The sequence below is a fragment of the Citrobacter meridianamericanus genome (assembly GCF_041320245.1).
Lineage (GTDB): Bacteria > Pseudomonadota > Gammaproteobacteria > Enterobacterales > Enterobacteriaceae > Citrobacter > Citrobacter meridianamericanus.
The window spans coordinates 4,993,568-5,224,253 of record NZ_CP101036.1 but is presented as its reverse complement, the minus strand read 5'-3'; the positions used below and the strand labels follow the sequence as shown (position 1 = coordinate 5,224,253).

General features: G+C 52.2%; 197 protein-coding genes, 12 tRNA genes, 6 rRNA genes, 3 pseudogenes and 1 riboswitch (1 of these 219 only partly in view). Of the genes and pseudogenes, 130 read left to right on the top strand and 88 right to left on the bottom strand.

Annotated features, from left to right (window positions below; all coding sequences use genetic code 11):
* The 11 genes from rffC to NMD08_RS25300 all read left to right on the top strand — a co-directional run.
* Positions 1–646, top strand: the 3' portion of a protein-coding gene (rffC, locus tag NMD08_RS25350; RefSeq protein WP_151225754.1) for a dTDP-4-amino-4,6-dideoxy-D-galactose acyltransferase. 32 nt of this gene lie to the left of the window's left edge; 646 of the gene's 678 nt are visible here — the last part of the coding sequence; its start codon lies beyond the left edge, outside the window; it ends in the stop codon at positions 644–646.
* 4 nt (positions 647–650) lie between these two features.
* A complete protein-coding gene (gene rffA / locus NMD08_RS25345; protein ID WP_151217259.1) occupies positions 651–1,781 on the top strand; it encodes a dTDP-4-amino-4,6-dideoxygalactose transaminase in 1,131 nt (376 codons plus the stop codon).
* 1 nt (position 1,782) lies between these two features.
* A complete protein-coding gene (gene wzxE, locus NMD08_RS25340) occupies positions 1,783–3,033 on the top strand; it encodes a lipid III flippase WzxE (RefSeq protein ID WP_187260253.1) in 1,251 nt (416 codons plus the stop codon).
* The gene (locus NMD08_RS25335) at positions 3,030–4,109 is read left to right on the top strand and encodes a TDP-N-acetylfucosamine:lipid II N-acetylfucosaminyltransferase (protein WP_151217257.1); all 1,080 of its coding nucleotides are present in this window, start codon (positions 3,030–3,032) and stop codon (positions 4,107–4,109) included. The genes wzxE and NMD08_RS25335 overlap by 4 nt, the downstream gene beginning before the upstream one ends.
* A complete protein-coding gene (gene wzyE, locus NMD08_RS25330) occupies positions 4,106–5,461 on the top strand; it encodes an ECA oligosaccharide polymerase (protein ID WP_187254149.1) in 1,356 nt (451 codons plus the stop codon). Before NMD08_RS25335 ends, wzyE begins: the two co-directional genes overlap by 4 nt.
* Positions 5,461–6,201 (top strand): lipopolysaccharide N-acetylmannosaminouronosyltransferase, encoded by a 741-nt coding sequence (wecG, locus tag NMD08_RS25325; protein ID WP_187254150.1) that lies wholly within the window; start codon positions 5,461–5,463, stop codon positions 6,199–6,201. The genes wzyE and wecG overlap by 1 nt, the downstream gene beginning before the upstream one ends.
* Before the next feature lie 277 nt (positions 6,202–6,478).
* Positions 6,479–7,864 carry an amino acid permease gene (locus NMD08_RS25320; protein WP_151225755.1) on the top strand — a complete coding sequence of 462 codons (1,386 nt, stop codon included), beginning with the start codon at positions 6,479–6,481 and terminating at the stop codon, positions 7,862–7,864.
* Positions 7,865–7,966: 102 nt separating this feature from the next.
* A tRNA-Arg gene (locus tag NMD08_RS25315) sits at positions 7,967–8,043 on the top strand.
* Between the two features lie 57 nt (positions 8,044–8,100).
* Positions 8,101–8,176 (top strand) — tRNA-His (locus NMD08_RS25310).
* A gap of 20 nt (positions 8,177–8,196) precedes the next feature.
* Positions 8,197–8,282 (top strand) — tRNA-Leu (locus NMD08_RS25305).
* 41 nt (positions 8,283–8,323) lie between these two features.
* Positions 8,324–8,400: transfer RNA gene (locus NMD08_RS25300), tRNA-Pro, on the top strand.
* A 405-nt stretch (positions 8,401–8,805) separates the two neighbouring features.
* On the opposite strand, the gene hemY is transcribed toward NMD08_RS25300, so the two are convergent.
* The 4 genes from hemY to hemC are packed head-to-tail and all read right to left on the bottom strand — an operon-like array spanning position 8,806 to position 12,877.
* A complete protein-coding gene (gene hemY / locus NMD08_RS25295) occupies positions 8,806–10,005 on the bottom strand; it encodes a protoheme IX biogenesis protein HemY (protein ID WP_151217300.1) in 1,200 nt (399 codons plus the stop codon).
* A gap of 2 nt (positions 10,006–10,007) precedes the next feature.
* A complete protein-coding gene (gene hemX, locus NMD08_RS25290; protein ID WP_187260255.1) occupies positions 10,008–11,177 on the bottom strand; it encodes a uroporphyrinogen-III C-methyltransferase in 1,170 nt (389 codons plus the stop codon).
* 21 nt (positions 11,178–11,198) lie between these two features.
* Complete coding sequence (hemD, locus tag NMD08_RS25285) at positions 11,199–11,939, bottom strand: uroporphyrinogen-III synthase (protein ID WP_370619265.1); 741 nt, start codon at positions 11,937–11,939, stop codon at positions 11,199–11,201.
* Positions 11,936–12,877: a hydroxymethylbilane synthase gene (gene hemC / locus NMD08_RS25280; RefSeq protein WP_151217250.1), complete on the bottom strand. Its 942-nt coding sequence runs from the start codon at positions 12,875–12,877 to the stop codon at positions 11,936–11,938. Before hemC ends, hemD begins: the two co-directional genes overlap by 4 nt.
* A 391-nt stretch (positions 12,878–13,268) precedes the next feature.
* Between hemC and cyaA the strand changes: the two genes are divergently transcribed.
* Positions 13,269–15,815 (top strand): class I adenylate cyclase, encoded by a 2,547-nt coding sequence (gene cyaA, locus NMD08_RS25275; protein WP_040230071.1) that lies wholly within the window; start codon positions 13,269–13,271, stop codon positions 15,813–15,815.
* Between the two features lie 40 nt (positions 15,816–15,855).
* On the opposite strand, the gene cyaY is transcribed toward cyaA, so the two are convergent.
* On the bottom strand, positions 15,856–16,176 hold the full coding sequence (cyaY, locus tag NMD08_RS25270; RefSeq protein WP_151217248.1) for an iron donor protein CyaY: 321 nt from the start codon (positions 16,174–16,176) through the stop codon (positions 15,856–15,858).
* Positions 16,177–16,314: 138 nt separating this feature from the next.
* Between cyaY and NMD08_RS25265 the strand changes: the two genes are divergently transcribed.
* The 8 genes from NMD08_RS25265 to corA all read left to right on the top strand — a co-directional run bounded on the left by NMD08_RS25265 (position 16,315) and on the right by corA (position 23,248).
* Complete coding sequence (locus NMD08_RS25265) at positions 16,315–16,518, top strand: lipoprotein (RefSeq protein ID WP_003017937.1); 204 nt, start codon at positions 16,315–16,317, stop codon at positions 16,516–16,518.
* 48 nt (positions 16,519–16,566) lie between these two features.
* Entirely contained in the window at positions 16,567–17,391 is an 825-nt protein-coding gene (gene dapF / locus NMD08_RS25260) for a diaminopimelate epimerase (RefSeq protein WP_151217298.1), read from the top strand.
* Positions 17,388–18,095, top strand: coding sequence for a DUF484 domain-containing protein (locus NMD08_RS25255; protein ID WP_151217245.1), 708 nt, complete (start codon positions 17,388–17,390; stop codon positions 18,093–18,095). Before dapF ends, NMD08_RS25255 begins: the two co-directional genes overlap by 4 nt.
* Entirely contained in the window at positions 18,092–18,994 is a 903-nt protein-coding gene (gene xerC / locus NMD08_RS25250; protein ID WP_114681699.1) for a tyrosine recombinase XerC, read from the top strand. Before NMD08_RS25255 ends, xerC begins: the two co-directional genes overlap by 4 nt.
* Positions 18,994–19,710, top strand: coding sequence for a 5-amino-6-(5-phospho-D-ribitylamino)uracil phosphatase YigB (yigB, locus tag NMD08_RS25245; RefSeq protein ID WP_151217244.1), 717 nt, complete (start codon positions 18,994–18,996; stop codon positions 19,708–19,710). Before xerC ends, yigB begins: the two co-directional genes overlap by 1 nt.
* Before the next feature lie 64 nt (positions 19,711–19,774).
* On the top strand, positions 19,775–21,937 hold the full coding sequence (gene uvrD, locus NMD08_RS25240) for a DNA helicase II (RefSeq protein ID WP_003017922.1): 2,163 nt from the start codon (positions 19,775–19,777) through the stop codon (positions 21,935–21,937).
* A gap of 148 nt (positions 21,938–22,085) precedes the next feature.
* Positions 22,086–22,142 carry a YsgD/CorL family protein gene (gene ysgD / locus NMD08_RS25235; RefSeq protein WP_212723238.1) on the top strand — a complete coding sequence of 19 codons (57 nt, stop codon included), beginning with the start codon at positions 22,086–22,088 and terminating at the stop codon, positions 22,140–22,142.
* A 155-nt stretch (positions 22,143–22,297) separates the two neighbouring features.
* Positions 22,298–23,248 carry a magnesium/cobalt transporter CorA gene (corA, locus tag NMD08_RS25230; protein ID WP_003017920.1) on the top strand — a complete coding sequence of 317 codons (951 nt, stop codon included), beginning with the start codon at positions 22,298–22,300 and terminating at the stop codon, positions 23,246–23,248.
* Positions 23,249–23,289: 41 nt separating this feature from the next.
* On the opposite strand, the gene rarD is transcribed toward corA, so the two are convergent.
* Positions 23,290–24,183: an EamA family transporter RarD gene (gene rarD / locus NMD08_RS25225; protein WP_210905530.1), complete on the bottom strand. Its 894-nt coding sequence runs from the start codon at positions 24,181–24,183 to the stop codon at positions 23,290–23,292.
* A 51-nt stretch (positions 24,184–24,234) separates the two neighbouring features.
* The gene (gene yigI / locus NMD08_RS25220) at positions 24,235–24,702 is read right to left on the bottom strand and encodes an acyl-CoA thioesterase YigI (RefSeq protein ID WP_003017917.1); all 468 of its coding nucleotides are present in this window, start codon (positions 24,700–24,702) and stop codon (positions 24,235–24,237) included.
* A 165-nt stretch (positions 24,703–24,867) separates the two neighbouring features.
* Here yigI and pldA point away from each other — a divergent pair, with 165 nt between their 5' ends.
* The 3 genes from pldA to rhtC all read left to right on the top strand — a co-directional run bounded on the left by pldA (position 24,868) and on the right by rhtC (position 28,340).
* Entirely contained in the window at positions 24,868–25,737 is an 870-nt protein-coding gene (gene pldA, locus NMD08_RS25215; protein ID WP_003017916.1) for a phospholipase A, read from the top strand.
* An 88-nt stretch (positions 25,738–25,825) separates the two neighbouring features.
* Complete coding sequence (gene recQ / locus NMD08_RS25210; protein ID WP_151217238.1) at positions 25,826–27,655, top strand: ATP-dependent DNA helicase RecQ; 1,830 nt, start codon at positions 25,826–25,828, stop codon at positions 27,653–27,655.
* 64 nt (positions 27,656–27,719) lie between these two features.
* The gene (gene rhtC / locus NMD08_RS25205; RefSeq protein WP_151217236.1) at positions 27,720–28,340 is read left to right on the top strand and encodes a threonine export protein RhtC; all 621 of its coding nucleotides are present in this window, start codon (positions 27,720–27,722) and stop codon (positions 28,338–28,340) included.
* A gap of 44 nt (positions 28,341–28,384) precedes the next feature.
* Here the strand turns inward: rhtC and rhtB are convergent, their stop codons facing one another.
* Entirely contained in the window at positions 28,385–29,005 is a 621-nt protein-coding gene (gene rhtB / locus NMD08_RS25200; RefSeq protein WP_003828938.1) for a homoserine/homoserine lactone efflux protein, read from the bottom strand.
* A 110-nt stretch (positions 29,006–29,115) separates the two neighbouring features.
* Between rhtB and pldB the strand changes: the two genes are divergently transcribed.
* The 3 genes from pldB to NMD08_RS25185 all read left to right on the top strand — a co-directional run bounded on the left by pldB (position 29,116) and on the right by NMD08_RS25185 (position 31,923).
* Positions 29,116–30,132: a lysophospholipase L2 gene (pldB, locus tag NMD08_RS25195; protein WP_370607872.1), complete on the top strand. Its 1,017-nt coding sequence runs from the start codon at positions 29,116–29,118 to the stop codon at positions 30,130–30,132.
* 15 nt (positions 30,133–30,147) lie between these two features.
* The gene (gene yigL / locus NMD08_RS25190; RefSeq protein ID WP_151217234.1) at positions 30,148–30,948 is read left to right on the top strand and encodes a sugar/pyridoxal phosphate phosphatase YigL; all 801 of its coding nucleotides are present in this window, start codon (positions 30,148–30,150) and stop codon (positions 30,946–30,948) included.
* A 75-nt stretch (positions 30,949–31,023) separates the two neighbouring features.
* Complete coding sequence (locus tag NMD08_RS25185; RefSeq protein WP_003844634.1) at positions 31,024–31,923, top strand: carboxylate/amino acid/amine transporter; 900 nt, start codon at positions 31,024–31,026, stop codon at positions 31,921–31,923.
* Here NMD08_RS25185 and metR read toward each other — a convergent pair.
* On the bottom strand, positions 31,811–32,764 hold the full coding sequence (metR, locus tag NMD08_RS25180) for an HTH-type transcriptional regulator MetR (RefSeq protein WP_003841224.1): 954 nt from the start codon (positions 32,762–32,764) through the stop codon (positions 31,811–31,813). The two genes, NMD08_RS25185 and metR, sit on opposite strands and share 113 nt — an antisense overlap.
* Before the next feature lie 117 nt (positions 32,765–32,881).
* Here metR and metE point away from each other — a divergent pair, with 117 nt between their 5' ends.
* Complete coding sequence (gene metE / locus NMD08_RS25175; RefSeq protein ID WP_370619263.1) at positions 32,882–35,143, top strand: 5-methyltetrahydropteroyltriglutamate--homocysteine S-methyltransferase; 2,262 nt, start codon at positions 32,882–32,884, stop codon at positions 35,141–35,143.
* Between the two features lie 37 nt (positions 35,144–35,180).
* Here metE and NMD08_RS25170 read toward each other — a convergent pair whose 3' ends face one another.
* From NMD08_RS25170 to NMD08_RS25130, 9 genes are all read right to left on the bottom strand, one after another.
* Entirely contained in the window at positions 35,181–36,074 is an 894-nt protein-coding gene (locus NMD08_RS25170) for a LysR substrate-binding domain-containing protein (protein ID WP_151217230.1), read from the bottom strand.
* Between the two features lie 77 nt (positions 36,075–36,151).
* Positions 36,152–37,375 carry a cytosine permease gene (locus NMD08_RS25165; protein ID WP_187260258.1) on the bottom strand — a complete coding sequence of 408 codons (1,224 nt, stop codon included), beginning with the start codon at positions 37,373–37,375 and terminating at the stop codon, positions 36,152–36,154.
* Between the two features lie 25 nt (positions 37,376–37,400).
* The gene (locus NMD08_RS25160; protein ID WP_151216376.1) at positions 37,401–37,793 is read right to left on the bottom strand and encodes a glutamyl-tRNA amidotransferase; all 393 of its coding nucleotides are present in this window, start codon (positions 37,791–37,793) and stop codon (positions 37,401–37,403) included.
* A 15-nt stretch (positions 37,794–37,808) separates the two neighbouring features.
* On the bottom strand, positions 37,809–38,768 hold the full coding sequence (arcC, locus tag NMD08_RS25155; protein ID WP_210905527.1) for a carbamate kinase: 960 nt from the start codon (positions 38,766–38,768) through the stop codon (positions 37,809–37,811).
* Positions 38,765–40,186 (bottom strand): DUF1116 domain-containing protein, encoded by a 1,422-nt coding sequence (locus NMD08_RS25150; protein WP_151225763.1) that lies wholly within the window; start codon positions 40,184–40,186, stop codon positions 38,765–38,767. The genes arcC and NMD08_RS25150 overlap by 4 nt, the downstream gene beginning before the upstream one ends.
* Positions 40,183–41,742, bottom strand: coding sequence for an acyl-CoA synthetase FdrA (fdrA, locus tag NMD08_RS25145; RefSeq protein ID WP_151216373.1), 1,560 nt, complete (start codon positions 41,740–41,742; stop codon positions 40,183–40,185). Before fdrA ends, NMD08_RS25150 begins: the two co-directional genes overlap by 4 nt.
* A gap of 90 nt (positions 41,743–41,832) precedes the next feature.
* Entirely contained in the window at positions 41,833–42,693 is an 861-nt protein-coding gene (locus tag NMD08_RS25140) for a DUF2877 domain-containing protein (protein WP_151225764.1), read from the bottom strand.
* Positions 42,694–42,697: 4 nt separating this feature from the next.
* Positions 42,698–43,366: a cysteine hydrolase family protein gene (locus tag NMD08_RS25135; protein ID WP_151216371.1), complete on the bottom strand. Its 669-nt coding sequence runs from the start codon at positions 43,364–43,366 to the stop codon at positions 42,698–42,700.
* Positions 43,367–43,646: 280 nt separating this feature from the next.
* Positions 43,647–44,453 (bottom strand): dienelactone hydrolase family protein, encoded by an 807-nt coding sequence (locus NMD08_RS25130; RefSeq protein ID WP_151220038.1) that lies wholly within the window; start codon positions 44,451–44,453, stop codon positions 43,647–43,649.
* Positions 44,454–44,718: 265 nt separating this feature from the next.
* Between NMD08_RS25130 and udp the strand changes: the two genes are divergently transcribed.
* The 9 genes from udp (at position 44,719) to tatD (ending at position 52,661) form a co-directional block, all read left to right on the top strand.
* Positions 44,719–45,480, top strand: a complete 762-nt coding sequence (udp, locus tag NMD08_RS25125) for a uridine phosphorylase (protein ID WP_057064426.1) — start codon at positions 44,719–44,721, stop codon at positions 45,478–45,480.
* 159 nt (positions 45,481–45,639) lie between these two features.
* Complete coding sequence (gene rmuC, locus NMD08_RS25120) at positions 45,640–47,052, top strand: DNA recombination protein RmuC (RefSeq protein WP_370620229.1); 1,413 nt, start codon at positions 45,640–45,642, stop codon at positions 47,050–47,052.
* 94 nt (positions 47,053–47,146) lie between these two features.
* Complete coding sequence (gene ubiE, locus NMD08_RS25115) at positions 47,147–47,902, top strand: bifunctional demethylmenaquinone methyltransferase/2-methoxy-6-polyprenyl-1,4-benzoquinol methylase UbiE (RefSeq protein WP_003017897.1); 756 nt, start codon at positions 47,147–47,149, stop codon at positions 47,900–47,902.
* A gap of 13 nt (positions 47,903–47,915) precedes the next feature.
* On the top strand, positions 47,916–48,521 hold the full coding sequence (gene ubiJ, locus NMD08_RS25110; protein ID WP_370619260.1) for a ubiquinone biosynthesis protein UbiJ: 606 nt from the start codon (positions 47,916–47,918) through the stop codon (positions 48,519–48,521).
* Entirely contained in the window at positions 48,518–50,158 is a 1,641-nt protein-coding gene (gene ubiB, locus NMD08_RS25105) for a ubiquinone biosynthesis regulatory protein kinase UbiB (RefSeq protein ID WP_151220035.1), read from the top strand. Before ubiJ ends, ubiB begins: the two co-directional genes overlap by 4 nt.
* A gap of 78 nt (positions 50,159–50,236) precedes the next feature.
* A complete protein-coding gene (gene tatA / locus NMD08_RS25100) occupies positions 50,237–50,491 on the top strand; it encodes a Sec-independent protein translocase subunit TatA (RefSeq protein WP_003017888.1) in 255 nt (84 codons plus the stop codon).
* A 3-nt stretch (positions 50,492–50,494) separates the two neighbouring features.
* Complete coding sequence (tatB, locus tag NMD08_RS25095) at positions 50,495–51,043, top strand: Sec-independent protein translocase protein TatB (protein WP_151220034.1); 549 nt, start codon at positions 50,495–50,497, stop codon at positions 51,041–51,043.
* A 2-nt stretch (positions 51,044–51,045) separates the two neighbouring features.
* Positions 51,046–51,837 carry a Sec-independent protein translocase subunit TatC gene (gene tatC, locus NMD08_RS25090; RefSeq protein WP_003017884.1) on the top strand — a complete coding sequence of 264 codons (792 nt, stop codon included), beginning with the start codon at positions 51,046–51,048 and terminating at the stop codon, positions 51,835–51,837.
* Positions 51,838–51,878: 41 nt separating this feature from the next.
* Positions 51,879–52,661 (top strand): 3'-5' ssDNA/RNA exonuclease TatD, encoded by a 783-nt coding sequence (tatD, locus tag NMD08_RS25085; RefSeq protein ID WP_151220033.1) that lies wholly within the window; start codon positions 51,879–51,881, stop codon positions 52,659–52,661.
* A gap of 4 nt (positions 52,662–52,665) precedes the next feature.
* Here the strand turns inward: tatD and rfaH are convergent, their stop codons facing one another.
* Complete coding sequence (gene rfaH, locus NMD08_RS25080) at positions 52,666–53,154, bottom strand: transcription/translation regulatory transformer protein RfaH (RefSeq protein WP_151220032.1); 489 nt, start codon at positions 53,152–53,154, stop codon at positions 52,666–52,668.
* A gap of 204 nt (positions 53,155–53,358) precedes the next feature.
* Between rfaH and ubiD the strand changes: the two genes are divergently transcribed.
* Together ubiD and fre are read left to right on the top strand one after the other, a co-directional pair.
* Positions 53,359–54,852 carry a 4-hydroxy-3-polyprenylbenzoate decarboxylase gene (ubiD, locus tag NMD08_RS25075; RefSeq protein ID WP_187254155.1) on the top strand — a complete coding sequence of 498 codons (1,494 nt, stop codon included), beginning with the start codon at positions 53,359–53,361 and terminating at the stop codon, positions 54,850–54,852.
* 40 nt (positions 54,853–54,892) lie between these two features.
* Positions 54,893–55,594: an NAD(P)H-flavin reductase gene (fre, locus tag NMD08_RS25070; protein WP_151225768.1), complete on the top strand. Its 702-nt coding sequence runs from the start codon at positions 54,893–54,895 to the stop codon at positions 55,592–55,594.
* 184 nt (positions 55,595–55,778) lie between these two features.
* On the opposite strand, the gene fadA is transcribed toward fre, so the two are convergent.
* A complete protein-coding gene (gene fadA / locus NMD08_RS25065) occupies positions 55,779–56,942 on the bottom strand; it encodes an acetyl-CoA C-acyltransferase FadA (RefSeq protein ID WP_151220031.1) in 1,164 nt (387 codons plus the stop codon).
* Positions 56,943–56,951: 9 nt separating this feature from the next.
* Positions 56,952–59,141, bottom strand: coding sequence for a fatty acid oxidation complex subunit alpha FadB (gene fadB, locus NMD08_RS25060; RefSeq protein ID WP_370619258.1), 2,190 nt, complete (start codon positions 59,139–59,141; stop codon positions 56,952–56,954).
* A gap of 189 nt (positions 59,142–59,330) precedes the next feature.
* Between fadB and pepQ the strand changes: the two genes are divergently transcribed.
* The 9 genes from pepQ to rrf (NMD08_RS25015) all read left to right on the top strand — a co-directional run bounded on the left by pepQ (position 59,331) and on the right by rrf (NMD08_RS25015) (position 68,887).
* The gene (pepQ, locus tag NMD08_RS25055) at positions 59,331–60,662 is read left to right on the top strand and encodes a Xaa-Pro dipeptidase (RefSeq protein WP_187254157.1); all 1,332 of its coding nucleotides are present in this window, start codon (positions 59,331–59,333) and stop codon (positions 60,660–60,662) included.
* Positions 60,662–61,276, top strand: coding sequence for an IMPACT family protein (locus NMD08_RS25050; protein WP_370619256.1), 615 nt, complete (start codon positions 60,662–60,664; stop codon positions 61,274–61,276). The genes pepQ and NMD08_RS25050 overlap by 1 nt, the downstream gene beginning before the upstream one ends.
* A gap of 38 nt (positions 61,277–61,314) precedes the next feature.
* Entirely contained in the window at positions 61,315–62,766 is a 1,452-nt protein-coding gene (trkH, locus tag NMD08_RS25045; protein ID WP_151220027.1) for a Trk system potassium transporter TrkH, read from the top strand.
* 11 nt (positions 62,767–62,777) lie between these two features.
* Complete coding sequence (gene hemG / locus NMD08_RS25040) at positions 62,778–63,323, top strand: menaquinone-dependent protoporphyrinogen IX dehydrogenase (protein WP_151220026.1); 546 nt, start codon at positions 62,778–62,780, stop codon at positions 63,321–63,323.
* 375 nt (positions 63,324–63,698) lie between these two features.
* Positions 63,699–65,239 (top strand): 16S ribosomal RNA (locus NMD08_RS25035).
* Positions 65,240–65,310: 71 nt separating this feature from the next.
* Positions 65,311–65,387 (top strand) — tRNA-Ile (locus tag NMD08_RS25030).
* A 106-nt stretch (positions 65,388–65,493) separates the two neighbouring features.
* Positions 65,494–65,569 (top strand) — tRNA-Ala (locus tag NMD08_RS25025).
* A 206-nt stretch (positions 65,570–65,775) separates the two neighbouring features.
* Positions 65,776–68,679: ribosomal RNA gene (locus NMD08_RS25020) — 23S ribosomal RNA — on the top strand.
* A gap of 92 nt (positions 68,680–68,771) precedes the next feature.
* Positions 68,772–68,887 (top strand): 5S ribosomal RNA (gene rrf / locus NMD08_RS25015).
* Together the 16S, 23S and 5S rRNA genes with 2 tRNA genes alongside form the textbook arrangement of a ribosomal RNA operon.
* Positions 68,888–69,008: 121 nt before the next feature.
* Here the strand turns inward: rrf (NMD08_RS25015) and mobB are convergent.
* Entirely contained in the window at positions 69,009–69,512 is a 504-nt protein-coding gene (gene mobB / locus NMD08_RS25010) for a molybdopterin-guanine dinucleotide biosynthesis protein MobB (protein ID WP_187260245.1), read from the bottom strand.
* Positions 69,509–70,093 (bottom strand): molybdenum cofactor guanylyltransferase MobA, encoded by a 585-nt coding sequence (gene mobA / locus NMD08_RS25005; protein WP_151218401.1) that lies wholly within the window; start codon positions 70,091–70,093, stop codon positions 69,509–69,511. The genes mobB and mobA overlap by 4 nt, the downstream gene beginning before the upstream one ends.
* 69 nt (positions 70,094–70,162) lie before the next feature.
* Between mobA and NMD08_RS25000 the strand changes: the two genes are divergently transcribed.
* From NMD08_RS25000 to dsbA, 3 genes are all read left to right on the top strand, one after another.
* Positions 70,163–70,432, top strand: coding sequence for a YihD family protein (locus NMD08_RS25000; RefSeq protein WP_003028616.1), 270 nt, complete (start codon positions 70,163–70,165; stop codon positions 70,430–70,432).
* A gap of 75 nt (positions 70,433–70,507) precedes the next feature.
* A complete protein-coding gene (locus NMD08_RS24995; RefSeq protein ID WP_151218402.1) occupies positions 70,508–71,494 on the top strand; it encodes a serine/threonine protein kinase in 987 nt (328 codons plus the stop codon).
* A gap of 16 nt (positions 71,495–71,510) precedes the next feature.
* On the top strand, positions 71,511–72,134 hold the full coding sequence (gene dsbA / locus NMD08_RS24990; protein WP_003028621.1) for a thiol:disulfide interchange protein DsbA: 624 nt from the start codon (positions 71,511–71,513) through the stop codon (positions 72,132–72,134).
* Positions 72,135–72,146: 12 nt separating this feature from the next.
* Here dsbA and NMD08_RS24985 read toward each other — a convergent pair whose 3' ends face one another.
* Positions 72,147–73,082 (bottom strand): acyltransferase, encoded by a 936-nt coding sequence (locus tag NMD08_RS24985; protein ID WP_187254004.1) that lies wholly within the window; start codon positions 73,080–73,082, stop codon positions 72,147–72,149.
* A gap of 363 nt (positions 73,083–73,445) precedes the next feature.
* On the opposite strand from NMD08_RS24985, the gene polA reads away from it, so the two are divergent.
* Positions 73,446–76,232, top strand: coding sequence for a DNA polymerase I (gene polA, locus NMD08_RS24980; RefSeq protein ID WP_370619254.1), 2,787 nt, complete (start codon positions 73,446–73,448; stop codon positions 76,230–76,232).
* A 332-nt stretch (positions 76,233–76,564) separates the two neighbouring features.
* On the opposite strand, the gene yihA is transcribed toward polA, so the two are convergent.
* A complete protein-coding gene (gene yihA / locus NMD08_RS24975; RefSeq protein ID WP_210905518.1) occupies positions 76,565–77,197 on the bottom strand; it encodes a ribosome biogenesis GTP-binding protein YihA/YsxC in 633 nt (210 codons plus the stop codon).
* Between the two features lie 260 nt (positions 77,198–77,457).
* Between yihA and NMD08_RS24970 the strand changes: the two are divergent.
* From NMD08_RS24970 to hemN, 3 genes and pseudogenes are all read left to right on the top strand, one after another.
* Positions 77,458–77,655 (top strand): annotated as a pseudogene (locus NMD08_RS24970) (hypothetical protein).
* Between the two features lie 106 nt (positions 77,656–77,761).
* Entirely contained in the window at positions 77,762–78,271 is a 510-nt protein-coding gene (yihI, locus tag NMD08_RS24965) for a Der GTPase-activating protein YihI (RefSeq protein ID WP_370620228.1), read from the top strand.
* Positions 78,272–78,459: 188 nt separating this feature from the next.
* Positions 78,460–79,833 (top strand): oxygen-independent coproporphyrinogen III oxidase, encoded by a 1,374-nt coding sequence (hemN, locus tag NMD08_RS24960; protein WP_151218405.1) that lies wholly within the window; start codon positions 78,460–78,462, stop codon positions 79,831–79,833.
* 39 nt (positions 79,834–79,872) lie between these two features.
* Here the strand turns inward: hemN and NMD08_RS24955 are convergent, their stop codons facing one another.
* The 4 genes from NMD08_RS24955 to glnA all read right to left on the bottom strand — a co-directional run bounded on the left by NMD08_RS24955 (position 79,873) and on the right by glnA (position 84,169).
* A complete protein-coding gene (locus NMD08_RS24955) occupies positions 79,873–79,983 on the bottom strand; it encodes a YshB family small membrane protein (protein WP_003028631.1) in 111 nt (36 codons plus the stop codon).
* A gap of 111 nt (positions 79,984–80,094) precedes the next feature.
* Positions 80,095–81,504 carry a nitrogen regulation protein NR(I) gene (gene glnG / locus NMD08_RS24950; RefSeq protein WP_151224146.1) on the bottom strand — a complete coding sequence of 470 codons (1,410 nt, stop codon included), beginning with the start codon at positions 81,502–81,504 and terminating at the stop codon, positions 80,095–80,097.
* 11 nt (positions 81,505–81,515) lie between these two features.
* Positions 81,516–82,565 carry a nitrogen regulation protein NR(II) gene (gene glnL, locus NMD08_RS24945; protein WP_005121842.1) on the bottom strand — a complete coding sequence of 350 codons (1,050 nt, stop codon included), beginning with the start codon at positions 82,563–82,565 and terminating at the stop codon, positions 81,516–81,518.
* 194 nt (positions 82,566–82,759) lie between these two features.
* Entirely contained in the window at positions 82,760–84,169 is a 1,410-nt protein-coding gene (gene glnA, locus NMD08_RS24940; protein ID WP_003028638.1) for a glutamate--ammonia ligase, read from the bottom strand.
* Positions 84,170–84,549: 380 nt separating this feature from the next.
* Here glnA and typA point away from each other — a divergent pair, with 380 nt between their 5' ends.
* Complete coding sequence (typA, locus tag NMD08_RS24935) at positions 84,550–86,373, top strand: ribosome-dependent GTPase TypA (RefSeq protein WP_003028641.1); 1,824 nt, start codon at positions 84,550–84,552, stop codon at positions 86,371–86,373.
* A gap of 70 nt (positions 86,374–86,443) precedes the next feature.
* Here typA and ompL read toward each other — a convergent pair whose 3' ends face one another.
* The 8 genes from ompL to yihU form a co-directional block, all read right to left on the bottom strand.
* Positions 86,444–87,136 (bottom strand): porin OmpL, encoded by a 693-nt coding sequence (gene ompL / locus NMD08_RS24930; protein WP_151224147.1) that lies wholly within the window; start codon positions 87,134–87,136, stop codon positions 86,444–86,446.
* A gap of 66 nt (positions 87,137–87,202) precedes the next feature.
* The gene (locus tag NMD08_RS24925) at positions 87,203–88,624 is read right to left on the bottom strand and encodes an MFS transporter (RefSeq protein WP_151218408.1); all 1,422 of its coding nucleotides are present in this window, start codon (positions 88,622–88,624) and stop codon (positions 87,203–87,205) included.
* Positions 88,625–88,670: 46 nt separating this feature from the next.
* Positions 88,671–90,053: an MFS transporter gene (locus tag NMD08_RS24920; RefSeq protein ID WP_003028647.1), complete on the bottom strand. Its 1,383-nt coding sequence runs from the start codon at positions 90,051–90,053 to the stop codon at positions 88,671–88,673.
* Positions 90,054–90,098: 45 nt separating this feature from the next.
* A complete protein-coding gene (locus NMD08_RS24915) occupies positions 90,099–92,135 on the bottom strand; it encodes an alpha-glucosidase (RefSeq protein ID WP_151218409.1) in 2,037 nt (678 codons plus the stop codon).
* A gap of 48 nt (positions 92,136–92,183) precedes the next feature.
* On the bottom strand, positions 92,184–93,026 hold the full coding sequence (locus NMD08_RS24910; protein WP_187260238.1) for an aldose-1-epimerase: 843 nt from the start codon (positions 93,024–93,026) through the stop codon (positions 92,184–92,186).
* Between the two features lie 18 nt (positions 93,027–93,044).
* On the bottom strand, positions 93,045–94,286 hold the full coding sequence (yihS, locus tag NMD08_RS24905) for a sulfoquinovose isomerase (protein ID WP_005121832.1): 1,242 nt from the start codon (positions 94,284–94,286) through the stop codon (positions 93,045–93,047).
* 14 nt (positions 94,287–94,300) lie between these two features.
* Positions 94,301–95,176, bottom strand: coding sequence for a sulfofructosephosphate aldolase (gene yihT / locus NMD08_RS24900; protein WP_003028656.1), 876 nt, complete (start codon positions 95,174–95,176; stop codon positions 94,301–94,303).
* Positions 95,177–95,186: 10 nt separating this feature from the next.
* Positions 95,187–96,083 (bottom strand): sulfolactaldehyde 3-reductase, encoded by an 897-nt coding sequence (gene yihU / locus NMD08_RS24895; protein ID WP_151218410.1) that lies wholly within the window; start codon positions 96,081–96,083, stop codon positions 95,187–95,189.
* 166 nt (positions 96,084–96,249) lie between these two features.
* Here yihU and NMD08_RS24890 point away from each other — a divergent pair, with 166 nt between their 5' ends.
* The 6 genes from NMD08_RS24890 to fabY all read left to right on the top strand — a co-directional run bounded on the left by NMD08_RS24890 (position 96,250) and on the right by fabY (position 100,974).
* Positions 96,250–97,146 carry a sugar kinase gene (locus NMD08_RS24890; protein ID WP_370619251.1) on the top strand — a complete coding sequence of 299 codons (897 nt, stop codon included), beginning with the start codon at positions 96,250–96,252 and terminating at the stop codon, positions 97,144–97,146.
* Positions 97,147–97,179: 33 nt separating this feature from the next.
* Positions 97,180–97,983 carry a DeoR/GlpR family DNA-binding transcription regulator gene (locus tag NMD08_RS24885; protein ID WP_003847907.1) on the top strand — a complete coding sequence of 268 codons (804 nt, stop codon included), beginning with the start codon at positions 97,180–97,182 and terminating at the stop codon, positions 97,981–97,983.
* 105 nt (positions 97,984–98,088) lie between these two features.
* Positions 98,089–98,688, top strand: a complete 600-nt coding sequence (gene yihX / locus NMD08_RS24880; protein WP_003028663.1) for a glucose-1-phosphatase — start codon at positions 98,089–98,091, stop codon at positions 98,686–98,688.
* Positions 98,682–99,554: a virulence factor BrkB family protein gene (locus NMD08_RS24875; protein ID WP_370619249.1), complete on the top strand. Its 873-nt coding sequence runs from the start codon at positions 98,682–98,684 to the stop codon at positions 99,552–99,554. The genes yihX and NMD08_RS24875 overlap by 7 nt, the downstream gene beginning before the upstream one ends.
* On the top strand, positions 99,551–99,988 hold the full coding sequence (gene dtd / locus NMD08_RS24870; protein ID WP_003028671.1) for a D-aminoacyl-tRNA deacylase: 438 nt from the start codon (positions 99,551–99,553) through the stop codon (positions 99,986–99,988). Before NMD08_RS24875 ends, dtd begins: the two co-directional genes overlap by 4 nt.
* 44 nt (positions 99,989–100,032) lie before the next feature.
* A complete protein-coding gene (gene fabY / locus NMD08_RS24865; RefSeq protein WP_003825286.1) occupies positions 100,033–100,974 on the top strand; it encodes a fatty acid biosynthesis protein FabY in 942 nt (313 codons plus the stop codon).
* 218 nt (positions 100,975–101,192) lie between these two features.
* Here fabY and NMD08_RS24860 read toward each other — a convergent pair.
* Positions 101,193–101,378 (bottom strand): annotated as a pseudogene (locus NMD08_RS24860) (alpha/beta hydrolase); the annotation flags it as partial.
* A gap of 196 nt (positions 101,379–101,574) precedes the next feature.
* Here NMD08_RS24860 and NMD08_RS24855 point away from each other — a divergent pair.
* On the top strand, positions 101,575–101,817 hold the full coding sequence (locus NMD08_RS24855; protein ID WP_187254043.1) for a CopG family transcriptional regulator: 243 nt from the start codon (positions 101,575–101,577) through the stop codon (positions 101,815–101,817).
* Positions 101,817–102,191, top strand: coding sequence for a type II toxin-antitoxin system VapC family toxin (locus tag NMD08_RS24850; protein ID WP_187260235.1), 375 nt, complete (start codon positions 101,817–101,819; stop codon positions 102,189–102,191). Before NMD08_RS24855 ends, NMD08_RS24850 begins: the two co-directional genes overlap by 1 nt.
* A gap of 36 nt (positions 102,192–102,227) precedes the next feature.
* Here the strand turns inward: NMD08_RS24850 and fdhE are convergent, their stop codons facing one another.
* From fdhE to fdnG, 4 genes are read right to left on the bottom strand one after another with little or no spacing between them, the layout of a single operon-like run.
* Positions 102,228–103,157, bottom strand: a complete 930-nt coding sequence (fdhE, locus tag NMD08_RS24845) for a formate dehydrogenase accessory protein FdhE (protein ID WP_187254014.1) — start codon at positions 103,155–103,157, stop codon at positions 102,228–102,230.
* Complete coding sequence (gene fdoI, locus NMD08_RS24840) at positions 103,154–103,789, bottom strand: formate dehydrogenase cytochrome b556 subunit (protein WP_003028686.1); 636 nt, start codon at positions 103,787–103,789, stop codon at positions 103,154–103,156. Before fdoI ends, fdhE begins: the two co-directional genes overlap by 4 nt.
* A complete protein-coding gene (fdoH, locus tag NMD08_RS24835; RefSeq protein ID WP_106107909.1) occupies positions 103,786–104,688 on the bottom strand; it encodes a formate dehydrogenase O subunit beta in 903 nt (300 codons plus the stop codon). The genes fdoI and fdoH overlap by 4 nt, the downstream gene beginning before the upstream one ends.
* 12 nt (positions 104,689–104,700) lie before the next feature.
* Positions 104,701–107,751 (bottom strand): formate dehydrogenase-N subunit alpha, encoded by a 3,051-nt coding sequence (fdnG, locus tag NMD08_RS24830; protein ID WP_151224153.1) that lies wholly within the window; start codon positions 107,749–107,751, stop codon positions 104,701–104,703.
* 230 nt (positions 107,752–107,981) lie between these two features.
* Between fdnG and fdhD the strand changes: the two genes are divergently transcribed.
* Together fdhD and NMD08_RS24820 are read left to right on the top strand one after the other, a co-directional pair.
* Positions 107,982–108,782, top strand: coding sequence for a formate dehydrogenase accessory sulfurtransferase FdhD (gene fdhD, locus NMD08_RS24825; protein ID WP_222841103.1), 801 nt, complete (start codon positions 107,982–107,984; stop codon positions 108,780–108,782).
* A 128-nt stretch (positions 108,783–108,910) separates the two neighbouring features.
* Complete coding sequence (locus NMD08_RS24820; RefSeq protein ID WP_003825262.1) at positions 108,911–109,123, top strand: DUF1471 domain-containing protein; 213 nt, start codon at positions 108,911–108,913, stop codon at positions 109,121–109,123.
* Positions 109,124–109,165: 42 nt separating this feature from the next.
* On the opposite strand, the gene NMD08_RS24815 is transcribed toward NMD08_RS24820, so the two are convergent.
* Together NMD08_RS24815 and NMD08_RS24810 are read right to left on the bottom strand one after the other, a co-directional pair.
* Complete coding sequence (locus NMD08_RS24815; protein WP_151218477.1) at positions 109,166–109,489, bottom strand: AzlD domain-containing protein; 324 nt, start codon at positions 109,487–109,489, stop codon at positions 109,166–109,168.
* Positions 109,489–110,148, bottom strand: a complete 660-nt coding sequence (locus NMD08_RS24810; RefSeq protein ID WP_151218416.1) for an AzlC family ABC transporter permease — start codon at positions 110,146–110,148, stop codon at positions 109,489–109,491. Before NMD08_RS24810 ends, NMD08_RS24815 begins: the two co-directional genes overlap by 1 nt.
* Positions 110,149–110,249: 101 nt before the next feature.
* Here NMD08_RS24810 and NMD08_RS24805 point away from each other — a divergent pair, with 101 nt between their 5' ends.
* A complete protein-coding gene (locus NMD08_RS24805) occupies positions 110,250–110,798 on the top strand; it encodes a helix-turn-helix domain-containing protein (RefSeq protein ID WP_151218417.1) in 549 nt (182 codons plus the stop codon).
* Positions 110,799–110,855: 57 nt separating this feature from the next.
* Here NMD08_RS24805 and rhaM read toward each other — a convergent pair whose 3' ends face one another.
* Genes rhaM through rhaB form a run of 5 tightly spaced genes read right to left on the bottom strand, consistent with a single transcriptional unit; the run spans position 110,856 to position 115,936 of the window.
* Positions 110,856–111,170 (bottom strand): L-rhamnose mutarotase, encoded by a 315-nt coding sequence (gene rhaM, locus NMD08_RS24800; protein ID WP_187260233.1) that lies wholly within the window; start codon positions 111,168–111,170, stop codon positions 110,856–110,858.
* Positions 111,167–112,315 carry a lactaldehyde reductase gene (gene fucO, locus NMD08_RS24795; RefSeq protein WP_286541363.1) on the bottom strand — a complete coding sequence of 383 codons (1,149 nt, stop codon included), beginning with the start codon at positions 112,313–112,315 and terminating at the stop codon, positions 111,167–111,169. Before fucO ends, rhaM begins: the two co-directional genes overlap by 4 nt.
* An 11-nt stretch (positions 112,316–112,326) precedes the next feature.
* The gene (gene rhaD, locus NMD08_RS24790; protein ID WP_370619247.1) at positions 112,327–113,151 is read right to left on the bottom strand and encodes a rhamnulose-1-phosphate aldolase; all 825 of its coding nucleotides are present in this window, start codon (positions 113,149–113,151) and stop codon (positions 112,327–112,329) included.
* A gap of 59 nt (positions 113,152–113,210) precedes the next feature.
* Complete coding sequence (gene rhaA / locus NMD08_RS24785) at positions 113,211–114,470, bottom strand: L-rhamnose isomerase (protein ID WP_151218420.1); 1,260 nt, start codon at positions 114,468–114,470, stop codon at positions 113,211–113,213.
* Positions 114,467–115,936 (bottom strand): rhamnulokinase, encoded by a 1,470-nt coding sequence (gene rhaB / locus NMD08_RS24780; protein WP_151218421.1) that lies wholly within the window; start codon positions 115,934–115,936, stop codon positions 114,467–114,469. Before rhaB ends, rhaA begins: the two co-directional genes overlap by 4 nt.
* A 300-nt stretch (positions 115,937–116,236) precedes the next feature.
* Between rhaB and rhaS the strand changes: the two genes are divergently transcribed.
* Both rhaS and rhaR read left to right on the top strand, forming a co-directional pair.
* Positions 116,237–117,085: an HTH-type transcriptional activator RhaS gene (gene rhaS, locus NMD08_RS24775; protein WP_151218422.1), complete on the top strand. Its 849-nt coding sequence runs from the start codon at positions 116,237–116,239 to the stop codon at positions 117,083–117,085.
* A 92-nt stretch (positions 117,086–117,177) separates the two neighbouring features.
* Positions 117,178–118,026, top strand: a complete 849-nt coding sequence (gene rhaR, locus NMD08_RS24770; RefSeq protein WP_151218423.1) for an HTH-type transcriptional activator RhaR — start codon at positions 117,178–117,180, stop codon at positions 118,024–118,026.
* Here rhaR and rhaT read toward each other — a convergent pair.
* Both rhaT and NMD08_RS24760 read right to left on the bottom strand, forming a co-directional pair.
* Positions 118,023–119,057 (bottom strand): L-rhamnose/proton symporter RhaT, encoded by a 1,035-nt coding sequence (gene rhaT, locus NMD08_RS24765; RefSeq protein ID WP_151218424.1) that lies wholly within the window; start codon positions 119,055–119,057, stop codon positions 118,023–118,025. The genes rhaR and rhaT overlap by 4 nt on opposite strands.
* 201 nt (positions 119,058–119,258) lie before the next feature.
* Positions 119,259–120,680, bottom strand: coding sequence for an arabinose isomerase (locus NMD08_RS24760; protein ID WP_370619245.1), 1,422 nt, complete (start codon positions 120,678–120,680; stop codon positions 119,259–119,261).
* A 254-nt stretch (positions 120,681–120,934) separates the two neighbouring features.
* Between NMD08_RS24760 and sodA the strand changes: the two genes are divergently transcribed.
* Complete coding sequence (sodA, locus tag NMD08_RS24755; RefSeq protein WP_003840480.1) at positions 120,935–121,555, top strand: superoxide dismutase [Mn]; 621 nt, start codon at positions 120,935–120,937, stop codon at positions 121,553–121,555.
* 235 nt (positions 121,556–121,790) lie between these two features.
* A complete protein-coding gene (gene kdgT, locus NMD08_RS24750; protein ID WP_370619243.1) occupies positions 121,791–122,774 on the top strand; it encodes a 2-keto-3-deoxygluconate transporter in 984 nt (327 codons plus the stop codon).
* A gap of 42 nt (positions 122,775–122,816) precedes the next feature.
* On the opposite strand, the gene NMD08_RS24745 is transcribed toward kdgT, so the two are convergent.
* Positions 122,817–123,713 carry a dihydrodipicolinate synthase family protein gene (locus NMD08_RS24745; protein WP_151218427.1) on the bottom strand — a complete coding sequence of 299 codons (897 nt, stop codon included), beginning with the start codon at positions 123,711–123,713 and terminating at the stop codon, positions 122,817–122,819.
* Positions 123,714–123,865: 152 nt separating this feature from the next.
* Between NMD08_RS24745 and yiiM the strand changes: the two genes are divergently transcribed.
* The 4 genes from yiiM (at position 123,866) to NMD08_RS24725 (ending at position 127,805) form a co-directional block, all read left to right on the top strand.
* Complete coding sequence (gene yiiM, locus NMD08_RS24740) at positions 123,866–124,540, top strand: 6-hydroxyaminopurine reductase (RefSeq protein WP_370619241.1); 675 nt, start codon at positions 123,866–123,868, stop codon at positions 124,538–124,540.
* Positions 124,541–124,767: 227 nt separating this feature from the next.
* Positions 124,768–125,472, top strand: coding sequence for a GntR family transcriptional regulator (locus NMD08_RS24735; RefSeq protein WP_187254020.1), 705 nt, complete (start codon positions 124,768–124,770; stop codon positions 125,470–125,472).
* 8 nt (positions 125,473–125,480) lie between these two features.
* Positions 125,481–126,437 (top strand): sugar phosphate isomerase/epimerase, encoded by a 957-nt coding sequence (locus tag NMD08_RS24730; protein ID WP_151218429.1) that lies wholly within the window; start codon positions 125,481–125,483, stop codon positions 126,435–126,437.
* 117 nt (positions 126,438–126,554) lie between these two features.
* Positions 126,555–127,805 (top strand): MFS transporter, encoded by a 1,251-nt coding sequence (locus NMD08_RS24725; protein WP_151218478.1) that lies wholly within the window; start codon positions 126,555–126,557, stop codon positions 127,803–127,805.
* Between the two features lie 41 nt (positions 127,806–127,846).
* Here the strand turns inward: NMD08_RS24725 and cpxA are convergent, their stop codons facing one another.
* Together cpxA and cpxR are read right to left on the bottom strand one after the other, a co-directional pair.
* A complete protein-coding gene (cpxA, locus tag NMD08_RS24720; protein WP_003840485.1) occupies positions 127,847–129,220 on the bottom strand; it encodes an envelope stress sensor histidine kinase CpxA in 1,374 nt (457 codons plus the stop codon).
* Positions 129,217–129,915: an envelope stress response regulator transcription factor CpxR gene (gene cpxR / locus NMD08_RS24715; RefSeq protein ID WP_003028763.1), complete on the bottom strand. Its 699-nt coding sequence runs from the start codon at positions 129,913–129,915 to the stop codon at positions 129,217–129,219. The genes cpxA and cpxR overlap by 4 nt, the downstream gene beginning before the upstream one ends.
* Positions 129,916–130,065: 150 nt before the next feature.
* Here cpxR and cpxP point away from each other — a divergent pair, with 150 nt between their 5' ends.
* Complete coding sequence (gene cpxP, locus NMD08_RS24710; RefSeq protein WP_151224158.1) at positions 130,066–130,566, top strand: cell-envelope stress modulator CpxP; 501 nt, start codon at positions 130,066–130,068, stop codon at positions 130,564–130,566.
* 206 nt (positions 130,567–130,772) lie between these two features.
* Here the strand turns inward: cpxP and NMD08_RS24705 are convergent, their stop codons facing one another.
* Complete coding sequence (locus NMD08_RS24705; RefSeq protein WP_151218431.1) at positions 130,773–131,132, bottom strand: putative T6SS immunity periplasmic lipoprotein; 360 nt, start codon at positions 131,130–131,132, stop codon at positions 130,773–130,775.
* On the bottom strand, positions 131,129–131,692 hold the full coding sequence (locus tag NMD08_RS24700) for a type IV secretion protein Rhs (protein WP_278238598.1): 564 nt from the start codon (positions 131,690–131,692) through the stop codon (positions 131,129–131,131). The genes NMD08_RS24705 and NMD08_RS24700 overlap by 4 nt, the downstream gene beginning before the upstream one ends.
* Before the next feature lie 330 nt (positions 131,693–132,022).
* Here NMD08_RS24700 and fieF point away from each other — a divergent pair, with 330 nt between their 5' ends.
* The 4 genes from fieF to NMD08_RS24680 all read left to right on the top strand — a co-directional run bounded on the left by fieF (position 132,023) and on the right by NMD08_RS24680 (position 136,129).
* Positions 132,023–132,925, top strand: coding sequence for a CDF family cation-efflux transporter FieF (fieF, locus tag NMD08_RS24695; protein WP_151218432.1), 903 nt, complete (start codon positions 132,023–132,025; stop codon positions 132,923–132,925).
* Positions 132,926–133,109: 184 nt separating this feature from the next.
* Positions 133,110–134,072 carry a 6-phosphofructokinase gene (gene pfkA / locus NMD08_RS24690; RefSeq protein ID WP_151218433.1) on the top strand — a complete coding sequence of 321 codons (963 nt, stop codon included), beginning with the start codon at positions 133,110–133,112 and terminating at the stop codon, positions 134,070–134,072.
* A 201-nt stretch (positions 134,073–134,273) separates the two neighbouring features.
* Positions 134,274–135,263 carry a sulfate/thiosulfate ABC transporter substrate-binding protein Sbp gene (gene sbp, locus NMD08_RS24685; RefSeq protein ID WP_151218434.1) on the top strand — a complete coding sequence of 330 codons (990 nt, stop codon included), beginning with the start codon at positions 134,274–134,276 and terminating at the stop codon, positions 135,261–135,263.
* Positions 135,264–135,367: 104 nt separating this feature from the next.
* On the top strand, positions 135,368–136,129 hold the full coding sequence (locus NMD08_RS24680; protein WP_286541383.1) for a CDP-diacylglycerol diphosphatase: 762 nt from the start codon (positions 135,368–135,370) through the stop codon (positions 136,127–136,129).
* A 217-nt stretch (positions 136,130–136,346) separates the two neighbouring features.
* On the opposite strand, the gene NMD08_RS24675 is transcribed toward NMD08_RS24680, so the two are convergent.
* The 3 genes from NMD08_RS24675 to NMD08_RS24665 form a co-directional block, all read right to left on the bottom strand.
* Positions 136,347–137,351: a substrate-binding domain-containing protein gene (locus NMD08_RS24675; RefSeq protein WP_151218479.1), complete on the bottom strand. Its 1,005-nt coding sequence runs from the start codon at positions 137,349–137,351 to the stop codon at positions 136,347–136,349.
* Between the two features lie 29 nt (positions 137,352–137,380).
* A complete protein-coding gene (locus tag NMD08_RS24670; protein ID WP_151218436.1) occupies positions 137,381–138,781 on the bottom strand; it encodes a sucrose-6-phosphate hydrolase in 1,401 nt (466 codons plus the stop codon).
* A 209-nt stretch (positions 138,782–138,990) separates the two neighbouring features.
* A complete protein-coding gene (locus NMD08_RS24665) occupies positions 138,991–139,905 on the bottom strand; it encodes an aminoimidazole riboside kinase (protein ID WP_151218480.1) in 915 nt (304 codons plus the stop codon).
* A gap of 218 nt (positions 139,906–140,123) precedes the next feature.
* Between NMD08_RS24665 and NMD08_RS24660 the strand changes: the two genes are divergently transcribed.
* The 5 genes from NMD08_RS24660 (at position 140,124) to NMD08_RS24640 (ending at position 147,457) form a co-directional block, all read left to right on the top strand.
* Positions 140,124–141,122 carry a LacI family DNA-binding transcriptional regulator gene (locus tag NMD08_RS24660; RefSeq protein WP_151218437.1) on the top strand — a complete coding sequence of 333 codons (999 nt, stop codon included), beginning with the start codon at positions 140,124–140,126 and terminating at the stop codon, positions 141,120–141,122.
* Positions 141,123–141,170: 48 nt separating this feature from the next.
* A complete protein-coding gene (locus NMD08_RS24655) occupies positions 141,171–142,862 on the top strand; it encodes an alpha-glucosidase (RefSeq protein WP_261990578.1) in 1,692 nt (563 codons plus the stop codon).
* Positions 142,849–144,261 (top strand): PTS transporter subunit EIIC, encoded by a 1,413-nt coding sequence (locus NMD08_RS24650; RefSeq protein WP_286543533.1) that lies wholly within the window; start codon positions 142,849–142,851, stop codon positions 144,259–144,261. Before NMD08_RS24655 ends, NMD08_RS24650 begins: the two co-directional genes overlap by 14 nt.
* Positions 144,262–144,422: 161 nt before the next feature.
* Complete coding sequence (locus NMD08_RS24645; RefSeq protein ID WP_151218438.1) at positions 144,423–146,006, top strand: carbohydrate porin; 1,584 nt, start codon at positions 144,423–144,425, stop codon at positions 146,004–146,006.
* A 146-nt stretch (positions 146,007–146,152) separates the two neighbouring features.
* Positions 146,153–147,457 (top strand): SLC13 family permease, encoded by a 1,305-nt coding sequence (locus tag NMD08_RS24640; protein ID WP_151218439.1) that lies wholly within the window; start codon positions 146,153–146,155, stop codon positions 147,455–147,457.
* An 86-nt stretch (positions 147,458–147,543) separates the two neighbouring features.
* Here the strand turns inward: NMD08_RS24640 and tpiA are convergent, their stop codons facing one another.
* Together tpiA and NMD08_RS24630 are read right to left on the bottom strand one after the other, a co-directional pair.
* On the bottom strand, positions 147,544–148,311 hold the full coding sequence (gene tpiA, locus NMD08_RS24635; protein ID WP_003028783.1) for a triose-phosphate isomerase: 768 nt from the start codon (positions 148,309–148,311) through the stop codon (positions 147,544–147,546).
* A gap of 111 nt (positions 148,312–148,422) precedes the next feature.
* Positions 148,423–149,019 carry a DUF1454 family protein gene (locus NMD08_RS24630; RefSeq protein ID WP_151218440.1) on the bottom strand — a complete coding sequence of 199 codons (597 nt, stop codon included), beginning with the start codon at positions 149,017–149,019 and terminating at the stop codon, positions 148,423–148,425.
* A gap of 100 nt (positions 149,020–149,119) precedes the next feature.
* On the opposite strand from NMD08_RS24630, the gene NMD08_RS24625 reads away from it, so the two are divergent.
* The gene (locus NMD08_RS24625) at positions 149,120–149,548 is read left to right on the top strand and encodes a DUF805 domain-containing protein (RefSeq protein WP_151224162.1); all 429 of its coding nucleotides are present in this window, start codon (positions 149,120–149,122) and stop codon (positions 149,546–149,548) included.
* A gap of 33 nt (positions 149,549–149,581) precedes the next feature.
* Here NMD08_RS24625 and fpr read toward each other — a convergent pair whose 3' ends face one another.
* The 4 genes from fpr to NMD08_RS24605 form a co-directional block, all read right to left on the bottom strand.
* Positions 149,582–150,328: a ferredoxin--NADP(+) reductase gene (gene fpr, locus NMD08_RS24620; RefSeq protein ID WP_370619238.1), complete on the bottom strand. Its 747-nt coding sequence runs from the start codon at positions 150,326–150,328 to the stop codon at positions 149,582–149,584.
* Between the two features lie 95 nt (positions 150,329–150,423).
* Positions 150,424–151,434, bottom strand: a complete 1,011-nt coding sequence (gene glpX / locus NMD08_RS24615; protein WP_151218443.1) for a class II fructose-bisphosphatase — start codon at positions 151,432–151,434, stop codon at positions 150,424–150,426.
* Between the two features lie 135 nt (positions 151,435–151,569).
* Complete coding sequence (gene glpK, locus NMD08_RS24610) at positions 151,570–153,078, bottom strand: glycerol kinase GlpK (protein ID WP_151218444.1); 1,509 nt, start codon at positions 153,076–153,078, stop codon at positions 151,570–151,572.
* A 21-nt stretch (positions 153,079–153,099) separates the two neighbouring features.
* A complete protein-coding gene (locus NMD08_RS24605) occupies positions 153,100–153,945 on the bottom strand; it encodes an MIP/aquaporin family protein (protein WP_151218445.1) in 846 nt (281 codons plus the stop codon).
* 425 nt (positions 153,946–154,370) lie between these two features.
* Between NMD08_RS24605 and zapB the strand changes: the two genes are divergently transcribed.
* The 3 genes from zapB to NMD08_RS24590 all read left to right on the top strand — a co-directional run bounded on the left by zapB (position 154,371) and on the right by NMD08_RS24590 (position 155,763).
* Positions 154,371–154,616 carry a septal ring assembly protein ZapB gene (gene zapB, locus NMD08_RS24600; protein ID WP_088732415.1) on the top strand — a complete coding sequence of 82 codons (246 nt, stop codon included), beginning with the start codon at positions 154,371–154,373 and terminating at the stop codon, positions 154,614–154,616.
* 92 nt (positions 154,617–154,708) lie between these two features.
* Entirely contained in the window at positions 154,709–155,377 is a 669-nt protein-coding gene (locus NMD08_RS24595) for a hypothetical protein (RefSeq protein ID WP_370619236.1), read from the top strand.
* The gene (locus NMD08_RS24590; RefSeq protein WP_151218447.1) at positions 155,374–155,763 is read left to right on the top strand and encodes a hypothetical protein; all 390 of its coding nucleotides are present in this window, start codon (positions 155,374–155,376) and stop codon (positions 155,761–155,763) included. The genes NMD08_RS24595 and NMD08_RS24590 overlap by 4 nt, the downstream gene beginning before the upstream one ends.
* 37 nt (positions 155,764–155,800) lie before the next feature.
* Here NMD08_RS24590 and rraA read toward each other — a convergent pair whose 3' ends face one another.
* The 7 genes from rraA to priA form a co-directional block, all read right to left on the bottom strand.
* On the bottom strand, positions 155,801–156,286 hold the full coding sequence (rraA, locus tag NMD08_RS24585) for a ribonuclease E activity regulator RraA (protein WP_003028798.1): 486 nt from the start codon (positions 156,284–156,286) through the stop codon (positions 155,801–155,803).
* Positions 156,287–156,378: 92 nt separating this feature from the next.
* On the bottom strand, positions 156,379–157,308 hold the full coding sequence (gene menA / locus NMD08_RS24580; RefSeq protein WP_151218448.1) for a 1,4-dihydroxy-2-naphthoate polyprenyltransferase: 930 nt from the start codon (positions 157,306–157,308) through the stop codon (positions 156,379–156,381).
* A gap of 67 nt (positions 157,309–157,375) precedes the next feature.
* Positions 157,376–158,707 (bottom strand): HslU--HslV peptidase ATPase subunit, encoded by a 1,332-nt coding sequence (gene hslU, locus NMD08_RS24575; RefSeq protein WP_003028803.1) that lies wholly within the window; start codon positions 158,705–158,707, stop codon positions 157,376–157,378.
* A gap of 9 nt (positions 158,708–158,716) precedes the next feature.
* A complete protein-coding gene (gene hslV / locus NMD08_RS24570; RefSeq protein WP_003028805.1) occupies positions 158,717–159,247 on the bottom strand; it encodes an ATP-dependent protease subunit HslV in 531 nt (176 codons plus the stop codon).
* A gap of 91 nt (positions 159,248–159,338) precedes the next feature.
* Positions 159,339–160,322, bottom strand: coding sequence for a cell division protein FtsN (gene ftsN, locus NMD08_RS24565; RefSeq protein WP_187254030.1), 984 nt, complete (start codon positions 160,320–160,322; stop codon positions 159,339–159,341).
* A gap of 93 nt (positions 160,323–160,415) precedes the next feature.
* Positions 160,416–161,441, bottom strand: coding sequence for a DNA-binding transcriptional regulator CytR (gene cytR, locus NMD08_RS24560; RefSeq protein ID WP_151218449.1), 1,026 nt, complete (start codon positions 161,439–161,441; stop codon positions 160,416–160,418).
* Between the two features lie 156 nt (positions 161,442–161,597).
* The gene (priA, locus tag NMD08_RS24555) at positions 161,598–163,796 is read right to left on the bottom strand and encodes a primosomal protein N' (RefSeq protein ID WP_151218450.1); all 2,199 of its coding nucleotides are present in this window, start codon (positions 163,794–163,796) and stop codon (positions 161,598–161,600) included.
* Between the two features lie 204 nt (positions 163,797–164,000).
* Here priA and rpmE point away from each other — a divergent pair, with 204 nt between their 5' ends.
* The 3 genes from rpmE (at position 164,001) to NMD08_RS24540 (ending at position 166,747) form a co-directional block, all read left to right on the top strand.
* Positions 164,001–164,213, top strand: coding sequence for a 50S ribosomal protein L31 (rpmE, locus tag NMD08_RS24550; protein ID WP_151218451.1), 213 nt, complete (start codon positions 164,001–164,003; stop codon positions 164,211–164,213).
* Positions 164,214–164,552: 339 nt separating this feature from the next.
* Positions 164,553–165,233 carry an oligogalacturonate-specific porin KdgM family protein gene (locus NMD08_RS24545; RefSeq protein ID WP_151218452.1) on the top strand — a complete coding sequence of 227 codons (681 nt, stop codon included), beginning with the start codon at positions 164,553–164,555 and terminating at the stop codon, positions 165,231–165,233.
* An 89-nt stretch (positions 165,234–165,322) separates the two neighbouring features.
* On the top strand, positions 165,323–166,747 hold the full coding sequence (locus NMD08_RS24540) for an MFS transporter (RefSeq protein ID WP_151218453.1): 1,425 nt from the start codon (positions 165,323–165,325) through the stop codon (positions 166,745–166,747).
* 52 nt (positions 166,748–166,799) lie between these two features.
* Here the strand turns inward: NMD08_RS24540 and metJ are convergent, their stop codons facing one another.
* The gene (gene metJ / locus NMD08_RS24535) at positions 166,800–167,117 is read right to left on the bottom strand and encodes a met regulon transcriptional regulator MetJ (RefSeq protein ID WP_003028816.1); all 318 of its coding nucleotides are present in this window, start codon (positions 167,115–167,117) and stop codon (positions 166,800–166,802) included.
* Between the two features lie 270 nt (positions 167,118–167,387).
* Here metJ and metB point away from each other — a divergent pair, with 270 nt between their 5' ends.
* Positions 167,388–168,548: a cystathionine gamma-synthase gene (gene metB / locus NMD08_RS24530; protein WP_003028818.1), complete on the top strand. Its 1,161-nt coding sequence runs from the start codon at positions 167,388–167,390 to the stop codon at positions 168,546–168,548.
* Between the two features lie 2 nt (positions 168,549–168,550).
* Positions 168,551–170,983: a bifunctional aspartate kinase/homoserine dehydrogenase II gene (gene metL, locus NMD08_RS24525; protein WP_151218454.1), complete on the top strand. Its 2,433-nt coding sequence runs from the start codon at positions 168,551–168,553 to the stop codon at positions 170,981–170,983.
* 45 nt (positions 170,984–171,028) lie between these two features.
* On the opposite strand, the gene NMD08_RS24520 is transcribed toward metL, so the two are convergent.
* Positions 171,029–172,153 carry a cytoplasmic protein gene (locus tag NMD08_RS24520; protein ID WP_370619233.1) on the bottom strand — a complete coding sequence of 375 codons (1,125 nt, stop codon included), beginning with the start codon at positions 172,151–172,153 and terminating at the stop codon, positions 171,029–171,031.
* Between the two features lie 133 nt (positions 172,154–172,286).
* Between NMD08_RS24520 and NMD08_RS24515 the strand changes: the two genes are divergently transcribed.
* Complete coding sequence (locus tag NMD08_RS24515) at positions 172,287–173,843, top strand: bifunctional UDP-sugar hydrolase/5'-nucleotidase (protein WP_370619231.1); 1,557 nt, start codon at positions 172,287–172,289, stop codon at positions 173,841–173,843.
* A gap of 38 nt (positions 173,844–173,881) precedes the next feature.
* Here NMD08_RS24515 and NMD08_RS24510 read toward each other — a convergent pair whose 3' ends face one another.
* On the bottom strand, positions 173,882–174,259 hold the full coding sequence (locus NMD08_RS24510; RefSeq protein WP_151218457.1) for a carboxymuconolactone decarboxylase family protein: 378 nt from the start codon (positions 174,257–174,259) through the stop codon (positions 173,882–173,884).
* Between the two features lie 89 nt (positions 174,260–174,348).
* Here NMD08_RS24510 and NMD08_RS24505 point away from each other — a divergent pair, with 89 nt between their 5' ends.
* The 3 genes from NMD08_RS24505 (at position 174,349) to katG (ending at position 178,649) form a co-directional block, all read left to right on the top strand.
* Entirely contained in the window at positions 174,349–175,257 is a 909-nt protein-coding gene (locus NMD08_RS24505) for a LysR family transcriptional regulator (protein ID WP_286541409.1), read from the top strand.
* Between the two features lie 157 nt (positions 175,258–175,414).
* Complete coding sequence (gene metF / locus NMD08_RS24500; protein ID WP_003028830.1) at positions 175,415–176,302, top strand: methylenetetrahydrofolate reductase; 888 nt, start codon at positions 175,415–175,417, stop codon at positions 176,300–176,302.
* A gap of 166 nt (positions 176,303–176,468) precedes the next feature.
* Positions 176,469–178,649, top strand: a complete 2,181-nt coding sequence (katG, locus tag NMD08_RS24495) for a catalase/peroxidase HPI (RefSeq protein WP_151218458.1) — start codon at positions 176,469–176,471, stop codon at positions 178,647–178,649.
* 84 nt (positions 178,650–178,733) lie between these two features.
* Here katG and NMD08_RS24490 read toward each other — a convergent pair whose 3' ends face one another.
* The 3 genes from NMD08_RS24490 to ptsP are packed head-to-tail and all read right to left on the bottom strand — an operon-like array spanning position 178,734 to position 183,029.
* Positions 178,734–179,837 (bottom strand): glycerol dehydrogenase, encoded by a 1,104-nt coding sequence (locus tag NMD08_RS24490; RefSeq protein WP_286541416.1) that lies wholly within the window; start codon positions 179,835–179,837, stop codon positions 178,734–178,736.
* 12 nt (positions 179,838–179,849) lie between these two features.
* Positions 179,850–180,512, bottom strand: a complete 663-nt coding sequence (gene fsa / locus NMD08_RS24485; protein ID WP_151218460.1) for a fructose-6-phosphate aldolase — start codon at positions 180,510–180,512, stop codon at positions 179,850–179,852.
* A 15-nt stretch (positions 180,513–180,527) separates the two neighbouring features.
* Positions 180,528–183,029: a phosphoenolpyruvate--protein phosphotransferase gene (gene ptsP / locus NMD08_RS24480; RefSeq protein WP_370619228.1), complete on the bottom strand. Its 2,502-nt coding sequence runs from the start codon at positions 183,027–183,029 to the stop codon at positions 180,528–180,530.
* Between the two features lie 307 nt (positions 183,030–183,336).
* Between ptsP and NMD08_RS24475 the strand changes: the two genes are divergently transcribed.
* From NMD08_RS24475 to NMD08_RS24455, 5 genes are all read left to right on the top strand, one after another.
* Complete coding sequence (locus NMD08_RS24475) at positions 183,337–184,416, top strand: PTS fructose transporter subunit EIIC (protein ID WP_151218462.1); 1,080 nt, start codon at positions 183,337–183,339, stop codon at positions 184,414–184,416.
* A gap of 14 nt (positions 184,417–184,430) precedes the next feature.
* The gene (locus NMD08_RS24470) at positions 184,431–184,751 is read left to right on the top strand and encodes a PTS fructose-like transporter subunit IIB (RefSeq protein WP_151218463.1); all 321 of its coding nucleotides are present in this window, start codon (positions 184,431–184,433) and stop codon (positions 184,749–184,751) included.
* Positions 184,752–184,862: 111 nt separating this feature from the next.
* Positions 184,863–187,160 (top strand): formate C-acetyltransferase, encoded by a 2,298-nt coding sequence (locus NMD08_RS24465; protein WP_210905497.1) that lies wholly within the window; start codon positions 184,863–184,865, stop codon positions 187,158–187,160.
* Positions 187,126–188,004, top strand: a complete 879-nt coding sequence (locus NMD08_RS24460; RefSeq protein ID WP_370619226.1) for a [formate-C-acetyltransferase]-activating enzyme — start codon at positions 187,126–187,128, stop codon at positions 188,002–188,004. The genes NMD08_RS24465 and NMD08_RS24460 overlap by 35 nt, the downstream gene beginning before the upstream one ends.
* A gap of 1 nt (position 188,005) precedes the next feature.
* On the top strand, positions 188,006–188,362 hold the full coding sequence (locus tag NMD08_RS24455; RefSeq protein ID WP_151218465.1) for a PTS fructose-like transporter subunit IIB: 357 nt from the start codon (positions 188,006–188,008) through the stop codon (positions 188,360–188,362).
* Here NMD08_RS24455 and NMD08_RS24450 read toward each other — a convergent pair.
* The 4 genes from NMD08_RS24450 to argE form a co-directional block, all read right to left on the bottom strand.
* Positions 188,349–189,200 carry an AraC family transcriptional regulator gene (locus NMD08_RS24450; protein WP_151224168.1) on the bottom strand — a complete coding sequence of 284 codons (852 nt, stop codon included), beginning with the start codon at positions 189,198–189,200 and terminating at the stop codon, positions 188,349–188,351. The two genes, NMD08_RS24455 and NMD08_RS24450, sit on opposite strands and share 14 nt — an antisense overlap.
* 85 nt (positions 189,201–189,285) lie before the next feature.
* The gene (locus tag NMD08_RS24445) at positions 189,286–191,019 is read right to left on the bottom strand and encodes a phosphoethanolamine transferase CptA (RefSeq protein ID WP_370619224.1); all 1,734 of its coding nucleotides are present in this window, start codon (positions 191,017–191,019) and stop codon (positions 189,286–189,288) included.
* A 211-nt stretch (positions 191,020–191,230) separates the two neighbouring features.
* Complete coding sequence (gene ppc, locus NMD08_RS24440; protein ID WP_151224169.1) at positions 191,231–193,882, bottom strand: phosphoenolpyruvate carboxylase; 2,652 nt, start codon at positions 193,880–193,882, stop codon at positions 191,231–191,233.
* A 240-nt stretch (positions 193,883–194,122) separates the two neighbouring features.
* Entirely contained in the window at positions 194,123–195,274 is a 1,152-nt protein-coding gene (argE, locus tag NMD08_RS24435; protein ID WP_151218469.1) for an acetylornithine deacetylase, read from the bottom strand.
* 155 nt (positions 195,275–195,429) lie between these two features.
* Here argE and argC point away from each other — a divergent pair, with 155 nt between their 5' ends.
* The 4 genes from argC to oxyR all read left to right on the top strand — a co-directional run bounded on the left by argC (position 195,430) and on the right by oxyR (position 199,835).
* The gene (gene argC, locus NMD08_RS24430) at positions 195,430–196,434 is read left to right on the top strand and encodes an N-acetyl-gamma-glutamyl-phosphate reductase (RefSeq protein ID WP_151224170.1); all 1,005 of its coding nucleotides are present in this window, start codon (positions 195,430–195,432) and stop codon (positions 196,432–196,434) included.
* Between the two features lie 10 nt (positions 196,435–196,444).
* Positions 196,445–197,218, top strand: a complete 774-nt coding sequence (gene argB, locus NMD08_RS24425) for an acetylglutamate kinase (protein ID WP_151218470.1) — start codon at positions 196,445–196,447, stop codon at positions 197,216–197,218.
* A 74-nt stretch (positions 197,219–197,292) separates the two neighbouring features.
* Entirely contained in the window at positions 197,293–198,666 is a 1,374-nt protein-coding gene (argH, locus tag NMD08_RS24420; protein ID WP_151218471.1) for an argininosuccinate lyase, read from the top strand.
* A gap of 251 nt (positions 198,667–198,917) precedes the next feature.
* Positions 198,918–199,835: a DNA-binding transcriptional regulator OxyR gene (gene oxyR, locus NMD08_RS24415; RefSeq protein ID WP_151218472.1), complete on the top strand. Its 918-nt coding sequence runs from the start codon at positions 198,918–198,920 to the stop codon at positions 199,833–199,835.
* Here the strand turns inward: oxyR and sthA are convergent.
* The gene (gene sthA / locus NMD08_RS24410; protein WP_114683787.1) at positions 199,818–201,218 is read right to left on the bottom strand and encodes a Si-specific NAD(P)(+) transhydrogenase; all 1,401 of its coding nucleotides are present in this window, start codon (positions 201,216–201,218) and stop codon (positions 199,818–199,820) included. The two genes, oxyR and sthA, sit on opposite strands and share 18 nt — an antisense overlap.
* Positions 201,219–201,409: 191 nt before the next feature.
* Here sthA and fabR point away from each other — a divergent pair, with 191 nt between their 5' ends.
* Both fabR and NMD08_RS24400 read left to right on the top strand, forming a co-directional pair.
* On the top strand, positions 201,410–202,045 hold the full coding sequence (fabR, locus tag NMD08_RS24405; protein WP_003028862.1) for an HTH-type transcriptional repressor FabR: 636 nt from the start codon (positions 201,410–201,412) through the stop codon (positions 202,043–202,045).
* Between the two features lie 15 nt (positions 202,046–202,060).
* The gene (locus NMD08_RS24400) at positions 202,061–202,420 is read left to right on the top strand and encodes a YijD family membrane protein (RefSeq protein ID WP_370619222.1); all 360 of its coding nucleotides are present in this window, start codon (positions 202,061–202,063) and stop codon (positions 202,418–202,420) included.
* A 45-nt stretch (positions 202,421–202,465) separates the two neighbouring features.
* Here the strand turns inward: NMD08_RS24400 and trmA are convergent, their stop codons facing one another.
* A complete protein-coding gene (gene trmA, locus NMD08_RS24395; RefSeq protein WP_370619220.1) occupies positions 202,466–203,566 on the bottom strand; it encodes a tRNA (uridine(54)-C5)-methyltransferase TrmA in 1,101 nt (366 codons plus the stop codon).
* Between the two features lie 115 nt (positions 203,567–203,681).
* A riboswitch (cobalamin riboswitch) is annotated at positions 203,682–203,869 on the top strand.
* Positions 203,870–203,933: 64 nt separating this feature from the next.
* On the opposite strand from trmA, the gene btuB reads away from it, so the two are divergent.
* From btuB to birA, 9 genes are all read left to right on the top strand, one after another.
* Positions 203,934–205,790, top strand: a complete 1,857-nt coding sequence (gene btuB / locus NMD08_RS24390; RefSeq protein ID WP_370619218.1) for a TonB-dependent vitamin B12 receptor BtuB — start codon at positions 203,934–203,936, stop codon at positions 205,788–205,790.
* Entirely contained in the window at positions 205,735–206,586 is an 852-nt protein-coding gene (gene murI / locus NMD08_RS24385; RefSeq protein WP_151218475.1) for a glutamate racemase, read from the top strand. The genes btuB and murI overlap by 56 nt, the downstream gene beginning before the upstream one ends.
* 377 nt (positions 206,587–206,963) lie before the next feature.
* Positions 206,964–208,503: ribosomal RNA gene (locus NMD08_RS24380) — 16S ribosomal RNA — on the top strand.
* A gap of 71 nt (positions 208,504–208,574) precedes the next feature.
* A tRNA-Ile gene (locus tag NMD08_RS24375) sits at positions 208,575–208,651 on the top strand.
* A 106-nt stretch (positions 208,652–208,757) separates the two neighbouring features.
* Positions 208,758–208,833 (top strand) — tRNA-Ala (locus tag NMD08_RS24370).
* A gap of 207 nt (positions 208,834–209,040) precedes the next feature.
* Positions 209,041–211,944: ribosomal RNA gene (locus tag NMD08_RS24365) — 23S ribosomal RNA — on the top strand.
* 94 nt (positions 211,945–212,038) lie between these two features.
* A 5S ribosomal RNA gene (gene rrf / locus NMD08_RS24360) occupies positions 212,039–212,154 on the top strand.
* A gap of 186 nt (positions 212,155–212,340) precedes the next feature.
* Entirely contained in the window at positions 212,341–213,369 is a 1,029-nt protein-coding gene (gene murB / locus NMD08_RS24355; RefSeq protein ID WP_370619216.1) for a UDP-N-acetylmuramate dehydrogenase, read from the top strand.
* Positions 213,366–214,328, top strand: coding sequence for a bifunctional biotin--[acetyl-CoA-carboxylase] ligase/biotin operon repressor BirA (gene birA, locus NMD08_RS24350; RefSeq protein WP_151220040.1), 963 nt, complete (start codon positions 213,366–213,368; stop codon positions 214,326–214,328). The genes murB and birA overlap by 4 nt, the downstream gene beginning before the upstream one ends.
* 32 nt (positions 214,329–214,360) lie before the next feature.
* Here the strand turns inward: birA and coaA are convergent, their stop codons facing one another.
* A complete protein-coding gene (gene coaA / locus NMD08_RS24345) occupies positions 214,361–215,311 on the bottom strand; it encodes a type I pantothenate kinase (RefSeq protein ID WP_003031107.1) in 951 nt (316 codons plus the stop codon).
* A 290-nt stretch (positions 215,312–215,601) separates the two neighbouring features.
* Positions 215,602–215,682: pseudogene (locus NMD08_RS24340) on the bottom strand (hypothetical protein); the annotation flags it as partial.
* Positions 215,683–215,701: 19 nt separating this feature from the next.
* Between NMD08_RS24340 and NMD08_RS24335 the strand changes: the two are divergent.
* The 13 genes from NMD08_RS24335 to rpoC all read left to right on the top strand — a co-directional run bounded on the left by NMD08_RS24335 (position 215,702) and on the right by rpoC (position 229,892).
* Positions 215,702–215,777 (top strand) — tRNA-Thr (locus NMD08_RS24335).
* An 8-nt stretch (positions 215,778–215,785) separates the two neighbouring features.
* Positions 215,786–215,870, top strand: a tRNA-Tyr gene (locus NMD08_RS24330).
* A gap of 114 nt (positions 215,871–215,984) precedes the next feature.
* A tRNA-Gly gene (locus NMD08_RS24325) sits at positions 215,985–216,059 on the top strand.
* 5 nt (positions 216,060–216,064) lie between these two features.
* A tRNA-Thr gene (locus NMD08_RS24320) sits at positions 216,065–216,140 on the top strand.
* 118 nt (positions 216,141–216,258) lie between these two features.
* Positions 216,259–217,443 carry an elongation factor Tu gene (gene tuf, locus NMD08_RS24315; protein ID WP_003031109.1) on the top strand — a complete coding sequence of 395 codons (1,185 nt, stop codon included), beginning with the start codon at positions 216,259–216,261 and terminating at the stop codon, positions 217,441–217,443.
* A 230-nt stretch (positions 217,444–217,673) separates the two neighbouring features.
* Positions 217,674–218,057: a preprotein translocase subunit SecE gene (secE, locus tag NMD08_RS24310; protein ID WP_003033128.1), complete on the top strand. Its 384-nt coding sequence runs from the start codon at positions 217,674–217,676 to the stop codon at positions 218,055–218,057.
* A 1-nt stretch (position 218,058) separates the two neighbouring features.
* The gene (gene nusG, locus NMD08_RS24305; RefSeq protein ID WP_003033125.1) at positions 218,059–218,604 is read left to right on the top strand and encodes a transcription termination/antitermination protein NusG; all 546 of its coding nucleotides are present in this window, start codon (positions 218,059–218,061) and stop codon (positions 218,602–218,604) included.
* 155 nt (positions 218,605–218,759) lie between these two features.
* Complete coding sequence (rplK, locus tag NMD08_RS24300; protein WP_003033122.1) at positions 218,760–219,188, top strand: 50S ribosomal protein L11; 429 nt, start codon at positions 218,760–218,762, stop codon at positions 219,186–219,188.
* 3 nt (positions 219,189–219,191) lie between these two features.
* Positions 219,192–219,899 (top strand): 50S ribosomal protein L1, encoded by a 708-nt coding sequence (rplA, locus tag NMD08_RS24295; RefSeq protein ID WP_005132897.1) that lies wholly within the window; start codon positions 219,192–219,194, stop codon positions 219,897–219,899.
* 414 nt (positions 219,900–220,313) lie between these two features.
* Complete coding sequence (gene rplJ / locus NMD08_RS24290; protein WP_005132895.1) at positions 220,314–220,811, top strand: 50S ribosomal protein L10; 498 nt, start codon at positions 220,314–220,316, stop codon at positions 220,809–220,811.
* A 66-nt stretch (positions 220,812–220,877) separates the two neighbouring features.
* A complete protein-coding gene (gene rplL, locus NMD08_RS24285) occupies positions 220,878–221,243 on the top strand; it encodes a 50S ribosomal protein L7/L12 (protein WP_000028882.1) in 366 nt (121 codons plus the stop codon).
* Positions 221,244–221,563: 320 nt separating this feature from the next.
* The gene (rpoB, locus tag NMD08_RS24280; RefSeq protein WP_003033111.1) at positions 221,564–225,592 is read left to right on the top strand and encodes a DNA-directed RNA polymerase subunit beta; all 4,029 of its coding nucleotides are present in this window, start codon (positions 221,564–221,566) and stop codon (positions 225,590–225,592) included.
* Between the two features lie 76 nt (positions 225,593–225,668).
* Entirely contained in the window at positions 225,669–229,892 is a 4,224-nt protein-coding gene (gene rpoC / locus NMD08_RS24275; protein WP_006688360.1) for a DNA-directed RNA polymerase subunit beta', read from the top strand.
* 51 nt (positions 229,893–229,943) lie between these two features.
* Here the strand turns inward: rpoC and NMD08_RS24270 are convergent, their stop codons facing one another.
* Together NMD08_RS24270 and NMD08_RS24265 are read right to left on the bottom strand one after the other, a co-directional pair.
* On the bottom strand, positions 229,944–230,261 hold the full coding sequence (locus NMD08_RS24270; RefSeq protein WP_151218800.1) for a PTS lactose/cellobiose transporter subunit IIA: 318 nt from the start codon (positions 230,259–230,261) through the stop codon (positions 229,944–229,946).
* A gap of 4 nt (positions 230,262–230,265) precedes the next feature.
* A complete protein-coding gene (locus NMD08_RS24265) occupies positions 230,266–230,571 on the bottom strand; it encodes a PTS sugar transporter subunit IIB (protein ID WP_151218799.1) in 306 nt (101 codons plus the stop codon).
* Positions 230,572–230,686: the final 115 nt, after the last annotated feature.

Sequence of the window (230,686 nt, the reverse complement as noted above, 5' to 3'; positions counted from 1 at the left end):
CTGGGAAAATACGTTCTTTGGCGTCAATAGCGCCATTGTACGTTTTGACCAACATGCGCCGGTTCTGACTGCGAATGCGTTGCAGTCTTGGTCGCGGGTACAGGCAAAAATTCCTGCCGCAAATAGCCATGAATTAGATGGCTTACAGCAGTTGGGATTCTCACTGGTAGAAGGTGAAGTGGATTTTGTACTGCCGGTGACCTGTTTCAGCGGCAACCCCGGTGCGCAGGTCGCACAACCTGAGGATATCCCGGCATTACGCCAACTGGCAGGCCAGGCGTTTGCGCAAAGTCGTTTTCGCACTCCGTGGTATCCCGCAGATGCCAGTGCGCGTTTTTACGCGCAGTGGATCGAAAACGCGGTGCTGGGGACGTTCGATCATCAATGCCTCATTTTTCGTAAACCGACAGGTGAAATTCGTGGCTATGTCTCGCTGCGTGAACTGAATGCGACCGAGGCCCGAATTGGTCTGCTGGCCGGGCGTGGTGTGGGCGCAGAACTGATGCAGGCGGCGCTTTGTTGGGCACAGGCTCGCGGTAAAACAACATTGCGCGTGGCGACCCAAATGGGCAACACCGCCGCGCTTAAACGTTACATACACAGTGGTGCGAATGTGGAAAGCACCGCGTATTGGTTATACAGGTGAAACGATGATTCCATTTAACGCACCGCCGGTGGTGGGAACTGAACTTGATTACATGCAGTCCGCGATGAACAGCGGCAAACTGTGTGGTGATGGCGGCTTTACCCGCCGCTGTCAGCAATGGTTGGAGCAGCATTTTGGCAGCGAGAAAGTGCTGCTGACACCCTCCTGTACCGCATCGCTTGAGATGGCGGCATTACTGCTGGATATCCAACCTGGTGATGAAGTCATTATGCCAAGCTACACGTTTGTCTCCACGGCCAATGCCTTCGTGCTGCGCGGGGCAAAAATCGTCTTTGTTGATATCCGCCCGGATACCATGAACATGGACGAAACGCTGATTGAAGCGGCAATTACCGACAAAACCCGCGCGATTGTGCCAGTACATTACGCGGGCGTGGCCTGCGAAATGGATACCATTATGGCGCTGGCGACAAAGTACAACCTGTTTGTAGTGGAAGATGCCGCTCAGGGCGTCATGTCAACCTACAAAGGTCGGGCGCTGGGGACAATTGGTCACATTGGCTGCTTTAGCTTCCATGAAACCAAAAACTATACCGCAGGCGGTGAAGGTGGTGCGACGCTGATTAATGATAAAAAATTAGTCGAACGCGCAGAGATCATCCGTGAAAAAGGCACCAACCGCAGCCAGTTTTTCCGCGGTCAGGTAGACAAATATACCTGGCGTGATATCGGCTCCAGCTATCTGATGTCCGATCTGCAGGCCGCCTATCTGTGGGCGCAACTGGAAGCGGCGGACCGCATTAACCAGCAGCGTCTGGCGCTGTGGCAGAATTATTACGATGCCCTCGAACCGCTGGCGCGTGCCGGACGGATTGACCTGCCTTGTGTTCCGGAAAGCTGCGTGCAAAATGCCCATATGTTTTATATCAAGCTGCGCGATATCGACGATCGCACCGCGTTGATTAACTTCCTGAAAGAAGCCGAAATTATGGCGGTGTTCCACTATATCCCGCTGCATGATTGCCCGGCTGGCGATAAATTTGGCGTGTTTGCCGGTGTTGATCGTTACACCACCAAAGAGAGCGAGCGCCTGCTGCGTTTACCGCTGTTCTATAACCTGTCACCGGTTAATCAGCGAACGGTAATTTCGACCTTACTCAACTATTTCGCCTGATATGTCGCTTGCAAAAGCGTCCTTGTGGACGGCGGCCAGTACGCTGGTAAAAATCGGTGCGGGTTTGCTGGTCGTGAAGCTGCTGGCAGTGTCATTTGGTCCGGCTGGCGTGGGGCAGGCGGGCAACTTCCGTCAGATGGTCACCGTGCTTGGCGTGTTAGCGGGGGCCGGCATTTTTAACGGCGTCACGAAATACGTTGCGCAGCACCATGATGACCCGGCACGATTGCGGAGGGTAGTCGGTACCTCTTCCGCAATGGTGTTGGGATTCTCTACCCTAATGGCGGTGATTTTTTTGCTGGCAGCCGCGCCTATCAGTCAGGGGTTATTTGGCCATACTCATTATCAGGGGCTGGTACGACTGGTTGCGCTGGTGCAGATGGGTATTGCATGGGCGAATCTACTGCTGGCGCTGATGAAGGGTTTCCGCGATGCGGCGGGTAACGCGCTGTCGCTAATTGTGGGTAGCCTGGTAGGCGTGGTGGCTTATTATGGCTGTTATCGCCTGGGTGGGTATGAGGGGGCCTTGCTGGGGCTGGCGCTGGTTCCTGCGCTGGTGGTTATCCCAGCAGCCATCATGCTGATTAAGCGTGGCACTATTCCTCTGCATTACCTGAAGCCTTCGTGGGATAACGGTCTGGCAGGGCAGCTAAGCAAGTTTACGCTGATGGCGCTGATTACCTCCATAACGCTACCTGTCGCATATGTGATGATGCGAAACCTGCTGGCGGCGCAGTACGGCTGGGATGATGTGGGGATCTGGCAAGGGGTAAGCAGTATTTCCGATGCTTACCTGCAATTTATCACCGCCTCATTTAGCGTTTACTTGCTGCCGACATTGTCGCGTTTGACCGAAAAGCGCGACATTACACGCGAAGTGATCAAGTCGTTGAAGTTTGTGTTGCCGGCGGTTGCCGCCGCAAGCTTTAGTGTTTGGCTACTGCGTGACTTTGCTATCTGGCTGCTTTTCTCCGCTAAATTCACCGCGATGCGCGACCTGTTTGCCTGGCAACTGGTCGGCGATGTGCTGAAAGTGGGGGCGTATGTCTTTGGGTATCTGGTGATCGCGAAAGCGTCGCTGCGGTTTTATATTTTGGCTGAAATTAGCCAGTTCATATTATTGACGGCGTTTGCTCATTGGTTGATCCCTGCTCACGGTGCGCTGGGCGCGGCACAGGCGTATATGGCAACGTACATCGTCTATTTTTCTCTTTGTTGTGGCGTATTTTTACTCTGGCGTAGGCGGGCATGACTGTACTGATTCACGTTTTGGGATCGGATATCCCTCACCATAATCAAACCGTGCTGCGGTTTTTCAACGACTCGCTGGCCGCAACCAGCGAGCACGCGCGCTCGTTTATGGTTGCAGGTCCGGATGCGGGATTCAGTGAGAGCTGCCCGGCGTTATCGCTGAGTTTCTACAGCGGGAAAAAGGCGTTGGCTGAAGCGGTTATCGCGAAAGCAAAAGCGGATCGCCAACAGCGCTTCTTCTTCCACGGTCAGTTCAATACCAGCCTGTGGCTGGCGCTGCTGAGCGGGGGAATTAAACCGACGCAGTTTAACTGGCATATCTGGGGCGCAGATTTATACGAAGTCTCCAGTGGACTGAAATTCCGCCTGTTTTACCCGATTCGTCGCATGGCGCAGAACCGCGTGGGCTGCGTATTTGCCACGCGTGGTGACTTGAGCTATTTCGCCGGACAACATCCGCGCGTGCGTGGTGAGTTGCTCTATTTCCCAACGCGAATGGATCCCAGACTCAATAATATGAGCAGTGAATGTCAGCGTAGCGGCAAGATGACGGTGTTGGTTGGCAACTCAGGCGATCGCAGCAATGAGCATGTTGCCGCGCTACGCGCTGTTCATCAGCAGTTCGGCGACACGGTGAACGTGATTGTGCCGATGGGTTACCCCGCTAATAATACGGCCTACATCGATGAGGTTCGCCAGGCGGGGCTGGCATTATTTAGCGCTGATAATCTGCAAATTTTAAGTGAAAAACTGGAATTTGATGCCTATCTGGCATTATTGCGTCAGTGTGATTTGGGGTACTTCATTTTTGCCCGTCAGCAAGGGATCGGTACTCTGTGTTTGCTGATTCAGGCCGGTATTCCTTGCGTGCTGAACCGTGAAAATCCCTTCTGGCAGGATATGGTGGAGCAGAATCTCCCGGTGTTATTTACCACTGATGAGCTCAATGAAGACGTCGTACGCGAAGCGCAGCGCCAGTTGGCATCGGTAGATAAAAATACAATCACCTTCTTTAGCCCTAATTATCTGCAGCCGTGGCATAACGCGCTGCGCATTGCTTCAGGAGAAATCGTATGAGCCTGATGCAATTTAGCGGCCTGCTGGTGGTATGGTTGCTTTCCACCTTGTTTATCGCCACGCTGACCTGGTTCGAATTCCGTCGCGTACGTTTTAACTTCAACGTTTTCTTTTCGCTGCTGTTTTTGCTGACGTTCTTTTTTGGATTCCCGTTGACCAGCATCCTGGTGTTCCGTTTTGATGTGGCTGTCGCTCCACCGGAGATCTTGCTGCAGGCCTTGCTGTCAGCCGCCTGTTTCTATGCCGTCTACTATGTGACGTATAAAACGCGATTGCGTAAGCGAGTAGAGGGTAAGCCGCGCAGGCCGCTGTTTACTATTAACCGCGTTGAAGCCCATTTGACCTGGATTATCCTGATGGCGATTGCGTTGGTAAGCGTAGGCGTCTTCTTTATGAACAACGGATTCCTGCTGTTCAGACTGCAATCCTACAGCCAGATTTTTTCCAGCGAAGTCTCTGGGGTCGCTCTGAAGCGTTTCTTCTACTTCTTCATTCCGGCCATGCTGGTCGTCTATTTCCTGCGTCAGGACAGCAAAGCGTGGTTGTTCTTCCTGGTAAGCACCGTCGCGTTTGGTTTGCTGACCTATATGATTGTGGGCGGGACACGCGCCAATATCATTATTGCGTTTGCCATCTTCCTGTTTATCGGCATTATTCGCGGCTGGATTTCGCTGTGGATGCTGGCCGCTGCGGGTGTGTTGGGTATTGTCGGAATGTTCTGGCTTGCGCTGAAGCGCTACGGAATGAACGTCAGCGGAGATGAGGCGTTCTATACGTTCTTGTATCTTACGCGCGACACTTTCTCGCCGTGGGAGAATCTGGCGCTGTTGCTGCAAAATTACCACAATATTGAGTTCCAGGGGCTGGCGCCGATTGTTCGTGACTTCTATGTCTTTATCCCTTCCTGGCTGTGGCCAGGCCGGCCGAGTATTGTTCTCAACTCAGCGAACTACTTTACCTGGGAAGTGTTGAATAACCACTCGGGACTGGCGATTTCGCCGACGCTAATTGGTTCTCTGGTGGTGATGGGCGGGGCGCTGTTTATTCCGTTAGGCGCGATTGTCGTCGGGTTAATTATTAAATGGTTCGACTGGTTGTATGAGTTAGGCAATCGCGAAGCTAATCGCTATAAGGCGGCGATTCTGCACAGTTTCTGTTTTGGTGCCATTTTCAATATGATCGTTTTGGCACGTGAAGGACTGGATTCGTTTGTCTCACGAGTAGTCTTTTTCCTCGTGATTTTTGGCGTTTGTCTGCTGGTAGCAAAATTGCTGTTCTGGCTATTCGATAGTGCGGGACTCATCCATAAACGAATAAAATCGCTGCCCCGGACACAGATTGAAGGATCGTAATGACAGATAACACAACAGCGCCACTCTATTCGCTGCGCGGGCTACAACTGATTGGCTGGCGCGATATGCAGCATGCGCTAAATTACCTGTTTGCCGAGGGACATCTCAGGCAGGGGACACTGGTGGCGATCAACGCCGAGAAAATGCTGACGGCAGAAGATAACCCTGAAGTGCGGGAATTGATCAACGCCGCTGAGTTCAAATATGCGGATGGCATTAGCGTGGTGCGTTCAGTGCGCAAAAAATTCCCGCAGGCGCAGGTTTCACGCGTGGCGGGGGCTGATCTGTGGGAAGCGCTGATGGCGCGAGCCGGGCAGGAGGGAACGCCGGTATTCCTGATTGGCGGTAAGCCTGACGTTCTGGCGCAAACAGAAGCCAAACTGCGTGCGCAGTGGCGCGTGAACATAGTGGGTAGCCAGGACGGGTATTTTACCCCGGAGCAACGTCAGGCGTTGTTTGAGCGTATCCACACCAGCGGTGCGCAAATTGTGACGGTGGCGATGGGCTCGCCGAAACAAGAGATCTTTATGCGTGATTGCCGCAAGACTCACCCAGAAGCGCTGTATATGGGCGTGGGTGGTACCTACGACGTCTTTACCGGTCACGTTAAGCGCGCACCTAAAATTTGGCAGAATCTGGGTCTGGAGTGGCTGTATCGCTTACTGTCGCAGCCAAGCCGCATCACTCGTCAACTGCGCTTATTGCGTTATCTCCGCTGGCACTATACCGGCAACCTCTGACACCTTCTCTTCTCTGATAAGTAGCGTTTTCTACTAATTACGCTACTTATTCACCACATTATCGCTGCTTTATCGCACAGTCCATCTATTTTTTGAATGCTTTAATTGCCATTTAAGCGATTTTAGGAAACCATTCGCAACAATCATTCCAGTGCCGTGGAGTTTTGACGCCAACCGCTAAGCGGTCGGTGTCGTGTGGCCTGTTATGGCATAACAAGATGTACCCATAACGAGAACCGGTAATACCGGACAGCATGCAAACACAACAAGAGGATTTATGGCCGAGAACAAACCTGAGCTACAGCGTGGGCTGGAGGCTCGTCACATCGAATTAATTGCCCTTGGGGGCACTATTGGCGTCGGACTCTTTATGGGGGCTGCCAGTACCCTGAAATGGGCGGGGCCGTCGGTTCTGCTGGCATACATCGTGGCCGGGCTGTTCGTCTTTTTCATTATGCGTTCTATGGGGGAGATGTTATTCCTCGAGCCGGTTGCCGGTTCATTCGCTGTTTACGCCCATCGTTATATGAGCCCCTTCTTTGGTTATCTCACCGCCTGGTCATATTGGTTTATGTGGATGGCAGTGGGGATATCAGAGATTACCGCCATCGGGGTGTACGTCCAGTTCTGGTTCCCGGAAATGGCGCAATGGATACCCGCACTGATTGCTGTTGGACTGGTTGCGTTGGCAAACCTCGCCGCAGTTCGCTTGTATGGTGAAATTGAATTCTGGTTTGCCATGATCAAAGTGACCACCATCATTGTGATGATCGTCATTGGGTTAGGGGTGATTTTCTTCGGGTTTGGCAACGGTGGTCAGGCGATCGGTTTTGGCAACCTGACCGAGCATGGCGGCTTCTTTGCTGGTGGTTGGAAGGGCTTCCTGACGGCATTGTGTATTGTCGTGGCTTCTTACCAGGGCGTGGAGCTGATCGGCATTACTGCAGGTGAAGCGAAGAATCCACAGGTCACGCTGCGTAGCGCAGTAGGTAAAGTGCTGTGGCGTATCCTGATTTTCTACGTTGGGGCGATTTTTGTTATCGTCACTATTTTCCCGTGGAACGAGATTGGCAGCAACGGCAGTCCGTTTGTTCTCACCTTTGCCAAGATTGGTATTACCGCAGCGGCAGGGATTATTAACTTTGTGGTTCTGACTGCGGCGCTGTCGGGTTGTAACAGCGGGATGTACAGCTGCGGGCGCATGCTCTACGCACTGGCAAAGAATCGTCAGCTCCCCGCCGCTGTTGGAAAAGTTTCTCGCCATGGCGTACCGGTTGCCGGCGTGGCTATTTCTATCGCGATACTGCTGATTGGTTCGTGCCTGAACTACATTATTCCCAACCCGCAGCGCGTATTCGTTTATGTTTATAGCGCCAGCGTGCTACCGGGGATGGTGCCGTGGTTTGTGATCCTGATAAGCCAGCTGCGGTTCCGCCAGGCCCATAAAGCGGCGATCGCCAGTCATCCTTTCCGTTCGATTCTGTTCCCGTGGGCGAATTATTTGACGATGGCGTTCCTGATTTGCGTATTAATCGGCATGTACTTTAATGAAGATACCCGAATGTCACTGTTTGTTGGCATTGGCTTCTTACTGGCGGTGACACTCATTTATAAGGTTTTTGGCCTGAATCGTCATGGCACAGCCCAAAAATTGCAGGAATAAGCGACAAAACGCACAAACCATGACCAAACGATAATTTATTTTAAAAAACCACTAGACAGCAGACCGAGACCTCCGTAATATCCAGCCCCGCAACGGCGCTAAGCGCCCGTAGCTCAGCTGGATAGAGCGCTGCCCTCCGGAGGCAGAGGTCTCAGGTTCGAATCCTGTCGGGCGCACCATTTAGTAATGGTGCCGGAGCTGCGGTGGTTTTAATACCGCGTAAAAGATTTGCAGTGGTGGCTATAGCTCAGTTGGTAGAGCCCTGGATTGTGATTCCAGTTGTCGTGGGTTCGAATCCCATTAGCCACCCCATTAATTTAAAGTTGTGAAATGCGAAGGTGGCGGAATTGGTAGACGCGCTAGCTTCAGGTGTTAGTGTCCTTAGGATGTGGGGGTTCGAGTCCCCCCCCTCGCACCACGACTTAAAGAATTGAACTAAAAATTCAAAAAGCAGTAAAACGGCGAGTAGCGCAGCTTGGTAGCGCAACTGGTTTGGGACCAGTGGGTCGGAGGTTCGAATCCTCTCTCGCCGACCAATTTTGAACCCCGCTTCGGCGGGGTTTTTTGTTTTCTGATTTTCCTTTCTCAGTCGTTATTCCCAAGAATTACCTGCTGTCTTAAAAAGTCCGAATACCTGGTTTTTGCAGTGCAATCGTGGCACGCGTTGTGCAATAATATACGGGTAGATGCTCATTCCATCTCTTATGTTCGCCATCTGGCCTCATAAACTCAGGAATGATGCAGAGCCGTTTACGGTGCTTATCGTCCACAGACAGATGTCGCGTAGCCTCATCAAACACCATGGACATAACGTTGAGTGAAGCACCCATTTATGTTGTCATACAGACCTGTTTAACGCCTGCTCCAAAAGAGCGGGCGTTTTTTTATTTATGCATCATTGAAAATGCCCGGTAGGCGAAGCGTCACCGGGCAATGGGGAATTACTGCGGGGGATTGTTGTTCTGCAGCGTCAGCATCAGGCCATCACGGCGCATGGTGGCGGCTTCTTCCGGTTGATGCAGTCTGTCCAGCGCGTCAGCAAGCCAGGCGTAGTCATAGGCATCCGGGCGCTGTTTGAGGGCTGCACGGAAGGCGAGCGTGGCTTCCTGCCATTCGCCATGCTTCATGAGCGACTGCCCCAGCGTGCTCCATAGCAACGGGCGATCGCCCACGGCTTTAATCTGCTGGCGCAACACTTTCTCTATCTGTTCCGGGTTATTGGTTTTCAGACGCGGGATCGGCAGCACCAGGCGATCGTCGTACTGACGTTTCAGGCCATCAATAATGACCTGCTGCGCCGTGTCGTGATCGTCACACTCAATCAGATGTTCAGCCATCGCTACCTGCAGGGCAACCTGATGACGGGTTTTACGGTTCTGATTTTTCCACCATGCGCGTAGCCCCTCGCTGCCCTGATCGGCGCGAACCTGATCCATCAGGCCAACCCATGCCTGCTGTTCCAGCATAGCGCGATGTTCGTCATCGCCCACGTGCGCTTTTGCCATGGATGGAATGATATCCAGTAACGAACTCCATGCGCCGGTACGAATGTAGGCCTGTTCAGCCAGACGCAGCACTTCCGGATGACGAGGTGTCACTTCCAGCAGTTTGTCTACGCTGTGGCGCGCGGCATGATTTTCATTACGCGCCAGCTGCAGGCGAACGCGAGCGATTTCAACCGGGATCGTATCATTGCCTGCCAGTTCGGCGGCACGCTCAAGGTGTTGGTTGGCACGCGCTTCGTCACCGCGCTGCTGAGCCGCTTCTGCCGCCAGCAGGTAATTCACTACCGGCTGTTCTGCATGATCGGCATTTTTCGACATTAGCTTCTCAACCTGCTGATAGTCACCTTCCGCCAGCTTGAGCAGCGCCTGTTCGGTCTGCTTACGGGCGCGACGACGTTTACGACCGACAAACCATCCGCGGGTATGCGCACCTGTGCGGAAAATTCGGCGCAGCAGCCATTCAATTGCAAACAGGACGACCATGGCGACGATCAGGATGATCGCCAGTCCCGTCACGCTGGTTTCGATATTGTAATTATCCGTCTGGATCAATACGTAGCCCTGGTGACCGGCAATCATCGGACCAACAACGATCCCGGCAATCAGCAGCACAAAGAGCAATAATACTTTTAGCATCATTATTCTCCTTGCGGCGCAGTCGCCGGAGCGTCTGTTGCAGGCGCAGGTGCAACTGGCGCTGTGGCAGGTTGCGCCAGTAAATTACGTACGCGGGTCTGCATTAGCTTGTCGAGAAGAGCCTGGCTCTGCAGCGTTTCCGGGACATCCATACTGATGCTTTGTTGGCTCAGCTGGTCTACCTCTTCAAGGAAAGCTTTGGTCGTTGCATCATCGGTGTCGTAGTAGGCGCGCACCCAGGTAGAGACGTTTTCCAGCGCCTGACGCCAGGTTTCTTCCTGATGACGCGGCACAGCCTGGGCGGCCACTAACAGGCGTGAACGGATGTTTTCACGTAAATAAACGTCCTGGTTCGGTGCCAGCAGCGGGACGGCGGTTTCATCACGACGGCGAACGGTGATAAAGCTATCCATAAAGTTCTGCCAGCTTTTTTGCAGATTGATACGCCATTCGCTGATCGAGCTGGAAAGCTCGTTGCTGTCGGAGTCCATCGGCGAATCATCGGTGTCATTGTCGGCCAGACGCAGGTTATCAATCTGGTTTGCGAGCTGATTTACTTTGAGGATAATGCCGTCATAGTCGACCTGAGTCACCGCGGAGAGGCTAGCGATATCATCGGTAATCGCGCGGCGGGCGGTAATCAGGCTCGGGTCGTTCATATCCGCCAGGCTGGCATCAGCGCTTTTCAGCAGCGCCGCGGCGGTGGTCACGTCCTGATCGCTCCATAATTTGCGACCGGCCAGTTTCACCAGGAAATCAGCCTGCGCCAGTAACCATGTTCCGGCATCGCTGCTGGAGATAGTGGCGACTTTTTGCTGGACTTCGTCAAGCTGTTTGACCAGCGCGGCCTGCTGGCGAGAGGCTTCATCCAGCTGCGTGGCCTGCTGTTTAATAATGCCTTCCAGCTCAGCTTTTTGGCTTTCCTGCGCTTTTTGCAGCGCCGTCAGTTGGTTTGCCAGCGCGTCGCTGGTTGCTGTCTGTGTTGTTGCCTGTTGTTTCCCCCAGCCGTACAGCCCAACGCCTGCTGCCAGCGCGATTGCAATCGCCACGGCGCTCAGAATCAGCGCCGTGCTGTTCTTACTCTTTTTTTCAGTATTGACTGGCTGTGACGTGGTTTCCACGGCCTCCCTGGTCTCTTCAACCACGGCGGAGGATTTTTCTTGTTCCGTCATTATGGCATCCCATTATGAGAGTTATTGTAATGCGCGTAACAGCGCATCGTTGTCGGCGTTATCAGCGACCTTAATATCTTGCCAGCCCAGTTCCCGGGCGAGGTGCGCCAGACGCTCACTGACGACCAGCAGCCGACAGCGTAGTAACCAGTGCTCACGATACCATTGCGGAATGAGCGACCAGAGCTGTTGTAGCATCTCTCCGCTGGTGACAACCAGCGTGGTCACGCCACGAGATTGCCAGCGCATCGCTTCTTCCGCGCCATCGTAGTGTTTTGCACTGCGTTGATAACATTCACAAAAATCGACATCAGCTCCACGTGCCGTCAGGGTTTCACCTATCAGCTCGCGACCACCGTTGCCGCGTAAAATAAGCGCGCGTTTTCCCGCAATATTTTGTAATTCAGGTAATTGTAGCAAGACTTCGCTAATTTCCCGATCCAGAGGGTAGTGAATATTGCAGCTGCTAACGGTATGCAGTGCCAGCGCCGTTGTGCGGCCAATAGCAAAATAATGCGGAAGGGAGGGCCAACTTTTCCCTTGCTGCTGAAGCTCGGCATCAGCAAAGGTGACGGCGTGCTGTGAGAGTGCGAAGACCAGATCGTTTTCCGTCAGCGCTGACAGTCGGGAAGCAAGCATCGCCAGTTCCCGACCCCGTGAAAACTCGATGAGCGGAAAACTCCAGGCCACCTGCCCCAGTGTGCGCAGACGGCTCACTAACTCTTCCCCAGCGGGAGACGGGCGGGTGACCAGAATACTCATGCGGGGGCTTCTCCGTTGTAAACTTCAGCCAGAATGGCACGCGCACCGTTCTCCAGTAGCTCTTCAGCCAGAGAGATGCCCATCTGCTCAGCATCCTGCGCGGCACCGCGACGTTCTCCACATACCATCTGCGAACCATCAGGTGCGCCGACCAGCGCCCGCAGCCAAATCTCACCGTTAATGACCTCGGCATAACTGCCGATAGGTACCTGACATCCTCCTTCCAGGCGGGTGTTCATGGCGCGTTCGGCTTTGACGCGTAGCGCTGTCTCTTCATGATTGAGCGGCGCTAACAGCGCCTGAGTGCGCATATCATCCAGTCGACATTCTATGCCAACTGCGCCTTGCCCGACAGCTGGCAGAGAGACTTCCGGCGGCAGAGCGGTACGGACGCGCGACTCAAGACCTAAACGTTTTAATCCGGCGACCGCCAGAATAATCGCGTCATAATCACCGTTATCCAGTTTGCCGAGACGTGTGCCTACGTTACCGCGCAACGAACGGATGATGAGGTCAGGACGGCGTTTGGCCAACTGGCACTGACGGCGCAAACTGGATGTCCCGACGATGCTGCCAGCCGGGAGTTCATCCAGCGTGTTGTACTTATTGGAGACGAAAGCATCACGCGGATCTTCTCGCTCGCAAATGGTGACCAGTCCAAGACCGTCAGGGAATTCAACCGGCACATCCTTCATGGAGTGCACGGCGATATCGGCGCGTTTTTCCAGCAGCGCGACTTCCAGCTCTTTAACAAACAGCCCTTTCCCCCCGACCTTCGCCAGCGGAGTATCAAGGATCACATCGCCACGGGTTACCATAGGAACCAGTTCCACGATCAGACCGGGGTGGTTTGCCATTAAGGCGTCTTTGACATAATGTGCCTGCCAGAGCGCAAGGGGGCTTTGGCGTGTGGCAATTCTCAAAACATTGTCTAACATGCTTGTTACCGTCATTATCAATCATTGACCATCCTAACATCCTTATCAAAGGGATGTCAGCGTTACGCTCAAACGTAAGTGAGAGGAAAAGGCGCTGCATCATCACTGTCAGTGAAGAATGACGAGAAAAACCTCCCGACCGTATGAAGGAATTTACACGTAACGAACGGTGCTACACTTGTATGTAGCGCATCTTTCTTTACGGTCAATGAGCAAGGTGTTAAATTGATCACGTTTTAGACCATTTTTTCATCTGTAACTAATAAAAGTGCAGGTGAAAAAGGTAACGGTTATTTTTGACATACGGTTTATCCGGATTGATGACGAGGGTGGTAAGCGTTTGCGCCGCCGCTATCGACGCCATGACGGATGCAACATCAGGCGATACGTCTTGTACCTCTATATTGAGACTCTGAAACAGAGACTGGATGCCATAAATCAACTGCGTGTGGATCGCGCGCTTGCTGCCATGGGACCTGCTTTCCAGCAGGTATACAGTCTGCTGCCGACATTATTGCACTACCACCATCCGCTGATGCCGGGTTACCTTGATGGTAACGTTCCCAAAGGCATATGCCTTTACACGCCTGATGAAACCCAACGCCACTACCTGAACGAGTTGGAACTGTACCGCGGCATGTCGCCGCAGGACCCGCCGAAGGGCGAACTGCCGATCACCGGCGTTTACTCGATGGGCAGTACCTCTTCGGTAGGGCAAAGCTGTTCGTCTGACCTTGATATCTGGGTCTGCCATCAATCCTGGCTGGATAGCGAAGAGCGCCAACTGCTGCAGCGTAAATGTAGCCTGCTGGAAAGCTGGGCGGCCTCGCTGGGCGTGGAAGTCAGTTTCTTCCTGATTGACGAAAACCGTTTCCGTCACAATGAAAGCGGCAGTCTGGGTGGGGAAGACTGTGGCTCGACGCAGCATATCCTGTTGCTGGATGAATTCTATCGCACCGCTGTGCGCCTCGCGGGTAAACGTATTCTGTGGAATATGGTACCGGGCGACGAAGAAGAGCATTACGACGATTACGTCATGACGCTCTACGCACAAGGGGTGCTAACGCCAAACGAATGGCTGGATCTCGGCGGGCTCAGTTCGCTCTCTGCCGAAGAGTATTTCGGCGCCAGCCTTTGGCAGTTGTACAAGAGTATCGACTCTCCGTACAAAGCAGTGCTGAAAACGCTGCTGCTGGAGGCGTATTCCTGGGAATACCCCAATCCACGCCTGTTGGCGAAAGATATTAAACAGCGCTTGCACGATGGTGAGATCGTCTCATTTGGTCTCGACCCTTACTGCATGATGCTGGAGCGTGTAACCGAATACCTTACGGCGATCGAAGACCCGACACGTCTGGATTTAGTGCGTCGATGTTTCTACTTAAAAGTGTGTGAGAAACTGAGCCGTGAGCGCGCCTGCGTGGGCTGGCGCCGTGAAGTATTAAGTCAATTAGTGACAGAGTGGGGCTGGGATGATGCCCGTCTGACCATGCTGGATAACCGCGCTAACTGGAAGATTGACCAGGTGCGTGAAGCGCATAACGAACTGCTCGATGCGATGATGCAGAGCTATCGTAACCTGATCCGCTTTGCACGGCGTAATAACCTCAGCGTCAGCGCCAGCCCGCAAGATATCGGCGTGCTGACCCGTAAGCTGTATGCCGCGTTTGAAGCGTTGCCGGGTAAAGTCACGCTGGTGAACCCGCAGATATCTCCAGACCTCTCGGAACCGAATCTGACCTTTATCCATGTGCCTCCGGGTCGTGCCAACCGTTCGGGGTGGTATCTTTACAACCGAGCGCCGAACATGGACTCGATCATCAGCCATCAACCACTGGAATATAACCGCTATCTCAACAAGCTGGTGGCGTGGGCCTGGTTTAATGGCCTGCTGACCTCGCGTACGCATCTATTTATTAAGGGTAACGGCATCGTTGATTTGCCGAAGCTGCAGGAAATGGTCGCCGATGTGTCGCACCACTTCCCGCTGCGTTTACCAGCGCCAACGCCGAAAGCGCTTTATAGTCCGTGCGAAATTCGGCATCTGGCAATTATCGTTAACCTCGAATATGACCCGACGGCGGCATTTCGCAATCAGGTGGTGCATTTTGATTTCCGTAAGCTGGACGTCTTCAGTTTTGGCGAAGAGCAAAATTGCCTGGTCGGTAGCGTAGACCTGCTGTATCGCAACTCGTGGAATGAGGTGCGTACGCTGCACTTCAACGGCGAGCAGGCGATGATTGAAGCGTTAAAAACGATTCTGGGCAAAATGCATCAGGATGCCGCGCCGCCGGATAGCGTCGAGGTCTTCTGCTATAGCCAGCATCTGCGCGGGTTAATTCGTACTCGCGTACAGCAACTGGTGTCTGAGTGCATCGAATTACGCCTCTCCAGTACCCGTCAGGAAACTGGACGCTTCAAAGCGCTGCGTGTTTCCGGTCAGACGTGGGGGCTGTTCTTCGAACGTCTGAACGTCTCGGTACAGAAGCTGGAAAACGCGATTGAATTCTATGGTGCGATTTCACATAACAAACTGCACGGACTTTCCGTTCAGGTTGAGACTAACCATGTGAAACTTCCGTCGGTAGTGGACGGGTTTGCCAGCGAAGGGATCATTCAGTTCTTTTTCGAAGAAACGGGTGATGAGCAGGGCTTTAATATCTACATTCTGGACGAGAGTAACCGGGCCGAGGTGTATCACCACTGCGAAGGCAGCAAAGAGGAACTGGTACGCGACGTCAGCCGTTTCTACTCATCGTCGCACGATCGCTTCACCTATGGCTCAAGCTTTATCAACTTTAACCTGCCGCAGTTCTATCAGATTGTGAAAACCGACGGGCGCGCGCAGGTAATTCCGTTCCGTACCCAGCCGATTAGCGCTGTTCCGCCCGTCAATCAGGACAACGACGCGCCGCAGTTGCAGCAGTATTTTTCCTGAACATGATGCCGGATAAGCGAAGCGCATCCGGCAATCACACTTAGCGGAAGCTCACTTCTTCACCTGCCTGCTGTGTTGCCGCCTGTTCCAGCAGATCCCAGAACGTTTCGCCGCTACGATCGCAGATCCACTCGTCGCCTTTCAGGTCAAAGTGGTAGCCGCCCTGCTTGGTTGCCAGCCACACCTGGTGCAGCGGCTCCTGACGGTTAATAATAATTTTGCTGCCGTTTTCGAAGCTGAGGGTCAGCACGCCGCCGTTGATTTCACAATCGATATCGCTGTCGCCGTCCCAGTCGTCCAGACGCTCTTCAATGGTCATCCACAGGGTGTCAGCAAGGCGATGAAATTCACTGTCGTTCATTTTCTTATCCTGTTTTTCGTGATGACGGCAGTATAACCTGAAACAAAACGCGTTGCAGATTACAGGCTAACTCTTGCTTTTACGCCTTCTCCTGCGATGATAGAAAACAGAAAGCATGAACTTTACAGGCAATCCATAATGAAAAACGTGTTAAAGCCACTCGCTGTCATTTTTACTCTGTTCAGCCTGACGGGCTGTGGGCTCAAAGGCCCGCTGTATTTCCCGCCAGCAGATAAAACCGCGCCGCCTCCGACCAAGAGCGTTCAGCCGCAATCGCAATCCACCACGCCTGAGAAAAACGATCGTGGGATTAGTGACGGGCCTTCCCAGGTGAATTACTGACGGCAGGAATAGATTTATATTTCTGTACCCGCGTGAACGGAGTGAATGATGCAATTCTCTAAAATGCATGGCCTTGGCAACGATTTTATGGTCGTCGACGCGGTAACGCAGAATGTCTTTTTCTCACCAGAGCTGATCCGCCGCCTGTCCGACAGGCATCTCGGCGTTGGATTTGATCAACTGCTGGTGGTTGAACCTCCGTATGATCCGGAGCTGGATTTCCACTACCGTATTTTTAATGCCGACGGCAGTGAAGTGTCACAATGTGGCAATGGCGCCCGCTGTTTTGCCCGCTTTGTTCGCCTGAAAGGGCTGACCAATAAGCGCGATATTCGCGTCAGTACCGCCAATGGTCGTATGGTATTAACCGTAACCGACGACGAGCTGGTGCAGGTGAATATGGGAGAACCCAATTTTGAACCCTCGCAGGTTCCGTTTCGCGCCAATAAAGCAGAGAAGACCTATATTATGCGCGCGGCCGAACAGACAGTATTGTGCGGCGTGGTTTCAATGGGGAACCCGCACTGCGTGATTCAGGTTGATGATGTTGATACGGCCACAGTAGAAACACTGGGACCGGTTCTGGAAAGCCACGAGCGCTTCCCTGAACGCGCCAATATTGGCTTTATGCAGGTGGTGAAGCGCGAGCATATCCGACTGCGGGTTTATGAGCGTGGAGCGGGTGAAACGCAGGCCTGCGGTAGCGGGGCGTGCGCCGCTGTTGCGGTTGGTATTCAGCAGGGTCTGCTGGCAGAAGAGGTGAGGGTGGAATTACCGGGCGGTCGACTTGATATCGCCTGGAAAGGTCCGGGTCATCCGCTGTATATGACAGGCCCGGCGGCACATGTCTACGACGGATTTATTCACTTATGAAGCAACCAGGGGAAGAACTACAGGAAACGCTCATGGAGCTCGACGATCGGGCGGTCGTCGATTACCTGCAACGTAATCCTGAGTTTTTTATCCGTAATGCCCAGGCAGTTGAGGCGATGCGTGTTCCGCACCCGGTGCGCGGCACGGTCTCTTTAGTGGAATGGCATATGGCACGGGCGCGTAATCATATTAACGTGCTGGAAGAGAACATGGCGCTGTTGATGGAACAGGCCAACGCCAATGAAAGCCTGTTCTATCGTCTGTTAAATCTGCAAGGACGTCTGGTGGCGGCCAGCAGCCTTGACGATATGCTGATGCGATTTCATCGCTGGGCGCGTGAGTTAGGGCTGGCAGGAGCGACGGTTCGTCTGTTCCCGGATCGCTGGCGACTAGGCGCGCCCTCAAAATTCACCCATCTGGCATTAAGCCGTCAGGCTTTTGAACCGCTGCGAATTCAGCGTCTGGGCCAGTCTCGGCATTATCTTGGGCCGCTCAATGGCCCCGAGTTGCTGGTGATGATGCCGGAGGCGAAAGCGATAGGCTCAGTCGCGATGTCGATGCTCGGGCAAGATGGCTCCCTTGGCGTGATGCTGTTCAGCAGTCGTGACGTTAATCATTACCAGCAGGGACAAGGTACGCAGTTATTGCAGGAAATCTCGTTGATGTTGCCGGAACTGCTGGAGCGCTGGATTGAACGCATATGACCGATTCACCCCTTTCTCAGGATGTGGCGCGCTTTTTGCGCTATCTGGGCGTTGAGCGCCAGCTTAGCCCGATCACATTGCTTAATTATCAGCGCCAGCTTGATGCCATCATCGCGTTAGCCGGAGAAACCGGTTTGCAAAGCTGGCAACAATGTGACGCTGCTATGGTGCGAAGCTTTGCCGTGCGCAGTCGTCGTAAAGGGCTGGGACCGGCGAGCCTGGCGTTGCGACTTTCCGCGCTACGCAGTTTTTTCGACTGGCTGGTTAATCAGGGCGAGCTGAAAGCCAATCCGGCAAAAAGCGTTTCCGCACCCAAAGCACCGCGTCATCTGCCTAAAAATATCGATGTCGACGACGTTAATCGCCTGCTGGATATCGATCTCAACGATCCCCTCGCCGTGCGCGACCGCGCGATGCTGGAAGTGATGTACGGCGCCGGGCTGCGTTTATCTGAACTGGTTGGGCTGGATATTAAACATCTCGATCTCGACACCGGCGAAGTATGGGTGATGGGCAAGGGCAGTAAAGAGCGTCGACTGCCGATTGGCCGCAATGCGGTGGCGTGGATTGAGCACTGGCTGGATCTGCGCGGACTCTTTGGCTGCGATGACGATGCGTTATTTCTGTCAAAACTGGGCAAACGCATCTCTGCACGGAACGTGCAGAAACGTTTTGCTGAATGGGGTATCAAGCAGGGGCTGAACAGCCATGTACATCCCCACAAGCTACGCCATTCATTTGCGACGCATATGCTGGAGTCGAGCGGCGATCTGCGTGGTGTGCAGGAATTATTAGGCCATGCCAATCTCTCCACGACCCAAATCTATACCCATCTTGATTTTCAACACCTGGCTTCAGTGTACGATGCGGCGCATCCGCGCGCCAAACGGGGGAAATAATGCGTTTTTACCGGCCTTTGGGGCGCATTTCTGCGCTCACCTTTGACCTTGATGACACCCTTTACGATAACCGTCCCGTTATCACACGCACCGAGCAGGAAGCGCTCGCGTTTGTACAGAATTATCATCCGGCGCTGAGTTCGCTGCAAAATAGCGACCTCCAGCGCTTACGTCAGGCCGTTCGCGACGCTGAGCCGGAAATCTACCACGACGTTACTCAATGGCGCCACCGCGCCGTAGAACGCGCTATGCTGGAGGCGGGGTTGTCAGAGGCCGAAGCCAGAATGGGAGCGAATGCGGCGATGATGAATTTCGCCAAATGGCGTAGCCGTATTGATGTCCCGCAGGCGACACATGACACGCTGAAGGCGCTGGCCCGAAAATGGCCGCTGGTGGCGATTACCAACGGTAACGCGCAGCCGGAATTGTTTGGCCTGGGCGATTATTTTGAGTTTGTGCTGCGCGCCGGTCCCGACGGGCGATCAAAACCGTTCAGCGACATGTACGCGCTGGCGGCGGAAAAACTGAACATGCCCGTGGGTGACATTCTGCACGTGGGCGATGACCTGACGACAGACGTCGCGGGAGCCATCCGTTGCGGTATGCAGGCTTGCTGGATCAAACCGGAAAATGCCGACCTGATGCACATCGCTGACAGCCGTTTGCTGCCGCATATCGAAATTTCACAGTTGGCATCTCTGACCTCGCTGATATAATCACCAACAACTCTGTATAAATTCCCAGGGGTCCGGCTGGGCCCTGTTGATTCCGGCGGTGCCAATGGACGTTTCTTACCTGCTCGATAGCCTCAATGACGAACAGCGCCAGGCTGTGGCCGCGCCACGCAGCAACATGTTGGTTCTGGCAGGCGCGGGGAGTGGTAAAACGCGCGTGCTGGTGCACCGCATCGCCTGGTTACTGACGGTAGAGAACAACTCGCCGTACTCCATTATGGCGGTCACCTTTACCAACAAAGCGGCGGCGGAAATGCGCCACCGTATTGGTCAGATCATGGGAACCAGCCAGGGCGGTATGTGGGTGGGTACGTTCCACGGTCTGGCGCACCGTCTGCTGCGCGCGCACCATATGGATGCCAACCTGCCGCAGGATTTCCAGATCCTCGACAGCGAAGACCAACTGCGTCTGCTCAAGCGCCTGATCAAGGCGATGAACCTGGATGAGAAGCAGTGGCCGCCGCGTCAGGCGATGTGGTTTATCAATAGTCAGAAAGACGAAGGGCTGCGCCCGCACCATCTGCAGAGCTATGGCAACCCGGTTGAGCAAACCTGGCAGAAAGTGTATCAGGCTTACCAGGAAGCGTGTGATCGCGCCGGGCTGGTGGATTTCGCCGAGCTGCTACTGCGTGCCCATGAACTGTGGCTCAACAAACCGCATATCCTGCAGCACTACCGCGAACGCTTTACCAATATCCTGGTGGATGAGTTCCAGGATACCAACAACATTCAGTACGCCTGGATCCGCCTGCTGGCGGGCGACACCGGCAAAGTGATGATCGTGGGCGATGACGACCAGTCGATCTACGGCTGGCGCGGAGCGCAGGTGGAAAATATCCAGCGCTTCCTCACCGATTTCCCGGGCGCAGAAACCATTCGCCTGGAGCAGAATTACCGCTCGACCAACAATATCCTCAGCGCGGCTAACGCCCTGATTGAAAACAACAATGGGCGTCTGGGTAAAAAGCTGTGGACCGACGGCGTCGACGGTGAACCGATCTCGCTATACTGCGCGTTCAACGAACTCGATGAAGCGCGCTTTGTCGTTAACCGCATCAAAACCTGGCAGGACAACGGCGGTGCGCTTGAACAATGCGCTATTCTGTACCGCAGCAACGCCCAGTCGCGCGTGCTGGAAGAGGCGTTGTTACAAGCCAGTATGCCGTATCGTATTTATGGCGGGATGCGCTTCTTTGAACGCCAGGAAATCAAAGATGCACTCTCCTACCTGCGCCTGATCGCCAATCGCAATGACGATGCGGCGTTTGAGCGCGTGGTGAATACACCGACGCGCGGGATTGGCGATCGTACGCTGGATGTGGTGCGCCAGACCTCACGTGACCGCCAGCTAACGCTGTGGCAGGCCTGTCGTGAACTGTTGCAGGAAAAAGCCCTTGCGGGTCGTGCCGCCAGCGCCTTACAGCGTTTTATGGAGCTGATTGACGCTCTGGCGCAGGAGACCGCCGATATGCCGCTGCACGTGCAGACTGACCGGGTGATTAAAGACTCCGGGCTGCGCATGATGTACGAGCAGGAAAAAGGCGAGAAGGGCCAGACGCGTATCGAAAACTTAGACGAACTGGTGACGGCAACGCGTCAGTTTAGTTACAACGAAGAAGACGAAGACCTGATGCCGCTGCAGGCGTTCCTGTCTCACGCCGCGCTGGAAGCGGGCGAAGGACAGGCGGATACCTGGCAGGACGCGGTACAGCTGATGACCCTGCACTCGGCGAAAGGTCTGGAGTTCCCTCAGGTGTTTATCGTCGGCATGGAAGAAGGCATGTTCCCCAGCCAGATGTCGCTGGACGAAGGCGGACGTCTCGAAGAGGAACGCCGACTGGCCTACGTCGGCGTGACCCGTGCGATGCAAAAGCTGACGCTAACCTACGCTGAAACGCGTCGTTTGTATGGCAAAGAGGTTTACCATCGTCCGTCACGCTTTATTGGTGAACTGCCGGAAGCGTGCGTTGAAGAGGTACGTTTGCGCGCCACGGTCAGCCGTCCGGTGAGCCATCAGCGGATGGGCACGCCAATGGCGGAAAACGACACTGGCTATAAGCTTGGCCAGCGCGTGCGCCACGCCAAGTTTGGCGAGGGCACCATTGTCAATCTGGAAGGCAGCGGTGAGCACAGTCGTTTGCAGGTCGCGTTCCAGGGGCAGGGGATCAAATGGCTGGTGGCAGCCTATGCCCGACTGGAAACGGTATAACTTTCAGAAAAATATCATTATTTTGTAACGATCTGCTAGCCTTACTGATGAGCAGGTAATTTATCCAGGCTAGCGTTTCGTTGCGTGTTGACGTCAAAATTTTGCTGGCGTAACATGCGCGCACGATTACGCTAAGAGGACATTCGCCTTGGACACACCCAGTAGATACTGGCTCATTATCCTGTCATCCAGGATCAACTCCTAAGGCTATCCCTTTTTGCTGATAGCCTTCGCGGTTGTCAGCGACCTTCTGTTTTTTTCCCGTCGCGCTGAGTCAGGCTGTTTAATGGTCTGAAACCCAATTTGTTTCTGTGTGCCCTCCGAACTGTCCGATAATTTTTTGCATTGGGAGTCCCGGTCATGCTGAGCGCATTTCAACTGGAAAACAATCGTTTAACTCGCCTTGAGGCAGACGAGATCGAGCATCTGGCCAGTTCGGTTTGGGTCGATTTAGTCGAGCCGGATGACGAAGAACGAAACCGTGTGCAAAAGGACTTGGGCCAGAATCTGGCTACGCGCCCTGAACTGGAAGACATCGAAGCATCCGCGCGTTTTTTTGAAGACGAAGACGGTTTGCACATTCACTCCTTCTTCTTTTATGAAGACGCCGACGATCACGCGGGTAACTCAACCGTCGCATTTACTATTCGCGAAGGTCGACTGTTTACCCTGCGCGAGCGCGAATTACCGGCCTTTCGCCTGTACCGCATGCGTGCGCGTAACCAGGCGATGGTGGATGGCAACGCCTACGAGCTGTTGCTCGACTTGTTCGAAACAAAAATTGAACAGCTGGCGGATGAGATCGAAAATATCTACAGCGACCTGGAAAAACTCAGCCGTGTGATCATGGAAGGGCGTCAGGGCGATGAATATGACGAAGCGCTGTCGACGTTGGCGGAACTTGAAGATATCGGCTGGAAGGTACGCTTGTGTCTGATGGATACCCAACGCGCACTGAACTTCCTGGTACGTAAAGCGCGGTTGCCGGGCAGCCAGCTGGAACAGGCGCGTGAGATCCTGCGCGATATCGAATCTCTGCTGCCGCACAACGAATCGCTGTTCCAGAAGGTTAACTTCCTGATGCAGGCGGCGATGGGCTTTATCAACATTGAGCAGAACCGCATCATCAAGATCTTCTCGGTGGTCTCTGTGGTGTTCCTGCCGCCGACGCTGGTAGCTTCAAGTTATGGGATGAACTTTGAGTTCATGCCGGAACTGCACTGGAGCTTCGGGTATCCGGGGGCGATTGTCTTTATGATGCTCGCCGGTCTGGCGCCGTATCTGTACTTTAAGCGCAAAAACTGGCTGTAAGGGCTGTGCCGGATAAGGCGCAGCCGCCATCCGGCACTTCTTCAGCTCCGGCGCGCCCGTCGTTGCGTATAAATCGCATCCATTACGAAAATCGCCAGTGCGACCCAGATAAACGCGAAGGTGACCATCTTGTCCGCACCCGGGGCTTCACCGTAGAACGTTACCGCCAGCAGGAACATCAGCGTAGGGCCAATGTACTGGAAGAAACCCAGCGTCGACAGACGCAGGCGGGTTGCGGCGCCGGTAAAGCACAGCAGCGGAATGGTGGTCACGACACCCGCAGCAATCAGCAGCAGATTGAGCGACATTGGGTTTTGCCCCATATGGCTGGTTGGGCTGTCGGCAATGCCAAACAGATAGATGGCCGCGATGGGTAAAAGCCACAGCGTTTCGATCAGCATGCCGGTTTGTGCTTCGACGGCAATCTTCTTGCGCACCAGACCATAAAAAGCAAAGCTGAACGCCAGTCCCAGCGCAATTATTGGCAGCGATCCGAAGGTCCACAGCTGTACCAGTACGCCACAGGCGGCTAATAGTACCGCCAGCCACTGCATGCGACGGAAGCGCTCGCCGAGGAAAAGCATTCCCAGCACAATATTCACCAGCGGGTTAATAAAATAGCCGAGGCTGGCTTCCAGCATATGGTGATTATTGACTGCCCAAATGAACAGCAGCCAGTTTCCGCCAATGAGCACTGCAGAGAGCGCCAGCAGGAATATCTTCTTTGGCGTTTGGAGTAATGTTTTGACACCCGACCACTGGCGGCTGATGCTCATCAGCACCACCATGAAGAAAAATGACCAGATGACGCGGTGCGTCAGGATTTCATCCGCCGGGACATAGTAAATCAGCTTGAAGTAGGCAGGTGCGATACCCCAAATAAAATAAGCAGCAAGAGCGAGTAACACGCCCTGCCGCGTTTGTTTAGCATCCATCGGGAAAACTCATTGCAGAAATGTAACAGCAGTTTACCTTTTTTTGGCTGCTTACCCCACCATATAAGTGGCGGTTGCGCTGGCAATATAAAGCTGTTCTTCGTTATGCAGTTCCACGCGCGCCACGGCGACTTTATTACCCGCCCGCAGCAGGCTGCTGGTGGCGGTAAAGCGATTCCCTCTCCCCGGGCGCAGGTAATCAACGCGCAAATCGATGGTTCCCATGCGTGACATCCGCTGACGTAATTCGTCTTCACTGATCGTCTCATGGCGGGTTAGCGTACTGCCAACGCACACCAGACCGGCGGCGACGTCCAGCGCCGAGGCGATCACGCCGCCATGCAAAATGCTTTGCGCCCAGTTGCCGACCATCATCGGTTGGTTATTAAAGGCTAATTGAGCGAATTCTTTCTCATAGCGTTCAAGCTCCAGTCCCAGTGCCCGGTTAAACGGCATATGATAGACGAACATTTCACCCACTAACTTCAGCGCTTCCTCAGCAGTAAGTACGGCAGACATACGATCCCTACATCTTAATGGTTAATGAAATGTTGATATTATGCTTATTATTTGTTGTTTTCTACTTTAGGACGGGATAACTAACGAGGAACTCGCTAAGTATGTAGAATACTTGCCAGATAATTATACAATTCATCAATATTTTGGTTCAGGAGAACAGTACCGATGCGGGCGATTCTGGGATGGTTACTACCAGCAGTCATGCTGCCGTTGACCGCGTATGCGCAGGAAGCGACAGTGAAAGAGATTCATGATGCACCCGCGGTTCGCGGCAGTATTATCGCCAACATGCTGCAGGAGCATGACAATCCTTTCACGCTTTATCCTTATGACACCAACTATCTTATCTACACCAATACCAGCGACATGAACAAAGAAGCGATCAGCAGCTATAGCTGGTCCGAAAATGCGCGCAAAGATGAGGTTAAGTTTCAGCTAAGCCTGGCGTTTCCGCTCTGGCGCGGGATCTTAGGTCCGAACTCGGTACTTGGCGGCTCCTATACCCAGAAGTCCTGGTGGCAGCTTTCGAATAGCGAAGAATCTTCCCCATTTCGCGAAACCAATTATGAACCGCAATTGTTCCTTGGTTTCGCTACCGACTATCGCTTCGCTGGTTGGACGCTCCGCGATGTCGAAATGGGTTATAACCATGACTCCAACGGTCGGTCTGACCCCACTTCACGTAGCTGGAATCGTCTTTACACGCGTTTGATGGCTGAAAACGGTAACTGGCTGGTGGAAGTTAAGCCGTGGTACGTCATCGGCAGCACCGACGATAACCCGGATATCACAAAATATATGGGCTACTATCAGCTCAAACTGGGTTATCACCTCGGTGACGCCGTCTTAAGTGCGAAAGGTCAGTACAACTGGAATACCGGCTACGGCGGTGCTGAGTTGGGTGTCAGTTACCCCATTACGAAGCATGTGCGCCTTTACACCCAGGTTTACAGCGGTTACGGCGAATCGCTGATTGACTATAACTTCAATCAGACCCGTGTTGGCGTGGGCGTGATGCTCAACGATATCTTCTGACAGGTATTGAGAGTATTTTAATCATTGCAGTTTCTCTCTCAGGCGCTGAAAATAGCGCCTGTTTTTATTTCAGGCTAATGGGGTTAATGTGGCGCAGGCGGAAGTGTTGAATCTGGAAATGGGCGCTAAACAGGTTTTGCAAGAAACCTTTGGCTACCAACAGTTTCGCCCGGGTCAGGAAGAAATCATTGATACCGTGATCTCTGGTCGCGACTGCCTGGTCGTTATGCCGACCGGCGGCGGTAAATCCCTGTGCTATCAGATTCCCGCATTATTGCTCAACGGGCTCACCGTTGTTGTTTCTCCGCTGATTTCTCTGATGAAAGATCAGGTCGATCAACTGTTGGCCAACGGCGTGGCGGCAGCATGCCTTAACTCCACTCAAAGTCGCGAGCAGCAGCTTGAGGTGATGGCAGGCTGTCGCAGCGGACAGATTCGCCTGCTGTACATTGCGCCTGAGCGCCTGATGCTGGATAACTTCCTTGAAAACCTGGCGCACTGGAACCCGGTGCTGCTGGCGGTAGATGAAGCGCACTGTATTTCGCAATGGGGACATGATTTCCGCCCGGAATACGCGGCGCTGGGACAGTTACGTCAACGTTTCCCAACCCTGCCGTTTGTGGCGCTGACCGCCACCGCGGACGAAACCACCCGGCTGGACATTGTGCGTCTGCTGGGCCTCAACGACCCGTTAATTCAGATCAGCAGCTTCGACCGCCCAAATATTCGCTACATGCTGATGGAGAAGTTTAAGCCGCTCGATCAACTGATGCGCTATGTGCAAGAGCAGCGCGGTAAGTCCGGCATTATCTACTGTAACAGCCGTGCTAAAGTTGAAGACACCGCCGCGCGCCTGCAAAGCCGGGGCATCAGTGCCGGGGCTTATCATGCCGGGCTGGAAAATACCGTACGCGCCGACGTGCAGGAGAAATTCCAGCGCGATGATCTGCAAATTGTGGTGGCAACCGTGGCGTTCGGCATGGGGATCAACAAACCCAACGTACGTTTCGTGGTGCATTTCGATATTCCACGTAACATCGAGTCTTACTACCAGGAAACCGGTCGCGCCGGGCGTGATGGCCTGCCTGCGGAAGCAATGTTGTTTTACGATCCGGCAGATATGGCGTGGCTACGCCGTTGTCTCGAAGAGAAACCCGCCGGACAACTGCTGGATATCGAACGGCATAAACTCAATGCGATGGGGGCGTTTGCCGAGGCGCAAACCTGTCGTCGTCTGGTGCTGCTGAACTATTTTGGCGAGGGGCGTCAGGAGCCGTGTGGTAACTGCGATATTTGTCTCGATCCGCCAAAGCAGTACGACGGACTCATGGATGCGCGTAAAGCGCTGTCGACTATCTACCGTGTGAATCAACGTTTTGGTATGGGTTATGTCGTCGAGGTTCTGCGTGGCGCGAATAACCAGCGTATTCGCGAGCTGGCCCATGACAAGCTGCCGGTCTACGGCATTGGTCGTGAGCAAAGCCATGAACACTGGGTCAGCGTTATTCGCCAGCTTATTCATCTTGGTCTGGTGACACAGAATATTGCCCATCACTCGGCATTACAGTTAACCGAAGCCGCGCGTCCGGTGCTACGCGGTGACGTTCCACTACAGCTTGCCGTGCCGCGTATTGTGGCGCTGAAACCGCGCGCAATGCAGAAATCCTTTGGCGGTAATTACGATCGCAAACTGTTCGCCAAACTGCGTAAGCTGCGTAAAGCCATTGCTGATGAAGAGAATATCCCGCCTTACGTGGTGTTCAACGACGCCACACTGATTGAAATGGCCGAACAAATGCCGGTTTCACCGAGCGAAATGCTGAGCGTTAATGGCGTGGGAATGCGTAAACTTGAGCGTTTTGGCAAAGAGTTTATGGCACTTATCCGCGCACATGTGGATGGTGACGACGAAGAGTAGTCAGCCGGGCAAAAAAGTGCCAGGATGGTGACTCACTGAACTATTCCCCCGCGAGTCATTTTTTATGTTAACGCTATTTTTCACCGTTGCGTTGGTGCACATCGTTGCGCTGATGAGTCCCGGCCCCGATTTTTTCTTTGTCTCTCAAACGGCCGTTAGCCGTTCGCGCAAAGAAGCGATGATGGGCGTGCTGGGTATTACCTGTGGCGTCATGGTCTGGGCTGGCGTGGCGCTGCTCGGCCTGCATCTGATTATTGAAAAAATGGCCTGGCTACATACCATTATTATGGTCGGCGGGGGTCTGTATCTGTGCTGGATGGGGTATCAGATGCTGCGCGGCGCGTTTAAAAAACAGGACGTGGCTCCTTCCAATCCGCAGGTTGAGCTGGCGCAGAGCGGACGCAGCTTCTTGAAAGGTCTGCTGACCAATCTGGCGAATCCTAAAGCCATTATCTATTTTGGCTCTGTCTTCTCATTATTCGTTGGCGACAACGTGGGAACTGGCGCGCGTTGGGGAATTTTTGCCCTGATCATCGTGGAAACGTTGGCGTGGTTTACTGTGGTTGCCAGCCTGTTTGCGCTGCCGAAAATGCGTCGTGGCTATCAGCGCCTGGCGAAGTGGATTGACGGTTTTGCTGGCGCGCTGTTCGCGGGCTTCGGTATCCACCTGATCATTTCGCGCTGAGTTCGTTCCAGACCGGATAAGCGTTAGCGGGTCCGGTCCTGTAATCAGGCATGCCTTGCCGATGCCAGCAGGGCGCCTATCAGCATAAATAGCGAACCAAACACTTTGTTCAGCGCCTTCATTTGCTTTGGCCCTTTAATCCATCCTGCAATGCGCGTAGCCAGCGTCGCGTAACCGATCATCACAATGATATCGACCACGATGGTCGTAACGCCAAGCACCACATACTGCATCAGCTGCGGTTCCTGCGGCAGAATAAACTGCGGGAACAGAGCAGCAAGAAAAACAATGCTCTTGGGATTGGTCAGATTCACAAAGACCGCGCGTTTGAACAGGCGACTGCGCGATTGCGTATTTGCCATGGTGTTCAGATCGATAGCGCCCGCTGCCCGCCATTGTTGAATGCCCAGCCAAATCAGATAGGCTGCTCCCGCCCACTTCAGCACCTCAAACGCGATCACCGAACGAGAAAATAGCGTTCCCAGCCCCACGCCAACCAAAACGATATGAATGCCCAGCCCGGTCTGTAAACCCGCAATCGACGCGCTGGCACCGCGATAACCGTGACTGATGGCAGTGGTCATGGTGTTGATTGCGCCTGAACCTGGAGACAAGCTCAAAATAATAGAGGTCAGCAGGTAGGCGAACCACCATTCAAAGGTCATGAGAAACTCCCGAATTGTCTATTTTTATGCCACAATACGCTACTGTCGTTAGGTTGTGTCAGCGACGGTGAAAAAAACGATTTTACTTGGTCAGCGAGGCTGGATACCCGATGTTTCAGCAGCAAAAAGACTGGGAAACAAGAGAAAACGCGTTTGCTGCTTTTTCCATGGGGCCACTGACAGATTTCTGGCGTCAGCGGGAAGAAGCGGAATTTACGGGTGTGGATGATATCCCCGTACATTTTGTTCGTTTTCATGCAGAAAAAAACGATCGCGTCATCGTCGTCTGTCCTGGACGCATTGAAAGCTACGTGAAATACGCTGAACTGGCGTATGACCTGTTTCATTCTGGTTTTGACGTGCTCATTATCGACCACCGTGGCCAGGGGCGCTCCGGGCGCATGCTGTCGGATCCGCATCGCGGTCATGTCGATAACTTTAATGACTATGTCGACGATTTAACCGCCTTCTGGCAGCAGGAAGTGCTACCCGGTCCGTGGAGAAAGCGCTATATACTGGCGCATTCGATGGGCGGTGCGATTGCCACATTGTTCCTGCAGCGCCACCCGAATCAGTGTGATGCCATCGCGCTTTGCGCGCCGATGTTTGGTATTGTGATGCGCTTTCCCGACTGGATGGTGCGCCACATTCTGGACTGGGCTGAAGGGCATCCACGGATCCGCGAAGGCTATGCGATGGGCACCGGGCGCTGGCGGGCGCTACCCTTCGGCATGAATGCGTTAACTCATAGTCGACAGCGCTATCGGCGCAATCTACGTTTCTATGCTGATGAGCCGCGGCTACGTGTAGGCGGCCCGACCTACCATTGGGTACGTGAAGGTATTCTGGCAGGCGAACAGGTTCTGGCTGGTGCGGGAGATGACGCGACGCCGACCTTACTAATTCAGGCCGAAGAAGAGCGTGTGGTGGATAACCGCATGCACGATCTTTTTTGTGAACTCCGCGCCGCGGCGGGCCATCCTGTAGAAGGAGGTCAGCCGCTTGTCATAAAAGGCGCGTACCATGAGATCCTTTTTGAAAAGGACGCAATGCGCTCAGTCGCGCTTAACGCTATTGTCGAATTTTTCGACAAGCATAACTCATCCAGCGGAACCCGCTTTGCCTAGAGGTTTAATTTTCTTATGTATCAGGTTGTTGCGTCTGATTTAGACGGTACGCTGCTTTCCCCCGACCATACTTTGTCCCCTTATGCCAAAGAGACGCTGAAATTACTGACTGCTCGTGGCGTTAACTTCGTGTTTGCGACTGGCCGTCATCATGTTGATGTGGGACAAATTCGCGATAACCTCGGTATTAAAACCTACATGATCACCTCCAACGGTGCGCGGGTGCATGATTCTGATGGAAATCTGGTGTTTTCTCATAACCTGGATCGCGACATTGCCAGCGACCTGTTTGGCGTAGTGAATGCAAATCCGGACATCGTGACCAACGTTTATCGTGATGATGAGTGGTTTATGAACCGCCATCGCCCCGACGAAATGCGCTTTTTCAAAGAAGCTGTGTTTAACTATTCCCTGTTTGAACCTGCGCTACTGGAGCCGGAAGGCGTCAGCAAAGTTTTCTTCACCACCGATTCTCACGAAAGATTGCTGCCGCTGGAGCAGGCGATTAACGCCCGCTGGGGCGATCGCGTCAACGTTAGCTTCTCTACGCTTACCTGTCTGGAAGTCATGGCGGGCGGCGTATCGAAAGGTCATGCGCTGGAAGCGGTAGCGAAAGCGATGGGCTACAACCTGAAAGACTGTATCGCTTTTGGCGACGGGATGAACGACGCGGAAATGCTCTCCATGGCGGGCAAAGGCTGCATCATGGGCAACGCCCACCAGCGTCTGAAGGATCTGCATCCGGAACTGGAAGTCATCGGACTCAACGCCGACGATGCCGTGCCGCACTACCTGCGCGATCTCTTTTTAAAGTAATTGTTCTTTAGTTGACCAGTTGTCAACTAAACTCTCCGCTACAATGGATGTTCCCTGTTCTAAGAGACATCCATTGTGGCGCTACTCATCATTACCACTATTTTGTGGGCCTTTTCCTTCAGCCTGTTTGGCGAGTACCTTGCTGGTCATGTCGATAGCTATTTTGCAGTGCTGGTGCGCGTTGGACTCGCGGCGCTGGTTTTCCTGCCGTTTTTACGTACCCGTGGGCACAGCGTAAAAACAATCGCGCTGTATATGCTGGTGGGGGCCATGCAGCTTGGCATTATGTATATGCTGAGTTTTCACGCCTACCTGTATCTGACGGTTTCAGAGCTATTGCTTTTCACCGTGCTGACGCCGCTCTACATCACGCTGATTTATGACCTGATGAGCGGGCGGCGTCTGCGTTGGAGCTACGCTTTCAGTGCGTTACTGGCGGTGATTGGCGCGGGGATTATTCGTTACGATCAGGTAACCAGCCACTTCTGGACTGGCCTGCTGCTGGTGCAGCTTTCCAACATTAGTTTTGCCATCGGTATGGTGGGCTATAAGCGTCTGATGGAAACCCGCCCAATGCCACAGCATAACGCTTTTGCCTGGTTTTACATGGGGGCCTTTATGGTGGCTGTCGTGGCCTGGTTCATGCTGGGCAATGCGCAGAAAATGCCTACCACTACGCTACAGTGGGGTATCCTGGTATTTCTTGGCGTGGCGGCGTCCGGCATTGGTTACTTTATGTGGAACTACGGTGCGACCCAAGTGGATGCAGGTACGTTGGGCATCATGAACAATATGCATGTGCCAGCCGGGCTGTTGGTCAACCTGGCTATCTGGCATCAACAGCCTCACTGGCCAAGCTTCATCATTGGCGCGGCTGTGATAGTGGCCTCACTGTGGGTACATCGAAAGTGGGTCGTTCCGCACTCCGCACAAACGGCAGATGATCGCAGGCGTGATTCCGCGCTGAGCGAATAAACGCTTCCGTGACCGGCTGCCGCTGCTCGCCATCACGCACGGCGGCGTACAGTCGGCTCCACAATCCATCGCCCAGGGTTTTGGTCACCACCAGGCCCTGGCGTTCAAAACTCTCCACCACCCAGTGTGGTAACGCGGCGATACCCATTCTGGCGGCAACCATTTGAATCAGCAGCAGGGTGTTATCCACGCTCTTCAGCGACGGGCTCACGCCCGCAGGCTGTAAGAAATGCCGCCAGACATCCAGTCTACTCCGTTGCACCGGGTAAATAAGCAGCGTCTCGCTGGCTAAATCTTCCGGTGTGATTTGCGTTTTGCTGGCTAACGGATGATCCGGCGCCAGTACCAGGCGGACTTCAAAATCGAACATCGGTGAGTAGTGCAGTCCACTGCGCGGCAGAATGTCGGAAGTTAATACCAGATCCAGCTCATCTTGCTGTAGCGCCGGTTGCGGATCAAACGTTACACCGGATTTAAAGTCCATCTCCACCTGCGGCCAGTTGGCACGAAAATTCTCCAGCGCGGGCGTCAGCCACTGGATACAGCTGTGGCATTCAATGGCGATTCGCAGCCGGGTTTGCTGCGGTTCGTTGCAGGCCTGCAGTGCCCGGCCAATTTGCGGCAACACCTGATTTGCCAGCTGCAGCAAAATTTCGCCCTGCGGCGTAAAGCGCAGCGGCTGGCTTTTACGGATAAAGAGTCGAAAGCCAAGGCGCTGCTCCAGATCGCTGAACTGGTGAGAAAGGGCGGATTGGGTCTGATGCAACGTCGCTGCGGCGGCTGCCAGCGAACCACTATTCCGCAACGCCTGGAGCGTTTTCAGGTGTTTAATCTCGATCATGAAAGTCCTTCACTTCGGCATGAACAAATTGCGCTTGAGGAATATACAGTACTTGCGAAATATAGCGGTGTAAACATCTGGATGGCTAAAACCTGCAAATTAAATAAGAGGCATATAATGACAATACTTAATCACACCCTCGGTTTCCCTCGTGTTGGCCTTCGTCGCGAGTTGAAGAAAGCGCAAGAAAGTTACTGGGCGGGAAATTCCTCCCGTGAAGAATTGCTGGCCGTTGGCCGCGAGCTGCGTGCCCGCCATTGGGATCAGCAGAAGCTGGCGGGTGTTGACCTGCTGCCGGTAGGTGATTTTGCCTGGTACGACCATGTTCTGACCACCAGCCTGCTGCTCGGCAACGTTCCGGCTCGTCATCAGAACAAAGACGGTTCGGTTGATATTGATACCTTATTCCGCATTGGTCGTGGCCGCGCACCGACCGGTGAGCCAGCGGCGGCGGCAGAAATGACTAAATGGTTTAACACCAACTATCACTACATGGTACCGGAGTTCACCAAAGGTCAGCAGTTCAAACTGACCTGGACGCAACTGCTGGATGAAGTAGACGAAGCGCTGGCGCTTGGCCATAAGGTGAAACCTGTGCTGCTGGGGCCGGTATCTTACCTGTGGCTGGGGAAAGTGAAGGGCGAACAGTTTGATCGCCTGAGTCTGTTGAACGATATTCTGCCGGTTTACCAGCAGGTGCTGGCGGAGCTGGCAAAACGGGGTATTGAGTGGGTGCAAATCGATGAACCGGCTCTGGTGCTGGAGTTGCCGCAAGCGTGGCTGGATGCCTTTAAACCGGCTTATGACGCCCTGCAAGGCCAGGTGAAGCTGCTGCTGACCACCTATTTTGAAGGCGTCACGCCGAATCTGGATACCATTACCGCGCTGCCGGTACAGGGGCTGCACGTTGACTTCGTGCATGGTAAAGATGATGTCGCCGAGCTGCACAAGCGTCTGCCTGCCGACTGGCTGCTGTCAGCGGGTCTGGTGAACGGGCGCAACGTATGGCGCGCCGACCTCAGTGAGAAATATGCGCAAATTAAAGATATCGTCGGAAAACGTAATCTGTGGGTGGCCTCTTCCTGCTCTCTGCTGCATAGCCCCATCGATCTCAGTGTGGAAACCCGCCTTGATGCGGAAGTGAAGAGCTGGTTTGCTTTCGCCCTGCAAAAATGTGGCGAACTGGCGCTGCTGCGCGATGCGCTAAACAGTGGTGATACGGCGGAAATTGTGGCGTGGAGCGCACCGATTCAGGCTCGTCGTCACTCTACCCGCGTCCACAACGCTGCAGTGGAAAAACGTCTGGCGGCGATCACCGCCCAGGACAGCCAGCGCGCCAACGCTTACCCGGTTCGCGCCGAGGCACAGCGTGCCCGTTTTAATCTGCCGGCATGGCCGACCACGACTATTGGCTCATTCCCGCAAACCACAGAAATTCGCGGTCTGCGTCTGGACTTCAAAAAAGGCAACCTGGATGCCGGTAACTATCGCACAGGGATCGCGGAACATATCAAACAGGCGATCGCCGAACAGGAGCGCCTGGGTCTCGACGTGCTGGTACACGGTGAAGCCGAACGTAACGACATGGTGGAATACTTTGGTGAGCATCTGGACGGGTTTGTCTTTACCCAGAACGGTTGGGTGCAGAGCTATGGCTCCCGTTGCGTGAAGCCGCCGGTGGTGATTGGCGACGTCAGCCGCCCGGAAGCGATCACCGTGGAGTGGGCGAAGTATGCCCAGTCGCTGACCGACAAACCGGTAAAAGGTATGCTGACCGGTCCGGTGACCATTCTCTGTTGGTCATTCCCGCGTGAAGACGTGACGCGTGAAACCATCGCGAAGCAGATTGCGCTAGCATTGCGTGATGAAGTCGCGGATCTGGAAGCGGCGGGGATTGGTATTATTCAGATTGACGAACCGGCACTGCGTGAAGGTTTACCGCTGCGTCGCAGCGACTGGGCGGCGTATCTGGAGTGGGGCGTGGAAGCCTTCCGCATTAACGCGGCAGTGGCGAAGGATGAAACCCAGATCCACACCCACATGTGTTACTGCGAGTTCAACGACATCATGGATTCCATTGCGGCGCTGGACGCGGACGTGATCACTATTGAGACTTCACGTTCTGATATGGAGCTGCTGGAATCGTTTGAAGAGTTCGACTATCCGAACGAAATCGGGCCGGGCGTCTACGACATTCACTCGCCGAACGTCCCGAGCGTGGAGTGGATTGAAGCCCTGCTGAAGAAAGCCGAGCAGCGTATTCCGGCAGAGCGTCTGTGGGTGAACCCGGACTGCGGCCTGAAAACGCGCGGCTGGCCGGAAACCCGTGCTGCGCTGGCCAACATGGTTAAAGCGGCGCAGAATCTGCGTCAGGCTTAACCTCTACAGCGGAGGCAAAAGCCTCCGCTCTTCCCTGTTAACTGGCATAAAGCGCCGGTTTCTTTAAATAGTCGATGCACCACTGGCACACTTTCCCCATGCCATCCGAACGGGCTGCCAGGAATAATTTTGTCGCATGTTTATGCTCGCGCATCGGTTTTTTCAACAGTTTGCCACTATTTAACAGCGGGAGCGCTAAATGGTGCGGGATATAGCCAATACCGACATTTTGTTCGATAAGTGCAATGGCGGTAGCGAAGTCTGGTACGAACAGCGGTTTTTGTCCCTCCAGTAACCATGCTTGTAACGGCGTAAAATTTACGGATGTATCACGAATACACACTGCGGTGTACTGGCGAAGTTCTGCGTTTTCCAGCGGATGGCGCTCACTGGCGAGCGGATGTCGCGGGCTGACGACAAAATCCCATTCAAGCTGGCCAATAGGTTCACTGACAATACCTTCAGTACTGGGGACGGCATGTGGCGCGCCAATCACCAGATCGGCACGTCTGCTGTAGAGCGCGTCCCAACAACCGTTGTATACCTCAAGGCAGACCGTCAGAGTTGTCGAGGAGAATTGTCGTTCGAAATCGTGGATAAACGCCACCAACAAAGGGGCGGGAATAATATTGTTCACCGCAATTGTTAATTCGCGCTCGACGCCATCATGGATCAGAGCGGTGTTACGCTTAAGCGCCTCCATATCACCGAGAATGGTCTTGCTATGTTCAATAAAATAGCGGCCAGCAGGTGTGATTTCGATATATCGACCTTTGCGAGTAAACAGCGCTACCCCCAGGCTTTCTTCTGCTTTTTTAATGGTGTAACTGATGGCTGAAGGCACCTTATTTAATTGTTCTGCGGCGATGCTGATGCTCTGATGCCTGGCGACCAGATGAATAACACGAAGGGTTTCGTCAGAGATGAACATAAGGTTTCCTGGTTGGCAGAGATCGGCTAAACCAATCCCGGTTCAGCCGTAATGTTAATGCCAATTATACCCAGGAACTAATGATGTTTGCCCAGTCGACTTAACAGTATATAAGCGATACAAGCTACAACAATCGAATCCACCGAAGGAATACTGGTTAGAGTGAAGAGGCCTTTTACCGTCATAAAACCTACAGCAGCGCCAAGGATCCATGCAACAAACGTCAGTACCTTAATCTGTGGCTCTTGCGTCAGGACCAATTCCTGATAACCATTTCGGCGATAGAGGAAAAAGTCGGCAATATAAATACCTGCTACAGGCGGCGTCGCGATACCGAGGAACAGTAGGAAGGGAATGAACCACGCCATAATATCCAGACTTCCGACTATCGCAGAGAGTACACCCAGGGCGATAGTAATTTGCCATTTAGGGAACCGGGTTAACAGTGTTGAAACCACTAACGTACCCTGAAACATATTTCCGGCATTCCCTGTTACACAGGCAAAGATCAGCAGCAGCGCGCCTGGCAATACGGCGCCAAATATTGTCATGGCTCCCAGCAGAGAACCCTGACCGCTGAGGGCGCTGGGCGTTGCGCCAGCCCAGTAAAGTAGCGGATAGGCAATTAGGAACGTCACAGCCGCAGAGATGAGAGCATGTTTGCGATTATGCACAAAGCTGCCGAAATCAGGTAGCGTAGCGACAAGCACGATAATGGTGCCGACGACGGTCGAGACAGCGACACCTGTATTCATGCTGACAACTTCCGCTGGCGTGGTGACTTCGCTGTGTGTCGCAATATAGAGGATATAGCACAGTACTAAGGCGATGATCGGCACCGCGACCTGTGCGACTTTACCCAATACGGCAAAACCAAATGCCGTAGATGCGACGAATACCACGCAACCCGCTATCACCAGCAGAGGGACAGGAAGCGTTATGCCGTGCTGTAACAGTAAGTCATGGACAGAGTGACCAAACATATTTGCAGTCACGGCAATCCAGCCAAAAAGACTGATTGCCATCAGGATATTGATAGCAATGGCCCCTTTTTCACCGAAAGCGTACTTAACAATACCGTATGTCGGCAGACGGGCTTTTTCGCCAACGCTGATCGTGATGGCGGCAAGGATGGTAAGGATTAACCCACCCAACAGCACTACAGTAACCAGACTGCTACTGGAGAGTTGGTTGCCAAGACTTGAGGACGACAGCAAAACCGGTGTTACTGCGATCCCCAACAGAATCATGGCAATTCTCAAGCCTGATGCAGTATTCATACTCTCTTCTGTTTTACGCATATCCTGTTCCCTCTGTTAATGCGCATTACACGGTATGAAAATGACCGGTGTATTTGCGCCAGCTTCCTAATTCGGTAATTTCCCGTTGCCCTTCTGTCAGCCAGTTTTCCGCCAGTACGCCCAAAACTTCACTGCCATCTTCGAGTTTGACTTTGCCGATTGCCAGTCCGGCTGGCTCACTCATCAGCAGTTCAGCAAAACTGGCCAGTGGTAATTGCCAAATTTCCAGAGCCACGTGAGTACCACCTTGGGCAACGCGGATCATCCCCGGATGTTGGTCGTTAATGCTCCACAAACGGTAGTGCGCATCAGTGCGGTCTTCGCGGATAAAGACACCGCCTGCTTTTTGCATATTTTTATTGAGTTCCAGGCCGCGCATCAGGGTTCCGTTGACGGCCAGTAGGGTTGTTGTAGTCATCTTATTCTCCTAAAGCTAAAGGGTTATCCATGTGCCGTTTTGATGGTCCAGTGCAGATTTGATCGCCTGCGGGCTGGTGATCAGACCGCTGGCGTTCTTGCCCTGTTGTCGGCTGGCATTCATGAAATCGAGAATTGCTTCGACTTTGGGCTGCATGCTGCCGACGCCAAACTGACCTTCCTGCAGGAGCTGTTCGGCTTGCGCGATGCTGAGCGTTTCCAGCCATTGCTGCTGTGGTGTGCCGAAGTTAATCGCCACTTTTTCCACGCCAGTCGGGATAACCAGCAAATCCGCTCCCAGTTGGCTGGCAAGCAGCGCGGAAGCGAGATCTTTATCTATCACCGCCTCAACCCCCTGCAACTGGTGATGCGCATCGCGTATGACAGGGATCCCGCCACCGCCGCAGGCGATAACGATATAGCCCTGCCGCACTAACTGCGCGATAGTGTCTCGTTCAATGATTTCCAGAGGCCTTGGCGACGGTACGGTACGTCGCCAGCCTCGTCCGGCATCCTCCATCATCGTCCAGCCAAGCTGTTGCTGGCGTTCACGTGCAGTGTGTTCGTCCAGAAATGCACCGATGGGTTTACTTGGGTTAGCAAAAGCGTCGTCGTGCTGGCTGACCCGTGTTTGCGTGATGAGTGCCACAACCGGCTTATGGAGGCTGCGGCGCGCAAGTTCGTTATGCAGCGCTTTCTGAAACATATAGCCGATCGCGCCCTGAGTATCGCCGACCGCATAATCCAGCGGGACCGGCGAGACTTCACTGCTAGCTAACTCGGATCGACGTAAAATAAAGCCCACTTGTGGGCCATTGCCATGAGTCAGTACCAGGTCCCATCCAGCTTCGACCATATCAGTAATGTGCTTCACGCTTTCCATGACGGCCTCGTACTGATCGGAGATACTATTACGCCGATCGTCCTGAATCAGCGCGTTGCCGCCAACGGCAACGACAGCCAGAGGTTTATTCACGGTTTTTCTCCTTGTGCGACGATCCGCGCCAGCGCGGCAATGGCATCAACAAAACAGCGCATTGGCGCGGTCGTGATCCCTGCGCCAATCTGACCGACACCTGCCTGTTTATGGGCGATCCCCGTATTGATGACCGGTAAAATCCCCCTGTCGGCCACCTTACGTGCATCGATTCCCGCCGCCGTCGGAGCAAAATTGAGTGCTGGCAGAGTAAATGCCGGATTGCCGCCCAGGGTGATTGCCTGCATGCGTCTGCTGTTGTTGGTGGCATCTGCAGGTGTTCCGCCAACAAATTTCACAATTGCTGGGGAAGAAGCCATTGCAAAACCACCCACGCCCGCGGTTTCGGTAATAGCGCTGTCGCCAAGATCGGCGGCGGCATCGTCTACTCCATAGCCGGGGAAAAATAACCCTTCAACCGCATTGGCCGGAGCCTGGAACCACTGGTCGCCTGTACCCGAAAGACGAATACCAAAATTCACGCCGTTGCGGGCCATAACGGTAACCATGGAACTGAAAGGAACATTGGTTGCCGCGTCCATCATTGCTTTGCAGGCCGCCATCGAGAGATTAAGAAAGAAGTGATCATTGCTGGTAATGAAGGTGACCGTTCGCTGCAACTGCTCCGCAGGTAAATTACTGGACAACAGCGCAGGCAGTAGGCGTTTGATGAGCAGGCCGGTCGCGGCGGCGTTACGGTTGTGAACCTCGTCACCCATATGCAGCGCCTGGGCCATGAGTGGTTTTAGCTCCAGTTCGCCAAGACGAATGACAGCCGCTTTCAGTGCCGGTGCCAGCTCGTCACGCATCCAGTACAAGCGATTGAGTACCTCATCGTTGTTCGCTCCGAAGCGTAAAACCTTACCCAGCCCTTCATTAAAATTGCTGAACGTACGCTGACCGTTAGTCTTGTTCTCGATGACCCACAGCGGCATCGACGGACTGATAATTCCCGCCATTGGTCCAACAGCGTGATAATGGTGGCACGGTTCAAGTTCGATATCTCCCGCCAGAATCTGGCACTCCGCCTCTTCATGGCTGGTGGCCCACCCTTCAAAGAGCATTGCGCCGATGATTGCGCCTTTTACCGGCCCACACATGTTTTCCCAGCTAATGGGGGGGCCGGAGTGAAGAATACGTTTACTTTTAGCCATTTCTGGAATTGCTTCATGAGCCTGCATAACATCGACCAGTACCGGTTGGGCGCTGAGATAGCGCTCCATGGCGATTTTATTCGCCTGTTCAACCAGCGGATGGTGTATTAAAGAGGCCAGCTCCAGTCCGGCATTCACATCTCCCTGTGCGGGCGGCTGCCAGCTCAACGCTATTGCTTCACCGCCGACTTTCTGAATATTGTTGGCGAAACTCTGTAATCCGGCGTTTACCACTTTCAGCGGCTGATTAAACAAGGTATTCATGCAATTACTTCCTTCTTCTCAATCTGAATCTGCGCCACGATGCTGGCCCATTGCGCAGCCTGGGCATTACAGTCAGCGATAATGACGCCAGCATCACGCAAAGCGCTGACCTGGCGACTTCTTTGCTGGGGATCGCTTTCGGTACCGCAAACGTGAGCAATCATCAGTGGTGCCTGCTGTTGATCAATCTGTGTGAGTTGTTCGAGTAATTCAGCAGCAGGTGCTTCAGACGCACCGTATCCCAACACCAAATCGAACAGAACGACGGCGGTCTGCGGATCGTTAAGTTCAGCGAGCAGACGTTGATTGCGTAATGTCGGGTCGATCATGGGATGTGGCTTACCTCGGGTAAAATCGTCATCACCCATATCTATCAGCGTGTGGTTATGGCTTTGCCAGATATTGGCAAGCGTTTGGTTACCCGACACCGGCGTGTTTGATGCGGCGGTAAAACCGTTTTGCTGACAGATGAGCTGCGCTTCGTAGCAGAATGTTCCTCCTGCAAAAACACCGCGGATAGCCTGACGAGTTGGAGCCAAACGCTGGCAGGCTTGTTGCAGTGCAGTAAGGTCTGACGGTGAAGGCTGATAGCGAGTTTCCGTTAGTGGGCGTTTGTTTAGCAACGCGACGGCAAGGTCTGCTGCGCCAGCAAGGGTTGTCGCTGCGGTTACGTTTGGTCGCGTAACGGTTTGTGGGTCGGCTCCCAGGAAATTGACGACGACCGGCTTGCCGGCAGACTGCGCCAGTTGCAGAATACGTTCAGCTACTACTGATGACGGTGGTTTGGAAATCAATACGATGACGTGGGTGTCGTCATCATCCATGAGTGCTTGCAGCCCAAACAGCATCGAAATCCCGCCGATGTCTTCGCTCAGATCGTGGCCGCCAGTACCGAGCGCCTGAGAGATACCTGCACCCAGTTGGTCAATACGACAGGTGACTTCCTGTAATCCCGTGCCGGAGGCTCCCACCACGCCGATATGACCGCGGTTTACTACATTCGCGAAACCCAATGGAATGCCGTTAATAATGGCGGTTCCGCAATCGGGCCCCATGACGATACGGTTACGATCACGAGCGAGGTTTTTTATCGCTTTTTCTTGCTCAATGCTGACGTTATCGCTGAACATCATCACATTCAGACCAAGATTCAGCGCTTTAATGGCTTCCGCCGCGGCGTAGTCACCAGGGACCGAAATCAGCGCCAGATTGGCATCAGGCACTTTCTCCAGCGCCATTTCTATACTCACTATATCCGGTGTTTTTACACCCTCGTCACCTTCATCTTCCGGTTTACTGGTCAGGCGTTGTTCTGCGATATCCAGCGCTTCGGCGCAGATATCCTCCTCTCCCATTACCGCTATGACCAGGTCGTTTGGCCCTGCTTTGACGTTGTCGCCAAGCCCGGCGTGACTAAGCTGCTCAAGATTTGTTGATGTTCCCATCACCACGGAAGCCTGCTGAATGCCTGGTAACGCGCTGATTTGCGCCGAAATCTGCATCAGGGATACGGAATCCTGATAGAGGTTTCTGAAAATTTTATTCTTTACTTTCATTGTGTTATGTCCGTCGTTTATCACCCGATAACAGATTTCGGGTACAGCGATTCCGCGTAGCGATCTGCGCTACGAGAGCATTTCATTTATTCAATGGTGTGCGTACAGCGTTCTCATGCCGTGAAGCAAACCGGCCAGGCAGTCGACGCCCGATGTCGCCCCAAATTGCATGACCTGTTCTGCACAGGCGATAATCGTTGTTGTAGGCGCGTCAGCATTAAGCTGTTTGAGCAACTCGCAAATCGGTTGCGAAAAATGACCTTGTAGCGCGCCGTGTAAATAATGCTGGCTGATGTCAGTTGTGTACGGTAGTTGCCGTTCAATAGCCTGTTGCAATCTGGTGTAGTGAGCCTCAAGACCGGGACAGAGTTTCCACTGCCAAAGCGCCGCCAGATAACCCAGTAGATAGTCATCGCCATCCGGCGTTAGCCCTTTGCCGTAACCGATTAACCGGGGGACCTGTTCTTCAAGTTGCTCCGGCGACTCTTGTGGCCTTAACCCCCGTTGGCGAATATTTCCCTGCCATTGCAGTGCGCTTTCTACCTCATGTTCCAGGCAAAACAGCAGCAGTTGAGAATCCAGCGTCCTGTAGTGCCGTTGGGGCCACAAACAGGTTTTCGGATCCAGCGATTCACGTCGGAGTTGGGGTTGCCATACTGCGGCTGCGTTCAGGTCCACACGAAAACGCTGGGCTATTAATACGCCATCGGCTAACCGAATTGTCCCGGTTCCTGTGATCTCCCGCCGCCAGTCCCACCATTCTGGCAGCATGATCCGTGCCGCATCCGCCAGGTTTTGATACTTCTCTGCACACAGCAGCGTGAGGTGCCGTCCTTCTTCTGAGCGCAGATTCAGAGCATGCTGAAATGCACTGTGAACCCGCAGAATGTGTCGTCCTTTCACCGGAAAGAGATACCCTAGCGAAAGCGCAGAAAGTGCCGCCGGCGTCATGACGTTAGCCTTTCAACCCTGCGATAATGGCATCAGCGTGACTGACCCAACCAAAAATCGCGCCCTGGGCTTTGATCATCTCCAGCGCATATTTCTGGAACTCTGGAAAGTAGGAACCCACACAATCTTCAGGAATGATGCATTCATAGCCCCGATCGTTGGCTTCTCGTACCGTCGTCGTCACGCATACTTCAGTCGTGACGCCGCAGACAATTAACGTTTTGATCCCGTGATTTTGTAAAATCAGATGTAAATCAGTCTGGTAGAACGCACCTTTACCTGGTTTGTCGATAACCGGTTCACCCGAGACCGGGTACAGTTCAGGGATAATGTCGTGACCGGCTTCGCCCCGAACCAAAATGCGTCCCATAGGGCCTGTTTCGCCAATGAAAGTTTTACCGCCGCGGGTGAGTTTCGCCGCCGGGCAATCGCTAAGATCGGCGCGGTGCCCTTCGCGAGTATGAATCACAAGTAAGCCTTTATCGCGCGCAGCCGCTAATACCTTTTTACATGGCTCAATTGCGCTTCGAACCAACGAGACATCGTTACCTAATGCTTCACCAAAACCACCTGCCTCAACAAAGTCACGTTGCATATCGATCATCACCAGTGCGGTGGTATGCGGATCAAAAGGCAGAGCAAAAGGTTGGGCCTGGAAAGTCTGTTGCGTCATGATCAATCTCCTGTTCACAGAATAAGCAATTCGCTGGGTCTGTTACTGAGTATTCAGGAGAATAGCGATGTTAAACAGAAAAATAGTTTGGCGCTAAGCAACGAAAATTTTGCATTTGATGGGGGAGGAGTACGTCAAATGTGAAGGCGATCATAGCGCCTTCTTTAACAGCAAAAAAATTGATGCAGCGAGACTGTATAATTAAAAAAATTGTCGCAAGAATGTGACGCAATACACTTATTTTTTCTGAGGGATACCCTGGCCGAAGCCAGGGTTGTCCTTATTTTTTACTGCCGTACTGGGTAAACCACTCCAGCATTCTCTGCCAGCCATCCTTAGCGGACTCTTCGTGATAGCTCGGGCGATAATCGGCGTTAAACGCATGTCCGGCATCGGGATAGACCACGATTTCCGCTTTAGCATTGGCGGCGCGTAGCGCCTGACGCATTGTTTCAACGGTATCTTGTGGAATACTGGTGTCCTGGCCGCCATAAAGCCCCAGAACGGGAGCGTTAAGATCGGTCGCGATATCAACGGGATGTTTCGGCGAGTTGAGGGTTTTATCGCCCACCAGTTTGCCGTACCACGCCACCGCCGCTTTTAACTGTGGATTATGTGCGGCATACAGCCAGGTAATGCGCCCGCCCCAGCAGAATCCGGTAATCATCAGTTGATGCGCATCACCTCCGTTGCGGGAGGCCCAGCTGGCGACGTGATCCAAATCGGCCAGTACCTGAGAGTCAGGTACTTTGGCGACAAGGCCGCTGAGCAGCGTGGGAATGTCGGCAAAGTCATTGGGATCGCCTTCGCGAAAATAGAGCTCTGGAGCGATAGCCAGATACCCTTCCAGAGCCAGACGGCGGCAAACGTCACGAATGTGTTCATGAATGCCAAAAATCTCCTGCACGACAATAACCACGGGCAGCGGGCCATCGGTTTGCTTTGGTCGTGCGTGATACGCTGGCATATCATCGCCTTGTGAAGGTATGGATGTTACTCCGGCGATAATTGCGTTATCTGGAGTGTGAACCGTGGTAGACGTTGGTGGAGATACAGCAGGTGCAAAGCCAGATTGTCGTGTTGTCATGGTATTCTCCGTACCCTTAAATATTCAGCCAAAAAGCGCATTGTTAACTATAGACACATGCAACGAACCACATTGCCTTAAACGGGCTATCTTTTGTGCAGGGGTTCCTTACATCGCATCATTTATGTGATTCAAGTCACTATTTGATGGTAATTGAATGCAATTGATTTACATCATAGTGATTACTGTCACGAAAATATGTTCATGCCTTCGGTAAAGTGTGTTTTTGCTTCTTCTGACAAAACCGATTCACAGAGGAGTTTTTATGTCTAAGTCTGATGTTTTTCATCTCGGCCTCACTAAGAGCGATTTACAAGGGGCTACGCTTGCTATCGTCCCTGGCGACCCGGAGCGTGTGGAAAAGATCGCCGCGCTGATGGATAAGCCGGTTAAGCTGGCATCTCATCGCGAGTTCACTACCTGGCGTGCTGAGCTGGATGGTAAAGCCGTGATCGTTTGCTCTACCGGTATCGGTGGCCCGTCAACCTCTATTGCCGTAGAAGAACTGGCACAGCTGGGCATTCGTACCTTCCTGCGTATCGGTACGACTGGCGCTATCCAGCCACATATCAACGTGGGTGATGTCCTGGTCACCACGGCGTCTGTCCGTCTGGATGGAGCAAGCCTGCACTTCGCGCCCATGGAGTTCCCGGCTGTTGCGGACTTCGAGTGCACCACCGCGCTGGTGGAAGCGGCGAAATCAATCGGCGCCACCACCCACATTGGCGTTACTGCGTCTTCTGATACCTTCTACCCGGGCCAGGAGCGTTATGACACCTTCTCTGGTCGCGTAGTGAGCCGTTTTAAAGGCTCTATGGAAGAGTGGCAGTCTATGGGCGTCATGAACTACGAAATGGAATCCGCCACGCTGCTGACCATGTGCGCTAGCCAGGGTCTGCGCGCCGGTATGGTTGCGGGTGTTATCGTGAACCGTACTCAGCAAGAGATCCCTAATGCGGAAACGATGAAACAAACAGAAAGCCACGCGGTGAAAATCGTGGTGGAAGCTGCGCGTCGTTTACTGTAATTCTCCCGTCTATTCAAAAAGGCCGACGCGTTCGGCCTTTTTATTTTGCGTAGTGCCTCGCAGGAAATTCCTTTTAAACTGGACGTTTATACAGCACAATTCTATTTTGTGCCGGTAAGTCGTAGCTGTAAGGGGGGCGTTGTGGATATTTCAATTGTGATGAGTGCCGTGCTGGCATTAGCCGCAGGACTGCTGGTCGGGTGGCTGGCAACAAAAGCGCACGCCGACAGGATCCGTGCCGATCTCCTCGAAGAACGACGTGAACTGGATATCGCGCTAAGCGCCGCCCGGCAACAACTCTCACAGGAAGCCCACTGGCGTGATGAGTGCGAACTGCTTAATAACGAATTGCGCAGCCTGCACAGTATCAACACCTCTCTGGAAGCCGATCTCCGTGAAGTCACTACCCGGCTGGAAGCAACGCAACAGCATGCGGAAGATAAGATCCGTCAGATGATCAACAGCGAACAGCGCCTGAGCGAGCAGTTTGAAAATCTGGCGAACCGTATTTTCGAGCAAAGCAATCGCCGCGTAGATGAGCAAAATCGCCAAAGCCTGAACAGCCTGCTGGCACCGCTTCGCGAACAACTGGACGGTTTTCGACGCCAGGTTCAGGACAGCTTTGGCAAAGAGGCGCAGGAACGCCATACTCTGGCGCACGAAATTCGTAATCTCCAACAACTGAATGCGCAGATGGCACAGGAAGCGGTAAACCTGACGCGGGCATTAAAAGGTGATAATAAAACGCAGGGGAACTGGGGCGAGGTCGTACTCACGCGGGTGCTTGAGGCTTCCGGTCTGCGCGAAGGCTATGAATACGAAACCCAGGTCAGCATCGAAAACGACGCCCGTTCACGGATGCAGCCAGATGTTATTGTTCGATTACCGCAGGGCAAAGATGTGGTGATTGATGCGAAAATGACGCTGGTCGCCTATGAACGCTATTTTAACGCTGAAGATGAATTCACCCGCGAGAGCGCGCTACAGGAGCACATCGCCTCGGTGCGAAACCACATTCGTCTGTTGGGCCGCAAAGACTATCAGCAGCTTCCTGGATTACGTACGCTTGACTATGTGCTGATGTTTATCCCCGTTGAGCCAGCTTTTTTACTGGCGCTCGACAGGCAGCCCGAACTGATTACCGAAGCGCTTAGAAATAACATTATGCTGGTCAGTCCCACCACGCTGTTGGTGGCATTGCGTACGATTGCCAATCTGTGGCGCTACGAGCATCAGAGCCGTAATGCGCAACAAATTGCCGATCGGGCCAGCAAACTTTATGACAAGATGCGGTTGTTTGTGGATGATATGTCGGCAATTGGTCAAAGCCTGGATAAAGCCCAGGACAACTACCGACAGGCGATGAAAAAACTCTCTTCAGGCCGTGGAAACGTCCTGTCGCAGGCCGAAGCGTTTCGCAGTTTAGGAGTGGAAATTAAGCGCGAGATTAATCCTGAGCTGGCTGAACAAGCCACTACGCAGGATGAAGAGTACCGCTTGCGCTCGGTCCCTGAAACGCAACAAGATGAGCCTTACTCCGATGATGAAGCGGTAAATCAGCAATCAAGCTAGTCCATTTGGGGTAGTTGAACCCGGCAGAAGGGTAGGGCAAATTGGCCCAATCTGTTACACTTCTCGAACATTTTTTGAATGAGCAGGCACTGAGATGGTGGATAATTCACAAGAAACGACGCACTTTGGCTTTCAGACCGTCGCTAAAGAGCAGAAAGCTGACATGGTGGCCCACGTTTTTCATTCTGTGGCCTCTAAATATGACGTTATGAATGACTTAATGTCATTCGGCATTCATCGTTTGTGGAAGCGCTTCACCATTGACTGCAGTGGCGTGCGTCGCGGACAAACCGTTCTCGATTTGGCTGGCGGTACCGGCGATCTGACGGCGAAATTCTCTCGCATGGTAGGCGAAACCGGCAAAGTTGTGCTGGCGGATATCAATGACTCGATGCTCAAAATGGGTCGTGAAAAGCTGCGCAATATCGGTGTAGTGGGGAACGTTGAGTACGTTCAGGCGAATGCGGAAGCATTACCTTTCCCTGACAACACGTTTGACTGCATCACCATCTCTTTCGGTCTGCGCAACGTGACGGATAAAGACAAAGCATTACGCTCAATGTATCGCGTGTTGAAGCCGGGCGGGCGTCTACTGGTGCTGGAGTTCTCTAAGCCGATTATCGAACCGCTGAGCAAAGCCTACGACGCGTACTCTTTCCACGTTCTACCGCGTATTGGCTCAATGGTAGCAAGCGATGCAGACAGTTATCGCTATTTGGCGGAGTCAATCCGCATGCATCCCGATCAGGACACCTTAAAAGCAATGATGCAAGATGCCGGGTTCGAAAGCGTTGATTACTACAACCTGACGGCAGGTGTCGTTGCGCTGCATCGTGGTTACAAGTTCTGACAGGAGATTGGGGATGCCTTTAAAACCCTTAGTGACCGCAGGCGTTGAAAATCTGCTCAACACCTTTCTGTACCGTTCCCCTGCGCTCAAGTCAGCCAGAACGCGTTTACAGGGAAAAGTGCTACGTGTTGATCTCAAAGGATTTTCAACACCATTAGTTCTGGTGTTCAGTGAGCGCCAGGTCGATGTGCTGGGGGCATGGGAAGGCGAAGCCGATTGCACCGTAATCACACATGCCAGCGTGTTACCGAAACTACGCGATCGGCAGCAACTCACCAAGCTTATTCGCAGCGGTGAGCTGGAAGTCCAGGGCGATATTCAGGTCGTACAGAACTTTGTTGCGTTGGCCGATCTGGCGGAGTTTGATCCCGCTGAACTGTTAGCGCCCTATACTGGCGATATCGTCGCGGAAGGGGTTAGCAAAGTGTTGCGTGGTGGAACGAAGTTCCTGTGCCGCAACATTCAACGCCAGCAGCGCTATGTTGCTGAAGCGCTCACCGAAGAGTGGCGCATGGCTCCTGGTCCGCTTGAGGTTGCATGGTTTGCAGAAGAAACGGCAGCCGTTGAGCGCGCGGTCGAATCTCTGGCAACACGGCTGGAAAAACTGGAGGCCAAATGACGCCAGGTGAAGTACGGCGCCTTTATTTCATCATTCGCACTTTTTTAAGTTATGGCCTTGATGAACTCATCCCTAAAATGCGTATCACGCTGCCGCTCCGGCTGTGGCGTTACTCGCTGTTCTGGATGCCCAACCGACACAAAGATAAACCACTGGGAGAAAGGCTGAGACTGGCTTTACAGGAACTTGGCCCGGTGTGGATCAAGTTTGGGCAAATGCTCTCAACCCGTCGTGATCTTTTCCCTCCTCACATCGCCGATCAGCTAGCGCTACTGCAGGATCGGGTTGCGCCATTCGATGGGCAACGCGCGAAAGAACAAATCGAAGAAGCGATGGGCGGACTGCCCGTCGAAGAATGGTTTGATGATTTTGAGATCACGCCGCTGGCATCTGCATCTATTGCTCAGGTTCACACCGCACGGCTGAAATCGAATGGCAAAGAGGTGGTGATCAAAGTTATTCGCCCGGACATCCTGCCGGTAATCAAAGCGGATTTAAAACTGATCTATCGCCTTGCTCGTTGGGTTCCTCGCCTGCTGCCTGATGGTCGTCGCCTGCGGCCAACAGAAGTGGTCCGTGAATATGAAAAGACGTTGATTGATGAACTGAATTTGCTGCGCGAGTCAGCGAACGCGATTCAGCTGCGACGTAATTTTGAAGACAGCCCGATGTTGTACATCCCGGAAGTGTACTCCGACTATTGCAGTCAGAACATGATGGTGATGGAGCGCATTTACGGTATTCCCGTTTCAGATGTCGCCACGCTTGAGAAGAACGGCACCAATATGAAGTTGCTGGCTGAACGCGGTGTTCAGGTCTTCTTTACTCAGGTTTTCCGTGACAGCTTTTTCCATGCGGACATGCACCCCGGGAATATTTTCGTAAGTTATGAGCACCCTGAAAACCCGAAATACATTGGTATTGATTGTGGGATAGTGGGTTCTTTAAACAAAGAAGATAAGCGCTACCTGGCTGAAAACTTCATCGCGTTCTTTAACCGTGACTACCGCAAAGTTGCTGAACTGCACGTGGATTCTGGCTGGGTTCCGCCGGATACCAACGTTGAAGAGTTCGAATTTGCCATTCGTACCGTGTGTGAGCCGATTTTTGAAAAGCCGTTGGCGGAAATTTCCTTTGGTCATGTGCTGTTGAATCTGTTCAACACTGCGCGCCGATTCAACATGGAAGTTCAGCCTCAACTGGTATTGCTTCAGAAGACGCTGCTGTATGTTGAAGGTGTCGGACGACAGCTCTATCCGCAGCTAGATTTATGGAAAACGGCTAAGCCATTCCTCGAATCCTGGATCAAAGATCAGGTCGGTATTCCGGCACTTGTCAGGGCATTTAAAGAAAAAGCACCGTTCTGGGTCGAAAAAATGCCAGAAATACCTGAACTGGTGTATGACAGTTTGCGCCAGGGCAAATATTTACAGCACAGTGTTGATAAGATTGCCCGCGAGCTTCACGCGAATCATGTACGTCAGGGACAATCCCGTTATTTATTGGGCATTGGCGCAACATTGTTGCTAAGTGGAACATTCCTGCTGGTAAGCCGTCCTGAGTGGGGGCTTATGCCGGGCTGGTTGATGGCAGGCGGTGTCCTGGCCTGGTTAATCGGCTGGCGCAAAATGCGCTGAATTTTTCATCGCCCAAGGCAGGCCGTGTAACGTATACTACGGTCTTATTAATTCATCATCTATGACAGAGGAACATGTATGGGTGGTATCAGTATTTGGCAGTTGTTGATCATTGCCGTCATCGTTGTACTGCTATTTGGCACCAAGAAACTCGGCTCCATCGGTTCCGATCTTGGCGCATCGATTAAAGGCTTCAAAAAAGCGATGGGTGATGATGAGCCTAAGCAAGATAAAACCAGCCAGGACGCTGATTTTACAGCTAAATCCATCACCGATAAGCAGGGCGAAGTGAAAAAGGAAGACGCCAAAAGCCAAGATAAAGAGCAGGTATAATCCGTGTTTGATATCGGTTTTAGCGAACTGTTATTGGTGTTCGTGATCGGCCTCATCGTTCTGGGGCCGCAACGATTACCCGTAGCGGTAAAAACGGTTGCTGGCTGGGTGCGTGCTTTACGTTCCCTGGCAACTACTGTTCAGAATGAACTGACCCAGGAGCTTAAGCTTCAGGAGTTTCAGGACAGCCTGAAGAAAGTAGAGAAAGCGAGCCTGACAAATCTGACCCCGGAGCTGAAAGCCTCAATGGATGAGCTGCGTGAAGCGGCAGAATCGATGAAGCGTTCATACAGCGTGCACGATCCTGAGAAAGCGAGCGATGAAGCGCACACTATCCACAATCCGGTGGTGAAAGAAGGTGAAGCGCAGCGAGAAGGGGTCACCCCTGCCGCCGCTGAAAACCAGGCCAGTTCGCCGGAGCAAAAACCGGAATCCACGGGTGCTACAACGCCAGAGCCGACGGAAAACGCTTCCGCCACGTTGATGGATGCAGAAAAGAAAGCTGCCGCACCTGTTGTCGAATCCTCACCCTCGTCGAGTGATAAACCGTAAACATGTCTGTAGAAGATACCCAACCGCTCATCACGCATCTTATTGAGCTGCGTAAGCGACTCCTGAACTGCATTATTGCGGTAATCGTGATCTTTCTGGCGTTGGTTTATTTTGCCAACGACATTTACCATATGGTTGCAGCGCCGCTGATTAAACAGATGCCGCAGGGCGCAACGATGATTGCCACTGATGTGGCCTCGCCGTTCTTTACCCCGATCAAGTTGACCTTCATGGTGTCGCTGATCCTGTCAGCGCCAGTGATCCTCTACCAGGTGTGGGCATTCATTGCGCCAGCTTTGTATAAACATGAACGTCGCCTGGTGGTGCCACTGCTGGTTTCCAGTTCGTTATTGTTTTATATCGGCATGGCATTCGCCTACTTTGTCGTCTTCCCGTTGGCGTTTGGTTTTCTGGCCAACACGGCTCCGCAAGGTGTACAGGTATCGACGGACATTGCCAGCTATCTCAGCTTCGTCATGGCGCTGTTTATGGCTTTCGGTGTCTCTTTTGAGGTTCCGGTTGCCATCGTCCTGCTATGCTGGATGGGCATTACGACGCCTGACGATTTACGCAAGAAACGTCCTTACGTTGTAGTTGGGGCATTTGTCGTCGGGATGTTACTGACCCCGCCGGATGTTTTCTCGCAAACGCTGTTGGCGATACCGATGTACTGCCTGTTCGAGGTGGGTGTTTTCTTCTCCCGTTTCTATGTCGGTAAGCGACGTACGCGAGATGAGGACAACGAGGCTGAAGAAGCAAAAGAAGCCGAAGCCACTGAGAAAACTGAAGAATAAATTCAACCGCCCGTCAGGGCGGTTGTCATATGGGAGGAAGCATGTTTGATATTGGCGTTAATTTAACCAGTTCACAATTTGCGAAAGACCGGGATGAGGTCGTGGCGCGCGCCTTTGCTGCGGGCGTAAACGGTATGCTTCTGACCGGAACAAACCTGCACGAAAGTCAGCAAGCGTTAAAGCTGGCGCAACATTATCCGCATTGCTGGTCCACGGCTGGCGTGCATCCCCATAACAGCAGTCAATGGCAATCCTCAACGGAAGACGAGATTATCGCGCTGGCAAACCAGTCGAAGGTGGTTGCTATTGGTGAATGCGGCCTGGATTTCAATCGTAATTTCTCCACCCCGCAAGAGCAGGAGCGTGCGTTTGAGGCACAGCTTCGCATTGCCGCTGAACTGCAGATGCCGATTTTCATGCATTGTCGGGATGCGCATGCGCGTTTTCTGACATTACTGGAGCCGTGGCTGGATAGCCTCCCCGGCGCAGTGCTGCACTGTTTCACCGGCTCGCGTCAGGAGATGCAGGACTGCGTGGACCGAGGACTTTATATCGGTATTACCGGATGGGTCTGTGATGAGCGCCGGGGAATGGAACTACGGGAGCTGCTGCCGTTTATCCCGGTGGAAAGACTGCTGATAGAAACCGATGCGCCTTATCTACTTCCTCGCGACTTAATGCCGAAACCAGCCTCACGGCGCAATGAACCGGCGCACCTGCCACATATTCTTGAGCGTATTGCACACTGGCGCGGAGAAGATCCTCAATGGTTGTCAGCAACCATTGATGCTAACGTCAGAACGCTGTTCGAAGTGGCCTTCTAACGGCTTATATTTTTCGAAAGCCAGTATTTTTCACGCTCTGCTTAATCTCTTTATTCAGCAGGTTAAGCAGCAGCATGGAGCGCGCTTCGCCATCCGGCTCGGTGAAAATCGCCTTTAACCCCTCAAACGCCCCTTCAGTGATAATCACACTGTCCCCAGGCTGAGGGGTCTGCGGATCAACAATGCCTTCAGGCTTGTAGATGGAAAGCTGGTGAATAACGGGAGAAGGGACGGTCGCTGGCGTTGCGCCGAAACGTACGAAATGACTGACACCACGCGTGGCATTGATGGTAGTGGTGTGGATCACTTCTGGGTCGAACTCGACAAACATGTAATTAGGGAATAGCGGTTCACTGACCGTGGCACGTTTACCGCGCACCATTTTTTCCAGGGTGATCATAGGCGTCAGGCAGTTCACCGCCTGCCTTTCCAGGTGTTCCTGGGCTCGCTGAAGTTGCCCACGTTTGCAGTACAGTAAATACCAGGCTTGCATAATAACTCTTATCCGCTTGTTCTGAGCGCCAGCATAGCAAAAGCCATGAGTTAAGTTAATTATACCTGTCTCAAAGCAGGCTGAAACCCAATGGGTATATACTCCCAGAGCTTAAATGCATCGCCAGAGTTCACGCTAATTTAACAAAAATACAGCATCACAATGATGAACGCCGTATAATGAAGCGCTTACGAAGAGGCCACAATGGACGCCATGAAATATCACGATTTACGCGACTTCCTGACGCTGCTTGAACAGCAGGGCGAGCTCAAACGCATTTCGCTTGAGGTGGATCCCCACCTGGAAATCACTGAAATTGCCGACCGCACCCTGCGTGCCGGTGGGCCTGCGTTACTGTTTGAGAATCCTAAAGGCTATTCAATGCCGGTGTTGTGTAACCTGTTTGGCACACCGAAGCGTGTTGCGATGGGTATGGGGCAAGAAGATGTCTCGGCATTACGGGAAGTCGGTAAACTGTTGGCGTTTTTGAAAGAGCCAGAGCCACCGAAAGGATTCCGCGACCTGTTTGATAAGCTGCCGCAGTTTAAGCAGGTGCTGAACATGCCGACTAAGCGGTTGCGCGGTGCGCCTTGTCAGCAAAAGGTCTTCTCCGGCGATGACGTTGATTTAAATCGTATTCCGATTATGACCTGCTGGCCGGAAGATGCGGCGCCGCTGATTACCTGGGGGCTAACCGTAACGCGCGGCCCGCATAAAGAGCGGCAGAATCTGGGTATCTATCGCCAGCAGTTGATTGGCAAAAATAAGCTCATTATGCGCTGGCTGTCCCACCGCGGCGGAGCGCTCGATTATCAGGAATGGTGCGCGGCGCATCCTGGTGAGCGCTTCCCGGTTTCAGTTGCGCTGGGTGCAGACCCTGCGACCATTCTGGGGGCCGTCACGCCCGTCCCAGATACATTATCCGAGTATGCATTTGCCGGGCTGTTACGTGGTACCAAGACCGAAGTGGTCAAATGTATTTCCAACGATTTGGAAGTACCCGCCAGCGCTGAAATTGTGCTCGAAGGGTATATCGAGCCGGGTGAGTTGGCCCCGGAAGGGCCGTATGGCGATCATACCGGGTATTACAACGAAGTAGATAGCTTCCCGGTCTTTACCGTGACGCATGTTACCCAGCGTGAAGATGCTATTTATCACTCTACCTATACCGGACGTCCGCCTGATGAGCCAGCAGTGCTCGGCGTGGCGTTGAACGAAGTATTTGTTCCTATTCTGCAAAAGCAGTTCCCGGAAATCGTCGATTTTTACCTGCCTCCGGAAGGCTGTTCATACCGTCTGGCAGTGGTGACGATGAAAAAACAGTACGCTGGCCATGCTAAACGCGTCATGATGGGTGTTTGGTCGTTTTTGCGCCAGTTTATGTACACCAAATTTGTTATTGTCTGCGATGATGACGTCAACGCACGTGACTGGAATGATGTGATTTGGGCAATTACTACCCGTATGGACCCTGCCCGGGATACGGTACTGGTAGAGAATACGCCAATTGATTACCTGGACTTTGCCTCGCCGGTTTCCGGCCTTGGTTCAAAAATGGGGCTGGATGCCACAAATAAATGGCCGGGCGAAACCCAACGTGAATGGGGACGTCCGATTAAAAAAGATCCTGAAGTGACTGCGCGTATTGACGCTATTTGGGATGAACTGGCCATCTTTAATGACGGCAAAAGCGCCTGAGGCGCGATCATTTTGCCTATTGATCCGACAGAGAGAGCGCATGACAACCTTAAGCTGTAAAGTGACCTCGGTAGAAGCTATCACTGACACCGTATATCGCGTTCGTTTAGTGCCTGACGCGGCGTTTTCCTTTCGTGCTGGCCAGTATTTAATGGTCGTGATGGACGAAAGGGATAAGCGTCCGTTCTCCATGGCATCAACGCCGGACGAGAAAGGATTCATTGAGCTGCACGTTGGCGCTTCTGAGCTAAATCTTTATGCCATGGCCGTGATGGACCGCATTCTGAAAGACCGGGAGATCAAGGTCGATATTCCGCATGGCGAAGCCTGGCTGCGTGATGAAGACGAGCGCCCGTTGATCCTGATCGCAGGCGGCACGGGGTTTTCTTACGTGCGTTCCATTCTGCTCACCGCGCTGGCGCGTAATCCCAACCGCGATATCACCATTTACTGGGGTGGGCGCGAAGAGAAACATCTCTACGATCTCTCTGAGCTGGAAGCGTTGTCAGTTAATCACCCGAACCTGCGCGTTGAGCCGGTGGTGGAACAGCCTGAAGACGGCTGGCGTGGTCGTACGGGCACCGTGTTAACGGCAGTATTGCAGGATTACGGTACTCTGGCGGAACACGATATCTACATTGCTGGTCGTTTTGAGATGGCCAAAATCGCGCGCGATCTGTTCTGCAATGAACGCAGTGCGCGTGAAGACCGTCTGTTTGGCGATGCTTTTGCATTCATTTAGTAATAAAAAACCCGCCCCTGACAGGCGGGAAGAACGGCAACTAAACCTTTCCCCGTCATAATTCACACTGCTTCTTTGTTGGCTGCCTTTTCTCACCCCGGTCACATAGTTATCTATGTTCCCGGGGATTCGCTCAGTTGCCGCCGCGATGCAGCGCGAATTATTTAGGGGAATTTATCTTTGATTAAACTCGCTCAAATACCGTTGCGATGCCCTGCCCTAACCCGATACACATCGTCGCCAGACCAAACTGCACGTCTTTGCGTTCCATCAGGTTGAGCAGGGTGGTGCTAATACGCGCACCGGAACATCCCAGTGGGTGGCCCAGGGCGATTGCGCCGCCGTTGAGGTTGATCTTCTCGTCTATCTGCTCCATCAGCCCCAGATCTTTAATACACGGCAGGATCTGGGCGGCAAAGGCTTCGTTCATTTCAAACAAGCCGATGTCGCTGGTGGAGAGTCCCGCTTTTTTCAGCGCCAGTTTTGAGGCCGGAACCGGACCGTAACCCATGATTGAGGGGTCGCAGCCGACAACAGCCATCGAACGAATACGGGCACGCGGCGTCAGACCCAGCTCACGGGCGCGGCTTTCGCTCATCACCAGCATTGCCGCTGCGCCGTCGGAGAGCGCGGAGGAGGTACCCGCAGTGACCGTTCCGCTCACCGGATCGAACGCCGGACGCAGGGTGGACAGCGCTTCAACGGTTGTCTCCGGGCGAATAACCTCATCGTAGTTAAACTGCTTCAGCACGCCGTCTGCGTCATGACCACCGGTTGGGATGATTTCATTCTTAAAGGCGCCGGACTGTGTGGCGGCCCAGGCGCGGGCGTGTGAACGTGCGGCGAAGGCGTCCTGCATTTCACGACTGATGCCGTGCATGCGCGAAAGCATTTCTGCGGTCAGGCCCATCATCCCCGCAGCTTTTGCTACGTTGCGGCTCATGCCTGGGTGAAAATCAACGCCGTGGCTCATTGGTACATGGCCCATATGCTCCACGCCACCAATCAGGCACGCCTGTGCATCGCCGGTCATGATCATACGTGCCGCGTCGTGCAGCGCCTGCATTGATGAACCGCACAGGCGGTTCACGGTGACCGCCGGAACGGAGTGCGGGATTTCCGCCAGCAGCGAGGCGTTACGGGCGATGTTGAAACCCTGCTCCAGCGTTTGCTGCACACAGCCCCAGTAAATGTCATCCAGCGCGGTTGGATCCAGTGCCGGATTACGAGCCAGCAGGCTACGCATTAAATGTGCGGAGAGATCTTCTGCCCGCACGTTACGAAACGCGCCCCCTTTCGAACGGCCCATCGGGGTACGGATCGCATCAACAATTACAACCTGTTCCATTGTGACTCCTTAAGCCGTTTTCAGGCTGCCAACCGGGCGGGCAGGCTCAACCTGGGGATAATACGGTTCGTTATGGCGCGCCTTATCACGCAGACCAGCCGGAACTTCATACAGCGCTCCGAGGTGCTGATATTGCTGGGCCATATCGAGATACTTCGCGCTGCCGAGCGTATCCAGCCAGCGGAACGCGCCGCCGTGGAACGGAGGGAAGCCCAGGCCATACACCAGTGCCATATCGGCTTCTGCCGGACTGGCGATAATGCCTTCTTCCAGACAACGCACCACTTCGTTGACCATTGGGATCATCATGCGGGCGATAATCTCTTCATCACTGAAGTCGCGTTTAGGCTGGCTGATATCTGCCAGCAAACCATCAACGGTGGCATCTTCTTCTTTCTTCGGCTTGCCTTTGTTGTCTTCTTTATAGCGCCAGAATCCAAGACCGTTTTTCTGCCCGAAACGGTTAGCATCAAACAGGGCGTCTATCGCGTCGCGATAATCTTTCTGCATCCGTTGTGGGAAACCTGCAGACATTACCGCCTGCGCGTGATGTGCAGTATCAATACCCACCACGTCCAGCAGGTAAGCCGGACCCATTGGCCAGCCAAACTGTTTTTCCATGATTTTGTCGACTTTGCGGAAATCCGCTCCGTCGCGCAGCAGCTGGCTGAAACCGGCAAAATACGGGAACAGCACGCGGTTCACGAAGAAACCGGGGCAGTCGTTGACCACAATTGGCGTTTTGCCCATCTGGCTTGCCCATGCGACAACTTTGGCGATGGTTTCATCCGAGCTTTTCTCGCCGCGAATGATCTCAACCAGTGGCATGCGGTGTACTGGGTTAAAGAAGTGCATCCCACAGAAGTTTTCCGGGCGCTTGAGCGCGCTGGCCAGTTCGTTGATTGGGATGGTGGAGGTATTCGAAGCCAGTACCGTATCCGGGCGAACTTTGTCTTCAGTCTCCGCCAGCACCGCTTTTTTCACTTTCGGATTTTCCACGACCGCTTCAACTACCACATCCACACGTTCGAAACCGCTGTAGTCGAGGGTAGGATGAATGGTGGAAATTACGCCCGCCATTTTCAGACCGTCAATTTTGCCGCGTTCAAGCTGTTTGTTCAGTAGCTTGGCTGCTTCGGTCATACCGAGCGTTAATGATTTGTCATTGATATCTTTCATCACAACCGGCACGCCTTTCCAGGCTGACTGGTACGCGATGCCGCCGCCCATAATACCTGCGCCCAGCACTGCCGCTTGCTTTGGCGCATCAATATTTTTGGTGAGTTTTTTGGCTTTGGCTTTCACGAACTGATCGTTCAGGAAGATCCCAACCAGCGCGCGAGCTTCACTGGTGTGCGCCAGTGGCACAAAGCTTTTATTTTCCAGATTCAGCGCTTCTTCACGACCAAAACGGGCCGCTGCTTCAATGGTTTTCACTGCGGTAATCGGTGCGGGATAGTGCTTACCTGCCGTCTGCGCCACCATACCTTTAGCGATGGTAAAGCTCATGGCCGCTTCAATTTTGCTGAGCTTCAACGGCTCCAGTTTCGGCTGACGTTTGGCTTTCCAGTCGAGATCGCCATTAATTGCCTGTCGTAATACCGCAATCGCGCCATCAAGCAGTTTGTCTTGCTTCACTACGCCATCGACCAGGCCGATTTTCAGCGCCTGCTCAGCGCCAACATCTTTACCCGCAGCAATAATTTCCAGAGCGCTGTCTGCGCCCAGCATACGTGGCATACGTACGGAGCCGCCAAAGCCCGGCATGATACCCAACTTAGTTTCCGGCAGGCCGATGCGCAGGTCTGGTGTTGCCAGGCGATAATCGGTTGCCAGGACACACTCGCAGCCGCCGCCCAGTGCGTAGCCGTTTACCGCTGAGAGGGTCGGAACAGTCAGGTCTTCGAGGCGGTTAAAGACGCTGTTAGCAAAATGCAGCCACTGGCTCAACTGCTCTGCAGGCACGAGGAACAGTGAAAGGAATTCGGTGATATCGGCACCAACAATAAAGGCTGCTTTGTTAGAACGCAGCAGCAGCCCTTTTAAATTCGGTTGATTTTCCAGCACGTCAAGCGCATGGCCCAAGCTGGCAACGGTGGCCGTGTCGAGTTTATTGACCGAACCAGGGGCATCGAACACCAGTTCGGCGATGCCATCTTCCAGCCAGTCGAGGTACAGGGTGTCGCCTTTGTAAAGCATGTCAGTCTCCTGAATCCGCAAGGTGATCTGGTCATACCAGATGAATCGAAGTGTGTATTTTGTGTTAAAAAAATGCAAATGAATGATTAAAGAAATGACGATTTGATCACGCTCGGTAGAAATCACGCACTCACAAGGCGATGTGCTAAGATGCGGAGACTTGAGGTCAAAAAAACAGAAGGATAGAAAATGGAATCACTGGCCGCACTCTATAAAAATCATATCGTTACCCTACAAGAACGGACGCGCGACGCGCTGGAACGCTATAAGCTGGATGCGTTACTTATTCATTCAGGTGAGCTGATTAACGTCTTTCTCGACGATCATCCATATCCGTTTAAGGTCAATCCGCAGTTCAAAGCCTGGGTGCCTGTAACGCAGGTTCCTAACTGCTGGTTGTTGGTGGATGGTGTGAATAAGCCAAAGCTGTGGTTCTACCTGCCGGTTGATTACTGGCACAACGTTGAGCCGCTGCCGACCTCCTTCTGGACGGAAGAGATCGAGATCATCGCGCTGCCAAAAGCGGATGGTATTGGTAGCCAACTGCCTGCTGCTCGCGGCAATATCGGTTACATCGGTCCCGTTCCGGAACGCGCGCTGCAACTGGACATCGCGGCCAGTAACATCAACCCGAAAGGGGTGATCGACTACCTGCATTATTACCGTGCTTATAAAACGGATTACGAACTGGCCTGTATGCGCGAAGCGCAGAAAATGGCGGTGAATGGACACCGTGCCGCGGAAGAAGCGTTCCGTTCCGGAATGAGCGAGTTTGACATTAACCTCGCTTACCTGACGGCTACCGGTCATCGCGACACCGACGTGCCGTACAGCAATATCGTGGCGCTTAACGAGCATGCTTCGGTTTTGCACTATACCAAGCTGGATCATCAGGCTCCGTCTGAAATCCGTAGCTTCCTGCTGGACGCAGGTGCGGAATATAACGGCTATGCGGCAGACCTGACGCGCACCTGGTCGGCGAAAAGCGACAACGACTATGCGCATCTGGTGAAGGATGTGAATGACGAGCAACTGGCGTTGATTGCCACGATGAAAGCGGGCGCCAGCTATGTGGACTACCACATTCAGTTCCATCAGCGCATCGCGAAACTGCTACGTAAGCATCAAATTATCACCGATATGAGTGAAGAAGCGATGGTTGAAAACGATCTTACCGGGCCGTTTATGCCGCACGGTATTGGTCACCCGCTGGGCCTGCAGGTACATGATGTTGCTGGCTTTATGCAGGATGACAGCGGTACCCACCTGGCTGCGCCGTCGAAGTATCCTTATCTGCGTTGCACCCGCGTTTTGCAACCGGGCATGGTTTTGACGATCGAACCGGGCATCTATTTTATTGAATCGCTGCTGGCACCGTGGCGTGAAGGGCAGTTCAGCAAACACTTCAATTGGCAGAAAATCGAAGCCCTGAAACCGTTCGGCGGTATTCGTATTGAGGACAACGTGGTGGTCCACGAAAACAATATCGAAAACATGACCCGGGATTTAAAACTGGCGTAATGGACAGTTGGTTAATCCCTGCGGCGCCGGTATGCGTCGTTGAAGAGATCAAAAAAAGCCGCTTCATTACGCTGATCGCCCATACGGACGGTGTAGAAGCGGCAAAAGCGTTTGTTGAGTCAGTTAAAGCGGAACACCCGGACGCCCGTCATCATTGTATGGCGTGGGTGGCTGGTGCGCCCAATGACTCGCAACAGCTGGGATTTTCCGATGATGGCGAACCGGCGGGTACGGCAGGCAAACCGATGCTCGCACAGCTGATGGGGAGCGGCGTCGGTGAGATTACCGCGGTGGTGGTGCGCTACTACGGCGGTATCCTTCTGGGTACGGGGGGACTGGTAAAAGCCTATGGTGGTGGTGTGAATCAGGCGCTGCGGCAGTTAACGACACAGCGCAAGACGCCATTAACCGAATATACTTTGCAGTGTGAGTACGGTCAGTTGGCAGGTATTGAAGCTTTGTTGGGGCAGTTTGACGGTAAAGTCATTGCCAGTGATTACCAGGCTTTTGTTCGGCTCAGGGTGGCGCTTCCTTATGCCAAAGTGGATGGATTTTCGGCAAAACTGGCGGATTTTAGTCGTGGTTCATTGCAATTGTTAGCGATTGAAGAATAATCCCCACCTCATTTTAAAGAACTAAGGAAGCGGCAGAGATGCATTTTCGCGCCATCACCCGAATCGTTGGACTACTGGTCATCTTATTCTCGGGGACAATGATTATCCCCGGACTGGTAGCGCTCATTTATCGCGATGGGGCTGGGCGTGCATTTACCCAAACTTTCTTCGTTGCTCTGGCTATTGGCTCTATGCTGTGGTGGCCAAACCGTAAAGAGAAGGGCGAGCTGAAATCGCGCGAAGGATTTCTGATTGTTGTTTTATTTTGGACCGTGCTGGGGAGCGTGGGTGCGTTGCCATTCATTTTTTCGGAAAGTCCTAACCTCACGATAACCGACGCTTTTTTTGAATCCTTTTCCGGATTAACTACCACAGGTGCGACGACGCTGGTGGGGCTTGATTCATTGCCACACGCGATTCTCTTTTATCGCCAGATGCTGCAATGGTTCGGCGGGATGGGGATCATCGTGCTGGCAGTGGCTATCCTGCCTATTCTTGGCGTGGGTGGCATGCAGCTCTATAGGGCAGAAATGCCCGGACCGCTGAAAGATAATAAAATGCGCCCGCGTATTGCCGAAACAGCAAAAACGCTGTGGCTTATCTATGTATTACTGACGGTGGCCTGTGCGCTGGCGCTATGGTTTGCCGGGATGCCCGCGTTTGATGCCATTGGGCACAGCTTTGCCACAATTGCTATCGGCGGCTTTTCCACACACGATGCCAGCGTGGGATATTTCGACAGTCCCACGATTAATACGATTATTGCTATCTTCTTGCTGATCTCCGGCTGTAACTATGGTCTGCACTTCTCTTTATTAAGCGGGCGTAGTCTGAAGGTCTACTGGCGCGATCCGGAATTCCGTATGTTCATCGGCGTACAGTTGACGCTGGTGGTTGTCTGTACGCTGGTGTTGTGGATACATAATACCTATGGGTCGGCGCTCACGACCATCAACCAGGCTTTTTTCCAGGTAGTGTCGATGGCGACGACTGCCGGATTTACTACAGATAGTATTGCCCGCTGGCCGCTGTTCCTACCGGTGCTGTTGCTGTGTTCTGCGTTTATCGGCGGGTGTGCCGGGTCGACGGGCGGTGGCTTGAAGGTGATTCGTATCCTGCTGCTGTTTAAACAGGGTAACCGTGAATTGAAACGACTGGTACACCCGAATGCGGTTTACAGTATCAAGCTGGGGAATCGTGCGTTGCCGGAGCGAATTCTTGAAGCCGTATGGGGATTCTTCTCTGCTTATGCGCTGGTCTTTATTATCAGTATGCTGGCGATTATTGCGACCGGCGTAGATGACTTCTCTGCGTTTGCCTCTGTGGTCGCGACGCTGAATAACCTGGGGCCCGGGCTGGGGGTTGTTGCCGACAACTTTGCCAGTATGAACCCCGTAGCGAAGTGGATCCTGATTGCCAATATGCTGTTTGGTCGTCTGGAGGTCTTTACTCTGCTGGTACTTTTTACACCTACCTTCTGGCGTGAATAATGGAGTAACACGTGAAAACACTGATTCTTTTTTCTTCCCGGGACGGACAAACGCGCGAAATCGCCGAGTATCTGGCTTCTGAGCTCAAAGAGCTGGGTGTTTGGGCGGATGTGCTTAATTTGCATCGTACCGCGGAGCCCGACTGGCAAAATTATGACAGCGTGGTGATTGGCGCCTCGATTCGCTATGGTCATTACCATGCTGCTTTCCAGGAATTTGTGAAAAAGCATGCCACGCGATTGAATGCGATGCCGAGTGCGTTCTACTCCGTTAACCTGGTTGCCCGTAAACCGGAAAAACGTACGCCTCAAACTAACAGCTATGCGCGCAAGTTCCTGATGAGTTCGCCGTGGCGGCCAGATCGTAGCGCAGTTATTGCCGGTGCTTTGCGGTATCCCCGTTATCGCTGGTATGACCGCGTTATGATCCAACTGATAATGAAGATGTCAGGCGGTGAAACGGATGCGAATAAAGAAGTGGTGTATACCGATTGGGAACAGGTTGCGGGTTTCGCGCGGGAAATCGCTCAGTTAACCCACAAAGCGGTGTCAAAATAAACGTAAAGTATAAAAAATAATCACTCGGAAAATTATTTTAAATTTCCCCTTGTCAGCCTGAAATAACTCCCTATAATGCGCCTCCACTGACACGGAACAACGGATTACAAGCCGCCGGGTCAGCGGGGTTCCACTGAGAACTTCGACGAAGAAAGCACAATTAAATGCTTGACTTCGTAGCGGGATGGCGTAATATGCACACCCCGCGCCGCTGAGAAAAAGCGAAGCGGCACTGCTCTTTAACAATTTATCAGACAATCTGTGTGGGCACTCGAAGATACGGATTCTTAACGTCGCAAGACGAAAAATGAATACCAAGTCTCTGAGTGAACATACGTAATTCATTACGAAGTTTAATTCACGAGCATCAAACTTAAATTGAAGAGTTTGATCATGGCTCAGATTGAACGCTGGCGGCAGGCCTAACACATGCAAGTCGAACGGTAGCACAGAGGAGCTTGCTCCTTGGGTGACGAGTGGCGGACGGGTGAGTAATGTCTGGGAAACTGCCCGATGGAGGGGGATAACTACTGGAAACGGTAGCTAATACCGCATAACGTCGCAAGACCAAAGAGGGGGACCTTCGGGCCTCTTGCCATCGGATGTGCCCAGATGGGATTAGCTAGTAGGTGGGGTAACGGCTCACCTAGGCGACGATCCCTAGCTGGTCTGAGAGGATGACCAGCCACACTGGAACTGAGACACGGTCCAGACTCCTACGGGAGGCAGCAGTGGGGAATATTGCACAATGGGCGCAAGCCTGATGCAGCCATGCCGCGTGTATGAAGAAGGCCTTCGGGTTGTAAAGTACTTTCAGCGAGGAGGAAGGTGTTGAGGTTAATAACCTCAGCAATTGACGTTACTCGCAGAAGAAGCACCGGCTAACTCCGTGCCAGCAGCCGCGGTAATACGGAGGGTGCAAGCGTTAATCGGAATTACTGGGCGTAAAGCGCACGCAGGCGGTCTGTCAAGTCGGATGTGAAATCCCCGGGCTCAACCTGGGAACTGCATCCGAAACTGGCAGGCTAGAGTCTTGTAGAGGGGGTAGAATTCCAGGTGTAGCGGTGAAATGCGTAGAGATCTGGAGGAATACCGGTGGCGAAGGCGGCCCCCTGGACAAAGACTGACGCTCAGGTGCGAAAGCGTGGGGAGCAAACAGGATTAGATACCCTGGTAGTCCACGCCGTAAACGATGTCGACTTGGAGGTTGTGCCCTTGAGGCGTGGCTTCCGGAGCTAACGCGTTAAGTCGACCGCCTGGGGAGTACGGCCGCAAGGTTAAAACTCAAATGAATTGACGGGGGCCCGCACAAGCGGTGGAGCATGTGGTTTAATTCGATGCAACGCGAAGAACCTTACCTACTCTTGACATCCAGAGAACTTTCCAGAGATGGATTGGTGCCTTCGGGAACTCTGAGACAGGTGCTGCATGGCTGTCGTCAGCTCGTGTTGTGAAATGTTGGGTTAAGTCCCGCAACGAGCGCAACCCTTATCCTTTGTTGCCAGCGGTTCGGCCGGGAACTCAAAGGAGACTGCCAGTGATAAACTGGAGGAAGGTGGGGATGACGTCAAGTCATCATGGCCCTTACGAGTAGGGCTACACACGTGCTACAATGGCATATACAAAGAGAAGCGACCTCGCGAGAGCAAGCGGACCTCATAAAGTATGTCGTAGTCCGGATTGGAGTCTGCAACTCGACTCCATGAAGTCGGAATCGCTAGTAATCGTGGATCAGAATGCCACGGTGAATACGTTCCCGGGCCTTGTACACACCGCCCGTCACACCATGGGAGTGGGTTGCAAAAGAAGTAGGTAGCTTAACCTTCGGGAGGGCGCTTACCACTTTGTGATTCATGACTGGGGTGAAGTCGTAACAAGGTAACCGTAGGGGAACCTGCGGTTGGATCACCTCCTTACCTTAAAGAAGCGTTCTTTGTAGTGCTCACACAGATTGTCTGATGAAAATTAGCAGTAAGAAAATCTCTGCAGGCTTGTAGCTCAGGTGGTTAGAGCGCACCCCTGATAAGGGTGAGGTCGGTGGTTCAAGTCCACTCAGGCCTACCAAATTCGCTCTCGTGCTTTGTTGTGGCAAAGCTCGCATACTTCAGTATGCTTCGCTTCACCACGCCGCGCCCGAAAACGAATTAAGGTTAAAAGAGATTCATTCGATGGGGCTATAGCTCAGCTGGGAGAGCGCCTGCTTTGCACGCAGGAGGTCTGCGGTTCGATCCCGCATAGCTCCACCATCTTTACTGCAACAAATCAAAAAAACTTCAGAGTGTACCTGAAAAGGTTCACTGCGAAGTTTTGCTCTTTAAAAATCTGGATCAAGCTGAAAATTGAAACGACACACTGTTTCATTTCTCCGTAATAAGAAATGAAAAAGAGTGTGTTCGAGTCTCTCAAATTTTCGCAACACGATGGTGTTTTACGAAACATCTTCGGGTTGTGAGGTTAAGCGACTAAGCGTACACGGTGGATGCCCTGGCAGTCAGAGGCGATGAAGGACGTGCTAATCTGCGATAAGCGTCGGTAAGGTGATATGAACCGTTATAACCGGCGATTTCCGAATGGGGAAACCCAGTGTGATTCGTCACACTATCATTACGTGAATACATAGCGTAATGAAGCGAACCGGGGGAACTGAAACATCTAAGTACCCCGAGGAAAAGAAATCAACCGAGATTCCCCCAGTAGCGGCGAGCGAACGGGGAGCAGCCCAGAGTCTGAATCAGCTTGTGTGTTAGTGGAACGGTCTGGAAAGTCCGACGGTACAGGGTGATAGTCCCGTACACCAAAATGCACAGGTTGTGAACTCGAAGAGTAGGGCGGGACACGTGGTATCCTGTCTGAATATGGGGGGACCATCCTCCAAGGCTAAATACTCCTGACTGACCGATAGTGAACCAGTACCGTGAGGGAAAGGCGAAAAGAACCCCGGCGAGGGGAGTGAAAAAGAACCTGAAACCGTGTACGTACAAGCAGTGGGAGCACCTTCGGGTGTGACTGCGTACCTTTTGTATAATGGGTCAGCGACTTATATTCTGTAGCAAGGTTAACCGTATAGGGGAGCCGAAGGGAAACCGAGTCTTAACTGGGCGTTAAGTTGCAGGGTATAGACCCGAAACCCGGTGATCTAGCCATGGGCAGGTTGAAGGTTGGGTAACACTAACTGGAGGACCGAACCGACTAATGTTGAAAAATTAGCGGATGACTTGTGGCTGGGGGTGAAAGGCCAATCAAACCGGGAGATAGCTGGTTCTCCCCGAAAGCTATTTAGGTAGCGCCTCGTGAATTCATCTTCGGGGGTAGAGCACTGTTTCGGCTAGGGGGTCATCCCGACTTACCAACCCGATGCAAACTGCGAATACCGAAGAATGTTATCACGGGAGACACACGGCGGGTGCTAACGTCCGTCGTGAAGAGGGAAACAACCCAGACCGCCAGCTAAGGTCCCAAAGTCATGGTTAAGTGGGAAACGATGTGGGAAGGCACAGACAGCCAGGATGTTGGCTTAGAAGCAGCCATCATTTAAAGAAAGCGTAATAGCTCACTGGTCGAGTCGGCCTGCGCGGAAGATGTAACGGGGCTAAACCATGCACCGAAGCTGCGGCAGCGACACTATGTGTTGTTGGGTAGGGGAGCGTTCTGTAAGCCGTTGAAGGTGTGTCGTGAGGCATGCTGGAGGTATCAGAAGTGCGAATGCTGACATAAGTAACGATAATGCGGGTGAAAAACCCGCACGCCGGAAGACCAAGGGTTCCTGTCCAACGTTAATCGGGGCAGGGTGAGTCGACCCCTAAGGCGAGGCCGAAAGGCGTAGTCGATGGGAAACAGGTTAATATTCCTGTACTTGGTGTTACTGCGAAGGGGGGACGGAGAAGGCTATGTCGGCCGGGCGACGGTTGTCCCGGTTTAAGCATGTAGGCGGAGGTTCCAGGTAAATCCGGTACCTTTTAACGCTGAGGTGTGATGACGAGGCACTACGGTGCTGAAGTGACAAATGCCCTGCTTCCAGGAAAAGCCTCTAAGCATCAGGTAACACGAAATCGTACCCCAAACCGACACAGGTGGTCAGGTAGAGAATACCAAGGCGCTTGAGAGAACTCGGGTGAAGGAACTAGGCAAAATGGTGCCGTAACTTCGGGAGAAGGCACGCTGATATGTAGGTGAAGCGGTTTACCCGTGGAGCTGAAATCAGTCGAAGATACCAGCTGGCTGCAACTGTTTATTAAAAACACAGCACTGTGCAAACACGAAAGTGGACGTATACGGTGTGACGCCTGCCCGGTGCCGGAAGGTTAATTGATGGGGTTATCCGTAAGGAGAAGCTCTTGATCGAAGCCCCGGTAAACGGCGGCCGTAACTATAACGGTCCTAAGGTAGCGAAATTCCTTGTCGGGTAAGTTCCGACCTGCACGAATGGCGTAATGATGGCCAGGCTGTCTCCACCCGAGACTCAGTGAAATTGAACTCGCTGTGAAGATGCAGTGTACCCGCGGCAAGACGGAAAGACCCCGTGAACCTTTACTATAGCTTGACACTGAACACTGGTCCTTGATGTGTAGGATAGGTGGGAGGCTTTGAAGCGTGGACGCCAGTCTGCGTGGAGCCAACCTTGAAATACCACCCTTTAATGGCTGGTGTTCTAACGTGGACCCGTGATCCGGGTTGCGGACAGTGTCTGGTGGGTAGTTTGACTGGGGCGGTCTCCTCCTAAAGAGTAACGGAGGAGCACGAAGGTTAGCTAATCCTGGTCGGACATCAGGAGGTTAGTGCAAAGGCATAAGCTAGCTTGACTGCGAGAGTGACGGCTCGAGCAGGTGCGAAAGCAGGTCTTAGTGATCCGGTGGTTCTGAATGGAAGGGCCATCGCTCAACGGATAAAAGGTACTCCGGGGATAACAGGCTGATACCGCCCAAGAGTTCATATCGACGGCGGTGTTTGGCACCTCGATGTCGGCTCATCACATCCTGGGGCTGAAGTAGGTCCCAAGGGTATGGCTGTTCGCCATTTAAAGTGGTACGCGAGCTGGGTTTAGAACGTCGTGAGACAGTTCGGTCCCTATCTGCCGTGGGCGCTGGAGAATTGAGGGGGCTGCTCCTAGTACGAGAGGACCGGAGTGGACGCATCACTGGTGTTCGGGTTGTCATGCCAATGGCACTGCCCGGTAGCTAAATGCGGAAGAGATAAGTGCTGAAAGCATCTAAGCACGAAACTTGCCCCGAGATGAGTTCTCCCTGAGACTTTAAGTCTCCTGAAGGAACGTTAAAGACGATGACGTTGATAGGTCGGGTGTGTAAGTGTAGCGATACATTGAGCTAACCGATACTAATGAACCGTGAGGCTTAACCTTACAACGCCGAAGATGTTTTGGCGAAGAGACAGATTTTCAGCCTGATACAGATGACATCGACAGACTAAAAGTGTGTTGATAAACAGAATTTGCCTGGCGGCTGTAGCGCGGTGGTCCCACCTGACCCCATGCCGAACTCAGAAGTGAAACGCCGTAGCGCCGATGGTAGTGTGGGGTCTCCCCATGCGAGAGTAGGGAACTGCCAGGCATCAAATAAAGTGAAAAAGCCCATCCTGCCGGATGGGCTTTTTTGCGTCTGTGCGCCGTGAAATCCGCCGGCTGCGGCGCAGCGCGTGCCATCGGGTGAAAAGCGAATCACGACACCGCTGCTATCGTCTTATCCACTGCATAACAAAGTCAGCAACTTGTTGTATATCATTGATATCTAACAGTGGAACATCCACAGCAAGCGGAACATCACTGGCAACTGCGATAACATATTCATCCAGTGCCAATTCTTCAGCACTATGACCGCAACCGTCGCGAAAAAGCAGGATTTTGGCGACAGGTTCATGCTTAAAGCCCTCAACCAGCACCATATCTAACGTTGAAACGTCCATCCGGCTTACCAGATACGCTAAATCCAGTTCGGGTTCTTCCGGTGTTTCTACCATTAACGCCCAACGTTGTTGGCTGGCGACTAGCGTTTGTGCTGCCCCGGCTTTACGTAGCTCATAGCTATCTTTGCCGGGCTTGTCGACATCCATATTGTGATGCGTATGTTTAATCAATCCGGGACGAATACCTCTGGCACGTAGCTCCGGAATCAATTTTTTGAGCAGAGTAGTTTTTCCCGTGCCGCTCCATGCTGCAATGGCGAGTAAAGGGATCATGATTTGTCCTGCCATTTTGCGAGTTCTTCGGGGGTGTTCACGTTCACGAACGCATCTTTGTGGTCGCTGAAGTCGACGGAGTGGCCGCCAGCCTGGCGCATAAAGACCATAACGCGTCTTTCACCGGACTGAAGATAATCCTGCAGCAAGGGCTGCATGGAGCGGTGCATCAGCGCAATGGCCGGATGATCTCTTTCTCCATCATGTACCCAGACAACCGGCGCAGCTTTACGCTGCTCCTTCAAACGTGTAACCAGATCATGAGGAATATAGGGCATATCGCACGGACAGAATAGAAACCAGTCTCCCGCTTGCTGCAGGAATACTGACAGCATCCCGGCCAGTGGGCCAGGGAAATCGGCCAATGAGTCGGGGATCACTTTCAGGCCGCTTCGCTGGTAAATCTCCCGGTGGCGATTGGCATTAACCACCACGGTTTCGACCTGCAAAGCGAGGGTATCTGCCACATGTCGCCAAAGAGGTTTACCGTCAAGCTCAAGCAGACCTTTATCGGTTCCACCCATCCGTCTGGCCTTACCACCTGCCAGCACAACCCCTGTTATTGCACTATCCAGAATCACTGATATCGCCTCTTTTAATGTGGGATTGACCCTGCTAACGTATCCGTATTGAGCCTAAGGAGCACAACCATGAAATGTAAACGTCTGAATGAAGTTATTGAACTCCTCCAGCCAGCCTGGCAGAAAGAACCCGATCTTAATCTGATGCAATTTTTACAGAAACTGGCGCAAGAGTCAGGTTTTGACGGCGAACTGGCGGATTTAACTGATGACATTCTGATCTATCATCTGAAAATGCGTGACTCAGCGAAAGACGCTGTCATCCCAGGTATTCAGAAAGATTATGAAGAAGATTTCAAAACCGCACTACTCCGCGCACGTGGCGTAATTAAAGAGTAAAAGCTTGTAATCGCCGCCACCGAAAGCCCTGCGAAATGATATCCTGAATTATTCGTAGTATTTTCGGATGATGGGATGAACGACAACGCTTTTAATTTCCAGACGCTACACCCGGATACCATCATGGATGCACTGTTTGAGCAGGGGATCCGGGTGGATTCCGGGCTTACCCCGCTTAACAGCTATGAAAACCGTGTCTATCAATTCCAGGATGAAGATCGTCGACGCTTTGTCGTTAAATTTTATCGCCCTGAACGCTGGTCTGTCGATCAGATCCAGGAAGAACACCAGTTTGCTCTGGAACTGGTGAGCGATGAAGTCCCGGTAGCTGCGCCGCTGGTACTAAACGGCCAAACGCTGCTAAGTCATCAAGGTTTTCATTATGCGATCTTCCCCAGCGTCGGTGGACGCCAGTTTGAGGCCGACAACATCGATCAGATGGAGGCTGTGGGTCGCTATCTGGGGCGTATGCATCAGACCGGCTGCAAGCGTACCTTTGCCTTTCGCCCAACAATTGGCCTTGAAGAGTATCTGACTGAGCCGCGTAACGTTTTTGAACACGCACCGCTGATTCCATCAGGGCAAAAAGCGGCCTTCCTGAAGGCAACGGATGCGCTGATCGCGCTCGTTACCGATCGCTGGCATACGCGTTTTAACACATTACGCCTGCACGGTGATTGCCATGCCGGTAATATTTTGTGGCGCGATGGCCCGATGTTTGTCGATTTAGATGATGCCCGTAATGGCCCGGCAGTTCAGGATTTATGGATGCTTCTCAATGGCGATAAAGCTGAACAACGCATGCAGCTTGAAACCATTATTGAAGCTTATGAAGAGTTTAGTGAGTTCGACACCTCTGAAATCGGACTGATAGAACCTTTACGCGCTATGCGTTTAGTTTATTATCTTGCCTGGCTAATTCGACGTTGGGCTGACCCTGCGTTTCCAAAAAACTTCCCGTGGTTAACCGGGGAAGATTACTGGCATCGTCAGACCGCGACCTTTATTGAGCAGGCAAAAATTCTGCACGAGCCCCCCTTACAATTAACGCCAATGTATTAATCGGAGAAACGTGAACATGAAAAAAATATGGCTGGCGCTGGCTGGTATGGTTTTAGCTTTTAGCGCATCTGCAGCGCAATTCCAGGATGGCAAACAATACATCACCCTGGAGAAGCCTGTTGCGGGTGAACCGCAAGTGTTGGAGTTTTTCTCCTTCTACTGCCCGCACTGCTACCAGTTTGAAGAAGTGCTTCACGTGTCTGATAACGTGAAGAAAAAGCTGCCGGAAGGCACCAAGATGACCAAATACCACGTCGAATTCCTGGGACCTTTGGGTAAAGATCTGACGCAGGCATGGGCGGTTGCTATGGCGCTGGGTGTTGAAGATCAGGTTACTGTTCCGCTGTTTGAAGGGGTTCAGAAAACTCAGACCGTTCAGTCTGTTGCTGATATCCGCAAAGTGTTTGTCGACGCAGGTATTAAAGGCGAAGACTATGATGCGGCATGGAACAGCTTCGTGGTGAAATCACTCGTGGCGCAGCAGGAAAAAGCGGCGGCTGATTTGCAGCTGCAGGGTGTTCCGGCGATGTTTGTGAATGGCAAATATCAGGTTAACCCGCAGGGTATGGATACCAGCAGCATGGATATCTTTGTACAACAGTATGCGGATACCGTGAAGTATCTGGTAGGCCAGAAGTAAAAGAAAAGCCGGTCACTGACCGGCTTTTTTATTTGAGGCTTTAATTGCGTCGAGCTGCGCGTCTTTCTCACTCCACAGCGTATTCAGCCATAGCTGAAACTGACGCTTGAAGCCCTTATCGTTCACGTAATCACCGTGCAACTCTTCATGGACTGGCTCCAGATCCACCCTCACGACGATACGCGTTAACTTACCGCTCAGCATATCGTAGAACGGTCTGCTGTTGTTTTCCGGATAGCACAACGTGACGTTTAACATTTTATCGAACTGTGACCCCAGGACGTTCAATGCCATCGCAATACCGGCCGCCTTGGGGGGAAGCAGGTTTTGATAGGGGGAACGGGTTTGCTCGCGTTTTTCTTTGGTAAACCGTGAACCCTCAACAAAATTCACAATGGTTGTCGGATGCGCACGAAATTTCTCGCAGGAACGACGCGTTGTTTCGACATCTTTACCGCGCCGTTCCGGATGGCGGAGCAGGTAGCCACGCGAATAGCGTTTCATAAACGGCATATCCAGCGCCCAGCAGGCCAGGCCAATAAAGGGTACCCAGGCCAGCTGTTGCTTGAGGAAATATTTATTCATCGGGATGTGTTTACGGAACAGAACGCAAAGCACAACGATATCGGCCCAACTGTAATGGTTACAAATGAGCAGATACCAGTTTTTCTTACTAAGACCTTCCAGCCCTTCGACATCCCACTTCAAACGTGGATTGAGGTGCAGCAGTAGCGCCAGACCCTCACACCAGCAGTACATCATGAAATTACAGAACACGGAAACCTTGCGCCAGACGACAGGAACGGGCAAAAGGAGTTTCACAACTCCGGCAAGGATGATCGGCACAGAACAAAAAATCGTGACCAATATGGTCAATACGATACTCAGTAACAGCGTTATCGCAGCGAGTATTCTCGTCATAATTAAATTATTCAAAAGGTTAGCCATAGACAGTGCGCTAAAGAGGCGCAAGGGGCTGATTTTATCAGAAAACGGACCAAATGATGGTTCTTCCCTGAATAGAAAAAACAGGAATATCTATCCACATCAGGATATAAGCTGTGAAAATGGAATAAAATGCTGTGAATTTATTTAATTCATTGAAATACATATAAAAATAATATGAGGCAATAATTGCCATGTTATATTTAAAGAGCTGAAAATTATTTATTCACAAAGTTATCCACAGTCGTGTTTGCGAGCAAAGCAGAAGATCTGCAAAAGATTTTCGACAAATGCGGCGAAAAACTCATGTTTTCATCCTGTCTGTGGCATCCTTTACCCATAATCTGATAAACAGGCACGGACATTATGGTTCAGATCCCAGAAAACCCACTTATCCTTGTAGATGGCTCATCTTACCTGTATCGCGCATACCACGCATTTCCGCCGCTGACTAACAGCGCAGGAGAACCTACTGGTGCGATGTACGGTGTCCTTAACATGCTGCGTAGCTTGATTTTGCAATATCAGCCAACTCACGCAGCGGTGGTATTCGACGCCAAGGGTAAAACCTTCCGTGATGAGTTATTCGAACACTACAAGTCGCACCGCCCACCCATGCCGGACGATCTGCGTGCGCAGATTGAACCTCTGCATGCGATGGTGAAAGCGATGGGGCTGCCACTGCTGGCCGTTTCTGGCGTGGAGGCGGACGATGTCATCGGTACGCTGGCGCGGGAAGCGGAGAAGCTGGGTCGTCCGGTGCTGATTAGCACTGGTGATAAAGATATGGCTCAACTGGTGACACCGAATATCACCCTGATCAACACCATGACCAATACGATCCTCGGTCCGGATGAAGTGGTGAATAAATACGGCGTCCCACCAGAACTGATCATCGATTTCCTGGCGCTGATGGGGGACTCCTCAGATAACATTCCGGGTGTTCCTGGCGTGGGTGAAAAAACTGCGCAGGCGCTACTGCAGGGGCTGGGTGGGCTGGATACTCTCTATGCTGAATCAGACAAAATTGCGGGGCTGACATTCCGTGGTGCAAAAACCATGGCGGGCAAGCTTGAGCAGAATAAAGAGGTGGCGTACCTCTCATATCAATTGGCTACCATTAAAACGGATGTTGAGCTTGAGTTGACCTGCGAGCAGTTGGAAGTCCGTCAGCCGGTAGCAGAAAAACTGCTTGGTCTGTTTAAACAGTATGAATTCAAACGTTGGGTTAGCGACGTTGAAGCGGGTAAATGGCTACAGGCGAAGGGAACAAAACCGGCGGCAAAATCACAGGAAACCATCGTTGTCGATGAAAAAACTGAGCAACCTGCCACGGTGCTTTCCTACGACAACTATGTGACAATTCTGGACGAAACAACGCTGGAAGCGTGGATTGCAAAGCTGAAGAAAGCGCCCGTCTTCGCCTTTGATACTGAAACTGACAGCCTGGACAACATCTCCGCTAATCTGGTTGGCTTGTCTTTTGCCATTGAACCGGGTGTGGCTGCATATGTTCCTGTTGCCCATGATTATCTGGATGCCCCCGATCAGATCTCTCGCGACCGCGCGCTGGCGCTCCTGAAGCCGCTGCTGGAAGATGAGAACGCGCATAAAGTTGGACAAAACCTGAAGTACGATCGTGGTATCCTGGCCAATTATGGCATCGAGCTTCGCGGCATCACCTTTGACACCATGCTCGAATCCTACATTCTTAACAGCGTCGCTGGCCGACACGATATGGACAGCCTGTCGGACCGTTGGCTGAAACATAAAACCATCACCTTTGAAGAGATCGCCGGAAAGGGCAAAAACCAGCTGACCTTTAACCAGATAGCGCTGGAAGAAGCCGGTCGTTATGCTGCGGAAGATGCCGACGTTACACTACAGTTGCATCTGAAGATGTGGCCAGAATTGCAGCAGCATAAAGGGCCGCTGAACGTCTTTGAAAATATCGATATGCCGCTGGTTCCGGTTTTGTCTCGCGTTGAGCGCAACGGTGTGAAAATCGATCCGGCTGTTCTGCACAAGCATTCAGAAGAGCTGACGCTGCGTTTGAATGAGCTGGAGCAAAAAGCACATGAGATCGCTGGAGAAGTCTTTAACCTTTCCTCCACCAAGCAACTGCAAACTATCTTGTTTGAAAAGCAAGGTATTAAGCCGCTGAAGAAAACGCCGGGCGGCGCGCCATCAACGTCGGAAGAAGTACTGGAAGAGCTCGCGCTGGATTACCCGTTGCCCAAAGTGATCCTGGAATATCGTGGTTTAGCAAAACTGAAGTCGACCTATACGGACAAGCTTCCGTTGATGATAAACAAGAAAACCGGGCGTGTGCACACTTCCTATCATCAGGCGGTTACCGCAACGGGTCGCCTGTCTTCAACGGATCCGAACCTGCAAAATATCCCGGTACGTAATGAGGAAGGTCGTCGTATTCGTCAGGCGTTCATTGCGCCAGAAGACTATGTGATTGTCTCTGCGGACTACTCACAGATTGAACTGCGCATCATGGCGCATCTCTCGCGTGATAAAGGTCTGCTTACCGCGTTTGCCGAAGGGAAAGATATTCACCGTGCAACGGCGGCGGAAGTCTTTGGCTTACCGCTGGATTCTGTGACCGGTGAACAACGCCGCAGCGCGAAAGCCATCAACTTCGGTCTGATCTACGGAATGAGCGCCTTTGGTCTGGCGCGCCAGTTGAATATTCCACGTAAAGAAGCGCAGAAGTATATGGACCTCTACTTCGAGCGCTACCCTGGTGTGCTGGAATATATGGAACGTACGCGGGCGCAGGCGAAAGAACAAGGTTATGTCGAAACCCTGGAAGGGCGTCGCCTCTATTTACCGGATATTAAATCCAGTAATGGTGCTCGTCGCGCGGGTGCAGAACGCGCGGCAATTAACGCCCCGATGCAGGGTACTGCCGCAGACATTATAAAACGAGCCATGATTGCGGTAGACGGATGGCTGCAAACCGAGCAACCGCGTGTGCGTATGATCATGCAGGTACACGATGAACTGGTGTTTGAGGTGCATAAAGATGACCTTGAAAGCGTCTCTAAAAAGATCCACCAACTGATGGAAAACGAGACCCAGATTGACGTGCCGTTGCTGGTGGAAGTCGGCAGTGGCGAAAACTGGGACCAGGCGCACTAAGGGTTTACTGAATAACGGCTCTTTTTCGTAACTAAGCAACATAAGATAGAACTTTTTGTGATGTCCATTAGAATTCCCTATGTAAGGAATGAAAAAAAATTACAAAAAGTGCTTTCTGCGCTGCTCAAAAAAGAGTAAAGTTATTCACGTAGGGTACAGAGGTAAGATGTTCTATCTTTCAGACCTTTTACTTCACGTAATCGGATTTGGCTGAATATTTTAGCCGCCCCAGTCAGTAATGACTGGGGCGTTTTTTATTGTGCGAAAGAAGGTTTCGTACATACTGTAGGCCGGATAAGACGCGTAGTGGCGCCATCCGGCAATACGGTGGGTTATTCCCCGTCCTGCATCTCTTCAATCGGTGCCAGTTCACTAAACCAGCTATCCAGCTTCTGCCGCAGTTTGTCCACCCCCAGCTTTTTCAGTGATGAAAATGCTTCTACCTGCACATCACCGTTAAATGCCAGTACGGCTTCACGTACCATATTCAACTGCGCTTTGCGTGCGCCGCTGGCCAGTTTGTCTGCTTTAGTCAGCAGCACCAAAACCTGAACGTTACTCTCAACCGCCCACAGGATCATCTGCTGATCGAGATCTTTTAGCGGGTGGCGAATATCCATCAGTACCACCAGACCTTGCAGGCTCTGACGTTTTTCCAGATATTCAGCCAGCGCGCGCTGCCATTTGCGTTTCATCTCTTCCGGCACTTCGGCATAGCCGTAACCTGGCAAATCGACCAGGCGTTTGCCGTCAACAACTTCAAACAGGTTGATAAGCTGGGTACGACCCGGCGTTTTAGATGTACGCGCCAGACCTTTTTGATTCGTCAGGGTATTTAGCGCACTGGATTTGCCTGCGTTGGAACGGCCAGCAAAAGCCACTTCTATTCCGGTGTCGGAAGGTAAGTGGCGAATATCAGGCGCACTCATCACAAAATGCGTCTGTTGATAATTCAAGTTATTCAAAGCAGTCCTCTCCATCAATCAGGGCTTTGCAGCGATTATACCTGAACCCCAGCAAAAGGCTGGTTTTTCGACGTGCGGGCTGTGTAAGTAAAAACCTCGCACTTTGTGAGACATTGCTGATAGTTTCTATACGAGATGGCACGTCATACATTGGACTCATTCAAATAAATCATGCAATTACGAACGGGTTAAATTCTGAAAAGTTGAAATTGTTACCCAGGTTACTTGTACGATTAAGCTAAAAAGGTAAAGTAGTATCCATAGCGAGGAAGCTGACAGGATAGACGACTCAGGATGAGGGTCAGGAGCGCCAGGAGGCGAAGACACAGGATTGTCAGGAAGACAAACGTCCGGAGACGTTGATAAAAGGAAATGGAAACAACACGGAATGTTTCAGGCTAAGGGAAAAACAGGGTGTGTTGATAGCCAACAGGGATAGTAGAGCCCGTAAGGGTTGAGAGTCAGGATAAAAGGCGACAGATTACTCTGTCGCCTTTTTTCTTTATTTCTGCTAGATTCCGGCGCAATTATATACTGAATAAAAACAGCCAAAGACGAATCATGATGAAACCAACTTCTACACCACGCGGTAAAGGTCCTGCAAAAGCGTGTCGTAAAACACGCGAAGAAATTAATCAGGAAGCTCGCGACCGTAAGCGTCAGAAAAAACACCGTGGTCATGCGGCAGGTAGCCGTGCGTCCGGTAGTGAAGGCGCATCTGGTGGCGGAAACCAAAATAAGCAAAAAGATCCTCGTACTGGCAGCAAAAAACCCATTCCATTGGGCGTGACCGAAAAAGTCACCAAACAGCACAAACCGAAGAGTGAGAAACCTATGCTTTCACCACAGGCTGAGTTGGATTTACTGGAAACGGATGAGCGCCTGGATGCGCTGCTGGAGCGTCTTGAAGCAGGAGAAACCCTGAGCGCGGAAGATCAAACCTGGGTTGATGCCAAGCTGGACCGCATCGATGAGCTGATGCAAAAGCTGGGGCTTTCTTACGATGACGAGGAAGAAGAGGAAGAGGAAGAAAAGCAGGAAGACATGATGCGCCTGTTGAAAGGCGGCAACTAACGGTTTTACACCGTGGGTCTTCCCGTCCTGCTTATAACCCTTCCGGTTATATGTTATCTGGTGTGGTTATTCGTTAAACTACAGCGGTTGTCGCGGCGACAGAAGTGGCTGCGCAACCGGCTCATCACCCGCACAGGGGTTAAGCCGGTACGCCGTACCCGCCAGAGACGCCATCGGAAGGAGTGAGCATGTCAGAGCAGCTAATAGACTGGGACCTGGCCCTGATCCAGAAATATAACTATTCCGGGCCACGATATACCTCGTACCCGACCGCGCTGGAGTTTTCTGAAGACTACGGCACAGAAGCATTTCTAAAGGCCGTGGCGCGTTATCCTGAGCGTCCGCTCTCGCTGTACGTTCACATCCCGTTCTGCCACAAACTGTGCTACTTCTGTGGCTGCAACAAGATTGTGACTCGCCAGCAGCATAAAGCCGATCAATACCTCGATGCCCTGGAACAAGAAATCATTCATCGCGCTCCGCTGTTCGCCGGACGCCATGTCAGCCAGTTGCATTGGGGCGGCGGTACGCCAACGTACCTGAACAAAGCACAAATCAGCCGTTTGATGTCGTTACTGCGTGGTAACTTCAACTTTAACAATGACGCTGAAATCTCGATCGAAGTTGATCCGCGCGAAATTGAGTTGGATGTCCTTGATCATTTACGTGCTGAAGGTTTTAACCGTCTGAGCATGGGGGTACAGGATTTCAACAAAGAAGTTCAGCGCCTGGTGAACCGTGAGCAGGATGAGGCGTTTATCTTTGCGCTGCTGAATCATGCGCGGGAGATTGGCTTTACCTCAACAAATATTGATCTGATTTATGGCCTGCCAAAACAGACGCCGGAAAGCTTTGCCTTCACCCTGAAACGCGTGTCTGAGCTGAATCCAGACCGTCTGAGCGTCTTTAACTACGCGCACCTGCCAACGCTGTTTGCTGCTCAACGCAAGATTAAAGATGCTGACCTGCCCAGCGCGCAGCAGAAGCTGGATATTCTGCAGGAGACCATCTCTTCACTGACCGAAGCCGGCTATCAGTTCATTGGCATGGATCACTTTGCCCGCCCGGACGATGAACTGGCCATTGCTCAACGCAAAGGCGTGTTGCATCGTAATTTCCAGGGGTATACCACCCAGGGCGATACTGATTTACTGGGGATGGGTGTATCGGCTATCAGCATGATTGGCGACAACTACGCGCAGAACCAGAAAGAGCTGAAGCACTATTACCAGCAGGTCGACGAGCAGGGGAACGCGCTGTGGCGTGGAATTACGCTGACCCGCGACGACTGCATTCGTCGGGATGTGATTAAGCTTTTGATCTGCAACTTCCGCCTCGACTATGCCGCTGTGGAACAGCAATGGGATCTGAACTTCGCTGACTATTTTGCCGAAGACCTGAAACTGCTGGCACCACTGGCGAAAGATGGGCTGGTGGATGTGGATGAGAAGGGGATTCAGGTTACGTCGAAGGGGCGCCTGTTGATCCGTAATATTTGCATGTGCTTTGATGCTTATCTGCGTCAGAAAGCGCGGATGCAGCAGTTCTCACGGGTGATTTAACGTTTTGCCCGGTAGCGCCAGCGCCACCGGGCAAACTGCTTAGCTGAACAGCCCTACCAGCGCCGCACACAGCACTGCGGCAACCGCAGTTTGTGGCGTATGGCTTTCGACCGCACCGCTCGACAGCAGATTAATCATTGATTCCAGCATGATGACTTCCCCCGTTTGCCGGGCACGATCATACTTAACTCATCGGAACAGTAAAGCGCAAAATAGCAGCAATTTGCGCTCAATTATCAATCTTTACACAGTGACAAATCGTCACTCCATTCCGAGTTCTTTTAACTTACGTGTCAAGGTATTGCGGCCCCAGCCAAGCAGGCGTGCGGCTTCCTGTTTGTGCCCTTGGGTATGACGTAGCGCGGTGGTCAACAGCGTGCGCTCCATTTCCGGTTGAGCCTCAGAAAGCAGGTTTTGATGACCGGAACGCAAGGCCCGGTCTGCCCACTGTGCCAACAGGGTTGCCCAGCTGTCTGGCTGCATATGGGACGGTGCGTCAGGCACGGTGGTTTCAAACAGCTCGGCCGGTAAGTCCTGAATCAGCACCTCCTGTCCGGCGGCCATGACGGTTAACCAGCGGCAGGTGTTCTCAAGCTGACGCACGTTACCCGGCCAGGCCAGACGGGTCAGCGCCGCCTCGGTCTCCGGGTGTAATTGTTTGGCTTCAACGCCCAGTTCGCGCGCGGCCTCCTGCAGGAAATGACGCGCCAGACGTGGGATATCTTCCCGACGTTCACGCAGCGGCGGCAAATGTACGCGGATGACGTTCAGACGATGGAATAAGTCTTCGCGAAATTTGCCTTCCTGTACGCGCAGTTCCAGATTCTGGTGTGTGGCGGCGATAATACGTACGTCCACCTTCACGGGCGCATAGCCGCCAACGCGATAAAATTGGCCGTCGGCTAATACGCGCAGTAAACGCGTTTGCACGTCCAGCGGCATATCACCTATTTCATCGAGAAATAGCGTACCGCCGTCAGCCTGTTCAAAGCGTCCCTGGCGAATCGTATTCGCCCCGGTAAACGCCCCTTTTTCATGGCCAAACAGCTCAGACTCGATCAAGTCTTTCGGAATAGCCGCCATGTTCAGCGCGATAAATGGCGCTTTGACGCGCGGGCTATGACGATGCAACGCATGGGCGACCAGCTCTTTACCGGTCCCGGACTCTCCGTTAATCAATACGCTGATTGACGACCGGGACAGTCGGCCAATTATGCGAAAGACATCCTGCATTGCCGGCGCTTCGCCGATGATGTCAGTTGTTGGGCCGTTGATCTGAACATTGCGCGGCTGCTGCTGTTCCTGATAATGGCTGATGGCACGTTCGACAAGCGCTACGGCTTCATCGATATCAAAAGGTTTGGGCAGATAATCAAACGCCCCTTGCTGGTAGGCGCTGACTGCAGCATCCAGATCGGAGTGTGCGGTCATTATGATGACCGGAAGCATCGGATGCCGCGCTTTGATCTGTTTTAACAGCGTCAGACCGTCCATGCCCGGCATGCGAATATCCGACAACAGTACGTCAGGCGTTTTGCTGGCCAGCGCGTCCAGCACCTCTTTACCGCTTTCAAATGTTGTGCAGCTTAGTCCTGCCCCTGCGAGCGCACGTTCAAGCACCCAACGGATGGAACTATCGTCATCAACTACCCAGACTATTCCTCGTTGCATAAACGTCACCTTTATTTCCTGATAGGCAGGTAAACCGAGAATTCGGTATGACCCGGCCAGCTGGTAAATTCAATTTTGCCGGAATGTTGATCAATCAAATTACGGGCAATGGATAATCCAAGGCCGGTACCGCCTTCGCGACCGCTGACCATTGGGTAGAACAGCGTGTCCTGCAAATGCGAGGGAATACCCGGACCGTTATCCTCAACATCAATCCGTGCTGCCAGGCGATAACGTACGCCGTGCAGCGTGAGCTGAAACGCGGTGCGGGTACGCAGAATGATCTCACCGCCTTCCGGTCCCAGCGCCTGCAAAGCATTGCGCACGATGTTTAACAGAACCTGCTCGATCTGATCCGGGTCGTGCAGTAATTCGGGCAGACTCGGGTCGTAATCACGAATCAGCGTGACGTTTTCCGGGAGCTCCATTGAGACCAGCGCCACTACGCGCTCCGCCACCTTGTGAATACTTTCCGTGACGTGCATACCCGGCTGTTGTGGTCCCAGCAGACGGTCGACCAGATTACGCAGGCGGTCGGCCTGCTCAATAATGACTTTGGTATATTCGGTCAGCGCCGGGTCCGGAAGCGCTTTGCTGAGCAGCTGCGCCGCACCGCGTAATCCACCCAACGGGTTCTTGATTTCGTGCGCCAAACCGCGCACCAGATCGCGGGCGGCAATCTGCTGGGCGTGCTGGAGCTGCTCCTGGCTCAGACGACGCTGGTTATCCATTGGCGCCATCTCCAGCAGGATAAGGCCATCAGGCAGCCTCTGAGCAGTCACTGAGAGGATATGGGAGTGGCTGTCTATCACCAGCGTCACTTCGTTATCCGTAAAGCCCTGGCCCGCTTCCAGGCTCTCTCGCATCAGTCCGATGTTTAAGGAGAAATAACTCAACAGATCGGGAAGCGGGGTACCAAACAGTTTGCGGGAGCTTTGGGCGAGCAGCTGTTGTGCCGCAGGGTTGGCGTAATGTACCGCCAGCTCATCGTCGACGAGTAAAATGCTGTTGATTAAAGAATTGAGGATCTGCCCAGCATCGGGCAGCGTGCCGGTTGCCATTCAGCAGTCTCCTGAAAAGTGTTGCACCAATTTAGTGCATTATAGCTTTTTACGCATAAAAAGCGCGAGAAAGCAGGTTGTTAGTGGAGAAAAAAGCCCATCGTGTGATGGGCTAAAAGTTCCACGGCAACTCAATTCCAGGTTATCGCGCCAGCGCGTGACGCGACCTTATCTGGAAAGTACAACTCAAACGATTAAACGCTGTAGTACAGCTCAAACTCTACCGGGTGCGGAGTCATACGCACACGGTCATCTTCTTCGCGACGCAGCGTAATGTATGCATCGATCGCTTCATTGGTGAACACGCCGCCTGCAGTCAGGAACTCACGGTCCAGATCCAGTTCTTTCAGTGCTTCTTCCAGAGAACCAGCAACCTGTGGGATCTCTTTCGCTTCTTCCGGCGGCAGGTCATACAGGTTTTTGTCCATGGCTTCGCCCGGGTGGATCTTGTTCTTGATACCGTCAAGACCGGCCATCAGCAGTGCTGCGAAGCACAGGTACGGGTTAGCAGCCGGGTCCGGGAAACGCACTTCAATACGACGCGCTTTCGGAGAAGCAACAACCGGAATACGGATAGAAGCAGAACGGTTACGGGCAGAGTAAGCCAGCATTACCGGCGCTTCGTAGCCAGGGACCAGACGCTTATAGGAGTTCGTGGTCGGGTTAGCCAGGGCGTTGATCGCTTTAGCGTGTTTGATTACGCCGCCGATGTAGAACAGCGCCTGCTCAGACAGACCCGCATATTTGTCGCCAGAGAACAGGTTTACGCCGTTCTTTGACAGGGACATGTGGCAGTGCATACCGGAACCGTTATCACCGAACATCGGTTTTGGCATAAAGGTCGCGGTTTTACCGAAACGGTGCGCAACGTTGTGCACAACGTATTTGTAGATCTGAATTTCGTCCGCTTTTTTGGTCATGGTGTTAAAGCGGGTCGCGATTTCGTTCTGGCCAGCAGTCGCCACTTCGTGGTGATGTGCTTCAACAACCAGGCCCATCTCTTCCATGATCAGACACATGGTAGAACGGATGTCCTGAGAAGAATCTACCGGAGGAACCGGGAAGTAACCGCCTTTCACGCCAGGGCGGTGACCTTTGTTACCACCTTCGTATTTGGTGGAAGAGTTCCATGCGCCTTCGATGTCATCGATAGCCACGTGAGAACCGGAGATAGATGCGCCGAAGCGGATGTCGTCAAACAGGAAGAACTCTGGCTCTGGCCCGAACAGAACGGTGTCTGCGATGCCGGTAGAACGCAGATACTCTTCAGCGCGTTTTGCGATGGAGCGCGGGTCGCGGTCATAGCCCTGCAGCGTACCGGGTTCCAGGATATCGCAACGGATGATCAGAGTAGACTCTTCATAGAACGGGTCGATGAGTGCAGTAGATGCATCTGGCATCAGAACCATGTCTGATTCGTTAATGCCTTTCCAGCCACCGATTGAGGAGCCGTCAAACATTTTGCCTTCTTCAAAGAATTCGGCATTTACCTGATGAGCAGGAATAGTGACGTGCTGTTCTTTACCTTTAGTATCAGTGAAGCGCAAATCAACAAACTTCACTTCGTGTTCGTTCAGCATCGTCAAAACGTGTTCAGCGGACATACTTACTCTCCCGGATTGGTCATGGTCGTCGTGGTAACGAAGTCTTCAATTCTGCAAAAAATTGGCCGTGTCGCCGTAAAAAATATAAAGCGAAATCTGTGCCAACTTTTAAATTGCCCCTAAAAGGCGTTATCATGCGCACTATCGTGCAAAGGGGCTGCACCATGAAGGTTGTATTGCACCATTATAGTGCTTTAATGTGAACATTAAGCACCATATTGGTGCAAAGCATGTCAGATTACCCCTTTTAACGCTCCGTGAATGTGATCACAAAGAAACTCTGCAATACTTGTTTGCGGAGGATGTTTGTGATCCTGTTTTGTACTGCGATTAATCCGTGTACAATAACGCGCTATTTCTAAAATGCCTGAGGCAAAGTTGTGATCGAAAATTTGCGTAACATCGCCATCATCGCGCACGTAGACCATGGTAAAACGACCCTGGTAGACAAGCTGCTCCAACAATCCGGTACGTTCGATGCACGTGCTGAAACCCAAGAGCGCGTGATGGACTCCAACGATTTGGAGAAAGAGCGTGGGATTACCATCCTCGCTAAAAACACCGCTATCAAATGGAATGACTACCGTATCAACATCGTTGATACCCCGGGGCACGCCGACTTCGGTGGTGAAGTTGAACGTGTAATGTCCATGGTCGACTCCGTGCTGCTGGTGGTGGATGCAATGGATGGTCCGATGCCGCAGACGCGCTTCGTGACCAAAAAAGCCTTTGCCCATGGCCTGAAGCCAATTGTTGTTATCAACAAAGTTGACCGTCCTGGCGCGCGTCCTGACTGGGTTGTTGACCAGGTATTCGACCTGTTCGTTAACCTCGACGCTACCGACGAGCAGCTGGACTTCCCGATCGTTTACGCTTCCGCGCTGAACGGTATCGCAGGTCTGGATCACGAAGATATGGCTGAAGACATGACTCCGCTGTATCAGACCATCGTTGATCGTGTACCGGCTCCGAACGTAGATCTTGATGGCCCGCTGCAGATGCAAATCTCTCAGCTGGACTACAACAACTACGTTGGCGTAATCGGCATCGGCCGCATTAAACGCGGTAAAGTTAAACCGAACCAGCAGATCACTATCATTGATAGCGAAGGCAAAACCCGTAACGGTAAAGTCGGTAAAGTTCTGACTCATCTGGGTCTGGAACGTATCGAGAGCGATATTGCCGAAGCCGGCGATATCATCGCGATCACCGGTCTGGGCGAACTGAACATCTCCGACACCATCTGCGATCCGCAGAACGTCGAAGCGCTGCCGGCTCTGTCCGTTGATGAACCGACCGTAACCATGTTCTTCTGCGTAAACACCTCTCCGTTCTGTGGTAAAGAAGGTAAATATGTTACCTCTCGTCAGATCCTTGACCGCCTGAACAAAGAGCTGGTGCACAACGTTGCGCTGCGCGTTGAAGAAACCGAAGATGCGGATGCGTTCCGTGTATCCGGTCGTGGTGAGCTGCACCTGTCTGTTCTGATTGAAAACATGCGTCGTGAAGGTTTCGAAATGGCGGTTTCCCGTCCGAAAGTTATCTTCCGCGAAATCGATGGCCGTAAACAAGAGCCGTTCGAAAACGTAACGCTGGACGTCGAAGAGCAGCATCAGGGTTCTGTGATGCAGGCTCTGGGTGAGCGTAAAGGCGACCTGAAAAACATGAATCCAGATGGCAAAGGCCGCGTACGTCTTGACTACGTGATCCCAAGCCGTGGTCTGATCGGTTTCCGTTCAGAATTCATGACCATGACTTCCGGTACCGGTCTGCTGTACTCCACCTTCAGCCACTACGACGATGTTCGTGCGGGTGATGTGGGTCAGCGTCAGAACGGCGTACTGATCTCCAATGGCCAGGGTAAAGCAGTTGCGTTCGCACTGTTCAGCCTGCAGGACCGCGGTAAGCTGTTCCTGGGTCACGGTGCTGAAGTTTACGAAGGCCAGATCATCGGTATTCACAGCCGCTCTAACGACCTGACTGTAAACTGCCTGACCGGTAAGAAACTGACCAACATGCGCGCGTCCGGTACTGACGAAGCAACGGTTCTGGTTCCGCCGGTTAAGATGACTCTGGAGCAGGCTCTGGAATTCATCGATGACGACGAACTGGTAGAAGTTACCCCAACCTCTATCCGTATCCGTAAGCGTCACCTGACTGAAAACGATCGTCGCCGTGCAATGCGTGGCGCGAAAGAAGAGTAATTAACGCTCTTTCTCAGGTAAGCACAAAAAAGCCGCTGATTATCAGCGGCTTTTTTTATCATCAGCAGTATCAGAAGAAATACTTTGCCCCAACACGAATCTGGTTTTGTTCGCGATGATAGGGTTCAACATTGCGATCTAACCAGCGTAATTCCAGGTAGGGCAACCAGTGTTCATTGATCCGATACTTAAAGGTATTGGTAATTTCCCAATGATGATCTTTTCCGTTGCTGCTATTGAAGTCATTGACTCGCATAAAGTAGTGAGGTTCAAAGGTATAGGAGAATTTATCGGTAATGGTAAAGTTCCAGTAGTTACCTATTTCATAGGTATCATTATTATCCAGGTCACCGTTCAGGTCGGTTGAACTGTAGTTATTATGGTTATATCGATTACGCACGGTAAGATTAAACCATGGTGTAAATTTATAGTTAACATCCAGATAAACAGCACCGCCAGAACCAATACTCTTATCGTTTATTAATCCGCCAGGTTGGATTGTCAATTTATCTGTCGGTTTAAATAATGGATACCAGCCCTCTATTTCGTTATAGCCGTGTTTTAACTCATCCTTGCGTTGCATGGTGTAGGTGTTGGTGAGCATGATACCCGCGCCCATATCGGAGTTATAGCCGACGCGCATCATGATCTCTATTTGATCGGACGCCAGGTTATATGCTTCGCGGTTTTCTACATAGGCGCCAGCAAAAGCAGAGGTTGATACCACAGAGGATAAGAGAATTATTGTCGTTAATTTTTTCATGATAAATCCATTTTTTAAGCGTAGGAAGGCCGCCATCCCTTGAGATGGAATAAGCGGCTGTTATTTTTATACGTTTACAGCAGAGGTATTTTTCTTATTGGTAACAGAGTCTGGTTGGGTATTATTTTTCTTCCGTTGGCTGATTTCCTCAATAATAAAAGCAAAACGTGTTTCATTGAGCTTATAAAAGAAGCCCATTGTAAGTGCTGCAATAATCGCAAGTCCGCAGGGCCAGAGAAAAATAAGTTGACGCAAACCGAGCAGGGTAGCATCGCTCTGGGTTATGTTGGGGATATAACCGATTTGTGTCAGCATAATCCCAGGCAGGAAGCCTGCGAGCGCCGCGGAAATCTTGCGAGAAAAGGTATAACCCGTATATACCGAGCCTTCCGCACGGATCCCCGTCTTCCATTCACCATAATCGACCGTATCCGGAACCAGCGCCCAGTTCAGGCTGTTAACAAAAGCGGTTCCGAAGAAGGCCATGCAAGAAAACATCACAAATAAAAATGACGTGCTACCCCAGAAAAAGTTCAGCACATCGCCGATTGCCCATAGCGCCAGACCGCCGAGGTAAACCTGTTTTTTACCGAAGCGTTTTACAGCAGTGGGAACCAGCAGTACCCCAACCAGAATGCATCCCATGCTGAAGAAACCCATCCACGACAGCAGATGTATATCGTTGAGCACGTACTGGGTGTAATACACCTGAATCGCCAGCTTAATATTGAATGCCGCCAGCGTGCACAAGTTGGCAACACATAGCACCAGTAGTGGAGGGTTACGGAAAATGGCGCAGAACGATTTGAGAATACTGGGTTTATGGTGATCCGGCACGATTTCGATATAACGTTCCTTCACACCGCTAAAGCACCACCACATGCTGAACAACCCGCAGACGGAGAAGATCAATGCGGCAATCAGATAACCCAGCGAAGGCGAACTGATAAATAGCGCCTGAATCGGCATAAAGCCAACGGTACACAGTAACAGGCCTACGGTAGCGCCGCCCTGACGCCAGGCGGCGAGCTGAGCGCGTTCATGTGGATTTTTAGTAATTGCAGGCACCATCGCGCCGTAGGAACAGTTCATCAGGCTATAGAACAGGCCGAACAGCATGAACAACACCGTTGCCAGCCCTGTTTTCACCGTTAGCGTAAAGCCTGTCGCTAAAAATTGCGCGCTGGCGACGACGGCGACAGGAAATGACGCATATAAAATAAAGGGTCTGAATTTCCCTTTTGCGCCAATATTACGCCTTGAGTCCAGCAACACGCCGGTCAGAATATCGGTGAAGGCGGTGAAGAACTTCGCCACCAAAAAGATAATCCCACCGTACCAGGCCGGCATCCCTAGTTCATCGGTATAAAATTTAAGCAGATACAGCGTGCCGATACACAGCATCAAATTTGAGCCGAAGTCACCCACACCGTAGGCGAATTTTTCACGCAGGCTCAGTTTTAGCGTTAGCGGATCATGAAAAGACATAATCGCTCCTCAATAGCGCTCCGTAGAGCGCTATTCATTATTATTATCAAACGGTTTGTTTACGCGCTTCTATCTCTTCAACGATGCGGACATACATCTTCTCGTTAAGGTTGTAGAAACAGCCCATAGCTACAATGGTGATCACCGCCAACGCACAGGGATAAATAAAGATCAGCTGACGCAACCCTTCGACCGTACTGGCAGATTGCACCACGTTGGGGACGTAGCCGATTTGCGTCAGCATCCAGCCGGGGAAGAATCCTGCCAGCGCTTGTGACACTTTACGAAAGAAGGTGAAGCCGGTGTATACCGTACCTTCCGAACGTACGCCGGTACGCCATTCGCCATATTCCACCGTGTCGGAGACCAGCGCCCAGTTCAGGCTGTTGACGAATGCTGAGCCGAAGAATGCCAGACAGGAGAAGGCGACAAAGCTGACTGAGCCGCCGCCAAAGAAGTAGTTAAGCAGATCGCCCGCAACCCAGATCAGCAAACCGCCGATGTAGACCTTTTTCTTGCCGAAACGTCTGACCATTCCCGGCATCAAGAAGACACCGATGAAGATACAGCCCATGCTGAAAAAGCCCATCCACGAAAGGAGGATCGGGTCGTTCAGTACGTACTGGGTGTAATAGACCTGAATCGCCAGCTTGACGTTAAACGCGCCAAGTGTGCAAAGGTTGGCAACGCACAGAATAAACAGCGGGCGGTTACCTGCGATGGCGCGGAAGGATTGCAGCAATCCCGGTTTTTGCGCGGCATCAACGGGTTTCACTTCCACATAGCGTTCTTTTACCCCGGCATAGCACAACCACATAAACAGCAAGCCGAACAGAGAGAACAAGGTGGCGGCGAAGATATAGCCCAACTGTGAGTTGCCTTCGATCAGGTTCATTACTGGCACAAAACCGACGGTGCACAGCAGCAGGCCAAGAGTAGCTCCGCCCTGTCGCCAGGCTGCCAGCGAGGCGCGTTCGTCAGGGTTTTTGGTAATCGCGGGGACCATCGCACCGTAAGAGCAGTTCATCATACTGAAGAACAGTCCGTACAGCATAAACAGTACCGTTGCCATCACCGTTTTACCGGTGACTTCAAATGGTGTACCGACAAAGTTCGCAATCGCCAGCAGCGTCACTGGAAATGCGGCATACAGAACGAACGGGCGGAATTTGCCTTTCGGGCCGATTTTGCGGCGCGAGTCGAGCATAATCCCAGTCCCCATATCGGTAAACGCGGTAAAAAACTTGGCGATAAGGAAAATGATACCGCCATAAGTTCCAGGTAAACCAAGAACATCGGTATAAAACTTGAGTAAATAGAGCGTACCTATGTCCAGCAGGATATTGGAACCTAAATCACCCATCCCATAGGCGAGTTTTTCTTTGAACGGCAAGCGTAGGGTTGCCGGATTAGAAGAAGTCTGACTCATTATTATTCTCCATGTGCCCGTGAGTCTCCCCACGGGCGAGCCGTATTAGATGTTGCGTAAAGTGGCAAACAGTGACGCCCATTCACTCTTCGCGCGATAAAACACCGGAGGCTTGCCAATAGGCGCATCCACGGTAATTTCACCGCCCTGGTAAGTTTCCCCGGTCCAGACATTTACCCAGCTATCCTCAGGTAGATACAGAGTCCAGTCAGTCCTGCCTTGTTCGTGAACCGGTGCAACCAGCAGATCTTGTCCCAGCAGGTACTGATATTTAAGGGTATAGGTCCGCGCATCGTCTTCGTAATGCAGGAACAGCGGGCGCATCACCGGCAGACCGGTAGCGCTGTTTTGCGCGACGGCCTGTTTCAGATACGGTTTCAGGGTGGTAAAGACAGTGGTCATTCGGGCAAAGTGGGCGATAGTTTCAGCATCACCATCAAACTGCCAGTTATCGCCAGGGCGGTTACCTTCGTGGGTACGCATCATCGGCGTGAAGGCGCTGAAATCACACCAGCGCAGCAGCAGTTCTTTGCTGCGCTTCATGTCAAACAGGGTGGTGTAGCCGCCGATATCGCTGTGGTGCAGACCGTGACCGGTCATCGCCAGCGACAGCGCCGCAGGCACGACGGAAGCCAGACCGTCGTCAAGGCTCCAGTCCACGTTCTGATCGCCCGCCCACATCATGGTGGAGTATTTCTGGCTGCCGGTGTAACCCGCACGCATAAAGAACAGGATCTCGCCGAGTTTGCCGGTCTCCTGTAGCGCTTCGTAGTTACATTTCGCCCACAGTGCGGGCCAGGCGTTGTGCATAATTTCAGCGCTGACGCCGTTGTGCAGATACGTATCGGTTGGCAGGTATTCGCCAAAATCTGCCATCCAGCCGCCGCAGCCCAGTTCGATCATGTTTTTCTTGATGACCTCTTTGAACCAGTCGTAGGCTTCGGGGTTGGTCAGATCGACCACGCCGCCGTAAAACTCGCCAAACTCTACGAGGTAATCGCCGCCGGATGCATCTTTCGCCAGGTAACCGTGTTTGGCCGCTTCAGCACAGAGATCTTTATCGCTGGCAACATACGGGTTGATGTAGGAGAGAAACTGTACGCCTTCTTCTTTCCACTGCTTAATACGGCTATCCAACTGCGGATAATTGTCGCTGTTCCACTTCCAGTTCCACATCACGCGCTTGCCAAAGGAGGTCATGCGGATCCCGGACCAGTCCTGCGCCCAGATGCCGTTTACTTTCACGCCTGCGTTACGCATGGTGTCCAGTTTGTTTTGGCAAACCTCAGTACCGCCCTGAATACCGAGTGTGACGCCATCGTAAATCCAGTCGGGCAGTTCCGGCTGACGACCCAGCAGCGCGGTCAGTTTTTCCAGCAGGGAGATGTAGGTATCAGCGCACTCAAAACGCAGGGTGGTTTTGTCCTCCCACAGCGCCAGTTCGTGATACTCCGGCGCGCTGAAGTCGAAATTCATATAGCAGCTGTTATCAACGTGGCAGTAGTACTTCTGCGTGCTGACGAAGGTTGGCTGCGGGAAGAAGGTCCAGTAGTAGTCTCCGCCAGCATTTTCTTTGCAGTCAGCTTGCCAGGTGACATAGCTGTTTTTGTTACGGCCCACGCCCTGTTCGCTGGTCCACAGCGGGAATGGTTTTCCGCGCAAATCGAAGTAAGAGAACTGTTCGCCGCAGCCGTAAATATGATCGTCAGGGTTGGCGACCAGACGCAGCCAGATGCGGTTATGGTTGAGATCGCCGTTGTGCAGATCCAGCTTCAGGCGGCCCTGTTCATCGGTAGAGATGTGTAGCGTGGCGTTGATGGTGTCACCGCGGCTGAAATGTACCCGCCAGCCGTCTGGCGACTCGCTTACCGTGGCGCCAGTCAGGGCAATCTTCTCATTGAGCTTGTCTTTAATGCTGAAGTTGCCGCGAAACATGTCAATATCGGCAACGCCAGCGCCGACCCACAGGCAGGGCGTTTCTGTGCTGTGGCGTAAAATCAGGCGCTGGTGGTACGTTAAAGCAAATCCATCAGGTAATGATGTGAGTTCTAAGGCGGTTGACCGTTGTTGTAGCGAATTCATTGTCGTCTCCGTAAAAATAGGGTAATTCGGTAATTTGTCGGAAATCTGTTATTCACTGCCGATTAAAAAATGCATCTGATGTTGTTCTCCGGGCGCGAGATGAATCAGGCTTATTCCGGAGTTAAAGGCGTCGGGCGGGCAGGTCATCGGTTCAACCGCCAGGCCGCGCCTTGCCAATTTTTCGCCGGTATACACTTGCAACCAGGGCTGGTGGCTACGTAAAAAAGTGGACATGTTTTGCGATGGGCAGGTCATCCTGACTTCCCACTCAGCGTCAGGTGGCAGAGTCCGGAACGTATGATCGATAGCGGTCTGCGCAATGCGTTGCGGCGTGGTGAAATATCGTTCATCACACGTTTCTTCACTCACCGGGAGTGTTAATTCACAGTCATCAATGGGTTGCAGATTACAGGTCAAATAGGGATGTGCTCCCGCGCCGTACGGCGCGATTTCGTCACCCACATTCTGTGTGTGGATAAAAACGTGCAATCCACAGTCTGCCTCCAGTCGGTAAATCACCTCTGAAACCAGCGCAAAGGGATAACCATAAGAAGGCGGCAGAAAAATCGTCAACGACACTTCCGATGCCGACTGCTGGTTAATCTGCCAGTCCCGCCAGGCCAGTAATCCATGAATGGCGGTATGCATAACAGGATCGTTAACGGCAAGTTGGTAATCCTTGCCGTTATAGTGATAGCTGCCGTCTACAACGCGGTTTGGCCAGGGGATTAACACCTTCCCCAAGTGTGCCAGCGGCATTTCTTCCGGTTTGTGGGGAATAACGATATGACGCCCACGGTGCGTCAATTCCGCTAGCCCAGCGCCAACCGTGACGATTTTTGCCTGGTAGTGTCCGGCCTGAAGATGAATGGTTTTTCCACCGCTATGCATGGCAGCCCACCTTGTTACTTATTTAGCGTTGATATCCAGCAGACCGGCGGCAACAGCCGGAGCAAGGCCCGGAGCCAGCGGCAGACGTGGGATCACCAGGCAGTGCAGCAGGTGATAAATATCCTGCTTGCCGTCCCAGACTTTGGTGGTCACCTTGTTATCGGTGTCCAGCTCCTGCCACCATGAACCGGTCTCGTAATCCATCAGGTAGGTGATGCAGTAATCCCACCATTTCTGGTACCAGGCTTCGTACTGGCTGTCGCCTGTGAGGGTGTACAGGGCGTAGGCGGTACCCATCGCTTCGACTATTGGCCAACGCACTCTTTCGCGAACGATCGGTGTGCCGTCCCAATCCACCGAATAGACAAAACCGTCTGCGCCGTCCGGTGCCCAGGCATCGCGGATAGTGGCGTGGAAAAGTCCTTTTGCATCTTCCAGCAGCCAGGCGGGTGGTGTTTCGAAGCGAGCTTCCAGCGCGGCATGCAGATGCAGCATCAGGCGGCCCCACTCGATCCAGTGACCCGGCGTGCCACCGTAGGCGCGGAAACGGTGAGCTGGATTATCTTTGTTGTAATCGCGGATTGGATTCCACTGTGAATCGAAGTGTTCGTTGACGCGGTACTCCCCGCTACGGGCCACGTCGTGAATAATCACCGAAGCGATGCGCAGTGCGCGATCGAGCCATTTACGGTCATGAGTCACGTCATACACGATCAGGAAAGCCTCGACTGCGTGCATGTTAGCGTTGCCGCCGCGATAATCTTCCGTCTGGCTGAAGGCCTCGTCCCAGGACTCCAGGCACATTTGCTCGTCTTCGCTCCAGAAGTATTTCTCAATCACCTCGATGGCGTCATCCAGCAATTTTCTGGCCTGCGGATGACCGGTAGTAACCGCGCTTGCTGCGCCAAGTAAGACGAAGAAATGCTGATAACCCTGCTTGGAGGCGTCCATCACGCCTTCGTCATTGACGCAGGCGTACCAACCGCCGTAGCGTGTGTCACGTAGCGCGCCGTTCAGCGCCTTAATGCCGTGGTCGACGAGTTGATATGCACCTGGGCGACCCATGGAGGCGGCAACGGAATAGACGTGCAGCATGCGGGCGGTGATCCACAGATGCGTTCCCATATCCGTTCTGACCTGACCACTATTTCCCAGCCAGCCAAATCCAGTAGGGACAGCAGCATTTTTACCAAAGTTAAAGATGCGATCGGTTTCCTGTTCCAGCCAGCGGTTGTGGCTTAGGGTGTTAAACCATTTCATGCTTTGATCCTCTATTAGCGGCGGGCCATCATTTCGTCGACGATATCGCCCAGACGCTGCAACTTCGGTGCAGAAACATCACGCAGCATCAGTTCGGTATCCGGCAGGCCAACAACCGATGACCAGACCGCCCGCCCGGCCAGGAAGCCGGATGCGCCTGCGGTCATTGCTACGCTGACCGCGCGTGGGAACAGTTTTTCATCCACACCAGAGGAGAGAATGACCCACGGCATGTTGATATTTTCATTCAGGCGCTGAGAGGCGCTAAGCAATTCCTGTTGGGTTCCTTTGCCGTACAGCGGCATTTCGACCTTGTAGAGATCGGCACCGCTATCGCCCAGCTCTTTCGCGGCATCGATGATGGCCTGTTCACGGCAGAACTTATCGCCACGACGCGGTGGGCGAACAACCGGCTCGATGATGCTCAGCAGTCCATTGGAATGGCATAGCTCATTAAATTCTTTCACCATATCAAGACGCTGTTGGGCATCTTCATCGCTACGCCACAACACCAGCAATTTGAGGGCCTTAGCACCATCTTGCTTCACAGCCTGAGGGTTGATTTTTTTATCAATCACCACGCTATCGACCGGAATTCCGTTACCCGGAATGAACTCATCAGCGGCCACAATCATGGCGCAGCTTTTGGCGACCGCGTTTTGCTCTACAACCTGGCGGTAGCAGAACTGCTGATCGACCAGAATGGCGGAGGCATAGGGGGACAGGATCTTTGCCGCATTGACTTTGAAATCGGTCAGCACGCTGTCATTGACCGGGGATTTTGCACCCGCTGCGGCAAACATTAAGCGCATGGCTTCGCGCTGATCGACTGCCAGCATGGCAAAACCGCCGGAAGCTCGGGTAATATCCTTCAGGGTGTACTTCGTCATTGTTCAGTCCTTACTTATCTGTGTGTTTATTTAGCCCGGCGGATGCGCGAACCTGTTCAAGAATGGCCGTCCAGTCTTCCCGGCCACGGCCAGCGGCGCGCGCCTGGTTATAGACTTCGCGGGAGGCGGCGCCGAGCGGCATCGGTACGTGTAATTGGTTGGCAACGTCCAGAGCGATGCCAAGATCCTTATGAGCTAAATCGATCATAAAGGCCGGGGAAAGATCGCCTTTCAGCACTTTGTTTGGCCAGGAGGTAGTGAAGTGGCCTTTCCCGGCGGGAGTGCCGCTCATGACTTGCAAGGCCACATCGAAGGAGAGGCCGAGCGCTTCGCACAACACGGCGGCTTCAGCAGACAAGGCGTTTAACGCGATGCTCATGTAGTTGTTGATGAGCTTGACGCGAATGCCCATGCCGGGCCCCCCTGCATTGATCAATTCATTGCCCATCGCCATCAGGACCGGTGTGGCGCGTTCTACCTGCTGTGCCGTTCCACCTGCCAGCAGCAACAGCGTTCCCGCGATAGCGTGATCGGAGGTACGTCCAACCGGGCAATCCATCATGTCGAAGCCTTTGGCACGCATATCTGCGATCAGTTTGTCAGTTTGCAGTGGGTGAATAGTCGACATATCAATCACTAATGTCTGTGGGGAAAGGCTTTCACAGATACCCTGCTCGCCGAACAGTACGCTGCGCACCAGATCGCCGTTTGGCAGCATAGTGATAACAAATTCTGCCCCTTTTGCTGCCTGAGCCGGGCTGCTGGCAGGTTGGGCTCCTTTTTCCACCAGGCGCTGAACGGCATCCGGGTTAACGTCAAAGACGCTGAGTTGATGACCCTGCTTCAGCAAGTTGCTCGCCATGGGTGAACCCATCTGACCTAATCCGATAAATGCTATAACTGCCATAACGTTCTCCTGAGACGTGGATGTCATTTTTTGTCATTTAAGGTCGTTTGTTTTTGTCTGTTTTTGATCGTATTTGTAATTTATGGTCAAAAAATTGACAGCCGTCACTTTTTAAACATTTTGTGAAATTAAAATGATCCCATCTTGAAACGCCTAAGGAATGACCATGATTCGTATTGCTTGTGTAGGTATTGCCGTGATGGATCGCATCTATTACGTGGAAGGTTTACCGACTGAAGGAGGTAAGTATGTGGCGAAGCGTTATACGGAAGTGGGCGGCGGGCCTGCTGCAACGGCCGCAGTGGCTGCAGCGAAGCTGGGCGCACAGGTGGACTTTATTGGCCGTGTGGGCGATGACGACACCGGAAATAGCCTGCTGGTGGAGCTGGACTCCCTGGGGGTAAACACCCGCTACACCCGGCGCTATGCGGGGGCAAAGTCTTCGCAATCGGCGATTATGGTGGATGCGCAAGGGGAGCGTATTATCGTTAACTACCCCAGCCCGGACTTACTGCATGACGCTGGCTGGCTCAACGAGATCGATTTTTCCCAGTGGGATGTGGTTCTGGCGGATGTTCGCTGGCACGAAGGCGCCAGGGAGGCGTTCACACTGGCGCGTCAGGCGGGAGTGATGACGGTACTGGATGGTGACGTCACGCCACAAGATATCAGTGAGCTGGTGGCGTTAAGCGATCATGCTGCGTTTTCTGAACCGGGTCTGGCGCGTTTAACCGGGATAACCGATCCTGTAGCTGGACTGAAAAAATCAAAAACGCTCACAAATGGACATGTTTATGTAACGCGCGGCAGTGAGGGCTGTGACTGGATAAAAAATAATGCGTTGCAGCATCAATCTGGATTTAAAGTCGACGTTGTGGATACTACGGGGGCCGGAGACGTTTTCCACGGTGCGCTCGCGTTCAGCCTGGCTGGTGGTGATGCCCCGGAAGACGCGGTCAGGTTCGCCAGTGGGGTTGCTGCGCTAAAATGCACGCGTCCGGGAGGAAGGGCTGGAATCCCTGACTGTGATCAAACCCGATCTTTTCTGTCACTTTTTGTATAAAATGCCAGGGCAATGGTTTTTCGAGGAAATTTCATGAGTCTTACCGAACTGACCGGTAATCCGCGACACGATCAGCTGTTGATGCTGATTAGCGAGCGCGGTTATATGAATATCGACGAGCTGGCCAGTCTGCTGGACGTGTCCACGCAGACCGTGCGTCGTGATATTCGTAAACTCAGCGAGCAGGGATTAATTACGCGTCATCATGGTGGGGCTGGTAGAGCCTCCAGCGTGGTGAATACGGCGTTTGAGCAGCGTGAAGTCTCCTGGACGGAAGAGAAAAAAGCCATCGCGGAGGCGGTGGCTGACTACATTCCTGACGGCTCGACAGTGTTCATTACGATTGGCACCACCGTCGAGCAGGTGGCCCGCGCGCTGTTAAACCATAATCATTTGCGTATTATCACCAATAGCTTGCGCGTGGCGCACATTCTTTATAACAATCCGCGTTTTGAGGTCATGGTGCCGGGGGGAACATTACGCCCGCACAACAGTGGCATCATTGGTCCCTCAGCCTCGGCATTTGTCGCTGATTTTCGGGCCGATTACCTGGTAACCAGCGTTGGTGCGATCGAAAGTGACGGCGCGCTGCTGGAGTTTGATGTTAACGAGGCCAGCGTAGTGAAAACGATGATGTCGCATTCAAGACACATTCTGCTGGCAGCGGATCATACGAAATATACGGCTTCTGCCGCAGTAGAAATTGGCAACGTGTCTCAGGTGACAGCGCTATTTACTGATGAATACCCTGGTCCGGCATTGCACAATTTACTCCAGTCACAGCAGGTTGAAATTGTACAGGTGAGTCCTTCGCAAGATGATGCTCTGGCCGTGTAGTTCTTCCCAATGATGGCCCGATAAGTTCGCAGCCTTCACTCTCGCATAGTCAAACTTCTCCTTTCCCGCTACAGTTATTCATCCACGGCGAATAAGGAGAAGGGCATGCTCTATATCTTTGATTTGGGTAATGTGATTGTCGATATCGACTTCAACCGCGTGTTGGGTACATGGAGCGATCTAAGCCGTGTACCACTGGCTTCGCTAAAGCAAAGTTTCACCATGGGAGAGGCTTTTCACCAGCACGAGCGAGGCGAAATAACGGATGAAGCTTTCGCCGAGGCGCTATGTCATGAGATGGCGCTGCCGCTAAGTTACGAGCAGTTCTCTCACGGTTGGCAGGCCGTGTTTGTCGCCTTGCGCCCTGAGGTTATCGACATCATGCAAAAGCTGCGTGAGCAGGGGCATCGGGTGGTGGTCTTGTCAAATACCAACCGCCTGCACACCACGTTTTGGCCGGATGAATACCCCGAGATCCGTCAGGCTGCTGATCATATTTACCTTTCCCAGGAACTGGGCATGCGTAAACCGGAAGCGCGAATTTACCAGCACGTCCTGCAGTCTGAAGGTTTTTCTGCGCACGATGCGGTCTTTTTTGACGATAACGCCGATAATATTGAAGGGGCTAACCGGTTAGGGATCACCAGTATCCAGGTCGTCGATAAAAAGACCATTCCTGACTATTTCGCGACGTTGTTATGCTAAAAAATGTTCAGCAGCAAGCCAGGCATCATACGCGTCCTGTACGAGACTGGCTGAAGCTACTATGGCAGCGGATTGATGAGGACAACATGACGACGCTGGCAGGGAATCTTGCCTACGTTTCATTGCTCTCATTAGTGCCGCTTATTGCCGTCGTATTTGCGCTTTTCGCCGCATTTCCGATGTTTTCCGACGTCAGTGTCCAGTTACGTCATTTTATTTTCGCAAACTTTATCCCGGCGACGGGAGACGTCATTCAACGTTATATCGAACAGTTTGTCGCCAACTCGAATAAAATGACGGCAGTCGGGGCATGTGGGCTGATTGTCACAGCGTTATTGTTAATGTATGCCATTGATAATGCGCTGAATACTATCTGGCGCAGTAAACGCACTCGCCCTAAAGTTTACTCTTTCGCCGTTTACTGGATGATTTTAACGCTGGGCCCACTGCTGGCGGGAGCCAGTCTGGCGATCAGTTCTTATCTGTTGTCACTGCGCTGGGCCAGCGATCTCAACACGGTGATTGATAACGTCCTGCGTATTTTCCCGCTGGTGCTTTCCTGGCTCTCATTCTGGCTGCTTTACAGCGTTGTACCGACTACGCGTGTGCCCAACCGTGACGCGGTTATTGGCGCCTTTGTGGCCGCCGTGTTGTTCGAAGCCGGAAAGAAAGGATTTGCGCTCTACATCACGATGTTCCCGTCGTATCAGCTCATTTACGGTGTTCTGGCGGTGATTCCCATTTTATTTGTCTGGGTATACTGGACGTGGTGTATCGTCTTGCTAGGCGCGGAAATAACTGTCACTCTCGGGGAATACCGCAAACTTAAACAAGCCGCAAAAGAAGAAGAAGCAGAGCAACCATGATTGCATTAATTCAGCGCGTAACCCGTGCCAGCGTCACCGTGGAGGGCGAGGTGACGGGTGAAATTGGCCCGGGACTTTTGGTCCTGTTAGGTGTCGAAAGGGATGATGACGAACAGAAAGCGAACCGTCTGTGTGAGCGCGTACTCGGCTATCGGATTTTTAGCGATGCCGAAGGCAAAATGAACCTCAACGTGCAGCAGTCAGGCGGCAGCGTGCTGGTGGTTTCACAGTTTACGCTGGCGGCAGATACCGAGCGCGGCATGCGTCCGGGGTTTTCGAAAGGCGCAGCGCCCGAGCGGGCAGAAGCGCTGTATGAATACTTTGTTGAGCGTTGCCGCCAACAGGAAATGAATACGCAAACCGGTCGATTCGCTGCGGATATGCAGGTTTCACTGGTTAATGATGGTCCCGTGACGTTCTGGTTACAAGTATGAACCAGCTACCGGTATGGCCGCGGACAACAAGAGAGAATACGACTATGTATCACCTTCGAGTACCGCAAACAGAAGAAGAATTGGAGCGCTACTACCAGTTTCGCTGGGAGATGCTGCGTAAACCATTGCACCAGCCAAAAGGCTCCGAACGGGATGCCTGGGACGCGATGGCGCATCACCAGATGGTGGTGGACGAAGAGGGGAATTTGGTTGCGGTAGGGCGTCTGTATATCAATGCGGATAACGAAGCCTCCATACGTTTTATGGCCGTAGACCCCTCCGTGCAAGAGAAAGGGCTGGGCACGCTGATGGCGATGACCCTGGAGTCTGTGGCACGTCAGGAAGGGGTAAAGCGCGTCACTTGTAGCGCCCGTGAAGATGCTGTCGAATTTTTCGCCAAGCTCGGTTTTGTGAGCCAGGGGGAAATCACCACACCGCAAACCACGCCTGTGCGCCACTTTTTGATGATTAAGCCCATTGCGACGCTGGACGATATTCTCCATCGCGGGGACTGGTGTGGACAGCTACAGCAAGCCTGGTACGAACATATACCATTGAGCGAGAAAATGGGCGTGCGCATTCAGCAGTACACCGGGCAGAAATTTATCACCACGATGCCCGAGACAGGCAATCAGAATCCCCACCACACGCTGTTTGCCGGAAGCCTGTTTTCACTGGCGACGTTAACGGGCTGGGGGCTGATCTGGCTGATGCTGCGCGAGCGTCATCTGGGTGGAACGATCATCCTCGCCGACGCGCATATCCGATACAGCAGGCCGATCACCGGAAAACCAACTGCTATTGCCGACCTGGGGTCGCTGAGCGGTGACCTCGACCGTCTGGCAAGAGGCCGCAAGGCGCGTGTGCAGATGCAGGTCGGGGTGTTTGGCGATGACACGCCGGGTGTCGTGTTTGAAGGTACCTATATTGTGCTACCCGCGAAACCGTTTGGCGCGTATGAAGAAGGCGGGAATGAGGAAGAGTAGTTTCTGTAGCTGAAATGTAATATTGGGTACATTTGCTGATGTAAAATGCGGATTATGAAAACTCCATAATCCGCATTTTGATAAAAAACGCATGCTGGCGGTGGTTGTATTGATGAGTACCCTCCTTAATTTCAGAACTCATGAATACCCTTATTGGCTAAACCGCCAGGCCACATCCCGCATAGCGCTTCTTGCCGCCGGGCTCACCCCTGCCAACTAACGCGAAATGTCATGGTATCGAGTTCAATATCTTCAACCTGTACGCGGGTTTCTGTTTCTCCGGCCAATGTCGTACTGGCAATATAGCCGGCTCTCCGGTCATCAATACTCTGCTCACGGGAAGAAGGACGTCCCGCCGCGATAAATGCCTCAACTAACTGCGCAATCCCGCTTTCCAGTGTCATTTTTAAATACTCTTATCTGTATGGATATACAGTTTTATAACCTGGATTGGCATGAATGAAAATGGGGGAGGGTATGATTCTGGAAAGTGGCTCGCAAAAGTAAAAATCGTTCACGTGAAGGCTATTTTCCCGCTTTTCTCAGGTGTATGTTGTGTGGAAATTAATCGCTGATGATATACTTGAGGTATATATTAGTATAATGACTGGGATGGATATGGGTAGAATATTACTCGATTTATCAGATGAAGTGATTAAACGTCTTGATGATCTCAAGGTGCAGCGCAACTTACCTCGTGCTGAACTCTTGCGCGAGGCCGTTGAGCAGTATCTGGAAAGGCAGGATCAGGCTGCAACCACAATTTCCAGCGCTCTCGGACTTTGGAAAGGTTGTGAGGAAGATGGCGTTGAGTACCAACGCAAACTTCGTGAGGAATGGTAATGGTCAAAGGATCCGCGCTTTTTGACACTAACATCCTCATCGACCTGTTTAGTGGAATGAGTGAAGCAAAGCAAGCGATAGAAACATGGCCGCCACAGAATGCGATCAGCCTGATCACTTGGATGGAAGTGATGGTTGCGGCAAAGAAATACCATCAGGAATCCCGCACACGCGTTGCGTTGAGCGCATTTAACGTGATCGGTGTTTCACAGGATATTGCTGAACGAAGCGTGAGTATCAGGCAGGAATATGGGATGAAATTGCCGGATGCCATTATTTTGGCAACAGCACAGATTCATCGTCTTACGCTGGTTACGCGAAATACTAAGGATTTTGCAGGCATATCTGGTGTGGTTACACCGTATACACTGTAACCCGGGCGACCTACGCCGCCCGGTAGTGTAAAGACCTTACTCCCCTTCACCCGGGAACAGGAACGGGTTGATGGAACTGCGGGCAAAGCCCTCCTGCTCCATGTGCGCGTCCAGCATCAGTGAAGCGAGATCGTCGGCCACGGCCTCGACTTTCGGGTCTTTTTCCTGATACAGAATCTTCAGGTAAGTCCCGCAGTCACCGCAGCTTTCAGCTTTGATTGCCGCCTGTTCGTTATCCAGTGACCAGTAGTTTAAATCACGGCTCTGCTCGCAGTTGCTGCACTTTACGCGCACTACGTGCCACTCGGTTTCGCACAGGTTGCAGTGCAGATAACGCAGGCCCTGAGTGGTACCGATTTGCACCATGCTGGAGACCGGCATTGAACCACACACCGGGCAGAACTGACGCTGTTCACCGTATTCCGCACGGGCTTTGCCGGGGATCAGGCTCGCCATCTGCGCCCAGTAGAGCGACAGGGCAGCCCAAATGAACGGTGCTTTGTCGCTGCTGACGGAGGCAAAATCAGAGGCAAACAGCGCGCTGGCCATCAGCTCCAGTTCCTGCTCTGAGGCTTTTTCCAGATTCTCGATCACCGCTAACGCGGGACCGCTCATCTCCGGCTTCAGCTCAGCAATCAACGACTGCAGCAGCTTTTGCCAGTGTTTGTCGCGGGGCAGGACGTGGATATCCAATGGCGGTTTGCCCTGATCGTTCGCTTCTTTGATGCGCGCGGTCAGATCCATCTGCAGCGGATGGTCGTACAGCACCACCTCCTGTGCGTGGGCGATCAGCGCAGCAAAGCGCAGGTAATCGCCCAGCGGGTTGTTTTCGGCCAGCTCGCGCAGACGTTCAGCGCGGCGGTTATACAAATTTTTGAGTCTGGGGAATAATAACGGCGGAATCATATCCGCCGTGCGTTTCTCGCTCTTCTCCAGCTCATCTTGCGGGATTATGCGAATACTCATTCAGATGACTTTTCCTGTTTCTGGCGGACTTCACGGTACCAGCGCGGGTGATGTTTCTTCGCCCATGAACTGGTAACCCATCCTTCCACCATCGCGGTAATGGTGCCTTTCACCCAAAGGGCGGCGTAAATGTGCACCATGATAACCACAATTAGCGCTACTGCGGCAAATGAATGCAGCATTAACGCGAATCGGATCACCGGGATTGAGAAAGCAGGCGCAAAATATGGACGCCAGATTACCACTCCGCTCACCAGCAACAGGACCAGGAAGATAATCGCCGCCCAGAATACGCATTTCTGGCCGAAGTTATAACGTCCCGTGTCACCTACTTCCTCGTTGACGACAATCTTACGAATATTCTTCGCCCAAAAGATATCATCCCGATTGATTAGATTGTGGTGCCAGTAACGGAAAAACATGATGATGAACGAGGCAAACATAATCACGCCGACAAATGGGTGCACAATTCGCGCCAGTTGCGGCGTGCCCATGATGTGCATCAGCCAGTTAAAAGACGGGAAGAGAAAGCCCATCCCGCTCACTGCCGCCAGAATGAAACAGAAGGCGGTGATCCAGTGGTTGATGCGTTCCGGCGCCGTGTAGCGCACGATGGTGTCACGTCGTTTCATTTGCGCACCTCGTCTTTTTCTTCATGCAGATTGTCTTCTTCCTCTTCCGCACGGTTTGGACCTACGCCGACGTAGTGGAAGATACTGGCCGCAAATGTCGCTGCAAAGCCAACGGCTGCGAGTGGTTTCCAGATGCCTTTCCAGAATTTCACGGTGGCGCTGATTTCCGGGTTCTCCGGCAGGCCGTGATACAGATTCGGCTTGTCGGCATGGTGCAATACGTACATCACGTGTGTACCGCCAACGCCTGCCGGATCGTACAGACCTGCATTTTCGTAGCCACGGGTTTTCAGCTCCGCCACTCGCTCGCCCGCCAGCGTTTTCATCGATTCTTTGGTACCGAAATGAATCGCGCCGGTTGGGCAGGTTTTCACGCAGGCCGGTTCTTGCCCGACCACGACACGGTCAACGCACAGCGTACATTTATACACGCGGTTGTCTTCCGGATTGAGGCGCGGCACGTCGAACGGACAGCCTGCGATACAGTAGCCACAGCCGATACACTGCTCTGACTGGAAGTCGACGATACCGTTGGCATACTGAATGATTGCGCCTTCAGCCGGACACGCCTTCAGGCAGCCCGGATCGGCACAGTGCATACAGCCATCCTTGCGGATAAGCCACTCCAGTTTGTCGTTTTGTTCCACTTCTGAGAAGCGCATTACCGTCCAGGATTTAGCGGTCAAATCAGCCGGGTTGTCGTACACCCCAACGTTGCTGCCCACTTCATCACGGATGTCGTTCCATTCCGAACAGGCCACCTGACACGCTTTACAGCCGATACAGGTGGTGACGTCGATAAGCTTCGCCACCTCTTCCTGGTGATCCCGCGCCTGAGGCGCGGGGGTGAAACCGTTAGTGGCGGAACGACGAATGATGTCTTGCGATTGATAAGCCATAGGTCGTCTCCGTTACACCTTTTCCACGTTCACGAGGAAGGACTTAAATTCCGGCGTCTGCGTGTTCGCATCACCGACGAATGGCGTTAACGTGTTAGCGATAAAGCCTTTTTTCGCCACACCTTCGTAACCCCAGTGAATCGGAATACCGATGGTGTCGATATCCTGACCGTTAGCCTTCAGCGTGCGAATACGTTTAGTCACCACTGCTTTGGCTTTAATGTAGCCGCGGTTAGAGGAGACTTTGACGGTATCGCCATGAGAGATGCCGAGCTTATTCGCCAGCTTCTCGCCAATTTCCACAAACTGTTCTGGCTGTGCGATGGCATTGAGCAGCGCATGCTTGGTCCAGTAGTGGAAGTGCTCAGTCAGACGATAGGTCGTACCGACGTACGGGAATTTATCCGCTTTACCCAGCGCTTTAGCGTCATCTTTGAAGATACGCGCGGCAGGGTTAGAGATAACGTTCGGATGCAGCGGGTTAGTCCCCAGCGGCGTTTCAAACGGCTCGTAGTGTTCCGGGAACGGACCTTCCGCCATCTTATCGATAGCAAACAGACGTCCCATCCCTTCCGGCTGCATGATGAACGGCCCAACGTTACTGCCCGGTGCGGCGGCGCTGTAGTCTGGAATATCCATCCCGCTCCATTTCGCCCCATCCCATTTCAGGATCTGACGTTTTGGATCCCACGGATTCCCCTGCGGGTCAGCAGACGCGCGGTTATACAGAATGCGGCGGTTGAGCGGCCACGCCCATGCCCAGCCCAGCGTATTGCCAAGACCTGACGGGTCGGCGTTATCGCGACGCGCCATTTGGTTGCCTTCCGGCGTCCAGCTCCCGGCAAAAATCCAGCAGCCGCTGGAAGTGGTACCGTCGTCACGCAGTTGGGCGAACGAGCTAAGCTGTTGGCCTTTCTTAACGATGACTGCACCCGTTGCCGGGTCGGTAATATCGGCCAGCGCTTTACCATTGCTCTCCATCGCCACTTCTTCCGAAGCCGGTTCGTGCGGTGTGGAGTAGTTCCAGGTCATGCTCAGCACCTGTTCCGGGTTCGCACCACCCTGCTCGGCATACATCTTACGCAGGCGCAGGAAGATACCGGCGAGGATTTCACCATCGGTAACGGCAATCCCCGGGGCGTCCGCGCCTTTCCAGTGCCACTGCAACCAGCGACCGGAGTTGACGATAGAACCGTTCTCTTCGGCGAAGCAGGTGGACGGCAGACGGAATACTTCGGTCTGGATTTTCGACGGATCCACATCGTTCGACTCACCGTGGTTCTGCCAGAAGGTCGACGTCTCGGTGTTGAGCGGGTCGATGGTGACCAGGAACTTCAGTTTGGACAGTGAAGCCACAACTTTGTTTTTATTCGGGAACGATGCTACCGGGTTAAAGCCCTGGCAGATATAGCCATTCACTTTGCCCTGATTCATCATCTCGAAGTACTGCAGGACGTCGTACCCTTTATCCCACTTCGGTAGCCAGTCGAAGCCCCAGCTGTTTTCCGCTGTCGCTTTATCGCCAAAGAAGGCCTTCATCATGGAAACGAAGAATTTCGGGTAGTTACCCCAGTAGTTCACCTGACCTTCCAGCAACGGTTTTGGCGTGTTGGCGGCAAGGTAGGTTTGCAGGTCAGTTTGTTTCTCGCTTGGCAGGGTCATATAGCCCGGCAGGCTTTGTGACAGCAGGCCTAAGTCGGTCAGACCCTGAATGTTGGAGTGACCGCGCAGGGCGTTAACACCGCCGCCGGCCATCCCCATGTTGCCAAGCAGCAACTGGATCATCGCCATGGTACGGATGTTCTGTGCACCAACGGAGTGCTGCGTCCAGCCCAGTGCGTACAGGAACGACGCGGTTTTGTCTTTTGCACTGGTTTCTGCGATGTATTCGCACACTTTCAGGAAATCAGCCTTCGGCGTACCGCAGATGTTTTCTACGACATCCGGCGTGTAACGGGAAACGTGCTGTTTCAGCAGGTTCCACACGCAGCGCGGGTGTTGCAGCGTGACATCGCGTTTGGCGAAGCCTTTTTCATCCAGTTCGTAGTTCCAGCTGGTTTTGTCATACTTGCGTTTGTCCGCGTCGTAGCCAGTGAACAGGCCATCTTCGAAACCGTAATCCTCACGTACGATCAGGCTGGCGTTGGTATAGGCTTCCGTGTATTCGCGGTTGAATTTTTCGTTATTCAGCAGGTACAGCAAGACGCCTGACAGGAATGCAATATCAGTACCAGAACGAATCGGAGCATAGAAATCAGCCACCGCTGCGGTTCGCGTAAAGCGCGGATCGACAACAATCAGCTTCGCGCCATTGTGAATTTTGGCTTCCATCGCCCAGCGGAACCCGACCGGGTGAGCTTCAGCGGCGTTACCGCCCATCACCACAACGAGGTTGGCGTTTTTAATGTCGACCCAGTGGTTGGTCATCGCACCGCGACCAAATGTTGGAGCAAGACTTGCTACCGTTGGTCCGTGTCAGACGCGTGCCTGGTTGTCGACCGCGAGCATACCGAGCGCGCGGGAGAATTTTTGCGTTAAATAGCCGGTTTCGTTACTGGAAGCGGAAGCACACAGCATCCCGGTGGAAAGCCAGCGGTTAACGGTTACGCCTTCGGCGTTTTGTGCAACGTAGTTTGCGTCGCGGTCTTCTTTCATCAGCTTAGCGATGCGATCAAATGCCTCATCCCAGCTAATCTGTTGCCACTTATCAGAGCCTGGTGCGCGGTATTCCGGGAATTTCAGGCGACTTTCGGAGTGGATGAAGTCCACAAGTCCTGCCCCTTTCGGGCACAGCGCGCCACGGTTCACCGGGTGATCCGGGTCCCCTTCGATATGGAAGATGGATGCTTTGGCGTTTTTTGCTCCGTCACCGAGACTGTACATTAACAGTCCACAGCCAACGGAACAGTAAGTGCAGGTGTTACGGGTTTCGCGGGTACGCAGCAGTTTATATTGCCGTGTTTCCGCGAGCGCTACGCCGGGTGCAAAGCCCAGTGCCGCTGCCGTGGTGCCTGCCATACCGCCAGCGCAGATCTTAAAGAACTGCCTTCTGCTGACCTGCATGGTTTGCTCCTTGTTTCGACATTGTCACGTTCCCTTCACTTTTCCGTTACTCGAGCGTGAGGGAAGTGGTTGTTATTTTTCTTTGCGGACGGGACCGCAAAGGTCCAGAATTGGGTGAATTTCCCTCCCTCCAGGAGGGGTTTGTAAAGAATACCACAATGTTGGTATGCGTGTTCCAATATGGTTAAAAGAAAGTGAATAAGATTATTCAAGAAAACATCAAAAATGTGATGAGTTTGACAGGATCGCGCCAACTGACCCTCTGGAAACGCGAGGATTTGCTACATTCTCAGCTGGATGTCGTCGCTGAAGAAGTACCGGTTGCGCTGGTTTATAACGGGATTTCGCACGTGGTGATGATGGCATCACCGAAAGATCTTGAGCACTTTGCGATGGGCTTTTCACTTTCTGAAGGCATTATTGAGCGCCCACAGGATATCTACGGGATGGAAGTGGTTCCTTCTTGTAACGGATTAGAAGTGCAGGTTGAGCTGTCCAGCCGTCGTTTTATGGGGTTGAAGGAGCGACGTCGTGCGCTGGCCGGTCGTACCGGTTGTGGCGTTTGCGGCGTTGAACAACTCAATGACATTGGCAAGCCGGTCCAGCCTCTGCCGTTTACCCAGACATTCGATCTGGCACATCTCGATAACGCTTTAAGGCATCTCCCTGATTTCCAGCCTGTTGGGCAACTGACAGGTTGCACGCACGCGGCTGCCTGGGTACAGCCGTCAGGTTATCTGGCGGGCGGACATGAAGATGTTGGGCGCCATGTTGCGCTGGATAAACTGCTGGGACGACGTGCTATCGAAGGGGAAGCCTGGCGACCGGGCGCGGTATTAGTCTCCAGTCGCGCCAGCTACGAGATGGTGCAGAAGTCGGCGATGTGCGGCGTGGAGATTCTGTTTGCTGTGTCTGCCGCGACAACGCTGGCGGTAGAGGTTGCCGAACGCTGTAACCTGACGCTGGTGGGCTTTTGTAAACCGGGCAGGGCAACGATTTATACCCATCCCGAGCGTCTGGTAACAGAATAACAGGTGTTCAATTAATTTGAATAAGACTGGCAACTCCTTCCGCTTTTAGTTGTGTGATGTGAGGGCTATTATTTATCACATCAAGGCACGGTGCCTTACTCAAACAACTAAGTTAAAGGGTTTATATCATGAAAAGCATCAAAACTTTTGTCGCAGTTATCGCTCTGGCTACTTCTTTCGGTTCTTTCGCTGCTCAGACAGTTACCGCGACCGGTTCTACGCTGGAAAGCGCTGAAGCAAAAATTGCCGCTCAGGCTGAACGCGCAGGTGCCAGCGATTACAAAATCACTCAGGCATACACCGGTAACCGTGTGCATATGACCGCAGAATTGCTGAAATAAGAGACCTTTGTATTGTCGAAAGAGCGCCCTGGAGGCGCTTTTTTAGTGTATACCTGCCATTCTTAACAACGCGGTCACCACTGCGGCGGCAACGATCACTACAATCAGCGGCAGCTTACGCCAGGCGAGAAACACCGCAAAAGCCACGCCCAGCACGCGCGCCATGCCAGCAAAGTGTTCGCCTTCGTAAAAGGTGGTCGCCAGCGCAACGGAAAACAGTAATACGGTGGCAGCGTCGGAAAGCAGCGCCTGCGAGCGTTCTGAGAGTGCTAAACGGCTCCCCAGCTTAGTTCCCCCTAAACGCATTAAATAGGTTCCCAGAGATAACACGGCGATACCGACGATAAACAGCGTCATATTGCCCATCATTTTTTCCTCGTCAGTAAGCCAAACAGCGAAAGCAGTACCGGCAAACCCACCGGTGCAAAAGGGACGGCGGCGAGAGACAGCGTGGCACCGCTGCAGGCGCGGATAAGCGTCGTACGGTTTTTAAATGCCGGGACGACTAGCGCCAGCAGAATGGCAGGGAAGACGGCATCCAGACCGATAGTTTCTGGAGCGGGCAGAAGCCTGCCGACGACCGCGCCGACCAGCGTGCCAACAGGCCAGAAAACCGCGACGCCCAGACCGCACAGCCAGTAGGCGGCTTTACGCTGCTCTGGCGTTTTTTGCGACAGGCCAAACACCACGCTTTCGTCGTTCATGATATGGCAGCCGAGGTAGCTGGCGGCACGTTTCCCTACCAGATCGCGCACCGTAACGCCGAACGGCACGTGCCGGGCGTTAACCAGTAAACCGGCAGCCGCAGCCGCCAGTGGATTACCGCCGCTGGCGACGATACCGATAAACATAAACTCGGACGCGCCCGCCAGCACCGTAACAGAGAGCACAAACGGTACCCACAGCGGGAAGCCATAAGCCATCGCCAGCGAGCCGTAAGACATGCCCACAACCCCGACGGCCAGACAGACTAAAAATATCGCTTTTATCGTGTCGCCTTTGAGACTGGAAAAATAATGTTTCATACCGTTTTAGCCGTATCGAACGAGTTTCCATTATAATGAACGCAACAAGTTTGATTTACAAGTCGAACGATTTGTTCGATATAAAGAACGCGGAGTCGTGAATGACCCAACCCATCAGTATGATCGCGAAAAGTCTTGTGCGTGAACGTCAGCGCACCGGTTTATCGCTGGCGGAGATTGCCCGTCGTGCAGGAATTGCAAAATCGACACTCTCGCAATTGGAAGCGGGCAATGGAAATCCTAGCCTGGAAACGTTGTGGTCGCTGTGTGTAGCATTGGATATTCCCTTTGCGCGCCTGCTGGAACCGCAGGAGCAAAAAACGCAGGTGATTCGCCGTGGTGAAGGGACAAAAGTCGTGGCTGAGCAGGCTCATTATCAGGCCATTTTACTGGCGGCCTGCCCACCGGGCGCGCGGCGGGATATCTATCTGCTGCTGACGCAACCGGGCGCGGATCGAATTTCAGAACCACATCCACCGGGATCGGTTGAACATATCATCGTGACGCAGGGTAAGGCGATGGTGGGATTAACGGAATCGCCGGAGGAGCTAGGCGAGGGTGACTATATTTGTTACCCCGCGGACCAGGCGCATATATTTAAAGCGCTGGAGCCCGACACCCAAGCGATTCTGGTTTCTGAGCAGAACTAACTGTTATGTTGAGTTGTGCCGGATGCGGCGCGTTAGCGCCTTATCCGGCCTACAAGACTACTGTAAATAAAATACTTCTTTTAACTCTGCGCTGATCGGGCTGTTGTCTGGGTTGGCCGGCATTACGTCGCGCATATGCTGCCACCAACGCTGGCACACGTCGGTGCTGGCGACGGCATTCCAGCGCTCTTCGGACTCAATCTCAACGGTGGCGAACAGCAGATTGCGCTCTTCGTCGAGATAAATCGCGTAGTGATGGGCGCCGTGTGCTTTCAGCACCGCTTCCAGTTCTGGCCAGATGGGATTGTGCCGACGTTGATATTCAACATGTGCGTCGGCATTCACCTGCATCACAAAGGCCTTGCGGATCATAACGCCTCCAGATACAGCTCGCGAACCTCGTCGCGGCTGGCAGTGCGCGGGTTGCACGGCGCACACGGATCGGCCAACGCTTTATCCAGCCAGCCTTCAATATCTTCTTTCGTCACGCCAAGCGAACTAAAGCCTGCCGGAATGCCAACGCGTTTGCTCAGGGCACGAATCGCATTAATGGCCTCCATGCTTGCCGCTTCATCGCTGATACCGCGCGTATCAACGCCCATCGCCTGCGCCACGCGGGCAAAGCGCGGCACGGCGTTCGGGCGGTTAAAGTTTTCGATTACCGGCAGCAGGATGGCGTTGCAGACGCCGTGCGGCAGATTATGGGTCGCGCCCGGCTGATGTGCCAGTGCATGCACCAGACCCAGGCCAGCGCTATTGAATGCCATCCCCGCCAGATACTGACCAAACGCCATTTGTTCACGGGCTTCAAGGTTATGACCCTCGTCGACCGCTTTCGGTAGCCACAGGTTGATCAGGCGAATCGCTTCCAGCGCGTTGGCGTCGGTGAGCGGATGCGCACCAACGGAAACATAGGCTTCTACCGCATGGGTCAGGGCGTCCATGCCAGTTGCGGCGGTGACGGAAGCCGGGATGTCCAGCATGACGCTGGCGTCATCCACGGCGATATCCGGGATGATATTCGGGTCGATGATCACCTCTTTAACCTTGCGAGCTGAGTCGATAATAACCGCATTACTGGTCATCTCTGCTGCTGTTCCGGCGGTGGTATTGATGGCGACCAGCGGTACGCCAGCATTTTTTACCTTGCCCACGCCGGAATAGGCGGTAGACGGACCGGGGTTGGCGGTCAGGATCTTCACCGCTTTGGCGGTATCGATCGGGCTACCGCCACCGAAAGCGATGATGTAATCACACTCTGCGCCTTGGTATGCCGCAAAGCCTTTCTGCACCAGCGCTTCCGTCGGGTTTGGAAACACCTCATCAAACAGGTGATAAGACATCTGATGTTCATCCAGCGCGGCAAACAGGCTATCCAACAGGCCCAGCTTTACCAGTTGACCATCAGTGACGACCAGCGCTTTACCCCATTGCTTATTCGCCACGAGGTTCACCATATCGGCAATTGCGCCTGCGCCATGCAGGCTAATTTTTGGCAGTGCCAACATAAAGCTCATCACTATTCTCCTTACAATGCCAGTGCGCTTGCCAGCGGCGTCACGCCGAAGCGTTTGCCAAGTGCGATTAGCTCTTCACGCGTTATGGTCTGCTTCATACCGCCCATCGAATAGATTTTGACTAAAACTTCAGCGGACTTCTCTGCGGTATCGATCAAACCGAACGCTTCGTCGAGGGTGGGTCCACTGCCGAACACGCCGTGGAATGGCCACAGCACCAGCGAATGTTTCTGCATTTCTTCAGCGGTGGCCTGACCGATTTCATCTGTACCCGGCACCATCCACGGCAGAATACCGACGCCGTCCGGGAACACCACCAGACACTCGGTGCTGCCTTCCCACAGTTTGCGGGTCATCAGCGCGGTGTTGTTTTCCAGTACGTAGGTCAGGGCGATCAGGTTGGTGGCATGGCAGTGCATGATCACGCGGTCTTTACCATTGGTAGCTTTAATACGTTCGCAATGGGAAAGGAAGTGCGCGGGCAGTTCGGAGGTCGGCACGGCTTCGTGGGTCAGACCCCACAGAATGTGGTAACCCGCGCCATCGCTGTCGATTTTCACCACGCCCAAATTGGCGGCCGGATCGAGCTGGACGTTGCGGAAAAATTTCCCCGAACCGGTGACGATAAATGGTGTGTTCGCCAGCAGCGGCATCGGCTGACTCAGTGCGATATAACGCGGTTTTTCGTGGGAATCGGCGCTAAATGGCGCAATATCTGCCTCATCCAGGCGCAGTGTCAGGTTGCCGCCGTTGCGTTCGTCCCAGCCTTTCAGCCAGGCATCGGAAGTGGCTTTAATCATCCCCTGGACGAACCAGGAAGTGGTAATGTTTTGCATATTTTATACCTGTCTTATTCAATGCCGGATAAAGCGAAGCCGCCATCCGGCAAAAAGGGTTAGCTACGTTTACTCAAAATCTCTTTTTCATAAGCGCGAACGCTGTCCAGCCACTGGCTGCCCGCTGGTGTGTCGTGACGCTGGCAATACATCTCCCAGACGGCCTGCCACGGCAGCGACTTTTGCTCTTCCAGCAGGGCCAGACGTGCGGTGTAGTCGCCGCTGGCTTCGAGCTGACGCAATTGCTCGGTCGGTTCTAACAGCGCGCGCAGCAGCGCTTTTTTCATATTGCGGGTGCCGATCACCCACGCGGCGATGCGGTTAATGGAGGCGTCGAAGAAGTCGAGGCCGATGTGTACGCGGTCAAACAGGTTGTGGCGCACGATCTCGCTGGCAATCGCCTGCGTTTCATCATCCAGCAGCACCACGTGATCGCTGTCCCAACGCACCGGACGGCTGACGTGCAGCAGCAGGCGCGGCACGTACAGCATGGCGGCGGAGATTTTGTCGGAGATCACTTCTGTCGGGTGGAAGTGACCTGCATCCAGGCACAGCGCGGTCTGGCGGCTGGTGGCGTAACCCATGTAGAACTCGTTGGAACCGACGGTATAGCTTTCTGCGCCAATACCAAACAGTTTGCTCTCGACGGCGTCGATGTGGTGCGCCGGGTCGAGTTTCTCGCTGATCACTTCGTCCAGGGCTTCCAGCAGGCGTTGGCGTGGTGCTAAACGGTCAACGGTGATGTCTTTCATGCCGTCCGGGATCCAGATGTTCATCACCGACGGCGTACCCAACTGCTCGCCAAAATACGCCGAGACGCGGCGGCTGGCTTTGCAGTGGTCAATCCAGAACTGGCGAATGGTTTCATCGGCGTGAGCCAGCGTGAAGCCGTCTGCACTCAGCGGGTGCGAGAAGCAGGACGGGTTGAAATCAAGCCCTAACTGGTTCGTTTTCGCCCACTCAACCCAGTTTTTAAAGTGTTCAGGTTTGATTTTGTCGCGGGCGACTGGCGTTTCAGACTCCAGATAGATCGCATGCAAATTCAGACGTTTTGGACCCGGGATCAGGCTCAGCGCCTGCTCCAGATCGGCCCGCAGTTCGGTGGCGTTGCGTGCTTTGCCCGGATAGTTGCCGGTAGCCTGAATACCACCAGTGAGCGAACCTTCCGGATTTTCGAAACCGGCGACATCATCGCCCTGCCAGCAGTGCATGGAGACCGGCAGACGATCGAGTTGGCGCAAGGCCGCCTCGACATCAATGCCTACCGCGGCGAAACGCAGTTTTGCCAGTTCCCAGGCTTGTTCAAGTTGAGTGGTCATGCGCAAAGCTCCTTTGTCTGTCGTAGTGATTGAAACTGCGCCTGGTAGCGGGCAATTTCACTTTCAGGATTGGGAATGAAGGTGGTCAGGTCGTAGTTGGCGCTCACCACCTGACGGAAATCATCGACGTTGTTAAGCTCGTCCAGCGTCATCAACTGGATGCCAATATTGCCGAGCGTGGAGGCCTCAATTGGCCCGGACATCACGCGTATACCGCAGGCATCCGCGCACAGCTGGTTCAGCAAGGCGTTCTGACAGCCGCCACCCACGATGTGCAGTTGGCTAAATGCTGCGCCACGCAGCGTTGCAAGTTCTTGCAGGATGTCGGCGTACAGCAATGCCAGGCTGTCGAAGATACAGCGTGCCAGTTCGGCATTTTGTTGGGGAACGGGCTGACCTGATTCACGACAGGCCGCCTGAATTTCCGCGCTCATATCGTCGGGATTGATAAAGCGATCGTCGTTTGGGTTTATCAGGAACTGACAGGCCGGCAGCGCTTGCGTTTGGGCGATAAGTGCTGGCAGGTCTGTAATCTGACGCTCTTTTAAAACGCGCTGGAGCAACCACAGTCCCATGATATTTTTCAGTACGCGGTAGCGCCCTTCCGCGCCCCCTTCGTTGGTAATGTTCGCCGCCAACGCCGCATCGTTGGTATACGGTGTTCTGCTCTCGAAGCCCATCAGCGACCAGGTACCGGATGAGAGATACGCACTATTTTCATCGGCCAGCGGCGATGCGATGACCGCGCTGGCAGTGTCGTGACTGGCGACGGCTACGACCGGAATTTGGTTTTTCTGCGGGCAAATCCAGTGGCCAATTATGTTCCCCGGGTGTGTTGGACGCCCAAACCAGGCTTTGTCTGCCCCGGTCCATGCCAGCAGCGTGTCATCCCAGTCGTCGGTGTTGATATTGACTAACTGGGTGGTGGTGGCGTTGGTGTATTCCCAGTTCATTTTGCCGGTCAGGCGGAAGCTGAAGTAGTCGGGGATTAGCAGAGCATGTGCTATCTGCGGGAGCAGTTCCGGCTGCTGTTCGACCAGCGCACGCAGTTGATACAAGGTGTTAAAGGGCAGAAACTGAATGCCGCTGCGACGGTAGATTTCGCCTTTTCCGGGCTGCGCCATCGCCTGTGACATAATGCCGGTCGTGCGACTGTCGCGATAGGAAACTGGCAGGCCGATGCGCTGACCGTTTTTATCAATCAGAACGTAATCCACGCCCCATGTATCGATGCCGATACTGTCAATGAGAATGCCTTCATCGCAGACTTTCTTCAGCCCCAGACGAATGTCGTTTTCCAGGCTGTCGATATCCCAGGTGTCAAAACCCTCTGTTTTTTGCAGGCAGTTAACGAAGCGATGGATTTCACGCAGCGTCAGAGTGCGGTGGTCACTGTCGTAACGCGCCAGCATTACGCGTCCACTGGATGCGCCCAGATCGACAGCGACACAATGGCGAAAAGTCATAGCGAGATCCTTCTGAGTTTTATTGCACTCAGTCTAAGAACCCCTGAAAAGGCGTACCTTCTTGTTAGTGACAGCCACAATAATCGGCTGGCAGCGTGGCAAAGGTGAACGTGATGCTGTTCACAGTTTCCGCTAATAGTGTGTATTTGGGTGGATGTGACGCCTTCCGCATTTCCCGATCTTTCCCGCCATTTCTTGAAGAATTAACCCTGTTTACGCACTTTGGCGTCAAAAATTTAAGGTGAGGGTAGTAACCCTTAATTACTATTCAGCCATATTCGTTAATCAGGGGGAGCTGTCATGACCGTACTGCATTGCGTGGATTTTTTTCCGACAGGTAAAGCGACAGTGGCTATTGAACCACGGCTTCCCCAACCCGCGTTTCCCGAGCATCATCATGATTTTCATGAAATTGTGGTGGTCGAACATGGTACGGGGATCCATGTGTTTAACGGACAGCCTTACACCATTAGCGGCGGAACGGTGTGTTTCGTTCGCGATCATGACAGGCATTTATACGAACATACTGACAATCTGTGTCTGACCAATGTTCTGTATCGTTCCCCGGAGGCGTTTCAATTTCTGGCTGGGCTGAATCAGCTTTTGCCTCAGGAACAAAATGGGCAGTATCCCTCCCATTGGCGCGTAAATCAGAATGTATTGCAGCAGGTTCGTCATCTGGTGGGGCAGATGGAAGCGCTTGGCGAGGGAATGGATACGCCGACGGCGGCAAATCGCGAGATTCTGTTTATGCAGTTGCTGGTACTGCTGCGTAAAACCAGTCTGATGGAAACGGCGACTGATAACGATGCACGGCTTAACCTTCTGATGGCATGGCTGGAAGATAACTTTGCCGACGAGGTGTGTTGGGAAGCGCTGGCGGAGAAGTTTTCGCTCTCTTTACGCACTTTACACCGTCAGCTTAAACAACAAACAGGGTTGACGCCGCAACGCTACCTTAACCGTTTGCGGCTGATTAAAGCCAGGCATCTGCTACGTCACAGTGATGACAGCGTGACAGATATCGCTTATCTCTGCGGTTTCGGCGACAGTAACCACTTTTCGACGCTGTTTCGCCGTGAGTTCGAGTGGTCGCCGCGCGATATTCGTCAAGGGCGTGATCTTATCGCGGGCGACAGCCTCCAGTAACGCGAAAGCTATCAACGTTTTTTACCGTCAGTTTGCTGATAATCATAGCCTTTCATGCCAGATGGCGGGTGCGTTCAGGTTGAGGTTATGTGATGGCGAATCAGCTAATCCTTTTGAAATCAGACTTTTTTGCGCATGAGCAGCAGGCTGTCGCCGTGGCCGATCGTTATCCGCAGGATGCCTTCGCTGAGCATACTCACGAGTTTTGCGAGCTGGTGCTGGTTTGGCGCGGCAATGGTCTGCATGTCCTTAACGATCGCCCGTATCGGATAACCCGTGGCGATCTTTTTTACATTCGTGCCGAGGATAAACACTCATACACTTCCGTTAACGACCTTGTGTTGCAAAATATCATCTACTGCCCGGAGCGGCTGACACTAAATGTTGACTGGCAAGCTGCGATCCCCGGATTTAACGGTACGCCGAGGCAGCCGCACTGGCGGCTAGGCAGCGTTGGTATGACACAGGCCCGGCATGTGATCAGCCAGCTTGAGCATGAAAGTAATCAGCGTGATGCGCAGGCTTTTACCATGGCGGAGTTGCTGTTCGGACAACTGGTCACGCACCTTAAACGCCATCGTTATGCCACGGATACGCTCCCGGCGACCTCGAGTGAAACGCTGCTGGATAAACTGATAACCGCGTTAGCCGGCAGCCATGAACATGCCTTTGAACTGGGTAAATTTTGCGAGCGCGAGCAGTGCAGCGAGCGGGTTTTACGCCAGCAGTTTCGTAGCCAGACTGGGATGACCATCAATCAGTATCTGCGCCAGGTACGGGTCTGCCATGCTCAGTATCTGCTCAAACATAGCCGGTTGATGATTAGCGAGATTTCCATGCGCTGCGGTTTTGAGGACAGTAACTACTTTTCGGTGGTATTCACGCGGGAAACCGGGATGACGCCGAGTCAGTGGCGTCATCTCAGCACCCAACATGATTAGCTGGCCATTCCCAGTCCAACAATATTTGCCGCGATAATAATCACCACGCAGCCAAGGCTTAGTACGCTGACTGGGCGTCTCCCGGCATTGCTCCACTCTTTCATGATCAGGCCCACGATACCACCGCACAGGACGTAGAAGCTCATGTGCAGCATCCAGCTCATATAGTCATACTGTGCCGGAATTTTGGCGTGGCCCCAGGCGTAAAAGAAGAACTGGAGGTACCACATCAGACCAGCAAGCGCCGAGAACAGGATATTGCTGATAATCAGCGGTTTTGCTAACGAGAAGTCGGCCTTTACTGACAGGTTTTTCATTTTTGCCAGGCGAATGAAGCAGTATCCCAGATTGATCACTGCACCACCGCCCATGATGACCACATAGCTTGGCAGGGCGACATACAGCGGATCGATACCGAGCGCAGCAGCGGCTTCGTGCATTGGTTTAGCCGCATCCATGGCAAAGGACATCCCGGCGGAGAAAAAGCCGCACATCACCGCCAGTATTAGACCTTTTTTCAGATTGAACTCTTCGGCTTTGATGCCCATCTTGCGCTCTTTTAACTGTCCGGCACGGGTTACAATTGCCACGCCGATCAGGGCGACCAGCACGCCGAGCAATGTCATACGTCCTCCAGGCGTGCCGATGAGTACGCCAAATTTACCGGCTATGATTGGCGTCATTAAGGTGCCAACAATGAGCGTAATGCCGATGGCGATCCCTATCCCCATCGACATACCGAGATAGCGCATAGTCAGGCCATAGTTGATATTACCAATCCCCCACATGGCACCGAACAAAAACACCGGCAGCAGTGTGGATGCGCTGAATGAACTGTAATAGGCCCAGAAGTCCGGCAGCAGGATCGCGCTGACGAGCCAGGGAAGGATCAGCCATGATACAAAACCGCCTATGGACCACATGGTTTCCCAGGACCAGTGTTGTACCTTTTTAAAGGGGGCGTAGAAACAAGCGGCACTAGCGGCACCAATAAGATGCCATATTATCCCCATCGTAATTGCATTACCCATTCTGTTTCCTTTTGAATTATCGATTTGACAGGATGAAAATCACCGTTTTGATGTTCAAAAGTTTAAAGAGTGAGCAATAAACTAACCTTCAGCATGCTGCCGCGTGATAAGTAATGCTGGCAAAATTCACGGGATGAAAGGGATATTGATCACAAATGCAGTTCCGCCCCTCTTTTTTGAGAAGGGCGGAAATATTGAGGGTTAGCAGATTCTTACTGCCTGAATACCCATTAGCCAGGCGAGTTTTTCCAGTGCCTCGCCATGGTGTCCCAGGCCAATGCTGCAATGATGAGCTGGACCGCCCATGCACCATTGCGTGGTGAACTCGCGAGCCGATAACTGGAAGCGATAGCGGCTGTTGGTGTTGCCAATATCCAGAACTTCACCTGCCACTGCTTCACCTTCGGCATACTGTAAACGTACCCCGTTTTCGACATCTTCAATTACCGAAAGAAAGGTTACCGGGCCAGGTTTCACGGTCATCTGGATAGACACGCCTTTACCGGGTTTACCATGATAAACTGGCAGCGGAACCAGACTCACCGGACCATCCGCCATCAACGGGTGTGCCGGACCATCATGTCCCCACAAAACAACATCATCTTTAAATTCAATACCGTAAGGTTCTGAGAATGAACCGCCAGCACTCAGAAGTTGCTGAATTTTCATCGCCAGCACATTTTTGATTTCATATTCTCCCGCTACAGGAATACCACGATGAGTGAGTAGCGTGTTGCCGAGAATTATTGAGGTGATGATGTTCTCGTAAGCATTGCCGTTACGACCTTCGTAGTAATAGGCTAATGCACCGAGTTTATTCTGAGCGATCAGTTTATCCATGGCGCAGGCAGTGGTGAGTGCGCGATCAAGCTCTGCAGGTTCGCATGTCGCATCCAACTGAAGGACACGGTGCATTTCCTGTTGTTTGGCGTTGAGGTCTGCCTCGCTGACCTGCTCGCGATATTCCGCCAGCTCACACATCTCCAGTGGCTTAAAGCGTACGCCCATTTTCGCGGATAAGTTCGTCATATTGCTGTAAACGTCCACCATACCGTCATAATAGTGTCCGAGTACGCCAACCTGACAATTTGCCAGCATTTGACGAGCGTTAAGGGCCTGTAGCCACTGCGCCGTTTGTTGCCAGACGTACTCATCGCCCTGTAATGCACCCACAATAAGTTGAAAACGGATATTCGCGCGGTTAAAGACGTTCGCCAGTTCGGGAGCGCTGCAGGCCTGACAGTGCGCCAGCCATTCTCCAGTACGACCGCCCCGATCGGGAATCTGACGGATTTTTGAATAGGGCAATCCTGGTTCTGGCTGTAGGGCCAGAATAATGACCGGTTTATTGATACTTTGCACCAGGGGTAGCACCGTTGAGCTGAGCGCGTAGGTGCTGATGTAAAGGCAGACCGCATCGACCGGCTGATGCTGCAACCGTCTGGTAAGGGCATCGGCTTTATCGACGTTATCAATCAGGCCGCCATTAATCACGGTGGCTTGTTGCGCCGTCAGACGCTCATCAATTGCTTGCAGATAGCCCTGAAGACGTGACTCCAGGCCTGTAAACTGGGGCCAGTATGTGTCGAGGCCGATACCAAAAAGGGCGATGTTGACAGACATAGCAATATTTCCTTGTGAGATAATTCTCAGACTATGTCGTGCTTTATCTCCCATGTCCTTCATGTCGCTGCCTGTTTTCTAGCCAATTGGCAAAATCTGCCTGATTCTCCCGGTAATGCTCACACTTTTACCTCATAATAGCCATGTAAAAAGTACGGCATTGATAATCATTTTCAATATCATTTAATTAACTATAATGACCCAACTGCTTACGCGGCGTTAACACTGGCCGCCCGACAATACTGGAGATGATTATGAGTTATACACTGCCATCCCTGCCGTACGCTTATGATGCCCTTGAACCGCACTTCGATAAGCAGACGATGGAAATCCACCATACCAAACACCACCAGGCTTATGTTAACAACGCGAACGCTGCGCTGGAAAGCCTGCCAGAATTCGCCAGCCTGTCCGCTGAAGAACTGATCACCAAACTGGATCAACTGCCAGCAGACAAGAAAACCGTACTGCGTAACAACGCGGGTGGTCACGCTAACCACAGCCTGTTCTGGAAAGGCCTGAAAACCGGTACTACGCTGCAGGGTGACCTGAAAGCGGCTATCGAACGTGATTTCGGCTCCGTGGACAACTTCAAAGCTGAATTTGAAAAAGCTGCGGCAACCCGTTTTGGCTCCGGCTGGGCGTGGCTGGTGCTGAAAGGTGACAAACTGGCTGTTGTTTCCACTGCTAACCAGGATTCCCCGCTGATGGGTGAAGCAATCTCTGGCGCTTCCGGCTTCCCGATTGTGGGCCTGGACGTTTGGGAACACGCTTACTACCTGAAATTCCAGAACCGTCGCCCGGACTACATCAAAGAGTTCTGGAACGTGGTGAACTGGGACGAAGCTGCTGCACGTTTCGCCGCGAAAAAATAAGTCCGACGCGTTAATTAAGCCCCTGCAAGCAATGCTTGTGGGGGTTTTTTTGTGATCAAAATCAATATAAAAACAACGATCCATTTAAAATGAAACAATGTTTTATTGTGCGAGTGGGATCACTTTTATAGTCTCTGCGAATGTCTATCTTCTTTTCATCAAGACGGCGCATCTCAAAAGCACTATGCAGCCGCCCATAAAGATTGCGCCATTTTTATGTCTACAGGTGATGGAAATGCAGATTAAACGTACGATAGAGAAAATCCCAGGCGGTATGATGCTGGTGCCGCTGTTTCTGGGTGCGTTATGTCACACCTTCTCCCCCGGAGCCGGGAAATACTTCGGCTCCTTTACCAACGGCATGATCACCGGTACGGTGCCGATTTTGGCGGTGTGGTTCTTTTGCATGGGTGCGTCGATTAAGTTAAGCGCCACTGGCACCGTGCTGCGTAAGTCCGGCACGTTAGTGATAACCAAGATTCTGGTGGCGTGGGTGGTTGCGGCGATTGCCTCACGCATTCTGCCGGAACATGGCGTGGAGGTTGGATTCTTCGCCGGACTTTCCACGCTGGCGCTGGTGGCGGCCATGGATATGACCAACGGTGGGCTGTATGCCTCGATTATGCAGCAGTACGGCACCAAAGAAGAGGCCGGGGCGTTTGTCCTGATGTCGCTGGAGTCTGGCCCGTTGATGACGATGGTGATTCTGGGAACTGCCGGGATCGCTTCGTTTGAACCGCACGTGTTTGTGGGTGCCGTATTACCGTTTTTGATCGGCTTTGCACTGGGGAATCTGGACCCTGAGCTGCGGGAGTTCTTCAGCAAAGCGGTGCAGACGTTGATCCCTTTCTTCGCCTTCGCATTAGGTAACACTATTGATTTGAACGTGATTGCACAGACCGGCGTACTGGGGATTCTGCTGGGCGTGGCGGTGATTATCATCACCGGCATTCCATTGATTATCGCTGATAAACTGATCGGCGGCGGCGATGGAACGGCGGGGATTGCGGCTTCCAGCTCTGCGGGGGCAGCGGTCGCCACGCCGGTACTGATTGCGGAAATGGTCCCAGCGTTTAAACCCATGGCGCCGGCGGCAACCTCTCTGGTGGCGACGTCAGTGATTGTAACCTCCATCCTCGTGCCGATTATCACTTCTATCTGGTCAAAAAGAGCCAAAGCCAGAGCGGTGGCAATCGATATGCGCAGCGCGGTGAAGTAACGTGATTATGCCGGATGGTTTGTACCATCCGGCATAACTGTTTTAACCCTTGATTACAAACACCTCATCAATTGTTCGACACTCACTTTCATTCAGCTCCCCGCCTGCATTACGCGAAACCCCGGTGCAATAGCCAAACTTACGCGATACTACGGTTTTGATGGTGGTGACGAAATCCTCACCGATGGCGTAGATAGACATGTAGGTGCCAATCTGGTCCTGAATATCGCGAAGTGCAGCCAGGTCACCCTGCTTAAACGCTTCTCGTGCGCAGACAAACAACTCCGGCATGACGTTGTTTAATCCTGAAATAATACCCGCGCCGCCTGCCAACAGGTTAGGAATATAGTATTCGTCATAGCCGGACAGCACCGCAAAATCTTCGCGTACGGCGCGGGTGGTCTGGATCATGCTACGGGTATGGGACTGGCAGTCGACGGTATCTTTGATGCCTGCGAAGTTGGGGAACTCAGAAGCAAGGGTGGCAACCAGCTCGGGCGTTAAATCGCAACCGGTACGTGCCGGAAAGTTATAGGCAAACCATTTCCCACTGAGTTTCTGCCCCAATTGACGGAAGTAGCTCAGTAGCTGTTTCGCCGTTTGCCCGTAATAGTAAGGCGGCAGGATCATCACGGCATCGTAACCGGCGCGATACGCTTCCTGTGCCATCAACAGCACATCATTCTGGCAGGTGGATGAGACGTTGGCGACCATCTTCAGCGAGCTCATAGCGCGAGCCTCGCGGATTAGCAGCAATCTTTCCTCGAGCGTAAAGGAGGCAAATTCCCCGATGCTGCCCATCAACAAAATCACGTCGATGTTGGCTTCGGTAAGGCGTTTAAGATGCTGGCTCAGACCGTTAAGATCGATCTTGCCGTCATTGTCCATTGGCGTAATGGAAGGACACCAGACGCCAGCAAATTGCGATTGACCAATCACGTTGTCAACTCCTTATTTGAAATGATGTTTCAAAACCAGCTTGTATTGATAGCATGTGTCCCTAACTTTCATGTGAACCGTGCTCTCATTTTGAGCGACTGGGATAAAATAAATGTGGTGTAATGGTGGAAATTTATCGGGAGAGGGAACAGATGCGATATCCGGTCGATGTTTTTACAGGCAAAGTTCGGGACTACACGGGAAGCCGTCCCAGTGCGATTGCTAAGGTTCAGGTTGACGGCGAGTTGATGCTGACTGAACTGGGGCTGACGGGTGATGAGCAGGCGGAAAAGAAAATTCACGGCGGGCCAGATCGCGTCTTGTGTCACTATCCGCGTGAACACTATCAGCACTGGAAACAAGCCTTTCCTGAACAGACGGAATTGTTCGTTGCGCCTGCTTTTGGTGAGAACCTCTCTACTGAGGGGCTGACGGAAGATAATGTGTATATTGGCGATATTTTCCAGTGGGGGGAAGCGTTGATTCAGGTCACGCAGCCACGCTCGCCGTGCTTCAAGCTAAATTTCCATTTTGGCATCAGCGATATGGCCAGCCAGATGCAGGATGCGGGCAAGACAGGCTGGCTGTGCAGCGTTATCGCGCCCGGGCTGGTATCGGCAGACGCGCCGTTGATCCTGGCGTCACGCGTGAGCGACGTCAGTGTGCGGGAGGCGATTGCTATTGCCTGGCATATGCCGTTTGATGACTCGCAATATCACCGTTTATTGTCGGCTGCCGGGCTATCGAAAAGCTGGACCAGAACGATGCAAAAGCGTCGTTTAAGCGGCAAAATCGAAGACAATTCCCGCCGTTTGTGGGGAAAATAGACTCACTCTGTTCATGCAATTAAATCAGGTGGTGACACCTGATTTACTTCTCTCGTAGCACTTATCTCTGCGTACTAAAGCGGGTAAAAACCCCCCTGCCACACCATGCTTTCAGGGCATTCTTGATACCTGGCCCACAAAAAGAAACTCTGCGTTGAAAAAAAACTTGAGTATTTCCTGCACTCAAATATCTTAGCTTCAAATTGGTTTAAACCAGATTGAGAAAAATGAAAAAGAAAAACAATGTTGATGTTCTCAGAGAGCGCTTTGAAAGCTGGTTAAACGAGAATAATTTGCCAGCGGGCTCCAAGTTGCCCTCAGAGAGAGAGTTATGTGAGTTGCTGGATGCGAAGCGCATGACCTTACGTCAGGTTCTGATTGAGCTTGAGATCGATGCACGTATTTTCCGAAAGAACCGCAGTGGTTGGTTTATTTCGTCGAAGCGATTTATTTATAACCCTAAATCACTTTCCAGTTTCAATGCTGAAGCCTGTGCTCAGGGTCGTAAACCTTTTTGGGATTATTTAACCAAAGAAACGATTGAGACCGTTCCGCATCATGTTGAAGAGGTTTTTCTCTCCTCCGGCGAACGTTATTTAGTTACCGGCTGGTGTGGGCTTGATTCGCATAAAGTGTTTTACCATGAATCCTATATTGATGCCGATATTGCGCCAGAATTTATTAACAAACTGGGTACTCAGTCTTTTGCAAGCGTCTGGGAAGATGTATATGGTCATATTTTAAACATCAAAGAAATGATCTTTAAACCGGTCAATATGCCAGAAGTGGCCTGCAAAGAACTGGGCGTTGCGCCTAATACGTATGGAATTTTAGTAGAAAAACATCGGGCCACCCGAGATAAAAAAGTGGTTCAGGTTGACTTTGAGTATTGGCGACTTGAATCAGTGGAACTTGTTATTCGTGATGAATGAGAGAAATAATGGATAAATTTAACCAGGAACTTCTTGCTGAACGTGCGAGAAATATACCACTGTATCTACATGCTTATGCTTTTCATCTGAATATGCGTTATGAGAGAGTCCTTCCGGGCGATCTTCTGGATATTGCGCACCAGCAAAAATTAAAGGGCGTGAAAATACATGTTGAAGATGGTGAATCCCAATCACTACAGAAACTGAACGATCGGCAGTTACACGACTTTAAAGAGAAAGCCAAACAACATAACCTGGATGTACATATTGAAACGAGCGCATCGGACCAAGAGACGTTGACGGATGCGATCCGTATTGCGATGGCGACTGGCGCAACGTCAGTACGTTTCTACCCGCGCTATGAAGGGCATCTCAACGATGTTATGGCGAAGATTGCTAAAGATATCGCGTGGTTGTCCCGGTATGACGACTGCGGGCTAAGCTTTACTATTGAACAACATGAAGACCTGCAAAGTCATGAGTTGGTGACGCTGGTTAAAAATAGTGGAATGAAGAATCTCTCTATTCTGTTTGATTTTGGCAACATGATTAATGCCAATGAGCAGCCGCTTTCTGCGTTAGAAATCATGTCTCCTTTGATCACTCAGGTGCATATCAAAGACGCTAAAATTATTAAAGAAGGTAAAGGTTGGGGGCATGAGGCTTGTCGATCAGGGTATGGTGACTTACCAATGGAAGAGATGCTTAAGGCATTATTACTTTTAGGTGAAGATAAGCCGCAAGTCTATGCTTTTGGTCTGGAAGAAGAAGTTGAATATTATGCTCCAGCATTTCGCTTCGATGATGAAGGTGATAACCCCTGGATCCCATGGCGTGATGCAAGTTATACACCGCTGCCCGAGAGTGACAAGATTGACGCGCGACTAGCGTTGGAAAAAGAACATGCTCTTGCACAAATAAAATATATTCGTACTTTATGCGATAAATTTATAACTAATCAATAAATTTCCTTAATATTATTAATATGTAAAAAGGATTATGCAAATAGTCTATCTACTTTATTAGTTAAATATTTTAACTGAATATTTCTCTCAACAAGCAATGAGGGTTTAATCATGTTCATGAATAAATGGGCAAGACTCTGTTTTTTAATTTTAGGCGGCGGCACAATATTTAAACTTTCAAGTATGAAAGATGTTTTCTATGTGCCAATGCAAAATGACTGGGGCTTAACCAATACGCAAATTGGCTTGAGTTTTACGGTTTATACGATTGTTCAGACAACCGGGCTTTTTCTTTCGCTCTATATCGCAGATCGTTATTCTAAGAAAATATTATTACCATTAGGTCTCATTGGTGTTGGGCTTTGCGGCTTATATTTGGCAACGCTACCGTCATTTACCGGTTATCTCATTTGCTTTGCTGCAATGGCGTTCTTTGCCGATGTGGTTTATTGGCCGGTATTGCTGAAAGCCGTACGTCTGCTGGGCACGAAAGAAGAACAAGGTCGCATGTTTGGCTTTTTAGAGGCCGGACGCGGTGTGGTAGACGTCATTGTCGCTTCTGGTGCCCTGTTTGTCTTCGTCCAGTTTGGTGAGGGGAAAGCAGGCATGCAGGCGGGGTTGTTGTTTTATACGCTCATCACCATTGCGGCAGGTATTGTGACGTACTTTATTGTCGATAATGACGAAGTTAAAGGTGGCGAGAAAACCAGTGCCAACATGGAAGTGTTAAAGGGTATCAAGCATGTGTTGTCCTGTCCTAACGTCTGGCTGGCTTCACTAGGGATTTTCTTCGTTTACGCTGCATACTGTGGGCTGACCTACTTCATCCCGTTCTTGAAAGATATCTATATGCTTCCGGTAGCCCTCGTTGGCGCTTACGGCATCATCAATCAGTATGCGTTGAAAATGGTGGGAGGGCCGATTGGTGGGCTACTGGCGGACAAGGTGGCTAAATCGCCGACAATATACCTGAAGTGGACATTTCTGATTTCCGCCGTGGCGATGCTTGTTTTCATGCAATTGCCGCATCAAACAATGAATGTGTATATCGGTATGGCGGCGACATTAGGGTTTGGGGCGATTATTTTCTCCCAGCGTGCCATTTTCTTCGCGCCGATGGATGAGATTGGTACCCCGCGCGAGTATGCCGGTTCGGCAATGGCGTTTGGCTGTATCATTGGCTACATGCCAGCCATGTTTGCGTATACGTTATACGGCTATCTTCTGGATACCAATAGCGGCATCACGGGATACAACTATGTATTTAGCGTAATGATTGCGTTCAGCTTAATGGGCTTTGTCTGCTCGACTATTCTGGTGAAGCGGATTAAAAAGCAAAAGTTGGCGGCTGCAACGGCAGCGGCATAAGGTGAGAGCTTCCCCGGTAATATAATTACCGGGGAAGTCTGTTAAGAACGCTTATACAGCGGCAACCAAATCACCAGCCGTAAACCACCCAGCGGGCTGTCTTCGGCCTTCACCCAGCCGCGATGCTGCTGGATTGCGGTTTCAACAATCGCCAGACCCAGACCAGTTCCGCCAGACTCGCGATCGCGGGCTTCATCGGTACGATAGAACGGACGGAAAATCTGTTCTCTGTCTTCAGGGCTTACGCCCGGGCCATCATCGTCTACAGTGATGGTGATCCCGTCGATATCCACCGCGAAGCCCACTTCGATCTTCGTGTGTGAATAGCGCAGGGCATTGCGCACAATGTTTTCCAGCGCGCTTTCCAGCGCATTTGGGTTACCGTACAGCGGCCACGGACCCGGCGGGAAATTCACCGTGAGCGATTTACCCATCTGCTCCGCTTCAAAGGCGGCGTTATCCAGCACTTCGCCCCACAGCTGATTGGCTTTCACCGTTTCACTGACCAGCGCGTTTTTCTGCTGATTACGCGACATCACCAGCAGGTCGTTGATCATGCTGTCCAACCGGTGCGCCTCGGTTTCAATACGCTCCAGCTCTTTACTCTCACCGCTACGACGGCGCAGCAGCGCAGTGCCCAGTTGCAGACGGGTTAACGGCGTTCTCAATTCGTGAGAGATGTCCGACAGCAGGCGTTGCTGCGTGGTCATCATTCGCTCCAGCGCCGTCACCATCTGGTTAAAGCTGGCGCCTGCCGCCAGAAACTCCTGCGGACCCGCTTCCAGTTCCGGATGTTGACGCAGGTTGCCCTGGGCCACTTCATCCGCCGCATTTTTCAATTTTCGCGCCGGTTTCGCCAGGCTCCAGGCAAGCCAGAGCAATAGCGGAGAGCTGACTAACATAGTGACAATCAGCAACAACAGCGGTCGGTCGAACAGCAGGTTGATAAAGTCTGATTGTGAGCTGCTGGCAGGTCGAATGAGATACAGCTGGTAGTTATCTTCCCCGTCTCTGACGGAGAAAGGCCCGACCATCTCAACGCGACCGTATTTTTTCTTTTGCGGATGGTCGGCGTTATCGGCCTGACCAATAAAGTTACGAATGATCTGCATTTCGTTGCGTTCTGCGCCGATCACGCGTCCTTCCGTCGTAACAAGCAATAACCGCTGTCCTGGCGGCGCCCACTTGTCTATTGCCCGAAACAAGCGACGCCACCACATCAAATCGTTGGGTGGGTCGTTCGCCAGTTCAGCTTCAACGTGTTGCTCAATCATCAACCCTTGGCGCTGCTCGCTGTCCAGTAGCTCGGTCATCTGACGTGAATCGAGCTTGGGTAACATCAGCACCAACATCAACACCAGCGCCAACGTCAACCAGAAGATGGCAAAGATGCGTGCGGTTAAGCTCCCTATCATGAAGCGGAGACCATCAGGTAGCCGCGACCACGCAGAGTTTTAAACCACGGGTGTCCGTCTTTACGCTCTGGCAGCTTACGACGCAGGTTCGAGATATGCATGTCGATCGCGCGATCGAAAGGCGTCAGGCGTTTGCCCAGGACTTCCTGGCTCAAATGTTCACGCGAAACCACCTGACCAAGATGCTGTGCCAGCAAATAGAGCAGGGTGAATTCGGTGCCGGTTAACTCCAGGATTTGCCCATCAAAGCTGGCTTCCTGGCGGCCCGGGTTAAGGCTTAACGCATCCACTTCCAGCGTCGGCGAACCGTTGTCGCTGTTCTGCTGCTGCTCACTCCAGTGCGAGCGACGCAGAATAGCGCGGATGCGCGCGACCAGTTCACGGTCGTTGAACGGTTTAGGTAAATAGTCGTCCGCACCCAGTTCAAGGCCAAGTACGCGATCCAATTCGCTGCCGCGAGCGGTCAGCATGATTACGGGAGTCTGGTGTGTCTGACGAAGTGCTTTCAGCGTATCAATACCGTTTTTCTTCGGCATCATGACGTCGAGCAAAAGTAAATCGATGCTGTCATCAAGAAGCTCAAGCGCTTGTTCCCCATCATAGGCAACCAGCACATCGAAACCTTCCATTTCGAGAAGCTCCTTTAACAGGGAAGTCAGCTCTCGGTCATCATCAACTAACAGGATTTTATTCATTGTTTACGTACCTCCGAGGCAGAAATTACGTCATCAGGCGTCGCTAATCTATGACTTTACGTTGTTTTACACCCCCTGACGCATGTTTGCAGCCCGAATCGTAAACTGTCTCTCGTTGAATCGCGACAGAAAAGATTTTGGGAGCAAGTGATGGGCAAAGTTACCGCTGCCGTCATGGCCTCAACGCTGGCATTCAGTACTTTAAGCCATGCAGCTGAAGTCGTCACAGGCGATCACTGGCACCTGGGTGATGGCTCATCGCAACGCAGCGTACAGAGCCACATGTTTGACGGTATCAGTTTAACCGAACATCAACGTCAACAGATGCGAGATTTAATGCAGCAGGCAAGACACGAACAGCCTCCTGTTAATGTTAGCGAAATGGAGACAATGCATCGCCTTGTCACCGCAGAGAAATTTGATGAAAGCGCTGTGCGCGCTCAGGCAGAAAGAATGGCGCAAGAACAGGTTGCTCGCCAGGTTGAAATAGCCAGGATTCGCAATCAGATGTATCGCCTGTTAACGCCCGAGCAGCAAGCGGTTTTAAATGAGAAACATGAACAACGAATGGAGCAACTGCGCGACGTAGCGCAATGGAAACAAAGCTCATCGTTAAATTTATTGAGTAGTAGCAACTCACGTTCCCAGTAGTACCCCTGTTTTCCTTGCCATAGACACCATCCCTGTCTTCCCCCACATGATGTGGGGGTTTTTTTTGCCCAAATTACAGCGAATTACCAAAGACAAGCAGCTACTTACAGAAGATATTTGGAGCGTATAAACGCTTTTGTTATGTGTGGCTGACCTCAATGTAACTTACTGCCTCTATGTAGGGCCGTGTACTCTGATAATAATGCTTAGCTTTTTCCTAAATCCAACACAATGCCATCATTGGTAATGATAAAGGTGTAGTAGTGATTTTTTCCATTTAAGGTATAGCTTGCGCCATACACTAACCCTTTTTCTAAATTTACCGTAAAGCAGGTACTTGGGTAGGTGAGATGCTTAAAATCGCCAACTAATAATTTTTTATTTTCTATACTATTAGTTGACAGAATATAGCGGTTTAACACATCGTTTTTATCAGTGGTAAAGCAAACACGATTGTTGTCTACGTAGATCGCCCGTCTTTCGCCGGACTCTGCACCCTCTCTATCTTTCCCTGGGCACCCGGCGAGAAATAAAAGTAAAGGGAGAAAAGTGATCGATTTCTTCATATCGGAAAGTCCCCTAGTACCTTTTCATATTTCTGAATTAACTCCAGCACCGGTTCTTCTGGGTCATAATCACGGTAAACATACAGATCGCTATGCCCATCAAACCCATAATGCTTTAACAACCAGTAATCGCTGACTAAGGATGCTTGCTGCTCCAGTCCGTAATCAAGTAAGTTTTTCTCATTTAGACTGTATGTATAATCAGCTGCCCATGAGAACGCTCCGCGTGTTCGTACCCACATTCCATATTGGTGCTGCCAAACATGCATCATTTCATGTAAAAATAGATGCTGGGCATTTGGAGTTGGCTGTTTTGTAGGCATCGAGAAATCATCTTCGTATTTTATTTTTCTAAACCACATTTCGCCGTTGGGCGTCATCGCCTGGCCGGGGTTTTGACTATCAAAAGGAAGATAACTTTCCAGATGAACCCAAACTTGCTGGTAAAGAATGCTGAAGCCAAAGAGCGAGTTTGCAAGATTTATCTCGTCAAGCCTTAGCCTACGCAGACCTCCTTCCTTGATCGGTTGCCAGTCAATAGAATTAGGGTAATACGCCATCTTAATCCCTCAAGATATGTTGATTGAGTGTTTATCGTACATCTAAAGTAAATGAGCATTGGAAGAGTTATAGAGAGGTCTCAAAAATTCAGAATAAAACGTATTCAGGTGGTGTATGGATCATGCTGATCAGGCTGTAAGATAGGCCGTAATGTAGATTTTTTATTAGAATAAATTTCTAATTTAAGTGTGTTATGTATTGCTACAACATTCCATCCCTGTCTTCCCCCACATGATGTGGTTTTTTTTGCCCAAAATTTGTCACTCGGTTATTGCCTGACTGTTTTACTTCATCCGTTATACTAGCGGCATATTCTGGCGGGAGTGTTTATGAATCATACTTATGGACGGCTGGTTAGCCGGGCAGCAATCGCGGCTACCGTGATGGCAACGCTGTTACTTTTGATCAAAATTTTTGCGTGGTGGTACACCGGATCGGTCAGTATTCTGGCTGCATTGGTGGATTCTTTGGTGGACATCGCGGCGTCGTTAACCAACCTGTTAGTGGTGCGCTATTCGCTGCAACCGGCCGATGATGAACATACGTTCGGACACGGAAAAGCGGAATCACTGGCTGCACTGGCGCAAAGCATGTTTATTTCCGGTTCGGCGCTGTTTTTATTCCTGACCGGGATTCAGCATCTCATCCAACCCACGCCAATGAAAGATCCTGGTGTTGGGGTGGCGGTCACCATCATTGCGTTAGTGTGTACAATCATTCTGGTCTCGTTTCAGCGCTGGGTGGTGAAACGCACGCAAAGTCAGGCCGTTCGGGCGGATATGCTTCATTATCAGTCTGATGTTATGATGAACGGTGCAATTCTCTTGGCGCTTGGCCTGGCATGGTACGGCTGGCATCGTGCTGATGCCTTGTTTGCGCTTGGGATTGGCATCTATATTTTATTTAGCGCATTACGCATGGGATATGAGGCGGTGCAGTCCTTGCTGGATCGCGCTTTACCCGATGAAGAACGTCAGGAAATTATTGATATCGTGACGTCATGGCCTGGAGTCAGTGGCGCCCATGATCTTCGCACGCGGCAGTCAGGGCCGACCCGCTTTATTCAGATTCATTTGGAAATGGAAGACAATCTGCCGCTCGTTCAGGCGCATTTAGTGGCTGAAGAGGTTGAGCAGGCAATTTTACGGCGTTTCCCGGGATCAGATGTCATCATTCATCAGGATCCCTGTTCGGTCGTACCCAAGGAAGGCAAGATGTTTAAGCTTTCATGATTCGTTGTAAAAAAAGTGAACCAGGCCAGCATTTTGTGTATAAATTACCACCATTCGGCCTGACCTGAATCAATTCAGCAGAAAGTGATTGTTATACTATCTGCATATTCGTTGGATCGTTTCGATATGCGGAATCGACTTCCGGCAGCAGATTTCATTTTGCATTCCAAGTTCAGAGGTAGTCATGATTAAGAAAATCGGTGTGTTGACAAGCGGCGGTGATGCGCCGGGCATGAACGCAGCAATCCGTGGTGTTGTACGTGCAGCGTTGACGGAAGGGCTGGAAGTCATGGGGATCCATGATGGCTACCTGGGTTTGTATGAAGACCGTATGGTTCAACTTGACCGTTATAGCGTGTCCGACATGATCAACCGTGGCGGTACTTTCCTCGGTTCAGCCCGTTTCCCGGAATTCCGCGACGAAAACGTCCGTGCGGTGGCTATCGAAAACCTGAAAAAGCGTGGCATTGATGCGCTGGTTGTTATCGGTGGTGACGGTTCTTATTTGGGGGCGAAACGCCTGACTGAAATGGGCTTCCCCTGCATCGGTCTGCCGGGCACTATCGACAACGATATCAAAGGTACTGACTACACCATCGGTTACTTCACCGCGCTGGGTACCGTAGTTGAAGCGATTGACCGTCTGCGTGATACCTCTTCTTCTCACCAGCGTATTTCCATCGTTGAAGTGATGGGGCGCTACTGTGGCGATCTGACCCTGGCGGCTGCAATTGCCGGGGGTTGTGAGTTCGTGGTGGTTCCGGAAGTGGAATTCAGCCGTGACGATCTGGTTGCTGAAATCAAAGCCGGCATCGCGAAGGGCAAAAAACACGCAATCGTAGCGATCACTGAGCACATGTGTGACGTTGACGAACTGGCGCATTACATCGAGAAGGAAACGGGCCGCGAAACGCGTTCAACCGTGCTGGGCCACATTCAGCGTGGTGGTTCCCCGGTTCCTTACGACCGTATTCTGGCATCCCGCATGGGCGCCTATGCCATCGAACTTCTGCTGGAAGGTCACGGCGGTCGCTGTGTTGGTATTCAGAACGAGCAGTTGGTTCACCACGACATCATCGACGCTATCGAAAATATGAAGCGTCCGTTCAAAGGTGACTGGATGGACTGCGCGAAAAAACTGTACTGATTGCTTTTTGTTGCCCGGTGGCGCTTTGCTTACCGGGCCGACAAGAGTACACGTTGTAGGCCGGGTTAGGCGCTAGCCGCCATCCGGCAACCCCTCAGTTTTATTCCTCGAAGTTATAGCAAATCTTTTTTTATTCTTTAATGTTTGGATGCCTTTCTGGCACGCTTTGCTCATTACAACATCACATAAGAGAGCTGGGCGATGAACAAATGGGGCGTAGGGTTAACATTATTGCTGGCATCGACCAGCGTTCTGGCAAAGGATATTCAGCTACTTAACGTATCGTACGATCCAACGCGTGAGCTGTACGAGCAGTACAATAAAGCCTTCAGCACGCACTGGAAGAAAGAAACAGGTGACAACGTTGTGATCCGTCAGTCGCACGGCGGTTCGGGTAAGCAAGCAACCTCCGTCATCAACGGCATTGAAGCCGATGTTGTGACGCTCGCACTGGCTTATGATGTTGATGCCATTGCTGAACGTGGTCGAATTGATAAAAACTGGATTAAGCGCTTGCCGGATAACTCTGCGCCTTACACCTCCACCATCGTGTTCCTGGTCCGCAAAGGCAACCCCAAACAAATTCATGACTGGAACGATTTGATCAAACCCGGCGTGTCAGTGATTACACCAAACCCGAAAAGCTCAGGTGGCGCACGCTGGAATTATCTGGCGGCATGGGGCTACGCTTTACACCACAACAACAACGATCAGGCCAAGGCACAAGACTTCGTGAAGGCCCTGTATAAGAACGTTGAAGTGCTGGATTCCGGTGCGCGTGGTTCAACCAATACCTTTGTAGAACGCGGTATCGGTGATGTGCTGATCGCCTGGGAAAACGAAGCGCTGCTGGCAACGAACGAGCTGGGCAAAGACAAATTCGAGATAGTGACGCCGAGTGAATCTATCCTCGCGGAGCCGACCGTTTCCGTGGTCGATAAAGTGGTGGAAAAGAAAGACACCAAAGCGGTGGCGGAGGCTTATCTGAAGTATCTCTACTCCCCGGAAGGTCAGGACATTGCAGCGAAAAACTACTATCGTCCACGTGATGCAGACGTTGCGAAGAAATACGAAAACGCATTTCCGAAGCTGAAGCTGTTCACCATCGACGAAGAGTTTGGCGGCTGGACAAAAGCGCAGAAAGAGCACTTTTCTAACGGCGGTACGTTCGATCAGATCAGCAAACGCTAAATAATTCTGTGATTTACCGACCCGGTGGCTTAACGCAACCGGGTTTTTTATTTGTCATGGTTTTGCGTTACTCTTGCCCTTCAATGGGATACAGGAAACGCGTAATGAAAAAAGCAGGCTATCTTTTTCTGGCGGTAATGGTTGTTGCCGTCGCTGCAGGTATCGGGTACTGGAAATTTACCGGCAACCCGGACGCATTACGCAAGATTGTTCTTCAGCAATGCCTGCCACACCAGTTGCAGCAGCAGGATCCTGCGCCGTGCGCAGAAGTGAAGCCAGATGCCGGATATGCGGTGTTCAAAGACCGAAATGGCCCTTTGCAATATTTGTTGATGCCCACTTACCGCATCAACGGTACAGAAAGCCCACTGCTGTTAAAATCAGGCACGCCGAACTTTTTCTGGTTGGCCTGGCAGGCGCGTAGCTTTATGAGCCAAAAATACGGCCACGAAATCCCTGACAAAGCGGTCTCTCTGACCATTAACTCGCGTAGCGGGCGTACACAAAATCATCTGCATATTCATATCTCCTGCCTGCGAACCGATGTCAGACAACAGCTTGATGACAACCTGGCGAAAATCAGTACTCGCTGGCTGCCTTTACCGGGTGGACTGCGCGGTCATGAATATCTGGCGCGTCGCGTCACGGAAAATGAACTGGCGCAACGCAGTCCATTTATGATGCTGGCAGAAGAGGTGCCGGATGCGCGTGAACATATGGGCAGCTATGCGATGGCGATGGTGCGTCAGAGCGATGAGTCTTTTGTTCTGCTGGCAACCCAGCGCAATCTGCTGGCGCTCAATCTCGCCTCCGCTGAGGAAATTCAGGATCACGACTGTAAGCTGTTGGCAAATTCTCAAAATTAGTTTGATTGTCTGGCAGGGTTCTTATTTCAGAGTAAGCCAGGAATATGAATTAAAGGGACTTCTCATGTGCGTATAACGAGTGTTGTTATTAATCAGTTACGTTTGCTGATCGTTCCTGTGTGGTAGACAGAGATGAAACACAGCAGGAAACGGTGATCCGGCTGAGTTATTTAATGGAAACCTATATAAGTATTAAGAGATATTGCCACGGCCATACTTATCTAAAGCGAAGCTGCAAAGTAGCCGGTAAACATCGTTGCCGGGACTGCGGCGTTTCGCCATTAATCAATTGATTAAGCAGTTCGAAGCAGTGCCAGGCTAACAGCTTGTTATCCTGCTGAATAGTATCGATGCGCACAGAGAGTGAGTCGTACAGATAATGATCGTCGAAGCTGGCCAGATGAATATCGCTAGCCAGTAAATGATGTTGGCTCATATAGCGCAGCACCCCTTCCAGCAACCCACAGGCAGCGGTAAACACCGCTTTTGGCGGGCGCCCTAAGCGTGCGCAAAGGGCCGCAAACATCTCATAGCCTGAACTGGGATGGAAACTGCCGTTAATCACCCACTCCGGACGCAGCTCGACGCCAGCCTTTATCAAACCTTGAGTAAAGCCCGCCAGCCGGTCCTGGGTGGGGGATAATCTCGGTTGGCCGCCGAGGAACCAGAATTCGTCTCGATGCTTTTGGGCGATACGTGAGATAAGATCGACCGTAGGCGTAATGGAGTCGGTCATGACCAGTGGCAGATCGCTTTTTCCCGGGCAGCGGTCAAACAGCACTATTGGCAATTGCTGGCTTAGCTTCCGGTAGTCGGCATCGCTATGCAGGCAGGAGGCGATAATCAGGCCATCAACCTGACGAGCGACCATATTATTTACCGCGATGCTTTCCTGCGCCGGATTTTCATCCGTACAGGCAATCAGCAACTGCACGCCAGCCTCACGGCACAGCATTTCTAGTTCATGTGAAAAAACGGCGAAGCCGTAGTTGGTCATTTCTGGCACGACAAGACCAATAGTATGGCTACGATTATCGCGTAATGAACGGGCGTGAATACTCGGTTGATAGTGCTGTTCGCGGGCGATGGTCAGCACGCGTTGACGCGTCTCTTGCGCGACGCGCATCTCTTTGCCACGGCCACTCAACACCAGGCTGGCTGTCGCTTTTGATACCCCAGCCATTTCGGCAATATCTTTGATAGTAACGCGTCTGGTTTTCATCACGGAAAAGTCATTTAAACTCAAGGTATTTATTCTATCATGTGTGGCAGAAGCGGCCAGTAACGGAATGCAACTGGCGTGCTACCCGTGAAAGTGAGTTCTCCTGGATAATCGGGGAAAAAACGGCTGCTCATTACTCCTTCGCCGTGGTTGATGAAAATCTCTATGCTGGAGCGGTCAATTAAAATGTGCAGATGGCACACCGTCCCGCGCCAGTAACGATGATGGATTTCCGCAGTTTGTAGACTTTGGCGTGAGAGCCGTAAGCCATCACCGTTAACGCGGAGATGCAACGCGCCAGCACAGTCGATGGTCAGTTCGTCGCCGCAGGCGATATCAAAAGCCAACTCCATTGGCACTAAGCGCAATACGCCCCCTTGCCAGCCTTGCATTTCGCCGCGAAGTGCCGCAAGTTCCCGCGCCGGGGTCTGGTATAGCGTGCCATTACGCCAGGTGAGTTCACGCAGGCAGGTCATTTGGTGAATCCATCCCTGCGCGCAGGTTGGCTGCGACAGCTCCTCGCCGTCCGGAACGCCCATCCATCCTATCAGCAGACGACGGCCATCGCTCGATAGCAAGGTTTGCGGAGCATAAAATTCAAAGCCGCTGTCCAGTTCATGGAGTTCACTACACTCAAACGCGGAGCGAGCGTAATCGAGCTGCCCCTGCATCCACACGGCGGGATAGGTGTTGAGGAAGCGGTATTCTTCACGTGGTAATCCCTGTGGGCAGCAGATGAGAATATCCGTCCCGTTGAGGGGAAAAAGATCGGGGCATTCCCACATATAGCCGCCGCTGGAGAGGCCATTAAGGCCGTGGCCCGCTATTTCGCCATGGCTAAGCCACTGCTGTAGGTTTGTGGAGCTGAACAGTAACACTTTCCCCCGCAACTGCAGATCCTGAGCGCCCAGCACCATATACCAGCGATCGTGATGCCACCAGACTTTTGGGTCGCGCACATGGCCAGTGTATCCCGTCGGGAGCGGCAATACCGGACCTTGTTTACTGAACGCTCCATTTTCGCACTGTGTCGCCAGACATTGCCACGCCGTGCGCGCCCCATCGGCAAACTTGACGTTGCCGGTATAGAAAAGACGTAAGATCCCTTCATGATCTATTGCACAACCGGAGTAACAGCCATTACGGTCATACTCCTCATCTGGTATCAGGGCAATTGGTTCATGCCGCCAGTGGATTAGGTCAGCAGAGCTCCAGTGCCCCCAGCATTTAAAGGTATGATCGCAAGCGAAAGGATTCCACTGGTAAAACAGATGGTATCGGCCAGCGAATTCGATAAATCCATTAGGATCGTTCATTAATCCGGTCACCGGCGCATGGTGCCAGTGAGGATAATGGTCATCAGCCAACGCGCGGGGCTGGCCTTGCATTACCGCCTGCAAAATTTCAGGCAGTCGGGAAGGTAATGACATTAGTTCACGTCCATTTTATCGTTTAGTTACAACCTTGCGTTGTATCAGTGATTGATTTCGCTATCGGTACGGCGCCCGCAGAGAATAAAACCTGGCCAGTATTAAACGTGGCCATCTCAGGTGAGGGGGCTGACTTTAATCAACCATGCTAAACCGATTTAATGAGGAATGAGATGAGTATTGACATCATTCTTGCCTCGAAAAATGCACTACGCAAGGTCTGACAGACGAGGTAACGCCGTCATTGCACCTTTGGCGGTGGTCGCCAGCGCACCGCAGGTTTGTGCCAACGTGATGCTTTTTTCCAGAGACTGCGCATTCTGTGGAAGTCCATGTGCCGCCAGACTGAAGAGTAAACCTGCGACAAAAGCATCGCCAGCGCCAGTGGTATCAATGCTGATCGTCGGGCGAGCAGGGAAATGCAAAACCTGCCCACGAAAGGCCACTATGACCCCTTCTTTACCTCGGGTTACCATCAGGAGGTCGTGCTGGTAACGCTCCATCATCCAGCGCACGCCCTCGGACGGGTCATCACTGGCGCTGATAAACACCAACTCTTCTTCCGACAGTTTAACTACATTTGCCATGGTCAACGCGCGTTGAATGTTGTCACGCAGCAGTTGCTCATCACGCCACAGATCGGCCCTGATATTTGGGTCGAAGCTAATGTAGCCTCCCGCATATTTTATCTTTTCCATTGCGGCAAAAGCTGTGCTGCGACTCGGTTCTGCGCTGAGTGCAATTGAGCAAATATGCAACCATTGCCCGGAAGTGAATAGTGGCAAATCGCGTTGCTGTAAGAATAAATCAGCACTGGGGCGAACCATGAACGTGAAAGTTCGTTCGCCGTCTTCATTGAGTGCGACCACGACGGTGGATGTCCGATGCTCACCATCAACAGACATGTACCCGACGTCGACGTTTTCTTGTTTCAGCGTCTGGAGCATAAAATGACCAAAAGGATCATCGCCAACGCGACCGATAAATCCGCTGTCCCCGCCCAGACGGGCCACGCCAACTGCCACATTCGCTGGCGCGCCGCCGGGACACTGTCGCAGGCACCCTTCACCATCCGGCAATAAATCAACGACAGCATCCCCAAGGACCCAAACTTTTCTGCTCACCATAATTCCTCTTTTAGCTAAACAGTGCTAAACCGGTTTAGCTAAGTTAAACACAGTTCAGGATCAAGCGGAATAGGAGGCAGGCAAATTTTCCCCCGCGACGAGGAAGAGATTATTTTACTTTGTGATAGCAATCATATTTTCAAAACATTGTAGTATTTTCTCTGTCCTTCCCCCCTTATTCTGATGAGCACATGATATCGATTTCATAATGCGCCATGGCCACGATTAAAGATGTTGCTGAAAAAGCAGGTTTATCAATAACCACCGTCTCCCGGTTTCTTAATAACCATCCCTATATTTCTGAAGATAAAAGGGAAAAAATTCTGGCAGCGATGAAAGCGCTGGATTATGAACCCAGCACCGCGGCGCAGCAGATGCGTGGCGTGAAAAGCCAGCGTATTGGCGTACTGATTTCGCGGATCACTAACCCTTTCTTTGCCAGTCTGGTTGATGCGCTGGAAAGTACCGCGCGTAAAAATGGTTACTCGGTGCTGATTGTTCAGAACCACAACAGCCCTGGAGAAGAAAAGAACTGTCTGGATCTGTTAAAGAAAAAAATCATCGATGGGCTGATCCTTTGTGCAATGGAAAGCGAATCGCATGTTATTGAAGAATATGAAAAATATGGCCCGATTTTGTTGTGTAATACCGGTGGTGAAATGACGACTCTGCCGGTGGTTCGGGTAGACGATCGGAACGCAACCTATCATGCGATTCGCTACTTAATGGCAAAAGGTTATCGCCGTATTGCGTACGCCACTGGCGGAAAATTTCAGCAAAAGGGGCATGGTAGCCGAAGAAACAACGGTTTTTTGGCGGCGATGAACGAGATGGGGTTGACCGTCAATGAACGTTGGTTATTTCGTGAACAGCATACTTATCATGATGGTCAGGAGATTGCACTTCAGATCCTGCAAATGATGCCTGAGGAGCGCCCGGACGCCATTTTCACCGGAAGTGATGAAGTTGCCTGCGGAGTGATAGGCACTCTGACCATGAACGGTATGAAAATACCGGAAGATTTGGCGGTTATCGGGTTCGATAATTTACCCGTGGCTGAAATGCTCAATATTCCGTTAACGACCGTCAGTCAGCCCATCGTGGCTCTGGGCAGGATTTCGGCAGAGTATATGCTGGCGTTAATCAATGGGCAGCAATACAAGTATGATCCGGCCGAGTTGAGACCAGAGTTAGTGATTCGACAGTCGGCATAAATTTTTTTTAATTCGATATGGTATCGATTTCATATATCAGGGGATGTTATGCCAAAGATGGAAAAAAACCGCCACGCGTGGTGGAAGGAGGCGGTGATCTACCAGGTCTACCCAAAGAGTTTTTACGATAGTAACAATGACGGTATTGGTGATATCCAGGGAATCATCGCTAAATTGCCTTATCTGCAAGAACTGGGAATCACCATGATTTGGGTTTCGCCGTTTTATCAGTCACCGATGGCGGATAATGGGTATGATATTGCGGATTACTATGCCGTAAATCCGGATTTTGGCGATATGCAGGATGTGGAAAATCTCATTGCGTGCGCCAAAGAACATGGTATTCAGGTCATGATTGATCTGGTTATAAACCATACCAGCGATGAGCATCCCTGGTTTACGCAGGCGCTGGCGCAGCCCCAGTCGAAATATCGCGATTACTATATTTTCAAACCCGCCATCAACGATGCGCCGCCAAATAACTGGCGCTCTATTTTCGGCGGCAGCGCGTGGGAAAAAGTAGCGGGTGAAGCGTGTTACTATCTGCACACCTTTCACCGCAAACAGCCCGATCTTAACTGGGAAAACCCGGCGTTACGGGAAGAGATTTACGCCATGATCACCTGGTGGCTAGAGAAAGGCATTGCGGGTTTTCGGGTTGACGCCATCACCTTCATTAAGAAAGACCAGGATTATGGTTCTTTGCCTGCCGATGGGATTGACGGCCTGGTATCGATAAAATGGAAATCACGCAACCGCCCCGGGATTGAGGTTTTTCTTAACGAGCTAAAAGAACGCACTTTTCAGCGTTTTGGCTGCGTTACCGTTGGGGAAGCGCCGGGCGTACCGCTAGCGGATTACGGTCAGTTTATCGGGCCGCAGGGCTATTTCGACATGATCTTCGATTTTCATGCTGCCGATATCGATGTGGAAAATGGTTCTGAATGGTTCCGTCGACGTGACTGGACCGTGAAAGAGTTTAAACAGGCGCTCTTTGCCAGCCAGCAAGCGTTTATCGCATCCGGCTGGGGAACGACATTTATCGAAAACCACGACCAGCCCCGCGCACTTTCAAAATTGATCCGCGATCCGGTATTTCAAAATGAAACAGGTGCGAAAGCCCTGGCGGCCATGTATTTCTTCATGCACGGAACGCCTTTTATTTATCAGGGCCAGGAGCTGGGAATGAAAAATTTCAATCGGACTCGCATTGAGCAGTTCGACGATATTTCCAGTATTGATAACTATCATCGCGCACTCACGGAGGGTTTTACTTCTGCCCAGGCACTGGAGTTTATTAATCAACGTTCCCGGGATAACTCACGAACGCCGTTCCCGTGGGCTAAAACGATTAATGGAGGCTTCAATTCGGGAGCACAGCCGTGGCTGGAATTCACCCACCGTGATTTTGAGATTAACGCTGAAGAGCAGCGACATCGTTCAGATTCTGTGTTCCATTTTTATCAACGTCTGATTCAGCTACGTAATCATGAATATCCAGAAGTGTTGATTTATGGCAATTTTAGCCCGTTAGAAACCCACAGTGATGACATCGTCGCGTATGCACGGCATACCGATAATCAGCGTCTTATTTCCATAACCAATATGAGTAATACTCCATTATCTTATGTGATTCCGGTTGGGGAAGTTCTGCTTAATAACTATGACAGCATTGATTCTAACCTGAAACCCTACCAGACAATTATCATTAAAGAGTGTGTAACAAATGAGCAAGTTTAAAAAAATTGCCGTTGAGATTGTCGATACAATTGGCATTGATAATATTATTTCGGCCACCCATTGCGCCACCCGATTACGCTTGCAAGTAAAAGACCGTGAGCGTATTAATGACGAAAAAATCCGCAGTATTAGTGATGTAAAGGGCGTATTTTTTAATTCTGGGCAATACCAGATTATCCTTGGTACTGGAATCATTAATAAAGTCTATAGTGAGTTTGCCGCCGCTTTTAATGTTACTGAGGTCAGCAAAGAGGAGATGATCCAGCAGAGCGGAAATCGCTTACAACGTGGTATACGCAATTTATCGGACGTGTTTGTGCCCATTGTCCCCATTCTCGGGGCAACCGGCCTGTTCCTTGGTCTGAAAGGGGTACTATTCAACGATACCGTACTGGCCTGGTTTGGGAGTAATGCTGACAATATTCCTCTTTACCTGAAAACCCTGACCACGGTGCTGTGCGATACGGCATTTGCCTTTTTGGCAGCGTTTATCTGCTGGTCGGCATTTAAAAAATTTGGCGGGACGCCGATCGTTGGATTTTTGATTGGCCTGATGCTGGTTTCACCGGCATTGCCTAACGCTTATGACGTCGCCTACGGTAATGCGAACCCAATTTATGTCTTTGGCTTTATTCCACTGGTGGGCTATCAGGGCTCAATTTTAACGGCGCTCATCACTGGCATTATCGGTGCGAAACTGGAGATTGTATTGCGGAAGGTTATGCCAGATTCGATGGACCTTATCTTTACGCCGTTTGTGGTCATTTTGCTGTCGGTGTCCATTGCTTTACTTGTATTAGGGCCATTAGTTCATGGTTTTGAACATTACGCGATCTTAGCTATACAGCAATTCCTTTCTTTACCTGCAGGAATTGGTGGATTGCTAATTGGATTCCTCTACCCGATAGCCGTCATGACCGGGATGCATCATATGTTCATTATGATTGAAACCTCCCTGATAGCGGGCACAGGGTTTAACCCTTTAATCACCGTCTGCGCGATGTATGGCTTCGCCAATGCTGCCGTGTGTCTTGCTATTTCATTGAAATCACGCAGTCCATCATTTAAAACGGCTGGTATTTCCGCAACCGCGACGCAACTTCTTGGTGTCTCAGAACCTGCGCTATTTGGTATTGTGATGCGAACAGGAATTCGTGCTATCGCTATAATGCTTATCTGCTCCGCGCTTGGCGGAATGGTATTATCATTATTGTCTATAAAAGCCAATTCTTATGGGCTGGCAGTATTGTTATCACCATTAATGTATATTTACGATCATTATCAGGTTGTGAGTTATATCTGTGTAGGCGTTGCCGTATTTATCCTCGCCTTTATCATGACCACGCTGCTCGTAAAAATTAATGATGCGCCTGGAGATAAAACAGAAAATCCTAAATAAGGAATAGAAACATCATATTTCAGGTTGTACGTGTGTTCACTACGCCTCGAATGATGTAGAGCTATTATTGATATAAATTATTGTTAATAAATTATGTTATGCGCAACGGTGCGTAAGGCCTGCTTTTGCCCGAATATCCGTTGCCCATCTTTGGGATTATTATGAAACTCAATAACGTTGCTTTTATGGGGCTGTTATTGCCTTTAACAGCGCAAAGTGCGGACATAACCCTCAGCGATATTAACGCCCGGTTAGAAGTGCTGGAGCGGGAGTTGCAGCAGTCGCGAGCGCAGTTGGTTCAGGCGGAACGAAAAATCGACAGTGCAGAAAAACGTGCAGCAGCGGCAGAACGAAATACGGCGCAGGTACAGGAAAAATTGCGGGCGATACAACAATCACAATCGTCATCGCAACCGAATATTGCGTTGACTATGGCACCGTCCTTCGGCAAAGAGACCCCGGCGGGAGAGCGGACGGAGATTAAGTTCGGCGGTTATGCGCGTACGGGGATCCTGACGGGTAAAACCGGTTCCTCTACGACCGTCGGGCCTTCCATGACGCCAGCGGGCAGCACCGGGGGCAGCGTAGGACGTTTAGGGAATGAAGCGGACACGTATGTGACTGCTGATATGAACTTTTTGCACCAATATGCCAATAATTCGAAATTACGTTATTACATGAAAATAGCGGAATGGGACAAAACATATAATACCGATAGTGCCTTCAATGGTGAAATGAACTTACGGCAGGCATTTGCGGAAATGAGCGATATGCCCTCCTTTAGTGGCGCTTTTCAAAATGCAACGCTGTGGGCTGGTAAGCGTGAGGATCGTGATAACTTTGATATCCACTGGCTCGATTCTGACATGATGAGTCTGGTGGGGACCGGGGCGGGTATTTATGATGTGAGTTTTGTTGATGGCGTAAAAACAAACTTTTCGGTTTATGGCCGCAACTTCAATGATATTGAGGATATGGGGAATGTTGAATACAACAATATGACCGGTGCGGCGAACACCTTCGTGCAGAATTACACCTTTTCTCTGAATAATCGTCTGGGCCCATGGCAATGGATGGTTAATGGTCTGTATTCAAAGGATAATGACAAACGAATCAACGACGGGTTAGCGACGAACAAAGCGGCATCACAGGGTATCAATACGATGCTGGCGTACCATGGCGACAGCTTTTACGGCATAGGCGAGGGAATGTCGAAAACGATCCTGCAATATGGTAAAGCGCTGGGGGCCGAGGTGCGGGCTCCGGGGTCAGATGGATACCTGATTGATGACGCCTGGACGATTAAATTTGCCTCTTATGGTATCACCCCGTTAACGGATAAATTCAGTTGGGCTCCGGTATTTATGGCGCAAACGAGCAATAATCGCTATATCACCGACGATCGCTATAACTGGATAACGCTGAACTCGCGTTTTATTCAGGAGATTAATCAAAACTTTGCGCTGCAATATGAAACCAGTTATCAGTATATGGATATCGATCCACAAGGTTTTAACAATAACAAAGCAACCAGCGGTAGCTACGTCAAACTGACCTTCGCGCCAACATTCAAAATGCAAAATGTCACCGATTTCTTTGAACGGCCTGAGATACGCTTTTTTGTGACGTATATGAACTGGAATAAATCGCTGGATGATTATTCAAGTACGGATACGCCTGGGAGTACGGGTTATCACAGCGGTGGTTCGTTGTTGTTTGGCGCCCAGTTAGAAACATGGTTCTGATAATCAAAAAACTAAGGGACGTTCATTCCGATTTAAGTTATCCGATCTATTATGGAATAAATGGTTTCAGTCGACCCACCTAATCTGGCGTTTACTCCGCATGCCTGTCCCCGTATTCTTGTTGAAAAAAACAACAGGAGACAGGCATGTCGATCTGGCTTACACACCCTCTGTTTATCCCCTCTCTGGTGGTTGGTATCACCATCCTGCTCTGGGCTACGTCGCTGCTGCCGGAATTTATCACCGCGCTGTTGTTCTTTGCCGTGGCAATGGTGGCCAAAATCGCGCCAGCGGATGTGATTTTTGGCGGCTTTGCATCGTCGGCGTTCTGGCTGGTCTTTAGTGGCTTTGTGCTGGGGATCGCGATTCGCAAAACGGGGCTGGCGGACAGGGCGGCGAGGGCGCTGTCATCGCGGTTGACCGATTCCTGGCCGTTGATGGTGGCGAGTGTGGTGCTGCTCAGTTACGCGCTGGCGTTTGTGATGCCGTCCAACATGGGGCGTATTGCATTACTGATGCCGATTGTCGCGGCGATGGCGAAACGAGCCGGAATTAATGATGGTACGCGCGCCTGGTATGGTCTGGCGCTGGCCGTCGGGTTTGGGACATTCCAGCTTTCCGCGACGATTTTACCCGCCAACGTCCCGAATCTGGTGATGAGCGGCGCGGCGGAAGGCTCTTACGGTATCCATCTCAATTATCTTCCCTATTTGCTGTTGCATACACCGGTGCTGGGCTGGCTCAAAGGTGCGGTTCTCATCGCGCTTATCTGCTGGCTGTTCCCTGGCAAGCCTCATGCGCCGCGCGATCTCACGCCATCGGAACCGATGAGCGGAGATGAAAAACGTCTGGCCTGGATGTTAGCGGTGGTGTTGCTTCTTTGGGTAAGCGAAAGCTGGCACGGCATTGGCCCCGCGTGGACCGGATTGGCGGCGGCGGTTATCACGCTGCTACCACGGGTTGGTTTTATCAATGGCGAGGAGTTTTCCTCTGGGGTAAATATCCGGACCTGTATTTACGTGGCGGGCATTCTGGGGCTGGCGATTACCGTTACCCAGACCGGCATTGGCAGTGCGGTGGGCGAAGCGTTGCTGCAGGTGATGCCACTGGATGCAGAAAAACCGTTTACCAGCTTTCTCGCGCTGACTGGCATTACCACCGCGCTCAACTTTATTATGACGGCAAACGGCGTTCCGGCGCTGTATACCACGCTGGCGCAAAGTTTTGCTGATGCAACAGGGTTCCCGCTGCTGTCGGTGATTATGATCCAGGTATTGGGTTATTCCACACCGTTGTTGCCGTATCAGGCTTCGCCGATTGTGGTAGCGATGGCGCTTGGGAAAGTGCCTGCGAGGGCGGGAATGCTGCTGTGTATCGCGCTGGCGGCGGCAACGTATCTGCTTCTTCTGCCGTTGGATTACGCCTGGTTTAATGTGTTGGGGAAATTGTAATAAATGCCGGATGGCGACGTTGTCTTATCAGGCCTACATGATTCCGTAGGTCTGATAAGCATAGCGCCATCAGGCATTAACGCGCATTACGCCTGTTTAGCGGCTTCTGCTGCTTTAACGATCACGGCGAAGGCGTCAGCTTTCAGAGAAGCACCGCCAACCAGCGCGCCGTCGATGTCCGGCTGAGCAAACAGTTCAGCAGCGTTTGCTGCGTTTACGGAGCCGCCGTACTGGATGATAACTTGTTCAGCGATTTTCGCGTCAGCTTTAGCAATGTGGTCACGGATGAATTTGTGAACAGCCTGAGCCTGCGCTGGAGTTGCTGATTTACCGGTACCGATAGCCCATACTGGTTCGTAAGCGATAACCACGCCTTCGAATGCTGCCGCGCCCTGAGTTTTCAGAACGGCGTCGATCTGACGTGCACAAACTTCTTCAGTTTTGCCCGCTTCGTTTTCTGCTTCGGTTTCACCGATGCACAGAACCGGAGTCAGACCCTGTTCTTTCAGCACAGCGAATTTTTTAGCGATCAGCTCGTCAGACTCTTTGTGGTAAGTACGACGCTCAGAGTGACCGATAATGATGTACTGCGCGCCGATATCTTTCAGCATTTCAGCAGAAGTTTCACCGGTGAATGCGCCAGACAGGTTTAGGTCAACGTTCTGCGCGCCCAGAATGATGTGGCTACCGGCAGCGGCGTGTTTTGCCAGGTCGATATACATTTCCGGCGGAGCGATCGCTACTGCACAGCCAGCAACGCCAGCCAGTTCTTTACGCAGATTAGCAACCAGTTCGTTTACCATATGGCGGCTGCCGTTCAGTTTCCAGTTACCCATCACTAAAGGATGTCGCATTTCATTTCTCCACGCTTGTCAGCGAATTAAGGAATATGGCCGCCCGTGAGGGCAGCATGGTCTGTGAAACAGTATAGAGATTCATCCCCTGAAAGGCTTTGCTTTTTGTCATCAATTCGCCTTCTCAAGACTTTCTGATAGTACCAGCTTAATCGGTTCAACAGCGAAGGTCAGTCCTTTTTCACCGTTGTCTGCAACAACATAGCGAATTGCGCCTTCTGTTTCTGCGTAATAGCGCTTGCCTTTGCCGGCAGCGAGCAGTTTTTGTAGCTTTTTCTGGCTCTGTTCTTTCGTCTGCAGCGGCGCGACGGTGCGAATAACGGCGATCATGTATTCCAGCGCTTTCGCTTTGGCCGCTTTTTGTTCTGGCCCCTGAATGGGCAACCAGGTTATCTGCATACTTTTGATTTTTAAGGTGCCGCGCTCAAGTGCGGAGGACGCATACAGGTTTTCATTAATTTTACTGGCTGCGCGGGTGAGATTTGCTCGATCGCGACTGCTGTCGATGGCGCGGAACTCATTCAGGATAAGCTTCGGATTCTGCGTATTAAAGTTTTCGCGAAACTGGCTGATCGACAGGTCAAAGGTTGGCGCACCCGCCAGTAAATAGGGGGCCGTGGTTGCTGTCGATGGCTCTTCCGCCCGTGCCGCAGCACTGGCTGTTAAGGCTGAAAACAATAATAAAAACAGTATAAATCCTTGCTTCATCAATAGTACCTTTCATTCTCACTGCTCACGATTAAAACGGTAACCGTCGGGCTTGTCAAAAGGGTAAACTGTTCTGGAAGGTAATAATAAAGGAACTTACATGACCATACAGCAGTGGTTATTCTCATTTAAAGGGCGCATCGGGCGCCGTGATTTCTGGATTTGGATAGGCCTGTGGATCGTTGGAATGCTGGTTTTGTTTTCGCTGGCGAGTAAACAATTACTCGATATTCAGACGGCGGCATTTTGTCTGGTATGTCTGCTGTGGCCAACGGCTGCGGTGACGGTAAAACGCCTGCACGATAGGGGGCGTTCAGGAGCATGGGCGCTGTTGATGATTCTGGCGTGGATGCTGCTGGCCGGGAACTGGGCGATGTTACCAGGCGTCTGGCAATGGGCGGTTGGTCGCTTTGTGCCGACGTTGATTCTGGTCGGTATGCTAATCGATCTGGGCGCGTTCATTGGCACCCAGGATGAAAATAAATATGGGAAGGATACGCAGGACGTGAAGTACAGAGCTGACTCGTAGGCCGGATAAGCGTTAACGCCATCCGGCAAGCCCTCACCAGTAGTGCTCAGCGGTCATATGGCCCGGTCGACGACGCAGGTGTTTGGTCATTTGCCGGGTTTCTTTCAGCAGTTGCTGTGTATCGCGTACCATTTGCGGGTTTCCGCACAGCATCACGTGGCTGGTTTCTTTATCCATTGACAGCCCTACCGCTTTTTCCAGTTCACCGCTTTCAATCAGCGCCGGTACGCGCCCGGTCAGCGAGTCTGCAGCTGTCTCCCGGCTGACAACCGTCTGGATGCGTAATTTACCTTCGTAGCGCTTTTCAAGCGCCTGCATCAACGGCAGGTAACTCAAATCGGCGGCATAACGTGCGGCATGCACCAGCACCAGATTTTTAAAGCGATCCAGGTCTTTGCCTAACTGCAGAATCGACAAATACGGACCGATAGCGGTGCCGGTTGCCAGCATCCATAGCGTTTCGCAATCAGGGACTTCATCCAGTACGAAGAATCCAGTTGCCTCACTCACCACCTGGACTTCATCACCTGGCTTTAGCGCTGCCAGTTGAGGGCTGAGTTTGCCGTCGGGAACCGTCACCAGATAAAATTCTAAGTCAGGGTTGTCAGGCGCATTAACATATGAATAGGCGCGCTGGACGCGCTCGCCGTCAATCTCAAGGCCAAGTTTGGTGAACTGACCTGCGGTAAAAGGAAGAACCGGAGCTCGCACGGTCAAACTAAACAGGGCATCGGTCCAGTTCTGCACCTTTGTGACTTTGCCTGTTACCCAATCTGCCATGGTTTTCTCCTGTCTGCTTTGATTGCCTTATCTTCGTTCGTTGGGCGAAAGATTTCCAGCCCGGATGGGCTGGAAGGCTCTATTGATCAAATCAATTACAGAATGTGCGCCTGCACATCAGGATCTTTGCGATCGAGGTAGTGAATCGACTGAATACGGCGGATCGTCCGCGATTTGCCGCGGATCAGTAGCGTTTCGGTGGTTGCGATATTACCTTTACGGCTAATTCCTTCCAGCAGATCGCCTTTGGTGATGCCGGTTGCGGAGAAAATGACGTTGTCGCTGCGCGCCATTTCATCCAGACGTAACGCTTTGCCCGCTTCAATGCCCATGGCAGCACAGCGCGCCAGTTCTTGTTCGCCAATGCGACGGTTCTCTTCGCTGTCGCCTTTGACGTCATGGCGTGCCAGCAGACGGCCCTGCATGTCGCCATCCAGCGCGCGGATAACAGCCGCGGAAACCACCCCTTCCGGCGCCCCGCCAATGCCATACAGCACGTCAACTTCGCTGTCGGGCATGCAGGTCAGGATCGAGGCCGCAACGTCGCCGTCAGGAATGGCGAAGACGCGTACGCCCAGTTTTGTCATCTCGGCAATAACCTCGTCATGGCGTGGTTTTGCCAGGATGGTGACGGTCAGTTCGCCGAGCGGTTTGTTGAGCGCGGTAGCAATGTTACGCAGGTTGGCTTCCAGCGACAGGTTCAGGTCGATGGACCCTTTTGCGCCTGGGCCGACAATCAGCTTTTCCATGTACATATCCGGCGCGTTGAGGAAGCAGCCTTTATCGCCAACCGCCAGTACGGCCAACGCGTTGGCCTGGCCCATGGCCGTCATGCGCGTGCCTTCGATAGGATCGACGGCGATGTCGACCGCATCACCGCGACCGGTTCCGACTTTCTCGCCGATAAACAGCATCGGCGCTTCATCAATCTCACCCTCGCCAATCACGATGGTGCCGTCGATGTTGACCTGGTTGAGCATAATACGCATGGCGTTCACCGCCGCGCCGTCAGCGGTATTTTTATCGCCGCGGCCCAGCCATTTATAGCCAGCCAGCGCGGCCGCTTCGGTCACGCGTGAAAATTCAATGGCAAGTTCTCGTCTCATTGCAAACTCGTAGCTGAAAGGAATGGCGCGAAGTGTAGCACAGGGGAGGGGGCGAGATTATTGATGTGTGTGCGGGGTTGCCCCCGCAAGAAGAGATTGCCGGATTAGGCACAGTCGCCATCCGGCAATGACGTATTACTCGTCGTGGTCTTCCCACGCCATTGCGCGTTTGACCGCTTTTTTCCAGCCGCTGTAACGGAAGTTACGCTCGGTGGTTTCGATGCCTGGACGGAATTCACGCTCGATGACCGCTTTCTCTTGCAACTCATCCAGATTCTGCCAGAAGCCTACTGCCAGACCAGCCAGGTACGCTGCACCCAATGCGGTGACTTCGCGGACTTCCGGGCGCTCAACGCGGGTGCCCAGAATGTCAGACTGGAACTGCATCAGGAAGTTGTTGGCAACTGCACCGCCGTCAACGCGCAGGGCGTGAAGACGAATTCCGGAGTCAGCCTGCATTGCTTCCAGTACGTCGCGGGTCTGGTAAGCGATAGACTCAAGCGTTGCGCGGATGATGTGGTTGGAGTTTACGCCACGGGTCAGGCCGAAGATGGCGCCACGTGCATACGGGTCCCAGTACGGTGCGCCCAGGCCAGTAAATGCCGGAACGACGTACACGCCGTTGGTGTCTTTCACTTTGGTGGCGAAATACTCAGAGTCGAATGCATCGCTGATGAGCTTCATTTCATCGCGCAACCACTGAATGGATGCGCCAGCCATAAATACCGCACCTTCCAGCGCGTAGTTCACTTCCCCGGTCGGTCCGCAGGCGATAGTAGTCAGCAACCCGTTTTCGGACTTAACGGCTTTCTCGCCGGTGTTCATCAGCATGAAGCAGCCGGTACCGTACGTGTTTTTCGCCATCCCTTCCTTCACGCACAGCTGACCAAAGAGAGCCGCCTGCTGGTCACCGGCAATACCGGAGATAGGAATACGAATGCCGCCTTTACCACCAATGTTGGTCTGGCCGTACACTTCAGAAGAACGACGCACTTCTGGCAGCATGGCGCGCGGAATATCCAGCGCATCCAGCATCGTGTCATCCCAGTCCAGGGTATGGATGTTAAACAGCATGGTACGTGAAGCGTTGGTGTAATCCGTGACGTGTACGCGTCCCTGCGTCATTTTCCAGATAAGCCAGGTGTCCACGGTACCAAACAGCAGTTCGCCGCGACGAGCGCGCTCACGTGAGCCTTCAACGTGGTCGAGGATCCACTTCACCTTGGTACCGGAGAAGTACGGGTCAATCACCAGGCCGGTGTTGTTACGGATATACTCTTCCATGCCATCGCGCTTGAGCTTTTCGCAGATATCCGCGGTGCGACGACACTGCCACACAATGGCGTTATAGATTGGTTTACCGGTTTCACGCTCCCAGACGATGGTGGTTTCACGCTGGTTAGTAATACCGATTGCTGCAATTTCATCGGAACTGATATCGGCTTTCGCCAGAACTTCAACCAGCGTAGAGCTTTGGGTTGCCCAAATTTCCATTGGGTCGTGTTCTACCCAACCTGCTTTCGGGTAGATTTGCTCGAATTCGCGCTGTGAAACGGCAACGATATTCGCATCGTGGTCCATTACGACCGCGCGGGAGCTGGTGGTGCCCTGGTCGAGCGCAACGATATATTTTTTTTCAGTCATAATTTTTGTCCCGTAGTCACATTACAGCGAAGCTTTTTGTTGAGTGTTGGCCGCCGCGTCTTTTTCTTCAATCACGCAGACATCGCACGGTAAATGGCGACCAATCAGTTTGCGATATGCCCATGCGCCCAAAATCGCGCCGGTAATTGGGCCAAACACCGGTACCAGGAAGTAAGGGATATCACGACCACCCGTGAAGGCAATCTCACCCCATCCGGCCATCCAGGCGAAGAGTTTCGGTCCGAAGTCACGTGCCGGGTTCATCGCAAAACCTGTCAGCGGACCCATGGAAGCACCAATAACGGCAATCAACAAGCCGATCAGCAGTGGTGCCAGCGGACCACGAGGTACACCGTTACCATCGTCGGTCAGAGCCAGAATCAGCCCCATTAGAATAGCGGTAATGACCATTTCAACCGCGAAGGCCTGCACAAAATTGATATGCGGGTTCGGATAGGTGGAGAAAGTACCTGCCAGACCCAGGCTCTCGGTACTGCCGCGCACGATATGGTTAGTTTGTTCGAAATCGAGGAATAGATTGTAATAAAGCCCGTAAACCAGTGCCGCTGCGCAAAAGGCGCCGGCAATTTGCGAAATAATAAAAGGGATAACTTTGCGTTTATCAAAACAGGCGAACAGCCAGAGTGCGATGGTTACCGCGGGATTCAGGTGTGCACCAGAAACGCCTGCGGTCAGATAGATAGCCATCGCTACCCCCAGGCCCCAGATGACACTGATTTCCCACTGACCAAAAGTAGCCCCGGCCACTTTGAGTGCAGCGACACAGCCCACACCGAAGAAAATCAACAACCCGGTACCGAGGAATTCAGCAATGCACTGGCCTTTTAAGGTTGAGGTTTGACTCATAATCGGATCCTGAAGAGAGATTAATGTTTATGTGCGAGAAGGTCACTGACATCCCCGGAGCCGGTAGGCACACTGTTAATTTATCGTTAACGCTCAAAAACGAGAAATATCGAAATTAAAATGTGTGTACTGCATCAACAAAATGAGCGTTATCGCGCCATCTGGCGGTATTTGTTATACAAAAATAGTGTGAGCTGAATCATTTCAATGATCAATTCGTTAACACTTAAGAGTTATGACAGTAATGTCACCAGGAGAAAGACGAAAAGTGTTGCAAACCGCAATCTGCGCGGGATGCCGCTGGACAGCGATGGCGCGGCTTCATACAATCGGAGCTAAGTAGAGTGCGCTCGTTTTTATTAAGGCGTCGCCGGTTATCGGGACGAGGATTTTTATCCATCAACGCCTTGCAATTCAGGAGAGGTATGACGATGTCATTAGAAGTGTTTGAGAAACTGGAAGCAAAAGTACAGCAGGCGATTGATACCATCACGCTGTTACAGATGGAAATCGAAGAGCTGAAAGAAAAAAACAACTCACTGTCGCAGGAAGTTCAGACTGCACAGCAGCAGCGTGAAGAGCTGGAGCGTGAGAACAACAACCTGAAAGAACAGCAGAATGGCTGGCAGGATCGTCTGCATGCCCTCCTGGGTCGTATGGAAGAAGTCTAATTCTGATTTCTTTAAAAAGGCATCCATAATGGATGCCTTTTTACTATGTAGATATTAGGATATCGTAACTTTTAAATTTCAAAGAATACGATATGACAAAAAGAAACGATATTATTGATAATTCGGATCGATTTATCACCAGTGATATTAAATATGGCCTTATCTATACAGAGAATCTAGGATGGATTGATTTAGGCCATGCTAATCCAGCAGGGGCTGAAAGATTATGGTTTGAAATGATAAGCGCTCGTGGTGGTGATAGCGAATTTTATGAAGTAAATTATCATCAAAGTATGTCCAAAAACATTCATGGCCTAAATATTAATACTGGTATATATCGTAGATTTATGGTGCGACGAGGATTACCGGAACGAACCTTACAAGGTATTGCTTTATCGATATTCTTAGGTACGTCACATCGCTTCGAATCCTTGCAGGATTTTTGGCCTTACGTATATTTAACGGATAGTGGCTATAGTGCTGAAGATTTGGTATCGAACTTATTTGGTTTTTACCAAGCTGTAAATTATGCAGATTACACCTCTCGTCTTCGGATCTGTTCGAAAGAAAAGGCTTATCGTATCTGGGACTTCTATGGTCCTGTTGGTGAGTATAAAAACAAAAGCGTTATTCCGTTACTATTTCCTGACCCAATAGATAAGGATAAGAAACATGAACCCTACTCAGGGGAATTACCTTTATTTATGGATATAATAAAACCTGTTGCGAATCCAAATTATGTTCGGGAACTCCGCATATGAAGTTCAGGAAATCAGGTTTTATTATTGTATTTATGATTTTAATTTCGCTACTTTATTGCTGTTTCATGTTGAGCATCTTTACAGAAAAAATCTATACACAGCAGAATTTATTATTCTATCATCTGCTAACACCGACACCTCTTAAACAGGTTCCAAGGGTATCCAGCGACTGGTTTTTTGTAAGCTATTCAGATGAAGGTAGCCATCTTCAACTCAGTGAAATAATTTTTACCGGAATACAAAAGAGTGACCTTCAGATAGCTGAGGATAAATTAAATGCTTATATCGAAACTTATCCTGCCAGTCGTGAGATGATGAGCGTCGTTGCCGAAGAAAAAAATGAAAAGTATGATATTAAAGTCATTCATTACGAATCAAATGAATGAAAAAAAGGCCATCAAATTTGCTGATGGCCTTTTTTACTTACTCGATATCAAGCGGGTCTTCGGAGAGGATTATCCCGGTGTTGTCAGCGTACAGGTGATCGCCGGAGAAGAACGTTACACCGCCAAAGTTGACGCGTACATCGCTTTCTCCAATACCTTCCCCTGCGGCACCGACCGGAATTGCGGCAATCGCCTGAATGCCGATATCCAGTTCTTCCAGATCGTCTACCTGACGGACTGAGCCGTAGATGACCAGACCTTCCCATTCATTCTGTACGGCCAGTCGAGCCAGTTCGGCATCGACCAGCGCACGACGGACAGAACCGCCGCCATCGACCAGCAGAATGCGACCACGGCCGTTTTGTTCGAGCAGATCGTACAGCAACCCGTTGTCCTCGAAACATTTTACCGTGATGATTTGTCCGCCAAACGACGACCGCCCTCCAAAGTTAGAGAACAGTGGTTCCACGACGTTGACATCTTCCTGATAGATGTCACAAAGCTCGGATGTATCGTATTTCATAGGCTCAACGTTCAGTTGCTGCGAGAATTTTTAGTATATCGCGCTATGTGTACTGTTGGCAAAATCATCAATTGTTAATTGATATTTGTCAGTTAAAGAGACCACTGACTCAAGAAAATTCCAACGACAAACAGCAGGTTAGTTAACAGTGCCGCTTTTACGGTGCGTTCCAGCATCGGGCGCATTGCCTCAGGGTTCATCTCACGCATCACGTATCGCGCCTGTTTAATCAGCAACGGAGCGGCGAGAACAAACAGCCATCCCCACAGGCTTTGCAGTGAGAACAGGTTAAACAGCGCCAGACAGACCAGCGTGCCCATCAGCAGACAGGCGTGGTAGCGGCGGGCATTGACGGCGCCTAAACGCACCACCAGCGTGTTCTTGCCGTTCTCTCTGTCGCTGTTGATATCGCGCAGATTGTTGACGTTGAGCACGGCAGTTGCCAGCAGGCCGCAGGCGGTGGCAGGCAGAATGAGCGCCGGAATCAGCGTATGCGCCTGCAGATACCAGCTTCCCATAACGCTCAGCCAGCCGAAGAACACCAGCACGGAAATATCGCCCAGACCGATATATCCGTAAGGGCGATTGCCCACGGTGTAAGTGATTGCGGCGATGATCGACAGGCCGCCGAGCACCAGGAAGCCGACAAAATCTGCCAGCGTGTGACAAGCCACAGCAACCAGGGCCAGACCGGACAAGCAGATCAGCACCACGGTGACGATCAGCGCCCGCTTCATCTGCTGTTGGGTGATAACCCCTTTTTGCATACCGCGCAGCGGTCCTATGCGGTCGGGCTTGTCGCTGCCTTTGACGGCATCGCCATAGTCGTTCGCGAGATTCGACAGGATTTGCAGCAGTCCCGCGGTAATCAGTGCCAGCAGAGCGACCAGTGGATCAAAGAACCCTTGCCACCATGCTAATGCCGTACCGACGATGATCGCCGCGAAGGCGAGCGGTAAGGTCTTAGGTCGTAAACTTTCCAGCCAGGCTTGTGAGCGGCTAATTTGTTGTTGTTCAGTCATATTTAGCGCCAATAAAAATGGGGCTTTATCAGCCCCATCAACAGTGATGAAAATGCATTGAACGCGATTATAGGATAAAACGGCTCAGATCTTCATCTGCGACCAGCGCATCCAGATGTTTGCTCACATATTCGGCATCAATTGTGATGCTTTGGCCGTTCAAATCGCTCGCATCATAGGAAATATCTTCCATCAGACGCTCAAGAACGGTATGCAGACGACGCGCACCGATGTTTTCGGTGGTTTCGTTGACCTGCCAGGCCGCTTCGGCAATGCGTTTAATGCCCGACTCGGTGAAGTTAATGTCCACACCTTCGGTCGCCATCAGCGCTTTGTACTGCACAGTGATGGAGGCATTCGGTTCGGTAAGGATACGTTCAAAATCGCTGGTGGTCAGCGCCTGAAGCTCCACACGAATCGGCAGACGACCCTGCAGTTCCGGGATCAGATCAGACGGTTTCGCCACCTGGAATGCGCCAGAGGCGATAAACAGAATGTGATCTGTTTTCACCATACCGTGCTTGGTGGAGACCGTGCAGCCTTCAACCAGCGGCAGCAGGTCGCGCTGAACGCCTTCACGGGATACGTCCGGGCCGGAGGATTCGCCGCGCTTACAGATTTTGTCGATTTCGTCGATAAACACGATCCCGTGCTGTTCAACGGCGTCGATAGCTTCCTGTTTTAGCTCTTCCGGATTCACCAGTTTGGCCGCTTCTTCTTCAATTAGCAGCTTCATCGCGTCTTTGATTTTCAGCTTACGCGGTTTTTGTTTCTGTCCGCCCAGATTCTGGAACATAGACTGCAACTGGCTGGTCATCTCTTCCATTCCCGGAGGTGCCATGATTTCAACGCCCATCGGTGCGGCCGCGAGATCGATTTCGATCTCTTTATCATCCAGTTGGCCTTCACGCAGTTTTTTACGGAATGCCTGACGCGCTGCTGAAGGTTCCTGCGGCTGCTCTGACTGTCCCCAGTTATTTTTAGCCGGTGGGATCAGTACGTCGAGAATACGTTCTTCCGCCATCTCTTCAGCACGGAAGCGGTTTTTCTCGATCGCCTGAACGCGAACCATTTTGATGGCTGCATCGGTCAGATCGCGGATGATCGAGTCAACTTCTTTACCTACATAGCCGACTTCGGTGAATTTCGTTGCTTCAACTTTGATGAACGGCGCGTTGGCCAGTTTTGCCAGACGACGGGCGATTTCGGTTTTACCGACGCCGGTCGGGCCAATCATCAGAATGTTTTTCGGCGTGACTTCATGGCGCAACTCTTCGTTGAGCTGCATACGACGCCAGCGGTTACGCAGGGCAATCGCCACGGAACGCTTAGCGTTATCCTGGCCGATGATGTGTTTGTTCAGCTCGCTGACAATTTCGCGTGGGGTCATTTCAGACATGGGGGATCCTTACGCTTTGGAGTTCAATTCTTCGATGGTATGGAAGTGGTTGGTATAAATGCAGATATCCCCTGCAATATCCAACGCTTTCTCAGCGATCTCGCGCGCGCCAAGCTCGGTGTTTTCCAGCAGAGCGCGTGCAGCAGCCTGGGCGTAGGGACCGCCGGAGCCGATGGCAATCAGATCGTTTTCTGGCTGGATGACGTCGCCGTTACCGGTGATGATGAGTGATGCCGTTTCATCTGCGACGGCCAGCAGCGCTTCGAGTTTGCGTAGCATACGGTCGGTACGCCAGTCTTTTGCCAGTTCAACGGCCGCTTTCACCAGGTGACCCTGATGCATTTCCAGCTTGCGTTCAAACAGTTCAAACAGCGTGAATGCATCCGCAGTACCACCCGCAAAGCCCGCGATGACTTTGTCGTTGTACAGACGGCGGACTTTCTTCACGTTGCCTTTCATGACGGTATTGCCCAGTGTGGCCTGGCCATCACCGGCGATTACGACGTGGCCGTTACGGCGAACACTTACTATTGTTGTCACGAGCAGACCCCTTCTTACAAATACGGACGTAGGGGCCCCGTACCACGTACGGGGCAGAATGTAAGTATAGATGGGGGGGATTTTAGGGGTTTCAACCCCCAGTGGCGAGTCGAATGCAGTTTGTGTGACCAGCAACCTTCAGGCGGCTGATGGTGTTGTCGGCATTCTCTTTGCCTTTAACCGGACCAATGACCACGCGATTCCAGCCGTTATTAGTGGTAATACGTGAATTGAAGCCTTCAAAGGCCAGCTGCGCCCGTACGGTTTCTGCTTGCTCTGCGCCTTTAAATGACCCGCACTGCACCATCCAGCGGCGTTCATCTTTTTTCTCCGCTGTCTGTTTTGGCGGTTGCGTTTCATTCGTTATTGGTGCGGCCGCCTGCGTTTTCGGCTGAGCGGCGGTAGTATGCGCAGGCGTTTGCAGCAGGTCCTGGTACGGCTGTTGGGCCGCCGGTTTTGGCTGTGCTTTCGGCTGTTGTTGTACTGGAGCTGCTTGCGCCGTACGCGTTTGCTGCTGCTGGTACGGTTGTTCCGTTACCCGTGGTTGCGTGCGCGGCTGCTGAGCCTGCTGCTGCGTGTTGGCCCATTGCTGTTGCTGCACCTGACGCTGGCGCTGCAACGTTTGCTGACGCTGTTCAGGCGTTTGCTCGTTCCACGGCACTTCGTTGAGCTGCGTTGGCTGTTGACGCATATCAGCCTGCATTTGCGCTAATAGCTGTCGCTGCTCATTGGTTAGCTGATCGGCGTTCAGCACCTCGCCGCCAGCGGACGGTTCGGTAGGCGCACGTACGCCAGGCTGGCGGCTTTCGAGCTCTTTGATGTATCGCCAGCGTTCTTCCGGTTTTGGTGGGATGCCATTGCCGGTGACTTTCTGGTTTTGCAGCGTTTCGGACTCTTCTTTCTTGTGATGCGTAATGAAGTACAGACCACCGATAAAGGTCACGAGTACGGCTGCAGCAATAGCAACCATAGCGGGCGATACCGCAGGCGTATTGCGTTGTTTTTTCCGTGATGTGCTCTTCTTGCGCCGCGAAGGTGCCGGTTGGCCGCGACGTACATAATCTCGTTGTGCCACTATCGTTTCGCTGTATTTATTCGTTCGTCAGCCCGCCATGTTACTTAAGCGGCGGGCCTTTGACCAGACAGGGGAGTCCGAAAGCACTTTACTTTACGTCAGTGCCCGGGTAGTACCCCGAATAATTAGCTCGCAGTCCAGTAAACGTGAGCCACTGCTGACGTTCTGCCCTTGTAATTGATCGAGCAGTAACAGCATAGCTTCACGTCCGATATCAAAACGCGGCTGTGCAACGGTTGTCAGGGGTGGATCACAGAATTCCGTGAGCGAAATGTTATCAAAGCCAATGATGGATAAATCGTCAGGCACCTTCAGGCCCTGACGTTTGGCATATGAGAGCGCGCCTAGTGCCATGACGTCGCTGTGGCAAAAGACCGCGGTAGGCGGCTGCGGAAGTTCAAGAAGCTGCTTCAGTGCATCGGCTCCCGCTGCATAGGTAAAGTCACCACGCGCGATGAAATGCGGATCGACCGTAATTCCGCTACGGCGTAGTGCCTGAACGTAGCCTTGCAGACGGTAATGGCACAACGGCATATCCTCTGGTCCAGCGATACAGCCAATGCGTTTGTGCCCCAGCTCCAGCAGATAGTTCATCGCGTTGAAGGCTGCGGTGAGATTATCAATGTGCACGGTGGGCAATTCCAGCTCTGGCGCGAACTCGTTGGACATGACCATCGGCGGCAAGTTGCGTTGCTCTTCCACGCTGGCATCAAACGGCAGGCGCGAGCTGAGCAGCACCATGCCATCGATCTGCTTGGTGATTATGAGGTTGAGGAAGGTCTTTTCCTGCTGGTTCTGGTGCGCACAATCGCCGATAAGCACCAGATATCCTTGCTCTGCGGCGGTCACTTCTATGCCGCGAATCACTTCGCTAAAAAACGGATCGCAGATATCCGGCACAATCACCAGAATGGTACGTGATTCATTACGCTTAACATTGCGTCCCATCGATTGAGGTAAATATCCCACTTCCAGGGCTGCCTGCTCAACCTTGTTACGGGTTGACTGTGAGACTTTGTCCGGGTTCATTAATGCGCGGGATACGGTTGCCGTTGAGACTTTCGCCTTCAGAGCAACATCTTTCATCGTAGCGGCGGCAACCTGCTTATTCGGTTTCACTCTTTCTCCTCGCCAGAGAGCTGCTGGCACAGACTCGTCCTTGAATAGCCTTCATCTGAAACATTTTTATCAGATAGTTAATGGAAGCGGTTACAGAATTTTCATAAAAAGTGTGATGGATCTTTAATTTTACGATCCGCCTCGCATCGTGAGGGATTATCCCTCGATGGGATCGACATCCAGCACCCATTTAACCTTACGTGCATCGGGTAACGTATTGATCAGCGCCAATGTGCCACTGACGATATGCTGCAGGCGAATTCGCGACGGATGCTGTAACAAAATTTGCCAGCGATACCGACCGCCGCGCTTTGGTGCCAGAGCGGGAACCGGGCCGAGCACCCACAGTTTGTCATCGGCCAGTGGACTGGCCTGAATCAGGTTTCGTAACTGCTGTAAGAACATTGGCGCATGCTGGTTATTATGATCTTCAGCCCGCACGATCACATGGCTGGTCCACGGTGGAAGCTGGAGCGTTTGTCGCTCGGCCAGCGCCTGTTCGGCAAACGCGTCATAACCTTTATACAGCAAGGTTTGCAGCAACGGATGTTCAGGGTGGTGCGTTTGCAGCACCACTTCGCCCTGTTTCCCGGCGCGTCCTGCTCGTCCGGAGACCTGCGTGTAGAGCTGGGCGAAGCGTTCTGCCGACCGGAAATCCGCAGAGAACAGTGCACCGTCAACGTCCAGAAGCGCCACCAGGGTGACGTCCGGGAAGTGGTGGCCTTTAGCCAGCATTTGCGTGCCGATCAGAATTCGCGCGCCGCCGCGATGTACTTCCGCCAGATGCTGCTCCAGCGAGCCTTTACGGCTGGTGGTATCGCGATCGATGCGTGAAATTGGCACACCGGGGAAAAAAGGTGCTAAAGCCTGTTCAAGCTGTTCGGTACCGAGGCCAACCGGAACCATATGCGTCGAACCGCAGGAAGGGCACTGACGCGGTATTGGGCGCTGGCTGTCGCAGTGGTGGCAGCGTAAATGGTGCTGCGCCTGATGCAGGGTGTAGTAGTGATCGCAGCGCGGACATTCGGCAATCCAGCCGCAGTCGTGGCACAGCAGCGCAGGGGCAAAACCCCGGCGGTTCAAAAACAGAATTACCTGGTTATCTGCCTGCAAATGCTGACGCATGCGGGTGATAAGCGCAGGGGCGAGTCCTGCCTGCACCTGCTGACCTTTGAGATCCAGCACGTGCTGAGTGGCTGGACGCGCATTTCCGGCGCGTCGCGTCAGGCGCAGCATGCGATATTTTTTCTGCCGCACGTTGCACAGCGTTTCCAGCGCCGGGGTTGCAGAGCCGAGAATAATCGGAATCTGCTCGCTGTGGGCGCGATAAACTGCGAGGTCGCGCGCATGATAGCGCCAGCCTTCCTGCTGTTTATAAGAGCTGTCGTGCTCTTCGTCGATGACGATCACGCCGAGGTTTTTAAACGGCGTAAACAGCGAGGAGCGCGTACCGATAACTATCGCCGCTTCGCCATTCTTTGCTTTCAGCCAGGCTGAAAGACGTTCGCTGTCGTTCAATCCGGAGTGCAGGACTTCGACCGGCGCATTGAAGCGTTCGCGAAAACGGGCAATAGTTTGCGGCGTCAGACCAATCTCAGGCACCATCACCAGCGCCTGCTTACCCTGGGCAAGGACATTTTCCAGTACGCTTAGATAGACCTCTGTTTTGCCCGACCCCGTCACGCCCGCTAATAGCCAGGCGCTAAAGCTGTCCGAGGCGCTATGAATCGCGCCGACGGCGGTGGCTTGCTCGGTATTCAGTCGAAGACGCTCACCGGAAACGGCGTAGTGCGTACGCCAGTCGCTAAAGCCTGGCGTTTCACTTGCCAGATCGCACAGTCCTTTTTTCCGCAGTGCCTGTAATGCGGCGTCATTAAATTCCAGTTCAGCGACCTGGTCGCGCCATATTTTTCCCTGGCGTAGCGCAGCCAGCGCCTGCTGCTGCTTGGGAGAGCGCTTCAGGCTGTTCAGATCAATGATCTGACCTTCTTCTGTGGCAAACCAGTACCACATGGGCGCGTTAGTCGCCGGGCGTCCCTGGCGCAACAGAATCGGCAGGGCATGAAACAGCACGTCGCCGATAGGATGGTGATAATAGTCTGCCGCCCACAACAGCAGACGCCAGACGGAGGTCGAATAAACCGGTTCGCTGTCCAGCACTTCAAGAATGGTTTTTAATTCGCTCCGCGGCAGTTCGCTGCTTTCGTTGACGGAAAGGACGATACCCACGCGCTCCTGTTGTTTGCCAAAAGGCACGCGTACTCGACACCCGGCTTTGGCGCTCATGCCTTCCGGCAAGAGGTAGTCAAAGGTGCGAGGTAGCGGAACGGGTAAGGCAACGTGCGCAACGGGCATTGAATCATCCTGACTTGAAATCTGGCGGGTTAGTATACACATTAGTGAAGGACAGAATGCGGATCAGTTTGCAAGAGCAGGTTAATTTCTGTATGATTCGCCGCCTTTGATATGAATTTGTATCATAGGCCTATACTATTAACATCGCGTGGTGTCTGGCGTTAGGGCTGGAAGAGCGACGCGGCCTTAAACCGAGGTTTTCCCATGAAAAAAGATATTCACCCGAAATACGAAGAAATTACTGCAAACTGCTCTTGCGGTAACGTCATGAAAATCCGCTCTACAGTCGGTCACGATCTGAACCTGGACGTGTGCAGTAAGTGCCACCCGTTCTATACTGGCAAGCAGCGTGATGTTGCTACCGGTGGCCGTGTTGATCGCTTCAACAAGCGTTTCAGCATCCCAGGCAGCAAATAAGTTTCAGCTGTCAGAAAAAAGCGCCATATGGCGCTTTTTTTGTTTCTACACCTGTAGTCTGAAGTTCGTATTGATGTATTGAATGATGTCTATTATCTAATAAATAAAACAGTGTTTTTATTTTTACAATAAATTGTTTCAACTGGTGATCTTCGTCATTTTCATCTTCTGGTTTTTGCCACTTAAGCCAATTCTTGGCAAAATACCAAAGGTTTCTCTCTTCTTTCTAAAATACACTTTTGTGGAAATATAAAATTATTCTTAATCCTTCATCGTTTTTCCATTTATCGGCGAAACGAGATGGGCAATTTCCTTGATTGAGTGTGAAGAGGGATGGCTATGAAATTTAAAACCGCATTATTACTGATTCCATTATTCTCTGCGGCCGCGCAAGCGGGTTATGTTGATTATCGGCATGAATATTATGATGATGGTCGTAATTACGATCGTGTTTATATGTCGCATCGTTTTGCCACAGGTTTCGGCGTGGCAGTAGAAGCTATTTCACGTTCCGAAGACACGCAATCTAATGATGCGTGGAATAACATGGAGAGTAATGGTAACGAGTATACGGCAAGCTACCAGTTCACCTGGCAGGGTCTTATCTGGCAACCGGGTATTGCGATTGAAACGGGTGATAACATCGCGATTTATAAACCGTATATTCGCGTGCAGTACAACATCAATGACAACTGGTGGACCGCGTTCCGCTATCGCCAGGAATACATGCGCAGAAACACCGACGGCAAGGATGACCGTATGGTCTATCGTCCGGAAGCCTGGCTCGGTTATAACATCAATGACTGGATGTTTGAGCTAAACGGCATTTATAAAATTGCCGACAGCGAAGATTTATATAATAACCGAAAAGATGATTACGAATATAATTTCCGCGTGGCTTATAAAATTGGTTCCTGGGTTCCATTTGTTGAAGTTGGTAACGTTTCCTCGGGGTATAACACCACAACCACAGACGATCGTCAGACTCGTTATCGCGTTGGTCTTGGTTATAACTTCTGACCATTAATACATTTCATATCAGTTTATTACGCTGAGTATCGGTATATACGCATAGTTTACGTGAATAATGTGTCTAAGGAGTTAACATCATGTCTAATGATGGAACTATGATCGAAAATCATCAAAGTATTGCTGTCAGACCTTTCGGATTAAGAGATAAATTTGGTTATTTGTGTGGCGACCTTGGAACCTGTTTTATTCTTGGTCTGGTAAATAGTTTTTTAATGATTTATTACACCAACGTACTCGGTATTTCCGGTGTTATTGTTGGTTCACTCTATTTTGTGACCAAACTCTTTGACGCGTTTGTCGACGTTGGCGTAGGGCGCTTATGTGATACCTCTAAACTGACGATACATGGACGGTTTAATCCGTGGGTACGCCGTATGAAGTACCCGTTCTGTATCATTGCGGTCGTCCTGTTCCTGCCGTTTGTGAATGATTTTTCTTATACGGCGAAAATTATCTACATTTGCTGTTCTTATTTTATCTACGGTTCACTGTTATCGACCGTGAGCATTCCGTATGGGGCCATGTCTGCAGCCATTAGCTCGAATCCGGAAGATCGTGTCTCGCTGTCAACCTGGCGCAGCGTTGGGTCAGCTATCGGCGGCGGCGCAACCGGCTTTTTTATTCCAATCCTGATGTACACCACGCTGGTGGACGGAAGTCAGGTGATCTCCGGGCAGCATTTCTTCTGGATCGCCATCGGTTGTGCGGTGTTGGGGTTTATCTTTTTAACATTGACCTGCCAGTTAACGACGGAGCGTGTGCGCGTAGAGAAAAAAGAGAGCATGCCTGTTTCAGTGCTGTTGAAAGGGCTATTACGCAATAAAGCGCTGATTGTTTTAGTGGTTGTGGATCTGCTGATCGTAATTAATCAGGGGTTGTCTGGTACCAACATGACTTACCTGTTTAATGACTATTTCCATAACAAAGAGGCCATGTCCGTTGCCTTGCTCTTCACCTTTGGCTCTCTGGTTCTGCTGGCGCCATCGGCATCCTGGCTCACGAAGCGGTTTGGTAAAAAAGAGGCCAGCGTCGGCGCACTACTCTTTGCAGTAGCGATGTATTTGATTATGTACTTCATCCATATTACCGACGCGAAAGTCTATTTGGTTTTCCTGTTCCTGGCGACGTTGGGGGCTGGACTATTCAACCTGATGATTTGGGCGTTTATGACCGATGTTTGTGATTATCACCAGTATGTCACCGGCGATCGTGAGGATGGCACCGTCTATGGCGTGAACTTCTTTGCCCGCAAGGTTGGTCAGGCGTGCGCAGGAGCCATTGGCGGCTTTATGCTGGCCATCATTGGTTATCAATCTTCGTCAACGGGCGGCGCTGTGCAAACCAGCATCGTACAGGAAAACATCTATACAATGGCGAATCTTTTACCAGCGTTATGCCTGTTTTTGGCCGCGGTTATTCTGATTTATTTCTATCCATTGAACCGTAAAGAGACGCTAAAAATGGAAGAGACATTGAATAAACTTAATGGTATCAGTAAGTAAAATAGCGAGAAGCGGCGGGAGTAATCCCGCCTTTTCTCATCTGTTCTAACAATCAGTATTCCCACGTTTCCGGGTTGATACCCAGTTCACGCATGATTACCTTTGCTTCTTCCGGGATTTCATCACTGCGCTCTTTACGCAGGTCTTCATCGTTGGGTAATGGTTGCCCGGTAAAAGCATGCAGAAACGCTTCACACAGCAGTTCGCTGTTGGTGGCGTGGCGCAGGTTGTTGACCTGACGACGCGTGCGTTCATCGGTAAGGATTTTTAACACCTTCAGAGGAATGGAAACCGTAATTTTTTTGACTTGCTCACTCTTCTTACCGTGCTCAGCGTATGGGCTGATATATTCGCCGCTCCATTCAGCCATGAGATACCTAATCCTCTTTGTCAGTAATAATGAGGCCGGAACCTGAGCCCGAGCCATAATTGCATTGCGCGTAGTTTACCGTAGTGGCGCGGTTGTGACACGATGTTAGCCGTCGCATGTGTGCGCTAATGCATATAATTTTAACGGCTATTTCCAGTTTGCTCAATCTATACGCAAAGAAGTTTAGATGTCCAGATGTATTGACGTCTATTGTGACAATGTTTACTCTGGTGCCTGACTTTTCACCGACTCAGCCAGGATCTCCTCAATATGACGCGTAAACAGGCCACCATCGCAGTGCGTAGCGGATTAAATGACGACGAACAGTACGGTTGCGTTGTCCCGCCAATTCACCTCTCCAGTACCTATAATTTTACCGGTTTTAATGAGCCTCGCGCCCATGACTATTCACGCCGCGGTAACCCGACGCGTGATGTCGTTCAGCGTGCGCTCGCGGAACTGGAAGGGGGGGCCGGAGCGGTACTGACCAATACCGGTATGTCGGCGATTCATCTGGTGACCACGGTATTCCTCAAGCCTGGCGATCTGCTGGTTGCACCGCACGACTGCTACGGCGGGAGCTATCGTCTGTTTGACAGTCTGGCAAAACGTGGCTGTTATCGCGTACTGTTTGTCGATCAAGGAGATGAGCAGGCATTGCAGGCGGCGCTGGCAGAAAAACCGAAGCTGGTGCTAGTAGAAAGCCCAAGCAACCCACTACTGCGCGTGGTGGATATTGCGAAAATCTGCCAACTGGCGCGTGAGGCTGGCGCGGTCAGCGTGGTAGACAACACTTTTTTAAGCCCGGCACTGCAAAATCCACTGGCATTAGGCGCCGATCTGGTGTTGCATTCATGCACGAAATATTTAAACGGTCACTCAGACGTGGTGGCTGGTGTGGTGATAGCGAAAGATCCGGAAACGGTCACTGAACTGGCATGGTGGGCGAATAATATTGGTGTGACCGGCGGCGCGTTTGATAGTTATCTGCTGTTGCGCGGCCTGCGTACTCTGTCACCGCGTATGGAGGTGGCGCAACGTAATGCTCAGGCGATTGTGGATTATCTGCAAACTCAGCCGCTGGTGAAAAAATTGTATCACCCGTCATTGCCGGATAACCAGGGCCATGAGATTGCCGCGCGCCAGCAAAAAGGGTTTGGCGCGATGTTGAGTTTTGAACTGGATGGCGATGAGCAAACGCTGCGTCGCTTCCTGGGCGGGTTGTCATTGTTTACGTTGGCGGAATCGTTAGGGGGCGTTGAAAGTCTGATCTCCCACGCTGCAACCATGACACACGCGGGTATGGCGCCAGAAGCGCGTGCTGCTGCCGGGATTTCGGAAACGCTGTTGCGTATCTCCACCGGTATTGAAGATGGCGAAGATTTAATTGCCGACCTGGAAAATGGCTTCCGGGCTGCAAACAAGGGGTAAACATGAGTGTGATTGCGCAGGCAGGGACGAAGGGTCGTCAACTGCACAAATTTGGTGGTAGTAGTCTGGCTGATGTGAAATGTTATCTGCGTGTCGCAGGCATTATGGCGGAGTACTCGCAGCCCGATGACATGATGGTTGTTTCAGCCGCAGGCAGTACCACTAACCAGTTGATTAGCTGGCTGAAGTTAAGCCAGACCGATCGTCTCTCTGCGCATCAGGTTCAACAGGCGTTACGTCGCTATCAAAGCGAGCTTATTAGCGGTTTGTTACCCCCCGAGGTGGCGGATGGGTTGATCGGCGCGTTTATTCACGATCTGGAACGCCTGGCCGGGTTACTCGACAGCGGCGTGAACGATGCCGTCTATGCTGAAGTCGTCGGGCATGGCGAGGTGTGGTCCGCACGTTTGATGTCTGCCGTTCTTAACCAACAAGGGCTGGAGTCGGCCTGGCTGGATGCGCGCGATTTTTTACGTGCTGAACGCGGCGCTCAGCCGCAGGTGGATGAAGGTCTTTCTTACCCATTATTGCAGCAACTGCTGGCGCAGCATCCGGGTAAGCGCCTGGTAGTAACTGGCTTCATTAGCCGCAGTAATGCGGGTGAAACGGTACTGCTGGGGCGTAACGGCTCGGACTACTCGGCGACGCAGGTTGGCGCGCTGGCAGGTGTTTCCCGCGTCACTATCTGGAGCGACGTTGCCGGGGTATATAGCGCTGACCCGCGTAAAGTGAAAGATGCGTGCCTGCTGCCGCTGCTGCGTCTGGATGAAGCCAGCGAGTTGGCGCGTCTGGCGGCACCGGTTCTGCATGCCCGCACCTTACAGCCGGTTTCCGGCAGCGATATCGACCTCCAGTTGCGTTGTAGCTACACGCCGGATCAGGGATCGACGCGTATTGAACGCGTACTGGCTTCTGGTACCGGGGCGCGTATTGTGACCAGCCATGACGACGTCTGCCTGATTGAGTTTCAGGTTCCTGCCAGCCAGGACTTTAAGCTGGCGCATAAGGATATTGACCAGATCCTGAAGCGTGCCCAAGTGCGTCCGCTGGCGGTGGGCGTGCATCCTGACCGCCAACTGCTGCAATTTTGCTACACCTCCGAAGTTGCCGACGGCGCGCTGAAAATTCTTGATGAAGCAGGCCTGCCTGGTGAGCTACGCCTGCGTCAGGGGCTGGCGTTGGTGGCGATGGTTGGGGCGGGCGTGACGCGTAATCCGCTGCATTGCCACCGTTTCTGGCAACAGCTGAAAGGTCAGCCGGTTGAATTTACCTGGCAATCGGAAGAGGGCATCAGCCTGGTCGCGGTATTGCGTACCGGGCCGACAGAGAGTCTGATCCAGGGGCTACATCAGTCAATCTTCCGTGCTGAAAAACGCATCGGTCTGGTGCTGTTCGGCAAAGGCAATATTGGGTCACGCTGGCTGGAGCTGTTTGCCCGCGAGCAGAGCACGCTTTCTGCGCGCACCGGATTAGAGTTTGTGCTGGCAGGTGTGGTTGATAGTCGTCGTAGCCTGCTTAATTATGAAGGGCTGGATGCCAGCCGTGCGTTGGCCTTTTTTGATGACGAGGCGGTAGAACAGGATGAGGAATCATTATTCTTGTGGATGCGCGCCCATCCGTATGATGATTTAGTGGTGCTGGACGTCACTGCCAGCGAGCAACTGGCAGATCAATATCTGGATTTTGCCAGTCATGGCTTCCACGTCATCAGCGCCAACAAACTGGCAGGGGCGAGCAGCAGTAATAATTACCGCCAGATTCATGATGCCTTCGAAAAGACGGGTCGCCACTGGCTGTATAACGCCACCGTAGGCGCAGGCTTACCGATCAACCATACCGTGCGCGATCTGATTGATAGTGGCGATACCATTCTGTCGATCAGCGGGATCTTCTCCGGCACGTTGTCGTGGCTGTTCCTGCAATTTGATGGCACGGTCCCGTTCACCGATCTGGTTGATCAGGCATGGCAGCAGGGTCTGACTGAGCCTGACCCGCGCGTGGATCTTTCGGGTAAAGATGTGATGCGTAAGCTGGTGATCCTGGCGCGTGAGGCAGGATATGACATCGAACCGGACCAGGTACGCGTGGAGTCACTGGTGCCTGCGCACTGTGAAGAAGGCTCCATTGACCATTTCTTTGAAAATGGCGATGAGCTGAACGAACAGATGGTGCAACGCCTGGAAGCGGCCCGTGAAATGGGGCTGGTGCTGCGCTATGTAGCGCGTTTTGACGCTAACGGAAAAGCACGCGTTGGTGTTGAAGCGGTACGCCCTGAGCACCCGCTGGCGGCGCTGTTGCCGTGCGATAACGTGTTTGCCATTGAAAGCCGTTGGTATCGCGACAACCCGCTGGTGATCCGTGGGCCGGGCGCGGGCCGTGATGTTACCGCTGGGGCGATTCAGTCTGACATCAACCGTCTGGCGCAACTGCTGTAGTTTTTGTTGCCGGATAAAATGCGTCAGTATTACTATCCGGCAGCATTACCGTTTATCAATGAGGGCGTTGTATTTCCCTGCCAGCGCTCTTATTGCCTGAAAAACAGAATGGGCAGAGTAACGGGCACTGCACTGAAATTCCGTCTGTTGCCGCAACCAGTCGAGAAAATTACGGCCTGCCGCCAGAGTTATTGATATCCCTTTTTCAACGTGCCCCTCTGTTAGCAGACATACCATTTTACGATTACTGCCTTGCTCCAAAATCTGCCATTGGTTCTGCCACCATCCCTGGTCCGTTTTACCCCGGAGTTGCCAGGGTAATGTGCATTTATTGTCATTTATCTCTTCATCTATAAACCACAGCGATGCGTGACGATTACGAAACGATTCTGCCCAAGCGGTGATTGTCGCGCCGCGTAGAAAACATTCGTGAGAGATAATGTGTGTTTTTACCTCTGGCCAGAGGTGACTTAGTATGCGGAAATGCCCGTGTGCGGTAATGACCGGACGTAAAACCGCGCCGTTGGCGCTCCGTTTGAGCATGGCGCTACCGTACTGGATTTCATCAAACTGGCTACGGCGTAAAAACAGGGTTTCCCGCTGTCTTACTCGCTCAACGATATCGTCATGAATGACTTCGGGTTCAACATTGTCACGCCAGCGGTATCGTAATGAATCCCCTACGAGATGGGGCGTGAAATTACTGGAAATATGCAAAACATTGCCACGAATAGCATCAAAACTGAATAATACATAAAGTTTCTGCTCGGTGCAGGCTCCCTGAAAAGGGACGATTAAGGGAACCGTTGCTATTTGTTCTGGTGGAACAATGGTGGCGAGCGGCTGCTGCTTTGGCGTCCAGACCTTTTTGCAGCTCCGGCACTGAACGCGTTGGCTGCCCTGGGGATTATGCCCATAGCGGATGGTTTCTCGCTGATAACAACGTGGGCAAAAATGACCGCTTTTGGCGGCAAAATCCGTTAAATATTCCGACAACCAGCTACGAAACTGTTCCTCATTAAACAACGGGGGATAACTGCCGCATACCCGGCAATGCAGTGCAGCATAACCCAACCGATACTCTGGCCAGCTGTAATCTGGTGAGCTCGCCAGCCCCAGATTTTTGCAGCCAAAAGACTTACAGCAATTGATGGTGAACAGCGACGTCATCGTATTACCAACGATTTTTAATGGTCGTTGATTTTGACCTGCAACTATCACAGCTGGATGTGAGTTTTCTCACATAAAAAAACCTTTCAGAACGTAACGTAGCGATTCTTTATATGACTGAAAGGGATTGATTATGAAGTTAAAAATGCTTGCTGTTGGTGTTCTGGTATCACTGCCGTTATGGGCATCGGCAAAAGATGTCACGATTATCTACACCAACGATCTTCACGCCCACGTTGAGCCTTATAAGGTCCCATGGATTGCCAATGGCGCACGCGATATTGGCGGTTGGGCCAATATCGCCACGATGGTGAAGCAGGAGAAAGCGAAAAATAGCGCCACCTGGTTTTTTGATGCGGGCGACTACTTTACGGGCCCTTACATCAGCAGTCTGACTAAGGGTAAGGCGATTATCGATATCATGAACACCATGAATTTTGATGCTGTCACCATAGGTAATCATGAATTCGATCACGGTTGGGACAATACGCTGCTGCAGCTGAGTCAGGCGAAATTCCCCATTGTGCAGGGTAATATCTTTTATCAAAACAGCAGCAAAATGTTCTGGGATAAGCCTTACACCATTATTGAAAAAGATGGTGTGAAGGTTGGCGTGATTGGCCTGCACGGCGTATTTGCTTTTGATGATACGGTTTCCGCTGCGACACGTGTCGGTATTGAAGCGCGGGATGAAGTGAAGTGGTTGCAACGCTATATTGATGAACTCAAAGGTAAAGTCGATCTCACTGTGGCGTTGATCCATGAAGGCACTCCAGCACGTCAGTCCAGTCTGGGTGGTACTGATGTGCGTCGTGCGCTGGATAAAGACATCCAGACCGCAGGCCAGGTGCAGGGGCTGGATATCCTGATTACCGGCCATGCGCATGTTGGCACGCCGGAGCCGATTAAAGTCGGTAACACCCTGATTCTTTCTACCGACAGCGGCGGTATTGATGTGGGTAAACTGGTGCTGGATTATCAGCAGAAACCGCATCGATTGACCGTGAAGAACTTCGAGCTGAAGACCATTTTTGCTGATGAATGGCAGCCAAACCCACAGACGAAACAGGTCATTGATGGCTGGAATAAAAAGCTCGATAAAGTGGTACAACAGACGGTTGCAAACTCTCCGGTTGAGCTGACGCGTGCTTACGGAGAATCTTCTTCGTTGGGCAATCTGGCGGCGGATGCACTGTTGGCGGCGGCGGGTAAAGATACCCAGTTGGCGCTCACTAACTCAGGCGGGATCCGGAATGAAATCCCAGCGGGTGCTATCACGATGGGTGCAGTCATTAGCACCTTCCCGTTCCCAAATGAGCTGGCTACGATGGAACTCACCGGTAAGCAGTTGCGTGGCTTGATGGAGCACGGTGCGGGTTTAAGCAACGGTGTATTGCAGGTGTCCAAAGGACTGGAGATGAAGTATGACAGCAGTAAACCGGTCGGCCAGCGAGTCACCGTATTAACGTTAAACGGTAAACCGATTGAGGACGCCACGGTTTATCACATAGCCACCAATAGCTTCCTGGCAGACGGTGGTGATGGTTTTACGGCATTTACCGAAGGTAAAGTGCGAAATACCTCCGGCGGTTATTATGTCTCTAATGCTGTCGTTGATTACTTCAAAGCGGGAAATACGCTGACGGATGAGCAGATTAAAGGCATGCGTGTGGCAGATGTGAAACCATAGTGAGCTCAGGCCAGCAGATAATCCGCTGGCCTGTTGTTTTAGCCTCTGTGAGAGGCAAACACCTCTTTCGCGGCGAATAAACCATTGAGAGCTGCAGGGAAGCCGGCATATACGGCCATCTGCATAATCACTTCAACGATCTCATCCTGCGTTAAACCAACGTGTAATGCCGCGCCAATATGCACTTTCAATTGTGGGGCGGCATTGCCCATGGCCGTTAACGCTGCGATGGTGGCAATTTCCCGGCTGCGCAGATCCAGACCTGGCCGTGCGTAGATGTCGCCAAACGGAAATTCCAGCAGGTAGCGGGCAAAATCCGGCGCGATTTCCTTCAGGCTCTCAACGACGGCCTCTCCCCCTTTACCATCTACCTGTTGCAGCATTTTCTGGCCAGTAACAAAACGTTCTGATTCCATGATTTTCCCCTCGTAGGTGTGGCGTATGGCGAGAGAATAGGGGGCGTAGAATGATTTGGATAATACCGTTTCCGTGATACCTTTTCGGTATGACAACATCGACATTACACTCTCTGGATATTCGTCTGCTGCGTTACTTTGCCGTTGTGGCACAAGAGAACAATATGAGCCGCGCGGCGCAGCGTTTGTTCATGTCGCAGCCGCCGTTGAGCCGCCACATTCGCCAGCTTGAAGATCGCCTGGGGGTCACGCTTTTTGTCCGTCATACCCGTGGATTAACGCTGACGGAGGATGGCCAGCGCGTACTTGAAATGGTGCGCCCGCTGCTTGATCTCCAGGACAAAACCTACGTTGCGTTGAGTCAGTTAACGCAAGCCGGGGAGCCATCTCTGCGCTTAGGGCTAAGTACGGCGTTTGAACAGGGCGTTTTTGCTGCGCTTGAGTCACAGCTGACTACGCATGTGCAGAAGCGACATATTGTCCGTCATGGTTCGCCTGAACTGGCGCGCCAGGTGCGTCGTGGAAAACTGGATGCCGCGCTGGTGGCGCTACCGCTTGAGACCTCGGGGCTTAGCGTCACGCCACTTGGCTGGCAAGAATCGTTGATCGTCGCCTTACCCGCGTTCTGGCCAGAAGCGGCGCTGCCTTCGCTCTCGTTAACGTCGCTAAGCCACCGACCGCTGTTCTGGTTCAAACGTGAACGTAACCCTGCCTATTTTGATTACACCCGACACATTTTTAGTCGTGCCGGTTATTCTCCTGCCTGTATTGAAGAACCGCTGGAACATGACGTGTTGTTGGCGCGGATCGCGCAGGGTGACGGTCTGAGCCTGCTTCCTGCCTCCTTTTCCGCAATCCAACGTCGGGGGGTGATATTCCTGCCGCTTACCGATAGCGAATTGCGTATCAGTACGGGGTTGGTGATGTTGCCTGAAAACGTAAAAAAATTAGAGTGGCTGCAGACAGTCATGACGCAATCCCTCATCAATTCAGACTGATGTGAATTTTTTTCACGTTGGCTGAGTATTCCTCACCTTTGGCGATGATTTTTGTGTTGACGCCAGCATGCTTTTCCGTCATTTTTACATCTAGACGTCTAAACGTATAGCAGTTCACAACACAACATATAACGACAAAAGATTGATGAGGTAAGGTATGAGCTTTTTTCACGCCAACCAGCGGGAAGCCCTGAATCAGAGCCTGGCAGAAGTTGCCGGTCAGATTAACGTTTCATTTGAGTTTTTCCCGCCGCGCACCAGTGAAATGGAGCAAACCCTGTGGAACTCCATCGATCGCCTGAGCAGCCTGAAGCCGAAGTTTGTTTCAGTCACTTACGGTGCAAACTCTGGTGAGCGCGACCGTACGCACAGCATTATTAAAGGTATTAAGGATCGCACGGGTCTTGAAGCAGCGCCGCACCTGACCTGCATTGATGCGACCCGTGATGAGCTGCGTACTATTGCTCAGGACTACTGGAATAACGGTATTCGTCATATTGTTGCCCTGCGTGGTGACCTGCCGCCGGGAAGCGGTAAACCGGATATGTATGCTTCTGACCTGGTGACACTGCTGAAAGACGTTGCAGACTTTGATATCTCCGTTGCGGCTTACCCGGAAGTGCACCCGGAAGCGAAGAGTGCTCAGGCTGATTTGCTGAATCTGAAGCGCAAGGTTGATGCCGGTGCGAACCGTGCGATCACTCAGTTTTTCTTCGATGTAGAAAGCTATCTGCGTTTTCGAGATCGCTGCGTGTCTGCGGGAATCGATGTGGAAATTATTCCTGGCATCTTGCCGGTATCTAACTTCAAGCAGGCGAAAAAATTTGCCGACATGACCAACGTCCGCATTCCGGCGTGGATGTCGACCATGTTTGATGGTCTTGACGATGACGCGGAAACCCGCAAGTTGGTGGGTGCCAATATCGCCATGGACATGGTGAAGATTCTCAGCCGCGAAGGGGTGAAAGATTTTCACTTCTATACTCTCAACCGTGCCGAGATGAGCTACGCTATTTGTCATACACTGGGTGTAAGACCGAACTAAACAGATACTCAGCCCTCTACGGAGGGCTTTTTTTGATCATTTTGATCTACATCTCTGTAACGCAAAATATAAAAGGAATTAGCTATCGAATCTGTGGGTTATTTCGACTATATCTTATCTCTGGTGGTGTATATCGTAGTCAGAACACTGTAAAGGGAGCATATAGATGAGCATGTCCGACGATAGCCAAAACGCATCAACTGCCGGTAAGTGTCCTTTTCATCAGGGCGGTCACGACCAGAGCGCGGGAGCTGGAACGAACAACCGCGACTGGTGGCCAAATCAACTGCGCGTTGATCTTTTAAACCAACATTCCAACCGTTCTAACCCGCTGGGTGAGGACTTCGACTACCGCAAAGAATTTAGCAAACTCGACTACTCTGCCCTGAAAGGGGATCTCAGAGCCCTTCTGTCCGAATCTCAACCGTGGTGGCCAGCTGACTGGGGAACCTATGCCGGATTGTTTATCCGCATGGCATGGCACGGTGCAGGGACCTATCGCTCCATTGATGGACGCGGTGGCGCGGGTCGCGGACAGCAGCGTTTTGCACCACTAAATTCCTGGCCGGATAACGTTAGCCTTGATAAAGCGCGTCGTCTGCTGTGGCCAATTAAGCAAAAATATGGTCAGAAGATTTCCTGGGCTGACCTGTTTATCCTCGCGGGTAACGTGGCGCTGGAAAACTCAGGCTTTCGTACCTTTGGCTTTGGTGCCGGTCGTGAAGATGTCTGGGAACCGGATCTCGACGTAAACTGGGGTGATGAAAAAGCCTGGCTGACCCACCGTCACCCGGAAGAGCTGGCTAAGGCGCCGCTGGGCGCAACCGAAATGGGTCTTATCTATGTGAACCCGGAAGGGCCGGACCATAGCGGCGAACCGCTTTCAGCGGCAGCGGCTATTCGCGCGACCTTCGGTAACATGGGAATGAACGACGAAGAAACCGTAGCGCTGATTGGTGGCGGTCATACGTTGGGTAAAACCCACGGGGCTGCACCGGCATCGCATGTTGGTGCCGATCCAGAATCCGCACCGATTGAAGCGCAGGGCCTGGGCTGGGCCAGCAGCTACGGCAGCGGCGCGGGTGCGGATGCCATTACATCCGGTCTGGAAGTGGTCTGGACGCAGACGCCAACCCAATGGAGCAACTATTTCTTCGAGAACCTGTTCAAATATGAGTGGGTACAAACTCGCAGTCCGGCAGGCGCTATTCAGTTTGAAGCGGTTGATGCGCCAGAAATTATTCCCGATCCGTTTGATCCGTCGAAAAAACGTAAGCCGACGATGCTGGTTACCGACCTGACGCTGCGTTTCGATCCTGAGTTCGAGAAAATCTCCCGCCGTTTCCTGAACGATCCGCAGGCGTTCAACGAAGCGTTTGCTCGTGCGTGGTTTAAACTGACGCACCGTGATATGGGGCCAAAAGCGCGTTACATCGGACCGGAAGTGCCAAAAGAAGATCTGATTTGGCAAGATCCGCTGCCGCATGCGTTCTTCAACCCAAGCGAAGAAGATATCCTGAAACTGAAGGCGACCATCGCTGCTTCCGGGCTGTCCGTGGGCGAACTGGTATCGGTAGCATGGGCTTCGGCATCGACTTTCCGCGGTGGAGATAAGCGTGGCGGCGCTAACGGTGCGCGTCTGGCACTGGACCCACAGCGCGGCTGGGATGTGAATGCCACCGCGGCACGCGTTCTGCCTGTGCTGGAAGGGATTTATAAGTCTGCCCATACCGCCTCGTTGGCCGATATTATCGTGCTGGCCGGTGTGGTTGGTGTCGAGCAGGCGGCTAGCGCTGCGGGAGTCAGCATTAAGGTACCTTTTGCGCCGGGTCGTGTGGATGCGCGTCAGGATCAAACAGATATTGAGATGTTTGAGCTGCTTGAGCCGATTGCTGACGGTTTCCGTAACTATCGCGCCCGTCCTGACGTATCGACCACCGAGTCGCTGCTGATCGATAAAGCGCAACAGCTGACGCTGACCGCACCGGAAATGACCGTGCTGGTGGGTGGTATGCGCGTACTGGGCACCAACTTTGATGGTAGCCAGCACGGCGTCTTTACCGATCGTCCTGGCGTACTCAGCACTGACTTCTTCGTCAATCTGCTGGATATGCGTCATGAGTGGAAGGCGGTTGATGAGTCAAAAGAGCTGTTTGAAGGTCGTGACCGTCTGAGCGGCGAAGTAAAATACACCGCAACTCGCGCCGATCTGGTGTTTGGTTCTAACTCTGTGCTGCGCGCAGTGGCTGAAGTCTATGCCTGTAGCGATGCCCACGAGAAGTTCGTGAGAGATTTTGTTGCCGCATGGGTGAAAGTGATGAACCTGGATCGTTTCGATCTGCTGTAACAGACGATGCCGGATGCCGCTTGCGCGGGTCCGGCATGGTAGGAATAAAAAATCCCCGCATTTGCGGGGATTTTTATTGGCAGGTTATTCCCACTCTTGCAGGTAACGTTGGCCGTACTGGTCGGCCACCAACAGGGCAGCATACACCTGATCTGGGGTTGCGCCGCCAGGCATGTTGTGGATGGTTTCGCCTTCTGCACAAGCGGCTTCTGCCACAATGCGCATTTTCGTCGGGATATCCTGTTTGATATCCAGCTGCGCCAGCGTAATTGGCAAACCAACTGAATGGCACAGCGCCGCAACGGTTTCAATTTCATCGACCGGCGCGTTTTCCAGCACCAGTTGCGTCAGCGTACCGAAAGCCACTTTTTCACCGTGGTAGTAGTGGTGCGCATCCGGGATTGCCGTCAGTCCATTATGAATGGCGTGTGCCGCAGCCAGACCACCGCTTTCAAAACCGACGCCGCTCAGATAGGTATTGGCCTCAATCACACGCTCCAGCGCAGGCGTGACCACATGCTGCTCGGCGGCCAGCATCGCTTTTTCACCTTCTTCTATCAGCGTATTAAAGCACAGCTCAGCCAGCGCCAACGCCGCCTGAGTACATTGACCGCCTGCCATAGTGGTGGCACCGCTGCGCGAACAGGCGCGTGCTTCGAACCAGGTCGCCAGCGCATCGCCAATACCCGCGGCTAACAGACGCGCCGGTGCGCCCGCGACAATTTTAGTATCAACAATGACCCTGTCCGGGTTGTTCGGCAGCAACAAATAGCGGTCGAATTCACCCGCGTCGGTGTAAATAACGGACAGCGCGCTACACGGTGCATCGGTGGAAGCGATGGTTGGCGCAATGGCGACAGGCACGCTCATAAAGTGCGCCAGCGCTTTGGCGGTATCCAGCGTTTTACCGCCGCCAATACCGAGTACTGCGCCACATTGCGCTTTTTCCGCTACGCCGCGCAGACGGTCGATTTCGTTTTGTGAACACTCGCCGCCAAATGGTGCAATCTCCAGCGTCAGTCCGGCATCCTGGAAGCTTTTTTCCAGTGCTGGTTGGGCGAAGCCTAAGACAAACTTGTCCCCAACGACCAGCCAGCGCTTTGCCAGTGGTTTGAGGTAGCTGCCAAGACGGGTAATAACATCGGCACCCTGGATGTACTTACCAGGCGATTGAATAATGCGATCCATACTTTATTTACCTCACAGGTTGATGTGACCAAATGCGTTGTTCCAGTCCTGCTCAAACTTCTCTATTGCTGACTCTACCGCAGGGGTATTGAGCATTTGTTGCGCTACGTCTAATGGCAGAGTGATTGCTTCACATCCTGCCAGCAAGCAATCCAGCGCCTGACGCGGAGTTTTAAAGCTGGCCGCCAGTACCATGCTGTTTGGCGCATGCAGTTCCAGCAATGTTTGCAGTTCTTGTACCGTGCGAATTCCATCGCCGCCCTGGGCATCAATACGGTTAACGTAAGGCGCGACGTATTTAGCTCCCGCCAGCGCTGCCAGCAGCCCTTGAGAGGCGCTGTACACAGCGGTTCCCAGCGTGGTGATACCTTCCTTTTTCAGCATCTTGATTGCGGCCAGACCTTCAGACGTTACGGGGATTTTCACTACCAGGCCGGGTATAGCGTGACTCAACCGTTTGGCTTCCTCCACCATGCCCTGCGCGTCGCGGCTCATAGTTTGGGCAAACAGAATGCTCTCTTTGCCAATGGCGTTTTGCAGGCGCGGCAGCACATCCCAGATGGATTCTTTGCTTGCTGCCACAATGCTTGGGTTGGTGGTGACACCCGCGATAGGAAAGATGCGTGCCAGACGTTCAACTTCCGCGACGTTGGCGGTATCAAGGTAAAGTTCCATACAAAAACACCCTCTTTAAAGTTCAAGTTCATGTTGCAGCAGGCTGGCGATAGCCTCGGCAGAGGCGGCGTTAACCAGCGCGTTGCGGAATTCTTCGTGCATAATGCGGCGTGCCAGGCGCGAGAAGATACGCATATGCTGGTCACCTGCGGCGTGCTTGTTGAGCGTCAGCATAATGATGAACTGCGCATCGTCATCGCCCCAGCGTACCGGTGCTTTAAGGCGCGCCACGCTGATGGTCGACTGCTCAATATGTTCAGATTTGCTGTGTGGAATGGCAAAGCTAAAGCCCAGACCCGTGGAGAACACCGCTTCGCGAGCCCACAGATCGGTCTCCAGCTTGCGCGGGTAACGGCAGCGATTGGCCAGCAGCAGATTGTCGGTCATGCCTTTAATGACCTCTTCTTTGCTGCGCCAGTCGCTATCCAGTGTGATGCACTCGGCGGTAACCAGAGGCGTATCCTGTTGGGTCATGCGGAACTGGGCCAGCAGATGTTCCACTTCGAGTGAGGTGCGACAGGCCATCGCCTGATTCAGCAACTGACGGCAGGCGCGGCTGTCGAGTTGCGCCATGCGTGCTTTAGCGGCGGGAATTGACGGGGCGCTCATGCTGATCTCGTCCAGCCCCAATCCGATCAGCAGGGGTAGCACTGAACCTTTGGCGCCCAATTCGCCGCACAGGCCAATCCATTTTCCTTGACGATGTACCGCCTGCACGGCGAAATCCAGTGCGCGCAGGAAGGCCGGATTCAGGCTGTTGTAGTGGCGGGTGACTTTGGCGTTGTCGCGGTCGACCGCCAGCAGATATTGCGTCAGGTCATTGCTGCCAATACTAAAGAAATCAATCTCTTCACAGCATTGATCAATGATGAACATTACTGAAGGAACCTCCAGCATAATGCCAAGCTGGATCTTCTCATCAAACGGGATGTGTTCATTACGCAGCTGCTGTTTGGCTTCAGCTAGTTTCTCTTTGACCCACAGGATCTCTTCCATCGAGGAGATCATTGGGATCATGATTTTTAGGCTACCGTGGGCCGATGCGCGGAGGATTGAGCGCAACTGGGTGGTGAACAGCGCGGCATATTCTTCATAGATACGCACCGCACGATAGCCGAGAAACGGGTTGGCTTCGGCAGGAATATTCAGGTAATCAACGGGTTTATCACCACCGATATCCATGGTGCGTACAATAATGCTGCGCCCCTGTGCAGGCTCCAGCGCCTGGCAGAAAATGTTGTATAGCTCATTTTCATTCGGGGCGCAGGAACGGTCCATATAAAGCATTTCTGTACGGAATAACCCAACCGCTTCGGCACCGTTACCAAAGGCGGATTGCGCCTCCACGGAGTGGGCGATGTTAGCGGCGACTTCCATGCGGATGCCATCCGTCGTACGCGCCTCCTGGGTCAGCCAGATACGTTGCTGTTCACGCAGAGCATTTTGTACACGCATTTCCTGCTGATAGTAACGTACGACGGGTTCATCTGGTGCAACGATAATCGCGCCTGCGTTCCCATCGATATAAACCGTTTTCTGCAGCCATGGCGTCAAGACTTCAATATCTACGCCAACCAGCGTAGGAATGTTGAATGAGCGGGCGAGAATCACCGTGTGCGAGGTGGTACCGCCGCTTTTCAACAACAAGCCTTTCAGCAGTGTTTTGTCCAGTTCGAGGAACTGGCTGGGTGTGAGTTCATCAGCCATACAGACAGTCGGCTGGGTCAGCTTCCCCGGTGCGGGGAAACGTTGTTCGCCATAAATTTGCTGCAGGAGCTGGAAACAGACGTCGCGTACGTCCAGCGCACGTTCCTGTAAATAACTGCTGCTGGAGCGGGTGAATTCATCACAGAAATGCCCGGCGCTTTCGACAACCGCCTGAGCGCAGCTTAACCCGCGTGATACTCCGGCAAGCAGGTGCTGACGCAATGATGTATCGCCCGCCAGCGAGCGATGTGCTTCCAGAATCGCACTGGTCGCGCCGTCGCTGTCGAGCAAGCGGAATTCAAGGTTTTTCATCAGTAGCGTTAAACCGTTATCCAGCGCTGCTTGCTCGGTTTCAATGTCTTTCGCGGATGGGAGGGAATCCAGCGCGTTGAGATCCAGTGAGGAAAGCCGGTTCAGAACACCGCCTGCACTGCCGCTGCAAACGGCGCGAGCACGAAACAGCTGAGGATTCAGGTTGGTCAACGATGCGGGAAGCGGCTCCAGTTCGCTGTTTTTGATCTCCGCCAGCGGCGCATCACAGTGTGGAAACTCATCACGCAGCCACTGGCTCAGGCGCTGATGGGCAGCCAGCTCATCAGCGCCTGAAATCAACAGCTTGCAGCTATCGCCAGCCAGCGTGTCGGTGCCAATCAACGCGAGCGCGCTTTTGGCATTGCCCTTACGGTCGGTGCGCAGGTTATGCCACTCAATGTGTGAGGTAAACGTATTGCACAGTGTCTCAACGTGGCTTGCCGGACGGGCATGTACGCCATTGGGCAGCTCACAGGTAAATTCCACAATCAGGGCCATCGCCTCTCTCCCATAACGAGTTCTCGCTACAGGATAAAAGGGCAACGCCTGAGCTTGCCATGTGATAAATCTGCCAAAAACTGGATAAATGTAATGTAACCATCAAAGTGAGATATCCCTCACAAGTCAGTGTGTTCCTTATAAATTCCGAGAAGCCGCAAGTTATGAGGCGGATCGCATTTTTGTACTGATATTACAAAAATCCAGCAAATGGCCTTTTTATCCACTGTTTGCGTCGCTACGGATTGCCTATTGTTTTCCCCAACAACCTTATGGATATGGGCTGTAGGCAGCCCGGGAGCGACTTATGAAAGAGTTGGTGCAGATCCTGAAAAATACCCGTCAGCACCTGATGACCGGTGTTTCGCATATGATCCCTTTTGTCGTGGCGGGTGGTATTTTACTGGCGGTCTCCGTCATGCTGTATGGCAAGGGCGCGGTACCGGACGCCGCAACGGATCCTAATCTCAAGAAGCTGTTTGATATTGGCGTTGCAGGGCTGACGCTGATGGTGCCATTCCTTGCCGCGTATATCGGTTATTCCATTGCCGAGCGTTCCGCTCTGGCCCCTTGTGCGATTGGCGCATGGGTGGGAAACAGCTTCGGCGCAGGTTTTTTCGGCGCACTAATCGCCGGGATTATTGGCGGTATTGTCGTCCATTATCTGAAGAAAATCCCCGTACATAAGGTATTGCGTTCGGTAATGCCTATCTTCGTTATTCCTATTGTCGGCACGTTTATTACCGCAGGCATCATGATGTGGGGCCTGGGAGAACCCGTTGGCGCATTAACTACGAGTCTGACCGAGTGGCTGCAGGGGATGCAGCAGGGGAGCATTGTCGTGTTGGCCGTTATTTTAGGCCTCATGCTGGCATTTGATATGGGTGGTCCCGTCAACAAAGTTGCTTATGCCTTCATGCTGATTTGTGTGTCGCAAGGGGTTTATACCGTGGTCGCTATTGCCGCTGTGGGGATCTGCGTGCCTCCGTTGGGCTTAGGGCTGGCGACGCTGATTGGCCGCAAGAATTTCTCTTCTGAAGAACGTGAAGCCGGTAAAGCTGCGCTAGTGATGGGCTGCGTTGGCGTAACGGAAGGCGCGATTCCATTTGCCGCCGCCGATCCGCTGCGCGTTATCCCATCCATTATGGTTGGCTCAGCCTGTGGCACAGTAACCGCCGCCCTGTTTGGAGCGCAGTGTTATGCCGGTTGGGGTGGGCTGATTGTTCTGCCCGTTGTGGAAGGAAAACTGGGTTATATCGCGGCGGTTGCCGTTGGTGCTGTGGTGACCGCCGTGTGCGTTAACGTACTGAAAAGTCTGGCACGGAAAAAAGTGTCTCAGGTCGAGCAGAAAGAGGACGATCTGGATTTAGATTTTGAAATGAATTAAGTGAGGAAAGAGTCATGACTAAGATTATCGCAGTAACCGCATGTCCTTCTGGCGTTGCTCACACCTATATGGCAGCCGAAGCGTTGGAAAGCGCCGCTAAAGCCAAAGGTTGGGACGTAAAGGTTGAGACTCAGGGGTCGATCGGTCTGGAAAACGAACTGACCCTGGCGGATGTGGCTGAGGCCGACATGGTCATTCTGACCAAGGACATTGGTATTAAGTTTGAAGAGCGTTTTGCGGGCAAAACTATCGTTCGCGTCAACATCAGCGATGCAGTGAAACGCGCCGACGCCATCATGAACAAGATTGGCGCACACCTTGCGCAAACCGCTTAACTTTAGAATGCCCGATGGCGCAAGCTTATCTGTCCTACGCTATTAATCCTGTAGGCCAGATAAGGCGTTCACGCCGCCATCAGGCAACAAGCTTGCCCACAGGAGTTTTTCATGACCAATCGCATCCAACGTTTGAAAGCCGCTCTGTTTCAACATAATCGTGAAATCTCACTTGAGCGCGCGCAACTGTATACCGCCAGCCATCAGCAGACGGAAGGGGATCCGGTCATTCTGCGTCGGGCGAAAGCAACCGCGTATATCCTTGAGTACGTTGAAATTTCGATTCGTGATGAAGAGCTGATTGCAGGCAACCGTACCGTTAAGCCGCGGGCGGGAATAATGTCGCCGGAGATGGATCCGTACTGGCTGTTGAAAGAGCTGGACCAGTTCCCGACGCGTCCGCAGGACCGTTTTGATATTAGTGACGAAGATAAACGTCTCTATCGTGATGTGCTGTACCCGTACTGGGAAAAGCGCTCGATGAAGGATTTCATCAACGGTCAGATGACCGATGAGGTAAAAGCCGCCGTCAGCACCCAGATTTTTAGCATTAACCAGACGGACAAAGGGCAGGGACATATCATTATTGATTATCCGCGCCTGCTGAATCACGGGCTTGGTGAGCTGGTCACGCAGATGCGGCAACACTGCGAGCAGCAGCCGGATAACCACTTTTATCAGGCTGCGTTGCTGCTGCTTGAAGCTTCGCAAAGCCATATTCTGCGTTACGCTCTGCTGGCAGAAAAAATGGCGGAAGATTGCCCGGATGCGCAGCGTCGTCAGGAACTGCTCGCCATTGCCGCAAACTCCCGCCACAACATGCAGCACAAGCCGCAAACCTTCTGGCAGGCGTGCCAGCTGTTCTGGTACATGAATATTATTTTGCAGTATGAGTCCAACGCCAGCTCGCTTTCGCTGGGGCGTTTCGACCAGTATATGCTGCCGTTCTACCAGACCTCACTGACTCAGGGGGACGATCCGGCTTTCTTAAAGGAGATCCTCGAATCATTGTGGGTAAAGTGCAATGACATCGTATTGTTGCGTTCTACCAGTAGCGCGCGTTATTTCGCTGGATTCCCGACGGGATATACCGCGCTGCTCGGCGGATTGACGGAGAACGGACGCAGCGCGGTAAACGTTCTCTCATTCCTCTGCCTTGATGCTTACCAGAGTGTACAACTGCCGCAGCCAAATCTTGGCGTGCGCACCAATGCGTTGATTGATACACCTTTCCTGATGAAGACGGCGGAGACCATTCGTCTTGGCACCGGTATTCCGCAGATCTTTAACGATGAAGTGGTGGTGCCTGCGTTTCTGAACCGTGGCGTATCGCTGGAGGATGCGCGGGATTACGCCGTGGTCGGCTGTGTGGAGCTGTCGATTCCGGGCAGAACTTACGGCTTGCATGACATTGCCATGTTCAACCTGTTGAAAGTGATGGAAATCAGTCTGTATGAGAACGAAGGCAACAGCGCGCTGACGTATGACGGTCTGCTGGCGCATATTCGCGCCAAAATTAGCCACTACATCACGCTAATGGTGGAGGGCAGCAATATCTGCGATATCGGCCATCGTGACTGGGCGCCGGTACCGCTGCTCTCTTCGTTTATCAGCGACTGCCTGGATAAAGGTTGTGATATTACCGACGGCGGCGCACGCTATAACTTCTCTGGCGTGCAAGGTATTGGTATCGCCAACCTGAGTGATTCTTTACATGCGCTTAATGGATTGGTGTTCGAACAGCAGCGCTTAAGTTTTGACGAGCTGCTGTCGGTATTAAAAGACAATTTTGCCACGCCGGAAGGTGAAAAGGTACGCGCCAGGTTGATCAACCGTTTTGAAAAATACGGCAACGATATTGATGATGTGGATAACATCAGCGCTGAACTGCTACGTTTTTACTGTAAAGAGGTAGAAAAATACCAAAATCCGCGCGGTGGGCAATTTACGCCAGGTTCGTATACCGTTTCTGCTCACGTGCCGCTGGGTTCGGTAGTGGGGGCGACGCCGGATGGCCGTTTCACCGGAGAGCAACTGGCAGACGGTGGCCTGTCGCCGATGCTGGGACAGGATATGCAGGGGCCGACTGCGGTGCTGAAATCGGTCAGTAAGCTGGATAACACATTGCTTTCAAACGGTACCTTGCTGAACGTGAAGTTTACGCCAGCTACCCTTGAAGGAGAGGTGGGATTACGCAAGTTGGCAGATTTCCTGCGTGCGTTTACTCAACTTAAGCTACAGCACATCCAGTTTAACGTGGTGAATGCCGAAACATTGCGCGAGGCACAGCATCGTCCGCAAGATTTTGCCGGGCTGGTGGTGCGCGTGGCGGGTTACAGCGCCTTCTTTGTCGAGCTGTCGAAGGAGATTCAGGATGACATCATTCGCCGCACCGCGCATCAGCTGTGAGGTTGTGGAGCAGTGCGACGATGAAGCCGCACGCATCTTCAACATTCAGCGTTACTCGCTAAATGATGGGCAAGGCATTCGCACAGTCGTCTTTTTTAAAGGCTGTCCGCACACCTGCCCGTGGTGTGCTAACCCCGAATCTCTCTCTCCACGTATTGAAACGGTACGACGAGAGAGTAAATGCCTGCATTGTGCGCCTTGCCTGCGTGATGCTAATGAATGCCCTTCCGGGGCGTTTGAACATATTGGCTGTGATATCACGCTGGATGAGCTGGAACGCGAGGTGCTGAAAGATGAACTCTTTTTTCGCACCTCAGGTGGCGGAGTGACGCTTTCCGGTGGTGAAGTGTTGATGCAAGCGCCCTTTGCCATCCGCTTTTTACAGCGTCTGAAGCGGCTGGGGATTAGGTGCGCTATTGAAACTGCAGGTGACGCCCCGGCCAGCCGCCTGCTTCCGCTGGCAAAAGCATGCGATGAAGTGTTGTTTGATCTCAAAATTATGGATGTGGCGCAGGCGCGCGAGGTGGTCAATATGAACCTGCCGCGCGTGCTTGAAAATTTGCGGCTGTTAGTGAGGGAGGGAATCAATGTGATTCCCCGTTTGCCGTTAATTCCTGGATATACGCTCAATGCGGAAAACCTGCGACAAGCTTTGACGCTGCTGACATCCTTAGGCATAAAACAGGTTCATCTGCTACCGTTTCATCGGTATGGTGAACCGAAATACAGCCTGCTCGGCCTGCCCTGGTCGATGAAAGATGTGCCCGCGCCATCGGCGCAAGAGTTGGCTGCATTGCGTGGGATGGCGGAACGCGCTGGTTTTCAGGTAACCACAGGAGGTTAATATGACAGTCGCACCTGTACGATATCTGGTTGCGGTTACCGCGTGCGTAAGCGGCGTGGCACATACCTATATGGCTGCCGAACGGCTGGAGAAGCTCTGCCAGCAAGAGAAGTGGAGCATTAAGATTGAAACTCAGGGCGCGCTGGGAACCGAAAATCGCTTAACGGAAGAAGATATTAACCGCGCTGATGCGGTGTTGCTCATTACCGATATTGAACTTGCGGGGGCGGAACGCTTTACGCAGAGTCGATACGTGCAGTCGGGCATTAGCGCTTTTCTGCGTGAACCACAACGGGTGATGAGTGCAGTACGAAAGCTGCTGTCAGCGCCGCAGCACACACATCTTACTCTGGAGTAGTTTTTTTCTCCGTCAACTGGCTGTGATACTGCCGACGATACTCTGACGGTGAACGTTCAGTATTCTTGCGAAACAGGCGGCAGAAGTAGTTGCTGTCAACAAATCCACAGGTGTGTGCTACTTCTTTGATCTTCAGCTCGTAACCCTTTAACAGCGTTTTTGCGTGTTCCAGTCGCGTATGATTCAGGTATTCGTTAAAACCGATTGCGCCCGTTTTTTGAAACAGGTGGGAGAGGTAATTGGGTGAAATGTAAAACGCCTGCGCAACGGATTCTCGGGTGAGCGGCGCAGCGTAACGCTCGTCAATATAACCGCGAATGGCTTCGAAAAGGGCCTGGCTGCGGGATGCGGTCTGGATCTGGCTGCCGAGCAGATCGCGACAATGGCTCAGCAAGCTCGCAACGATTAACCTGGCCGTTTGCTGTTCTTGCGGCTGCATTTGCATCTCATGGAGCGTTTGCAGCAGAAAAGAACCAATACGTGGCCCGCGCCGTGCGACGTGTTGGCGGGTAAGATTTTGATATTGCTTGCCGTCCCACTGGACGATGCTGAAACCCAGTTGCTGTTTGCCGAACAGAATGCTGAGTGTCGTGACCGGTGTGACCCACTGCGGATAATTCCAGCCGCCAGCCGGAACGAACAAGACATCGCCGGGGGTAAGCACCTTATCAACGCCAGAATCCGCAAATTCACCTTCCAGCACAATTTCCAGCCGGGGAAAATCGACCTGATACGCCAGTTCCGGTGTTGTGCTAGTGGTGCTGGCAAAATACACCTGGCGCAGCGGTGCGGGGCCGTTAATCAGGCGGGAGAGAAGATGGCTTACGTCGTGATACATGTTAATCCCTTGCAGGCAGCAGACAGGGAAACAGTAACCGCCATCCTAAAAAAAGGCCACTCTTTAAGAGTGGCCGGTGCGAGAGTTACTGATTACCGATCTGATCGCCGTAAGGCAGGGAATCGTAATCTATCAGGGCATTCTTCTTGTACGGATTGCCAATCCAGCGGGTTGTCTCTTTGAACTGCGGGTTGGTAATGGCGCGAGTTGGATCGAAACCATCGTAGGTGAAGCCCGCTAAGTCAGACCAGGTGTGGATAAGCTCAGAGCTGCTGTATTTACGATTCACATCCTGTGAAAAGTCACGTGGATGCGCGGCCTGCCATTTTTCCGAGGTCCACAACAGGAACGGCACCGTATACATATGGCGCGTTGGGCTGTCCTCATTACGACCCTGCGTTTTGTGCGGTGGCGTATCGTAAACCTCTTCACCATGATCGGAGAAGTACAGCAGGAAGCCGTTCGGATCGGTCGCTTTATAGTCTTTGATCAGACTGGCAATAATATGATCATTGTAGACATTCGCGCTGTCGTAATCGTTGTAGGCTTCCAGCTCATCGTTACTCAGGCCAGCGGGAACATTGTCGATATTATTGTCGAACTTACCCTGGCCATCCGGATAGCGGAATTTGTACTTAATATGCGTTCCCAGCAGGTGCACGATGATGAACTTTTTCGGCGCCGGGTCGGCCAGCACTTCTTTAAATGGTGCCAGCACGTTGCTGTCATATTCGCGTGCGCTTTGCGTACGCTGCTGGTTCATATAGAACTGCTTATCCGTCTGCTTAGAGAACACGGTCAGCATGGTGTTGCGGGCCGTCATTGTCTGCTGATTGGTGATCCAGAAGGTTTTATAACCCGCCTGTTTCATCATGTTCATCAGAGACGGCTGAGTCAGATACAGATCCGGGTTCTTCTCGTTGGCGAAGGTCAGCGCCTGCTGCAGGATTTCAATGGTGTACGGACGTGAGGTCACAACATTATTGAACACGGTGAAGTTAGGATCGGATTTATGCAACGCATCCAGTTCTGGCGTCGTTTCACGCGGGTAGCCATACAGGCTCATGCGGCCACGTTGCGTTGACTCGCCAATCACCAGCACTAGCGTACGCGGTGCGTCACCTGAGCTGTCTTTAAAGTTGGCCAGTGGTGGCAGGGCATTGTTCTCATTCAGCAGGCTATTGAGCGAGGTCAACTGCTGACGATATTGATAATACCCGGAGATGAATTGCCACGGCGCGGCGGGCTCCATACGTGAAGCAAGGCCATCCAACGTTTTTTCAAACGGTTTTTGTTTGATGAAGGTGTTCACCGTCATTGGATGCAGAATCAAACCGTATAAAAGCGCAAACGACACCAGGTAGCGCCAGGGCGATGGAATATGTACCGGGCGCAGGCGCGTCCATAGCAGAATTGCTATTGCCGTATAGGCCAGCGCAATTAAGACGATCTTCAGACTGAAGTATTGACTCAGGTACTCGCTGGCTTCGTTCGCATTGGTTTCAAACATCACGTACAGAACGCTTTGCGAGAACTCTTGCCCGTAAATGACGTAATAGCTCAGAGCAGCCAGCGATGCCACCCATAGCACTATGCCAATGACGGCAGCAATAATGCGGATACGGTTTGGAAATAAAAATACCGGGATCAACCACAGCGAGCTGAACAGCAGGGAGTCGCGTAGGCCGGTAGATCCGCTATAGCCGCTGAAATAGATAACGGCCTGCAGTAATGAGGAAAAAAACCAAAAATAGAGGAGCGCCCAACCCAGGGCTTTCCAGCTAAACGCGGGTTTAGACTGGAGTTGTAAGGATTGCATAGTATGAGCCTGTCTTTAATTGTAGCGCCAAGAGTAGCGGCTAAACATTAAGAGGAACTGAAGCATCACGATCTCAGGATCGTGTTTCGCTGTTGTAATATTCACGTAGTGAATATGTTCAGGCAGGAATATATTGAAAATGAAATGATTGTAACAGCGGTTTTTACTGTCGCCTTCGTACAGTAGCACGAAGGCGACAGCTGGAGGGGTGTTAGCCTGTATTGCGCATACCGGCGGCAACACCAGCGATAGTCACCATCAGCGCTTGTTCAACGCGTGGATCCGGTTCATGTCCTTGCTCTTCGGCCAGGCGTGAACGGTGTAACAGCTCAGCCTGTAAGACGTTCAGTGGATCGGTATAAATATTTCTTAACTGAATGGACTCGGCAATCCACGGCAGGTCGGCCATCAAATGTGAGTCGTTGGCAATCGCCAGCACGACATCGATATCGGCTTCCAGGCGCTGACGAAGTTCTTCGCCCAGCGGCCACAGCTCTTTTTTGACCAGGCGCTGATCGTAGTATTCTGCCAGCCACAGATCCGCTTTGGCGAAAACCATTTCCAGCATGCCAAGACGCGTGGAGAAGAATGGCCAGTCGCGGCACATTGCTTCGAGTTCGCTTTGCTTACCGTCTTCAACCACTTTTTGCAGCGCGGTACCAGCACCCAGCCATGCCGGGAGCATCAGGCGGTTCTGCGTCCAGGCAAAGATCCACGGAATGGCGCGCAGAGACTCAACCCCGCCGGTTGGGCGACGTTTTGCCGGACGTGAACCGAGCGGCAATTTACCCAGTTCTTGCTCTGGCGTCGCGGAGCGGAAATAAGGAACGAAGTCTTTATTTTCACGCACATATCCACGATAAAGCTCACAGGAGATATCGGAAAGCTCATCCATGATATGACGCCAGTTATCTTTCGGCTCTGGCGGCGGTAACAGGTTGGCCTCCAGAATTGCTGCGGTATACAGCGACAGGCTGCTGATGGTCACTTCCGGCAGGCCGTACTTAAAGCGGATCATCTCACCTTGTTCTGTCACGCGCAGGCCGCCTTTCAGGCTGCCTGGCGGTTGGGAGAGCAGTGCCGCATGGGCAGGTGCGCCGCCGCGACCAATGGACCCGCCGCGACCGTGGAACAGCGTCAGTTCGATACCGGCTTTTTCGCAGGTTTTGATCAGCGCATCCTGGGCCTGATATTGTGCCCAGGAGGCGGCCATCACGCCCGCATCTTTTGCGGAGTCAGAGTAGCCAATCATGACCATCTGTTTGCCCTGAATAAAGCCGCGATACCAGTCGATATTCAGGAGCTGGGACATGACGTCATCGGCATTGTTGAGGTCGTCCAGCGTTTCAAACAGCGGCGCGACCGGCATAGCAAAACCGATACCGGCTTCTTTCAGTAACAAGTGTACGGCCAACACATCTGATGGCGTTTTCGCCATCGAGATAACATAGGCGGCAATGGAACCGTACGGTGCTTCGGCAATAACCTGGCAGGTGTCCAGCACTTCACGGGTGTCGTTGCTTGGTTCCCAGTGACGCGGCAGCAGCGGACGTTTGGAATTCAGTTCGCGGATCAGGAAAGCTTGTTTATCGGCTTCTGACCAGTTTTCGTAGTCGCCAATGCCCAGATAACGGGTCAGTTCGCCCAGAGCTTCAGTATGACGGGTGCTTTCCTGACGAATATCGATACGTACCAGCGGTACGCCGAAACATTTCACGCGCCTCAGGGTGTCGAGCAGTTCGCCATTGGCGATGATACCCATGCCACAAGCTTGCAGAGACTGGTAACACGCATAAAGCGGGTCCCAAAGTTGTTCGTTTTGGGTAAGAAGGCCCGCAGGCTTCGGCAATTTCTCGCCTTTCAGACGGGCTTCCAGCCAGGCCTGGGTTGCCATCAGACGTGAACGCAACGTTTTCATCAGATAACGGTAAGGTTCCGCCGCACCTTCTTCGCCCACCAGCGCCAGCAGTTCCGGTGTGGCATCTACCATCGACAGTTCAGAAATCAAAAACTGGATGTCTTTCAGGAACAGATCGGTGGCTTTCCAACGACTGAGCAGCAGCACGTGGCGGGTGATATCCGCCGTTACGTTCGGGTTGCCGTCACGGTCACCGCCCATCCAGGAGGTAAAGCGAACCGGGACAAAATCAACCGGCAGCTTATAACCCAGGTGCTCTTCCAACTGTTCGTTCAGTTCGCGCAGATAGTTCGGCACGCCTTCCCACAGGCTGTTTTCAACCACCGCGAAGCCCCATTTGGCTTCATCAACCGGGCTTGGACGCAGTTTACGAATTTCATCCGTATGCCAGGACTGGGCAATCAGCTGGCGCAGACGGCGCATCAGCTGGTGGCGTTCGTAATCGACGAGGTCTTTGTTGTCAAGCTGTTTGAGGCAGGCGTTTACCTCGCCCATTTTATGGATCAACGTGCGGCGGGTGATCTCGGTCGGGTGGGCGGTGAGTACCAGTTCCAGCGAGAGAGACTCCACGGCTTTCTTGATGGTGGCTTCATCGAGGTTGGGCTGGTCTTTCAATTTACGCAGGGTGCGAGCAATCACTTCCGGGTTGCTGGCGGCTTCGCCTTTTGGCGAAATGCTGTGGTGCTGCTCGGCAGTGTTGGCCAGGTTCAGAAACTGGCTAAACGCGCGGGCAACCGGCAGCAGCTCGTCGTTAGACAGGTTTTGCAGCGTAGTGAGCAATTCCTGGCGATTGACTTCATTGCCAGCGCGGGATGACTTGGACAACTTACGGATTGTTTCTACGCGGTCGAGAATGTTCTCTCCCAGCGCGTCCTTGATGGTCTCTCCCAGCACTTTGCCGAGCATACTGACATTACTACGCAACGCGGAATATTGTTCGTTCATTAACCCAGACACCCCATTTTGAAATTATTAGCCCTGTATTTTTCGGACTTAACTTTTTAGCCGTCTTTTATAAAGCCACGTAAAACTCGTGGCGTCAATTGCTGCGAAATCGGTTCAGCAAACGAAAAAATGGCGGCAATTTACGTTATTTAATTCACATCGAATCAAATAAGCGTTGCTTATGGAAATGTTAATAAATTACCTCGCTTACCACTAAAGGGTTAGCGAGGCGATAAGCGGTTAATGCCAGCAGAAGTGGTGCACTACCTGGGTAATTAACTCCCGCGTCGGCTTGATAAAACGCGTTTCCAGATACTCATCCGGCTGATGCGCCTGATTAATGGAGCCAGGACCCAACACCAGCGTTGGGCAAAGCGTCTGGATAAACGGCGCTTCGGTGCAGTAGTTCACCACTTCCGTTTGCGCGCCCAGCAGTTTCTCAACCACTTGTACCAGTTGATGGTCAGGTGGGCACTCATAGCCTGGAATGGGCGGATGCAGTTCCGACACCGTCAGGCGACCCGGCCAGCGCTCGCTGACCGGGGCCAGCGCATCGTTAAGTAAGCCACTGAGATCGTTGAGCGTCATGCCGGGGAGGGGGCGAATATCCATATGCAGTTCGCAGCAGGCGCAGATGCGGTTGGCAGCATCGCCACCGTGGATGTGACCCAAATTTAACGTCGGATACGGGACGGTAAACGCATCATGGTGATAACGCTCTTTCAGGTCGTCGCGCAAAGTCATGATATGGCCAATGGCATCATGCATCAGCTCAATCGCATTGACGCCACGCGCCGGATCGCTTGAGTGGCCCGATTGCCCCAAAATGCGAATCGCATTAGAGATATGACCTTTGTGCGCGCGGACCGGTTGCAGGGAGGTGGGTTCACCGATGATCGCACAGTCCGGTCGCAGGGCGGTGGTTTCAGAGAAGTAGCGTGCACCCGCCATGCTGGTTTCTTCGTCGGCAGTGGCCAGAATGTACAGGGGTTTTTTCAACTTCGTGACATCGACGTCGCGCAGCGCATCGAGGATAAAGGCGAAGAAGCCTTTCATATCCGCCGTACCCAGACCGTAGAGCTTATTGTCATGCTCGGTGAGAGTGAACGGATCGCGCGTCCAGCGTCCGTCATCAAACGGGACGGTATCGGTATGGCCCGCCAACAACAGACCGCCAGCCCCTTGCCCGATGCTCGCCAGCATATTGAATTTATTTCGCGTATCGGGAACCGGCTGGACCTCTACATTGAAGCCTAAATCTTTAAACCAGCCCGCAAGCAGAGTGATTAAACCTGCATTGCTTTGATCGAGTGCTTCTTCGGTGGCGCTAATCGACGGTGTGGCAATCAGAGCGCGGTAAATCTCGATAAATGGCGGTAAATTGTTTTTCATTGTTGACACACCTCGGGTCATGATAGTATCAATATTCATGCAATATTTGTGAATAAAAATACATTAACGTTAAGCATAATAAAACCCACCAAGTGTAAGGTGAGGTGATAAAGGCTTATACCTGGCAACAGAATCTAAGAAGGTGAGCAGCCCCGATGTTGAATACGCTGATTGTGGGCGCCAGTGGTTATGCCGGCGCAGAGCTTGTGACCTATGTAAATCGCCATCCTGATATGAACATAACCGCTTTGACCGTCTCAGCGCAAAGCAATGATGCAGGAAAATTAATCTCCGATTTGCATCCGCAGTTGAAAGGCATTGTCGATTTACCGTTGCAGCCAATGTCAGATATCAGCGAGTTTAGCGCAGGGGTGGACATTGTGTTCCTCGCAACGGCTCATGAGGTGAGTCATGACCTGGCCCCGCAGTTCCTGCAGGCTGGATGCGTGGTGTTTGACCTTTCGGGCGCGTTTCGCGTAAACGACGGCGCGTTCTATGAAAAATATTACGGCTTTACCCATCAGCACCCTGACCTGCTGGAGCAGGCCGTTTATGGGCTGGCGGAGTGGAGCGAAGACCAACTAAAAGACGCGAACCTGATTGCCGTACCAGGTTGTTACCCAACAGCGGCGCAGCTTTCGCTTAAACCGCTGATTGATGCCGGGCTGCTGGATCTCAGCCAGTGGCCGGTGATCAACGCCACCAGCGGCGTGAGCGGCGCGGGGCGTAAGGCGGCTATTTCCAACAGCTTTTGTGAGGTGAGCCTACAGCCGTATGGCGTGTTTACCCATCGTCATCAGCCGGAAATCGCGATTCACCTTGGTGCGGAAGTGATCTTCACCCCGCATCTGGGTAACTTCCCCCGCGGCATCCTGGAAACTATCACCTGCCGTTTGCAAACGGGCGTAACCCATGCGCAAGTGGCCCAGACGTTGCAACAGGCGTATGGCGATAAGCCACTGGTGCGTTTGTATGACAAAGGCGTTCCAGCGCTGAAGAACGTGGTTGGCTTACCGTTCTGTGATATCGGGTTCGCTGTACAGGGTGAGCACCTGATCGTGGTGGCAACTGAAGATAACTTATTGAAAGGCGCGGCAGCACAGGCGATGCAGTGCGCAAATATTCGTTTTGGCTTTGCCCAAACGCAGTCTCTTATGTAAAGGTGCAACAATGAATCCATTAATTATCAAGCTGGGCGGCGTTTTACTGGATAGCGAAGAGGCGCTGGAGCGTCTGTTTACCGCATTGGTGAATTATCGTGAGTCGCATCAGCGTCCACTGGTCATTGTGCACGGTGGCGGCTGCGTGGTTGATGAGCTGATGAAGCAGCTCAATCTGCCGGTAAAAAAGAAAAATGGCCTGCGCGTCACGCCAGCCGATCAAATTGACATTATTACCGGCGCCCTGGCGGGAACAGCGAATAAAACCTTACTGGCCTGGGCAAAAAAACATCACATCGCGTCTGTGGGTCTGTATCTTGGCGATGGTGACAGCGTAAAGGTGACGCCGCTCGATAAAGAGCTGGGTCATGTTGGACTGGCGCAGCCGGGTTCGCCTAAGCTGATTAACACGCTGCTGGAAGGTGGTTTTCTGCCGGTAGTGAGCTCCATTGGCGTTACTGAAGACGGACTACTGATGAATGTTAATGCCGACCAGGCGGCAACGGCGCTGGCAGCAACGTTGGGGGCGGATCTGATCCTGCTCTCTGACGTAAGTGGTATTCTGGATGGTAAAGGTCAGCGTATTGCTGAAATGACCGCCGTCAAAGCGGAACAACTGATTGAACAAGGTATTATTACTGATGGCATGATCGTGAAGGTCAATGCGGCACTGGATGCTGCGCGTACGCTGGGCCGTCCGGTGGATATCGCCTCCTGGCGTCATGCCGATCAACTTCCGGCGCTGTTTAACGGCACGCCAATTGGTACGCGGATTTTAGCGTAAGATTTTATTGAATGACTGTAGGCCGGGTAAGCGCAGCGCTACCCGGCGGAACTAATGAATAAAGGAACGATGTTATGGCACTTTGGGGTGGGCGTTTTACACAGGCAGCAGATCAGCGGTTCAAACAGTTCAACGACTCGTTGCGTTTTGACTACCGCCTGGCAGAACAGGATATTGTCGGCTCTGTGGCCTGGTCCAAAGCGTTGGTAACGGTTGGCGTACTGACCGCCGATGAGCAGCTGCAGCTGGAAGAGGCGCTGAATACTCTGCTGGAAGAGGTTAGGGCGAATCCGCAGCAGATCCTGCAAAGCGATGCCGAAGATATTCATAGCTGGGTAGAAGGAAAGCTGATCGATAAAGTCGGCCAGCTTGGCAAAAAACTGCATACCGGACGTAGCCGTAACGACCAGGTCGCGACCGATCTTAAACTGTGGTGTAAAGATACGGTTATTGAATTGCTGTCGGCCAATCGTCAGTTGCAAAGTGCGTTGGTGGTGACGGCAGAGAATAACCAGGACGCGGTTATGCCGGGTTACACCCACCTGCAACGTGCGCAACCTGTGACGTTTGCCCACTGGTGCCTGGCCTATGTTGAAATGCTGGCGCGTGACGAGAGCCGTCTGCAGGACACACTCAAACGCTTAGACGTTAGCCCGTTAGGCTGTGGCGCGCTGGCGGGTACGGCATATGAAATCGATCGCGAGCAGTTGGCCGGTTGGCTGGGTTTTGCCTCGGCGACGCGCAACAGTTTGGATAGCGTTTCTGACCGTGATCACGTGCTGGAGCTACTCTCCGACGCCTCTATCGGTATGGTGCATCTGTCACGTTTTGCTGAAGACCTTATTTTCTTTAATACCGGGGAAGCGGGCTTTGTTGAGCTGTCCGATCGTGTGACTTCGGGCTCATCTCTGATGCCGCAGAAGAAAAACCCGGATGCACTGGAGCTGATCCGCGGTAAATGCGGTCGTGTGCAGGGGGCGCTGACCGGCATGATGATGACATTAAAAGGCCTCCCGCTGGCATACAACAAAGATATGCAGGAAGACAAAGAAGGGGTGTTTGACGCGCTCGACACCTGGCTGGATTGCCTGCATATGGCCGCGCTGGTGCTGGATGGCATTCAGGTGAAACGTCCGCGTTGTCAGGAGGCTGCGCAGCAGGGCTATGCTAACGCCACTGAACTGGCGGATTATCTGGTGGCAAAAGGTGTTCCGTTCCGCGAAGCGCACCATATTGTGGGTGAAACGGTAGTTGAGGCGATTCGGCAGGGCAAACCGCTGGAAGCTCTGTCGCTTGCCGATTTACAACGGTTCAGCCAGGTCATTGGCGATGACGTTTACCCGATCCTCTCGTTGCAATCTTGCTTAGACAAACGTGCGGCGAAAGGCGGCGTTTCGCCCCTGCAGGTTGCGCAGGCGATCGACTATGCGAAGGCGCGTCTGGCGTAAATTGATGGGTAATGATTCGAGCCTGGCGCCACGCCGGGCTTTTTTATGCAAAAAAAATGCGGACACAAGGTCCGCAAAAGTTCACGTTGGCTTTAGTTATTTCGAGTATGAGAACGGACAGTAGCTTCAAGGGTTAAAGGGGTACCGTTCCGTTTCTGTGGTGCATTATTAAACAGAAAGCTTGATAGGGATAATCGTTCGTTGCTATGCTACCTATCGCTACGAACTATCGTGGCGATGGAGGATGAATAATGAATATTCGTGATCTTGAATACCTGGTGGCACTCGCCGAACATCGTCACTTCCGACGAGCGGCAGACTCCTGTCACGTAAGCCAACCAACGCTGAGCGGCCAGATCCGTAAGCTGGAAGATGAGCTTGGCGTTATGTTGCTGGAGCGTACAAGTCGCAAGGTGCTGTTCACTCAGGCAGGTTTACTGCTGGTGGATCAGGCGCGTACCGTGCTGCGCGAGGTCAAAGTGCTCAAGGAGATGGCAAGCCAACAAGGCGAGACAATGTCTGGCCCGCTGCATATTGGTTTGATCCCAACGGTGGGGCCATACCTGCTGCCGCATATTATTCCTATGTTGCACCAGACCTTCCCAAAACTGGAAATGTATCTCCATGAGGCGCAGACGCATCAACTGCTGGCGCAACTGGACAGCGGTAAGCTCGACTGCGTCATTCTGGCGCTGGTGAAAGAGAGTGAAGCGTTCATCGAAGTGCCGTTATTTGATGAGCCTATGTTGCTGGCGATCTATGAAGATCACCCATGGGCAAACCGGGATTGTGTGCCGATGTCCGATCTGGCGGGTGAAAAACTGCTGATGCTGGAGGATGGTCACTGCCTGCGCGATCAGGCGATGGGCTTCTGCTTTGAAGCGGGCGCTGATGAGGATACCCATTTTCGGGCAACCAGTCTGGAAACACTACGCAACATGGTGGCGGCAGGCAGCGGTATTACTTTATTGCCTGCGCTGGCTGTTCCGTCTGAGCGTAAGCGTGATGGTGTTGTTTATCTGCCCTGCATCAAGCCTGAACCACGCCGGACGATTGGCCTGGTGTATCGTCCAGGTTCGCCGCTGCGCAGTCGTTATGAACAGCTGGCAGAGGCCATCCGTGGATCAATGGATGGCCATTTCGACAGTGCGTTAAAACAGGCGGTTTAAGCCATTTAGCGCCGCTACCCGATAGGCTTCCGCCATCGTTGGGTAGTTAAAGGTGGTGTTAACGAAGTACTCGATGGTGTTACCACCACCTTTTTGCTCCATAATCGCCTGACCGATATGAATGATTTCGGCCGCGCGTTCCCCAAAGCAGTGGATCCCCAGAATCTCTTTAGTTTCACGATGGAACAGAATCTTCAGCGTTCCGACGCTCATACCGACGATTTGTGCTCGTGCCAGGTGTTTAAACTGGGCGCGACCGACTTCGTAGGGAACTTTCATTGCCGTGAGCTGCTGTTCCGTTTTACCGACGGAGCTGATTTCCGGAATGGTATAAATCCCGGTCGGGATATCTTCGATCAGATGCGCAGTCGCTTCGCCTTTTACCAACGCCTGGGCGGCAATGCGTCCCTGATCGTAGGCTGCTGATGCCAGGCTCGGATAGCCGATCACATCGCCAACGGCATAGACGTGCGGTAACGCTGTCTGGTACATGCTGTTGACCTTCAGCTGTCCGCGGCTGTCAGTTTTCAGACCAATATTTTCCAGCGCCAGCGAATCGGTATTACCGGTGCGACCATTGGCGTACAACAGGCAGTCGGCCTTCAGTTTTTTACCGGATTTCAGATGCATGATGACGCCATCATCGCAGCCTTCAATCTTCTCGTACTCTTCGTTGTGGCGAATGACGACACCGCTATTCCAGAAGTGATAAGAGAGCGAGTCGGACATCTCTTGATCGAGGAACGCCAGCAGACGATCGCGAGTGTTGATTAAATCGACTTTGACGTCCATTCCACGAAAAATCGATGCATATTCGCAGCCAATGACCCCTGCGCCATAAATCAAAACGTGGCGGGGTTCGTGGTGCAGGCTCAGGATCGAGTCGCTGTCATACACCCGGGGATGCGAAAAGTCGACGTCTACAGGGTGATAGGGGCGTGAACCGCAGGCGATAACGAACTTATCCGCGGTCAGCGTTTCCACCGTGCCGTCGTGGCATTCCAGAGCGAGCGTGTGTTCATCAACAAAACGGGCATTGCCCTGCAAAATTTCGCAGTGGTTACGCTCGTAAAATCCTTGCCGCATACGTGTCTGCTGATTTATGACGTTATCAGCGTGGTTGAGAATATCGGCGAAAGAAGAACGAAGGAGTCGGGAGTGGTCGCTGTAAAGTGGGTTCTGATTGAATTCAATGATACGGCTGACGGCGTGGCGGAGGGCTTTCGACGGGATGGTGCCCCAGTGGGTACAGCCTCCACCGACGTTATGATAGCGCTCAATCACCGCGACGCGCGCTCCTTGCTTAACCAGACCCATCGCAGCGCCTTCGCCGCCGGGACCGGAACCTATTACTATTGCATCGTAATCGTAGGAATGTGACATGGTCAGGCTTACCTGTTCTTATACATAAAAGCAACAGAATAGTAACATCGTTGTCAGGATAACCCAATTATCGTTGTGCTTTTTTGCGAAGTCGAAGCACAAACTGCGCGTAAACAATCATTCACAAAGCCATGCCAACCGCCTAATCTCTGGTATAGTGCCAGCAAGGTATGTGGAAGGATTCAGACATCGTGATGGGCGTTAGAGCGCAACAAAAAGAAAAAACCCGGCGTTCGCTGGTAGAAGCCGCATTTAGTCAACTCAGCGCTGAGCGTAGTTTTGCCAGCCTCAGTTTACGCGAAGTCGCTCGTGAAGCGGGCATTGCGCCAACCTCGTTTTATCGCCATTTCCGCGATGTGGATGAACTCGGCCTGACGATGGTGGACGAGAGTGGTCTGATGCTGCGCCAGTTGATGCGTCAGGCGCGTCAGCGTATTGCTAAGGGTGGGAGTGTGATCCGCACCTCGGTCTCAACATTTATGGAGTTCATTGGCAACAATCCCAACGCCTTCCGTTTATTATTGCGCGAGCGTTCGGGGACTTCCGCAGCGTTTCGTGCTGCGGTCGCACGTGAAATTCAGCACTTCATTGCGGAACTTGCGGACTATCTGGAACTCGAAAACCATATGCCTCGTGCGTTTACTGAAGCGCAAGCCGAAGCCATGGTAACCATTGTGTTCAGCGCCGGGGCAGAAGCACTGGATGTTGGCGCTGAACAGCGTCGGCAGCTGGAAGAGCGGCTGGTACTGCAATTGCGCATGATCGCGAAAGGCGCATTCTATTGGTACCGCCGTGAACAAGAAAAGATGACGCACCACTCCGAGTAACGAGAAGGACAAGCAATGAAACAGTCAGGTCAAGATAAAGGTACGCTGCTGCTGGCGCTGGTTGCTGGCTTATCGATCAATGGCACATTTGCGGCGCTGTTTAGCTCCATTGTGCAATTCTCAGTATTCCCGATTATTTCGCTGGTGCTGACGGTTTATTGTCTGCATCAGCGCTATCAGAACCGCACCATGCCTGTGGGACTACCGGGCCTGGCTGCCGCCTGTTTTATTCTCGGTGTTCTGTTGTACAGCACAGTGGTACGCGCTGAATACCCGGATATTGGCTCTAACTTCTTCCCGGCGGTACTGTCGGTGATTCTGGTGTTCTGGATCGGTTTTAAAGTGCGTAACCGTAAACAGGAAATTGTGGAGTAATCTTTGTCGGCCGGGCAAGCGAAGCGCTCCCGGCCAGGTCATCACTTATTTTGCGGTCAGTAACACGCCGCACTCCATATGGTGCGTATACGGGAACTGATCAAACAGAGCCAGACGTGAAACATTGTGCGTCTGGCTTAACGTTTCCAGGTTCTTACATAATGTCTCCGGATTGCAGGATATATACAGAATACGCGGATACGCCTGCACCATTTTCTCTGTTTCGCTGTCCAGACCGCTGCGCGGTGGGTCCACGAAAATGGTTTCACATTGGTAACTCTTCAGATCGATTCCCTGCAAACGGTTGAACTCGCGTACCCCGTTCATCGCCTGAGTAAACTCTTCGGCCGCCATGCGAATAATTTGTACATTATCAATGTGGTTAGCCGCGATGTTGTACTGCGCAGCAGCCACGGACGGTTTGGCGATTTCGGTGGCCAGTACACGGTTGAAGTTTTGCGCCAGGGCTAACGAGAAGTTGCCATTGCCGCAGTACAGCTCAAGCAGATCGCCTTTTGACCCTTTGGTGACATCAATTGCCCATTCCAGCATCTGGATATTCATGGTGGCATTCGGCTGGGTAAAACTGTTCTCAACCTGGCGGTAGATAATCTCTTTACCTGCTACCGGCAAGCGTTCGTCAATGTAGTCCTGGTCCAGCTCAATTTTGGTTTTGGTTGCCCGACCAATCAGATGGACGTTCAGGTTTTGCGCCCGCAGCGCATCTCGCAGCGCTTCGGCTTCCTGACGCCATTCATCATCTAATTTTTTATGGTACAGCATCGATACCACCGCCTGATCGCTCAGGGTTGTGAGGTAATCAATCTGAAACAGTTTGTGGCGCAGGACGTGGTTGTTGCGAACGCCGTCGATCATTGCCGTCATCAGCGTGTTGATGAGCTCGCTGGCAGCCGGGAAGCTGTCGACGCGAATACGGCTTTTGGTCTGGCTGTCGAACATGATGTGGTACAGGTCATCACCGTCATGCCACAGGCGGAATTCGGCGCGCATACGGTAATGGCTGACCGGTGAGCGAAACACTTCCGGAGCCTGTGCATAAAATGGCGTCATTAAGCTCTGCAGACGCACTACTTTTTCAGCTAACTGGGCGTCGTACTGTTCTGTCGGAAGGTGTTCGGGGGTCATGATGCGTCCTGAAAAATAAAAGTACGCGGGGATTGTAGGGATTGCTCAACAGATGTCCAGTCATTGATGATTTCCGATAATGTGATATGCGGTCTGGACACCAGGTTGTAACAAACTGTAGCATCCGTTTTCCGGTCCTGTGAGTTAAAAGGGAATCCAGTGTAAATCTGGAGCTGACGCGCAGCGGTAAGGAAGGTAAGAGATGAGCGCACCTGGTGCAGACACTGCGGCTTGCCGCGGGAAGTCATCGTCTCTTTATGTCGCCTCCAAGCCCGAAGACCTGCCGGCTAACGTCGCATCTGGTCTTCATCATCGCGTACTATCGGTGGGACCTGCGGCATCCTTCTTAAATTGTGGATGCTTTACAATGATCAAAAAATCATTGCTGTGCACGGCGTTGTCCGTCACGGCATTTTCTGGTTGGGCACAGGACACTCGCCCGGATACTCTCGTCGTCACTGCCAACCGTTTTCAGCAGCCTGTTAATACTGTTCTTGCCCCCACCGATGTGGTCACGCGTGAAGATATTCAACGCTGGCAGTCAAAAGATCTGAACGATGTCATGCGTCGATTGCCAGGCGTAGATATCTCCCAGAGCGGCGGTATGGGTAAAAGTTCCTCTCTGTATGTTCGCGGCACTGAATCTCGTCACGTTCTGGTATTGATTGATGGTGTGCCGATGGCACGTGCCGGCATCGGCAATGCGATCGACATTGGCCAGATTCCGGTATCGTTGGTGCAGCGTGTTGAATACATTCGCGGACCCCGTTCAGCAGTGTACGGCTCTGGTGCGATCGGTGGTGTGGTTAACATCATTACGATGAGTGATGAAGAGAAATCGCAGATCAACGCGGGTATGGGGACTGATGGTTATCAAACCTATGACGGCTCGGTTAATAAGCGGTTTGGTGACACGATGGTGACGGCGGCTGGTGCTTACCAGACGACGAAAGGTTTTAACATTCAACCCGACTCACCCTACAGCGGTGACAGCGACCGCGATGGTTATCGCAATAAGCTGTTCTGGGGCGGCGTTCAACACAAGTTTAGCGATAACGTCTCCGGCTTCTTCCGTGGTTATGGATATACCGCTAATAGTGATTATGACCAGGGTTCGTGGGGTAATCCTGGAGGGAATGACGAAGCCCAGAATTACACGCAGTCCTGGGATTCAGGTCTTCGTTACAGCTCTGGTATCTACTCCTCCCAACTTATTGCTAACTACCAGCATCTCAAAGATTACAACTATAGCAACGAACTCGGCAGTTATGCGGGAGACGCTACGCTGGATAATATGGAACAACGCTATATTCAGTGGGGAAATAACGTTGCGGTTGGGCATGGGGCAATTAGCGGCGGTGTCGACTGGAAACAAGAGAAGCTGACATCCAGCAGTACGACGAAATCAGATGCTTATAAACGTGATACAACGGGACTTTATCTGACCGGGCAGCAACAAATTGAGAGCGTCACGCTGGAAGCCTCGGGCCGTGAAGATCATGACGAACAATTCGGCTGGCATGGTACCTGGCAGACCGCAGCTGGCTGGGAGTTTGTTGATGGCTATCGTGCAACGCTCTCTTACGGTACTGGTTTCCTGGCGCCCTCGCTGGGTCAGCAATACGGGGCGACGCGCTTTGCCTCATCCTATGGACCGGGTATCGCTGCCAACCCGAATCTGAAACCGGAAGAATCTAAACAGTGGGAAGCAGGTATTGATGGATTGACAGGGCCGCTTAATTGGCGTCTTTCCGCATACCACTATGAAATTCAAAACCTGATCGACTACAAGAATAATCAGTACGTCAACGTTAAATCAGCCACGATTAAAGGGCTGGAATGGACCGGAAACTTTACGACAGGCCCCGTAGAACATAATCTGACGCTACAATACGTTGACCCGCGTGATGATGACACAAACAAGGTGCTCTATCGCCGTGCAAAACAGCAGGTTAAGTATGAGTTAACCGGACAGGTCCAGGATTTGGGCTGGAACGTTGCGTATCAATATATAGGTAAACGTTACGATAATGATTTCGACAATAATCGTGATGTTAAATTGGGCGGCGTCAGCTTATGGGATATCGGATTATCATATCCAATCACCTCACAGCTGACAGTTCGTGGTAAAATCGCCAACCTGTTCGATAAAGATTACGAGACAGTTTATGGCTACGCAACTGCAGGACGGGAATACACCTTGTCTGGCAGCTACACCTTCTGATCCACGTCCCACCGTGCTGGTGTTTGATTCCGGCGTCGGTGGGTTGTCGGTCTATGACGAGATCCGGCGTCTTCTCCCGGATCTCCACTATATCTACGCTTTTGATAACGTCGCCTTTCCTTATGGAGAGAAGAGCGAGGCGTTTATCGTTGAGCGCGTTGTTGAGATTGTGACTGCGGTCCAGCAGCGCTATCCCCTCTCTCTTGCGGTTATCGCGTGTAATACGGCAAGCACGGTGTCGCTCCCTGCGTTACGGGAGAAATTTGCTTTTCCGGTAGTTGGCGTGGTGCCTGCGATTAAACCGGCGGCGCGACTCACGGCGAATGGCGTGGTGGGGTTGCTGGCTACGCGTGCAACGGTGAAACGTTCATATACTCATGAGTTGATTGCGCGGTTTGCAAACGAATGTCAGATAGCGATGCTGGGTTCTGCCGAGCTGGTGGAACTGGCTGAAGCGAAGCTGCACGGTGAAACAGTTTCTCTGGAAGAGCTGCGCCGCATTCTGCGTCCGTGGCTGCGGATGTCGGAACCCCCTGACACAGTGGTGCTCGGGTGTACTCATTTCCCTCTATTACAGGAAGAGCTTTTACAGGTTCTGCCCGAGGGGACGCGGCTGGTTGATTCTGGTGCTGCGATTGCGCGTCGCACGGCCTGGTTATTAGAACATGAAGCACCAGATGCAAAATCATCCGACGAGAATGTCGCATTCTGTATGGCAATGACGACAGAAGCTGAACAACTATTGCCCGTACTGCAGCGTTATGGCTTTAAGACGCTCGAAAAACTGGCAGTTTAGGTAGTTTTGATGAAAAAATACGCGTTCGGAAAGTTATTTTAAATTTCCCCTTGTCAGCCTGAAATAACTCCCTATAATGCGCCTCCACTGACACGGAACAACGGATTACAAGCCGCCGGGTCAGCGGGGTTCCACTGAGAACTTCGTAGAGAAAAGCAAAAATAAATGCTTGACTCTGAATGAGGAAAACGTAATATACGGGACCTCGCGACAGAGCGCTAAAGCGCGTCGCAACTGCTCTTTAACAATTTATCAGACAATCTGTGTGGGCACTCGAAGATACGGATTCTTAACGTCGCAAGACGAAAAATGAATACCAAGTCTCTGAGTGAACATACGTAATTCATTACGAAGTTTAATTCACGAGCATCAAACTTAAATTGAAGAGTTTGATCATGGCTCAGATTGAACGCTGGCGGCAGGCCTAACACATGCAAGTCGAACGGTAGCACAGAGGAGCTTGCTCCTTGGGTGACGAGTGGCGGACGGGTGAGTAATGTCTGGGAAACTGCCCGATGGAGGGGGATAACTACTGGAAACGGTAGCTAATACCGCATAATGTCGCAAGACCAAAGAGGGGGACCTTCGGGCCTCTTGCCATCGGATGTGCCCAGATGGGATTAGCTAGTAGGTGGGGTAACGGCTCACCTAGGCGACGATCCCTAGCTGGTCTGAGAGGATGACCAGCCACACTGGAACTGAGACACGGTCCAGACTCCTACGGGAGGCAGCAGTGGGGAATATTGCACAATGGGCGCAAGCCTGATGCAGCCATGCCGCGTGTATGAAGAAGGCCTTCGGGTTGTAAAGTACTTTCAGCGAGGAGGAAGGCGTTGTGGTTAATAACCGCAACGATTGACGTTACTCGCAGAAGAAGCACCGGCTAACTCCGTGCCAGCAGCCGCGGTAATACGGAGGGTGCAAGCGTTAATCGGAATTACTGGGCGTAAAGCGCACGCAGGCGGTCTGTCAAGTCGGATGTGAAATCCCCGGGCTCAACCTGGGAACTGCATCCGAAACTGGCAGGCTAGAGTCTTGTAGAGGGGGTAGAATTCCAGGTGTAGCGGTGAAATGCGTAGAGATCTGGAGGAATACCGGTGGCGAAGGCGGCCCCTGGACAAAGACTGACGCTCAGGTGCGAAAGCGTGGGGAGCAAACAGGATTAGATACCCTGGTAGTCCACGCCGTAAACGATGTCGACTTGGAGGTTGTGCCCTTGAGGCGTGGCTTCCGGAGCTAACGCGTTAAGTCGACCGCCTGGGGAGTACGGCCGCAAGGTTAAAACTCAAATGAATTGACGGGGGCCCGCACAAGCGGTGGAGCATGTGGTTTAATTCGATGCAACGCGAAGAACCTTACCTACTCTTGACATCCAGAGAACTTTCCAGAGATGGATTGGTGCCTTCGGGAACTCTGAGACAGGTGCTGCATGGCTGTCGTCAGCTCGTGTTGTGAAATGTTGGGTTAAGTCCCGCAACGAGCGCAACCCTTATCCTTTGTTGCCAGCGGTTAGGCCGGGAACTCAAAGGAGACTGCCAGTGATAAACTGGAGGAAGGTGGGGATGACGTCAAGTCATCATGGCCCTTACGAGTAGGGCTACACACGTGCTACAATGGCATATACAAAGAGAAGCGACCTCGCGAGAGCAAGCGGACCTCATAAAGTATGTCGTAGTCCGGATTGGAGTCTGCAACTCGACTCCATGAAGTCGGAATCGCTAGTAATCGTGGATCAGAATGCCACGGTGAATACGTTCCCGGGCCTTGTACACACCGCCCGTCACACCATGGGAGTGGGTTGCAAAAGAAGTAGGTAGCTTAACCTTCGGGAGGGCGCTTACCACTTTGTGATTCATGACTGGGGTGAAGTCGTAACAAGGTAACCGTAGGGGAACCTGCGGTTGGATCACCTCCTTACCTTAAAGAAGCGTTCTTTGTAGTGCTCACACAGATTGTCTGATGAAAATTAGCAGTAAGAAAATCTCTGCAGGCTTGTAGCTCAGGTGGTTAGAGCGCACCCCTGATAAGGGTGAGGTCGGTGGTTCAAGTCCACTCAGGCCTACCAAATTCGCTCTCGTGCTTTGTTGTGGCAAAGCTCGCATACTTCAGTATGCTTCGCTTCACCACGCCGCGCCCGAAAACGAATTAAGGTTAAAAGAGATTCATTCGATGGGGCTATAGCTCAGCTGGGAGAGCGCCTGCTTTGCACGCAGGAGGTCTGCGGTTCGATCCCGCATAGCTCCACCATCTTTACTGCAACAAACCAAGAAAACTTCAGAGTGTACCTGAAAAAGGTTCACTGCGAAGTTTTGCTCTTTAAAAATCTGGATCAAGCTGAAAATTGAAACGACACACTGTTTCATTTCTCCGTAATAAGAAATGAAAAGCGGTGTGTTCGAGTCTCTCAAATTTTCGCAACACGATGGTGTTTTACGAAACATCTTCGGGTTGTGAGGTTAAGCGACTAAGCGTACACGGTGGATGCCCTGGCAGTCAGAGGCGATGAAGGACGTGCTAATCTGCGATAAGCGTCGGTAAGGTGATATGAACCGTTATAACCGGCGATTTCCGAATGGGGAAACCCAGTGTGTTTCGACACACTATCATTGCGTGAATACATAGCGTAATGAAGCGAACCGGGGGAACTGAAACATCTAAGTACCCCGAGGAAAAGAAATCAACCGAGATTCCCCCAGTAGCGGCGAGCGAACGGGGAGCAGCCCAGAGTCTGAATCAGCTTGTGTGTTAGTGGAACGGTCTGGAAAGTCCGACGGTACAGGGTGATAGTCCCGTACACCAAAATGCACAGGTTGTGAACTCGAAGAGTAGGGCGGGACACGTGGTATCCTGTCTGAATATGGGGGGACCATCCTCCAAGGCTAAATACTCCTGACTGACCGATAGTGAACCAGTACCGTGAGGGAAAGGCGAAAAGAACCCCGGCGAGGGGAGTGAAAAAGAACCTGAAACCGTGTACGTACAAGCAGTGGGAGCACCTTCGGGTGTGACTGCGTACCTTTTGTATAATGGGTCAGCGACTTATATTCTGTAGCAAGGTTAACCGTATAGGGGAGCCGAAGGGAAACCGAGTCTTAACTGGGCGTTAAGTTGCAGGGTATAGACCCGAAACCCGGTGATCTAGCCATGGGCAGGTTGAAGGTTGGGTAACACTAACTGGAGGACCGAACCGACTAATGTTGAAAAATTAGCGGATGACTTGTGGCTGGGGGTGAAAGGCCAATCAAACCGGGAGATAGCTGGTTCTCCCCGAAAGCTATTTAGGTAGCGCCTCGTGAACTCATCTTCGGGGGTAGAGCACTGTTTCGGCTAGGGGGTCATCCCGACTTACCAACCCGATGCAAACTGCGAATACCGAAGAATGTTATCACGGGAGACACACGGCGGGTGCTAACGTCCGTCGTGAAGAGGGAAACAACCCAGACCGCCAGCTAAGGTCCCAAAGTCATGGTTAAGTGGGAAACGATGTGGGAAGGCACAGACAGCCAGGATGTTGGCTTAGAAGCAGCCATCATTTAAAGAAAGCGTAATAGCTCACTGGTCGAGTCGGCCTGCGCGGAAGATGTAACGGGGCTAAACCATGCACCGAAGCTGCGGCAGCGACACTATGTGTTGTTGGGTAGGGGAGCGTTCTGTAAGCCGTTGAAGGTGGCCTGTGAGGGTTGCTGGAGGTATCAGAAGTGCGAATGCTGACATAAGTAACGATAATGCGGGTGAAAAACCCGCACGCCGGAAGACCAAGGGTTCCTGTCCAACGTTAATCGGGGCAGGGTGAGTCGACCCCTAAGGCGAGGCCGAAAGGCGTAGTCGATGGGAAACAGGTTAATATTCCTGTACTTGGTGTTACTGCGAAGGGGGGACGGAGAAGGCTATGTTAGCCGGGCGACGGTTGTCCCGGTTTAAGCATGTAGGCGGAGGTTCCAGGTAAATCCGGTACCTTTTAACGCTGAGGTGTGATGACGAGGCACTACGGTGCTGAAGTGACAAATGCCCTGCTTCCAGGAAAAGCCTCTAAGCATCAGGTAACACGAAATCGTACCCCAAACCGACACAGGTGGTCAGGTAGAGAATACCAAGGCGCTTGAGAGAACTCGGGTGAAGGAACTAGGCAAAATGGTGCCGTAACTTCGGGAGAAGGCACGCTGATATGTAGGTGAAGCGGTTTACCCGTGGAGCTGAAATCAGTCGAAGATACCAGCTGGCTGCAACTGTTTATTAAAAACACAGCACTGTGCAAACACGAAAGTGGACGTATACGGTGTGACGCCTGCCCGGTGCCGGAAGGTTAATTGATGGGGTTATCCGTAAGGAGAAGCTCTTGATCGAAGCCCCGGTAAACGGCGGCCGTAACTATAACGGTCCTAAGGTAGCGAAATTCCTTGTCGGGTAAGTTCCGACCTGCACGAATGGCGTAATGATGGCCAGGCTGTCTCCACCCGAGACTCAGTGAAATTGAACTCGCTGTGAAGATGCAGTGTACCCGCGGCAAGACGGAAAGACCCCGTGAACCTTTACTATAGCTTGACACTGAACACTGGTCCTTGATGTGTAGGATAGGTGGGAGGCTTTGAAGCGTGGACGCCAGTCTGCGTGGAGCCAACCTTGAAATACCACCCTTTAATGGCTGGTGTTCTAACGTGGACCCGTGATCCGGGTTGCGGACAGTGTCTGGTGGGTAGTTTGACTGGGGCGGTCTCCTCCTAAAGAGTAACGGAGGAGCACGAAGGTTAGCTAATCCTGGTCGGACATCAGGAGGTTAGTGCAAAGGCATAAGCTAGCTTGACTGCGAGAGTGACGGCTCGAGCAGGTGCGAAAGCAGGTCTTAGTGATCCGGTGGTTCTGAATGGAAGGGCCATCGCTCAACGGATAAAAGGTACTCCGGGGATAACAGGCTGATACCGCCCAAGAGTTCATATCGACGGCGGTGTTTGGCACCTCGATGTCGGCTCATCACATCCTGGGGCTGAAGTAGGTCCCAAGGGTATGGCTGTTCGCCATTTAAAGTGGTACGCGAGCTGGGTTTAGAACGTCGTGAGACAGTTCGGTCCCTATCTGCCGTGGGCGCTGGAGAATTGAGGGGGCTGCTCCTAGTACGAGAGGACCGGAGTGGACGCATCACTGGTGTTCGGGTTGTCATGCCAATGGCACTGCCCGGTAGCTAAATGCGGAAGAGATAAGTGCTGAAAGCATCTAAGCACGAAACTTGCCCCGAGATGAGTTCTCCCTGAGACTTTAAGTCTCCTGAAGGAACGTTAAAGACGATGACGTTGATAGGTCGGGTGTGTAAGTGTAGCGATATATTGAGCTAACCGATACTAATGAACCGTGAGGCTTAACCTTACAACGCCGAAGGTGTTTTGGCGAAGAGACAGATTTTCAGCCTGATTACAGATGACATCGACAGACTAAAAAGTGTGTTGATAAACAGAATTTGCCTGGCGGCTGTAGCGCGGTGGTCCCACCTGACCCCATGCCGAACTCAGAAGTGAAACGCCGTAGCGCCGATGGTAGTGTGGGGTCTCCCCATGCGAGAGTAGGGAACTGCCAGGCATCAAATAAAGTGAAGAAGCCCATCCTGCCGGATGGGCTTTTTTGCGTCTGTGCGCCGTGAAATCCGCCGGCTGCGGCGCTGCGCGTACTATCGGGTTGCAAAGCAACACCCTGAGCCTCCATAACACAAGCCATCCTGCGGTATATGCGGTAAACTAAGCGCGATTTTGCATCAGGAAAGCGTCTATGAATCACTCCCTTAAAGCCTGGAACACCTTCGGCATTGACCAGCCTGCCAACGAGATTGTTTGTGCTGAAAATGAGCAACAACTGTTGAACGCCTGGCATGCTGCCAATGCATCACATCATCCGGTACTGATTCTGGGTGAGGGGAGTAACGTCCTGTTTCTTGATACTTTCCATGGCACGGTGATCGTCAACCGTATCAAAGGTATCGAGGTTACAGAGAAGCCTGACGCATGGTATCTACACGTAGGCGCGGGTGAAAACTGGCATCAGCTGGTACGTTATGCTCTGGAGCACAACATGCCTGGCCTCGAAAATCTGGCGATGATCCCTGGTTGCGTTGGTTCATCCCCCATCCAAAATATTGGTGCCTATGGCGTGGAGCTGCAGCGCGTCTGCGAATATGTGGACTGCGTAGAGCTTTCGACCGGCAAACATCTGCGTGTCAGCGCTGCAGAATGCCGATTTGGTTACCGTGACAGCATCTTCAAACATGAGTACCAGGATCGTTTCGCGATTGTAGCCGTTGGGCTGCGTTTAGCTAAACATTGGCAGCCTGTTCTCACTTACGGTGACCTGACACGTCTTGACTCTGCAACGGTAACGCCTCAGCAGGTTTTTGATTCTGTTTGCCATATGCGCACCACAAAGCTGCCCGATCCAAAAGTAAACGGTAATGCGGGGAGTTTCTTTAAAAATCCGGTTGTCAGCGCAGATATTGCACAGGATCTTCTGGCTAAATTCCCGACAGCACCTCATTACCCGCAAGCTGATGGCTCTGTGAAACTGGCTGCTGGCTGGCTTATCGATCAATGCCAGCTGAAAGGTATGCGCATTGGCGGCGCAGCGGTACACCAGCAGCAAGCACTGGTGCTGATCAATGCAGACCATGCTACGAGTCAGGATGTGGTGCAACTTGCGCATCACGTACGCCAAAAAGTCGGTGAGAAATTCAACGTCTGGCTCGAACCGGAAGTCCGGTTTATCGGCCCGCAAGGTGAGGTTAATGCCGTGGAGATCGTTGCATGAAGGATAATACTGTCCCCCTGACGCTTATTTCATTATTAGCCGATGGCGAATTTCACTCCGGTGAGCAACTCGGTGAAAAGCTGGGGATGAGCCGTGCGGCAATCAATAAGCATGTCCAGACGCTACGTGACTGGGGTGTTGATGTATTTACTGTCCCTGGTAAAGGATATAGCTTACCTGAACCTATCCAGCTATTAGATTCATCACTTATTCATTCTCAGTTGGATGGTGGAAATATTACCGTCCTGCCGGTTATCGACTCAACCAATCAGTACCTGATGGATCGGATTAGCCAACTTGAGTCAGGAGATGCCTGCGTCGCTGAATATCAGCAGGCCGGGCGTGGTCGCAGGGGACGCAAATGGTTCTCTCCCTTTGGTGCTAACCTATACCTCTCGATGTTCTGGCGGCTGGAGCAAGGTCCGGCTGCTGCAATTGGCCTGAGCCTGGTGATTGGTATTGTCATGGCTGAGGTTTTACGCGATCTGGGTGCGGATAAAGTACGTGTTAAATGGCCGAACGATCTCTATTTGCTCGACCGTAAGCTGGCAGGGATCCTGGTAGAACTCACCGGTAAGACGGGGGATGCCGCGCAGATTGTTATTGGCGCGGGTATTAACATGTCCATGCGTCGGGTTGAAGAGAATGTGGTTAATCAAGGCTGGATTAACCTACAGGAAGCGGGTATTAATATTGACCGTAATACTCTGGCTGCCCGACTGATCCGCGAGCTGCGTGCTGCGTTGGTACTGTTTGAGCAAGAGGGGTTAGCGCCATATCTGTCCCGCTGGAAGGCACTGGATAACTTTATCGACCGTCCCGTTAAACTCATTATTGGTGATAAAGAAATATTTGGTATATCGCGTGGAATAGATGCGCAGGGTGCATTGCTGCTTGAACAAAATGGCGTGGTAAAACCCTGGATGGGCGGGGAAATATCGCTTAGAAGCGCTGAATAATAAGAAGGGGAGCTCAGGCTCCCCTTTTTTATTTATTTACGCAGCCTGACTTGCTCAACGGCATGATTGGCGCTTTTGGTCATAATCAAGCTGGCTCGCTCACGCGTTGGCAATATGTTTTGTTTTAAATTCAACCAGTTAATTTCTTTCCACAGTGATGTAGCCGTGTTGATGGCCTCATCTTCTGACAATTTCGCATAGTTATGGAAATAAGAGTCTGGGTTGGTGAATGCCCCTTCGCGGAATTTCAGGAAGCGATTGATATACCATGTCTGGAGTAATTCTTCTGGCGCATCAACATAAATAGAAAAGTCGACAAAATCAGAAACAAATACATGATGCGGATCGTGAGGGTAGTCCATGCCGCTTTGTAATACATTGAGTCCTTCGAGTATTAATATATCGGGCTGGGCAACGGTTTTGTCGCCATCAGGGATCACATCATAGATCAGATGAGAATAAACCGGCGCCGTAACGTTGGGAACGCCAGACTTCAGATCGGAAACGAATTTAACCAGCCGGTGCATATCATAGGACTGCGGAAAGCCTTTCTTCTTCATAAGGCCGCGATCTTTCAGCACCTGGTTAGGATGAAGAAAACCGTCTGTTGTAATCAGCTCAACCTTACGATGCTCGGGCCAGCGACTGAGCAGCGCCTGCAACACGCGTGCAGTCGTACTTTTGCCAACAGCGACACTGCCAGCAATGCTAATGATATAAGGAATACGCTCGCCGTTGGTGCCTAAAAATTGCTCCAGCACCGCCTGACGCCGCAGGTTCGAACTGATGTAAAAATTTAGCAAACGCGATAGAGGCAAATAAATCTCGGCAACTTCTTCCAGCGATAAGTCTTCGTTTATGCCTTTCAAACGAGCAATTTCTTCCTCGGTCAGGGTCATCGGCACGGAATCACGAAGCGCAGCCCACTGGTTGCGATCAAACTGTAGATAAGGCGACGTTAACGCTTGCTCTTTTATACTCATACGCATGGTCTGGCTGCCATTGCTCTATCAGGTTTGCGGTAAAAAACGAAATCGTCCCCGGTCCGCAATGGCATGCACATTTCAGTTAATTTGGACAATGGGCAGGAGGGTAACACCAGATGAGGGGGAATAATAAGAAAAAATCATCCCCTGAAACGCAATGTGACGGCTATTCCAGATGTATAAAGATGCGCTTTCTCTCTATTGATAACCGCATGTCGGAGCAAAATACCCCTCTGGGAGGGGGCCTGGCGTTGGAAATTTGTTCAACCCAAAGAGAAAATAGATTATTTATCGGTCGTATAGTGCAAAATGTGAGCGATAGAACATTTTATGCAATTTTTTAGTTGCATGAGTGCGCATGTCTCCATAAAATGCGCGCTACTTGATGCCGACTTAGCTCAGTAGGTAGAGCAACTGACTTGTAATCAGTAGGTCACCAGTTCGATTCCGGTAGTCGGCACCATCAAGTCCGGTGGGGTTCCCGAGCGGCCAAAGGGAGCAGACTGTAAATCTGCCGTCACAGACTTCGAAGGTTCGAATCCTTCCCCCACCACCACTTTCTGGCAGCGTTAATGCCGCCTGAGTTGGTTAAAAAATTAACCAGCTCGAACAGAAAAGAGAGCAATCTCTTTTTTGTTACAGAAAGAACTGGGTAGCCGAGTTTCAGGATGCGGGCATCGTATAATGGCTATTACCTCAGCCTTCCAAGCTGATGATGCGGGTTCGATTCCCGCTGCCCGCTCCAGACGTGCTGATATGGCTCAGTTGGTAGAGCGCACCCTTGGTAAGGGTGAGGTCCCCAGTTCGACTCTGGGTATCAGCACCACTTCACTTCTCCTTCCCGTTTCTCTCTGTTTACTTTTAAAAGCATTCAACAGCTCAGGTATATTGCCTGGTTGATGTGGTGATATCACCGATTTATCCGTGTCTTAGAGGGACAATCGATGTCTAAAGAAAAATTTGAACGTACTAAACCGCACGTTAACGTCGGTACTATCGGCCACGTTGACCATGGTAAAACAACGCTGACCGCTGCAATCACTACCGTACTGGCTAAAACCTACGGCGGTGCTGCGCGTGCATTCGACCAGATCGATAACGCGCCGGAAGAAAAAGCTCGTGGTATCACCATCAACACTTCTCACGTTGAATATGACACCCCGACTCGCCACTACGCACACGTAGACTGCCCGGGCCACGCCGACTATGTTAAAAACATGATCACCGGTGCTGCGCAGATGGACGGCGCGATCCTGGTTGTTGCTGCGACTGACGGCCCGATGCCGCAGACTCGTGAGCACATCCTGCTGGGTCGTCAGGTAGGCGTTCCGTACATCATCGTGTTCCTGAACAAATGCGACATGGTTGATGACGAAGAGCTGCTGGAACTGGTAGAAATGGAAGTTCGTGAACTTCTGTCTCAGTACGATTTCCCGGGCGACGACACGCCGATCGTTCGTGGTTCTGCTCTGAAAGCGCTGGAAGGCGAAGCAGAGTGGGAAGCGAAAATCATCGAACTGGCTGGCTTCCTGGATTCTTACATCCCAGAACCAGAACGTGCTATCGATAAGCCGTTCCTGCTGCCAATCGAAGACGTATTCTCCATCTCCGGTCGTGGTACCGTTGTTACCGGTCGTGTAGAGCGCGGTATCATCAAAGTTGGTGAAGAAGTTGAAATCGTTGGTATCAAAGAGACTGCCAAGTCTACCTGTACTGGCGTTGAAATGTTCCGCAAACTGCTGGACGAAGGCCGTGCTGGTGAGAACGTTGGTGTTCTGCTGCGTGGTATCAAACGTGAAGAAATCGAACGTGGTCAGGTACTGGCTAAGCCGGGCTCTATCAAGCCGCACACCAAGTTCGAATCTGAAGTGTACATTCTGTCCAAAGACGAAGGCGGCCGTCATACTCCGTTCTTCAAAGGCTACCGTCCGCAGTTCTACTTCCGTACTACTGACGTGACTGGTACCATCGAACTGCCGGAAGGCGTTGAGATGGTAATGCCGGGCGACAACATCAAAATGGTTGTTACCCTGATCCACCCAATCGCGATGGACGACGGTCTGCGTTTCGCAATCCGTGAAGGCGGCCGTACTGTTGGTGCGGGCGTTGTTGCCAAAGTAATGAGCTAATTGCCGAATAACATTTGACGCAATGCGCAATAAAAGGGCATCATTTGATGCCCTTTTTGCACGCTTTCACACCAGAACCTGGCTCATCAGTGATTTTTTTTGTCATAATCATTGCTGAGACAGGCTCTGAAGAGGGCGTTTAGTCCGAAACGCACCAGAGCATTTCGGTTTGGATCGCCTCGCTTACGCGGGGTGAAAATGTTTGTAGAATACTTCTGACAGGTTGGTTTATGAGTGCGAATACCGAAGCTCAAGGAAGCGGGCGCGGCCTGGAAGCGATGAAGTGGGTTGTTGTCGCTGTATTGCTGCTTGTAGCTATCGTTGGCAACTACCTCTATCGTGACATGATGCTGCCGCTGCGTGCGCTGGCCGTAGTGATTCTGATTGCCGCAGCGGGTGGTGTCGCGCTGTTGACAACAAAAGGTAAAGCGACCGTTGCTTTTGCCCGTGAAGCGAGAACCGAAGTCCGTAAGGTCATTTGGCCAACTCGCCAGGAAACATTGCACACCACATTAATTGTGGCTGCGGTTACCGCAGTAATGTCACTGATCCTGTGGGGACTGGATGGTATTCTGGTTCGCCTGGTATCCTTTATCACTGGCCTGAGGTTCTAAGATGTCTGAAGCCCCTAAAAAGCGCTGGTACGTCGTTCAGGCGTTTTCCGGTTTTGAAGGCCGCGTAGCCACGTCGCTGCGCGAATATATCAAGTTACAAAATATGGAAGAGCTTTTTGGCGAAGTCATGGTGCCGACCGAAGAAGTGGTTGAAATCCGTGGTGGCCAGCGTCGCAAGAGCGAACGTAAATTCTTCCCGGGCTATGTACTGGTCCAGATGGTGATGAATGATGCAAGCTGGCACCTGGTGCGCAGCGTGCCGCGTGTGATGGGCTTTATCGGCGGTACATCTGATCGTCCGGCGCCGATCAGCGACAAAGAAGTTGATGCGATCATGAACCGTCTGCAGCAGGTTGGCGATAAGCCGCGTCCGAAAACGATGTTTGAGCCAGGTGAAATGGTTCGTGTTAGCGACGGTCCGTTTGCTGACTTTAACGGCGTCGTTGAAGAAGTGGACTACGAGAAGTCTCGTCTGAAAGTTTCCGTATCTATCTTCGGTCGTGCGACTCCGGTTGAACTGGACTTCGCGCAGGTTGAAAAAGCCTAATACGCCGATCAAAAAAGCGACGATTTAATCGTTGCACAAGGCGCGAGATTGGAATACAATTTCGCGCCTTTTGTTTTTATGGATCCTATCCGTAAAACGAATTTAATCACGGGGAGCCTCTTCGAGGCGCTATAACCCAATCAGAGGAATTTAGAATGGCTAAGAAAGTCCAAGCCTATGTCAAGCTGCAGGTTGCAGCTGGTATGGCTAACCCGAGTCCGCCGGTAGGTCCAGCACTGGGTCAACAAGGCGTGAACATCATGGAATTCTGCAAAGCGTTCAACGCTAAGACTGACTCCATGGAAAAAGGTCTGCCGATTCCGGTTGTTATTACCGTTTACGCTGACCGTTCTTTCACTTTCGTTACCAAAACGCCTCCGGCAGCAGTTCTGCTGAAGAAAGCGGCTGGTATCAAGTCTGGTTCCGGCAAGCCGAACAAAGACAAAGTGGGTAAAATTTCCCGCGCTCAGCTGCAGGAAATCGCGCAGACCAAAGCTGCCGACATGACTGGTTCCGACATTGAAGCGATGACTCGCTCCATTGAAGGTACTGCACGTTCCATGGGCCTGGTAGTGGAGGACTAAGAAATGGCTAAACTGACCAAGCGCATGTCCGTGATCCGTGACAAAGTTGATGCTACTAAACAGTACGACATCAACGAAGCTATCGCTCTGCTGAAAGAGCTGGCCACTGCTAAATTCGTAGAAAGCGTGGACGTTGCTGTTAACCTCGGCATCGACGCTCGTAAATCTGACCAGAACGTACGTGGTGCAACTGTACTGCCGCACGGTACTGGCCGTTCCGTTCGCGTAGCCGTATTTACCCAGGGCGCAAACGCTGAAGCTGCTAAAGCTGCAGGCGCTGAGCTGGTAGGTATGGAAGATCTGGCTGACCAGATCAAGAAAGGCGAAATGAACTTTGACGTTGTTATTGCTTCTCCGGATGCAATGCGCGTTGTTGGCCAGCTGGGTCAGGTTCTGGGTCCGCGCGGCCTGATGCCAAACCCGAAAGTTGGTACTGTAACCCCTAACGTTGCTGAAGCGGTTAAGAACGCTAAAGCGGGTCAGGTTCGTTACCGTAACGACAAAAACGGCATCATCCACACCACCATCGGTAAAGTGGATTTTGACGCTGACAAACTGAAAGAAAACCTGGAAGCTCTGCTGGTTGCGCTGAAAAAAGCAAAACCGACTCAGGCAAAAGGCGTGTACATCAAGAAAGTTAGCATCTCCACCACCATGGGTGCTGGTGTTGCCGTTGATCAGTCCGGTCTGACTGCGACTGTGGCGAACTAATATTCGCCTTTACGTGGGCGGTGATTTTGTCTACAATCTTACCCCCACGTTTCTGCTAATTGCAGACGTATATCCGAGATATTCAGGCTGTGGCAAGGCGACAACTGAGTGAATCGCCAGTCACATAGTTAACTATGTGACTGGTGTGAACGAAGACAGTCAACGCCGCCACAGATTGAATAACGACAGATAGACAAGATTTGTTCGTTGGAGCCTGGCCTATCCAGGCCTCCGTCGAAGACCGCAGGTGTTTCGTCAGAAACTTAATGCCCTGCGTAGACGGTGACAGAACGCTAAGATTATTTCTGATACTCTGGCTTGTTTCTGCTCACCGTATTTAGACGCTCTCTCCGTTGGGGAGAGTGAAGTGAGTTCCGGAACATGAGTTCCGGCAAACATCCAGGAGCAAAGCTAATGGCTTTAAATCTTCAAGACAAACAAGCGATTGTTGCTGAAGTCAGCGAAGTAGCCAAAGGCGCGCTGTCTGCAGTAGTTGCGGATTCCCGTGGCGTAACTGTAGATAAAATGACTGAACTGCGTAAAGCAGGTCGTGAAGCTGGCGTATACATGCGTGTTGTTCGTAACACCCTGCTGCGCCGCGTCGTTGAAGGTACTCAGTTTGAGTGCCTGAAAGACACGTTTGTTGGTCCGACCCTGATTGCATACTCTATGGAACACCCGGGCGCTGCTGCTCGTCTGTTCAAAGAGTTCGCGAAAGCGAATGCAAAATTTGAGGTCAAAGCCGCAGCCTTTGAAGGTGAGTTGATCACGGCATCGAACATCGATCGCCTGGCAACCCTGCCGACCTACGAAGAAGCAATTGCACGCCTGATGGCAACCATGAAAGAAGCTTCGGCTGGCAAACTGGTTCGTACTCTGGCTGCTGTACGCGATGCGAAAGAAGCTGCTTAATCGCAGTTATCTTTCTCAGGCATCTGCTTACGTATAAACTTATTCTGATTTTCAGGAACAATTTAAATGTCTATCACTAAAGATCAAATCATTGAAGCAGTATCCGCTATGTCCGTAATGGACGTTGTAGAACTGATTTCTGCAATGGAAGAAAAATTCGGTGTTTCCGCTGCTGCTGCTGTAGCTGTAGCTGCTGGCCCGGCTGAAGCTGCTGAAGAAAAAACTGAATTCGACGTAATTCTGAAAGCTGCTGGCGCTAACAAAGTTGCTGTTATCAAAGCAGTACGTGGCGCAACTGGCCTGGGTCTGAAAGAAGCTAAAGACCTGGTAGAATCTGCACCGGCTGCGCTGAAAGAAGGCGTGAGCAAAGACGACGCAGAAGCACTGAAAAAATCTCTGGAAGAAGCTGGCGCTGAAGTTGAAGTTAAATAAGCCAACTTTTCTGGTTGCAGCCTAAGAAATTAGGCTGATGGCTGGTGACTTTTTAGTCACCAGCCTTTTTGCGCTGTAAGGCGCCAGTAGCATTTCACACTGTTTGACTACTGTTGTGCCTTTCAATGCTTGTTTCTATCGACGTCTTAATATACTGCGACAGAGCGTCCGTTCTGTGTAAATCGCAATGAAATGGTTTAAGCGTGATAGCAACAGGCATTGCGGAAAGTATTCGATTTTCCGGTCAACAAAATAGTGTTGCACAAACTGTCCCTTCGTCGGACAGATGGGTCGACTTGTCAGCGAGCTGAGGAACCCTAATGGTTTACTCCTATACCGAGAAAAAACGTATTCGTAAGGATTTTGGTAAACGTCCACAAGTACTGGACATACCTTATCTCCTTTCTATCCAGCTTGACTCGTTTCAGAAGTTCATCGAGCAAGATCCTGAAGGGCAGTATGGTCTGGAAGCAGCCTTCCGTTCCGTTTTCCCGATTCAGAGCTATAGCGGTAATTCCGAGCTGCAATACGTCAGCTACCGCCTTGGCGAACCGGTGTTTGACGTTCAGGAATGTCAGATCCGTGGCGTGACCTATTCCGCACCGCTGCGCGTAAAACTGCGTCTGGTGATCTACGAGCGCGAAGCGCCGGAAGGCACCGTAAAAGACATTAAAGAACAAGAAGTCTACATGGGCGAAATTCCGCTCATGACTGACAACGGTACCTTTGTTATCAACGGTACTGAGCGTGTTATCGTTTCTCAGCTGCACCGTAGTCCTGGCGTCTTCTTTGACTCCGACAAAGGTAAAACCCACTCTTCGGGTAAAGTGCTGTATAACGCGCGCATCATTCCTTACCGTGGTTCCTGGCTGGACTTCGAATTCGATCCGAAGGACAACCTGTTCGTACGTATTGACCGTCGCCGTAAACTACCTGCGACCATCATTCTGCGTGCGCTGAACTACACCACTGAGCAGATCCTTGATCTGTTCTTTGAGAAAGTTGTTTTCGAAATTCGTGACAACAAGCTGCAGATGGAACTGGTGCCGGAACGCCTGCGTGGTGAAACCGCCTCCTTTGACATCGAAGCTAACGGCAAAGTCTACGTCGAAAAAGGCCGTCGCATCACTGCGCGCCACATTCGCCAACTGGAAAAAGACGATATCAAACATATCGAAGTTCCGGTTGAATACATTGCTGGTAAAGTTGCGGCTAAAGACTACGTTGACGAATCTACTGGCGAGCTGATCTGCGCAGCTAACATGGAGCTGAGCCTGGATCTGCTGGCTAAGCTGAGCCAGTCTGGCCACAAACGTATCGAAACGCTGTTCACTAACGATCTGGACCACGGTCCGTACATTTCTGAAACTGTACGCGTCGACCCAACCAACGATCGTCTGAGCGCGCTGGTAGAAATCTACCGCATGATGCGCCCTGGTGAGCCGCCGACTCGTGAAGCTGCTGAAAGCCTGTTTGAGAACCTGTTCTTCTCCGAAGACCGCTATGACCTGTCTGCGGTTGGTCGTATGAAGTTCAACCGTTCTCTGCTGCGCGACGAAATCGAAGGTTCCGGTATCCTGAGCAAAGACGACATCATCGAAGTGATGAAGAAGCTCATCGATATCCGTAACGGTAAAGGCGAAGTCGATGATATCGACCACCTCGGCAACCGTCGTATCCGTTCCGTAGGCGAAATGGCGGAAAACCAATTCCGCGTTGGCCTGGTGCGTGTTGAGCGTGCGGTGAAAGAGCGTCTGTCTCTGGGCGATCTGGATACCCTGATGCCTCAGGATATGATCAACGCCAAGCCGATTTCTGCAGCAGTGAAAGAGTTCTTTGGTTCCAGCCAGCTGTCTCAGTTTATGGACCAGAACAACCCGCTGTCTGAGATTACGCACAAACGTCGTATCTCTGCACTCGGCCCAGGCGGTCTGACCCGTGAGCGTGCAGGCTTCGAAGTTCGAGACGTACACCCGACTCACTACGGTCGCGTATGTCCAATCGAAACGCCTGAAGGTCCGAACATCGGTCTGATCAACTCCCTGTCCGTGTACGCACAGACTAACGAATATGGTTTCCTCGAGACGCCGTACCGTAAAGTAACCGACGGTGTTGTAACTGACGAAATTCATTACCTGTCTGCTATCGAAGAAGGTAACTACGTTATCGCTCAGGCGAACTCCAACCTGGATGACGAAGGCCACTTTGTAGAAGACCTGGTTACCTGCCGTAGCAAAGGCGAATCCAGCTTGTTCAGCCGCGACCAGGTTGACTACATGGACGTATCCACCCAGCAGGTGGTATCCGTCGGTGCGTCCCTGATCCCGTTCCTGGAACACGATGACGCCAACCGTGCATTGATGGGTGCGAACATGCAACGTCAGGCGGTTCCGACTCTGCGCGCTGATAAGCCGCTGGTTGGTACCGGTATGGAACGTGCTGTTGCCGTTGACTCCGGTGTTACTGCAGTTGCTAAACGTGGCGGTACTGTTCAGTACGTGGATGCTTCCCGTATCGTTATCAAAGTTAACGAAGACGAGATGTACCCGGGCGAAGCAGGTATCGACATTTATAACCTGACCAAATACACCCGTTCTAACCAGAACACCTGTATCAACCAGATGCCTTGCGTATCTCTGGGCGAGCCGGTTGAACGTGGTGATGTGCTGGCAGACGGTCCATCCACCGACCTCGGTGAACTGGCGCTGGGTCAGAACATGCGCGTGGCATTCATGCCATGGAATGGTTATAACTTCGAAGACTCCATCCTCGTATCCGAGCGTGTTGTCCAGGAAGACCGTTTCACCACCATCCACATCCAGGAACTGGCATGTGTGTCTCGTGACACCAAGCTGGGGCCGGAAGAGATCACCGCTGACATCCCGAACGTAGGTGAAGCTGCGCTCTCCAAACTGGATGAATCCGGTATCGTTTATATCGGTGCGGAAGTGACCGGTGGCGACATTCTGGTTGGTAAGGTAACGCCGAAAGGTGAAACCCAGCTGACGCCAGAAGAGAAGCTGCTGCGTGCGATCTTCGGTGAGAAAGCGTCTGACGTTAAAGACTCTTCTCTGCGCGTGCCAAACGGTGTTTCCGGTACGATTATCGACGTTCAGGTCTTTACTCGCGATGGCGTAGAAAAAGACAAACGTGCGCTGGAAATCGAAGAGATGCAGCTGAAGCAGGCGAAAAAAGACCTGTCTGAAGAACTGCAGATCCTCGAAGCTGGCCTGTTCAGCCGTATCTACGCTGTGCTGGTTTCCGGTGGTGTTGAAGCTGAGAAGCTCGACAAACTGCCGCGTGACCGCTGGTTAGAACTCGGCCTGACCGACGAAGAGAAACAGAATCAGCTGGAACAGCTGGCTGAACAGTACGACGAACTGAAGCACGAGTTTGAGAAAAAACTCGAAGCGAAACGCCGTAAAATCACTCAGGGCGACGATCTGGCACCGGGCGTGCTGAAGATTGTTAAGGTTTATCTGGCGGTTAAACGTCGGATCCAGCCTGGTGATAAGATGGCAGGTCGTCACGGTAACAAGGGTGTTATCTCTAAGATCAACCCGATCGAAGATATGCCACACGATGCTAACGGTACACCGGTAGATATCGTACTGAACCCGCTGGGCGTACCATCGCGTATGAACATCGGTCAGATCCTTGAAACCCACCTGGGTATGGCTGCGAAAGGTATTGGCGATAAGATCAACGCCATGCTGAAACAGCAGCAAGAAGTCGCGAAACTGCGCGAATTCATCCAGCGTGCTTACGATCTGGGTTCAGATGTTCGTCAGAAAGTTGACCTGAATACCTTCAGCGATGAAGAAGTTCTGCGTCTGGCTGAAAACCTGAAAAAAGGTATGCCGATCGCAACGCCGGTCTTCGACGGTGCGAAAGAGTCTGAAATCAAGGAACTGTTACAGCTGGGTGGCCTGCCGACTTCCGGTCAGATCACACTGTTCGACGGTCGTACCGGTGAGCAGTTCGAGCGCCAGGTTACCGTTGGCTACATGTACATGCTGAAACTGAACCACCTGGTTGATGACAAAATGCATGCGCGTTCTACCGGTTCTTACAGCCTGGTTACTCAGCAGCCGCTGGGTGGTAAGGCGCAGTTCGGTGGTCAGCGCTTCGGGGAGATGGAAGTGTGGGCGCTTGAAGCATACGGCGCGGCATACACCCTGCAGGAAATGCTCACCGTTAAGTCTGATGACGTGAACGGTCGTACTAAGATGTATAAAAACATCGTGGACGGCAACCATCAGATGGAACCAGGCATGCCGGAATCCTTCAACGTACTGTTGAAAGAGATTCGTTCGCTGGGTATCAACATCGAGCTGGAAGACGAGTAACTCTCGATCAAACAGGTCACTGGTGCTGGCGTAACTGCCAGCGCCAGATTGTGCTAACTCCGACGGGAGCAAATCCGTGAAAGATTTATTAAAGTTTCTGAAAGCGCAGACTAAAACCGAAGAGTTTGATGCGATCAAAATTGCTCTGGCCTCGCCAGACATGATCCGTTCATGGTCTTTCGGTGAAGTTAAGAAGCCGGAAACCATCAACTACCGTACGTTCAAACCTGAACGTGACGGCCTTTTCTGCGCCCGTATCTTTGGGCCAGTAAAAGACTATGAGTGCCTGTGCGGTAAGTACAAGCGCCTGAAACACCGTGGTGTGATCTGTGAGAAGTGCGGCGTTGAAGTGACCCAGACTAAAGTACGCCGTGAGCGTATGGGCCACATTGAGCTGGCGTCTCCGACCGCTCACATTTGGTTCCTGAAATCTCTGCCGTCCCGTATCGGTTTGCTGCTCGATATGCCGCTGCGTGATATCGAACGCGTACTGTACTTCGAATCTTATGTGGTTATCGAAGGCGGTATGACTAACCTGGAACGTCAACAGATCCTGACTGAAGAGCAGTATCTGGACGCGCTGGAAGAGTTCGGTGACGAATTCGACGCGAAGATGGGTGCGGAAGCAATCCAGGCCCTGCTGAAGAGCATGGATCTGGAGCAAGAGTGTGAAACTCTGCGCGAAGAGCTGAACGAAACCAACTCCGAAACCAAGCGTAAGAAGCTGACCAAGCGTATCAAACTGCTGGAAGCCTTCGTACAGTCTGGCAACAAGCCAGAGTGGATGATCCTGACCGTTCTGCCGGTTCTGCCGCCAGATCTGCGTCCGCTGGTTCCGCTGGATGGTGGTCGTTTCGCGACTTCTGACCTGAACGATCTGTATCGTCGCGTCATTAACCGTAACAACCGTCTGAAGCGCCTGCTGGATCTGGCTGCGCCAGATATCATCGTACGCAACGAAAAACGTATGCTGCAGGAAGCGGTCGACGCCCTGCTGGATAACGGTCGTCGCGGTCGTGCGATCACCGGTTCTAACAAACGTCCTCTGAAATCTTTGGCCGACATGATCAAAGGTAAACAGGGTCGTTTCCGTCAGAACCTGCTCGGTAAGCGAGTTGACTACTCCGGTCGTTCTGTAATCACCGTAGGTCCATACCTGCGTCTGCATCAGTGCGGTCTGCCGAAGAAAATGGCACTGGAACTGTTCAAACCGTTCATTTACGGCAAGTTGGAACTGCGTGGCCTCGCCACCACCATCAAAGCCGCGAAGAAAATGGTTGAGCGTGAAGAAGCTGTCGTTTGGGATATCCTGGACGAAGTTATCCGCGAACACCCGGTACTGTTGAACCGTGCGCCAACCCTGCACCGTCTGGGTATCCAGGCATTTGAACCGGTACTGATCGAAGGTAAAGCTATCCAGCTGCACCCGCTGGTTTGTGCGGCATATAACGCCGACTTCGATGGTGACCAGATGGCTGTTCACGTACCGCTGACGCTGGAAGCCCAGCTCGAAGCGCGTGCGCTGATGATGTCTACCAACAACATCCTGTCTCCGGCGAACGGCGAACCTATCATCGTTCCGTCTCAGGACGTTGTATTGGGTCTGTACTACATGACCCGTGACTGTGTTAACGCTAAAGGCGAAGGCATGGTGCTGACTGGCCCGAAAGAAGCTGAGCGTATTTATCGCGCTGGCCTGGCCTCTCTGCATGCGCGCGTTAAAGTGCGTATCACTGAATATGAAAAAGATGAAAACGGCGAATTCGTTGCGCACACCAGCCTGAAAGACACGACCATTGGTCGCGCCATTCTGTGGATGATCGTACCGAAAGGTCTGCCTTTCTCCATCGTCAACCAGGCGCTGGGCAAGAAAGCAATCTCCAAAATGCTGAACACCTGTTACCGCATTCTGGGCCTGAAGCCGACCGTTATCTTCGCTGACCAGACAATGTATACCGGTTTTGCTTATGCAGCGCGTTCCGGTGCATCTGTTGGTATTGATGACATGGTCATCCCAGAGAAGAAACACGAGATCATCTCTGAAGCGGAAGCTGAAGTTGCTGAGATCCAGGAGCAGTTCCAGTCTGGTCTGGTAACCGCAGGCGAACGCTATAACAAAGTTATCGATATCTGGGCTGCGGCGAACGATCGTGTATCCAAAGCGATGATGGATAACCTGCAAACCGAAACCGTGATTAACCGTGACGGCGTAGAAGAGCAGCAGGTTTCCTTTAACAGCATCTACATGATGGCTGACTCCGGTGCGCGTGGTTCTGCAGCACAGATTCGTCAGCTGGCTGGTATGCGTGGTCTGATGGCGAAGCCAGATGGCTCCATCATCGAAACGCCAATCACCGCGAACTTCCGTGAAGGTCTGAACGTACTCCAGTACTTCATCTCTACTCACGGTGCGCGTAAAGGTCTGGCGGATACCGCACTGAAAACAGCGAACTCCGGTTATCTGACTCGTCGTCTGGTTGACGTCGCGCAGGACCTGGTAGTTACTGAAGACGATTGCGGCACGCTGGAAGGCATCACCATGACCCCGGTTATCGAGGGTGGTGACGTTAAAGAACCGCTGCGCGATCGCGTTCTGGGTCGTGTGACTGCTGAAGACGTTCTGAAGCCGGGTACGGCGGACATTCTGGTTCCACGCAACACGCTGCTGCACGAACAGTGGTGTGACCTGTTGGAAGAGAACTCCGTTGACTCCGTCAAAGTACGTTCCGTTGTATCCTGTGACACCGACTTTGGTGTGTGTGCGCACTGCTACGGTCGTGACCTGGCGCGTGGCCACATCATCAACAAAGGTGAAGCAATCGGCGTTATCGCGGCACAGTCCATCGGTGAACCGGGTACACAGCTGACGATGCGTACGTTCCACATCGGTGGTGCGGCATCCCGTGCGGCTGCTGAATCCAGCATCCAGGTGAAAAACAAAGGTAGCATCCGTCTGAGCAATGCGAAGTCGGTTGTTAACTCCAGCGGTAAACTGGTTATCACCTCACGTAACACCGAACTGAAACTGATCGACGAATTCGGCCGTACCAAAGAAAGCTATAAAGTGCCTTACGGCTCCGTTATGGCGAAGGGTGATGGCGAACAGGTTGCTGGCGGCGAAACCGTAGCAAACTGGGATCCGCACACCATGCCGGTTATCACCGAAGTAAGTGGCTTCGTCCGCTTCACTGACATGATCGACGGCCAGACCATTACTCGTCAGACCGACGAGCTGACCGGTCTGTCTTCTCTGGTGGTTCTGGATTCTGCAGAGCGTACTGCGGGTGGTAAAGACCTGCGTCCGGCACTGAAAATTGTTGATGCTCAGGGCAACGACGTTCTGATCCCGGGCACTGATATGCCTGCTCAGTACTTCCTGCCGGGTAAAGCGATTGTTCAGCTGGAAGATGGCGTTCAGATCAGCTCTGGTGACACCCTGGCGCGTGTACCGCAGGAATCCGGCGGTACCAAGGATATCACCGGTGGTCTGCCGCGCGTTGCGGACTTGTTCGAAGCCCGTCGTCCGAAAGAGCCGGCAATCCTGGCTGAAATCAGCGGTATCATTTCCTTCGGTAAAGAAACCAAAGGGAAACGTCGTCTGGTTATTACTCCGGTAGACGGTAGCGAACCGTACGAAGAGATGATTCCGAAATGGCGTCAGCTCAACGTGTTCGAAGGTGAACGTGTAGAACGTGGTGACGTGGTTTCCGACGGTCCGGAAGCGCCGCACGACATCCTGCGTCTGCGTGGTGTGCATGCTGTAACTCGTTACATCGTTAACGAAGTTCAGGACGTATACCGTCTGCAGGGCGTTAAGATTAACGATAAACACATTGAAGTTATCGTTCGTCAGATGCTGCGTAAAGCCACCATCGAAAGCGCTGGTAGCTCCGACTTCCTGGAAGGCGAGCAGGTTGAATACTCCCGCGTCAAGATTGCCAACCGCGATCTGGAAGCGAACGGCAAAGTGGGTGCAACGTTCTCCCGCGATCTGCTGGGTATCACCAAAGCGTCTCTGGCAACCGAGTCCTTCATCTCTGCAGCATCGTTCCAGGAAACCACGCGTGTCCTGACCGAAGCCGCTGTTGCAGGTAAACGTGATGAACTGCGTGGTCTGAAAGAGAACGTCATCGTGGGTCGTCTGATCCCGGCAGGTACCGGTTACGCGTACCACCAGGATCGTATGCGCCGTCGCGCAGCGGGCGAACTGCCAGCTGCTCCGCAGGTGACTGCTGAAGATGCGTCTGCCAGCCTGGCAGAACTGCTGAACGCAGGCCTGGGCGGTTCTGACAACGATTAATCGTTGCTGACCATAATAAAAAACCCGCTTCGGCGGGTTTTTTTATGTCTGTTAACTGGCTGGCGGTAACCGCCGATACAGCTCAATCATATCGCCCGCCAAATCCTGAATAACCATCGCGTTCATCAGATGGTCCTGCGAATGGACGGTAATAAGATTAACCGGTAGCTTGCCGGTACCTTCGTCAATTCCGATCAGCTGGGTCTGGATTTTATGCGCTTGTTTAACGTACTCGCGTGATTCTGTCATCGCTTGTTCTGCCCCAGCGAAATCACCTTTACGCGCCAGTTGCAGCGCTGTCAGGGCCTGACTGCGTGCAGCGCCGGCATTTACCAATAATTCCATGATGATTGTTTCTAACTCTTCCATGCCATCACTCCAGTAGTTTCAGCGCCTTGTCCAGTACGGCATCGCCTTTCATCATGCCGTAATCCATCATATCGATGACGGCGACCTTTTTTCCCAGCGGGTCGGCGAGCGTCTGCAGCTTGGCCTGCTCATACTTAACTTGTGGACCGAGCAACACGATATCCGCAGTGGCGATATTCTCTTCAAACTCAGCCACCGGCACTGCTTTAATAGTGACGTCGACCCCTCTTTTCTGGGCGGCGTCTTTCATCCTTTGCACCAGCATGCTGGTGGACATTCCGGCGGCACAGCATAAAACGATGTTTTTCATAAGCAGTCTCGATCAACATGTGTGGGTTGATAATTATCGCGAGCCAGCGGTAGCAACAACTGCTTTGCAGCAATTGTGTGCAAGGCATCACAAAGAAAAGCGCTTTTTCTGAAAC

Excerpts from the sequence above, each read along its gene's own strand:
- rffA (WP_151217259.1), top strand. The coding sequence starts at position 651 with ATGATTCCATTTAACGCACCGCCGGTGGTGGGAACTGAACTTGATTAC.
- wzxE (WP_187260253.1), top strand. The coding sequence starts at position 1,783 with ATGTCGCTTGCAAAAGCGTCCTTGTGGACGGCGGCCAGTACGCTGGTA.
- NMD08_RS25335 (WP_151217257.1), top strand. The coding sequence starts at position 3,030 with ATGACTGTACTGATTCACGTTTTGGGATCGGATATCCCTCACCATAAT.
- wzyE (WP_187254149.1), top strand. The coding sequence starts at position 4,106 with ATGAGCCTGATGCAATTTAGCGGCCTGCTGGTGGTATGGTTGCTTTCC.
- wecG (WP_187254150.1), top strand. The coding sequence starts at position 5,461 with ATGACAGATAACACAACAGCGCCACTCTATTCGCTGCGCGGGCTACAA.
- NMD08_RS25320 (WP_151225755.1), top strand. The coding sequence starts at position 6,479 with ATGGCCGAGAACAAACCTGAGCTACAGCGTGGGCTGGAGGCTCGTCAC.
- hemY (WP_151217300.1), bottom strand. The coding sequence starts at position 10,005 with ATGCTAAAAGTATTATTGCTCTTTGTGCTGCTGATTGCCGGGATCGTT.
- hemX (WP_187260255.1), bottom strand. The coding sequence starts at position 11,177 with ATGACGGAACAAGAAAAATCCTCCGCCGTGGTTGAAGAGACCAGGGAG.
- hemD (WP_370619265.1), bottom strand. The coding sequence starts at position 11,939 with ATGAGTATTCTGGTCACCCGCCCGTCTCCCGCTGGGGAAGAGTTAGTG.
- hemC (WP_151217250.1), bottom strand. The coding sequence starts at position 12,877 with ATGTTAGACAATGTTTTGAGAATTGCCACACGCCAAAGCCCCCTTGCG.
- cyaY (WP_151217248.1), bottom strand. The coding sequence starts at position 16,176 with ATGAACGACAGTGAATTTCATCGCCTTGCTGACACCCTGTGGATGACC.
- NMD08_RS25265 (WP_003017937.1), top strand. The coding sequence starts at position 16,315 with ATGAAAAACGTGTTAAAGCCACTCGCTGTCATTTTTACTCTGTTCAGC.
- dapF (WP_151217298.1), top strand. The coding sequence starts at position 16,567 with ATGCAATTCTCTAAAATGCATGGCCTTGGCAACGATTTTATGGTCGTC.
- NMD08_RS25255 (WP_151217245.1), top strand. The coding sequence starts at position 17,388 with ATGAAGCAACCAGGGGAAGAACTACAGGAAACGCTCATGGAGCTCGAC.
- xerC (WP_114681699.1), top strand. The coding sequence starts at position 18,092 with ATGACCGATTCACCCCTTTCTCAGGATGTGGCGCGCTTTTTGCGCTAT.
- yigB (WP_151217244.1), top strand. The coding sequence starts at position 18,994 with ATGCGTTTTTACCGGCCTTTGGGGCGCATTTCTGCGCTCACCTTTGAC.
- uvrD (WP_003017922.1), top strand. The coding sequence starts at position 19,775 with ATGGACGTTTCTTACCTGCTCGATAGCCTCAATGACGAACAGCGCCAG.
- corA (WP_003017920.1), top strand. The coding sequence starts at position 22,298 with ATGCTGAGCGCATTTCAACTGGAAAACAATCGTTTAACTCGCCTTGAG.
- rarD (WP_210905530.1), bottom strand. The coding sequence starts at position 24,183 with ATGGATGCTAAACAAACGCGGCAGGGCGTGTTACTCGCTCTTGCTGCT.
- yigI (WP_003017917.1), bottom strand. The coding sequence starts at position 24,702 with ATGTCTGCCGTACTTACTGCTGAGGAAGCGCTGAAGTTAGTGGGTGAA.
- pldA (WP_003017916.1), top strand. The coding sequence starts at position 24,868 with ATGCGGGCGATTCTGGGATGGTTACTACCAGCAGTCATGCTGCCGTTG.
- rhtC (WP_151217236.1), top strand. The coding sequence starts at position 27,720 with ATGTTAACGCTATTTTTCACCGTTGCGTTGGTGCACATCGTTGCGCTG.
- rhtB (WP_003828938.1), bottom strand. The coding sequence starts at position 29,005 with ATGACCTTTGAATGGTGGTTCGCCTACCTGCTGACCTCTATTATTTTG.
- pldB (WP_370607872.1), top strand. The coding sequence starts at position 29,116 with ATGTTTCAGCAGCAAAAAGACTGGGAAACAAGAGAAAACGCGTTTGCT.
- yigL (WP_151217234.1), top strand. The coding sequence starts at position 30,148 with ATGTATCAGGTTGTTGCGTCTGATTTAGACGGTACGCTGCTTTCCCCC.
- metR (WP_003841224.1), bottom strand. The coding sequence starts at position 32,764 with ATGATCGAGATTAAACACCTGAAAACGCTCCAGGCGTTGCGGAATAGT.
- metE (WP_370619263.1), top strand. The coding sequence starts at position 32,882 with ATGACAATACTTAATCACACCCTCGGTTTCCCTCGTGTTGGCCTTCGT.
- NMD08_RS25170 (WP_151217230.1), bottom strand. The coding sequence starts at position 36,074 with ATGTTCATCTCTGACGAAACCCTTCGTGTTATTCATCTGGTCGCCAGG.
- NMD08_RS25165 (WP_187260258.1), bottom strand. The coding sequence starts at position 37,375 with ATGCGTAAAACAGAAGAGAGTATGAATACTGCATCAGGCTTGAGAATT.
- NMD08_RS25160 (WP_151216376.1), bottom strand. The coding sequence starts at position 37,793 with ATGACTACAACAACCCTACTGGCCGTCAACGGAACCCTGATGCGCGGC.
- NMD08_RS25150 (WP_151225763.1), bottom strand. The coding sequence starts at position 40,186 with ATGAATACCTTGTTTAATCAGCCGCTGAAAGTGGTAAACGCCGGATTA.
- fdrA (WP_151216373.1), bottom strand. The coding sequence starts at position 41,742 with ATGAAAGTAAAGAATAAAATTTTCAGAAACCTCTATCAGGATTCCGTA.
- NMD08_RS25140 (WP_151225764.1), bottom strand. The coding sequence starts at position 42,693 with ATGACGCCGGCGGCACTTTCTGCGCTTTCGCTAGGGTATCTCTTTCCG.
- NMD08_RS25135 (WP_151216371.1), bottom strand. The coding sequence starts at position 43,366 with ATGACGCAACAGACTTTCCAGGCCCAACCTTTTGCTCTGCCTTTTGAT.
- NMD08_RS25130 (WP_151220038.1), bottom strand. The coding sequence starts at position 44,453 with ATGACAACACGACAATCTGGCTTTGCACCTGCTGTATCTCCACCAACG.
- udp (WP_057064426.1), top strand. The coding sequence starts at position 44,719 with ATGTCTAAGTCTGATGTTTTTCATCTCGGCCTCACTAAGAGCGATTTA.
- rmuC (WP_370620229.1), top strand. The coding sequence starts at position 45,640 with ATGAGTGCCGTGCTGGCATTAGCCGCAGGACTGCTGGTCGGGTGGCTG.
- ubiE (WP_003017897.1), top strand. The coding sequence starts at position 47,147 with ATGGTGGATAATTCACAAGAAACGACGCACTTTGGCTTTCAGACCGTC.
- ubiJ (WP_370619260.1), top strand. The coding sequence starts at position 47,916 with ATGCCTTTAAAACCCTTAGTGACCGCAGGCGTTGAAAATCTGCTCAAC.
- ubiB (WP_151220035.1), top strand. The coding sequence starts at position 48,518 with ATGACGCCAGGTGAAGTACGGCGCCTTTATTTCATCATTCGCACTTTT.
- tatA (WP_003017888.1), top strand. The coding sequence starts at position 50,237 with ATGGGTGGTATCAGTATTTGGCAGTTGTTGATCATTGCCGTCATCGTT.
- tatC (WP_003017884.1), top strand. The coding sequence starts at position 51,046 with ATGTCTGTAGAAGATACCCAACCGCTCATCACGCATCTTATTGAGCTG.
- tatD (WP_151220033.1), top strand. The coding sequence starts at position 51,879 with ATGTTTGATATTGGCGTTAATTTAACCAGTTCACAATTTGCGAAAGAC.
- rfaH (WP_151220032.1), bottom strand. The coding sequence starts at position 53,154 with ATGCAAGCCTGGTATTTACTGTACTGCAAACGTGGGCAACTTCAGCGA.
- ubiD (WP_187254155.1), top strand. The coding sequence starts at position 53,359 with ATGGACGCCATGAAATATCACGATTTACGCGACTTCCTGACGCTGCTT.
- fre (WP_151225768.1), top strand. The coding sequence starts at position 54,893 with ATGACAACCTTAAGCTGTAAAGTGACCTCGGTAGAAGCTATCACTGAC.
- fadA (WP_151220031.1), bottom strand. The coding sequence starts at position 56,942 with ATGGAACAGGTTGTAATTGTTGATGCGATCCGTACCCCGATGGGCCGT.
- fadB (WP_370619258.1), bottom strand. The coding sequence starts at position 59,141 with ATGCTTTACAAAGGCGACACCCTGTACCTCGACTGGCTGGAAGATGGC.
- pepQ (WP_187254157.1), top strand. The coding sequence starts at position 59,331 with ATGGAATCACTGGCCGCACTCTATAAAAATCATATCGTTACCCTACAA.
- NMD08_RS25050 (WP_370619256.1), top strand. The coding sequence starts at position 60,662 with ATGGACAGTTGGTTAATCCCTGCGGCGCCGGTATGCGTCGTTGAAGAG.
- trkH (WP_151220027.1), top strand. The coding sequence starts at position 61,315 with ATGCATTTTCGCGCCATCACCCGAATCGTTGGACTACTGGTCATCTTA.
- mobB (WP_187260245.1), bottom strand. The coding sequence starts at position 69,512 with ATGATCCCTTTACTCGCCATTGCAGCATGGAGCGGCACGGGAAAAACT.
- NMD08_RS25000 (WP_003028616.1), top strand. The coding sequence starts at position 70,163 with ATGAAATGTAAACGTCTGAATGAAGTTATTGAACTCCTCCAGCCAGCC.
- NMD08_RS24995 (WP_151218402.1), top strand. The coding sequence starts at position 70,508 with ATGAACGACAACGCTTTTAATTTCCAGACGCTACACCCGGATACCATC.
- dsbA (WP_003028621.1), top strand. The coding sequence starts at position 71,511 with ATGAAAAAAATATGGCTGGCGCTGGCTGGTATGGTTTTAGCTTTTAGC.
- NMD08_RS24985 (WP_187254004.1), bottom strand. The coding sequence starts at position 73,082 with ATGGCTAACCTTTTGAATAATTTAATTATGACGAGAATACTCGCTGCG.
- polA (WP_370619254.1), top strand. The coding sequence starts at position 73,446 with ATGGTTCAGATCCCAGAAAACCCACTTATCCTTGTAGATGGCTCATCT.
- yihI (WP_370620228.1), top strand. The coding sequence starts at position 77,762 with ATGAAACCAACTTCTACACCACGCGGTAAAGGTCCTGCAAAAGCGTGT.
- hemN (WP_151218405.1), top strand. The coding sequence starts at position 78,460 with ATGTCAGAGCAGCTAATAGACTGGGACCTGGCCCTGATCCAGAAATAT.
- NMD08_RS24955 (WP_003028631.1), bottom strand. The coding sequence starts at position 79,983 with ATGCTGGAATCAATGATTAATCTGCTGTCGAGCGGTGCGGTCGAAAGC.
- glnG (WP_151224146.1), bottom strand. The coding sequence starts at position 81,504 with ATGCAACGAGGAATAGTCTGGGTAGTTGATGACGATAGTTCCATCCGT.
- glnL (WP_005121842.1), bottom strand. The coding sequence starts at position 82,565 with ATGGCAACCGGCACGCTGCCCGATGCTGGGCAGATCCTCAATTCTTTA.
- glnA (WP_003028638.1), bottom strand. The coding sequence starts at position 84,169 with ATGTCCGCTGAACACGTTTTGACGATGCTGAACGAACACGAAGTGAAG.
- ompL (WP_151224147.1), bottom strand. The coding sequence starts at position 87,136 with ATGAAAAAATTAACGACAATAATTCTCTTATCCTCTGTGGTATCAACC.
- NMD08_RS24925 (WP_151218408.1), bottom strand. The coding sequence starts at position 88,624 with ATGTCTTTTCATGATCCGCTAACGCTAAAACTGAGCCTGCGTGAAAAA.
- NMD08_RS24920 (WP_003028647.1), bottom strand. The coding sequence starts at position 90,053 with ATGAGTCAGACTTCTTCTAATCCGGCAACCCTACGCTTGCCGTTCAAA.
- NMD08_RS24915 (WP_151218409.1), bottom strand. The coding sequence starts at position 92,135 with ATGAATTCGCTACAACAACGGTCAACCGCCTTAGAACTCACATCATTA.
- NMD08_RS24910 (WP_187260238.1), bottom strand. The coding sequence starts at position 93,026 with ATGCATAGCGGTGGAAAAACCATTCATCTTCAGGCCGGACACTACCAG.
- yihS (WP_005121832.1), bottom strand. The coding sequence starts at position 94,286 with ATGAAATGGTTTAACACCCTAAGCCACAACCGCTGGCTGGAACAGGAA.
- yihT (WP_003028656.1), bottom strand. The coding sequence starts at position 95,176 with ATGACGAAGTACACCCTGAAGGATATTACCCGAGCTTCCGGCGGTTTT.
- yihU (WP_151218410.1), bottom strand. The coding sequence starts at position 96,083 with ATGGCAGTTATAGCATTTATCGGATTAGGTCAGATGGGTTCACCCATG.
- NMD08_RS24890 (WP_370619251.1), top strand. The coding sequence starts at position 96,250 with ATGATTCGTATTGCTTGTGTAGGTATTGCCGTGATGGATCGCATCTAT.
- NMD08_RS24885 (WP_003847907.1), top strand. The coding sequence starts at position 97,180 with ATGAGTCTTACCGAACTGACCGGTAATCCGCGACACGATCAGCTGTTG.
- yihX (WP_003028663.1), top strand. The coding sequence starts at position 98,089 with ATGCTCTATATCTTTGATTTGGGTAATGTGATTGTCGATATCGACTTC.
- NMD08_RS24875 (WP_370619249.1), top strand. The coding sequence starts at position 98,682 with ATGCTAAAAAATGTTCAGCAGCAAGCCAGGCATCATACGCGTCCTGTA.
- dtd (WP_003028671.1), top strand. The coding sequence starts at position 99,551 with ATGATTGCATTAATTCAGCGCGTAACCCGTGCCAGCGTCACCGTGGAG.
- fabY (WP_003825286.1), top strand. The coding sequence starts at position 100,033 with ATGTATCACCTTCGAGTACCGCAAACAGAAGAAGAATTGGAGCGCTAC.
- NMD08_RS24850 (WP_187260235.1), top strand. The coding sequence starts at position 101,817 with ATGGTCAAAGGATCCGCGCTTTTTGACACTAACATCCTCATCGACCTG.
- fdhE (WP_187254014.1), bottom strand. The coding sequence starts at position 103,157 with ATGAGTATTCGCATAATCCCGCAAGATGAGCTGGAGAAGAGCGAGAAA.
- fdoI (WP_003028686.1), bottom strand. The coding sequence starts at position 103,789 with ATGAAACGACGTGACACCATCGTGCGCTACACGGCGCCGGAACGCATC.
- fdoH (WP_106107909.1), bottom strand. The coding sequence starts at position 104,688 with ATGGCTTATCAATCGCAAGACATCATTCGTCGTTCCGCCACTAACGGT.
- fdhD (WP_222841103.1), top strand. The coding sequence starts at position 107,982 with ATGAGTTTGACAGGATCGCGCCAACTGACCCTCTGGAAACGCGAGGAT.
- NMD08_RS24820 (WP_003825262.1), top strand. The coding sequence starts at position 108,911 with ATGAAAAGCATCAAAACTTTTGTCGCAGTTATCGCTCTGGCTACTTCT.
- NMD08_RS24815 (WP_151218477.1), bottom strand. The coding sequence starts at position 109,489 with ATGGGCAATATGACGCTGTTTATCGTCGGTATCGCCGTGTTATCTCTG.
- NMD08_RS24810 (WP_151218416.1), bottom strand. The coding sequence starts at position 110,148 with ATGAAACATTATTTTTCCAGTCTCAAAGGCGACACGATAAAAGCGATA.
- NMD08_RS24805 (WP_151218417.1), top strand. The coding sequence starts at position 110,250 with ATGACCCAACCCATCAGTATGATCGCGAAAAGTCTTGTGCGTGAACGT.
- rhaM (WP_187260233.1), bottom strand. The coding sequence starts at position 111,170 with ATGATCCGCAAGGCCTTTGTGATGCAGGTGAATGCCGACGCACATGTT.
- fucO (WP_286541363.1), bottom strand. The coding sequence starts at position 112,315 with ATGAGCTTTATGTTGGCACTGCCAAAAATTAGCCTGCATGGCGCAGGC.
- rhaD (WP_370619247.1), bottom strand. The coding sequence starts at position 113,151 with ATGCAAAACATTACCACTTCCTGGTTCGTCCAGGGGATGATTAAAGCC.
- rhaA (WP_151218420.1), bottom strand. The coding sequence starts at position 114,470 with ATGACCACTCAACTTGAACAAGCCTGGGAACTGGCAAAACTGCGTTTC.
- rhaB (WP_151218421.1), bottom strand. The coding sequence starts at position 115,936 with ATGACTTTTCGCCATTGTGTCGCTGTCGATCTGGGCGCATCCAGTGGA.
- rhaS (WP_151218422.1), top strand. The coding sequence starts at position 116,237 with ATGACCGTACTGCATTGCGTGGATTTTTTTCCGACAGGTAAAGCGACA.
- rhaR (WP_151218423.1), top strand. The coding sequence starts at position 117,178 with ATGGCGAATCAGCTAATCCTTTTGAAATCAGACTTTTTTGCGCATGAG.
- rhaT (WP_151218424.1), bottom strand. The coding sequence starts at position 119,057 with ATGGGTAATGCAATTACGATGGGGATAATATGGCATCTTATTGGTGCC.
- NMD08_RS24760 (WP_370619245.1), bottom strand. The coding sequence starts at position 120,680 with ATGTCTGTCAACATCGCCCTTTTTGGTATCGGCCTCGACACATACTGG.
- sodA (WP_003840480.1), top strand. The coding sequence starts at position 120,935 with ATGAGTTATACACTGCCATCCCTGCCGTACGCTTATGATGCCCTTGAA.
- kdgT (WP_370619243.1), top strand. The coding sequence starts at position 121,791 with ATGCAGATTAAACGTACGATAGAGAAAATCCCAGGCGGTATGATGCTG.
- yiiM (WP_370619241.1), top strand. The coding sequence starts at position 123,866 with ATGCGATATCCGGTCGATGTTTTTACAGGCAAAGTTCGGGACTACACG.
- NMD08_RS24735 (WP_187254020.1), top strand. The coding sequence starts at position 124,768 with ATGAAAAAGAAAAACAATGTTGATGTTCTCAGAGAGCGCTTTGAAAGC.
- NMD08_RS24730 (WP_151218429.1), top strand. The coding sequence starts at position 125,481 with ATGGATAAATTTAACCAGGAACTTCTTGCTGAACGTGCGAGAAATATA.
- NMD08_RS24725 (WP_151218478.1), top strand. The coding sequence starts at position 126,555 with ATGAATAAATGGGCAAGACTCTGTTTTTTAATTTTAGGCGGCGGCACA.
- cpxA (WP_003840485.1), bottom strand. The coding sequence starts at position 129,220 with ATGATAGGGAGCTTAACCGCACGCATCTTTGCCATCTTCTGGTTGACG.
- cpxR (WP_003028763.1), bottom strand. The coding sequence starts at position 129,915 with ATGAATAAAATCCTGTTAGTTGATGATGACCGAGAGCTGACTTCCCTG.
- cpxP (WP_151224158.1), top strand. The coding sequence starts at position 130,066 with ATGGGCAAAGTTACCGCTGCCGTCATGGCCTCAACGCTGGCATTCAGT.
- NMD08_RS24705 (WP_151218431.1), bottom strand. The coding sequence starts at position 131,132 with ATGAAGAAATCGATCACTTTTCTCCCTTTACTTTTATTTCTCGCCGGG.
- NMD08_RS24700 (WP_278238598.1), bottom strand. The coding sequence starts at position 131,692 with ATGGCGTATTACCCTAATTCTATTGACTGGCAACCGATCAAGGAAGGA.
- fieF (WP_151218432.1), top strand. The coding sequence starts at position 132,023 with ATGAATCATACTTATGGACGGCTGGTTAGCCGGGCAGCAATCGCGGCT.
- pfkA (WP_151218433.1), top strand. The coding sequence starts at position 133,110 with ATGATTAAGAAAATCGGTGTGTTGACAAGCGGCGGTGATGCGCCGGGC.
- sbp (WP_151218434.1), top strand. The coding sequence starts at position 134,274 with ATGAACAAATGGGGCGTAGGGTTAACATTATTGCTGGCATCGACCAGC.
- NMD08_RS24680 (WP_286541383.1), top strand. The coding sequence starts at position 135,368 with ATGAAAAAAGCAGGCTATCTTTTTCTGGCGGTAATGGTTGTTGCCGTC.
- NMD08_RS24675 (WP_151218479.1), bottom strand. The coding sequence starts at position 137,351 with ATGAAAACCAGACGCGTTACTATCAAAGATATTGCCGAAATGGCTGGG.
- NMD08_RS24670 (WP_151218436.1), bottom strand. The coding sequence starts at position 138,781 with ATGTCATTACCTTCCCGACTGCCTGAAATTTTGCAGGCGGTAATGCAA.
- NMD08_RS24660 (WP_151218437.1), top strand. The coding sequence starts at position 140,124 with ATGGCCACGATTAAAGATGTTGCTGAAAAAGCAGGTTTATCAATAACC.
- NMD08_RS24655 (WP_261990578.1), top strand. The coding sequence starts at position 141,171 with ATGCCAAAGATGGAAAAAAACCGCCACGCGTGGTGGAAGGAGGCGGTG.
- NMD08_RS24650 (WP_286543533.1), top strand. The coding sequence starts at position 142,849 with ATGAGCAAGTTTAAAAAAATTGCCGTTGAGATTGTCGATACAATTGGC.
- NMD08_RS24645 (WP_151218438.1), top strand. The coding sequence starts at position 144,423 with ATGAAACTCAATAACGTTGCTTTTATGGGGCTGTTATTGCCTTTAACA.
- NMD08_RS24640 (WP_151218439.1), top strand. The coding sequence starts at position 146,153 with ATGTCGATCTGGCTTACACACCCTCTGTTTATCCCCTCTCTGGTGGTT.
- tpiA (WP_003028783.1), bottom strand. The coding sequence starts at position 148,311 with ATGCGACATCCTTTAGTGATGGGTAACTGGAAACTGAACGGCAGCCGC.
- NMD08_RS24630 (WP_151218440.1), bottom strand. The coding sequence starts at position 149,019 with ATGAAGCAAGGATTTATACTGTTTTTATTATTGTTTTCAGCCTTAACA.
- NMD08_RS24625 (WP_151224162.1), top strand. The coding sequence starts at position 149,120 with ATGACCATACAGCAGTGGTTATTCTCATTTAAAGGGCGCATCGGGCGC.
- fpr (WP_370619238.1), bottom strand. The coding sequence starts at position 150,328 with ATGGCAGATTGGGTAACAGGCAAAGTCACAAAGGTGCAGAACTGGACC.
- glpX (WP_151218443.1), bottom strand. The coding sequence starts at position 151,434 with ATGAGACGAGAACTTGCCATTGAATTTTCACGCGTGACCGAAGCGGCC.
- glpK (WP_151218444.1), bottom strand. The coding sequence starts at position 153,078 with ATGACTGAAAAAAAATATATCGTTGCGCTCGACCAGGGCACCACCAGC.
- NMD08_RS24605 (WP_151218445.1), bottom strand. The coding sequence starts at position 153,945 with ATGAGTCAAACCTCAACCTTAAAAGGCCAGTGCATTGCTGAATTCCTC.
- zapB (WP_088732415.1), top strand. The coding sequence starts at position 154,371 with ATGACGATGTCATTAGAAGTGTTTGAGAAACTGGAAGCAAAAGTACAG.
- NMD08_RS24595 (WP_370619236.1), top strand. The coding sequence starts at position 154,709 with ATGACAAAAAGAAACGATATTATTGATAATTCGGATCGATTTATCACC.
- NMD08_RS24590 (WP_151218447.1), top strand. The coding sequence starts at position 155,374 with ATGAAGTTCAGGAAATCAGGTTTTATTATTGTATTTATGATTTTAATT.
- rraA (WP_003028798.1), bottom strand. The coding sequence starts at position 156,286 with ATGAAATACGATACATCCGAGCTTTGTGACATCTATCAGGAAGATGTC.
- menA (WP_151218448.1), bottom strand. The coding sequence starts at position 157,308 with ATGACTGAACAACAACAAATTAGCCGCTCACAAGCCTGGCTGGAAAGT.
- hslU (WP_003028803.1), bottom strand. The coding sequence starts at position 158,707 with ATGTCTGAAATGACCCCACGCGAAATTGTCAGCGAGCTGAACAAACAC.
- priA (WP_151218450.1), bottom strand. The coding sequence starts at position 163,796 with ATGCCCGTTGCGCACGTTGCCTTACCCGTTCCGCTACCTCGCACCTTT.
- rpmE (WP_151218451.1), top strand. The coding sequence starts at position 164,001 with ATGAAAAAAGATATTCACCCGAAATACGAAGAAATTACTGCAAACTGC.
- NMD08_RS24545 (WP_151218452.1), top strand. The coding sequence starts at position 164,553 with ATGAAATTTAAAACCGCATTATTACTGATTCCATTATTCTCTGCGGCC.
- NMD08_RS24540 (WP_151218453.1), top strand. The coding sequence starts at position 165,323 with ATGTCTAATGATGGAACTATGATCGAAAATCATCAAAGTATTGCTGTC.
- metJ (WP_003028816.1), bottom strand. The coding sequence starts at position 167,117 with ATGGCTGAATGGAGCGGCGAATATATCAGCCCATACGCTGAGCACGGT.
- metB (WP_003028818.1), top strand. The coding sequence starts at position 167,388 with ATGACGCGTAAACAGGCCACCATCGCAGTGCGTAGCGGATTAAATGAC.
- metL (WP_151218454.1), top strand. The coding sequence starts at position 168,551 with ATGAGTGTGATTGCGCAGGCAGGGACGAAGGGTCGTCAACTGCACAAA.
- NMD08_RS24520 (WP_370619233.1), bottom strand. The coding sequence starts at position 172,153 with ATGACGTCGCTGTTCACCATCAATTGCTGTAAGTCTTTTGGCTGCAAA.
- NMD08_RS24515 (WP_370619231.1), top strand. The coding sequence starts at position 172,287 with ATGAAGTTAAAAATGCTTGCTGTTGGTGTTCTGGTATCACTGCCGTTA.
- NMD08_RS24510 (WP_151218457.1), bottom strand. The coding sequence starts at position 174,259 with ATGGAATCAGAACGTTTTGTTACTGGCCAGAAAATGCTGCAACAGGTA.
- NMD08_RS24505 (WP_286541409.1), top strand. The coding sequence starts at position 174,349 with ATGACAACATCGACATTACACTCTCTGGATATTCGTCTGCTGCGTTAC.
- metF (WP_003028830.1), top strand. The coding sequence starts at position 175,415 with ATGAGCTTTTTTCACGCCAACCAGCGGGAAGCCCTGAATCAGAGCCTG.
- katG (WP_151218458.1), top strand. The coding sequence starts at position 176,469 with ATGAGCATGTCCGACGATAGCCAAAACGCATCAACTGCCGGTAAGTGT.
- NMD08_RS24490 (WP_286541416.1), bottom strand. The coding sequence starts at position 179,837 with ATGGATCGCATTATTCAATCGCCTGGTAAGTACATCCAGGGTGCCGAT.
- fsa (WP_151218460.1), bottom strand. The coding sequence starts at position 180,512 with ATGGAACTTTACCTTGATACCGCCAACGTCGCGGAAGTTGAACGTCTG.
- ptsP (WP_370619228.1), bottom strand. The coding sequence starts at position 183,029 with ATGGCCCTGATTGTGGAATTTACCTGTGAGCTGCCCAATGGCGTACAT.
- NMD08_RS24475 (WP_151218462.1), top strand. The coding sequence starts at position 183,337 with ATGAAAGAGTTGGTGCAGATCCTGAAAAATACCCGTCAGCACCTGATG.
- NMD08_RS24470 (WP_151218463.1), top strand. The coding sequence starts at position 184,431 with ATGACTAAGATTATCGCAGTAACCGCATGTCCTTCTGGCGTTGCTCAC.
- NMD08_RS24465 (WP_210905497.1), top strand. The coding sequence starts at position 184,863 with ATGACCAATCGCATCCAACGTTTGAAAGCCGCTCTGTTTCAACATAAT.
- NMD08_RS24460 (WP_370619226.1), top strand. The coding sequence starts at position 187,126 with ATGACATCATTCGCCGCACCGCGCATCAGCTGTGAGGTTGTGGAGCAG.
- NMD08_RS24455 (WP_151218465.1), top strand. The coding sequence starts at position 188,006 with ATGACAGTCGCACCTGTACGATATCTGGTTGCGGTTACCGCGTGCGTA.
- NMD08_RS24450 (WP_151224168.1), bottom strand. The coding sequence starts at position 189,200 with ATGTATCACGACGTAAGCCATCTTCTCTCCCGCCTGATTAACGGCCCC.
- NMD08_RS24445 (WP_370619224.1), bottom strand. The coding sequence starts at position 191,019 with ATGCAATCCTTACAACTCCAGTCTAAACCCGCGTTTAGCTGGAAAGCC.
- ppc (WP_151224169.1), bottom strand. The coding sequence starts at position 193,882 with ATGAACGAACAATATTCCGCGTTGCGTAGTAATGTCAGTATGCTCGGC.
- argE (WP_151218469.1), bottom strand. The coding sequence starts at position 195,274 with ATGAAAAACAATTTACCGCCATTTATCGAGATTTACCGCGCTCTGATT.
- argC (WP_151224170.1), top strand. The coding sequence starts at position 195,430 with ATGTTGAATACGCTGATTGTGGGCGCCAGTGGTTATGCCGGCGCAGAG.
- argB (WP_151218470.1), top strand. The coding sequence starts at position 196,445 with ATGAATCCATTAATTATCAAGCTGGGCGGCGTTTTACTGGATAGCGAA.
- argH (WP_151218471.1), top strand. The coding sequence starts at position 197,293 with ATGGCACTTTGGGGTGGGCGTTTTACACAGGCAGCAGATCAGCGGTTC.
- oxyR (WP_151218472.1), top strand. The coding sequence starts at position 198,918 with ATGAATATTCGTGATCTTGAATACCTGGTGGCACTCGCCGAACATCGT.
- sthA (WP_114683787.1), bottom strand. The coding sequence starts at position 201,218 with ATGTCACATTCCTACGATTACGATGCAATAGTAATAGGTTCCGGTCCC.
- NMD08_RS24400 (WP_370619222.1), top strand. The coding sequence starts at position 202,061 with ATGAAACAGTCAGGTCAAGATAAAGGTACGCTGCTGCTGGCGCTGGTT.
- trmA (WP_370619220.1), bottom strand. The coding sequence starts at position 203,566 with ATGACCCCCGAACACCTTCCGACAGAACAGTACGACGCCCAGTTAGCT.
- btuB (WP_370619218.1), top strand. The coding sequence starts at position 203,934 with ATGATCAAAAAATCATTGCTGTGCACGGCGTTGTCCGTCACGGCATTT.
- murI (WP_151218475.1), top strand. The coding sequence starts at position 205,735 with ATGGCTACGCAACTGCAGGACGGGAATACACCTTGTCTGGCAGCTACA.
- murB (WP_370619216.1), top strand. The coding sequence starts at position 212,341 with ATGAATCACTCCCTTAAAGCCTGGAACACCTTCGGCATTGACCAGCCT.
- birA (WP_151220040.1), top strand. The coding sequence starts at position 213,366 with ATGAAGGATAATACTGTCCCCCTGACGCTTATTTCATTATTAGCCGAT.
- coaA (WP_003031107.1), bottom strand. The coding sequence starts at position 215,311 with ATGAGTATAAAAGAGCAAGCGTTAACGTCGCCTTATCTACAGTTTGAT.
- tuf (WP_003031109.1), top strand. The coding sequence starts at position 216,259 with ATGTCTAAAGAAAAATTTGAACGTACTAAACCGCACGTTAACGTCGGT.
- secE (WP_003033128.1), top strand. The coding sequence starts at position 217,674 with ATGAGTGCGAATACCGAAGCTCAAGGAAGCGGGCGCGGCCTGGAAGCG.
- nusG (WP_003033125.1), top strand. The coding sequence starts at position 218,059 with ATGTCTGAAGCCCCTAAAAAGCGCTGGTACGTCGTTCAGGCGTTTTCC.
- rplK (WP_003033122.1), top strand. The coding sequence starts at position 218,760 with ATGGCTAAGAAAGTCCAAGCCTATGTCAAGCTGCAGGTTGCAGCTGGT.
- rplA (WP_005132897.1), top strand. The coding sequence starts at position 219,192 with ATGGCTAAACTGACCAAGCGCATGTCCGTGATCCGTGACAAAGTTGAT.
- rplJ (WP_005132895.1), top strand. The coding sequence starts at position 220,314 with ATGGCTTTAAATCTTCAAGACAAACAAGCGATTGTTGCTGAAGTCAGC.
- rplL (WP_000028882.1), top strand. The coding sequence starts at position 220,878 with ATGTCTATCACTAAAGATCAAATCATTGAAGCAGTATCCGCTATGTCC.
- rpoB (WP_003033111.1), top strand. The coding sequence starts at position 221,564 with ATGGTTTACTCCTATACCGAGAAAAAACGTATTCGTAAGGATTTTGGT.
- NMD08_RS24270 (WP_151218800.1), bottom strand. The coding sequence starts at position 230,261 with ATGGAAGAGTTAGAAACAATCATCATGGAATTATTGGTAAATGCCGGC.
- NMD08_RS24265 (WP_151218799.1), bottom strand. The coding sequence starts at position 230,571 with ATGAAAAACATCGTTTTATGCTGTGCCGCCGGAATGTCCACCAGCATG.